Below are 196,716 nucleotides of genomic sequence, written 5' to 3'. Positions count from 1 at the left end.
CGTGCCTTACGTCCCGCTTTGCTTTTCGCACAGAGGCCGAGTGGATCCCGGCCCTCAATATTGTTTCACCCGGCAACAGGTCATCCACCCGGTCCCACGCGGATGACCGACCTGTGTCCTTCGGACTTTAAAAGAATGGCAAGCCCATAAGCCTGATGCGCCGTAAACCGGCGCAAGAGGCGCTGAACGAACCGTTCGTGTTCTCATCGACAGGGTAAACGTGCTGGCAGCAGCATTCACGACAGTGCGCGGGGCCGTTTTTACACGGTCACTTGCACCCCCCTAAACTTGGCATTCTGCCAGTCGGCTGACACCTTGTTCAGGGCCTGTCCCCCCAAGCGAAATGAATCGCTGGACCTTTGGTAGCAAGTGTTTCCGGTCCGCTTCAACATATCTTCCATCTTGACTCAGAGATTGCCTGAAAAGAATCTCTGGCGTGTTTTTTTCGCTGCACCCGCACGAAAAAAGGCGCCGCAATGCGGCGCCTATTGTCTTTCAAAGGGTTGGCTGTGGAGCCGGATTAACCCAGTGCTTTGACCCGTGCGGCCAGACGCGACATTTTGCGCGAAGCGGTGTTTTTGTGGAAAACGCCTTTGGTGACGCCGCGCATCAGCTCGGGCTGGGCGGCTTTCAAAGCGGCGGTTGCGGCTTCTTTATCACCGGAGGTGATCGCCTCTTCGACTTTGCGCAGGTAGGTGCGGATGCGCGAACGGCGGGCTTTGTTGATCGCAAAACGTTTCTCGTTTTGACGTGCGCGCTTTGCGGATTGTGTTGTGTTTGCCATGAGTATCAGCCTTCGGGTTCATTTTGTTGCGTAGCAATGCGTGACGCCAACCCTACCGGAAATCCGGGCCCCAAAAGGGCAGGTGATTCTAGCCAGAGCGGGCTGCACGCGCATGTATTGGGGCTGCCTATAAGACAGCAGGCGCGGCAATGCAAGCCGCGCCCATAGAATCGCTTATTTGTCGCGGAACTGCGCTTCGCGCTTTTCAAGAAAGGCCGACATGCCTTCTTTCTGGTCTTCGGTGTTGAACAGCGAATGGAACATGCGGCGCTCGAACAACAGGCCTTCGCTCAGCGGCACCTCATAGGCGCGGTTCACGCATTCCTTGACCACGGTGGCCGAGATCATCGATTTCTCGGCGATCTTGCCAGCGGCGGCCATGGCTTCTTCCATCAGCTTTTTGACCGGCACAACGCGCGACACAAGGCCCGAGCGTTCGGCTTCTTCGGCATCCATGAAGCGGCCCGTTAGGTTCATGTCCATCGCTTTGGACTTGCCCACAAGGCGCGTCAGACGCTGGGTGCCGCCGATGCCTGCCACGACACCAAGGTTGATCTCAGGCTGGCCGAACTTGGCGCTTTCCGAACAGATGATGAAATCGCACATCATCGCCAATTCGCAGCCACCGCCCAAGGCATAGCCCGACACGGCTGCGATGATCGGCTTACGCACGCGCAGAATCTGATCTGTTTCGGGGGTGAAGAGATCGCCCATGAAGACGTCGACAAAGCTTTGATCGCGCATCATTGCGATATCGGCCCCGGCCGCGAATGCCTTTTCCGACCCGGTGATGACGATGCAGCGCACCTTGTCGTTTTCCTGCGCGCCTTTCAGCGCTTTGGCCAATTCACCCAGCAACGCGTCGTTGAGCGCATTGAGCGCATCCGGGCGGTTGAGGGTGATCAGGGCTACATGGTTGTCCACGTCCACGGTGATCGTTTCGTAAGCCATCAAGAATGCTCTTTGTTGTTGCGCTCAGGGGAATGTGCATACCACGCGGCAACCATGTTTCAAGTTATCTTTGGCAACGGGGGCAATAGAAGGAAGACCGCCCGCTTTGTACGATGCGCCCGATGGTGCCGTCGCAGCCCGGTCGGCGGCAGGGTTGCCCCTCTCGTCCGTAGACATCGAAGCTGTGCTGGAAATAGCCCAATTCGCCGTCCGCCTGCCGGAAGTCCTTGAGCGAGGATCCCCCCGCTTCGATCGCATCGGCCAGCACCTCGCGGATGATCGGCACCAGCCCGGCGATCCGCGTGGTCGAGATGCGCCCGGCCTTGCGGGCGGGGTGAATCCCTGCGCGGTAAAGTGCTTCGCAGACGTAGATATTTCCCAAACCTGCCACGATCCGCTGGTCGAGCAAGGCGGATTTGATCGGTGTATTGCGCCCCTTAAGCTTCGCCACCAGATGCGCTTCGTGAAAGTCATTGCCCAAGGGTTCCGGCCCGAGCGAAGCCAGCAGTTTATGCGTCTCGGCCCCGGCGGTGGGCATCAGATCCATCGCGCCGAAACGGCGGGGGTCGTTAAAGGTGATCCGCGCACCGTTACCCATATGCAACACGACGTGGTCATGTTTCTCCGGGGCGGGGTGGTTGTGCTGAAACTGTCCCAACGGGTCGCCCGAGACCAGCATCCGCCCAGACATGCCCAGATGCACCAGCAGCGATTCCCCACTCGCCAGATCGGCGAGGATGTATTTCGACCGCCGCCGCAGCAGGCCGACGCGCTGCCCGGTCAACCGCTCAGCCATGCGCTCGGGGAAGGGCCAGCGCAGGTCGGGGCGGTTGACCTCGGCCCGGGCGATCACTTGGCCCTCCATCGCGGGGGCCAGCCCTCGGCGGACGGTTTCGACCTCTGGCAGTTCCGGCATCTCGGTTTCCCCTCTGGCTTGCCTGTGACAAAAGGCACGCATTGTCCCCAGCCTACGGCACCCTATAACAAGGGACTGAACCAGAGGATCGCAAGAGCAGATGACCCAGGACGCCGACAAAACCACCCATTTCGGGTTCGAGACCGTACCCGAGCATGAAAAAGCAGGTCGCGTGCAGGGTGTGTTCAACTCCGTCGCCAGCAAATACGACATCATGAACGATGTGATGAGCATGGGCATCCACCGCGTCTGGAAAGAAGCGATGATGGATTGGCTCGCCCCGCGCCCCGGTCAGAAGTTGCTGGATGTGGCGGGTGGCACGGGCGATGTGTCGTTCAAGTTTCTGGGCCGCGCGGGCCACGGTCATGCCACGGTGCTCGACCTCACCGAGCCGATGTTGGTCGAAGGCCGCAAACGCGCCGAGGCCGACAGCCTGACCGGCAGTCTCGACTGGGTGGTGGGCGACGCCATGGCGCTGCCGTTCCCCGATAATACCTTTGATGTCTACACGATCAGCTTTGGCATCCGGAACGTGACCCGCCCCCAAGAGGCGCTGAACGAAGCGTACCGCGTGCTGCGCCCCGGTGGCCGCCTGATGGTGTTGGAGTTCAGCCAGCTGCCCAACCCGGCGATGCAAAAAGCCTACGACCTCTACAGTTTCAACGTGATCCCGCGCATGGGCCAAGCCATCGCAGGGGACCGCGACAGCTATCAGTATCTGGTCGAATCCATCCGTAACTTCCCCGATCAAGAGACCTTCTTGTCGATGGTACGCACGGCTGGTTTCGGTCAGGCCAAATACCGCAACCTGACCATGGGGATCGCGGCGCTGCATTCGGGCTGGAAACTCTGATGCGCGGTCCGCACAACATCTGGCGGTTGATCCGCACCGGCGCGACGCTGGAACGCGCGGGCGCGATGAATGTGGTGCTGGATGCTTTCGATGCTTCCCCGGCGCTGCGTTTCGTGGCCCGCGCGCTTGGCCTGCCGTTCAAATGGCTGGGCTACAAGGGCGACCCGACCATGCCGCCCGCCACCCGCGCGCTCACGGCGCTTGGCCCGGCCTACATCAAATTTGGTCAGGTGCTGTCGACCCGGCCTGACGTGGTGGGCGATGATCTGGCTGTGCAACTGCGCGTGCTGCAAGACAAGCTGCCGCCTTTTGACACGGCGCTGGCCCGCAGGGCGGTCGAGCAGGAGTTGGGTGAGCCGGTCAGCGCGATCTTTTCCGAGTTCAGCGAGCCCGTCGCCGCGGCCTCCATCGCGCAGGTGCATCACGCGCAGCTGGCCGAGACCGGTGAAGAGGTCGCCGTCAAAGTCCTGCGCCCCGGCATCGAAAAAGCCTTCCGCAAGGACATCGACGCTTTCTATCTTGCCGCCCGCATGGCCGAAATCTTCTCTCCCGGATCGCGCCGATTGCGCCCGATGGAGGTGATCGAGCATTTCGACGGCGTTGTGCGGGGGGAGTTGGACCTGCGGCTGGAAAGCTCCGCCGCGTCGGAGTTTGCCGCCAACACCAAAGATGACACCGGATTTCAACTGCCTGAGATCAAGTGGAATTATTCGGGTCGCCGCGTGATGACGCTGGGCTGGGCCGATGGCCTGCCGCTGGGCGACAACGCGGCACTCGATGCCGCCGGACACGACCGTGTGGCGCTGTCGGAACGGGTGCTGCAACTCTTTTTGCAACACGCCCTGCGCGACGGCTATTTCCACGCCGACATGCACCAAGGCAACCTCAAGGTCGCGGCCAATGGCGATATCATCGCTTATGACTTCGGCATCATGGGCCATATCGACAGCTATACCCGCCGCGTCTATGCCGAGATCCTCTATGGCTTTATCCGCCGCGATTACGAGCGCGTGGCCAAGGTGCATTTTGAGGCGGGTTACGTGCCTGCCGACAAGGATGTCGATGAATTCGCCCGCGCCCTGCGCGCGGTGGGCGAGCCGATTTTCGGCATGGATGCCACCCGCATTTCCATGGCGCGGCTGCTGACCTACCTCTTTGAAGTGACTGAGCGTTTCGGCATGGAAACCCGGACCGAGCTGATCTTGCTGCAACGCACGATGGTCGTGGTTGAGGGCGTGGCCCGCTCGCTCAACCCGCATATCAACATCTGGGAAGTCGCGAGCCCGATTGTGACCGATTACATCACCAAGTCGCTAGGGCCGCGCGCGATCGTTTCTGATCTGCGCGACACGGCGATGGTCATGGCCCGCTTTGGTCCGCGTTTGCCGGGGTTGGTCGAACAGGCGCTGAACCGTCAGGCCGAGGAGCAGCCCGAGCGCCGCCCGCGGTTCTGGCGCTACATCGCGGCGACTGCGGTGATGTCCGGCATTGCCGGGGCCACCACAATCGCCCTGATCGGCGCGCTGCTTTAGGGCAGGGGGCCGCGGAGGCCCCCCGCATTCAGGCGATACGTTCGATGGCCATGGCGATGCCTTGCCCCCCGCCGATGCACATGGTGATCAACGCGCGCTTGCCGCCGATCCGCTCCAGCTCATAAAGCGCCTTCACGGTGATGATCGCCCCCGTCGCGCCGACCGGATGGCCAAGGGCGATGGCCCCGCCGTTGGGGTTCACTTTCGCCGGGTCGAATCCCAACTCCTTGCTCACCGCCAGCGCTTGGCTGGCAAATGCCTCGTTGCTTTCGATCACATCGAAATCATCGGCCTTCAGGCCGGTGCGCTCCAGCAGGCGGCGGACGGCGGGAACCGGGCCGATGCCCATGACTTCGGGCCGCACACCGGCATGGGCGTAGCCAAGGATGCGCGCACGGGGCGCCAGCCCGGCGGCCTCGGCTGCCCCGGCGCGGGCCAGCACCAGCGCCGCGGCACCGTCGTTGATACCGCTGGCATTGCCCGCCGTGACGCGCCCGTCCTTCTGGAATACGGGGCGCAGCCCGGCCAGTGCCTCGGCCGTGGTGGCCTTGGGGTGTTCATCGGTGTCAAAGGGCACCATGTCGCGCTTGACCTTTACGTCGACCGGCACGATTTGATCCTTGAAATGCCCCGCCGCGATGGCCGCTGCTGCACGCTCTTGGCTTTGCAGGGCAAAGGCGTCCATCTCCTCGCGGGAGATGGTATGTTCATCCGCGACATTCTCGGCCGTGACCCCCATGTGGCCGGTGCCGAAGGGGCAGTTCAGCGTGCCCAAAAGCATGTCGAGGCTGCGAACATCGCCCATTTTCTGGCCCCAGCGGGCATCGGGCAGAATGTAAGGTGCGCGCGACATGCTCTCGGCCCCGCCAGCAAGGGCGAAATCCGCATCGCCCAGCATCAGGCTTTGGGTCGCCGAGACCAGCGCTTGCACGCCCGAACCGCACAGGCGGTTCACGTTCATCGCGGGCACTTCATCCGGCACGCCCGCATCGCGCGCGGCGACGCGGCTGAGGTACATGTCGCGCGGCTCGGTGTTGATGACGGTGCCAAACACCACATGGCCGATCTGCGCCGGGTCAACGCCAGCCCGCTCCATCGCGGCGCGGGCCACGGTGCTGCCCAAGGTGGTTGGCGGGGTCGCGGCAAGGCTGCCGCCGAAAGTGCCGATGGCAGTGCGTGCACCGCCCAAGATGACGATATCGTTTGACATGAAGCTCTCCTCTATCCGTTGGCGGTACTATGGGGCGGAGATGACCCGCTGTCAGGCGAAACGTCCCGTCAAAGCGCCGCTTGACAGGGGCAGTGCGCCGCGCGACATATCCGCCATGACGGAAAATAATGACAAGATCCTGACGCAACTGCCCGCCCGCTTGAAAGCGGCGCGACAGGGGCAGGGGCTTTCGCTTGATGCCGTGGCCAAGCTTTCGGGCGTGTCACGCTCTATGGTGAGCCAGATTGAGCGCGGGGAATCGAGCCCGACCATCGCCACGCTGTGGAACCTGACCCGGGCCTTGCAGGTGGATTTCGCGGGGCTTTTAGATGGCGCGCCAACCGAAGCGCAGATCGAAGTGCTGCGCAGTGCTGCGGTGCCGACGATCAACAATCTTGGCTCCGGCTGTCGCATCCGCATCCTATCTCCGCCCGAAGAAGCCGGGCATCATGAGGTGTATGAACTGCTCATCGCCGAGGGCGGCATGTTGGACAGCGCCCCGCATACCCGTGGTGCCCGTGAGCATCTGAGCGTCTTTGAAGGTGCTGTCGAGGTCACAAGCGGCGCGGGGACCGAGCAATTGCAGGCCGGAGACACCGCCCGTTATGCTGCCGATGTACCCCACGCCATCCGCGCCACGGCGGGACCGGTACGGGCCTTCTTGGTCGTGCAGGACGTCTGATATCCGGTATATCGGAAAAAATCCGCTATTCAAGAAATCCTCTATTCCGGAATAGCTTCCGTTATGGTAGACGCTCCCTGAAAAGGAGAGCCTCATGACCCAAGCATTTCTATCCCATGTCACCGACACCCTAGCCGAGATCGACGCCGAGGGCATGATGAAGCGCGAGCGGCTTATCACCACCCCGCAGGGCGGTGAGATCGCGGTGGGTGACCGCGAGGTCATCAACCTCTGCGCCAACAACTATCTCGGCCTCGCCGATCATCCCGAGTTGATCGCCACCGCCAAAGAGGCGATGGACGAGAAAGGATTCGGCATGGCCTCGGTCCGCTTTATCTGCGGCACGCAGGACATCCACCGCGAGTTGGAGCAGAAGCTGGCGGGCTTTCTCGGGCATGACGATTCGATCCTCTTCGCCGCCTGTTTCGACGCCAACGGCGGGCTGTTCGAGCCGCTGCTGGGGCCGGAGGACGCGGTGATTTCAGACGCGCTGAACCATGCCTCGATCATCGACGGCATTCGTCTGTGCAAGGCGAAACGCTACCGCTATGCCAACAGCGACATGGAAGATCTCGAGGCCAAGCTGAAACAGGCCCGCGAGGATGGCGCGCGGTTCATCATGATCGCCACCGACGGGGTTTTCTCCATGGACGGCTATCTGGCGAAGCTGCCCGAGATCACCGCACTGGCCGAGAAATATGAGGCGCTGGTGATGGTCGACGATTGCCATTCCACCGGCTTCATGGGGCCGAAAGGTGCAGGCACCCCGGCGCATCACGGGGTCAAGGTCGACATCGTGACCGGCACGTTGGGCAAGGCGCTTGGCGGGGCGATTGGCGGCTATATCGCCGGGCCGCAGGCGGTGATCGACCTTCTGCGCCAGCGCGCGCGGCCCTATCTGTTTTCCAATTCGCTGCCCTCGTCGATTGTCATGGCAGGGATGCGGGCGCTGGAACTGGTGGAGCAAGGCGATGATCTACGCGCGCAGTTGTTCGAAAACACAGCTTACTGGCGTGCGGGGCTGGAGAAGCTGGGCTTTGACCTGCTGCCCGGCGAGCATCCCATCGTGCCCGTCATGCTGGGCGAGGCGCAACTGGCGCAGGACATGGCGGCGAAACTGTTTGAAGAGGGGGTCTATGTCTCCGGCTTCTTCTTCCCGGTGGTGCCGCGCGGGCAGGCCCGCATTCGCACTCAGATGAACGCAGCCTTAACGCGCGAGCAGCTGGACCGGGCGCTGAAAGCCTTTGAAGTGGCTGGCAAGGCATGTGGGGTGATTGAATGACCACGAATGAAATGAAGGCGCTGTCAAAGCTCCATGCCCGCGAGGGGCTGTGGATGACTCACGCCCCGGTGCCGGAAATCGGCCCGGATGACGTGCTGATTAAGATCAACAAGACCGGTATCTGCGGCACCGATATCCACATCTGGAACTGGGACGATTGGGCCGCCGGGACGGTGCCGGTGGGGCTGATCACCGGCCATGAGTTCGCGGGCGAGATCGTCGAGTTGGGCCGCAATGTGGAAGGGCTTGAGATCGGGCAGCGTTGCTCGGGCGAGGGGCATTTGATCGGCAAACAGTCACGCCAAAGCCGTGCGGGCAAATTCCACCTCGATCCCGCGACGCGGGGTATTGGAGTGAACGAGCAGGGGGCTTTCGCGCAGTACCTCAAGCTGCCCGCCTTCAACGTTGTCCCGCTGCCGGATGAGATTTCCGACGACATCGGCGCGATCCTCGATCCCTTGGGTAACGCGGTGCATACAGCGCTCAGCTTCGATCTGGTGGGTGAGGATGTGTTGATCACAGGCGCGGGCCCCATCGGCATCATGGCCGCCGCTGTCGCGCGGCATGTGGGCGCGCGGCATGTGGTGATTACGGATGTGAACCCTGCGCGGCTGACGCTTGCGGAAAAAGTCGCCGATGTGGTGACGGTTAATGTCGCCGAGGAGAATTTGGCGGACGTCATCCCACGGTTGAAGATGAAACAGGGCTTTGACGTCGGTTTAGAGATGTCCGGCAACCAACAGGCGCTCGATCAGATGGTCGAGGCCATGACTATGGGCGGGCGCATCGCGATGCTGGGCATCCCGCCGGGCAAGTCGCCGGTGGACTGGAGCCGGATCGTTTTCAAAGCCATCACCATCAAGGGCGTCTATGGCCGCGAGATTTTCGAGACGTGGTACAAGATGATCGCCATGCTGGAAAACGGGCTCGACGTCTCGCAGATCATCACCCATCGCTTCGGCGTAGATGATTTCGAGAAGGGCTTCGCCGCGATGAAGTCCGGCCAATCGGGCAAAGTAGTCCTCGACTGGACGTGAACCAATCAGGGGCGCAGGCGATTGCGCCCCTGTTGCGTCAGAACCCAAACGTCTTCGCCCTCAAACACCGCTGCACAGAGCGGTTTTCCGTAGCCCGCGCCGGTGTCGAGGTTGACGCGGTTACCGTAATGCATGGCGCTGTCCACCGGCGTGTGGCCGTGGACGACCAGCTTGGGATGGGGCGCGGTGTATTCGTGAAACTCCTTGCGGATCCACAGCAGGTCATTCTCGGTCTGATCATCCAGCGGCACCCCGGGGCGGATACCCGCATGGGCAAAGAAGTGGTCGGGCGTTTGATGCGACAGCGCGAGGGTTTTCAAGAAATCGACATGCGCCTGCGGCACCGCTTCGCGGGCCTTTGCATGAACGTCTGACATCCGGTCGCGTCCGTTGACGGGTACACCGTAAGAACCAAGCGTCGTGTCGCCGCCTAAGCGCGGGTTCAGCCAATTCAGTTCAACCAGCAAAAGCGGATCGTGACGCGGGAAATCCTCCATGAACCAGCTGAACATGCGGTCATGATTGCCCATGAGGAAGGTCCAGTTGCGCCCCTCGGCCTTGCCCTGCGCCAGCCGGTCGATCACCGCTTTGCTGTCGGGGCCGCGGTCGGTGTAATCGCCAAGGAAGACGATGCGCGCGTCCGGCCCGCCGTCTTCTTCGATCAAGGTTAACACGCGCTCAAGCTCGGCGGCGTAACCGTGGATGTCTCCGATGGCGTAGATGGGGCTGGGCATATTCGTTCCTATCCTTCTGCACCCCCTCGTGATGCCGCAAAGCCACCGCGAAGGAAAGGCTCAGTCAAAGGATGCCGCCAAAAGCAAAAGCGCCCCACGAGGGGGCGCTTTCAGATTGTGCAGTTGCGAGGCTTAGGCCACGTCGAATTGCAGCGGCTTGATCTGCCGGAACATGCCGGTGTCGCGCAGCTTGCCGATCACGGTTTCTGGCACCTGATCGTCAACATAGAGCAGGGCAATAGCCTCGCCCTTGGCGGTGTGGCGGCCCAAGGTGAAGTTGGCAATGTTCACGCCGTTCTCGCCCATGGTCTGGCCCAAGGTGCCGATGATGCCCGGCACGTCTTCGTTGGTGGTGTAGAGCATGTGCTCCCCGATCTCGGCGTCGATGGTGATGCCTTTGATCTGGATAAAGCGCGGCTTGCCGTCCGAGAACACGGTGCCCGCGATGGAGCGCTCGCGCTTTTCGGTCACCACGGTCACTTTGACATAGCCGTCGAAGACGCCGGATTTGTCTTGGTTGGTGGTGCTGATCTGAATGCCCTTTTCGCGGGCGACCACGGGGGCGGAAACCATGTTCACATCCGGGTTGGCGCGTTTCATGATACCCGCCACGACGCCACAGTTCAGCGCCTTGAGGTTCATCTGTGCGACGGAGCCGTCATAAAGGATATTGATCGCCTTGATCGGCTCGTCGGTCATCTGACCGATGAAGGCACCGAGGTGACCAGCCAGTTTGACCCATGGGCCCATGACCTTGGCTTCTTCGGCGGTGACCGATGGCATGTTCAGCGCGTTGGTCACGGCACCGGTCAGCAGGTAGTCCGACATCTGCTCGGCCACTTGCAGGGCCACGTTTTCCTGCGCTTCGGTGGTCGCGGCACCAAGGTGCGGCGTGCAGACCACGTTGGGCAGGTTGAACAGCGGGTTCTCCTTGGCTGGTTCCTCGGCGAAGACATCGAAACCCGCGCCCGCCACATGGCCGGATTTCAGCAGGTCGGCGAGTGCTTCTTCGTCAACCAGACCGCCGCGGGCACAGTTGATGATACGCACGCCGGGCTTGGTCTTTTCAAGGTTCTCGCGGCTGAGGATATTCGCCGTCTGCTCGGTGAAGGGAACATGGAGGGTGATGAAATCGGCGCGAGTCAGCAGCTCGTCGAGCTCGACCTTTTCGACACCCATCTTCTCGGCCTTTTCCTCGCCCAAGAAGGGGTCATAGGCCACGACTTTCATCTTGAGGCCCCGCGCGCGGTCGCAAACGATGCCGCCGATGTTGCCCGCGCCGATGACGCCCAGCGTCTTGCCGGTCAACTCAACGCCCATGAACTTCGACTTTTCCCATTTGCCCGCGTGGGTGGAGGCCGACGCTTCGGGGATCTGACGCGCCACGGCGAACATCATCGCGATGGCATGTTCGGCAGTGGTGATCATGTTGCCGAAGGGCGTGTTCATCACGATCACACCCTGTTTCGACGCGGCTTCCTTGTCGATGTTGTCGGTGCCGATGCCCGCGCGGCCGACCACTTTGAGGTTCGGCGCATTGGCGAGGATCTTTTCCGTCACCTTGGTGGCGGAGCGGATCGCGAGGCCGTCATAGTTGCCGATAACTTCGGCCAGTTTGTCTTTGTCCTTGCCCAGATCGGGCTGGAAATCAACGTCGATGCCACGGTCGCGAAAGATTTGAACGGCGGCTTCCGACAGGCTGTCGGAGATGAGTACTTTGGGAGCCATTTTTGTGGTCCTTTTCAAAAATATGGGGGCAGGGGCGGCGCGTGGGATCACGCGCCCGCCGGAATGCTTTAGGCGTTGATTTCGGCTTCAAAGGCCCATTCGAGCCACGGCAGCATCGCTTCGATATCAGCCGTTTCAACCGTGCCGCCGCACCAGATGCGCAGGCCCGGAGGGGCATCGCGGTAAGCGCCGACGTCGAGCGCCGCACCTTCGTCCGCAAGCCGTTTGGCCACGGCCTTGGCAAAGGCTGCACCGTCCTGAATGCGATCATCGGTGAACTTCAGGCAGACCGAGGTGTTGGACCGTGTCGCCGGATCGGTGGCGAGGAAATCAATCCAGTCATGCGCTTCGACGAATTCGGCGATGGCCGCCGTATTGGCATCGGCCCGTCCGATCAACCCCTTGAGGCCGCCTACGGATTTCGCCCAATCGAGTGCCAGCAGGTAATCTTCGACGCAAAGCATGGAGGGCGTGTTGATCGTCTCGCCTTTAAAGATGCCCTCGTTCAGCTTGCCGCCTTTGGTCAGGCGGAAGATTTTTGGCAGGGGCCATGCGGGGGTGTAGCTTTCCAACCGCTCAACTGCGCGGGGGCTCAGGATCAGCATGCCATGCGCCGCTTCGCCGCCCAGCACCTTCTGCCAAGAGAAGGTCGTCACATCCAGTTTGTCCCAGGGCAGGTCCATCGCGAAGGCCGCCGAGGTGGCATCGCAGAGCGTCAGACCCGCGCGGTCCGCAGGGATCGCGTCGCCGTTCGCCATGCGCACGCCGGAGGTGGTGCCGTTCCATGTGAAGCAGACGTCGTTGTCATAGTTCAGCGCGGCCATGTCGACGATCTCGCCGTATTCGGCGGTGTGGACCTGCGCTTCGATTTTCAGCTGCTTGACGACATCGGTAACCCAGCCTGCGCCGAAGGATTCCCATGCCACCATCTCAGCCGGGCGTTCGCCCAAGAGCGACCACATGGCCATCTCGAATGCGCCGGTGTCAGACGCGGGCACGATGCCGATGCGGTAATCCGCAGGCACGCCGAGCACCTCGCGGGTGGTCTCGATTGCCTCAAGCAGCTTGGCCTTGCCGGGTGCGGCACGGTGGCTGCGGCCCAATGGTGCGTCCGCCAGCTTGGTGAGATCGAATGTGGGGATTTTGGCGCAGGGGCCGGAAGAGAAACGCGGATTTGCCGGTACGGCAACAGGTTTCGTGTCCGGGCGCGATGCCGGTTGTGTAATAGCCATTTATGCTACCCTCTCAGATAATCGCCCTTCGTTGGGGAAGGGTGTCCCACTTGCCGAGATACGCGGGGAGGCCGGGCTGGCGCAAGTCGCAAAATGGCGCTAGGACGCCGGTCATGTCGCTTTGCGCGGCGCGAATGATGCGGATCGGAAACTTATGTTCACGGCAATCTTGTTGACCTCCCCCTTCAACCCCTCCCTCGATGCGGCGCTGGTTGAAAGCCTGCGCAACGCTTGGGGCGGGGGCGACGCACTTTGGCTGGCCCCGGATGAGGCGGCGGAATTCTCGCTGGCCCAGCTGCCGGAAAACCGTTGGGACGTTTGGGAAAGCTGCCAATCTATGGGCGTCGATCTGGTGATCGTGCCCAGCGAAGGCCGCCGCAAGAAGATGCTGCTGGCCGATATGGACAGCACGATGATCCAGCAGGAGTGCATCGACGAATTGGCCGAGGAAGCGGGCGTTGGCGCGCATGTGAAAGAGATCACCGCCCGCGCCATGAACGGTGAGTTGGACTTCGACGGCGCGCTGCGCGAACGTGTCGGTCTGTTGAAAGGGCTGGAGGCCGCTGTCATCGACAAGGTCTTGGCTGAGCGGATCACCCTGATGCCCGGCGGCGGTGCCTTGGTGGGCACGATGAAGGCCAATGGCGGCTATGCCGCATTGGTTTCGGGCGGGTTCACTGCCTTCACTGCCAAAGTGGCCGAGATGCTGGGCTTTGATGAGAACCGCGCCAATACGCTGCTGGTCGATGGGGCCGCGCTGACCGGCGATGTGGGTATGCCGATCTTGGGGCGCGAGGCCAAAGTCACCGCGCTGGAAGAGATCACCGCAAAGCTGGGGATCACCGAAGATCAGGTTGTCGCCGTGGGCGACGGGGCCAATGATCTGGGCATGTTGGGGCGGGCTGGCATGGGCGTGGCGCTGCACGCAAAGCCGTCGGTCGCGGCGGAATGCGACATCCGCGTCAATTTCGGCGATCTGACCGCGCTGCTGTTCGTACAGGGCTATGCGCGCACTGAATTTGCGGGCTGAGACTGCGTGGTGCTGCGGCTTCGTTTAAGCAAAGCGGCAGCGCGATAGGCTTACAGCAGTCCCGCCGCTGGTTTCAGCATCCCGGTCTCAAGCCCGCGCCAGTTGGTGATCGGCGTGTTCATCCGCTTGATCGCCGCCGGGTGACTGGCGTCCAGCGCCCCCAATTTGACCAACAGCGCGGTGATCGCGCATTCGGCGGCGCGGGTGGTGCCGCAGGCGGCTTTGAGCGCGATGCCCAACTTGCGCTCGGGCCAGATCGCGATGAAGAAGCCTTCGGCCCCAGTTTTCAGTGCTACCTTGCCGTCCATCGCCCGCATCAGTTCCGTGCAGGCACGGCCTTCGCCGGCGACGAGTTCAGGGTGTAGGCGCATGGCTTGGTGCAGGCGCGCCTCAGCAGAGCCTTCGGGGGCGGCGGCGAAATGGGCCATCGCGCGGGCCATGCCGTGCAGGGTGCAGGCCGGGTTGGGGGCCGAACAGCCGTCGATGCCATAGCCGGGCGAGGTTTCTTGGGTGACCGTTTCAAACGCTTCAAGGCAGGCTTTTTGCACCGCGTGATCGGGCTTTTCGTAATCCGCCCCCCCGCCGAGGTGCTTGTTCAGCGTGAGGAATCCCGCGTGTTTGCCTGAGCAGTTGTTGTGGATCTGGCAGGATTTCTCATGCGCGCGGATCAGCCCCTCCATCGCGTCGCGGTCATTGGGTTCTTGCGCGCCGCAGCGGAAGTCGTCGTCACTCAGCCCCAGCGTGTCGAGCCATACGCCCACCCGGTCGGTGTGGATGGCGGCACCTTGGTGCGAGGCACAGGCGAGGGCCAGCTGTTCGGTGCTCAGTCCCGCTTTGTCGGCCGCGCCGGAATTGATCAGCGGCAGCGCTTGGATCATCTTGGAAGACGAACGCGGCAGGATCACCTTTTCCGGATCGCCCCATGCTTCGACGATCTGGCCGCTCGCATCGCAGATCACGGCATGACCGGAATGAACGCTTTCCAGAAAGGGTCCGCGCCAGATTTCCGCAAATGGGGCTGCTTTGGTCATGAGGTTCATCCTGTTTCTGGGCGAAATCCTGCCAATCAGGGTTTCGTCGGTCGCGCGTTTGCCGTTATTGTGGTTGGTGTCGAACAGATAGCAGACACCCGCAAGAGAGCAACCCGCCCAAGGTTGCCCGGACGGGGTCTGTGGACGTGTTGAGGTCAAGGACGGCTGGAGGCTGGACAGATGGGAATGATGAAGACATGTGGTCTTGCACTTGGGGCGCTCGCCCTTGTGGCAAGCGGCGCTGTGGCGCAGGAGCAGAGCACCAACCGGGTGGCTGCCAAGACCGACTGGAGCGTCTTTGTAGAAGATAACCCGACAGAATGCTGGGGCGTTTCAACGCCTAAGGAAGTCGTCAACACGCGCGATGGGCGTGTTGTGGCGGTGAACCGGGGTCAGACATTGCTGATGGTATTCTACCGCCCCTCGGCTGAGGCCAAGGGTCAGGTCGCCTTTACCGGCGGGTATCCTTTCGCCTCGGGATCGACGGTCAATATGAACATTTCCGGCAATGAGTTCGAGCTGTTCACCGAAGGCGAGTGGGCCTGGCCGGCAACCACGGCGGATGATGCCAAGATCATCGCGGCAATGAAGCGCGGCGCGGATGCGACACTGACAGCGCGGTCTTCGCGCGGGACGCAGACCAAGGACACATTCTCGCTGCTGGGCTTTACCGCGGCGGTCGAAGATGCGGAGAAGCGCTGCGGGGGGTGAGCCTCTGAGATTTGAGAGTTTGGGACGGCCTCGCGATTGCGGGGCCGTTTTTGTTTGTGGTGAACGTGCCACCCGGACCCGGGACAAGCCGCAGGCGCCGGGCCATCGCCTGCCCGCCCCCCGGGTAGGCGATTTGGTGAGGCTGGGTGTGACTTCGCGGGCGCACACCATGGTTGAGGCATAAAGTGGTATCGAAGATATGTTGGTTCGCCGACCCGCGGGCAGGCGATGGGCCTTGCACGAAGAAGCCGCGGCCTCCTTTCGGAAGCCGCGGCTCATAGTGCATCAGCTATGTCGGTGTCAGGCCGCCCGCGAAAGCGGCGTCGCAGCCTCTTCTTCGATAAACGCGCCGTGCAGCGCTTTGATCACCGGCTGCAGCGACTCGCGCTCGACGATGAACTGCACGTCCACGTTGCGCGGACCTTGGCTCGCGCCGATTGCCGTCTGACCGGCCTCGGCAATGGCCACGAGACCGCGTTGCAACACCGACAGCCCGTTCAGGTCACGCCCGATGACCGAGGCCATCGACAGCGTTTTCGTCGTGATCTCTGCAGCGGGATAGATCTGTGCCAGATCCTTCTCCACCCGGCGCATCGTCTTGAGCGACGCATCAAGGTAGTGCGTGATCGTATTGGCGTTCGACACCTTCGAGACGATCCGTACATTGTGCCGTGTCAGCACGTCGAGAATCGCGGTGTCGTAGCCTTTCACGCCGACCATGTCCTGTTCGAACAGCTCAAACGCGACAATGTCCAAACCCGTGACGATCTCTACCGCAGGCGTCTCGGCCTTGCGGTCGTCGATCAGCGTGCCGGGGTCTTCGGGCTCAAAGGCGTTGGTCACGCGCAGCGGCACATCGGCCTGACGCAGGGTCTTGGCTGCCTTGGGGTGGATCGCCTCCATCCCCATGTTCGACAGCTGATCCGCCACGTCATAGTTCGTGCGCCCGATCTTTTTGACGGCATGTTCGCCGACCAGTTTCGGATCGCAGGACGACAGGTGGAATTCCTTGTGAATGATCGCCTCACGCGCACCCGTCAGGGCAGCGAGCTTGGAGAAGGTCACCTCTGAATAGCCACGGTCGAACTCACGCATCAGCCCTTCGGCGCATTGCGCATAGCCGGTGACGATGGGCATTTCCGTATGCGGGTCGATGCCCTCCATCGCCTGCGCGATGCGCTCGTCCAGCGTGACATTGCCCTCATCGCGCCAACCGGACAGGTCAACGAAACGGGCGTTCACACCAGCGCGTTGCAGCATGATTGTGGTGACGAAAGCGGAATGCGCCTCGCCCAGACCGGACAGCAGCTCGCGGATCTGCAACATGTGTTCCGACAGGCGGAAGTGGCCGTAGGCGCACAGACGCTGCAGATCGATCAAGCAGTTGCGGGCGCCGTGGGTGCGCTCGGACACAAAGGCGTCGGCCTGCTCAATATCGCCGGGATGCTCCAGCACCTCGCGGTGCACGCGCTGCATCTCGGCAGACACACGAGTCAGCGCCTCATGCCAGCCGTGATCGTTGCTGGCATTGGCAAGATGCGCGTAAACGCCCGGCTCGCCGGATTTCTTGTGCTCCAGCAGCAGGTTCGTGATCCCGCCAAAGGCGGAGACCACGAAAATGCGCCCATAGATGTCCGCGCCCTTACGGTCACCGACAAAGAGCGTATCTTTGAGCTGGTTCACGCGGGACATGGACGTCCCGCCGATTTTTTCGACAGTGTGGGACGGTTGAGTCATATAACTTACGCTACCTCCTCGGCAGGCGCATAGGAGCCGTCTTCACGGTGCACTTCGTTGCCGGTGACCGGCGGGTTGAAGCAGCACGCCATGTGCAGTTCTTCCTCTGCGCGCAGGGTGTGTTTGTCGTTCAGGTTCAGGGCGTACATCACGCCGGGGGTGATCTCATGGGTCTCGCCAGTGGCGAGATCGGTGATCGACCCCTTGCCCTTCATGCAATAGACGCTCTCAAAGTGGTGCTTGTAGTGGAACGTGTGTTCCGACCCGGCCTCAAGAACGGTGATGTGGAAAGAGAATCCCATCTTGTCATCAGCCAAAAGCAAGCGTGTGGACGTCCATTGAGCGTCACCAACGTGACGGTCTGTGCCCTGAAGTTTGTTAAAATCACGTACAATCATCGGTATTACTCCGCTGCCAGTTTCATGTTGCCCGTCACGTCACGGGTCGCTTGAAGGAGGATATCAAACCCTTCGCGCATGACCTTCTCCGGCGTGGTGAGCGGGGCAAGATATTTAACGATTTCGTCGTTCGCGCCCGATGTTTCGATGACGAGGCCCAATTCATAGGCACGCGCACAGATTGCACCGGCCAATTCGCCCGAGCCGACATCGACACCCTGCATCAGGCCGCGGCCTTTCAGCGTGGCACCGTCGACCAGATCGGCGACGTCCTTGAGCGCGGTGGTCAGTACCACGGCTTTTTCGGCCAGCGACTTTTCGAATTTATCGTCGGACCAGAATTTCTCAATCGCGACGCGGGCGGTGACAAAGGCGTGGGAGTTGCCACGGAAGGTGCCGTTGTGCTCGGCTGGCTTCCAGATGTCATGCTCAGGTGCAATCAACAGGGCCGCGAAGGGCAGGCCGAAACCGGAAAGCGATTTCGCTTGGGTCACCATGTCGGGCTTGATGCCGGACGCCTCAAACGAAAAGAAGCTGCCCGAACGGCCACAGCCAGCCTGAATGTCGTCGATGATCAGCAGCGCGCCATGCTTGCGGGCGATTTTCTCGATGCCCTGCATCCATGCGTCGGAGGCCGCGTTCAGACCGCCTTCGCCTTGGATCGGCTCAAAGATGAATGCCGCAGGCGCGTCGATGCCCGAGGAGGGGTTCGACAGCATGGCGTCGATCATTTCCAGCGTGTCGACGTTTTCGCCCAGCGACCCCTCGAAAGGCATGTGCGTCACATCGGCCAACGAGCCACCGCCCGCGCCGCCGCGTTTGCCTTTGTTGCCGGTCAGCGCCAGCGCGCCCATGGTCATGCCATGGAAGCCGTTGGTGAAGGAGATCACATTGGTCCGGCCCGTCACCTTGCGCGCCAGCTTGATCGCGGCTTCGACCGCGTTGGTGCCGGTCGGGCCGGTCATCATGACTTTGTAGTCCATGCCGCGCGGCTTGAGGATGTTTTCCTCATAAGCCTTTAGAAAGGCAGCCTTGGTGTCGCTATGGAAGTCGAGACCATGGGCGATGCCATCGTTGGTGATGTGTTCCACCAGCGCGGCCTTCATGTCAGGGTCGTTGTGGCCATAGTTCAACGAGGAGCAACCGGCGAGGAAATCGATGTAGCGATTGCCCTCTTCATCGAACATCTCCGACCCGCTGGCGCGGGTGAAAACGGCGTTCATGCCACGGCAATAGGAGCGTGCTTCGCTCTCGCGGCGGGTAAAGATGGTCGTGTTCTGTGCCATGTCCTTAGGCATAGGAATATCCTTTCTCTTCAAGAGAATCTGTCGTGTGAATTATCAGCTGCGGTTTACGCGGCGCGTTTGAGCGCGGCAGTCTCGGGCAGCGTGATCGTCACCATATGTTCGGTGTCATGTGCGCCCTCGAAATGGGCGTCTTTGGTAAAGTGGGGCGCATCCGAAAGGTCGCCGCCGACGTGATTGGCAAAGCTGCGGAACAGCCCCCAGGAGGCGTCGTTGTCCCGGGTGATCGTGGTCTTGAGGGTCTTGGCGTCCTCGGTCTCATCGCGGTTCACCAGTTCCACCAGCATGGTTTTACCCAACCCAAGGCCGCGGGCCTTGGGGCTAACGGCAACCTGCCAGACAAAGAAGGCGTCTTGGGCAGGGATCATATGGCCGGAGATCCATCCAACGATGTCACCGTCCATCTCAGCCACAACACAGGTATCGCGGAAGTGGTCGGCCTGGATCAGGTTCGCGTAAAGCGAGTTCTCGTCGAGCGGCTTGCAGTCGCGAATCAACTGCCAAATGGCAGCTCCGTCCTCGGCATTGGGCTTGCGCAGTTTGGGTGTGCGGGCTTTTTTCATGTCGAGTTCATTCTGCATCCGTTCGGGGCTCCCTTATTGTTTCGATAAGCTAAGTAGGGCATGTGCGGTCATACTTCAACATTCAAAGCAAAATACCTCAAAATACGCTCATAGCGTTGTTTCAGAGGCATGCTCATGTGCATATTTGTTTCGTAAGGCTAACGAAATTGGCGTGTTTCGCTTAGCTATACTAAGCGTTAGGGCAGTTGAGAGCGATTGCTGAAATCGTCCCCATTGTGCAATGATGCACCATGACGCAAAAACATCCCGACCGGATCGACGAGAGTCTGATCGCTTTACGCCGCATTTTGCGCGCTACCGAACTCTATGCCCGCGATTTGGCGCAGGCCGCAGGGGTAACCCCGGCGCAACTGCGGGTTTTGCAGATCGTCGGAGAGAAGAAGGACCCCACCGCCAAGACCCTCGCCAACCAGATGGGCGTCAGCCAAGCCACCGTGACCGCTTTGGTCGATAAGCTGGTGGCACGCGAATTGGTATCGCGGCAGCCCTCGGCGCAGGACCGTCGGCAGACCAATATCACCCTGACCACCCAAGGTGAGGATGTGTTGGAAGAAGCCCCCGATGCCTTGCAGCAACGCTACGTCCGCGCCTTTGCGGATCTTGCGGATTGGGAGCAGGCGCAGCTGGTGTCTTCGTTAGAACGGGTGGCGTCGATGCTGAATGTAGACAGTCTGGATGCCGCGCCGGTTCTGGCGACGGGTGAATTGCGGACAAGCAAGAAGGCCTATTGAGCGCGGCTCTATGCCCGCGCGGCCAAACCCTTTTGCAAATCGCGTCATTTCTTATATAGAGACCCATCCCTAGCCTGTGAGTCTTTGCAATGTCCGCTTCCGCGCCCATCACCCAAGACGTGATGACCCTTCCCCGCAAGTTGCCTGAGGGGCCGATCAACCTTGTCGGTCTGACCCGTGACGCCATGCGCGATGTGTTGATCGCAAACGGCACGCCTGAGAAACAGGCAAAGATGCGTGTGGGGCAAATCTGGCAGTGGATTTATCAGTGGGGTGTGCGTGACTTCGACTCCATGACCAACCTTGCCAAAGGCTACCGCGCTGAACTGGCAGAGAAATTCGTGATCGAAGTACCTGAGGTCGTGACCCGTCAGGAAAGCGAAGACGGTACGCGCAAGTATCTTGTGCGGATCGCAGGCGGGCATGAGGTTGAGGTGGTCTATATCCCCGAAGAGGGCCGCGGCACGCTTTGTGTGTCCAGCCAAGTGGGCTGCACGCTGACCTGTTCCTTCTGCCACACGGGCACGCAGAAACTGGTGCGTAATCTTACCGCCGCTGAGATTATCGGGCAGGTTATGGTGGCGCGCGACGATCTGGATGAATGGCCCGAGACTGGCACTCGGACCGAAGAGGCCCGTCTTTTGAGCAATATCGTGCTGATGGGTATGGGCGAGCCGCTGTACAATTTTGAGAACGTGCGCGACGCGATGAAGATCGCGATGGACCCCGAGGGCATCCAGCTTTCGCGCCGCCGGATTACGCTCTCGACCTCCGGCGTTGTGCCTGAGATCCATCGCACCGCCGCCGAAATCGGCTGCCAATTGGCCGTGTCCTTTCACGCCACCACCGATGAGGTGCGCAACAAGCTGGTGCCGATCAACAAGCGTTGGAACATCGAAGAACTGCTCGACGCCCTACGCGCCTATCCCAAGGTCAGCAACTCCGAGCGGATCACGTTTGAATATGTGATGCTGAAGGGCGTGAACGACAGCGACGAAGACGCGCATCGGCTCGTTGAGTTGATCAAGGGCATCCCGGCCAAGATCAACCTGATCCCCTTCAACGAATGGCCCGGTTCGCCTTACGAGCGGTCGTCCAACAACCGCATCCGCGCTTTTGCCGATATCGTCTATAACGCGGGCTATGCCTCGCCCGTGCGTAAACCACGTGGCGAAGACATCATGGCCGCTTGTGGTCAGTTGAAATCGGCCACCGAACGCGCACGTAAGTCGCGCAAGCAGATCGAAGCTGACGCCGGGATGGGCGGCTAAGCCAATCCCGCACGGCCCCTGGCAAGGGCTGCAGCAGTGACCCCCTCGGCGGCAATGTCGCCGGGGATGTCTTCTCCCCGCAGCAAAGCGGCGGCAAGGCGCGCCAGCGCCGGCGCGGTCTGGATGCCATAGCCACCTTGGCCCGCTAGCCAGAAGAACCCCTCTCCCTCGGGATCAAATCCGGCCACCGGATCACCGTCGGGCAGGAAACTGCGCAGCCCTGCCCAGCGGCTTTCAATGCGGGGGCGGTGAAGGTCGAATGCGGTTTCGATCCGGTCGATACAGATCGCGATATCCAATTCCTCGGGCTGGGCGTCACAAGGGGGCGAGGGCGTGGCGTCCGCAGGTGAAATCAGCAGCTTGCCCGCATCGGCCTTGAGGTAAAACTGCTCATCGATATCCACCACCATCGGCCAACGGTCCGGTGCCATGCCATCGGGTGGTGCCACCGTCAGCGCCGTGCGGCGTTTCGGGGTGAGACCCGCAGGTGCAAGCCCGGCCAGCGTCGCGATCTCATCGGCCCAAGCCCCAGCGGCATTGACGATGACCGGCGCGTGGAAGATGCCTTGGTTCGTGTCGACCTGCCAACCCCCTTCTTTGCGAAGCGCCCGCACCTCGGCCTTGGTTTGCAAGACACCGCCTGCGGCGCGGAAGGTCTTGAGGTAATGTTGATGCAGCGCATTCACGTCGATATCCGCCGCCGAAGCATCGCGCAGCCCGGCGCTGGCATAGCCCTTGCGCAGCAGCGGCACGAGTGTCTCGATTTCGGCCCCGGTCAGCGGGGTGACATGGGGCCCCAGTTCCTCGGCGGTGCGCGCCAGCGCCGCCTTCTGATCCTGCCGCGCGACGAACACCGCGCCGCGTGGTTCCAGCAGCGGATGCTCCAGATGGGGGCTGGCGGGGGCGTGAAAGAAAGCGGCGGAGGAGCGGGAGAGGGCGCGGATCACCTCCGGCCCATAGGTCACGGTAAACAGGGCGGCAGAGCGGCCCGTGGTGTGATAGCCCGGCTGGCTTTCCCGTTCCAACAGCAGCACCCGGCGGTCGCTGGACAGTTCAGCGGCGACAGAAGCGCCCGCGATGCCCGCGCCAATGACAATGCAATCGAAACCTGTCGTAGAAATATCCATAATCCGCCCTCTCTGCGCGGAAGCTAGCACCGCCGATTGCCGCGCAAAAGGGGCGATCCCCGTCCCCTTTCCGCTTCTGGGGCCGCTCGGTGAAATCCGCCATATTGTTGCAATTACATGAAGTTTTCCCGCAGTGCGCCAAAGCCGTTGACCGAACGCCCCCGCCCGGCGCAGTCTGTCACAAAGGGGCGCGCGGCAGGGCCGAACACGCCCCTCCCCACAGGAGTGCTGCCCCATGTCTCATTTGCCCCTTACCAAAACCCTTCCTGCGCTGACGCTGGCCTTTGGCCTGATGGCCTCAGCCTCTGCCGCTGCCGAGCTTGTCATCGGCATGCAGCAGGAGCCCACGTCGCTTGACCCGACAGCGGATGCGACCGCCTCCATCGACAGCATGATGACGCAAAACGTCTTTGAACCGCTGACCACCGTGGCGGAAAACGGCGAGGTGCAGCCCAACCTCGCGGCCTCTTGGGAGGTATCTGAAGACGGGCTGACCTATAGGTTCACCTTGGCCGAAGGCGTGACCTTCCACGATGGCAGCACGCTCGACGCCGAGGATGTGGTCTATTCCTTCGAGCGGGCCATGGGCGAACACAGCGTGAATCCCTCCAAGGACATCTTCGAGCCGATCGAGAGCGTCAAAGCGGTCGACTCGCAGACGGTCGAGATCACGCTTTCGGGCAAAGACGCCTTTTTCCTCTTCAACATGGGGCAGGGCGACAGCGCCATCGTGGCCTCGGAGAGCGCGGAGACCAACAACGCCAACCCCGTGGGCTCCGGCCCCTTCAAGTTTGACAGCTGGACCCGTGGCGACCGTCTGACTTTGGTCAAGAACCCCGATCACCGCGATGCGGCGGATGTGGCGCTGGACAAGGTGGTGTTTCGCTTCATCTCAGACCCCGCCGCGGCGACAGCGGCAATGATGGCCGAAGAGCTTGACGCATTCCCCGGTTTCCCCGCGCCGGAACTGCTGCCGCAGTTCGAAGCCGACCCGCGCTTCCGCGTCAACGTTGGCTCGACCGAGGGCGAAGTGATCCTCGCCATGAACAACGCCAAGCCGCCCTTCGACAACGTCGAGGTGCGCCGCGCCGTGGCCACCGCCATCGACCGCGACGAGATCATTGAAGGCGCAATGTATGGCCAAGCGGTGCCCATCGGCAGCTTCTACCCGCCGCATGGCACCGCCTATGTCGACCTGACGGACGCCTATCCGCATGACAGCGCCAAGGCCGAGGAAATGTTTGAGGCGGCAGGCGTGGCAGGCACCACCATGACCCTGCGCGTGCCGCCGTTCCCCTACGCCACCCGCTCGGCTGAGATCATTCAGAACCAGCTTTCAGAGGCCGGGATCGACGCCAAAGTTGAGAATGTCGAATGGGGCTTCTGGATCGATGAGGTCTATAAGCAAAAGAACTACGACATGACGATCATCGCCCACACCAGTCCCAACGACATGGGCAATTTCGCCCGTGGGCCGGACTACTTCTACGGCTATGACAATGCCGAGATGACCGCCCTATGGGAGCAGATCACGACAGAGGTCGACCCGGCCAAGCGCGATGAATTGCTCAAGCAGGGCCAGCAGATGCTGTCGGATCAGTCTGTTCATGCTTTCCTGTTCCAGCTGCCACTGCTCGGTGTTTTCCGCGAGGGGGTCGAAGGCTATTGGTCCTCTTCGCCCGTGCTCTACATGCCGCTCAAGGGCGTCAGCGTCGCAAATTGATCTAAACCGGCTGCGGTGCCGCGCGTGCCGCAGCCATTGGACCTGATCCCGTGGCCTATTTCCTATTCCGCCGCACGCTTGGTTTCGTGCTGACCCTGCTGGCCGTGTCGGTCGTGGTCTTTGCCGTGATGAACGTGCTGCCGGGCGATCCAGCGCTGACGATCCTTGGGATGGATGCCTCGGACGATGCGCTAGCCGCTTTGCGCGAGCAGTTGGGGCTGAACGCGCCGCTGGTGACGCGCTATTTCTCATGGGTCTGGAACGCCTTGCAGGGAGATTTCGGGATCAGCCATTCTTTCCGTGTCCCGGTCTCGGAGCTGATTTCCGAGCGGCTGCCGATGACCATTTCACTTGCTGTGGCGGGGATGTTGGTGACGCTGGTGCTTGCCCTGAGCCTTGGCATCACGGCGGCGGCGCAGCATGGCCGCGCGGGCGACTGGGGGGTGATGTTCCTCAGCCAGCTTGGCATCGCCGTGCCGGCGTTCTGGCTGTCGATCCTCTTGGTGATGCTCTTTGCGGTGAAGCTGCGTTGGCTGCCCCCCGGGGGCTTTGCGGGCTGGGACGATCCGGTCGCTGCGCTGCGCTCGCTCATTCTGCCCACGGTGGCGCTGGCACTGGTACAGTCGGCGGTGCTGGCACGGGTCACGCGGTCTTCGGCGTTGGAGGTGATGCGGCAGGATTTCGTGCGCACCGCGCGGGCCAGTGGGTTGTCGCGGCGGCGGGTGCTTTGGCGGCATGTGCTGCCCAATGCGCTGGTGCCGATCGTGACCATCGTGGGCATGCAATTCGCCGCGTTGGTCACCGGCACCATCGTGATTGAGAACGTCTTTTACCTGCCGGGGCTGGGGCGGCTGATTTTTCAATCCATCGCCAACCGTGACCTGCCCACGGTGCAAGCGCTGGTGATGCTTTTCGCCGCCATCGTGGTGACGGCGAATTTCGTGGTCGACCTGCTTTACGTGGTCATCGACCCCCGGCTGAAGGCCCGAGCATGAGGCCGCTTCCGGCGAATTTTCTGCTGGGCGCGGTGCTGGTCAGCCTCGTGGTTGGGGTGGCGGCGCTGTCGCTGATCTGGACCCCGCATGACCCGCAGACGATGTCGATCTCGACCAAATTCGCGCCGCCTTCGGCAGAGCATTGGCTAGGCACCGATCAGTTGGGTCGCGATGTCGTGGCGCAGCTTATGGCGGCGGCGCGTAATTCGATGACTGTGGCGCTGGTGGCGGTGCTTTTGGGCGGCAGCATCGGCGTGGCGCTTGGGTTGCTCGCCTCGGCGCTTGGCGGTTGGGTCGAGGATGCGGTGATGCGGCTGGCCGATCTGGGTTTCGCCTTTCCCGCGCTGCTCTTTGCGATCATGCTGGCGGCGGTCTTTGGGCCGTCGCTGACCAATGCGGTGCTGGCGATCTCGTTTATCAACATCCCCATCTTCGCCCGCGTCACCCGTGCCTCTGCCAATCAAATCTGGACGCGCGATTATGTCGCCGCTGCACGCGCGGCGGGGCGGGGGCGTTTCGCGATCAGCCGCGATCACGTCCTGCCCAATATCGCCGCGGCCATCATCGTGCAGGCCACCATCGAATTTGCCGTGGCAATCCTCGCCGAAGCGGCGCTGAGCTATCTTGGCCTCGGCGCGCAGCCGCCTGCGTCAAGCTGGGGGCGGATGTTGTCGGAGGCGCAGACGTTGATGTATCTCGCCCCGCAGCTGGCAATCTATCCCGGCCTTTGCATCGTCGTGGCGGTGCTGGGGTTCGGCCTTCTGGGCGACGGGCTGCGTGATATCACTGACCCGAGGTTGGTGCGCGCGCGATGATCGAACTCAGCAATCTCTCGGTCTATTTCGGCCATGCGGCGGCGCTGCGTGATGCCAATCTGGTGATCGAGCGCGGCGACCGCTTGGGTGTCGTGGGTGAAAGCGGTTCGGGCAAGACGCTTCTGGCCCTGTGCCTGATGGGCATGGCCCCCGACAGCGCGCGCCTGACCGGACAGCTTCGCATCGACGGGCAGGATATGGCCCGGGCGGCCGAGCGGGACTGGCAGAGGCTGCGCAGCCGCCGCGTCGCGATGGTGTTTCAGGAGCCGATGGCGGCGCTCAACCCGCTGCGGCGGGTGGGCGATACGGTGATGGAGCCGATGCTGCTGCACGACGGGCTGACGCGCCGCGCGGCCCGCGCCCGCGCGCTGAGCCTGTTCGAAGAGGTGGGCATTCCCGACCCAGATCGACGCCTGCGGCAATTCCCGCATGAGATGTCGGGCGGGCAGCGCCAGCGGGTGTTGATCGCGCTGGCCTTGGCCTGCAATCCGATGCTGCTGATCGCGGATGAGCCGACCACGGCGCTGGATGCCAATGTCGCGCTGCGGATCACCGACCTGTTGCAACGGCTCGCGCGGGAGCGGCAAATGGCGCTGGTTTTCATCAGCCATGACCTCGCCGCCGTGGCGCGCGCCACCGAAGACATTGTGGTGATGTATGCTGGCGATATGGTTGAGCGGGGCCGCACGGCAGAGGTGCTTGGCGCGCCCGCGCATCCCTATACCAAGGGGCTCTTGGGTGCGCGGCCCGATGCCGGTGTGGCGGGGCGGGATGCGCAAGGAAAGCGCCGCAGGCTGCCGACCATTCCCGGCACTGTGCCGCCGCTGCATGCGCTGCCGTTGGGCTGCCGTTTCTCGGGGCGCTGCCCGGCTGAGCTGCCCCATTGCGCCACGCAGCGCCCGGCCTTTGCGCAGACTGAAACGGGGCGCGGCGCCGCCTGTCATTTGCTGACGGAGCCGCGGCATGACTGACGCGCCGCTCTTGCAGGTCCGCAACCTGACCCGCCGCTACAAGCTGCCGCGTCAAAGCCTGCTGCGCGCCCCGCCGGTGCTGACCGCGCTGGAGGGGGCGGCGTTTTCGCTGCACGCGGGCGAGACCTTGGGCGTGGTCGGCGAAAGCGGTTCGGGCAAATCGACATTGGCGCGGCTCATCATGGCGTTTGAGCGTCCGGACGCGGGGGAGGTGCTGTTTCAAGGGCGCGATCTGCATGAGCTTCGGGGCGAAGAGCTGCGCCGGCTGCGGCGCGGTTTTCAGATGGTGTTTCAAGACCCTTTCGGCTCGCTCAACCCGCGCCGCCGCATTGGCTGGTCCATCTCCGAGCCTCTGCGCGCTAACGGAGAGACGGAGAATATTACCCATCGCGTCGCCGAAGCCTTGGCGCAGGTCGGGCTGCATCCAGCCGACGCAGGCAAATATCCGCATGAATTCTCGGGCGGGCAGCGCCAGCGCATCGCCATCGCCCGCGCCATCATCACCCGCCCCGCGCTTTTGGTCGCGGATGAGGCGGTCTCGGCCCTTGATGTCTCGGTTCAGGCGCAAATCCTTAATCTTCTGATGGACCTGCAAGATGATCTGGGCCTCGGGATGGTGTTCATCAGCCATGACCTCGCGGTGGTGGGGGCGGTCTGTGACCGGGTGCTGGTGCTGCAGCACGGTAAAACGCTTGAGAGCGGTGCGGCCGCTGATGTGTTGCGCGCGCCCAAGCACCCTTATACGAAAACCCTGCTGACAGCCGCAGGAGTACGCCCATGACCCGTTTCGTCCACCTGACCGACCTGCATATCTCGCACCCCGATTTGGCCGACCCGCATCTGCAAAGCGACACGCCCGCCACCCTGCGCCGCGTGGTTGAGGTGATCAACGCGATGGACCCGCAGCCCGACTTTGTCGTGGCCAGCGGCGATCTGACCAATCAGGGCGACCGGGAAAGCTATGCGCTGGTGCACGAGATCACGGCCCCGCTGAAAGCGCCGCTGGTGATGGCCCTTGGCAACCACGACAAACGCGCCGGGTTCAACGCGGTCTTTGCGCCGGGGCTGGCTGATGCGCCCTATTTCCACGACGCGCCGCAGGGTGATCTGCATGTTATTGCGCTGGACAGCAGTGTACCGGGCAAGGTGGCCGGGGCGCTGGATGACGCGCAGTTCGAGTTTCTACAGGCGGCGCTGCAGCGTCACCCCGAACTGGCGAAACTCTTGGTTATTCACCACCCGCCGCGCATTGATCCCGAAGCGCTGGCGTGGGGCAGTTTGGATAAGGCCAGCAGCGCGCGTTTGGCTGCAATGTTAAAGGGACAGCATATGGCGGGGATCCTTTCGGGCCATGTACATGTGAACCGGGTGAGCCATTGGCACGGCATCCCGGTGGTGATCTCCAACGGGCTGCATTCTACCATCGATCTGACCGAAACCCGCGATTTGCGCATCGTTGAGGGCACCGGATTCGGGATCTGCGAATGGCATCCCAGCGGCCTGAGTGTTTCTTTCGCGCCGCTTGACCCGACGGCGCGTGAATTGGCACGGATTGATCGTGAGCAGCTAAAATCCTTTGAATAGAACAGCATCCGCCGCGCAAAGTCGTCGCTATAGGCACCATGCCGCGCCGCAGTAAAAAAATTTTTGTTGACCCTCAACTTTTTTAATCTCACACAACGAGAGACGAAAAGGCTGCGCCCGGCGCAAGATCGGGCCGCTGTTCACGGGGAGGGTGAATTTGCCGACTGCCAATGGCGACAGTGTATCCACGCTTGGCGCACGTATGCGCAAGCAACGTCATCGTTTGTCCCTGACCTTGCAGCAGTTGGGCGAAGCCTCTGGCGTGTCGGTCGGTTATCTGAGCCAAGTTGAGCGGGGCCGGGCCACGCCGTCGCTGGGCACCCTGTCGCAGATTGCCGTCGCGCTTCAGGTCGAAGTCGGCTTTTTCATCCATACCCCCAAGACCCAAGACAGCCTGACCCGCGCGGATGAGCGTCCACGCTTTGCCGTGTCGGGGTCTTCCATCGAATATGAGAAGATCGGCGCGGATTTTCCCGGCCATGAGCTGTCCTCCTACATCATGAACGTGCCACCGGGCTATGCCTCCGAGGAGGTCGTGCATGAGGGCGAAGAGGTGATCTATATCCTTGAAGGTGAGATCGCGCAGGTCGTCGATGGGGGGGAGCATATCATGCGGCCCGGCGACAGCCTGCATTACCTCGGCAGCAGCCCGCATTCATGGTCTAACAAAACTGACAAGCCCGCCCGCGTCCTTTGGGTGGGCCGGATGCAATACGAACAGGCCGCTGGCGCCAACAGAATACGTCCGAATGAAGGGGCATTAGCCACCGCATTCGCGTCGTCTCGCCACTAAGGGCGTATCACCTGCGGCGGACAAACCGCTGCCAAAAAACAAACCAATCAGGAGAGTGAATATTATGTCTTTTACAACGAAATTGGCCACCGGCGCCATGCTGGCGGCACTGGGTGCCACAGCCGCATCGGCCCAAGCGCTGGTCTATTGCTCCGAAGGCTCGCCCGAGGGTTTTGACCCCGCGCTTTACACCGCTGGCACCACCTTCGACGCCTCCAGCCACCCGATCTACAACCGTCTGGCCGAGTTCAAAGTCGGCACGACCGAAGTCATCCCCGCGCTGGCTGAAAGCTGGGAAGTCAGCGAAGACGGCATGAAGGTCACCTTCAAGCTGCGCGAAGGGGTGAAGTTCCACTCCAACGACCAGTTCACGCCGACACGCGATTTCAACGCTGACGACGTGATCTTCAGCTTTGACCGTCAGGGCAACGAAGAAAACCCCTATCACACCGTTTCCGGCGGCACATGGGAATACTACGGCGGCATGTCCATGCCCGACCTGATCGAGAGCATCGAAAAGGTCGACGATTACACCGTGGCCTTCAACCTGACCCGCCCCGAAGCGCCTTTCATCGCCAACATGGCCATGGATTTCGCCTCAATCGTATCGAAAGAATATGCCGACGCGATGATGGAAGCTGGCACACCCGAAATGGTGAACCAAGCGCCCATCGGCACAGGCCCGTTCCAGTTCCAAGCCTACCAGAAAGACGCGGTCATCCGTTACCTGCGGAACGACGAATACTGGGGCGATCCGGCCAAAGTCGAAAGCCTGATCTTCGCGATCACGCCTGACGCTTCGGTCCGCTACCAAAAGGTGCAGGCGGGTGAGTGCCACGTGACGGCATATCCGAACCCTGCCGATGTTCAGGCGATGAAAGACGCCGAAGACATCGTCGTGATGGAGCAAGAAGGTCTGAACGTCGGCTATCTGGCTTACAACACGCAGGTCGCGCCCTTCGACAACGCCGATGTCCGCAAGGCGCTGAACATGGCGATCGACAAGCAGGCGATCATCGACGTGGTGTTCCAGGGCTCCGGCGAAATCGCCAAGAACCCGCTGCCGCCGACCATGTGGTCCTACAACGACGCCGTCGAAGACGACAACTATGACCCCGAGGCCGCCAAGGCGATGCTCGAGGAAGCTGGCGTCACCGACCTGTCCATGAAGATCTGGGCGATGCCGGTTCAGCGTCCCTACAACCCCAACGCCCGCCGTATGGCCGAGCTGATGCAGGAAGACTTCTCCAAAGTTGGCGTCGATGTTGAAATCGTCTCCTACGAATGGGGTGAGTATCTTGAGCGCTCCAAGTCGAAAGACCGTGATGGCGCAGTGCTGCTGGGTTGGACCGGTGACAACGGCGACCCAGACAACTTCCTCGCGGTTCTGCTGGGCTGTGACGGTGTCGAGAAATCCAACCGCGCCCAGTGGTGCAACGAGGAATTCGACGCGCTGATCCAGAAAGCCAAGGTTCTGCCGACCCAAGAAGAGCGTGCGCCGCTGTACGAAGAAGCGCAGCAGATCTTCAAGGATCAAGCCCCTTGGGCCACCATCGCGCATTCGGTTGTCTACATGACCATGCGCCCGGAAGTTGAAAACTATGTCGTTCACCCGCTGGGTGGCCACATCTTCAACCAAGTTGGCCTGAAGCAGTAACCCTGCCGCTTTGACCAAAGGGGGCGGCATTCGTGCCGTCCCCATTTTGTTAACTCCTACCGCCGGGAAACTCTCCATTGTCCACTTCACTGAATAATCGCCTGTCGGCCTATGCCGACATCGCCGCCGAACTATCGGTGGATGCCGTGGCGTTGGTGCCCGGCCCGAATTTTACCCGCGTTGTCGACCATGCCTTCATGAGCCACGAGCGCCCCTTTGTGTTGGTCATCCCCGCCCGCGGCGAGGCCGCTGCGCTGGTGCCGAACCTAGAGTTGGGCAGTTGGGAGTTGGTCGGCTTTGAGGGCGCCGTTTTCGATTGGCGCGACCAGACCGGATATGACGACGCCTTTGCCGCGCTGACGCAGCATCTGAAAATCACCTCGCTGGCTGTTGAGGGCCAAGTCATGCGCGTCTTCGTGCATCACGCGCTGAAAAAGGCGCAGCCGGATTTGCGGATCATTGACGCCGAGCGCGAAATCTCCGCGCCGCGTATGATTAAGTCCAAGGGCGAGATCGCCGCCCTGCAAGAGGCCATCGACATTTCTGAACGGGCCCTGCGCGCCACACTGGATTCTGTGAAGCTCGGCCAGACCGAAAAAGAGATCGAACAAAAGCTGGTGCAAATGGTCTTTGCCGAAGGGGCTGATGATCTGTCCTTTGCGCCCATCGTCGCGGCTGGAGACGGCTCGGCCCGGCCCCATGCCAAGGCGCGCGAGGATTACCGTGTCAAAGCGGGCGATGCGCTGCTGATCGACTTTGGCGCGCGCAAACACGGCTTTGCCGCTGACATCACCCGCACCGTGTTCCTTGGCCATGTCAGCGACGAGGGGCGTAAGGTCTATGACACTGTGCTCCGCGCCAACCTTGCCGGGCTCGACGCCACCCGCGCTGGCGTCACCGCGCATGAGATCGACGATGTGGTGACCGGCGTGCTCGAAGCCTCGCCCTATGCCGACCGCATCCGCACCAAGACCGGCCACGGCCTTGGCCGCGATGTGCATGAAGCGCCCTATATCATGCGCGGCAACCATATGACTTTACCCGCCGGAACGGTGTACACCAATGAACCCGGCCTCTATGCGATCGGCAACTTTGGCGTGCGCATCGAAGATGACGTGCTGATCACCGAAGATGGCTACAAATCCCTGACCAACTTTCCGAAGGAACTGATGGTGCTCCCGTGCTGAAATATGTCTTGTCGCGCCTTGCGACCTTCATCCCGACCTTTATCGGCGTCACGCTGATTTCATTTGCCTTCATCCGCATGCTGCCGGGCGACCCGATCGTCGTCATGGCGGGCGAACGGGGCATTTCCGAAGAACGCTACTTGGAACTACAGCAGCAGTTCGGCTTTGACAGGCCGATCTATGTGCAGTTCTGGGACTACTTCACCGGCGTTCTACAAGGCGATCTGGGCAACTCTTTCGTGACCAAACGGCCTGTCTGGGATGAGTTCTTCTCGCTCTTCCCAGCGACGTTGGAACTGTCGGTCTGCGCGATGATCTTTGCGGTGGCCTTGGGCCTGCCGGCAGGGGTGATTGCTGCGGTGAACCGGGGCAAGTTCTTTGACCGGGCGCTGATGTCCACGGCACTCGTGGGCTATTCGATGCCGATCTTCTGGTGGGCGCTGCTGCTGATCATCGTCTTTTCGGGCAATTTAGGCTGGACGCCAGTCTCGGGCCGGATTGATCTGCTTTATTACTTCCCCAATGCCACGGGCTTCATGCTGATCGACAGTATTGCCTCGGGGCAGGACGGAGCGTTTACCTCGGCACTGCGGCACCTGCTGCTGCCGACCATCGTGCTGGGCACCATCCCACTGGCGGTGATCGCGCGCCAAACCCGCTCGGCCATGCTCGAAGTGCTGGGCGAAGACTACATCCGCACCGCGCGGGCCAAGGGCATGTCCCCGGGGCGGATCAACGGCATCCACGCCCTGCGCAACGCGCTTATCCCCGTCATCACCGTGATCGGCCTGTCGGTCGGCACGCTGCTGGCGGGCGCCATTCTGACCGAGACGATCTTTAGCTGGCCGGGCATCGGCAAGTGGATGGTCGACAGCATTTTCCGCCGCGACTACCCGGTGGTGCAGGGTGGCCTGCTGCTGATCGCCGTCATGGTCATGGTCGTGAACCTCACCGTTGACATGCTCTATGGCATCATCAACCCCAAGATCAGGAAACGCTAATGGACGACGCACTCTCTGCCGAAGCCGAAATGGTCCACGCGCGCCCCGGACGCCTGCGCGAATTCTGGTTCTATTTCCGCGAAAACCGTGGGGCCGTGATTGGTCTGTGGATCTTTGCCGTCTTCGCCTTTCTGGCGCTGTTCGGTCCTTGGATCGCCCCGCATGACGCGACCCAGCAGTTCCGCGCAGCCACGCTGCAGCCGCCTGTCTGGCAGGACGGCGGCACGTGGAGCCATATCCTCGGCACCGACCCGCTCGGTCGCGATATGCTGTCGCGTCTGATTGTTGGTGCGCGCTACTCCTTCTTCGTTGGCATCGTGGTGGTCTCCATCGCCGCCTCTGGCGGGATCATCATCGGGTTGATCTCGGGGTTCGCGCCCAAGTGGCTCGACACGATCATCATGCGGATCATGGACATCATCCTTGCCTTCCCGTCGCTGCTGCTGGCACTGGTGCTGGTTGCCATCCTTGGGCCATCGCTGACCAATGCGATGATCGCCATCGCCATCGTGTTGCAGCCGCATTACGTGCGTCTGACCCGGGCGAGCGTGCTCTCGGAGCGGCAGAAGGACTACGTGACCTCGGCCCGTGTTGTCGGTGCTGGCACGCTGCGGCTGATGGTCGTGACCGTGCTGCCGAACTGCCTTGCGCCGATCATCGTGCAGGCCGCGCTGTCGTTTTCGACCGCGATCCTTGATGCCGCCGCGCTTGGCTTCCTCGGCATGGGGGCGCAGCCGCCCACACCCGAATGGGGCACCATGCTTGCCGAAGCGCGCGAGTTCATTCTGCGGGCGTGGTGGGTCGTGACCTTCCCCGGCCTTGCGATCCTCGTCACCGTGTTGGCGATCAACCTCATGGGTGACGGGCTGCGCGACGCCCTTGACCCGAAACTAAAGCGGAGCTGATTGATGTCTCTTCTGCGTATCCGCAACCTCTCGGTCGATTTCGCCACCGCCTCGGGCAAGTTCCGCGCCGTGGACTCGGTTGACCAAGATGTCGACACCGGCGAGATCCTCGCCATTGTCGGCGAAAGTGGCTCGGGCAAGTCGGTGTCGATGTTGGCACTGATGGGCCTGTTGCCTTGGACCGCCACCGTCACCGCCGATGAGCTGACCTTCGACGGTCATGACCTGCTGAAAATGGACAAGCGCGCCCGGCGCAAGATTGTCGGCAATGACCTTGCGATGATCTTTCAAGAGCCGATGTCCTCGCTCAACCCCTGCTTCCCAGTGGGCTGGCAGATCAAAGAATCCCTGCGCTTTCACCTTGGCCTGAACCGGGCCGAGCGGCACAAGCGGGCGATTGAACTCTTTGAGCAGGTCGGCATCCCGGACCCGGAAAAGCGCCTTTCCGTCTTCCCGCACCAGATGTCGGGCGGGATGAACCAGCGCGTGATGATCGCCATGGCGATTGCCTGCAAGCCCAAGCTGCTGATCGCGGATGAGCCGACAACCGCGCTCGACGTGACCATTCAGGCGCAGATCCTCGACCTGCTGACCTCGCTGCGCGAAGAGACCGGCATGGGGCTGGTGCTGATCACCCATGACATGGGCGTGGTGGCCGAAACCGCCGAGCGTGTCTCGGTGCAATATGCCGGTCAGAAGATCGAAGAGCAGCAGGTGCTGCCGCTCTTCCGCGAGCCGCATCACCCTTATACGGCGGCGCTCTTGGATGCGCTGCCAGAGCGTGCCACAGAGAAACGCCTGCCGACAATCCCCGGCGTGGTGCCGGGCCAGTTCGATCGCCCTGCCGGGTGCCTGTTCTCCCCGCGCTGCAAGTTCGCCAACGACAAATGCCGCGCCGAGAACCCGCCACCGCTGAGCGAAGACCTCGGCAAGGCGCGCTGTTTCTATCCGCTCAACACCGATGAAAGGGTCGCGTCATGACTGCCCCCGTAATGACCGCCGACGCGCTAGAGCGTCACTATCAGGTTGGTGGCGGCTTCCTACGCAAGACGCAGACATTGAAGGCTGTTGCGGGCCTCGATTTCCAACTGCACCCCGGCAAGACGCTGGCTGTGGTGGGCGAAAGCGGCTGTGGCAAATCCACACTGGCGCGGATGGTCACGATGATCGAAGAGCCGACCGCAGGCTCCCTCACACTCGACGGCAAACAGGTGCGCCCCGAGGATTGGGCCGACCTGCGCCAGCATGTGCAGATCGTGTTCCAAGACCCCTACGGCTCCCTAAACCCGCGCCAACAGATCGGCACGATCCTGCAAGAGCCGCTGGTGATCAACCGCAAGGACATGTCCAAGAAGCAGCGCGAGGAAAAGGCGCGCGAAATGCTGCGTCTGGTTGGCCTGCGGCCCGAGCATTACGACCGCTACCCGCATATGTTCTCAGGCGGTCAGCGCCAGCGGATTGCGGTGGCGCGGGCGTTGATGCTGGACCCGAAGGTGCTGGTGCTGGACGAGCCTGTCTCGGCTTTGGATCTGTCGATCCAGTCGGCGATCCTGAACCTCTTGGTGGATCTTCAGGAAAAGATGCAGCTGGCCTATCTCTTCATCAGCCATGACCTGTCAGTGGTGCGCCACGTCGCCGACGATGTGATCGTCATGTATCTGGGCCGCGCGGTTGAGAAGGGGCCGAAGGACGAAGTCTTTGAGAACCCGCGCCATCCCTATACGGCGGCGCTGCTTTCCGCGACTCCACGCGCCGACCCCGAAGGCGGCAAGGAGCGCATCAAGCTGCAAGGCGAACTGCCCTCCCCACTGGCGATCCCCGAGGGCTGCCCCTTTGCGCCGCGTTGCTGGAAGGTGCAGGACGTCTGCCGGAAAGAGCGCCCCGTGCTTGAGGGGGCACCGCATCCGGCAGCCTGCTACTTCCCCGTCGACGAATGAGGCGTTGCAGGTGGTTCAGACCACCTGCGCCACCACGCCGATACAATCGCCCATCTTGACCAGCCCCGGCACATGCCGGGCGGTCAGGATGCCGCTCAGCTGCGCATGGGCGGTGATTGCGGGCTGACCGCTACGGTCGCTGGGCCAGAGCCGCGCAATGGCTTGGCCTTCGGTCACTTCATCCCCCAGATCGACCAGCGGCTCTAGCAACGCATTCGTCTCGCTAAAGGTGAAGCAGCGCCCATCGGGCATGTCGAGCATCACGGTCTCTGCCATCTCGGGCTCGCCAGTCAAAATCCCTGAATGGATCAACAGATTGCGCGCGCCTTTGCGGGCGACGGCGACGCTTTTGGCGGTCGACGTGCCCGCGCCGCCGAGTTCGGTGGTGACGAAGACTTTGCCCTGTTCCTCCACTTCCGTGTCGAACATGCCGCGGTTGTCGATCTCTAGCATCTTCATGGAATAGGGGGCGTTGAAGGCCTCCATCGCGGCCATGCAGGCGGCCTCCTGTTTCTTGTCGGGCAGGATATGCGCGGCGGCGAAGGGCAGGAAATCCAGCGTGCGCCCGCCTGAGTGGTAATCCAGCACGATATCGGCCAGCGGCACCAGTTCGGTCGCGATGTAATGCGCGATCTTCTGGGTCACCGTGCCGCCCGGGTTGCCGGGAAAGCTGCGGTTCATATTGCCGCCGTCGATGGGCGAGCAGCGGCGGCCAGCGGCAAAGGCGGGTTGGTTCATCATCGGCAGGATGATGACGCGGCCCTTGATCTGCGCCGGATCCAGCGTGGCCGCCAGTTCCTGCAACGCAATCGGCCCTTCGTATTCGTCGCCGTGGTTGCCGCCTGTCAGCAGCGCCGTGGGGCCGTCGCCGCCATGGATAACAGTGATCGGCACCATGACAGAGCCCCAGGCACTGTCATCGCGGCTGTAGGGCAGGCGCAGGAAGCCGTGATGCGCGCCGGGTTTGTCGAGCGGGATGGTCGGGGTGATGGGATTGCTGGTCATGCGGAAACAAACAACTTTCGCGGTGTGGTGCAGAAACATTCATGGCCGGTCTCGGTGATGCGGATCGGCTCGGTGATCTCAAGCCCGCCGTCGTCGAGCCAGAGCGCGGGCATAAAGTGGAAAGTCATGCCCGGCTCTAGGATCGTCGTGTCGCCGCGGCGGAAAGAGATCGTGCGCTCGCCCCAGTCGGGCGGGTAGCTGATGCCGATGGCATAGCCGCAGCGGCTGTCCTTCTCAAACCCCGCCTTGTTGAGCGTTTTGTTGAAAGCATTGGCGATATCCTCGGCCTTGTTGCCGGGTTTGGCCTGTTCGAGCCCGGCGTCGATGGCATCCAGCACGGCGCTTTCTGCGTCGCGGTATTTTTGCGGGACATCGCCAAAGAACAGCGTGCGCGACTGCGGGCATTGGTAGCGCCGGTGTGCGCCTGCGATCTCAAAGAACGTCGCCTCGTTGGGCTGCATGGGCCGGTCGTCCCACGTCAGATGCGGGGCGGTGGCGTCCATGCCCGATGGGGCCATGGGCACGATGGCCGGATAGTCGCCCCAGAACCCCTGAGCGCCGCGAATGCCAGTGGCATAGATCTCGGCCACCAAATCGTTCTTGCGCATCCCCGGCACGGCGACTTCGAGGATGCGAACGTGCATTTCCTCCACGATCCGCGCAGCGCGTTCCATGTATTCGATCTCGCGCTCGGATTTGACCGCGCGTTCCCAGTTCACCAGCGCCGTGGCATCCATAAAGGTCGCCTTGGGCAGCTTGGTTTTCAGCGTGTCATGGGCGCGGGCGGAGTAATAGTAGTTGTCCATCTCAACGCCGATGCGCGCGTTCTCCAACCCCATTTCGCTCAGTAGGGCCGAGAGGTCTTCCATCGGGTGTTTTTCGGGGTTCTGCACGTAGCTGTCATCGTAGCCGCGGATGCAGTCATCCTCCATGAAGACGGTGCGTCGTGCGCCAAGCGCGTCCATGCCGCGGCCCCACCAGACGGGCTCACCTTCATGGGTCACGATCACCGCTTGGTAGACATAGAACGACCAACCGTCATAGCCCGACAGCCAAGACATGTTCGACGGGTCGCTGACCACGATCGCATCCATGTTGCGCGCGGCCATGGTCTTGCGCGTTCGGTCGACCCGGCGCTGGTACTCGCTGTTGGTAAAATTCGCCTCATACGTGGTCATAGGCCAGCCCCTTTCATGTCTGGTTACCCGAATATTGTGATCCGGCCAGAGGGGCCGGGATCACGGAATGATGCCCTGTGCATGGACGTTTGGCATGTCGCAGTCGAACAGACGGCCATAGCCATCGGGACGGCCTGACAGCCCGCCCATCCGTTGCAATGCCCAGCACAGCGCTTGGTTGGAGGTCACGACCGGCTTGCCCAAAGCGGCTTCGATCCGGTCGATCACGTCGACACCGCGCAAAGACGTGCAGGAGAGGAAAAATGCCTCTACTTCCGCTCCGTCCAGTGCTTTGGCGCCGTTGATGATGCTTTCGTCGTCGATCCGCGCCATGTCGCGGTCGTCTTCCAACCCGAATGCGCCGTTGCGCATGACCTGTAGGCCTTGTTCCTCGAAATAGGCGGCGAGGGGGGCGGCGGTTTCAGGTAAATAGGGGGTGAGCATTGCCACACGTTTCACGCCAAGTGCTGCAAAACCCGCGATAGCGGCAGAGGCGGGGGTGATGACCGGCACGCCGGGGAGCCCTTCGCCGATGGCCTCGCGTACCGCAGGATTACCGATGGCGACAGAGGCCGAGGTGCAGCAAAAGGCGATGGCCGAAAGCTTGATCCCCGGCACCAGCAGCGCCGCTGTGCGGGCCATATCGGGGGTCATGGCGCGCAGGCGCTCGGGGGTGGTGGGGTTCTCAAACGCGATCCGCGCCACATGCAATGCGGCCTGCGCGGGGTCGATCAACCGTGCGGCGTCACGCTCAAAGGTCATGTCGGTCGACAGCAGCATCGCGCCAAGGCGCACGGGATCATCTTCACGCAAACGGCAGTCAAGCGTTTCGCTTTGCACAGGGGGTGTCACCTGAATATTCCTTTGATCTAGACGACAAGCACAGGGCATTTCGCAAGCCCCGTGACTTTGTGTGACACCGATCCCAGCAGATAGCTATCGCCTGTCGCCCCCAACCCGCGAGAGCCGATGACGATAAGATCGGCATCATGTTTCTTGGCGAATTCGGTCACCGCCCGCGCCGGTCGGCCCGAGCGCACGAAAGCGCGTACATTCTCGACGCCTGCGTCTTTCATCAACTGTTTGCCGTGGCTGATGATCTCGGTCGCATGGGCCTGCATCGCATCGTCGATATTGCCCGGATCGTTCACCCGCACCATCGACAGCGACGCCTCCAGCATCGAATGATGCCGGTAGATCGTCAGCAGCGTCACCTTTGCCCCGGTCAGATTGGCTATCTCTGCCGCCTTCATCAATGCGCGGTCGGCATTGACCGAGCCGTCATAGGGGGCGAGGATATGGGTGAACATGACGCTCTCCTCTTATTTCGCAAAAGCCAGATCGCGCAGGAACAGGGCGATCTGTGGGAAGAAGATCAGGGCAACCGAGACGCTCAGCAACATGATGATGAAAGGCGGGGTGCCGCGGATGACCTCCATATAGGGCCGTTTGAAGACCGCGATGGCAGTGAAGATGTCACACCCGAAGGGCGGCGTGGCCGAGCCGATGGCGACTTGCAGCGTGATGACCGTGCCGACCAGCACCGGATCAAGGCCAACCGAGTCGACCACCGGCGCAAAGATCGGCACGAAGACGAGGATCACCACGATCGGGTCCACGAACATACAGCCGATAAAGAAGGCGATGGAGATCACAAAGAGCACCCCAATCGGCCCCATGCTGTCGATCCCGATGCCCGCCAAAACCGCCTGCGGGATTTGCGCAAAAGAGATCACCCAAGAAAAGGCCGCGCCCGCCGCAACAAGGATGAAGACCACGGCGGTGATAAGCCCGGTGGATTTCGCCGTCTCATAGATGCCCGCAAAGTCGATCTCACGAAAGACGATCATCTCAAGAAATATGGCGTAAAGCACACAGGCCGCCGCCGCTTCGGTCGGAGAGAAAACACCGCCGTAGATGCCGCCGATGATGATCGCCGGGAAGCCCAGCGGCCAAAGCGCTTGTTGTACCGCGCGGGCACGCTCGCCCCATGTGGCTTTCTCTTCGGTGGGGACGTTGTGGCGGTAGGCGTAGATCACCGAATAGACCGAAAACAGCGCGAGGATCAGCAGGCCCGGCCCGATGCCCGCGATGAAGAGTTCTGCAATGGATGTGTTCGAGACGACGCCGTAGATGATCATCCCGATGGAGGGCGGGATCAGGAAGGCGATGTCGGAGGAGTTCACGATCAGCGCCAGTACAAAGCTGTCTTTGTACCCGGCCTTGAGCATCCGGGGCCGCAGGGGGGAGCCCACTGCAACCACTGTGGCCTGCGTAGAGCCTGAGACCGCGCCGAACATGGTACAGGCCGCAGCCGTGGCAACCGCCAGACCGCCCTTCATGTGACCCACGAAGGACATCACCATATCAATCAGCCGCCCGGCGGACTGGCCGCGCGTCATGATATCGGCGGCAAAGATGAACATCGGCACGGCGATCAGCGAGGCGGGCCGGACGCCAGCCATCATCTGCTGCACCATCGTCTCTAGCTGGCCGAAACCGCCGAAGAGGGAATAGAAGCCAACAAACGCGCCGACGATCAGGGGGATCATCATGGGAAAGCCCAGCAGCAGCAGGACGACCATGATGGAGAAAATGGTAGCAGCCATCGCTTAGACCTCCCGCTCGTTGTCGTCGTAGCCTTCCAGCACGCTGGTCGACAGGTAAATGTCAGGCTCGATAATGTTTTTGATGGCGGTTAGCAGGTATTGCAGCCCCGTCATGAAAAAGCCGAAGGGCACCCAGACCAGCGTCCACCAGACCGGCACTTGCAGCGCAGGCAACAGGCGGCCACGCCCGGCTTGGGTCATGATATATTGCAGCGCGTACCACGCGAGGCCGAACATGAAGACGGCGGTGACAAAGGCGATGAAGATCATCAGCACCTTGCGGGGGCGCGGGGGCAGGGCGTCGAAAATCGCAGACATGCGGATATGCCGCCCATGCCGCGCGGCATAGGAAATGCCCGCGAAAGTGATGAGAATGATCAGGATGCTGTTCAATTCTTCGGAAAAGAAGATCGAGCTTTGAAAGACGAAACGACCTACCACATTGGCAATCGTATTGGCCGCCATCAGCAACACACCAGCGGCGAGCATCACAGACTCAAGCCAGCTGATCGCGTTGTCGATTGTGCCCAGCGGGCCGGGTAGGGTGGATTTGTAGGTGCCAACGGGGGCGTCATCAGTGCCGGTGGTGTCTGTCTGCGATTGCAGTTGCGAACTGTGGTTGTCTTCCGTCACCGGCGTCATCCCGTGAATGGTTCAAAATGGATCGCGTCAAAATAAGGTCACCCCCCGGACAGTGCCGGAGGGTGAAAGGATGCGTTTACTTAACGGCTTCGAGGTCGGCCTTGAATTGCTCAAGGATCTCTTTGCCGCTGTCGCCTGTCATCTCGATAAAGGCTTCTTCGACCGATGCAGCCTTGTCTTTGAAGGGCTGGCGCTCTTCTTCGGACAGGATGTTGATCTGCATGTCGGGCTTCGCCGCTGCGATGTTTTCCAGCGACTTTTCCTGCAGGCCGGACTGGTATTCGAGGATATAGTCGAATGCGGCGTCGGATGCGTTTTCCACGACCTCTTTGTCCTCATCGGACAGACCGTCATAGAAATCCTTGTTGGCCATCACAGCGGTGGTGAAGTTGTTGTGGCCGATGCAGGTGATGACGTCTGTCACCTCGTACATCTTGGTGGATTCCAGATAGAAGCCGGGGTTTTCCTGACCTTGGATGATACCGGTCTGCATCGCGCCATAGACTTCGCCCCATGGCAGCGGTGTTGGCGTGGCACCAAAGGCTTTGTAGCTTTCCACCAAGAGCGGATTGGTCATCACGCGGAACTTAACCTCGTTGAGGTCTTCAGGCGTTTTGACCGGCTCTTGCGTGGTCATGCAGACCTCGCCTTCGGGGAACATTCTGAGCAGTTCCAGACCTTGCTCTGCATAGAGCGCGGGGAACATCTCGTTGATGGCCTTGGAGGTGCGGAAAAACTCGTTGAGTTGCTCACCGTCCTGCGGCAGCAGGTAAGGCACGAAGAAGACCTGCGCCTCGGGGATCAACGCGCCGGTAAAGCCGGGCGACTGGTCGACGAACTGCAGGATGCCAGCCTGTGCCTGCTCCATCGTGTCTACGGATTCACCCAAGGTGCCGTATGGGAAGAGCTGAACTTCGTGGTCGGAGTTCGCTTCGACTTCTTCTTTGAACTTCTGGGCGTATTTGCCCTGCACTTCGTCGAGTGCTTCTTCGAAGGCATAGCGCCATGTGTCGGCAGAGGCCGCGCCTGCGACACTCGTCACGGCTGCGAGGATACCCCCGGTGATTACGGTCTTGAAAATAGCCATGTTACTCCCTTTCATTTATTGTCCGCGCAGCACAAAGGCCGCAGCGAAACTAATGTCCTGACTGTTAGATCATTTAAACCGATCCCAATCATGTCAATGTGAATATTGATCCATGACAATTTGAGACGCTCTCACAGTCACTCTGTCCTACCCCTGTTGCGTAATCTTGCATCGATCATGCGAATCCCGCGGGCAAATTCAGGAAAGGATTGCCCCCCGACGGCGATACGCAGGCCGGGGTGGCGGTCTGGCGGGCCGATGGCGAAACTGGCTCCATTGGCCACGGCGACGCCGCTCTCGCGGATGGATTTGACCAGTTCAGCCTCTTCGTAGATGTCACGACATGGCAACCAAAGATGCAGCCCGTTTGGACTGGTGCGCATGTCGAGCCCGCGAAAGACGTTGGCGGCAAAATCGGCGCGGTCGCGCAGGGCCAGTTGCTGACGGTTGAGCAGGGTTTGGGCGGTGCCTTCCTCGATCCAGCGCCCGGCGATCTCGGTCATCATATTGGTGGCCATCCAACTGGTCACCATATGCCGGTTGGCCGCCGAGGCCCCAAGGTGGTCCGGCACCACCAGATAACCGACCCGCAGCCCCGGCATCAGGCATTTGGTGAGGCTGGTGAAATAGAGCACACGTTCTGGCGCCATGGCTGCCATCGGCGGTGGCGGCGCGTCTTGCAGCGGCCCCCATGATTGGTTTTCGATGATTAGCAGGTCATGGCGTCTTGCCACCTCGATCACCGCGGCGCGGCGGCTTTCGGTCATGGTAAAGGCCAGCGGATTGGCCCCGTTGGGGATCAGGTAGACGGCTTTGACAGGCTCTTTCGCGCAGACCCGCTCCAGCGCGTCGGGGCAGATGCCACCTGCGTCGACGCTTACTCCTTGCAGGCGGATGCCCAAAAAGCGGGCGAGGGGGCGCAGGGTGTGGTGGCCGATGTCTTCGCTAACAATCAGATCACCGGGCTGGGCCGCCGTCATCATCGCCACGGTCATCGCGCTGGTGCTGCCATTGGTCGGGATCACTGCCATACCCTGCAGATCCAACCCACAGAGCGAGAGCCAGCGCCGCACCGCGCTGCTGCTGTCTCCGGCGCGGAGGTCTTGGCGAAACCCGCCCATCATCGCGCGGGGCAAGGAGCGTGCCAATGCGCGGAGCGTCTTTTGCATTGCCTCTTCATGGGCGTGATCCAGCACGGGTTTTAGGATCGACATATCCAGCAACCGTCCAGCGGCCTTGCGGCTGACGAAGGGCATGGAGATATCATCGCTCGCCGCACGCACAAAGGTGCCGCGCCCCACCTCTCCGACGATCTTGCCCGCCTCAACCAGCTTGTCATAGGCGCGGCTGACCGTTTGCACGCTAAGCGACAGATCGAACGCCAGTTGGCGCTGCGTTGGCATCCGGTCTCCGGGTTTGAGCACACCGTTCTGAATCGCCGTTTCAATCGTCTGAACGAGTGAACGGTAGGCAGGTCGGGTCAGGGATCCGGGGTCTGGGCGCCATTTTGTCATGATCTGGATGATCACCACAATCATGACAATTGACAAGTCTGACCTGCGCTCTCATGAAACTGGCATGAGCTTTGTCAAACTGGATAAACGCGATATCGCGGTGCTGTCGATCCTCTCTCGCGAGGGGCGCATCGCCAAATCTGCGCTTGCCGACAAGGTTCATCTTAGTCCCACCGCTTGCGGCGAACGGCTCGCGCGGCTGGAGGCTGCGGGCATCATTACCGGCTATCAGGCCCATATCGCCCTGCGCCGCATCGCCCCGCATGTCACCGTCTTTGTGCAGGCCGAACTGGGCAATCATCGTGCCGAGGCGTTTCAACGCTTCGAAGCCGTAATCGCGCAGCATGATGAGATCGTCCAGTGCTGGGCCTTGGGCGGCGGCTTTGACTATCTGCTACAGGTCGTCACCCGCGACATCGACAGTTACCAACGTCTGATGGATGCGCTGCTGGATCAGCAGGCCGGGCTGACGCGCTATTTCACCTATGTGGTCACCAAATCGGTCAAATCGGCGCCGCTGCCGCTGTCGCTGCTCTTGCCCGAAGACGAAAGCTGAGCCGCCGTAGTTTTTGCGGCGGGCAGGGGGCCGCGCCGCAAAACCTCCTGCCGATGGTGTGATATTCGGTCAAACCCGCGCCACATCCTGCGTTACCTTCGGGGCAATTCATCCCAAGGAGGTGCCCGATGACCAAGATGAGCCCAACCCCCGCCGATGGTCTGCCCGCGCTGACCCGGGGCGAGCTGGCCCGCCATTTCGCCTATGTCGGCGGCGCATGGGTTGCTGGCGCGCAGAGCGACGACTTTAAGGTGACTGACCCGGCAAGCGGTGCGGTCTTGGGGTCGGTTGCCAAGCTTAACGCCGACGACAGCCGCGCCGCGGTGGATGCCGCCCATGCCGCCTTTCCCCATTGGGCCGGGCTGTTGCCGCAAGAGCGTGGCGCCATCCTGCGCCGCTGGCGCGATCTGATGCTGGAAAACCGCGAGGATCTGGCGCGGATCATGACCGCCGAACAGGGCAAACCCATCTCGGAATCGCGCGGAGAGATCGACTATGCCGCGTCTTTCTTTGAGTTCTACTCCGAAGAGGCGCGCCGCCCCAACATCGAAGGCGTCACCTCGCATCTGCCGGATGCAGAGGTGGAAATCTGGCGCGAGCCGGTGGGCGTGGCCGCACTGATCACCCCGTGGAACTTCCCCTCTGCCATGCTGACCCGCAAGGCAGGTGCGGCGCTGGCGGCAGGCTGCACCGTGGTGGCGCACCCGTCGGCAGAGACGCCATTCTCGGCGCTGGCACTGGCCGAATTGGGCGAACAGGCGGGGCTGCCCAAAGGCGTGTTCAACGTCGTCACTGGCGAAGCGCCGGAGATCGTGAAGCCCTGGATGGAGGACAACCGCGTGCGGGCCATCTCCTTCACCGGGTCTACCGAGATCGGCAAGCTCCTGTATCGTCAGGCATCCGACAGTGTGAAACGCTTGGTGCTGGAACTCGGCGGCCATGCGCCTTTCATCATGTTCGATGATGCCGATATGGACCGCGCGGTCGAAGAGGCGATCAAGGCCAAGTTCGCCACCTCCGGTCAGGACTGCCTCGGTGCCAACCGCTTCTTTATTGCCCGCGACAGCTATGCGACCTTCTGCGCGCGATTCACCGCAGCGACGCAGGCGCTGACCGTGGGCGTCGGCGCGGATGATCCCGACATCGGGCCGTTGATGAACGAGAAAGCCGTCGCCAAACAAGAAGAGCACGTCAAAGATGCGCTTGACCGTGGGGCGCGGCTGCTTTGTGGTGGCAAGCGTCACGCCATGGGACCGCTGTTCTTTGAGCCGACAGTGCTGGCGGATGTGCCTGCGGACGCGCTGATCATGCGCGAGGAAACCTTTGGCCCCGTGGCCGCCATCGCGGCCTTCGACAGTGAGGATGAGGCGATCACACGGGCCAATGACACGGAATACGGGCTGGTGGCCTATGTCCACAGCCAAGACCCACGCCGCATCTACCGCGCCAGCCGGGCGCTGTGTTTCGGCATGGTGGCGGTGAACCGCACCAAGGTGACCGGCGCGCCGATCCCCTTTGGCGGGACAAAACAATCGGGCATCGGACGCGAAGGGTCGCGGCTGGGACTCGAAGCCTTTACGGAAGTGAAATACGTCTGCCGTGACTGGGCCTGAGATTTGAAGATACGGCGCAAAGGCGCGTCGGAAGAAAGGAAAGACCAATGCTGAAGAACGATATGCTCGAACAATGGGACCGTGAAAATTTCTTTCACCCCTCCACCCATCTGGCGCAGCACGCGCGCGGCGAAAGCCCGACACGGGTGATCAAGACCGCCAAAGGCAGCCATATCACGGACCGCGACGGCAACCAGATGCTCGACGCTTTTGCCGGTCTCTACTGCGTGAACGTGGGCTACGGCCGGACCGAGATCGCCGAGGCGATTGCCGAGCAGGCGCATGAACTGGCCTATTACCACTCCTACGTCGGCCATGGCACCGAGGCGAGCATCACCCTGTCCAAGATGATCCTCGACCGCGCGCCGGAGGGGATGAGCAAGGTTTATTTCGGCCTTGGCGGGTCGGACGCGAATGAGACGAACGTCAAGCTGATCTGGTATTACAACAACATCCTTGGCCGTCCTGAGAAGAAGAAGATCATCTCGCGCTGGCGCGGCTATCACGGCTCGGGTCTGGTGACGGGCTCGCTGACTGGGCTGGAGCTGTTCCACAAGAAATTCGACCTGCCGCTGGCGCAGGTGGTGCACACCGATGCGCCCTATTACTACCGCCGCCCCGACGCCAACATGAGCGAAGCAGAGTTCACCGCGCATCTGGTGGGCGAATTGGAAGCGCTGATCGAACGCGAGGGCCCCGACACCATCGCAGCCTTCATCGGTGAGCCGGTTCTGGGCACCGGGGGCATCGTGCCGCCGCCCGAAGGCTATTGGGCTGCCGTGCAGGAAGTGCTGAACAAACACGACATCCTGCTGGTCGCGGATGAGGTTGTCACCGGCTTTGGCCGTCTGGGCAGCATGTTCGGCTCGGATCACTACGGCATGAAGCCGGACCTGATCACCATCGCCAAGGGTCTGACCTCAGCCTATGCACCGCTGTCGGGCTCTATCGTCGGCGACAAAATGTGGAAAGTGCTGGAGCAGGGCACCGATGAAAACGGCCCCATCGGCCACGGCTGGACCTATTCGGCCCACCCCATCGGCGCGGCTGCGGGGATCGCGAACCTCAAGCTGATCGACGATCTGAAACTGATCGAGAATGCCTCGGACGTGGGCGGTTATCTTAATGCGCAGATGAAGGCGGCGTTGGGGGATCACCCCAAAGTGGGCGATATTCGCGGCGAAGGGATGCTCTGCGCCGTGGAATTGGTCGAAGACCGCGATGGCCGCACGCAGTTTGATCCGGCGCGCAAAGTGGTGCCGACCATCGTCGGCGATATGCTCAAGGCCGGGGTCATTGCCCGCGCCATGCCCCAAGGCGACATCATCGGCTTTGCGCCGCCCTTCTGCCTGACCCGCGAAGAAGCGGATAAGGTCGTGGGCGCCACCGCCGAGGCGATCAAGGCAAGCTTGGGCTAAGACCCAAGGGGATGAGGATAGAGCGGCCCGGCGGAAACGTCGGGCCGTTTGCGTTGAGGGGAATCACCCTTGGACGCGAAGTGGCGAGTCGTCCGATCAAAAATGAAAATGCGGTAAAGATGGCCGTTTTTCGGGTCTAATTCCCTCGATATGGAAACAGTGCCCCGGTTTGTCGCCTATTTACTAAGAATTCGTCAAAATTAGGCCACAGTTCCCAGAGAAATTAGGACAAAGCAGCGGTCCGTCCAGTTTGGGCCCCAAAGATTTTGATCTGTGGAGAGATGTAATGAAAATTCTGGCGGTGGATGACGACCCGATTATCCTCGAATTGCTCGGGCAATTTGTAGAGATTATCGGTGCGCATGAACTGACGACCGCCCCATCGGCTCTGCATGCGATTGATATGTTAGGCGATCCGAACCTAGGGCCGATTGATTGCTTCATGCTTGATATTCAGATGCCGGGCATGGACGGGATCGAACTGGCGCAGCACATTCGCAACTCGGCGCGCCATGCCGATACGCCAATTTTGATGCTCACCGCGATGTCCGACAAACGCTATATCGACGCGGCCTTTGCCGCCGGGGCAACCGACTATGTGACCAAGCCTTTTGAGATTGCCGAGCTGAAATCTCGCATCGGGCTGGTCGAAGGCATGGTGAAAGAGCGTCAGCAGCGGACCAAGAAGATTTTCGCCGCCAAGACCATCGCCGATCAGGCCACCCATATGGAGTTGTTCGAGCCGGTCCCGATCTATGACGTGGACAATGTGATCGACTACACCGCGATGGAAAACTACGTCGCACAGCTGTCGCGCAGCGCGCTTTTCGGCTCCACCGCCTTTGCCTTTACCATCCGCGAGGTTGACGCCTTCCACGCGACGATGACCTCTTTCGAGTTCTATAGCCTTGTGTCCGATGTGGCCGAGATCCTGTCTGATACGCTTGTCGACCATCAGGTGCTCATGTCCTACGCGGGCAATGGCACTTTCGTGTGCGTTACGGAAAGCGGTTGGCGTCCGAATATGGGCGGTTTGATGGATGCGGTTAACTTGGAGTTGTCTCAAACCGAATTGTTCGACAATAATGGCGAACGTGTTCACCCGCGTGTCAGCGCGGGGGAGGCCGTGCGGCTGATCTGGAAGAGCGGCAATTCCGTCATGGATGCGCTGGCGCAGGCTCATGCAAGCGCAGAAGCCGCCAGTGAGGCACATACGAAATCGCTCAATGACTTTTGGCAGAATGATCAACAGGCATGACTAAAATGTTAGCTGAACTTCCCGGCATAGAGCGCATTCGCAAGCGCTTTGTCGAAATGCTGGACGAGCGCCAGACGCTGATCGCAACCCATGGCTTGGCCGCTTGGGACGGGACGACCGTGGATGAGATCAAAGGCAATCTGGCCAGCGCGCAGGCCATTCTGCACCAGATCGCAGGCAGCGCCGGGTCGCTCGGCTTTGAAGAGCTTGGCCGGCTGGCGCGTCAGTGCGAAACCCAAATCGTCGAGCATCTCGCCGGACCTCGCGCTGAACGCGCGGATTGCCCGATCGAGATCATCTCGGAACTGGATGGTTTCGTCGCGCATTGCAGGCAGCAGATCGACGCCCAAGCCTAAGGGCACGGTGGCCGTGCTTTGCGCCGACCCCATTCCTACAGACAATTTATCTAAAAGCTGCCCAATAGGGCAGGCCAAGTGGTCGCTGGCCTAGTTGGCCCGCATCGCCGCCTTGACCTGATCCGCGAGAGCGATGGGGTCGAAGGGTTTGCTGATCACGTCAGCGGCCCCTAAATCGCGCAGCTCTTCGATCTCGTTATGCTGGGCGCGGGCGGTCATGAAGATCGCCGGAACGTCACGCAGGCTATCCATTTCGCGCATCTTCTCAAGGGTCTGGCGACCGGTCATGCCGGGCATCATCATATCGAGCAGGATCACATCGGGCGTATAGGACTGAACCTGATTCAGCGCCGCTTCCCCGGTCTCGCATTGGACGACGTCGAAATCGCCGCTTAGCTCAAGCGCCATCAGCGCGATTTCACGAATATCGGCGTCATCCTCGACGTGCAGCAGTTTGATCATTCCATACTCTCTCTAGGAGGCTTCGCGCAGCAACGCAGCCGGTTCCTCTGCCGCTACCTGAGAATTTTTCTTCGGCAGGGTAAAGTAAAATGTCGTACCAAATCCCTCGCGGCTGTCAAAACCTATTTTACCGCCAAGATTCTCGACGATGGCTTTGCAGACGCTGAGGCCCAGCCCGGTGCCGCCATTGTCGGCCCGGTTGGAGTTGGACAGATCGGCAAACCGCTGGAACACCTTGTGCTGCTCAGAGGCCGGGATACCCGGGCCGCGGTCCGCCACAGAGATGCGCAATTCGTTCTCATTCTCTTCGGCGCGAATGGTAACGCGCTCTCCGGGTTTGGAGAATTTGGACGCATTGGATAAGAAGTTCGTCAGCACCTGAATGACCCGGTTCGGATCTGTGGTCACTTTGTTCAGGTCATCCGTGCCTTCTACCTGAATGCGCACGCCGTGGCGCTGCTCAAGCGAGGCGTTCGCGGCGCTGGTCTCATGCAGAAGTTCTGCGATATCAACCTCTTCAAGGTTGAACTCCAGCCGCCCGTTCGCGATCTTTTCCAGATCGAGGATGTCATTGATGATCAGCACAAGCCGGTCGGCATTGCGGTGGGAGATTTCTAGCAACGCCCGCGCTTTGCTCGGCAATTCACCCGCCGCCCGCGACAAAAGCAGCCCCATAGAGCCTTTGATCGAGGTCAGGGGCGAGCGCAGTTCATGGCTGACCATTGAGATGAATTCCGATTTCATCCGCTCTTCGCTGATGATATCTGAAACGTCGTGCAACATGACCAGGAACCGCCCTGCCGCGCCGCCGGTGGGCAGAAGTTTGATGGTGACTTGGAAATGATTGCCAAACAGTTGCGTGTCGAACTGCGTCATCGCCTTGCCCGACTTTTTCAGATCTCGGCAGGCCTCAAGAAGGGCTGGATTGTCGCTTTTCTCTGCCAAGGTTTCGAGCGTTTGCTCGGTATAGGTGTCGGTACACCAGCCGCTTCGGCTCATGGCGACGCGGTTCATATAGCTGAAACGCTCGGTCTCGGCATCGACGATCCAAATGTCATCGCGCAGTTCATAGAGCGTTTCCGCTGTGTCGCGTTCGGCCAGAAGTTCCTTGGCGTGGGTCACATCGGTACGGGCTGAGATCGACCCGGACCATGCCCCTTTGTTGTCGAAAAGGGGCATCACGGTGCATTGCGTCTGTATCACCCGACCATCGGCGCAGCGCAGCGGGGTCTCTCCCTGCCATGTTTTGCCGGCCATCAGGGTGGCGCGTATCTCCGCCAGAAGTTCGCGAAACTCATCTTGGTACAGCATCGACACAGGCTGGCCGATCAATTGATCGCGGGTATAGCCCGTCAGTTCGATGAACCGATCATTAACCTGTTCCAGCATTCCGCCGGTATCGACGATATTCACAATGGCGTGGCTATCAAATGCCCTAAGCCTTTGTTCCATATCGGAACGATCAGCACCCCTCTCTGGGCTTGATCTGAGCGCGTTCGCGGCGAAGGGTGTTAGCCCCGCCAGAATGATCGCGCCGACGACGGGGATAACCTCCCCCGTTTGACCCGCGAAAAGTGCGGATGTTGCGGTGTACCAACTGCCGGAAATGGCAGTGCCCAGAAAAAATGTGGCGGCGGTACGCTTGGTAAATGGCTTTGAAGACACTCGTAATTCCTCGCCCCGAAGCGGACATGCTCGAACTATAGCATGACATGTGCGTTGTAATTTAAACAAAATGCCAGAGCATATTGGCAATAATATGGCGTGTCGCACTTTAGCGTCACTTCGCCGTGGTGCGACAGGTTAAGATGCGCGTGCGGTTGTTCCCGTAATTGAGTTGACCACCGAGCTGATCCCGCTCCGTGATTTGACAAGGTTGATCCCGACGCGGGGATCGGGCTCTCGGTTGTTGTCGGCGGATAGGCTGATGATCTTGGCCTCTGGGTGCAGACGGATGATATCCTCCAACAAAGAGCGGGCATCGCCGTCAGGCAGGGACCAATCAAGGATCACCACATCAAGCTCTTCTTGGCCGATCAACTTCTGCGCTTGGGCGAGGTTGGTGACATTGGTCACCTCTGCCACGCTGTCCAAACCGGTGCGGATCACCTCTGCAAAGTCTATATCGTCTTCGATATGCAGCACGCGCAGCTTCGTGTCCCGCTCCCCGACTTCCGCGTCGGGGGCGGCGGGCGATTGCACGGTTTCGGCCTCGGCGATGGGGCAGGTGAACCAAAAGACGGTGACGCCTTTCGGGATGCTTTCGAATCCGATGGTACCGCCCTGACGTTTGATGATCTGCCGGGTGATGTTCAGCCCCAGCCCGGTGCCGCCCTTGGCACGGGTGTCGGACCCATCGGCCTGAGAGAACGCCTGAAAGATGCGCGGGCGGAAGTTTTCCGGCACGCCGGGGCCGGTGTTCTGGATAAAGACAATCGCCCGGTCCCCCAGCCGCTCGGCGCGAATTTGCACCTCACTCTCGGCATCGGAATATTTGCAGGCGTTTGAGATAAGATTGGCCAAGACCTGCCGCGTGCGGCTTTCATCCACCCGAACCGTCAGCGGTTTGTCGGGCAGTTGCACGCCCAGAATGTTGTTATGAGTGATCGCGAAGGGCGACATTTCGTTGACCGAGTCGCTGATCACCTTGTTCAGATCAACATCGTGGAAATCGAACTGCACCTCGCCCGACGAAATCTTTTCGAGGTCCAGAATATCGTTCACGATATGCGACAGCCGGTCGGCATTGCTGCGCGCGATGTCGATCAGCCGGATATGCGCCGGGAGGAAGCGGCTGTTGTCCGTGGTGTCGATCAGACCCAAGGCCCCTTTGATCGAGGTCAGCGGCGTGCGCAGCTCATGGCTGACCGTCGAGACGAATTCGCTCTTGATCTGCTCAAGCTTCTTTTGGTCGGTGATGTCGTTGATCTGAACGATAAAGACATGGCCGCGCGTGTTCTTGTCAAAGGTCCACGAGACGTTGAACAGGCCCCAGCGTTCATAGCCCAGCTTGTGAGTAATGCGGTATTCGGCCTGATAGTTTTGTGAACTGCGCGAATCGACGAGCCCGCGAACCTCACCATAGAGCTTTTGCAAATCGCCTTCGGGCATCAGATCGCCCAGTTTGGTATTCGACAGCAGTTCTTCTTCGCTATAGCCGCAGAGCGTGCAAAGCGCGCTGTTGACGCTGTTGAACACGCCCCCTTCGCCCAGGATCGCCATGCCCACGGGGGCCGCTGCCAGCACCTGCCGAAACCGCCGCTCGCTGGTTTCAAGCGCGTTGCGGGCATGGACGATGTCGGTCACATCGGTCTGGGTGCCGACCATCCGCAAGGCAGTGCCGTTTTCATCGCGTTCGGTCACCACCGCGTCCGAGCGCATCCAGCGCCATTCCCCGGTGCCAATCTTGAGCCGGTATTCGGTGACGGAACGTTGTTGCTGCCCCGAGATGCAGGCCTGATCGGTCTGGTTCAGCAGCGGCAGGTCTTCGGTATGGACACGTTTGAGGAATTCGGCCTGCGGATCGGTCAACCGCTCGAAATCGGCCATCCCCAGAATGCGCCGCCATGTGTCGGACACCTCGGATTTCCCGGTACGCAGGTCGATGTCGAAAACGCCGATCTGCGCGCCTTCGAGGGCGAGGTCATAGAGCGCTTTGTTCTTCGCCAGTTCATCCTGCACCGCAAGTTCCGAGGTCAGATCGCGCACGATTGCCGTCACGCGCCGCTCGCCGGTGTAGGTGGTCCAACTGTTGCGTTGTAGATCAAGCTTCAAGTCTTGGCCAAAGCAGGTCTTGCCTGCCGCGTTGACCTGCTCGTGGTCATGGTCTTCGATCAAGTCGGTGACGAGATTGCGGAAATCCATCCCCTTGAGCGCTTCATGCCCATAGCCAAAGCAGACCAGTGCCGCTTGGTTGGCGAAAAGCACGCGGTCCTCGCCGTCGAGCAAGAAAATAGGCGTCACAGCGTTCTCGATGACGGCGCGGTTTTCCTCGTCATGGGCGTCGATCTGACGTTCGCGCAGCACGGCAAGCTCGCCCAGGGCCGCGCTGCGCTGGCGCAGGCTGCGGAAGGCGACGAAGAAAAGGATCGCCAGCAATATGCCGGAAATCAACAGGATCTCCGGCACGGCACTGTGCGTGGCGCTGTCGAAACTGATCGTGCTGACATGGACCACAGTCCAAGGGCGGCCAAAGCGTTCGATCGTTTGGGTAATGCTGTGATGCCCGCTTTCGACACCTTCGGGCGTGCTGTCGAAAATCCGGTTCTCCGGGGCGGTGGTCAGCCCATCGAAGACTTTGATTTCATAGGCCTCCCCCTGAGCCGGGGTCAGCGCGTTCAGCAGGTTTGCACCGACAAAGGGCGCATAGACCCAACCGATAAAGCCTGCCGTATCCTGCGCCGGACGGTTGCCGGCGGCATAGACTGGACGCAGCAACAGAAAACCGGGCTGACGGGATTTGTCCTGCACCAGCAGAATGCGCGGTGTCAGTTGCGGCTCTCTGGTCTCGCGGGCCCGCAGGGCGGCGCGGCGGCGGTCCTCGTTAAAGCTGATATCAAGGCCCACGGCCTCTGCATTCGGCCCTTGGGGGTAGATATATTGGATCACCATCTTCTCGGCGTTGCCGGTGTTGGGGTGGATCCGGAAATCTTCTATCCCGAGGGCGGTTACCTCTTCGATGAAAGCCTCTTCGGTCCCTCGGGCGACCGGGGCGACAAAGCCGATGCCGTTGATGCCGGGCAGGAAGGTGTCGATCTCCAGCGTATCGACGTAATGCGCGAAATCGCTGGCGGTCACTTCGTCAGAGGCGTTCATGAAGGCGGCGATGCCGTTGAGGCTCTGCAAATAGGTGTGCATCCTCGCGTCGAGGCTTTGCAGGCTTTCCTCGGCGATCCGGTCAAAGGCCCGTTCGGTGGCGAGATCATTGCTGCGATTGCTGTAGAGAAACACCCCAAAGGTGATGGCGAGACATCCGAGAAACAGTATAAATTCGGGTCGCCGCACCAATTATAGCCCTTGTCTCTGGCCACCAGAAGGCGGCGAAATTTTAACCCCAAGGCAAAACCTAACGCATAGGGGCAATATATCCAGTTCGGCCATATTCACCTAAGGGTCGAAAAAATCAACAAACGGATGCGCTGCACGGGCAAAGCGCGGGGAATGTGGCTTTGCGGCAAATGCTGCGGCGGGCGGCGACTTACGGCAGGGATTGTGACCTGTCGCCGGGCGCTCTACCAATGATGCGCCGGGGAGGCGGGCCAGAATATCGGGAGAGATCACCATGAATGACGAGACGCAGCTAGAGGGTCACTATGACTATATCATCGTCGGCGCGGGCACCGCGGGCTGTGTTTTGGCCAACCGTCTCAGCGCTGATCCAGCCAATAACGTCCTGCTGCTTGAGGCCGGGGGGGATGACAACTACCACTGGGTGAAGGTGCCGGTGGGGTATCTCTATTGCATCGGCAATCCGCGCACCGATTGGATGATGAAAACCGCGCCCGAGCCGGGGTTGAACGGGCGCTCTTTGACCTATCCACGCGGCAAGGTGCTGGGCGGCTGTAGCTCCATCAACGGCATGATTTACATGCGTGGGCAGGCGGCGGACTATGACCATTGGCGGCAACTTGGCAACACCGGGTGGAGTTGGGACGATGTGCTGCCCTATTTCCTCAAGTCCGAAGATCACCACGCGGGCGGCAATGACATGCACAGCGCCGGTGGTGAATGGAAGGTCAGCAAACAGCGCCTGCGGTGGGACATTCTGGAGGCCGTGCAGGACGGCGCGCGGGAGTTCGGGATCGAACCGCGTGCCGATTTCAACGATGGCGACAACGAAGGCTCGGGCTTTTTCGAGGTGAACCAACATGGCGGCGTGCGCTGGAACACGGCGCGTGGTTTCTTGCGCCCCGCGATGCAGCGGCCCAACCTGCGGGTGATGACCCATGCCCATACCAATGGGCTGATCCTAGAGGGCAAACGCGTGACCGGCGTGCGCTTTACCCACGAAGGCCGCGCCCTGAGGGCCGTGGCCGAGGGCGAAGTGCTGTTGTCGGCGGGGGCAATCAACTCACCCAAGATCCTCGAACTCTCGGGCATTGGACAAAGCGAGCTTTTGAGTGGCATGGGCATCACCACGCTGCATGAACTGCCCGGCGTGGGGGAAAACCTTCAGGACCATTTGCAGATCCGCACCGTCTATAAAGTTCAAAACACCAAGACGCTCAACACGATGACCCATTCGCTTTGGGGGAAGGGGCGCATGGGGCTGGAATATCTCATGCGGCGCAGCGGCCCATTGGCGATGGCGCCTAGCCAGTTCGGCATGTTCACCAAGTCCGATCCGGCACTTGAGACGCCCGATCTGGAATATCACGTGCAGCCCCTGTCGACGGATAAGCTGGGCGACCCGCTGCACCCGTTCCCGGCGATTACCGTTTCGGTCTGCAACCTGCGGCCCGAGAGTATCGGCTCTTGCCATCTGACCAGCCGCGACAGTGCGGTTCAGCCCGACATACGCCTGAACTATCTTTCCGCCGAGAGCGACAAGCGCGTCGCGGTCGCGGCCATGAAACAGGCGCGGCACATCATGACAGCCAAGGCGCTGCACCCCTATCAGCCCGAGGAAATTCTGCCCGGCCCGGCTGTGCAGAGCGACGAAGACCTGCTCGACAAGGCGCGCGATATTGCCACGACGATTTTCCACCCCGTTGGCACTTGCAAGATGGGCAGTGATCCGATGGCGGTGGTCGATGCCGATCTGCGGGTGCACGGGCTACAGGGGCTCAGAGTGGTGGATGCCTCGATCATGCCCAAGATCGTCTCGGGCAACACGGCTTCGCCGACGGTGATGATCGCCGAAAAGGCCGCTGACGCCATTCTGGCGGGGCGGTAGGGGATGCTGACCACGCGACTGACCAAACGGCTGGGGATCAGCTATCCGATCATCCAAGCGCCCATGGCCTTTGCGGCGGGCGGTCGGCTGGCGGCTGCGGTCTCAAGCGCGGGGGGCTTGGGTATGATCGGCGGTGCTTACGATTCCGGCGAATGGATCGCTGAGCAGCAAGATCTGGCGGGCAACCAATCGGTCGGCTGCGGCTTTATCACTTGGAAACTGCGGGAGCATCCGCAGGCGTTAGAGCAGGTGCTCGCCCGCGATCCGGCGGCGGTCTTTCTGTCTTTTGGCGATCCGGCAGAGTTCGTGCCCGCGATCCAAGCGGCCAAGGTGCCTCTGATCTGTCAGGTGCAAACCCTGCGCGATGCCGCCCATGCGATTGATCTGGGGGCTGAAATCATTGTCGCCCAAGGGGCCGAAGCCGGTGGCCACGGCGAAAAACGCGCGACCTTTACGCTGGTGCCCGAAATCGCGGATCACATCGCCCGCCATGCGCCCGAGGTGCTGCTTTGTGCGGCGGGCGGCGTGGCGGATGGGCGCGGGTTGGCTGCAGCGCTGATGCTCGGGGCCGATGGGGCGGTCGTCGGCTCGCGTTTCTGGGCCTCGGAAGAGGCGCTGGTGCATCCCGCGATGCTTGAGGCCGCGATCAAGGCCAGCGGCGATGACACGCTGCGCAGCACGGTGACCGACATCATGCGCGGCTATGACTGGCCCAAACGCTACACGGGCAGGGTGCTGCGCAATGAGTTTACGGACCGCTGGCATGATGACCCTGCCGGGCTGCGCGCCGCGCTGGCGCAGGAGTTGCCACGTTGGCAGGCGGCGGTGGCAGAGGGCGATGCCCGCACCGCCAACGCCTTTGTCGGAGAGGTCGCAGGGTTGATCGGCGCGGTCAAACCCGCCGCCGATATCCTGCGCGATATTGTCCAAGGGGCCGAAATGGCCTTGGGCCAGACCTTTACCCGGTGACATGGCCGGGCAAAGCCCGATCAGCCATGATCTTCGACCTCTTCCCGGCCCGGCACATGTTCGCGGGCGGGGGCGGTTTCCCAATTCTCGATCACCTCCATCGCCTCATCCGCGCTTTCGACAAAGCGAAACAGGTCGAGGTCTTCGGCAGAGATCGTTCCGGCATCGGCCAGCGCGTCCCAATTGATGATTTTTTCCCAGAACTCGCGCCCAAACAGCAAGAAGGGCACGCGGTTCATGCGGCCGGTCTGGATCAGCGTCAGGGCCTCAAAGAGCTCGTCCATGGTGCCGAAACCACCGGGGAAGACGCAGATCGCGCGGGCGCGCATCAGGAAATGCATCTTGCGGATCGCGAAATAGTGGAAGTTAAAGCAAAGCTCCGGCGTGACATATTCGTTGGGCGCCTGCTCAAACGGCAGAACGATATTCAGGCCGATGGAATGGCCGCCTGCGTCCAACGCGCCACGGTTGCCCGCCTCCATCACACCCGGCCCACCGCCGGTGACGATGACGTTCTCCACGCCGCCGGTCTCCATCGACTTTTCAGTCATCAGCCGGGCAAAGGTGCGCGTCTCGTCATAAAAACGCGACAGATCGGCCAGCGTCTTGGTGCGGGCGGTGTGTTTCTCGGCTGGTGCAGGAATGCGCGCGCCGCCAAAGAGCACGATGGTTGATTGGATGCCGTGGGCATCGAGCAGCAGTTCGGGCTTGAGCAATTCCAGTTGCAGGCGCACCGGGCGCAGCTCATCGCGGCACATGAAGTCATCGTCGGTAAAGGCCAGACGGTAGGCGGGCGCGCGGGTTTGCGGCGTGTCGGGGGCGTCTTGGGCCTTGGCGCGGTCAACATTGGCGCGGCGCAGGGGGTGGCGGTGTTCCTCGGTCATCCTCGGGTCTTTCCTTGGTCTAGGGCTTGGCTCAGGTGGCGCGATGGCCGCTCAGGTCAACATGCATTGTTGATCGCAGAATGACCACGCCCCTCATCGCCCGGCAATTGCACCCTAGGCGGTGCAAGGCTATAGCCCTCAAAAGGCCTTTTCACATTCGGAGACTTGCCCCATGTCCAACGCCCAACTTGAAACCGCCATCGAAGCCGCTTGGGATACCCGCGACCAGATCACATCCGCCACCACCGGCGAGGTGCGCGACGCCATCGAAGAGACGCTGAATGCGCTCGACAGCGGCCAGCTGCGCGTGGCGGAAAAGCAGGACGACGGTCAGTGGCATGTCAATCAGTGGGCCAAAAAGGCCGTGCTGCTGGGCTTCCGCATCAAGGATATGGAACATCAAGAAGGCGGCCCGCAGGGCGCTGGCTGGTGGGACAAGGTCGACAGCAAATTCAAAGGCTGGGGCGATGCCGAATGGAAAGAGGCCGGTTTCCGCGCCGTGCCCAACTGCGTCGTGCGCCGCTCGGCCTATATCGCGCCCGGCGTGGTGCTGATGCCGTCTTTCGTGAACATCGGCGCCTATGTCGACAGCGGCACCATGGTTGATACATGGGCCACCGTCGGCTCCTGCGCGCAGATCGGCAAAAACGTGCACCTCTCGGGCGGCGTCGGCATCGGCGGTGTGTTGGAACCGATGCAGGCAGGCCCGACTATCATCGAAGACAACTGCTTTATCGGGGCGCGGTCGGAAGTCGTCGAAGGCTGCATCGTGCGCGAAGGTTCGGTGCTGGGCATGGGTGTCTTCATCGGCCAGTCGACCAAGATCGTCGACCGCGAAACTGGTGAGATCATGTATGGCGAAGTGCCCGCAGGGTCGGTTGTTGTTGCAGGCACCATGCCATCGAAGAACAACGTGAACCTTTACTGCGCCGTGATCGTGAAACGGGTGGACGCCAAGACCCGCTCCAAAACCTCGATCAACGAGTTGCTGCGCGACTGAGGGAACCAAATGCCCCTTCATAGCGTTGAGACCTGAATTCAAAGGAGATTGACGACATGACGGGTATCGGTTGGTTTGCCGCAATCATCGTGGGTGGCCTTGCAGGCTGGATCGCAGAAAAAATCATGAAATCGGACATGGGTCTGATCATGAACATCATCCTCGGCATCGTTGGTGCCTTGGTCGCGAACTGGCTCTTGATGCTGATCGTTGGCAGCACGCTGGGCGGTTGGTTCGGTCAGTTGGTGGTCGGTATTATCGGTGCCTGCCTGCTGATCTGGGTCACACGGTTGGTCCGCGGCAAGACTTGATTGCCAAGACCTAAGGGCAGGGGCGCGGCCCCTTTCCAAGTCTGAGCGAAAAGGTTAGGGCTGCCGAAAGCAATCGGCGGCCCTTATCATGTCTGAACCCAAGAAAACCAAGAAACCTTCGCGCCAGCAGGTCTTTACCCTTTTGGTTCAGATCGGTCGCAAGGATGGCGATGGCCTGCCCGACAAGGCCACCGGGGCCGCGCTGATGTGTTTCGCCTCTGGTATCGACGAGGCCGAAGCCGTGCGAGAGACCGTGGCGATCCTCAAACAGGCCGACACCAACCCGCTGGACGTGACCGGCTATGGCACGCTGGAAGAGCGCGAGGCCGAGGGCCAAGAGATCGACGGCGAAGAGCGTGAGTTGATGCAGCGCGCACTAGAGGAAAACTCGGTCATCGTCGCCCAAATGACCCCGTTTTTCGACTGACCACGGTCCCACACGGGGAATTGCAGTGCGCCCCCTTGGCATCGGCGCGATTTGCCCACACAAGTTACCGGACAAGCGATAACCCCTGAAAAGGAGCCGATATGTCCGGTCTCGACCCTGTTGATCTCACCGCAAAACTGGTGCGCTGCGCCTCTGTCACCCCCGTTAACGATGGTGCGTTGGAAGTGCTGGAAGAGGTGCTGGGCGCGGCTGGGTTCGACTGCACGCGCGTGGACCGGGGCGGCATTTGCAACCTTTTTGCCCGCTGGGGCAACAAGGGCAACACCAAGTCTTTCGGCTTTAACGGTCACACCGATGTGGTCCCCATCGGGGATGAGGCCGACTGGTCGATTCCCCCTTTCGGAGCCGAGATCAAAGACGGCATCATGTATGGCCGCGGCACCACCGACATGAAATCCGGCGTGGCGGCCTTTGTCGCGGCGGCGGTTGATTTCGTGAAGGACACACCGCCTGATGGCTCCATCGTGCTGGCGATCACCGGGGATGAAGAGGGCGACGCCCTCGACGGGACCACGGCGCTGTTGGATTTTATGGCCGAAAACGGCGAGCGGATGGATGTCTGCCTTGTGGGGGAGCCGACTTGCCCCGAGACCATGGGCGACATGATCAAGATCGGGCGGCGCGGGTCGATGAACGCGCATTTCAAGGTGACGGGCAAACAGGGCCACGCGGCCTATCCGCACCGGGCCAACAACCCGCTGCCTGCGATGATGCGGCTGATGGATCGTTTGGCGAGCCATGAATTGGATCAGGGCAGCGATCATTTTGATCCTTCCACGCTGGCGGTTGTGACGGTCGACACTGGCAACAAGGCCACCAACGTGATCCCGGCGCAGTGTCGTGGCGCGGTGAATATCCGGTTCAATGACCACCATTCAGGCGCAAGCCTCAGCGATTGGCTGCGCGGCGAAGCGGATAAAATCGCAGGGGAATTTGGCCTGCAGGTTGATGTGGAGATCAAGATTTCCGGCGAGAGCTTTATCACCCCGCCGGGCGCTCTGTCCGATCTGGTTGCGGGCGCGGTGGAGGCGGAGACGGGCGTGCAGCCCGAGCTTTCTACCACCGGCGGCACTTCGGATGCGCGTTTCGTCAAAGCGCATTGCCCGGTGGTCGAGTTCGGTCTGGTCGGCCAGTCCATGCACCAAGTCGATGAACATGTGCGGGTTGAACATATCGAACAGCTCAAATCCATCTACAGCCGCGTGCTGCGGAATTATTTCACGTGAAACCAACGCTCATCGTTATGGTAAAAGAACCGCATCCCGGTCGGGTGAAAACCCGGCTGGGCCGTGACCTCGGCATGGTGGGCGCGGCATGGTGGTTTCGCCACCAGACGCGCCGCCTGCTGCGCCGCATCGAAGATCCGCGTTGGCAGGTGGTACTGGCTGTCGCGCCGGATGTCGAAGGGCTGCAAAGCCGGGTTTGGTCCGCGCATTTGCCCCGCTGGCCGCAGGGCAGGGGCAATCTGGGCGACCGCATGGCACGGATGCTACGCGCCGCACCCGGCCCGGCCTGTGTGATCGGGGCGGATATTCCGGGCATCAACCGCAAGGAACTTGCGCGGGCCTTCGACGCGCTCGGACGACATGACGCGGTCTTTGGCCCCGCGCCCGATGGGGGCTATTGGCTGGTGGGGTTGAAACACCCCCGCCGCGCACCGCCCAGCCTTTTCGACGCTGTGCGCTGGTCCGGCCCTTACGCGCTGGCCGACAGCCGTGCGACCCTGCCGGGCTACCGCATCGCCGAAGTCTCAACCCTGCGCGACGTGGACGAAATTCACGATTTGCCATGACGACAGGGGGGCTGCGTGCTACCTGCTGAGGTATGAGCAAGATACCCAGCAAATCCGAGATCCTCGACTGGATCGAACAGAACCCCACGCTGACGGCCAAGCGCGACATCGCCAAAGCCTTTGGCATCAAAGGTGCGGCGCGGATCGATCTGAAGCGCGTACTGAAAGAGCTGGAGGCCGAAGGCCATCTGGAGAAGCGCAAGCGCAGCTATCAAGACCCGGATCGCTTGCCGCCGGTCTCGGTGCTGTTGGTCACGGGGCCGGACAAGGATGGCGATCTGTTTGCCAAGCCGATGGAGTGGCACGGTGAGGGGAAAGAGCCCGTCGTGTTGCTGATCCCGCGCGACAGCGACCCCGCCCTTGGCGAAGGCGACCGCATTCTGGCGCGGCTGACGCTGGTGAAAGGCGAAGACCACCACTATGAGGCGCGGCTGATCCGGCGCATTGGCAGCAACCCGAAAAAGGTGTTGGGCATCTTCCGCAAGGCTGCCGAAGGCGGGCGGATCGTGCCGATCGACAAGGGCGCAGACCGTGAATGGCGCGTCGGGGCAGACCATACCCACGGGGCCAAGGACGGCGAATTGGTCGAGGCCGAGCAGGCCGGACCAAAGGGGCGCATGGGCTCCCCCCGTGCGCGAATTGTCGAGCGGTTGGGCGACCCCTCAGAGCCGCGCGCGGTGTCACTTATCGCGATCCATCAGCACGGCATTCCCGATGATTTCCCCGATAAGGTGATCGAGCAGGCCGATGCAGCGAAACCGCAGGGCCTTAAGGGCCGCGAGGACCTGCGTGATCTGCCATTGGTCACCATCGACCCGTCGGATGCGCGTGACCATGATGACGCCTGCTATGCCCATGCGGATGAGGACCCCAAGAACGAGGGTGGTCATGTCGTCTGGGTCGCCATTGCCGATGTGGCCGCCTATGTCACACCCGGTTCGGCGTTGGATATCGAAGCGCGCAAACGGGGCAACTCCACCTATTTCCCCGACCGCGTTGTGCCGATGCTGCCGGATCGCCTGTCGGGCGATCTGTGCTCATTGCACGAAGGTGTCCCGCGCGCCTGTATCGCCGTGCGTATGGTGCTGGATGCCAAGGGCAACAAGATCGGTCATACGTTCCATCGCGGGCTGATGCGCTCGCCCGCATCCTTGCATTACGAAGAGGTGCAGGACGCCATTGACGGCAACCCCAACGACCGCACCGGCCCGCTGTTGGAGCCTGTGCTGAAACCGCTTTATGCCGCCTACGGCGCACTGAAAACTGCGCGGGCCGAGCGGCAACCGCTTGAGTTGGACCTACCGGAGCGCCGGATTGAGTTGGGCGACGACGGCAAGGTGAAATCGGTCAACTTCCGCGAAAGGCTCGACGCGCATAAGCTGATCGAAGAGTTCATGGTGCTGGCGAATGTCGCTGCCGCCGAGACCTTGCTGAAAAAGAAAACACCGCTGCTGTTTCGCATTCACGAGGAACCCTCACCGGAGAAACTGGAATCCCTGCGCGAAACGGCGCAGGCGGCAGGCTTTACCCTGGCCAAGGGGCAGGTGCTACAAACCGCGCATCTTAACCGGCTGTTGGATCAGGCGGCGGGGACGAATGATGCGGAACTGATCAACCTCAGCACCCTGCGGTCGATGACGCAGGCCTATTACGGGCCCGCGCATATCGGGCACTTTGGCCTCGCCCTGCGGTCTTATGCACATTTTACCTCTCCGATCCGGCGCTATGCCGACCTGATTGTGCACCGCGCCCTGATCACGGCGCATGGCTGGGGCAAGGACGGTTTGACCCCGGAAGAGATCGAAGGGCTGGAACAGACCGGCGCGCATATCTCGGACACCGAGCGGCGCTCGATGGTGGCAGAGCGGGACACGACCGACCGCTACCTCGCTGCCTTTTTGTCGGAGCGTGTGGGCAATGAGTTCACCGGTCGGATCAGCGGCATCGCCCGGTTCGGGGCCTTCGTGAAGCTGGACGAGACTGGCGCGGATGGGCTGGTGCCGATGCGGTCTTTGGGGCGCGAGTATTTCCACCATGATCCAGAGGCGCAGACGCTGATGGGGTCCGATACCGGCATGATCATCGGCATCGGCCAGCGCGTGACCGTGCGCTTGGCCGAGGCGGTCCCGGTGACCGGGGGCATCGCGCTGGAACTGCTTGAGATCGAAGATCAGAAGGTAAAACAAGGCGGGGGCGCTGGTCGGCGCAGCCCGGCGGGGCGCAACCCGCGCGGCAAGGCTGTGAAAGCCAAGCGCAAGAAGGACAAGATCAAGCGCAAAGTGACCCGCACCCGCCGCTGAGACGGCAAACAGGCGGAGCTTCGCGGATGGCCGCGCCCCTCCCTTTCCACCGGGGCGGGGCGGGCATAGGATTTGTCGCAACTCTATGAGGTGAGGCGATTATGATCCGGCACTACGCGATGATTTCAGGCATTCTTGCGACCGCAGGCATGGGGGCGCCGGCCTTTGGGTCGGGCCCTTCTGAATCCACGCGGCCCGCGCCGCGCACGTCGCAGGCCGTGGTTGTTTCCGCCACCCCGGCAGAGCAAACCACCCCTGCAGAGGTTACTGGCGATGACGCCGGGCTGCGCGCTTGGGTGACGGAATTCCGGCCCCGCGCCCTGCAGCAGGGCATCGACCCGGATGTTTTTGACCGCGCGCTGGATACGGTGCTCTATGATACCGAGGTGATCCGCCGCGACCGCAACCAGTCCGAGTTTACCAAAACGATCTGGGATTACCTCGACACCGCGACCTCGGCTCTGCGGGTGCAGAATGGGCAAAAGGCGTTGGCCCAGTGGGAGCGCACGCTGGAAGATATCGAAATCAAATACGGCGTAGAGAAAGAGATCGTCACCGCGATCTGGGGGCTAGAGAGCGCCTATGGCAGTTTCCGAGGCGGCGACAGCGTGCTGAATTCGCTGGCCACGCTTGCCTATGACGCGCGGCGGGCGGAGTTTTTCGAGGGCGAATTGCTGGACGCTCTGCGCATTTTGCAGGCGGGCGATACCGATGCTGAGCAGTTGCGTGGCTCTTGGGCGGGCGCGATGGGGCATACGCAGTTCATGCCGTCGTCCTTCCACGCCCATGCCGTCGATTGGGATGGTGACGGGCGGCGGGACATTTGGGGCGACAACCCCAGCGATGCGCTGGCCTCTACCGCGGCATATCTCAAGCATTTCGGCTGGACGACGGGCCAGCCTTGGGGTGTCGAAGTGGCCCTGCCCGAGGGGTTTGACTATCTGCTGGCCGACCGGGAGGTGACCAAGACCCCGGCGGAATGGGCCGACCTTGGCGTGACAGCGTTGAATGGCGACGCGGTTGCGGATCACGGGCCCGCGTCGATCCTGCTGCCCGCAGGTGCGCAGGGCGCGGCCTTTATGATCTTCCCGAATTTCGCGGTGATCGAGCGCTATAACACGGCGGATGCCTATGTCATCGGCGTCGGCCATCTGGCCGACCGGATCGGCGGCGCGGGGGAGATAAAGCAAGAGTGGCCCCGCGAGGACCGCGCGCTGAGTTTTGATGAGCGGATCGAATTGCAGACCCTGCTGACGAAGGCGGGTTTTGACACGCAAAAGATCGACGCCAAGATCGGCCCGCTGACCGTCAATGCCGTGCGCAGCTATCAGCAGTCCGAGGGGATCGCGCCGGATGGTTATGCTTCGCCCCGGCTGCTGGCCCGACTGCGAAACGAATAAAGGGCCACCCCCAAACGGGGGCAGCCCGGGTCGTTTAGGACGCAGCTTTCAGCACGTCCTTGTCTTTTAGGTCGGCATAGGTCGCATCCAGTGCCTTGGTCGCCCGTTCGGCGAAGATCTTGATCTCTTCGGGCGTGATGACCAGCGGCGGAGAGATGATCATCCGGTCGCCGACATGGCGCATTACCAGATTATTGGCAAAGCAATGCTCCCGGCAGGTGTAGCCAGCGACGCCCCCATCCGCGAATTGCGCACGGCTTTCCTTATCCGGCGTCAGCGGCAGAGACGCCATCAGGCCAGAGATGTTAACCCCGCCAACCAGCGGATGCTCTCCCAGCTTATCCAGCGCCTCTTTCAGCGCGGGGGCGGCGACGTCTCGCACATGGTCGACGATGTTCTCTTCTTGCATGATGCGCAGGTTTTCCAGCGCCACGGCGGCACAGACCGGGTGACCGGAATAGGTGTAGCCATGGTTGAATTCGCAGGCGTTGATGACCTCGGCCACTTCGTCACACACAATCGACCCGCCAATCGGCGCGTAGCCCGAGCTGAGGCCCTTGGCGATGGTCATGATATGCGGCTTGATCCCCATGGTTTGCGAGCCGAACCAGTTCCCTGTCCGGCCAAAGCCACAGATCACCTCGTCGGCGATCAACAGAATGTCGTGTTTGTCGCAAATGCGCTGAATCTCGGGCCAGTAGGTACTGGGCGGAATGACAACCCCGCCGGCGCCCTGCACGGGTTCGGCAATGAAGGCGGCAACCTTGTCGGCACCCAGTTCGACGATCTTCGCGTCAAGCTCCTGCGCCCGTTTCAGGCCGAAGTCCTCGGGCGACATATCCCCGCCCTCGGCATACCAATCGGGCTGACCGATGTGATGGATGCCGGGGATCGGCAGGCCGCCTTGCTCATGCATATAGGTCATGCCGCCCAGACTGGCCGACCCGACCGAAGAGCCGTGATAAGCATTCTTGCGGCTGATGATATGGCTCTTCTCGGGCTTGCCCTTTTGCGCCCAATAGGTGCGGACCATGCGCAGGTTGGTGTCGTTCGCCTCTGATCCGGACCCGGCGAAAAAGACGTGGTTCAGATCACCGGGGGCGAGGTCGGCCAGTTCCTTGGCCAGCGCGATGGCGGGCACATGGGTCGTTTGGAAGAAGGTGTTGTAATAGGGCAGTTCGTTCATCTGCCGCGCGGCGACCTTGCCCATCTCTTCGCGGCCATAGCCAAGGTTCACACACCACAGCCCCGCCATCGCATCGAGGATTTCATTCCCCTCGCTGTCGGTCAGATAGATGCCCTTGGCCCGTGTGATGATGCGTGCGCCCTTGTCGCCCAATTCATCATTGGTGGTGAAAGGATGCATATGATGCGCCGCATCAAGCGCCTGAAGGTCCGCGGTGGGGAGGTGATTCGTAATGGGCGGCATGTTTGTGCACCTTCTATCTGCGTGAAAAATAAGCTTCGCTGCAGAATATGATCAAATTATAGCATGTCAATCGAATCAACGCGGAATGGGCAGCCCATCAAGGGCGGCGCGGATTTGGGTCATTCCTTGTGCAACATCGCCTGCCATGACCTCACCCGCCAATGCGGCATCCCCGGCGGCAAAGGCCGCAAGAAGTTCTGCGTGTTTATCGGGCAGATTGCTGGTGCCATAGCGCCCGCAAACCACGCGAAGCGAGGGGCCGAAACGCAGCCACAACCGGTCCACCGTGGCGGCCATGATGGGCGCTTCTGCAAGGTCGTAGATCATCCTGTGAAAGCTGTAGTTCTGCATCAGATAGCCACCGACATCGCCCCGATCAATGGCAAGGTTCAGCGCGTTGTCGCAATCCTTCAAAGCGTTTAAACGCGCGTCTGTCATGCGGTTTGCGGCGCGTTTGGTCAGTTCCGGCTCTAGCGTTTCACGCATGAATCCCAGCTCTTCCAGCCCGGCGTGGGTCAGCTCTGGCACGGTGACACGGCGGTTGCCCAAATGGGTTAGCGCCCCTTCGGAGATCAGGCGTCGGATGGCCTCGCGCACGGGCGTCATGCCTGCATCAAGCGCGGCGGTCAGACCTTGGATCGTAACCCCCTGTCCGGGGGCCAAATCGCCAAAGAGAATCATCTTGCGCAGACGCTCGTAAACATGCTGATGGATTGGTGTCTTGACCGCCGCATCGGCGGCGGGAAGCAATCTCGGATCGGTCTTTTCTGAACCCATGGGAGCGGTCTTTCCGTCTTGTTTCGCCGTGTGTTGCAGCATTTCATTCTGCATGAAAGCATAAACCATCTTGCCCGAGGAGGCAAAACTTGATCAAATTGACGAAAGGTGGGGATCAACCCGACCTGTCTAACGGGAGTATGAAATGAAACATGTGCTACTAAGCAGCGTCGCCGTCGCCACCTTGATGGCAGGTGCCGCCACTGCCGAAACGGTCCGCGTCTACAACTGGTCGGACTATATCGACGAATCCCTGCTGGATAAATTCGAAGAAGAGACCGGCATCGAACTGGTCTATGACGTGTTCGACAGCAACGAAGTGCTAGAGACCAAAATGCTGGCCGGTGGGTCGGGCTATGACGTGGTTGTCCCCTCGGGCACCTTCCTGCAGCGCCAGATCACTGCCGGGGCATTTCAGCCGCTGGATGCCTCCAAGCTGCCCAACCTTGAAAATATGTGGGATGTGGTTTCCTCGCGGACCGAACAATATGATCCCGACAACGCGCATTCGATCAACTACATGTGGGGCACCACAGGCATCGGCGTGAACCTCGGCAAGGTCAAAGAGGCTCTGGGCGAAGACGCCCCGGTCGATTCTTGGGATCTGGTTTTCGACCCTGCCAATATGGAGAAACTGGCCGATTGCGGCGTGCATTTCCTCGATGCCCCGGCCGAGATGATCCCGGCGGCGCTGAACTACATCGGCGAAGACCCCAACAGCCATGACCCCGATGTAATCGCAAAGGCGGAGGAGGTCTTCATGCCGGTCCGCCCCTACATCCAAAAATTCCACTCCTCGGAATATATCAATGCTTTGGCCAACGGTGATGTCTGCGTCGCAGTCGGCTGGTCCGGCGATATTCTGCAGGCCCGCGACCGCGCGGCCGAAGCCGACAACGGCGTTGAGATCGCCTACAACGCCCCCTCCGAAGGGGCGCAGATGTGGTTCGACCAGATGGCCATCCCGGTCGACGCGCCAAACCCCGAGGGCGCGCATAAGTTTCTGAACTTCATCATGGACGCCGAGAATATGGCGGCAGCGTCGAACTACGTGTACTACGCGAACGGCAACAAGGCCTCGCAAGAGCATTTGGTCGAGGATGTGATCGGCGACCCGGCGATCTACCCTTCCGAAGCGGCGCTGAACAACCTGTTCACCACCACACCCTACCCGCCGAAAGTGCAGCGCGTGGTGACCCGGCTCTGGACCAAGATCAAGTCTGGTACCTGATCCGAGACAGGGGGTGCGGCCAGTCTGGTCGCGCCCCTTTTTCTTGCCCCGCGACCCGATCAAAGCCCGAGCAAAGCCCGAGCAAAGCCCGATCAAAGGATGCCTCAACCGTGAGCCCAACCGTCTTCGCCCCCTGGAACGACCCCGACGAAAAACCGCTCATTCGCTTTAAGAATGTAACCAAGAAATTCGGTGAATTCGTCGCCATCGACGACCTGTCTTTAGACATCTACGCGCAGGAATTCTTTGCTCTGCTGGGCCCGTCGGGCTGCGGTAAGACGACGATGATGCGGATGCTGGCGGGGTTTGAAAACCCGACATCGGGGCGGATCGAACTGGCCGGGCAAGACATCGGCCCGGTGCCGCCGAACAAACGGGCGGTGAACATGATGTTCCAGTCCTATGCGCTGTTCCCGCACCTCAGCATCTGGGACAACATCGCCTTTGGTCTGCGCCGCGACAAAATGGACAAGGACGCGATTGCGGCCCGTGTGGCCGAGATGCTGAAACTCACCCGGCTAGAGAAATTCGCCCGCCGCAAACCGCATCAGATCTCCGGCGGCCAACGGCAGCGCGTTGCACTGGCGCGGTCGCTGGCAAAAGCGCCGAAGCTTTTGCTTTTGGATGAACCCTTGGGCGCGCTCGATAAAAAGCTGCGCCAAGACACCCAGTTCGAGCTGATGGATATTCAAGAATCCACCGGAACCACTTTTGTCATCGTGACCCACGACCAAGAAGAGGCGATGACCGTCGCCTCCCGCGTGGCGGTGATGGACGAGGGGCGCGTCATTCAGGTGGCCACCCCGGCTGAAATCTATGAGGCACCGAATTCCGTCTATGTGGCCGACTTCATCGGCGACGTGAATATCATCGAAGCCAGCACCAAGGCCATTGGCCAAGACCAATTTCATCTGAACTGGATCGACGGGCAGCCGCCGCTGACCGCGACCTCTGCCGTGCCGTTCAGCGAGGGGCAGCAGGCCCATCTGGCGATCCGGCCCGAGAAAATTCGTATCTCGACCGACCGGCCCGAGGATGCCCCCAATGCGCTACAGGGCAAAGTGCTCGACATCGCGTATTTGGGCAACCTCTCTACCTATCACGTCGAACTGCCCGGCGGGCAGGTGATCAAAGCGCAGACGGCTAACACCCGGCGCATCGCGCGGCGCGACATCACTTGGGAAGACCCCGTTTGGATTTCATGGAGCGCCACCGCAGGCGTCTTGTTGGCGCAATGAACATGCGTCGCTTCGCCCTGATCGCGGTCCCCTATTTCTGGCTGCTGGCGCTGTTTCTGGTGCCTTTCCTGATTGTTTTCAAAATCTCCTTGTCTGACACGGCGCTGGCGATCCCGCCCTACACGCCAACCATCAAGGATGGCATCGGCGCGCTGATCGCTCAATTGGATTTCGAGAATTTCACCTTCCTCGCCTCCGACGATCTGTATTGGAAAGCCTACCTTAGTTCGCTGCGCATCGCTGTGGTCTCGACCGTCTTTACGCTGCTGGTCGGCTATCCCATTGCCTACGGCATGGCCCGCGCCCCCGAAGAGTGGCGCGCCACATTGATGATGTTGGTGATCTTACCCTTCTGGACCTCCTTCCTGATCCGCGTCTATGCGTGGATGGGCATTCTCAGCAACGAAGGGCTGCTGAATCAACTGCTGATGTGGGTGGGTGTAACGGCAGAGCCTTTACAGATCCTTAATACCAATACGGCAGTCTATATCGGCATCGTCTATACCTACCTGCCGTTCATGATCTTGCCGATTTACGCTGCGCTGGACCGTCTGGATGAATCGCTGAATGAGGCGGCTGAGGATTTGGGCTGTTCGCGGCTGCAAGCCTTCTGGCTGGTGACGATCCCGTTGTCGCGCAATGGCATCGTGGCGGGCAGTTTTCTGGTCTTCATCCCCGCTTTGGGCGAATTCGTGATCCCCTCGCTACTGGGCGGGTCGGGCACGCTGATGATCGGCAAGGTGCTTTGGGAAGAGTTCTTTAACAACCGTGATTGGCCGGTGGCGAGCGCGGTTGCCGTGATCTTGCTTCTGATCCTGATCATCCCGATCATCCTCTTCCAGCGCAACCAGCAGAAACAGGCGGAGGCCGAACAATGAAGCGGATGACATGGTTCAACGTGACCTCGCTGACGCTGGGGTTTGCCTTTCTTTACCTGCCGATGATCATTCTGGTGATCTACAGCTTCAACGCCTCGAAACTGGTGACGGTCTGGGCTGGTTTTTCGACCCGCTGGTATAGCGAGTTGCTGCAAAACGAAGCCTTCTTGAATGCCGCTTGGGTCACAATCAAGGTCGCGGTGATTTCGTCGTCGATCGCCACGGTGCTGGGCACGATGGCCGCCTATGTGCTGGTGCGCGGCGGGCGTTTCATGGGGCGGACGCTGTTTTCCGGCATGATCTATGCGCCACTGGTGATGCCCGAAGTCATCACCGGCCTGTCGCTGCTGCTCTTGTTCATCGGCATCGGGCTGGACCGCGGCGTGCTGACCATCGTGCTGGCGCATACGACCTTTTCGATGTGCTACGTCTCGGTCGTTGTGTCTTCGCGGCTGGTGTCTTTTGACCGCTCGTTGGAGGAGGCCGCGCTTGATCTGGGTTCGTCCCCTTGGGAGGCGTTTCGTCTGGTCACCCTGCCGATCATCGCGCCTGCGGTGATCTCAGGCTGGCTTTTGGCCTTCACGCTCAGCCTTGATGATCTGGTGATCGCCTCCTTCACCGCCGGGCCGTCGGCGACCACGCTGCCGATCAAAATCTTCAGCGCCGTGCGTTTGGGGGTCTCGCCTGAGATCAACGCGCTGTCGACGATCATGATCGCCATTGTCACCGTGGGGGTCATCACCGCGTCGTTGGTCAGCAAACGCTCCAGCCTACGCGCGCAAGAGGAGGCCCGTGCGGCGGAACGGCCCGCCTCATGAGGCGCATCTACGCGGATTTCGCCTATTCCGAGGCACCGCGCGCGGGCTGCTGGTGGGATGAAACCTGCGCCGCGCCGGATCGTGCGGCGCAGGAGGGAGAAGAGCGCGCCGATGTGGTGATCATCGGCGGCGGGTTCACCGGTCTCAACGCCGCGCTGCATCTGGCGCAGGCCGGGGTGGGAGCCACGGTGCTGGAAGCCGAGCGTGTGAGTTTTGGCGCATCCGGCCGCAACGGGGGCTTTTGTTGTCTTGGCGGCGGGATGTTGGATGACGCCACGCTCGATCGCAAATTCGGGCGGGAAGAGCGGCTTGCGTGGCGGCAGACCGAGAAGGCCGCGATAGGGCAGGTAGAGGATTTCATCACCACCCGCGATGTCGACGTAGATCGTCATTCCCAAGGCGAAACCCAACTGGCCCACCGCCCGCGCGATTTCGATGAGATGCGCGGCAAGCTGGATTACTACGCAGAGAACTACGGTGTCACGGCACGGCTGACCGAAAAGACCGACCTTGCTGCCGAAGGGCTGAACGCGGGCTTCGAAGGCGCGATCACGGTGCCAATTGGCTTTGGCCTCAACCCCCGCAAATATGTGACCGCCCTAGCGCAGGCCGCCGAAGAGGCGGGTGCCACGGTCTATCACAACAGCCTAGCCCTCAACGTGACACGGCGCGACGGTGCATTCGATGTCACCACCCCCAAGGGCCGCATCCGCGCCGAGCGGGTGATCATCGCCACCAACGGCTATTCCTCCGAAGACCTGCCGCCGTGGCTTGCCGCACGTTACATGCCAACGCAGTCCAGCGTGATCGTGACCCGCCCAATGACCGAGGCAGAGTTGTCTGCCCAAGGCTGGACCAGCCGACAGGCCTGCTATGACAGCCGCCACCTGCTGCATTACTTCCGGCTGATGCCTGACAATCGCATGTTGTTCGGTGTGCGCGGCGGTCTGATGTCCAACCCAAATTCCGAAAGGCGCGCCCTACGCCGTGCCCGCGCGGATTTCGAGGCGATGTTCCCGGCGTGGCGCAATGTAGAGACCCCGCACGGCTGGTCCGGCATGGTCTGTATCGCCCGCAACCGGATGCCCTTTGTGGGCGAGGTGCCGGATCAGCCGGGCATGTTTGCGGGGCTGTGCTACCACGGCAATGGCGTGGCGATGGCCAGCTATTCCGGTGCGCTTTTGGCTGATCTGGTGCGCGGAAAAACGCCAGAGCAGCCCTATCCCGCCCCCATGCGCGCCCCGCTTGCGCGGTTCGAGTTGGGCCGCTTTCGCCGGGCGGTCATGCCTTTTGCCTATGCGGGGTTTGCGCTGTCGGACCGTTAAAGGCGCTCAATCCTGCTCCGACGCTGCACGCTCTTTCGCCAGCATGATTTGCCGCTGCCGTTCGCGAAACCGCTCTTTGTCGGCATCAGAAGTCTCGTCCACACACTGATGGCAGGATACACCAGCCTCATAAGCGGCATGTCTCGTGTCTTCAGGCAGGATCGGACGGCGGCAGCCGTGGCAGAGCATATGCGGCCCCTCGCGCAGCCCGTGGCCGACGCTGACGCGGTTGTCAAAGACAAAGCAATCGCCTTCCCACGTGCTTTCCTGTTCGGGCACCTCTTCGAGGTATTTCAGGATGCCGCCCTTAAGGTGAAAGACATCCTCAACCCCCTGACCGATCAGATAATTGGTCGATTTCTCGCAACGGATGCCGCCGGTGCAGAACATCGCGATCTTCTTGTTGTGGAAACGGTCTTTGTTCGCCTCCCACCATTCGGGGAATTCGCCGAAACTTTCGGTCTGCGGGTCGACCGCCCCTTCAAAGGTGCCGATGGCCACTTCGTAATTGTTGCGCGTGTCGATCACCGCCACATCGGGCGAGCGGATCAACTCGTTCCACTCTTTGGGGTCGACGTAGTGCCCAACCTTGGCGCGCGGATCGACATCGGGCTGGCCCATGGTGACGATCTCACGCTTGATGCGGACCTTCATCTTGCCAAAAGGCGGCTTGTCGCTCGTCGCCTCTTTCCACTCCAGATCGGCGCAGCCGGGCAGGGCGCGCAGATGGGCGATTACCGCGTCGATCCCGGCGCGGGGTCCGGCGATGGTGCCGTTCACCCCTTCGGGCGCTAGAAGCAGCGTGCCCATGACCGATTGCGCCTCGCAAAGCGCCAGCAGCGCAGGCTTGAGCGCTGCGGGATCCTCAAAACGGGTGAAGTGATATAGGGCGGCAATGGTATACATGAGCGTCAAATAAGCGCTTCGGGCGCAAAGCTCAATCCGGGGCGTGCCATTGACCTACCCCATGCACAGCCCTACCCCTTTGAACGAAGGAGACAGCCCATGACCCATGCCCTGATCGTGATCGATGTCCAAAATGATTTCTGCCCCGGTGGCGCGCTGGAAGTGCCCCAAGGCGATGAGATTCTGCGCGGCATCAATGCGCTGATGTCTGAGTTCGACGCCGTGGTCTTGACGCAGGATTGGCACCCGGCGGGGCATTCGTCATTCGCTTCTTCGCATGAGGGCAATTCGCCTTATGAAGTTGTCACCATGCCCTATGGCCCGCAGGTGCTCTGGCCCGATCACTGTATCCAAGGCAGCATCGGCGCACAGTTTCATCCTGATTTGCAGACCGACCGGGCCGATCTGATCATCCGCAAGGGCTATAGCCCCGACATCGACAGCTATTCAGCGTTTTTCGAGAACGATCACCGCACCCCCACGGGGCTTGAAGGGTACCTGCGCACGCGCGGGATCGAACGGCTGACCATGGTCGGGCTGGCGCTGGATTTCTGCGTGAACTTCTCGGCTGTGGACGCGGCAAAGCTGGGGTTCAAGGTCGACGTGCGCGAAGACCTGTGCCGCGCGATCGATCTGGATGGATCGCTGGCCAAAGCCCGCGAGGGCATGCGCGCGGCGGGGGTGACACTGGCCTGATCCGCCGCTATCCCCTTGCCCATCTGCCCGCGCCCTTGGCATGAAGGGGCATGCAATAAGGAACCTCCCATGGTCGACATCGCCACCCGCGTCTATAACCACAAGTGGAAGATCGACCCCATCGTGCGGTCGCTGATCGACACGGATTTCTACAAGCTGCTGATGTGCCAGTCGGTGTTTCGCAACAAGCCGGACACGCAGGTCACCTTTAGCCTGATCAACCGCTCTACCCATATCCCGCTGGCCAAGCTGATCGACGAAGGCGAACTGCGCGAGCAGTTGGATCATATCCGCTCGCTCAGTCTCAGCCGGGGCGAAAGCACTTGGCTGCGCGGCAATACCTTCTATGGCAAGCGCCAGATGTTCCGCCCGGATTTCATGGAGTGGTTCGAAGGCATGCGCCTGCCGCCCTACCATCTGGAGCGGAAGGGCGATCAATATGAACTGACCTTTAACGGCAAGTGGCACGAGGTCATGCTGTGGGAGATCCCCGCGCTGGCGGTGCTGATGGAGTTGCGCAGCCGTGCAGCACTTGACCCGATGGGCAAGTTTGAGCTTCAGGTGCTTTATGCCCGCGCCATGACCCGCGTCTGGGAAAAGATCGAAGCGTTGCGCGAGGTGGATAACCTCTCGATCGCGGATTTTGGCACCCGGCGGCGGCATTCGTACCTTTGGCAGGATTGGTGCGTGCAGGCGATGCACGAGGGGCTGGGAAATGCGTTTACCGGCACCTCTAACTGCCGCATCGCCATGATGCGTGAGCTAGAGGCGATTGGTACGAACGCGCATGAGTTGCCGATGGTCTATGCTGCCTTGGCCGATGATGACGCCGAGCTTGCCCGCGCGCCTTACGACGTGCTGTCGGATTGGCATGACGAACACGAAGGCAATCTGCGGATCATCTTGCCCGACACTTACGGCACCAAGGGTTTCCTTGATCACGCGCCGGATTGGCTGGCAGGCTGGACCGGCATCCGCGTCGACAGCGGTGATCCGGCCACGGCGGCGCAGACGGCCATCGACTGGTGGCGGGCGCGCGGCGAAGACCCGACGACCAAGCGGGTGATCTTTAGCGATGGGCTGGATGTCGACAAGATCAAGGAATTGCACGCGCAGTTTGCGGGCAAGGCCAAGGTCTCCTTCGGCTGGGGCACCTTGCTGACCAATGACTTCCGCAGATTGGTGCCGAACGATGCGTTGGCGCCGTTCAGCCTTGTCTGCAAAGCGGTCAGCGCCAACGGGCGGCCCACGGTCAAACTCTCGGACAACCCCAACAAGGCGATGGGCCCGGCGGATGAAATCGCGCGCTACAAACGGGTTTTCGGGGTAGGAGAGCAGGACGCGCAGCAGGTGATCGTCTAAGGGTCAGTCCTGACCAATGGCCGTCATCGGAAATTCCGCCGTGGCGATCAATCCGTCGGGCTGCCAGTCATAGTGCAACGTGCCACCGACCGCGCGGGTCAGCGATTGGATGATCCGCGACCCGCTGTCGCGGTCGGATTTGGTCACCTTCGGCCCCCCGATTTCCTGCCAGACGAAACGCAGACGGGCGGGTGCTTGAAGGATCGCGATGTCCAGTGATACCTGCCCGCTCTCCGTGCTGAGCGATCCATGTTTCACCGCGTTTGTCGCCAATTCATGCAGGGCCAGCGTCAGGGGTGAGACAAGCCGATGCGATATCAGCGGGTTGTCTCCAGAAAGGGTGATCTGCTCTTCGGTTGCTGAGGTATAGGCCCGCATGATCGGCCCCATCAACGTCTCGAAATCCACCTCTTGCTGATCACTACGGCCAATCGTGTCGAAATGCGCAGCACCCAATGCGGAAAGGCGCTCAATGACCTTGTCGGCAAAGGCTCCGGGCGTGGGCTCCTCTCGGGCGGTAATGCGGACCATGGCAGTCATAACATTAACGATATTACGCAGCCGGTGCAGCAGTTCATCGTCTGCCAGTTGGCGGTGTTCGCGCTCCACCCGGCGACGCTCAGAGACATCAAGCTGAGAGCCGAAGAAATAGATCAGCTTGCCGTCTTCATCATTGATCGGGCCAAGCTGCAGCGCATTCAGAAAGCGGCTGCCGTCTTTGCGGTAGTTCACGATCTCCACCGTATCAACCCGGCGTTCTAAGAGAATCTGGCGCACCGTCTCCACGCTTTCGGGTGTCGTGTCCGGGCCTTGCAGAAACCGGCAATTCTGACCGACGATCTCTTCCATGCGGTAGCCGGTAAGGTCGGTGAAAGCCTCGTTGACATAGACAATCGGATTGTCCGGCAGCGTCGGGTCGGTGATGCACAATGGCAAGCGGGCATAGCGCACGACCTTGCCAAGAACGTCTTCGTTCAGAGCCGGCCGATTGGCGGAGACCGTATCATTGTTCATAAAGAGCCGCCCTTCGTCCGAAACTAGCCGGTAATGTGCCCCGTGCGTGGCTTCTGGGTCAACCCGCATACTGGGTTCAAGCAATGTTTATCTACTAGATACGGTATGCCTCGTGGCGTTTCGCGCGGCAGTGGGGGTGAGGGGCCAAATGCGGCTTGTCAACGCGGGTCGAAAATGCGTAATTGAACACGCTTGGTGTCCCGAGAAGCACCTGTTGGTGTGGGACCGAAAAGGGAATTCAGTAAGGGGTCGCAAGACCCCGAAGCCGAAGCCGCCCCCGCGACTGTAAGCGGTGAGCCAATGCCCCTCGTGCCACTTGTCCATTCGGACGGGGAAGGCGGGCAAAGGCCACGACCCGCGAGCCAGGAGACCTGCCAAGCAAATGAAACGCTAAATGCCGTCGGGTGTGACGGTAAGGAGAATGAAGATGACGACAATGATTAAGACCGCCGGTGCCACGCGCAGCAAACTCGTACCGGCGCTGTTTGCCGCCGTATTGGGTGTGGCTTTGATGGCGCTGACCGGCCATGTGCAGGCCGCAGCACTGCATGATGCCGCCCATGACGTGCGCCACGCGACAGGCTTTCCCTGCCACTAAGCGCCCGTGTTCGGTATCACAGGGGTCCGGACTGCCATGCCGCAGTCCGGCTGTCTGTGATTCTGCCTTTCTATCAATGCCTGCCTTTCGCTGTTTTGCCCGCGCCCGCCGTTCGCCACGTCGGGAGGGCTTTGGCACATCTTGAGGCTGGGTAATGTCCTCGGCCCGCTTTTGGCGCGGCGCTGAGTATCATTTCGCATCCAAGGATCATTGCGATGTTTTCACGTTTCCTAACCTCCGCCCTCTTTGCCGGGGCGTCTGCCGGTTTGCTGACCGGCCTGTTGCAGCTCTATTTCGTGCAGCCCGTTCTGCTGCACGCCGAACTTTATGAGACTGGCGCGCTGGTGCATTTCGGGGCCGATGCGGTCAGCGCGCATCCCGAACTGCCCGGTTTTGATGCCGTCCGCGATGGGCTGAGCCTGATCTTCACCATGCTGACCTATACCGCCTATGCGCTGATCCTGTTGGCCGCGATGAGCCTTGGCGAAGAGCGCGGTGCGGTGATTGATGGCCGCTGGGGCATCCTTTGGGGTGTGGCGGGCTTCGTTGCTTTCCACCTCGCGCCGGGGTTCAGCCTTGCGCCCGAGGTGCCCGGCGTGGCCGCAGCAGACATTACCGCGCGGCAGATCTGGTGGTTCGCCACGGCGGGGGCGGCGCTGGTGGCGCTTTGGCTGCTGGCCTTTGGCAAGGGCTGGGGCGCGTGGATCGGCGCGGCGGTATTGCTGATGGCCCCGCATGTCGTCGGTGCACCCGAGCCCGACAGCTTCAGCGGCCCGGTGCCCACCGAGATCGGCGCGCTGTTCGCTGCCCGCGCGCTTGGCATCGGCCTTGCCGCATGGGTGTTGCTGGGCAGTTTCGCCGGGTACTTTTGGCAACGTGAAGGCGCGCGCAGCGCCTGAGGGAGGTCAAGATGGACAGATCACTGGCACTATTCGCCATCGGATTGGTCTTTGGCGGTGGCATTGGTTTTGCCATCGCCGCAAGCAACGGTGTGACCTTTGACGGCCATGACCATGGCGACCCTGCCGCCCATGGCGGGATGGACCACGGCGGCGCGGATCACGCGCGGATGCACGGCCAACCGATCACACTTGCCGCAGAAGACGCCCCCAGCCTCGCGATCCGCGTGACGCCTGACCCAATGTCAGGCCATAACCTTTTCGTAGAGACCGAAGGCTTCGCCTTTGCGCCGCAGAACGCCAGCGGCGACAACCAACCGGGCGAGGGCCATGCCCATGTCTATGTCAACGGTGCCAAGATCGGGCGGCTCTACGGCCCATGGCTGCATCTGCCTGATCTGCCCAAGGGCGAGGTCACGGTAGAGGTCACGCTTAACGCCAATGACCACCGCCCCTTGGCGGTAAACGGTGCGCCGATTACCGCGCGCGAGGTGCTGACAGTTGAATAATCGCCCCGCTTCCCCTTTTCATAACGGGCCGGAGCGCATACCCGGCACGCATAACCCGATGGGACAAGATCAATGAGCGCAACCCTACATGTCTGCATGACCTGCCGCGCAGGCGAGGTGCTGGAGGAAGACGCCCCGCGCCCCGGCGCGCAGCTTCATGCCGCCCTTGACGCCACAGGCGCGCCCGAGGGCGTAACAATCGTGCCGGTACAATGTCTTTCCGCCTGTTCGCAGGGGGCCGCCGTGGCGCTTTCTGCGCCGGGCAAATGGTCCTATGTCTATGGCCGCCTGACCAAGGAAGACGCCGCCGACATCCTTGCCGGTGCCGCCGCCTATGCCGCCACCCAAGACGGGCTGGTGCCATGGCGCGAACGTCCGGTTATCTTTCGCAAGCAGAGCCTTGCGCGTATCCCCCCTTTGACCCTGCCGCAGGAGCCTTCCTCATGAGCGATCTCGCCAAAATTCCCGTTACCGTCATCACCGGTTTTCTCGGCGCGGGCAAGACCACGTTGATCCGCCACCTGATGACCAATACAGGCAGGCGCCGCCTTGCCGTGTTGGTCAATGAGTTCGGCACCGTGGGTGTGGATGGCGACATCCTGAAATCCTGCGCCATCGAGGATTGCCCAGCCGAGAACATCGTCGAACTGGCCAATGGCTGTATCTGTTGCACCGTGGCCGATGATTTCATCCCCACCATCGAAGCGCTGATGGCCCTGCCCACGCGCCCCGACCACATCCTGATCGAAACCTCCGGGCTGGCCCTGCCGAAACCGCTGCTGAAAGCATTCGACTGGCCCGCGATCCGGTCCAAAATCACCGTCGACGGCGTCATCGCGCTGGCCGATGCCGAGGCCGTGGCCGCGGGTACCTTCGCCGCCGATGTCGCCGCCGTAGATGCGCAGCGTCTGGCCGATGACAGCCTCGACCACGAAACCCCGCTGTCAGAGGTGTTCGAAGATCAGATCTCCTGCGCCGATATCATCTTGATGTCCAAGGCCGATCTGGCCGGTCCAGAAGGGCTCGCCAAGGCACGCAAGGTGATCGAAGACGAAAGCCCGCGCGAGATCCCGATCCTTGAGATGACCGAAGGCGTGATTGATCCCAAGGTCGTGCTGGGCCTCAACGCCGCTGCCGAAGACGACCTCGCTGCGCGCCCCTCGCACCATGATGGCCACGACGATCACGAGCATGACGATTTCGAAACCGTGGTGATCCCGATGCCGGAAGTGGTGGATGTGGATGCGCTGGTCGCCTCAATCGAGCGTCTCGCGCGCGAGCAGAACATTCTGCGCGTGAAGGGCTATGTCGCGGTCGAGGGCAAACCGATGCGTCTGTTGGTGCAGGCCGTGGGTGCGCGGGTGCGCCAGCAGTTCGACCGCCCTTGGGGCGGTGATCCGCGCGCCGGGCATTTGGTGGTCATCGCCGAACATGACGACATCAACCTCGCCGCGATCCGCGACGTATTGGGAGCCTAACCGCGCATGCATGTCGTCTTTCGCGAAAGCCACGGGTTGGAGGATACCGACACCCCCTATGATCCGGGTCAAACGCCCGCCGATCTGGTGGTGCTGTCGTTTTCCGACAGTGACCTTGGCGCTTTCGCGGCAGGCTGGCATCGCGGCGGCGGCAAGGAGGGCAAGCTTCCCACCTTGCGGCTGTGCAACCTTGTGGCGTTGCGGCACCCTGCGTCGGTCGACAACTACATCGAACAGACGTTGACCGGGGCCAAGGGCATCCTGATCCGCCTCATCGGGGGCGAGAACTATTGGCCCTACGGCATCATGCAGGTCCAAGATTTCGCCCGCCGCAATGACATCGCGCTGGCCGTGTTGCCTGCCGATGGGCGCGAGGATCCGGGGCTGGACGCCCATTCGACTTTGCCGGTTTCCACGCTTCGCCGTCTTGCGCATCTCTGTGACGCGGGCGGCCCGGTCGCGGCACAGGCCGCACTGGCGCAGATGGCACTGGCGGCGGGGTTCTATGCCGGGCCGGTGATGGGCGCCAAAACGGTGCCTGATTGTGGCTATTACGACCCCGATCAGGGCGTGGTCACCTTTGCCGATGCGGCAGGCGATACCGTCGCTGTCACCTTCTACCGCAGCTACCTTCTCGCCGCCGATACCGCGCCCGTCGATGCACTGATCCGCGCGTTGCGTGCCGCAGGGCTGAATGCCATCGGGCTGTTTGTGCCATCGCTGAAATCCGATCCCGCGCGGGCCTTTTTGGGCGACGCGCTCGCCGCGATGAACCCCGTTTCCATCGTCAACGCCACCGCCTTTTCGGGGCGCGGGGATGACGGCAGCTCCCCGCTCGACGCGCCGGGATGCCCGGTTTTCCAAGTGGCGCTTTCGACCGCGCGGCGGCGTGATTGGGACGAAAGCGAGCGCGGCCTTTCCCCCGCCGATCTGGCCATGCATGTGGTCCTGCCCGAGGTGGATGGCCGTATTTTCACCGGCGTTGTCAGCTTCAAAAGCCCAGAAAAACGCGACCCCGATCTGCAATATTCCCGCTTTGCCCACCGCGCCGAAGATGCCCGCATCGCAGCGGTCGTAGAGCGCGTGCTGGGCTGGCAACGGCTTGCGCAGGCTCCGGCGGACAGGCGCAAACTGGCGCTGGTGCTCTCGACCTATCCGGGGCGGGACGATCAACTGGCCCACGCGGTCGGCCTTGATGCGCTGGCCAGCGTCGAAGACATGCTGATGCGGCTGGCGGGCGAGGGCTATAGCGTCACGCCGCAGATCGGTTTTGGCCGGAGCCTGACCGAACAGCGCATTTCGTGGCCGCTTGCCGACTACCACGCCGCCTTGGCCAGCCTGCCACAGACGCTGCGCGATGACCTTCGCGACGCATGGGGCGCGGTTGAGGATGATCCGCTGGTTCAAGATGGCGCGTTCCACTTCGCCGCGCAAACCTGCGGCAACGCGCTGGTCGCGCTGCAACCGGAACGCGGCGATCTGCAAGACCGCGAAGACAGCTATCACGACCTCGCTCGCACCCCGCGGCATTCCTATGTGGCCTTCTACCTCTGGCTGCGCGCGCAGGGGCATCACGCGCTGGTGCACATCGGCGCGCATGGCACGCTGGAATGGCTGCCGGGCAAGGCTGTGGCCCTGTCGGACGACTGCTGGCCCGAGGCGCTGACCGGCGATCTGCCGGTGATCTATCCGTTTATCGTCAATGATCCGGGCGAAGCAGCACAGGCCAAGCGGCGCATCGGCGCGGTGACCTTGGGCCATCTTCCACCCCCGTTGAAAGACAGCGAAACGCCCGAGGGGCTGTTGCGTCTGGAACGGCTGCTCGATGAATATTCTACCGCCGATGGGCTCGACCCCGCGCGCCGCGACCGGCTGGTCGACACGATCCGCGCCGAGGCGCAGGCGGCGGGGGTCGAAGATGACCTTGGCCTCGATGCTGCCAGTTCCTCGGCCGAGGCGCTGACCCGGATCGACGCCTTCGTCTGCGACATCAAGGAAAGCCAATACGGCGATGGCCTCCACATCTTTGGCGCGGGCGAAGGCGAATGGGATGGGCTGCTGACCGCGCTTGCGGGGCGGCGCGTCACTGCTGGTCCTTCCGGCTCCCCCTATCGCGGGCGCTCGGATGTGCTGCCCACGGGGCGCAACCTCTATGCCGTCGATCCGCGCGGCGTGCCCAGCCGGGCCGCCCATGCGCAGGGCGTGAAACTGGCCGAAGAACTGCTCAGGCGGCATCTGCAAGACAACGGCGACTGGCCGCGCGGGCTGGTGATTGATCTTTGGGGGTCGGCCACCATGCGCACGGCGGGCGAAGAGGTCGCTATGGCCATGCATCTCGCCGGTCTTGCGCCGAAATGGGACGAAGGCAGCGAGCGGGTGTCGGGCTTTGAGGTACTGCCACTGACCCTGCTGGACCGTCCGCGCATTGACGTGACGCTGCGCATCTCGGGCCTGTTCCGGGATGTGTTTCCGGGGCTCGGGCAGATCTTCGAGGCAGGCGCCGCAGCATTGGCCGAGCGCGAAGAAGCGCCCGATATGAACCCCTACCTCACCCGCACGCCGCGCGTCTTTGGCCCCAAGCCGGGCCTTTACGGCGTGAACATGGAAGCGGCTCTGCAAGACTACTCGGACGCAGGTCGCGCCGCGGCGGGGGAGGCGTGGCTGAGCGGCTCCGAATGGGCGATCAACGCCCAAGGCGAAGCGCATCAGGACCGCGCCGCGCTGGAGGCGCAGTTGCACCGCGCCGATGGTTTTGCCCATGTGCAGGACTTGGCCGAAAGCGATATCCTGCTCGCGTCGGACTATGCCAGCCACGAAGGCGGCTTTGCCGCCGCGATGGCGCATCTGGGCGCGCAGAAACCGGCGATGTACCACCTTGATCACACCCGCGCAGGCAGCCCCCGTGCGCGGTCCATGCCCGAAGAGATCGCCCGTGTCGTGCGCGCCCGCGCCGCCAACCCCGGCTGGGCCAGCGGCATGATGCGCCACGGTTTTCGCGGCGCGGCAGAGGTGGCGGCGACGCTCGACAACCTCGCCGCCTTTGCGCATCTGACCCGCGAGGTGCCTGCGCATCTCTTTGATCTCTATTTCGACGCCACACTGGGGCGCGATGATCTGGTGGCCTTTATGGAGGCCGAAAACCCTGCCGCGCTGCAGGCCATGCGCGACCGTTTTGCGGCGCTTCGGGACGCGGGCCTTTGGGTGACGCGCCGCAATTCGATCTCGGCCACTTTGGACGGGGTGGAGTGAGCACGGCCCCCGTCATCAAGGGCTGGTGCCCCGGCGCGCTGCGGCCAATGCTGTCGGGCGATGGGCTGGTGGTCCGCCTCCGGGTGCCGCAGGGGCGGTTGACCCCAGCCCAAGCACGTGGCGTCGCAGAACTGGCGCTGCGTTATGGCAACGGGATGCTCGACCTGTCGAACCGGGGCAATTTGCAACTGCGCGGGATTGATCCCGCACGGCATGAGGGGCTGATTGACGCGCTTCGTGGGCTGGCGCTGATCGACGCTGACGAGCACACCGAGCGACGGCGCAACCTCATGGTGACGCCCTTCTGGCAAGCGGGCGATGATACGGATCATCTGACCCAGCAACTGACCGCCGCCGCGCAGAGCCACGCGCTGCCCGATGTCTCCAGCAAATTCGGCTATGCGGTCGATGCCGGGGCGCAACCGGTGTTGCAGGCAGACCCCGCCGACATTCGCCTTGAGCGCTCGGCGGAGGGGCAGCTTTTGCTTTGTGCTGAGGGGGCGGCATTGGGCAAACCTGTTTCCCGCGATACCGCCGTGGCCGAGGCCATCGCGTTGGCCGCATGGGTTCGCGCGCAGGGGGCCACCCGCGCTGCGCGCGCTTTGGATGCAGGGGTGACCCTGCCGGCGGGTTTCGACCATCCCCGGCAAAGCGGGCTCAGCACTCCGACGCTCGGCCTCTATCCAGCAGGGGCGCTGATCGCCTGCGCCTTTGGTCAGATCGACGCAGAAACGCTCACTGCCCTTGCCAACCTCGGCCCTCTGCGCCTGACCCCTTGGCGGATGGTGCTGATCGAAGGTGCCACCGAACTCCCCGACTTGCCTAGCCTTATCACCGATGCCGCCGACCCGCTCTTGCGCGTTGTCGCCTGTATCGGCGCGCCCGGTTGCGCACAGGGCCGGGGCGAGACGCGCGCGCTGGCACGGCACCTTGCTGCCGTGGTGCCAAAGGGGCAACGCCTGCATGTCTCGGGCTGCGCCAAAGGCTGCGCCGCGCCGCACGCCACGGACCTCACCCTGACCGCCACCGCGCCGGGCCAATATGACCTTATCCGCAACGGCCACGCCGATGCGGCCCCTGATCTGCGCGGGCTAACCCCCGCCGCCATCGCCTCTTACCTTAGAAAGTCCGCCGATGCCCCATAGCTATATCACCGACGGTGCCGAGATTTACCGCCAGTCCTTTGCCACCATCCGCGCCGAAGCGGCGCTAGCGCGTTTCACCCCCGAAGAAGAGATCGTCGCCGTGCGCATGATCCACGCCGCGGGCATGGTCGGGCTGGAGGAACACATCCGCTTTTCCGAAGGCATGGCCGTGGCCGCGCGGGCGGCGCTGGAGGACGGCGCGCCGATCCTCTGCGACGCCTACATGGTCAGCGAAGGCATCACCCGCAAACGCCTGCCACGCGAGAATGAGGTGATCTGCACCCTGCGCGACCCCTCAGTGCCGGATTTGGCCGCCGAGATGAGCAACACCCGCTCCGCCGCCGCGCTGGAACTGTGGCGGCCGCATCTGCAAGGCGCGGTGGTGGCCATCGGCAATGCGCCGACGGCGCTGTTTCACCTGCTCAACATGCTAGAAGACCCCGACTGCCCGCGCCCGGCGGCAATCATCGGCTGCCCGGTGGGCTTCATCGGCGCGGCGGAATCAAAAGAGGCGCTGATGCAGGATCTGCCAGTGCCCTCGATGATCGTGCAGGGGCGTTTGGGCGGCTCGGCGATCACCGTGGCGGCGGTGAACGCGCTGGCAAGCAGGGTGGAATGAAGATGGGCAAGGTTATCTGCGCGGGCCTCGGCCCCGGCGATCCGGAACTGATGAGCGTGAAATCCGACCGTGCCATTCGCGGCGCGCGGCATTTGGCGTATTTCCGCAAGAAAGGCCGCGCGGGGCAGGCGCGCCGCATCGTCGAAGGGATGCTCCGCGACGACGTAGTGGAATATGCGATGGAATATCCCGTGACCACGGAGCTGCGGTTCGATTCGCCCGAGTATCGCGCCCAGATGGTCACCTTTTACGAGGAATGGGCGGACCGGCTCGAAGCACTGGCGCAGGATCACGAAGTGGTCGTGCTGTGTGAGGGCGATCCCTTCTTCTACGGCTCCTTCATGCACCTGCACACCCGGCTTCAGGGCCGCGCCGAGGTCGAGGTGCTGCCCGCGATCCCCGGTATGGTGGGCTGCTGGAACGCGCTGGATACGCCCTTCACTTGGGGTGATGACGTGATGACTGTGCTGATGGGCACTTTGCCTGAGGCCGAATTGACTGAGCATATGAAACGCGCCGATGCGCTGGTGGTGATGAAGACGGGCCGCAACCTGCCAACTGTGCGCCGAGCACTCGCGGCGGCGGGCAAGCTGGACGACGCATGGCTGGTGGAGCGTGGCACCATGCCGGATCAGCGGGTGGCGAAACTCTCCGAAGTGGCCGACGACGATTGCCCCTATTTCGCGATCGTCTTGGTCCATGGCCAAGGCCGCAGGCCGGAGGCAGACACATGAGCGGCATCCTTCATATCGCGGGCCTCGGCCCCGGTGACGACGCGCTTGTGACGCCAGAGGTGACTGAGGCGCTGGCGCAGGCCACTGACGTTATCGGCTATATCCCCTACGTCGCCCGCGTCGCCCCGCGCGACGGGCTGACGCTGCATCCCACGGACAACCGGGTGGAGCTGGACCGCGCGACCCATGCGCTGCAATTGGCTCAGGCGGGCGCACGAGTGGTGGTGGTGTCTTCGGGTGATCCGGGCGTTTTCGCCATGGCCTCGGCGGTGTTCGAGGCGGTTGAGCGGGATCCGGCGTTCGAGAGTGTCGACATCCGCGTGCTTCCCGGCATTACAGCAATGCTGGCGGCGGCGGCACGCCTTGGCGCGCCCTTGGGTCATGATTTCTGTGCGATCAACCTCAGTGATAATCTTAAGCCTTGGACGATGGTCGAGCACCGTCTGCGGATGGCCGCGCGGGCGGATTTCGCCATGGCCTTCTACAACCCACGCAGCAAGTCGCGGCCCCATCAGTTTGCCGAAGTGCTGGACATTCTGCGCGCCGAATGCGGGCCGGATCGGCTGATCACCTTTGCTCGCGCCGTTACCACACCCGACGAGGCGTTCAACACCGTCACATTGGGCGAGGCCACACCGGAAATGGCGGATATGCGCACCGTGGTAATCGTCGGCAATTCAGCGACGCGCCGGGTTGGGCGCTATGTCTATACGCCGCGCAGCGCGGTATGATGTAGCCAATGCATCACCTCGGTCACATCATTGGCGGCCACCTCGCCCGGCAGGACGGGCCGGTCGGCCAGGATCACCGGCAGGCCAAGCGCGCGGGCGGCATCCAGCTTGGCCCGCGCGCCGCTGCCGCCGGCGTTTTTGGCGACCACATGGGTGATCGCATGGGTCTGCATCAGCGCGGTGTCGCCCGCCACGTCGAACGGACCCCGCGCCAGCACGACCGTTGCCCGTGGCAGCGGCAGCGGGTCGCACGGCGGATCGACGAGGCGCAGCAGGTAGCGGTGCTGCGGTTTCGCGGCAAAAAGCGCCAGTTGCTGCTTGCCGATGGCCAGAAACACCCGCGCCGGGCTGTCGGGCAGGGCGGCGGGCAGATCGGTGATGTCGGGTACAAAGGTCCAATCGTCGCCCTCCTGCGGCTCCCACGCGGGGCGCTCGAACCGCACCAGCGGCAGGTCTTGTCGGGCGCAGGCGACAAAGGCATTGTTGCTCATCCCTGCGGCAAAGGGATGGGTGGCGTCGACGACATGTGTGATCGCCTCGGCCTTGAGGTAGGCCACCAGCCCGGCCACGCCGCCAAACCCGCCGACGCGGGTGGGCAGGGGCTGGGCCACGGGGCTGTCGGTGCGCCCGGCATAGGAAAACACCGCGTCGATCTCGGCTTTGACCAAGGCGCGCGCCAGGGCGCTGGCTTCGGTGGTGCCACCCAAAAGAAGGACGCGCATAATGGGTGACCCTTGGCTCAGCATCATCGGAATGCCCGACGATAGCGCGGATGCCTTGCCCCCGGCAAGCCGCGCGGCGCTGGCTGGAGCCGAGGTGATCTTTGGCGGGCCGCGTCACTTGGAACGGGCAAGCGCAGGCACGCGCGGGCGGGCTTGGCCGGTGCCTTTCTCAGTTAAGCCGGTGCTGGCCGAGCGCGGCAAGCGGGTGGCGATGCTGGTGTCGGGCGATCCTTTCTGGTTTGGCGCGGGCGGCAGCATCGTCGGTGCGCTGGACCCGAGCGAATGGCGCAGCCTGCCCGCGCCCTCGACATTCTCGCTGGTGGCCAATGCGCTTGGCTGGCGGCTTGAGGAGGTCACTTGCCACGGGCTACACGCGGCACCGCTGGCGCAATTGCGCGCTGCGTTGCGTCCCAAGGGGCGGATGATTTGCCTGCTACGTGATGGGGATGCGCCTGCAGCACTGGCGCGGTTTCTCTGCGAACAGGGCGCAGGTACGGCGCAGATGCATGTGGCCGAACGGCTTGGCGGCTCTGACGCGCGGCTGCGCGCGGTGCAGGCCGATGGGTATGATCTGACGGATGTGCAGGCGCCCGTGGCCGTTGGGGTGGACCTGCCCGACGGCATCGGCCTACCGCGCGCGCCCGGCCTGCCGGATGACAGCTTTGCCAGCGATGGGCAAATTACCAAAGCGCCGGTGCGGGCGCTGACGCTGTCGGCGCTCGCCCCCCGGCAAGGCGACTTGCTGTGGGACATCGGCGCAGGCAGCGGCTCGGTCTCGGTCGAATTCTGCCTCGCCGGTGGTCGCGCCATCGCCTTTGAGCAGCACGCGGCGCGGGTGGAAAACATCACCCGCAACATCGCAGATTTCGGCCTGAACGCCCGGATGCAGGTCACCCATGGCCGCGCGCCGGAGGTTTGGGCGGGGCATCCCTTGCCTGATGTGGTCTTCGTCGGCGGCGGCGGCAACGCGGCGCTTTACGATGCCCTGCTGCCTGCGTTACCAGCAGGCACGCGGCTGGTCGCCAATGGGGTGACGCTGGAAACCGAGGCGCTCTTGGCGCAGCTTCACGCGGCGCATGGGGGCAGTCTTTTGCGGATCGAACTGGCGCAGGCCGCCCCGCTTGGCACGATGCGCGGCTGGCAGCCCCTGCGGCCCGTAGTACAATGGAGCGTGACACTATGAGGATGGCCGGGATCGGATTTCGGGGCGCGGCAAGCGTGGCGTCATTGCGCGATGCGCTGGCACGGGCAAACCCCGACGGCCTTAAGATTGACGCGCTGGTGACCGAGGCGGCAAAGGCGCGCGCGACCGTGTTTCGCGACTTTGCCCAAGAACTCGGCGTGCCGGGGCTGGGCATCACCACCGAGGATTTGGCCCGCATGATAACCCCCACGCAATCGGCCCGGATCGAAGACCGCTTCGGCACCGGGTCACTCTCGGAAGCCGCCGCATTGGCCGCCGCCGGACCGGGAGCCGTATTGGTTGCCGAGCGCGTCGTTTCAGGCGATGCCATGGCCACAGCGGCGATTGCCGAGACGAAAGGAAAAACACCGTGACTGTACATTTTATCGGAGCGGGGCCGGGGGCGGCGGATCTTATCACCCTGCGCGGACGCGACCTGATCGCGGCCTGCCCGGTCTGCCTTTACGCCGGATCGCTGGTGCCCGAAGCGCTGCTAAGCCATTGCCCCGAAGGCGCGCGGATCGTCAACACCGCGCGGCTGTCGCTGGACGACATCATGGAAGAGATCGCCGCCGCCGATGCCGCAGGGCATGACGTGGCGCGGCTGCATTCTGGCGATCTGTCGGTCTGGTCCGCGATGGGCGAACAGTTGCGCCGCCTGCGCGAGATGGGCATCGCCTATGACGTGACGCCGGGGGTGCCATCCTTTGCTGCCGCCGCTGCCGAGCTCGGCGCCGAACTGACCCTGCCGGGCGTGGCGCAATCGGTCATCCTCACCCGCACCTCGGGACGCGCCACCGCGATGCCCGAAGGGGAAACGCTCGCCAATTTTGCCCGCACCGGGGCGACGCTGGCCATCCATCTGTCGGTCCATGTGCTGGACAAGGTCGTCGAAGACCTGACCCCGCATTACGGGGCCGATTGCCCGGTCGCCGTGGTCTGGCGCGCAAGCTGGCCCGATCAACGCATCGTCAAGGCGACGCTTTCGACCCTGCGCACCGAAGTGGGCGAGGAGATGGCCCGTACCGCGCTGATCCTCGTGGGCCATGCCCTTGGCGCTGAGGATTTCGGCGAAAGCCGTCTTTATGCTGCCGACTATGACCGCCGCTTCCGCCCCGTCGGGGCCGAGCCGCGTTTCCCGGAGACCTCATCATGATCCCCCCCGGCCTACTGATTTCCGCCCCCGCTTCCGGCACGGGCAAGACGACCTTGATGCTCGGCCTGCTGGCCGCGCTGCGTGCCGAAGGTGTCGCGGTGCAGCCGTTCAAGAGCGGACCGGACTACATCGATCCGGCCTTTCACACGGCGGCCTCGGGTCGGGCGTCTTTCAACCTCGACAGTTGGTCGATGGACCGCGCGCGGATTGAAGGGCTGGTCGGCAATGCCGATGGCGCTGAATTGATCCTCGGCGAAGGATCGATGGGGCTGTTTGACGGTGTGGCCAAGCCCGGCGCCTGTGGCAATGGCGCCAGCGCCGATGTCGCGGCGCTGATGGGCTGGCCGGTGGTGCTGGTGCTCGACGTGTCGGGTGCGGCGCAGTCGGTCGCGGCCACGGCGCTTGGCTTTCGCGAGATGCGGCCTGATGTAGAATTGGCAGGCGTGGTCATGAACCGCGTCGCCTCCCCCCGGCATGAGACCTTGGTCCGCGCTGGCATGGAGGCTGTGGGCATCAAGGTTTTCGGTGCTCTGCCGCGCCGGGTTGAGATCGAAATGCCCGAGCGTCACCTCGGGCTGGTGCAGGCGGGAGAGCAGGAAAACCTGCCCGATCTACTGGGGCAGGCGGCAGCCTTCGTCGCGGCCCATGTCGATATCCCGGCGCTTCGGGCCGCCGCGCGGGGCACCTTGCAGAACCCGCCCGCGCCCGCACAGATCACCCCGCCCGGACAGCGCATTGCGCTGGCGCAGGACAACGCTTTTGCCTTCGTCTATCCGCATCTGCTGGCCGGTTGGCGCGCGGCGAGGGCAGAGATTTTGCCCTTCTCCCCGCTGGCGGATGAAGCCCCCGACGACAGCGCCGACTGCTGCTGGCTGCCGGGCGGCTACCCTGAACTCCACGCAGGCAAACTCGCCGCCGCTGCGCATTTTCGCAAAGGGCTGCGCGATTTTGCCGAAACCCGCCCCGTGCACGGCGAATGCGGGGGCTATATGGCGATGGGTGCAGGTATCATCGACAAAGAAGGGGCGCGGCACGAGATGGCAGGGCTTCTGGGGTTGGAGACCTCTTTCGCCAAGCGCAAGATGCATCTGGGTTACCGTCAGGCCGATCTTAACGCGCCGATCCCCGGCCATTCCGCACGGGCGGAGTTGCGGGGCCATGAGTTCCACTATGCCACGATCCTTGCAGAACCCGACGCGCCGTTGGCCCGGATCACCGATGCCAATGACCTTGAGGTGCCCGAGACTGGTTCGGTGCGTGAGTTCGCGGGCGGCGGGCGCGCCACGGGGACGTTCTTTCACATGATTGCGGCGCTGTGATGGGGGGCTTCGTTTCCTTCGTTTCCTCCGGGCCGGGCGATCCGGACCTGCTGACCGTCAAGGCCGTGGCGCGGTTGCAAGCGGCTGATGTGGTGCTGTTTGATGATTTGAGCGCAGGCCCGATCTTGGAGCACGCGCGGCCCGATGCGGACCTCATTGGCGTGGGCAAACGGGCCGGGCGCGCCTCGCCCAAGCAAGACCATGTGAGCCGGGTCTTGGTCGATCATGCACGGGCCGGGTTGAACGTTGTACGGTTGAAGTCCGGTGACAGCGGCATGTTCGGGCGGCTGGAAGAAGAAATCATCGCGCTGCGGGCAGCGGATATTCCTTTTGAGATCGTGCCGGGCGTGACCGCCGCCTCCGCCGCCGCCGCGACCGCAGGCATCCCGCTGACCCGCCGCATGACGGCGCGGCGGGTGCAATTCATTACCGGCGCAGATGTGACTGGCGAACTGCCGAGTGATGTGAACATGGCCGCCTTGGCCGATCCGATGGCGACCACCGTGGTCTATATGGGCAAACGCACCTTTGCCGGGCTTGCCGCGCGGCTGATCGAACACGGGTTGCCCGGCACCACGCCCGCGCTGCTGGCCGAGGCGGTTTCGACTCCGGCGGAGAAGGTGCAGCGCTTTACCATCGAAACTCTGGCGCGCCATCTGGAGACTGCCAGCAGCACCACGCCCGCGCTGATCTTTTACGGGCCTTTGGCCGAGTTCGAGGCGTGAAGGCTTTCGTCTGCACCTCCTGCACCGCCGATGGTGGTTTTCTGGACGTGGTGCGCGCCGGATTGCCTGATGTGGAGATCGAGGGCATCGACTGTATGTCAGGTTGCACCCGGGCGCAGACGGTTGCCTTTCGCGCGCCGGGCAAGGTGGCCTATCTGTTCGGAGAGATCACGGAAGCGGACATGGATGATCTGCGCCGTTTCGTGACGCTCTATGCCGCCTCTTCTGATGGGAAATTCTCCGACGCGCGGGTGCTCGGCGGGCTGCGTTTGAAGGCAATCGCGAGGATACCGGGATGACTGATCTGGAACTGACATTGATCGGCATCGGCACCGGCAACCCTGAGCATCTGACGCTGCAAGCGATCCGGGCGATGAACGCGCAAGACCTGATCCTGATCCCGCAAAAGGGGGCGGGCAAGGACGATTTGGCAGGTCTCCGGCGCAGTATCTGCGACGAGGTGCTGACCAATGAGGCGGTGCAGATCGTCGGCTTCGACCTACCCGTGCGTGACCCCGCGATTGAGGAGTATCGCGCCCGCGTCGACCAGTGGCATGACGCGATCGCGGATGCCTGGCGCGCGGCAATAGCGCAGCATCCAACGGCGCGGCGGGTGGCGCTGCTGGTCTGGGGCGATCCGTCGCTCTATGACAGCACCCTGCGCATCGCCGCGCGGCTGGATCCTGCACCGCGCATGACGGTGATCCCCGGCATCACCTCGCTGCAAGGGCTGACCGCGTCTCATGCGATCCCGCTCAATGAAATCGGTGCGCCCTTCATGGTGACAACCGGGCGGCAGCTGCGCGACCACGGCTGGCCCGAGGGGGTCGATACGCTGGTGATCATGCTTGATGGGGATTGCGCTTTTCAGACGCTGGACCCAGCGGGTGTGGAGATCTGGTGGGGGGCCTATGTCGGCATGACTGAAGAGATCATCCGCCATGGCCCACTGGCCGAGGTGACTGAAGATATCATCGCCACGCGTGCCGCGGCCCGTGCGGCGCATGGCTGGATCATGGATATCTATCTGCTGCGGCGGAGTTAAGGCTCAGGTATTCGGGTCAACCTTGCCGCGCATTGCCTTAACCTCGCCACGCACCTTCTTGGCCTTAAGGCGGCGTTTCTTTGACCCCAGCGTTGGGCGGGTCGCGATGCGGCGTTTCGGTGGGGTGAGGGCGGTGCGGATCAGCTCGGCCAGCCGCTCGCGGACCAATTCGCGGTTGCGCGCCTGACTGCGGGTTTCGTCACATTGCAACACCAGCGCGCCTTCGGTGGTCCAGCGCCGCCCGGCCAAACGGCGCAGACGGTTCTTGACCGGCTGCGGCAGGGAGGGCGAGGTGGCGGCCTCGAACCGCAATTCCACCGCCGAGGAGACCTTGTTCACATTCTGCCCGCCGGGGCCGGAGGCGCGCATGAAGCTTTCGGTCAGCTCCCAGTCGTGAATGGCGATGTCATCGTTGATGTGCAGCATGGGCTCTCCTTGCCCGGTAACATGCCAGTCTGCGCCGTGAGGGTGAAGGGGGAATGCGAAATGGGCCGCCCCTTGCGGAACGGCCCAATCGAATGGTTTCAGGAGGGGGATCGGTTAGACCGATGTCCACCAGGTGGTTGCACTGCCAGGGGCTGCCCTAGCAGGAAACCCCGCTGGTTGTTCCGACACCTCGCTCCAATACCTTTCTTGACACTGGATCACCTCCTTTACATTTGTTGAACTCACCCTGAGCGTTGCACAGGTTTTGAAATTCGCAAAGCGTTTTTTTGGACGGTGCGGCGGCAAGGGGGCGGGCCCCCCTGCGCCGGTATCAAGCGCGGGCGGTCAGCCGAGCGGTCAGCAGCCGGAAGGGGATCAGCGCGATCAGCGCGATGGCCAGTTTCACCGACCAATCCGCCACGGCGAGCGAGACCCAAAGCGGCGCGAGCGGGCCTGCGCCCAACAGTGGCAAAGCTTCGGTCGCCCAAGCGACATCGGTCGCGGGGTGGATGAACGACAGGCTGGCCGAGAACGCGATGGAGAAAAACAGCGCCGTGTCGATCGCGCTGCTGATCAGCGTGCTGATCAAAGGCGCGCGCCACCATGCGCCATCGCGAAAACGGTTAAAGATCGTCACGTCCAACAGCTGCGCCACGAGGAAGGCCGAGCCCGAGGCGATCGCGATGCGGACCGTCACCAGCGGACCGAATTCGCCCATGATCTGTGTCCCAATCAGCGAGCAGATCAACCCGACGACAAACCCCACCAACACGACCCGGCGCGCGGCAGAGGCACCGTAAAGGCGGTTCATCACATCGGTGACGAGGAAAGCCAGCGGATAGGTGAAAGCGCCCCAGGTCAGCCATTGGCCGAATAGAAACTGAACAAGGATATTTGAGGCCACGACGATGGCGGCCATGGCAAGAATGCCGGGAAGATAGGTGCGTGTCATATGTGGACCGTTTTGTGCAAGGGTGCGGCGACTTGGCCTGCGGGGATCGCAGACGGAACGGTCTTTAGCCCTCGACACCCGGTTTGGCAAGGATCAGCTCTACCACCTCATTGCGCTGCATGACGAAGAAGTTGTCGTCCGACAGCAGAGTCAGCCGGGTTTGTCCCGCCGCGTCCTGCCAAGTGCTGAGCGCTTCGAGGTTGTCGTATTGACCGGGGCCGGAGGTCAGCAAGGTTACCTCCCCAAGCCCCGGCGCGGTCAAATCAAAGCTGCGGATGCGGCTGCGAAAGCCCAATGGCGTGATCGTCCGCTCTAGCAGATAGAGCGTGCCATCCTCGGCAAAGTCCGCGTCTACCGGCAAGAACGGCCCTTGGCGCGGGATCTTCGCGGCGATTGTCCATGCGGTGCCATCAAAGGCATAAAGCGGGATGGGACCCGATATGGGGCCGCCGCCTTCGGGGGCTGCAAAGAGCCGTCCATCGGGATGAGCGGCCAATGTCTCCATCCCCGCGTTAGGCTCGAACTTGGCAAAGTCGTCATGTCTGGGCAGCGGGGAGGTGACCCCGCTTTCAGGCGCAAGCCGAGCGACGTGGTGATCGTGTTCGAACGAGATGTAGAGTTGCCCAGTGTCGTCAAGCGCCAGCGCTTCGGCATCGCGCATTTGACCGCGCAGGGCTTTGCCATCGGCCCCTTTGAGCGGGGCGTTTTCCTCAAGCTCAAGGGCCACCAAACGGCCCGCCTCGCGAACCATGCGCGCCTGCACGACGCGGCCCCGGTCCGAGACCGCCGTCAGGCGGGTGCCATCGGCGTTGACCTCGACCCCCGAAAAGCCGCCGAACCACGGGGCCGGGTGGCTCCATGTCAGCACGCTGTCGACCTGCACCACCGGCTCTGTCTGCGCGGCGGGGGCCACGCAGGCAATGAGCAGGAAGAACGGGAGGCAGGCGCGGATCAGTTTGCGTTCAAAACGGCGTTGCATTGGGCAGGCAGGTCCGCAAGCAGGATGTCGCGCTTGGGCTTGGGTTTCGTTTTGGGGGCCGTTGGATCGGGCTTTGGTGGGTTCAGAATATTGGCCTGCCACTGCCGCGCATCGGCGCAGCCGTCACCTGGCGGGGGCGGGGCCTGATCCACACAGCCGCGCGCGCCTGTTGGGCAGGCGATGCGGACGTGGAAATGATAGTGATGCCCGTACCAAGGCCGGATTTTGCGCAGATAGCTGCGGTCGCCTTTCTCATCGGCGCACATCTGCACCTTGGCGCCGGGGAAGACGAAGATACGCGCGGTGCGGGGGTCTTGGGCCGCGGCCTTGACCACCTCGTGATGCGCGGGCGTCCAAGAGGAATTCACATAGGCCCCACTCGCCCGGCGCATGGAGATCGACGAGATGTTCTCGCGCTGCGCCCGGCTGAGGTTCAGCGACTTTGGCGGCAACATCCAGATATCGGCATCCAGCCCGATCTGGTGGCTGGCGTGACCGGTCAGCATCGGCCCCCCGCGCGGCTGGCTCATATCGCCGACATAGATGCCTTCCCAACCCGGCTGCTGCGCGGCCTTGCGGCTGAGTTTCTTGACCATGTCGACCATCTCGGGATGGGCCCAGTTGCGGTTGCGCGACAGGCGCATGGCCTGCCAAGTCGGACCCGTCTCGGGCAATTGCTCGGCCCCGGCGAGGCACCCTTTGGAGTAGCTGCCGAAAGCCGCCGAGGATTGCGTAGAGGCAAAGCTCTTGGCCCCGAAAAGCTGCTTGGCCGCGACTGTGCTCAAGGCGCCGCCCGAAGAACCGATGGTCGGCAGGGCGACTTTCTCACCGCTGATGTCGGTTTCGGTCCGGTCGCCCCCGCAAGACGCCAGCGCAAAGGCCAGTGCCACGGAGGTCAGGGTGCGAAGCAGCGTCATGTGGCGAAATCTCCCTTGGGTTTGACCCACGCTAACAGGATCAAACCGACGATGAAAAGCCCCACGACGGGGGTGATGCCCAGCCGTTGGCTGCCGGTGAGGTCACTGGCCAAGGCAATCAGCGCCGGGGCGAGGAACGAGGTCGCCTTGCCCGACAGCGCGTAAAGGCCAAAAGCCTCGGTCATACGCTCGGGGTTTCCTTGTCGTGTCAGCATGTTACGCGAGGATGCCTGTAGCGCACCGCCCGCCGCCCCGATAGAGGCACCAGCGACGTAGAAGAGGATATCCGGCAGGGCAGACCCCTCAGGCAAAGAAACGCCCATGACAGAATTCGGCCCCAACGAGATGATCAAACAGGCAGTCGCCACAAGGATGATGCAGCAGGCCACGATCACCGGCATCGGCCCGATGCGCCGGTCGATCCGCCCGCCCAGCACGCAGAACACCGCGCCCGAGATAGCGGCAAGGATGCCAAAGATGCCGATCTCTTGAATCGACCAATCCAGCACGCCAAGCGCATAGACCCCGCCGAAGGTATACATGCCATTCAGCGCGTCACGGTAGAACATCGAAGAGCCGAGATAGGCCAGCAGCGAGGGATGCTTTGGCAGGCCCCGTAGGGTGCGCGCCAGATCCGACAGACCCGCACCCACGCGGTAGCGTTGCGCTCCGGGTTTCGGCGTGTCGCGCACATAGAGGAAGAAGGGGATCATGAAAACGGCGTACCAGATCGCCGCAAGCGGCCCGACAATGCGGGTGTCGGCCTTGGTCGCCGGGTCCAGCCCGAACAGCGGCGTCAGCCCCGCCATGGTGCGCCCGTTCGCACCGCTTTGAAACAGGGCGATCATCGCGATCAGCGCCAGCACCCCGCCCGCATAGCCAAAGGCCCAGCCATCGCCCGAAATGCGCCCGCGCTCATCGGGGTCGGGGTGCAACTCGGGCAGATAGGCGTTGGTAAAGATCGTGGCGAATTCCATCCCGACCAAGCCGATGCCGAAAAAGAACAATGCCCAAAGCAGAGAGAAATCCGCCGGGGCTGTCCACCACAGGGCGGCTGCGCCGATCACATACATCGCCGAAAACAGCCAGATCCATGGCATCCGACGGCCCGAGGAATCTGCCACCGCGCCCAAGATCGGCGCCAGTATGGCAATCGCGATCCCGGCCAGCGCCAGACCATAGCCCCAATAGGCCTGCGCTTGGGCTTTCGCGGCGGAAAGCTCCATCCCGCCGTCGACCAGCGCGTTGGTCGCGGTTTGGGCGAAATAGGGGCCAAAGATAAAGGTCAGCAGCAGGGTGTTGTAAGGCTGGCTGGCCCAGTCGAAAAAGTACCATCCCCAGATGCGCTTGCGCCCGCCTGTCTGTGCCATGTTGCGCCCCTTCGCGGCCTGCTCTTTTCCAAGTTAGAGCAGGGCGCGGCGCAAGGCGCAAGCGCCAGTCGTGGCGGGGTTGAAACGTTGGGCTGCCGGTCGGGTCAGGCGGAAAGGTGCGGTGCAGCTTCGGGCACGGGCGCGCCGTCTTGCATCGGCGGCCACGGGCGGTGGCTGTCGGCACGGATCCATTCGACCACCCAGCCCGGCACCTCGGGCGAAGGTTGCTGCCGCCCCATGGCGCGCAGCACCTTTTCCGGCGGGATCAACCCATTGCGATCGGTCACGGCAGAGCGGTAGAGCACATGGCTCGCGCATTCGCCGTTCTTCTTCCACATGGATTGTTCCAGATAGATGAACTTGTCATCCCAACACAGCGTCCGGCTGCGCATCTCGAACTTTTCGAACATGCGGATGCGGCGGCGGAACCGGGTGCTGGAGCCTGCGATTGTGATTGCCCATTTGTTTTGGCGAAGCAGCGTAATCAACCCGGCACGCTGCGCCATGGCAGTGCGGCCCAGATCATACAGCGACAGCGCCCGCCCGTTGTTCAGCTCCATCCAGATATCGAGGTCATGCGGCCAGCAGATGTGATGGCTGACATGGGTGTCGGTCAGGTTTTCCAGCGGCGCCTGCCGCGCGGCGACGATGACGTCTTTGGCCATGCGGATGATCGGGAACATGGGGCTTTCCTTTGTCGTGACGGTGCCGATCTGCGGCGGAAGCGCTGCGCGGTCAAGCATATACGTCGCGGCACTCTTGCCCTTTGCGGGCGGGGCGCTTAGCTGTCTTGCGTCACACCAAGGGGATATTCCATGACGTCACTGTTCCAAATCCTGATGCTGCTTTTGAACATCGTTTGGTTCATCGTCATCGCCCATGTCATCATGTCTTGGTTGATCAATTTTCAGGTGCTGAACCTGCGCCAGCCTTTGGTTGCGCAAATCTGGGACGGGCTGAACCGGATTCTAGAGCCGGTCTATAGCCGCGTGCGCAATGTGATCCCGCCGATGGGTGGTTTGGATCTGGCACCATTGATCGTGCTGATCGTCGTGGCCATCGCGCGGATCGTGCTGACAAACAACGCCGCGGCCTTCTACTGAACCGTGCCGAGCCCGGTCCGCGCGCCCATGTCGCGTGCATCTGGCCTTGTTCACGGTTTGTTAGTGTGGGAGTCTGCATAAAAAGAGCAGACAATCTTACAGGTTCTCCATGACAGGCGCTGCCACGCTTCTTCGTGATGTATTCGGTTTCGACGGGTTCCGCCCCGGCCAGCAAGAGATTGTGGAGGCCGTGACCGAGGGCGAGAACGTGCTTGCCATCATGCCCACGGGCGGCGGCAAGTCCTTATGTTTCCAACTCCCTGCGCTGATGCGCGAGGGGGTGACAGTGGTCATCAGCCCGCTCATCGCCCTGATGCGCGATCAGGTGCGCAGCCTGCAAGAAGCGGGCGTCGCGGCGGGCGCGCTGACCTCGGGCAACACGTCTGAGGAGACCGACGCGGTTTGGGAGGCGTTGGAGGCAGGCACCCTCAAACTGCTCTATATGGCGCCGGAGCGGCTGGCCGCAGGCTCGGCCATGGGCATGTTGCGGCGCGTTGGCGTCAATCTCATCGCCGTAGACGAGGCGCATTGCGTCAGCCAGTGGGGTCATGATTTCCGTCCCGATTACCTGCGCATCGGTGAATTGCGCCGCACGCTGAACGTGCCACTTGCGGCCTTCACTGCCACGGCGGATGCCGAAACGCAGGTGGAGATCGTTGAGAAACTGTTCGACGGCACGCCCCCGCGCGCCTTTCTGCGCGGGTTTGACCGGCCTAACATCCACCTCGCCTTTGCCGCCAAGAACAAGCCGCGCGATCAGATCCTGAACTTCGCCGCCGCGCGCAAGGGGCAGTCGGGCATCGTCTATTGCGGCACGCGGGCCAAGACCGAAGGGCTGGCCAAGGCGCTGCGCGATCAGGGGCAAACGGCGCTGCATTACCACGGCGGGATGGAGGCCGAAGACCGCCGCATCGCTGAGCGGCGCTTTCAGCAGGAAGACGGGCTGATCGTCTGCGCCACGGTGGCCTTTGGCATGGGGGTCGACAAGCCCGACATCCGCTGGGTCGCCCATGCGGATCTGCCCAAGTCCATTGAGGCCTATTATCAGGAGATTGGCCGCGCCGGGCGTGATGGTGCCCCGGCTGAAACCCTGACACTCTTTGGCCCCGATGACATCCGCCTGCGCCGCAGTCAGATCGACGAGGGGCTCGCCCCGCCCGAACGCCGCGCAGCGGATCATGGGCGGTTGAACGCGCTGCTCGGTTTGGCCGAAGCGCTGGAATGCCGCCGCCAGGCCTTGCTGGGCTATTTTGACGAGACCGAAATCACCTGCGGGCGCTGCGACCTCTGCGACAGCCCGGCGGATGTGTTCGATGGCACTACGGCAGTGCGCAAGGCACTCTCGGCCATGCTGCGCACCGACGAATGGTTCGGCGCGGGCCATCTCATCGACATCCTGCTGGGCAATGAGACCGAGAAGGTCCGCCAGCGCGGTCACCAATCTCTGCCGACCTATGGCGTAGGCGGCGAATACAGCCGCAATGAATGGCAGGCGGTGTTCCGGCAGATGATGGGCCATGACCTCGTGCGCCCCGATGCTGAACGCCACGGCGCGCTGCGCATGACCGATGCCGCCCTGCCGATCCTGCGCGGCGAGGCGTCGATCAACCTGCGGCGGGACACGATCAAGGCGGCAGGGGCCAATCGCCGACCTGCCGTTAAAGCGATGGTCAGCGATGAAGACGCGCCGCTGCTGTCGGCGCTCAAGGCCAAGCGCCGCGCATTGGCCGAGGCGGCGCGCGTGCCTGCCTATATCATCTTCACCGACCGCACTCTGATCGAGATGGCCGAGGCGCGCCCGCAAAACCTTGATGCCATGGCCCGTATCGGTGGCGTGGGCGCGAAAAAGCTGGAAAACTACGGCGCCGCTTTCCTTGAGGTGATCAACGGCGAGGCGCAGCCGATGCATAAGGCGCGGCGCAAGCTGGCGGGGCGCGAGGCGGGCAATGTCTATGACCAGTTGTTGCAGGTGCAGGCCGATTTGGCGCGGGGTGAACAAGGCACCGACAAGCCGCTGAGTTGCTCTGCGGCGACGCTGGCCAAGGTGGCGCAGCTGCGCAGCGCCGACAGCTCCGCGATTGAACGCCTGCTCGGCGACAAACGCGCCGAACGCTTTGGCCCCGCCTTTCTGGACGTTCTGCGCGACGCGGGCTAAATCACCCCGACACGCCCCAAGGAGACTGCCATGCTCGTCGTTATTTCCCCCGCCAAACGCCTTGATTGGGCCGAACGCGATGTCGCGGTTACCCAGCCTGATTTTCAGGAAGATGCTGTGCGGCTGGCGACCACGGCGCGTAATCTCACTTTAGGCAACCTTAAAGACCTGATGAGCCTCAGCGACGATCTGGCTCGCCTGAACCGCGATCGGTTTCAGGCGTTCGAAGCCAAGCCCGCAGCAGACACCACCCGCCCCGCCGCGCTGGCATTTGCCGGCGACACCTATCAGGGGCTGGAGGCCGCGAGCCTTGATGCGGATGAGATGACCTATGCCCAAGAGCACCTGCGCATCTTGTCGGGGCTTTACGGCGTGCTGCGCCCGCTCGACGCGATCCAAGCCTACCGGTTGGAGATGGGCAGCAAGCTGAAAACCCGCCGCGGTGGCAACCTCTATGACTACTGGCGCGACAGCCTGTCAAAGGCCCTGAACGCGCAGGCCGAGGCCACCGGCAGCGATGTTCTGGTGAACTGCGCCAGCCAAGAATACTTTGGCGCGGTCGACCTCAAAGCGCTGAAACTGCGCGTGATCACCCCGCAGTTCATGGAAGACAAAGGCGACGGCAAGGGACCAAAGATCGTTAGCTTCTTTGCCAAGAAGGCGCGCGGGGCTATGGCGCGGTATATCGTTCAGCACCGGGTGAATGATCCCGAAGGGTTGCAGGATTTCGACAGCGGCGGCTATGCCTATCAGCCCGATGCCTCGACGCCTGAGCGTCCGGTCTTTGTCCGGCCCTATCCGTCGACCTGATCTGGGGGCGGGGAGCAATGCGCGCGATCCCGCCATATGCCACCCGCCGGGCAATTGCCGCGCATGGCGAAGGGGGGTAGACCTAGCGCCATGAAATACCCGCTCGTCACCGCTGCTCTTCTTGCCTGTGCAACGCCGCTTGGCGCGCATCCGCATATCTTCGTCGATACCGGGTTCGAAGTGATCGTCGATGCCGAGGGGCGGTTGACCCATCTGCGGATCACATGGGCCTATGACGAATTCTACTCTCTCTTGGTGACCGAGGATCGCGGGCTTGATCCCGATTACGATGGCGTGTTGACCGAGGCAGAGGTGGCCTCACTCAACGGGTTCGACATGCGTTGGATCGAAGGGTTCAACGGCGATACGGTCTTGCTGGACGGGAGCGAGGAGGTCGCGCTTTCTGGGCCGCAAGAGGTGGCGACGACCTTTTCCGAAGGCCGGATCATCACCAGCCATCTGCGGGCGGTCGAGGGCGATGCGCCTGACGCGAATGGGCTGGTCATCAAACCCTACGACCCGACCTATTACACTGCCTATGAGGTGACTCAGAAGGTGACCGTGCAAGGCGATGACGCCTGTCGCGCGCGGGTCAAGATGCCAGAGATGAACGCCGATCTGCGCGAACTTCAGCAGGATCTGAGCGCCTTGGACGCGAATACCGATCCGAACGATGTCGGCCTGCCTGAAATTGGCGAAGCCTTGGCCAATGAGGTGGTGATCACATGCGACGCATCATAGCGCTGGCCGCATTGGCGACCCTGCTGGCGCTGGCGGCGCTGTGGTGGACGGGGGGCTTTAACGCGCTGGCCCATTGGGCGGCAGGGCAGCAACGCGGGTTTCAAAACAGCATCGCCAGCGGGCTGCGCGCCACGCGGGGGGGCGATACCGCGGCGTTCTGGACGGTGCTGCTGGCGTCTTTTGCCTACGGCGTGGTGCATGCGGCGGGGCCGGGGCATGGCAAGATCGTGATTGGCGGCTATGGGCTGGCGCGCTCTGTGCCCATGCTGCGGCTGTCGCTGATCGCTCTGGCCGCCTCGCTGGGTCAAGCGGTGACAGCGGTGGTCTTGGTCTATGCGGGGATCCTGCTTTTGGGCCTTGGCCGTGAGGCTCTGGTGGGCGTGACCGAAGACATCATGGCCCCGGCAAGCTACGGCGCAATTGCCCTTATCGGGCTTTGGCTGATCTGGCGCGGGCTGCGTCATGCGCGCCAAAAGAAGGTGGCGCACAGCGAAGAAGTTTGCGGCCATTGCGGTCATGCCCATGGGCCAAGCTTGGCACAGGTCCAGCAGGCGGGCAGCCTGCGCGATGCGCTGCTTTTGATTGCTGGGATCGCCATCCGTCCCTGCACCGGGGCGCTGTTCGTGCTGGTGATCACTTGGCATATGGGCATCGGCGGTGTCGGTGTTTTGGGCGCTTTTGCCATGGCCCTTGGCACCGGGTTGATCAACATCGCCACCGGGCTTGCCGCCACGGGGTTGCGGGCGGGAGTGCTTGGAGGGCTCGCCGGATCGCCGCGCTTGGCACAGGCCGCGGCGGTGGCCGAGCTGACGGCAGGGCTTATCGTCGTCACGCTTGCGGGCGGGCTGCTGCTTCGCGCGCTTTAACGGCGGCCTTCGCGCAGCCAAGCGGCGGTGATGAACAGGGCCGAAAGCAACAGCACCAGCCAGCCCGGCAGCAGCGGTGTTTGCCGCACATCGCGGGTCTCATAAGCACCACGTGGGGTCAGTCCCAGCCAACCGCGTCCGGCAGCCGGACGGCCAAGGCGCACGTCGCGCAGGCGCGGCAGCCCGTCTTCCACCCGTGCCACGCCACCGCGCAGGGTGTCGATGGCTGGGCGCAGTGCTGCGTCACTGGCAATCGTCTCAATAAACTCGCGCGGGGCAGCAGGGCCTAGGCCGATGACAGTCACCTCCTCCCCGTTTTCCAATCGGTAGAGGCCCATCTCTTCGCCCGTGAATTCAGCCTCAAAACGGCCCGGACCAGCGGGGGCGAGGGGCATTTCGGTGGTGCTGCCATCAGGGGCGGTGATGGTGACGGGGGGCACGGTTTCATCCAAGGTGCGCCGGGTGATGCGCATGGTGCGGCCTTGGGCGGTGGCGGTCAGCGCCTCCTCCTCAAGCTCGGGTTCTTTCATCATCCAATGCGCCAAACGGCGCAGCAGTTCCAACTGCGGGCCGCCGCCCTCATAGCCCCGGTTCCACAGCCACGCATGATCTGAGGCCAGCAGCGCCACGCGGCCCTCGTCGACGCGGTCAAGCACCAGCAGTGGGCGGTCGTCTGCACCGCTCATGACCACATCGCCACGCTCAGCCGTCACGTCGATCTGGCGCAGCCAACGGCCCCAGTCGCCTTTGCCCGGCAGTTCGGCTGTCACGGGATGGCGCTGACCGATGTCGGTCACGACGGGGGGGAAGGCTTCCTCCAAAACCCGCGCGGTGGGGGTGGCAGGCAGCACCGTGCCAAGCGGCGACCGGTAGAGGCTGTCGGCACTGGCGAAATCCGGCCCCGCCGCGACCAGCACCGCGCCGCCCTTGCGCACATATTGCGCCACATTATCGAGGTAGAGCGCAGGTAGGATGCCACGCCGCTGGTAGCGGTCAAAGATGATCAGGTCAAAGTCGTCAATCTTGTCCATGAACAATTCGCGCGTCGGAAAGGCGATCAGCGACAACTCGTTCACCGGCACGCCGTCCTGCTTGTCGGGCGGGCGCAGAATCGTGAAATGCACCAGATCGACCGCGCTGTCGGACTTCAGCAGGTTGCGCCACGTGCGCCCCCCGGGATGCGGCTCGCCCGAGACGAGCAGCACGCTCAGCCGGTCGCGCACCCCGTTCATCTGGATCAGCGCGGCATTGTTGCGGTCGGTCAATTCCCCCGGCGCTTCGGGCAGGGAGAAACGGATCACATTGCGCCCCCCGTGGGGCAGGGCGACGGGCAGTTCGAGGTCTTGGCCAATGGGAACGTCAAAGCTTTGCGGGTCTTCACCATCGACAGAGATATCAAGCCGGGTCAGCCCCCCGTCCTCGGGCGCGGCGCCCAGATCGTCGATGCGCAGGGTCAGGGTCACCGGCTCCCCGATGATGGCAAAAGCAGGGGCATTGCGCACGGTCAGGCGGCGGTCCCAATCTGCGGCCCGACCGGTTTGCAGCAGGTGCAGCGGCGCGGGCAGGTCAAGCGGCAGGTCCGCGTCATGCACCCGGCCATCGCTAACCGCCAGAATGCCCGCAATCCGCGCGCGCGGCTCTTCGGCCAGCGCGTCGGCCAGCGTGGTCATCAACCGTGTGCCCGCGTCCTCGGCCCCGTCGGGCACGGTGATGCGGCGCAGTTCCGTATTCGGGCGCGCGGTGATCCGGTCGGCCATCGCCTCGGCGGCGGTATCGGACTGGTCGGCGCGGTCCGCCAGCCGCTGGCTGGCGCTTTCGTCTTCCAACAGCAGCACGATGTCACTCAGCGGGGCACGGTCCTCGGTTTGATAGGATGGGCCAGCCAATGCGCCGAGCACCACCACGGCGGCCAGCCCCCGCAGTGCCCAGCCCGACAGGCCACGCCACACCGCCAGCAGAACGCCAATCGCGGCAAGCACCGCCAGCCCAATCAACAGCGGCAGCGGGATCAGCGGGTCGAAAAGCACGGTTCCGGTCATTGGCCCAACCTATCCAGCAGCGCAGGCACATGGACCTGATCAGATTTGTAGTTGCCCGTCAGCACATGCATCACAAGGTTCACACCAAAGCGGTAGGCCAATTCGCGCTGCCGTTCTCCGGCATAGCCGCGCCCGATGGGCAGCAAGGGCGCGCCATCGCGGCGCACGGCCCAAGCGGCGGCCCAATCGTTGCCGCCGATCACCACCGGGGTGACACCGTCATTGAGGTTGCGGAAAGGCATCCCCTCGATCCGTTCGGCGTCGGGCGGCGCGGCCTCAACCCAGACATCGCGGCTGGTGTAGCGGCCCGGGTAGTCCTGCAGCAGATAGAAGGTGCGGGTCAGCACATGGTCGCTGGGCAGCGGCTCAAGTGGTGGGATGTCGAGCGGGGCGGCCAATTCCTGCAGCTTGCGCCCGTTCGGGCTGGCGGCGCCATAGCTTGCGATATCCGCGTCGCGTGTATCAAACAGGATCAACCCGCCCGAGCGGAGATAGTCGTTCAGCTTGCCATAAGCCTCGGTTGAAGGCTGTGGTTGATCGGGGGTGACGGGCCAATAGAGGATCGGGAAAAAGGCGAGTTCGTCCTGCTCCAAATCGACACCTGTGGGCAGGGCAGGCTCTACCGTGGTGCGAAAATAAAGCGTGTCCGACAGGCCGGTCAGCCCGGCGCGGGCGACCTCGTCAACGTCGCTATTGCCGGTCAGCACATGGGCCAGCGTGACCTCGGAGGCGGAGCGCACGGCAAAGCTTTCGGGGTCAGTCTCTTGCGCGTCCCCCATTTGTGGCAAGCCCAGCCCCAAGATCAGCGCCAGAGTACCAGCCGAGCGGCGCAGCAGCAGCCCCGAAAGGGCGAGAGAGGCCAGCACATCGGCAACCAGCAACAGGATCGCGAGGCTCAGAAGTGCTCCGGCCAGCGGCTGTTCCGGCGGCAGCGCAAGACCACGCAGCGGCACATCCGAGGGCCATGTGGCGGGGGTGAGCGTGGTCTCAGCAGTCAGCACATTGCGCGCCAGCCGTCGGTCTTCTGAGCCGTAGATGCCGGGGGGTAGCGCAGGGCCAGCGGGGGCCGAAATCAAGTCAGGCCCCGCGACCCCGGGCAGGTTGCCCGCGTCCGACAGGGTGCCGAAACCGTCCATCACCCGCAGTGGGGTCCATGTGGTGCCCTCAAGGCTGCCGGCCTCGGGCGTGCTGGCCCCCGACGATACGGCCAGCCGCTCCATCATTTGCACAAAAAGACCCGACAGCGGCAGGGTCGACCATTCCGCCGTGGCGGTAACGTGGAAAAGCACGATCTGCCCCTGACCCACAGCCTTGCGCGTGACCAGCGGCGTGCCGTCACTCAGCGACGCAATCACCCGGTCGGCCAGTGTCGGGTCCGGTTGCGCCACGACCTGAGCGGAAACGGTCACGTCCTCCGGCACCGGCAGGCCAAAGAAGGGCGATCCGTTGCGGAAAGGGGCCAGCGCCTTCGGCTCGCCCCAAGACATTGCCCCGCCCACGCTGCGCCCCCCGGCGCGCAGGCGCACGGGCATCAGCGGGTCTTCGTCGATGCGGCTGACATCACTGGCGGCAATGCGTGGCCCGGCGAAGCGGATCAGCACGCCGCCCGCGTCGATCCACTCTTGCAGCGGCTCTGCCTCGGCGGGGCTAAGCGTGGCGACATCGGCCAGCACGATCACATCGGGGTTGGCGGGCAGCACGTCGGACAGGGTGCCGTCGATCAGGTCAGCACTCGGGGCCAACGCCTGTTCGATATAGTGCAGCGGCGAGAGCAGTTGCAGCCCCTCCTGCGCCCCGCGCCCGCCGATCAGCGCGACCTCACGGCGGCGCAACCCGTCATCGACCAAGGTACGCGCCCCGGCAGAGCGTTGTCCTGCGATGTCGAAGGAGGTCAGTCGCGCGCGCAGTTCGGCGGGCAGCGACAGGGAGGTGGTGGCCTCTGTCGCCCCCGCCTCGAAACTGGCATTGGCGGTGGCCAGCACGCGGGCATTGCCTGCGGGGTCGCGACCATGGGCCTGCACCACGGCCTCGCGCTCCGGGCCGGGAATGGCGCGGCGCAGGGTCAGGTCGATTGCGCCATCTTGGTAGACAGCGGGGGCGATGCCGATGACGTTGCTTGCGGACTGATGCACCTCAACCGCGCCTTTGGATTGCAGCGCGGCGCGCAGATCATCGCGGCCCGGATAGTCCAAGTCATCGCTGAACCACATCGTGTCAAAAGCGGGCAGGTCTGCCATGATTTCGGTTGCGCGGGTGATGTTTGCCGGGGCGGGTTGCCACGGCGCGGGCGTGAGCCCGGCAAGGCGGCTGCGCCATGCGTCGGCGGATTGGAAGGTCGGTACCTGCGGGTCGGTCAGAGTCAGGATGCCCACGGTCCGCTCGGCCCGGCCGGTGCGGGTTAGCTGCGCGTCTACAGCAGCTAACTGACGATCCCAGCCGCTGGCCCCGGCCCAAGAGCCATCGAGCACCATCAACAAGGGGCCGCTGCCCTGTTCCGCCTCGGCCTGCGGGTTCAAGACCGGCCCGGCGAGGCCAACAATGATCGCAGCCACGGCCAGCATCCGCAGTAGCAGCAGCCACCACGGCGTGCGGTCCGTCGTGCTTTCGTCATCCGCCAGACCCAAGAGCAGCGCCACACCGGGAAAACGGCGGCGGATCGGAGCCGGGGGCACGGCACGCAGGATCAGCCACAGGATCGGCAGCGCCAGCAGGGCCAGCAGCAGCCAAGGCGCGGTGAAACCAATGCCGCCGAAAACGCTCATGCAGCACTTCCTTGCCGCGCGTCCAACGCGCCATAGAGCCACAGCAGCGCCGATTGCGCCGAGGCATTCGTGTGGTGCAGCCCATAGCGCCAGCCGGTGCGGGCGCAGAGTTGTTGCAATTCATCTTTGCGCGCCGCGAGCCGATCGAGATAGCGGCCGCGCAGGTCATTCGCCTTCAGTGTCTCATGGCGCAGCGTGCCGCCGACGCTTTCGAAGATGGTACGGCCCGCAAAAGGGAAGGCTTCCTCAGCCGGGTCGAGCAGGTGGTACAGTACGCCGCGCACGCCGCGGTCAGCGGCTTTGGTCAGCGCTGTCTGGACCGGTTCAAGATCGCCCATGAAATCCGAAATAAAGATCGCCCGAGCATGGGGGATCATGCCGCGGTGTTCGGGCGGGGCATATTCGCGGGTGTCTTTTTGGCAGAGCAATTCGGCCAGTCGCAGCACCTGCGGATTGCCGCGCCGGGGCGGCAGGGCGGTGCCGGTCAGGCCCACACGCTCGCCGCCGCGCAGCAGCAGGATCGACAGCGCGAGGCCCAACAGCCGCGCGCGATCAGCTTTATCGGGCAGCCCTTTGTCAGAGGCAAAGCGCATCGACGCGCCCTGATCGACCCAAAGCATGACCGACTGGGCAATCTGCCATTCCCGCTCTCGCACGAACTCTTGATCGCCGCGTGCCGAGCGGCGGTGGTCGACCATCCGTCGGCTGTCGCCCATTTGCGCCGGGCGGTATTGCCAGAAATCATCCCCCGTTCCCGCGCGGCGGCGGCCATGGGCACCGGGCAACACGGCACCGGCCAGATGCTCGGCCCGCGCTAGCAGCGCTGGCAACCGGGCCGCCTCGCCCTCGGCGTCGGCCCTGAGGGTTAGGGGGGAATGGGTCACGCGGCGGCCTTTTTCCCGATCAATTGACCGGCGGTGGCGTCGATCAGCCCTTGCAGGCTTTCGCCGCGTGCGCGGGCGGCAAAGTTCAGCGCCATCCGGTGGCTCAGCACCGGGCGGGCCATGGCCAGCACGTCTTCGGCAGAGGGGGCAAGCCGCCCCTCCAGCAGCGCACGGGCGCGGACCGTCAGCATCAGCGCCTGCGCGGCACGGGGGCCGGGGCCCCAAGCAACACTCTCGCGCACGGGCTGGGTGGCTTCGGGTTCATCGGGGCGGAAGGCGCGGACAAGGTCAAGGATCAGCTCCACCACGCTGTCGCCCACGGGCATCCGGCGCAGCAGGTTTTGCGCGGCCAGCAGGTCTTCGGTAGAGAAAACAGGCTGCACCGCGCCATCTTCGACGCCGGTGGTGGCGATCAGGATGTCCCGCTCGGTCGCGCGGTCGGGGTAGGCCACGTCGATCTGCACGAGGAAACGGTCAAGCTGTGCTTCGGGCAGCGGGTAGGTGCCTTCTTGCTCGATCGGGTTTTGCGTGGCGAGCACGTGGAAGGGCTGGCCCAATGCGCGGTCTTGGCCAGCCACCGTGACGGTTTTTTCCTGCATCGCCTGCAAAAGCGCCGACTGCGTGCGCGGGCTGGCGCGGTTGATCTCATCCGCCATCAGAAGCTGGCAAAAGATCGGCCCTTCGATAAAGCGAAAGGCCCGGCTGCCGTCGGGCGCGGTATCAAGCACTTCGGAGCCCAGAATATCGGCGGGCATCAGATCGGGGGTGAATTGCACGCGGTTGCCGTGCAGGCCCATGACGGTGCTCAAGGTCTCGACCAGACGTGTCTTGCCCAAGCCCGGCAGGCCGATCAGCAGCCCGTGGCCACCGCAGAGCAGAGCAGTCAGCGCGAGGTCCACAACCTGTTCTTGCCCGACGAACCGCCCGGTGATCGACTGCTTGGCCTCGCCCAGTTTTTCGGTCAGCGCTTCGATTTGCGCGATCAGATCATCCGCTTCGGCCATGACATTTCTTTCCCCGGAGTTATATCTTTCAGGTGTAAGTGTATCGCGACCAAAGGGAATGGCAAAACCAATGAGCGGACAAAATACCGTGACACCCACCGCAGACAGCCTGATCGAAGCTGCCAAGGCCGCAAAAACGCGCGGAACCCCGCCGCTTGAGAAGTGGAACCCGGAATTCTGCGGCGATCTGGACATGCAAATCAAACGCGACGGGACGTGGCTTTACCAAGGCACGCCGATCGGGCGGATTGAATTGGTCAAATTGTTCGCTTCGATTCTCTGGCGCGAGGGGGATGACTATTTCCTCAAATCGCCGGTCGAGAAGGTGGGCATCACGGTCGAAGATGCGCCCTTTGTCGCCGTGGATTTCGAGGCCGAAGGCGCGGGCGAGGCGCAGCAGTTGCGGTTTCTCACCAACCTAGGCGATGTGGCCGAGGCGGGGCCGGAGCATCCGATCCGCGTCGTGCGCGATGAGGAAACGGGTGAGCCGTCGCCCTATGTGCTGGTACGTCGAAACCTTGAGGCGCTGATTGACCGCAAGAGTTTTTACCGTTTGGTCGATCTTGGCCAACACCGCGATGGCTGGTTTGGTGTCTGGTCGGGTGGGGAATTCTTTGGCATCATCCCGTCGGAAGACCTGCCGTAAATTCACCGAAAGACCCGAATGCCGATCACCCCCGCCGCCAACCTATCGCTGCTTTGGTCCGAACTGCCCTATCTGGACCGGTTCGACGCGGCGGCAGAGGCGGGGTTCGGCGCGGTCGAGGTGTTGTTTCCCTATGACATGCCCGCGAAAGAGACGCAGCGCGCCCTGCTGCGCAACGGGTTAAACCTAGCCCTGATCAATGCCCCACCGCCGAATTATACCGGCGGCCAGCCCGGTTTCGCGGCCATTCCGGGCGGGGAGGCACGCTTTGCCCATGATATGCGCCGGGTCTGGCGCTATGTCGACGCGCTGCGGCCCAAGATGGTTCATGTCATGGCCGGGGAGGCCGAAGGGCCAGCGGCGGCAGAGGCATTCGTGGCGAACCTCCGTCATGCCGCCGCCGAGGCGCCGCCGGAGGTCACTTTGATGATCGAGCCGCTCTGCCCTGAGGCCAGACCGGGGTATTTCTTGAACGATTACGCTCAGGCGGCGGATCTTCTCGCGGCAGTGAATGCGCCGAATGTGGGGCTGCAGTTCGACAGTTTTCACGCGCAGATGATCCATGGCGATGCCGTGGCGGTATTCGAGGAATATCGCCCCCTAATCCGCCATGTGCAGCTTGGTGACGCGCCGGGGCGTGGGGCGCCGTGCAGCGGTGATGTCGATTTCGACGGGCTCTTTGCCGCACTGCGGGTGGGCTATGACGGTTTTGTCAGTGGGGAGTATATGCCGGATGTGGCGACGGAGCAGACGCTCGGATGGGTGGCCGCCTTAGGGGAATGACACCGGCGCATCGTCGGGCTGCCACTGGGGGTATTTGCTCATCACGCTTTCGAACCGGGGCGCGGTGAGGAACCGGTCGAGCCAGCCGCGCAGGGCGCGCCAGTCCTGCGCGTCGAACCAAGCGCGGTCGATAAAGGCGAATTGCCGCACGAAGGGCAGGATCGCGTAATCGGCCAGCGTCGGGCGGTCGAAGATCCAGTCACCCAGTTGCGCGTCGAGGTCTTGGAGAAAGGCGGCAGCCTTGGCGCGTTGTTCTTGGGGGTTCACATCGGGATAGCGGGTGGCGTATTTGGTGCGGTCGAGCGCGTCTTTGAACGGGCCATCGGCGCGGGTGATCCAATCGTGCCCCTCGGGCGGCATGTCGAGCCAGCCTTCGGGATCGTTCTGGGCCAGCGCCCATTTCATGATGTCGAGGCTTTCGTCGATGGGGCCGGTTTCGGTGACGAGGCAAGGGACGGTGGCGGTGGGGGATGCCGAGAGGAATGCTTGCGGTTTGTCCCGCAGGACGACTTCGCGCAGGTGGACGGGCGTTTGCGCGGCGGCGATGGCAAGCCGCGCGCGCATGGCGTAGGGGCAACGGCGGAAGGAGTAGAGGATTGAGGTCATGGGGAGTATTTAGGTGACATGGGCAAGATGTACAAAGGGCCATGGCCTGACCGCGGGTCGGCGACCGGGCAGAGGTTTCTGCCACTTTATGGCTCATCCGTGATGTGTGCTCGAAAGGGTATGCCCAGCCTCACCAAATCGCCTACCCGGGGGGCGGGCAGGCGATGGCCCGGCGCCTGCGGCTTGATTCCGGGCCGGTGCTTCATTTCACCCTACTGAAACGGTGTCGGCGGCAGTCCCTTACCGGCAAAGCGCGCCACATCATCCACCCGCTTCGACCGTGCCGTCGTGGTCCGCGCCGCGTCGATCCATGCCAGCGCATCGGTGCGCAACTCATCGCTGTATCCGTCCCAGCCGGCCCGTGCGCCGGTCTCTTCCAGCGCTTGAGCGAGGTCTTCGGGGAGGTCTATATGCTCCATCAATGCGCCTCCGCCCAGTTGGCACCGACGCCGGCATCGACGATCAGCTTTACATCAAGCTTCACCACCGGATCATTGGCGTTCTCCATCACCTCGCGCGCGGCGGCGATCAGCGCGTCTTCGGCCCCTTTTTCCACTTCGAACAGCAGTTCATCGTGCACCTGCAACAGCATCGTCGCGGGCAGATCGGCGATGGCCTCGGGCATCCGCACCATGGCGCGGCGGATCACATCAGCAGCGGTGCCTTGAATCGGCGCGTTGATCGCGGCGCGGGCGGCAAAACCTGCCTGCGGCCCCTTGGCGCCGATGTTGGGCGTGTTGATCTTGCGGCCGAACAGCGTCTGCACAAACCCGTGCTCTTTGGCGAAGGCCTTGGTGTCGTCCATATAGGTGCGGATGCCGGGGAAGCGTTCGAAATAGCGGTCGATAAAGCCCTGCGCCTCGGCCCGTGGAATGCGCAGGTTGCGCGCGAGGCCAAAGCCGGAGATGCCGTAGATCACACCGAAGTTGATCGCCTTGGCGTTGCGGCGAATTTCCGGGGTCATCTGGTCCATCGGCACATCAAACATTTCGGACGCGGTCATGGCGTGGATGTCATCGCCGCGCTCGAAGGCCTCCTTCAGTGCGTCGATCTGGGCGATATGCGCGAGGATGCGCAGCTCAATCTGGCTGTAATCGAGCGCCACCAACACCTTGCCCTCGGGCGCGACGAAAGCCTCGCGAATGCGGCGGCCTTCCTCGGAGCGGATCGGGATGTTTTGCAGGTTCGGATCGGTCGAGGCGAGCCGCCCCGTCGCCGCCCCGGCGATGGAATAGCAGGTGTGCACGCGGCCCGTCTCGGCGTTTACATGGTCTTGCAGCGCGTCGGTATAGGTCGACTTCAGCTTGGACAGCTGCCGCCAGTCCAGCACCCGACGGGCGAGGTCATGTTCGGTGGCCAGATCCTCCAGCACATCCGCACCGGTGGAGTATTTGCCGGTCTTGCCCTTTTTGCCGCCCTCAAGGCCCATCTTGCCAAACAGGATTTCACCCAGCTGCGCGGGGGAGCCGACGTTGAACGTCTCTCCGGCCAGCTCGTGAATATCAGCCTCTAGCCCCGCCATTTTTTGGGCGAAAGCATTGGACATCCGGCTGAGCGTGTCGCGGTCGACGAGTATCCCCGAACGCTCCATCTGGGCCAACACGGGCACCAGCGGGCGCTCAAGCGTTTCGTAGACTTTGGTCACTTCGGCGCGGTGCAGCTGCGGCTTGAAGAGTTTCCACAGGCGCAGGGTGACATCGGCGTCTTCGGCGGCATAGGGCACCGCGTCTTCCATTGGCACCTTGTCAAAGGTCACGGCAGATTTGCCGCTGCCGAGTAGCGGTTTGATCGGCAGGGGCGTGTGGCCGAGGTAACGTTCCGAGAGCGTGTCCATCCCATGCCCGTGCAGGCCTGCGTGCATCGCGTAGGACATCAGCATCGTGTCGTCGATGGGTGCTACGGTGATGCCGAGTTGGGCAAAGATTTTGCCGTCGTATTTCATATTCTGCCCGATTTTCAGGATCGCAGGATCCTCCAGCATCGGGGTCAGCAGTTGCAGCGCTTCCTCAATCGGCATCTGGCCGGGTGCGAGGTCATCGGAGCCGAACAGATCATCGCTGCGGCTGGCCTTGTGGGTCAGTGGGATATAGCAGGCCTGCCCGGCTTCAACCGCCAGCGACACACCGACCAGTTCGGCGGTCATCTCGTTCAGGCCGGTGGTTTCGGTGTCGACCGCGACATAGCCGACCTCATAAATCCGGTCGAGCCAAACGCGCAGCGCTTCGGCGTCGCTGACCTGCTCATACTTGCTGTGGTCGAAGGGCACATCCGCGACCTGCGGTGCGTCGGCCATGGCAGGCGCTGGCGCGTCGGGGATGGCGGGGGCTTCGCGGCCCAGCACCTCGGCCACGCGCTTCGACAGGGTGCGGAACTCCATCTCAGACAGGAAGCCGAGCAGGGTGTCGGCATCGGGGTTGCGCACCTCGAGATCGTCGATGGTGAAGTCGATCGGCGTATTCTCATCCAGCAACACAAGGCTGCGGCTCAGGCGAATTTGCTCGGCATGGTCGATCAGGGTCTGGCGGCGTTTGGGCTGTTTGATCTCTTCGGCGCGCTCCAAAAGCGCATCGAGATCGCCAAACTCATTGATCAGCAGGGCCGCCGTCTTGATGCCGATGCCGGGCGCGCCGGGTACGTTATCGACCGAATCGCCCGCCAGGGCCTGCACGTCCACGACGCGGTCAGGGTAGACGCCGAACTTTTCAAACACCCCATCGCGGTCGATGGTCTTGTTCTTCATTGCGTCCAGCATCTCGACCCCGTCGCCGACAAGCTGCATCAGATCCTTGTCGGAACTGATGATGGTGCAGCGCCCGCCAGCGGCACGGGCTTGGACGGCCAGTGTGGCGATGATGTCATCCGCCTCATAGCCCTCGAGCTCTTTGCAAGCGACGTTGAACGCCTCGGTCGCGGTGCGGGTCAGCGGGATCTGCGGGCGCAGGTCTTCGGGCATGGCCTCGCGGTTGGCCTTGTACTGGTCGTACATGTCATTGCGGAAGGTGTGGCTGCCCTTGTCGAAGATTACGGCGACATGGGTCGGCGCGTTGGGGCCGGTGTTGCCCTCCACATAGCGGTGCAGCATGTTGCAAAACCCAGCCACGGCGCCGATGGGCATGCCGTCGGATTTGCGCGTCAGCGGCGGCAGGGCGTGATAGGCGCGAAAGATGAAGGCCGAGCCGTCGATCAGATGCAGGTGGTGGCCTTTGCCGAATGTCATAGGAATGCTCCGCTGGGTTGGCGACCCTTTTGCCACGAAGCATGGCCCACGGCCAGACGCCAATGCGCCGCGCGGGCAGGTTCGTGCCGTCGGTTCAGAAGTTCAGATGGGGGCCGGAAAGGCTCAGACTTTGCCTTCGAAATCCGTATGGACGAATTTGCAATCGCAGTAGCCGCATTCGACCCAACCGCGGTCTTGTGGGATTTGCAGCCAGACGCGCGGGTGGCCAAGCGCGCCTTCGCTGCCGTCGCAGGCCACGCGCCAAGTGTTCACGATGCGGGTTTCGGGCGCTTGCAGGGTCATGGAGTTGGTCCTCGGCTCAGGCGAAAGTTGCCACTCGTTATGACCAAAGCAGGCGCGCGGGGCAAGGGCTCTGCGCGGGAATGGGAGGCTTGTGCACAAAGTGGTTCAAGTGCCAGCCCACAAGGGGTAAAAGACGCTAACCAGTGACCTAGCCGGAGCAGACAGTCTGATGAGCGTCCCGAAACCTGTGGTATTGTGCATTCTTGACGGCTGGGGGCTGAGCGAGACCCGAGAAGGCAACGCGCCCCTACTGGCGAACACGCCGAATTTTGATCGCATCATGCAGGCAGGTCCAAGCGCGCAATTGATCACCCACGGTCCCGACGTGGGTCTGCCGCGCGGGCAGATGGGCAATTCCGAGGTCGGCCATACCAATATCGGTGCGGGCCGTGTGGTGGCGATGGATCTGGGGCAAATTGATCTGGCGATAGAAGACGGAAGTTTTGCCAAGAATGATCGGCTGCGCGCGTTTATCACTAAGCTGCAAGAGACCGGCGGTACGGCGCATTTGATGGGCGTTGTCTCGGACGGTGGTGTGCATGGGCATCTCAATCACATGGTTGCCGCCGCCCGTGCGCTTGATGCGGCAGGGGTGCCGGTGGTGATCCATGCGGTGACAGACGGGCGTGATGTCGCGCCCTCTTCGGCGCTTGGGTACTTCGCGGCGCTGGAAAAGGCGCTGCCCAAAGGCGTGCGTATTGTCACCGTCACAGGCCGCTATTTCGCGCTGGACCGCGACACCCGTTGGGACCGCGTGGCCAAGGCTTCTGCCGCTATTCTGCGCGGGGAGGGTGGCTCAGCGCCAGACGCCCTCACGGCCGTGCAATCAGCCTATGACCGCGGCGAAACCGATGAATTTGTCGCCGCAACGGTAATCGACGGCTACAAAGGCGCTGCGACTGGCGACGGGCTTTTCTGCCTCAACTTCCGTGCTGACCGTGCGCGGGAAATCATGGCGGCCCTCGGAGCACCTGCATTCGATGCCTATGACACTGGCCCGCGCCCCGACTGGGCCGTGCTGATGGGCATGGCGGAGTATTCCAAAGACCACGCGGCGTATATGAGCACGATGTACCCCAAACCCGATATCGTGAACACATTGGGCGATTGGGTGGCGCAGCAGGGGCTGCGGCAGTTCCGCTTGGCCGAGACCGAGAAATATCCGCATGTGACCTTTTTCCTTAATGGCGGTGTCGAAATCCCAGCGACGGGCGAAGACCGCAACATGCCCAAGTCGCCCGATGTTGCGACCTATGATATGCAGCCCGAGATGTCCTGCGGCGAGGTGACGGATCAGTTCGTGCAGGCGATCGAGGCGGGCTATGACTTGATCGTGGTGAATTACGCCAACCCCGACATGGTCGGACATACCGGCGATGTGGCGGCGGCGATTGCGGCGTGTGAGGCGGTAGATGCGGGGCTGGGCCGGGTGCTAAGCGCGCTTGAAGCCGCAGGCGGCGCAATGATCGTCACGGCGGATCACGGCAATTGCGAAGTGATGATCGACCCTGAGACCGGCGGCGCGCATACGGCGCATACGCTCAACCCCGTGCCAGCGGTGGCGGTGGGCGCACCCCAAGGGGCCGCCTTGCGTGACGGGCGGCTGGCCGATCTGGCACCAACGATATTGCAACTGATGGGCCTGCCGCAGCCTAAAGAAATGACCGGGAAAAGCCTGCTAACATGAAGCATTTCGCCGCGGCTTTTTTATTCGTCTGCTTGCCCTTGATGGCACAGGCCCAAGCCGAAGAGGCCGCCGCAGAAGCGCGTGCTGCGTCGGCAGCGCTTGAGACGGCGTCGTCCAAACTTGATCAAGCCGATGGCGCGCGCGACCGGGTGCAGGCGTTGACCGAGACCATTCAAGCGTTCGAGGCCGGTTTGGCGGCGATGCGCGCCGGGCTGCGGCAGGCGGCCATCAACGAGGCGCAGCTAAGCCGCAAACTTCAGGCGCGTGAGGGGGAGGTGGCGCAGTTTCTTGGTGTCTTGCAAAGCATTGGGGGCGATCCATCGCCCGTGGTGCTGCTGCATCCCGATGGCCCGATGGGCACTGCGCGTGCCGGGATGTTGCTGGCGGAATTGACGCCCGCGCTCAACGCCCGCGCCGATGCGCTGCGCCAAGACTACGAAGACATCAAAACCCTGCGTGCCTTGCAGACCGATGCGGCACAGCGGTTGCAAGAGGGGCTGACCGAAGTGCAGCGCGCCCGCACCGCGCTCAATCAGGCGATGGCCAACCGTACCGATCTGCCGACGCGCTTTACCGAAGACCCGGTGCGCACCGCGATCCTGATTGCCTCGACCGAGACATTGGATGGCTTTGCCAGTGGCCTGTCCGAAATCACCACCGGCGCGGAAGAACCCGCCCCGGTGAACCTTGACGGTCAGGTGGGCGAGCTGCCCTTGCCCGCCCAAGGCTTGGTGCTGCGCAAGGCGGGAGAGACGGACTCGGCTGGGGTCACACGGCCCGGCATGATCCTTGCCACCCGCCCCCGCGCCATCGTTACCAGCCCCGCGGCGTCGACGATCCGGTACGTCGGTCCGTTGCTGGATTTGGGCAATGTCGTGATCCTTGAGCCGCAGGTTGACACGCTGTTTGTGTTGGCGGGGCTGGATATCGTTTACGGCCAAGCCGGGCAGGTGATTGCCGGTGGCACGCCCATCGGGTTGATGGGCGGGCCGGAAAGCGGCACAAGTTCCCAGATGTCACCAATTGGTGAAGGCACTGGCACTGACCGGACAGAAACGCTCTATATAGAAGTCAGGCAAGACAACACACCTCAGGATCCGGCAGACTGGTTCCGCACCGACAAGGATGGATAGCAGATGAAGAAATTCGTGATGGCAGCCGTTGCAGGCACGGTCGCGGGGGTGGTGGCAACCACTCAGATCGCCGGACCGCTGTTGGCGCAAGAGGCTGAGAAGACGACAAACGTCTATGAACAGCTCGACCTCTTTGGCGATATTTTCGAACGCATCCGTGCGCAATATGTCGAAGATGTCGAACCCGGTGACCTGATCGAAGCCGCCATCAACGGTATGCTGACCTCGCTTGACCCGCATTCGTCGTACCTGTCGCCCAAGGACGCCGAAAAGATGCGCGAGCAGACGCGCGGCGAATTCGGGGGTTTGGGCATCGAGGTTACCCAAGAAGAGGGTTTCGTCAAAGTCGTCTCGCCCATTGATGGCACCCCTGCTGCTGAGGCCGGGATTGAGGCGGGGGATTTCATCACCCATGTCGATGGCGAAAGCCTGTTGGGTCTTGGCCTCGACGACGCGGTCGAGATGATGCGCGGGCCGGTGGGGTCAGAGATCCTCATCACCGTGGTGCGCGAAGGGGAGCCAGAGCCCTTCGACGTTTCCATCGTACGCGACACAATCCAGCTGACCGCCGTGCGCGCCCGGACCGTGGGCAACACCGCCGTGCTGCGTCTGACAACGTTCAACGAGCAGACCTATCCCAAGATGAAAGAAGGTCTGGAGCAGCAGATCGAAGACGCGGGTGGCATGGAGAATATCAACGGCATCGTCATTGATATGCGCAACAACCCCGGCGGTTTGCTCAATCAGGCGATTGCCGTGTCGGATGCCTTCCTCGAAGAAGGGGAAATCGTCAGCACCCGTGGCCGCGACATCGAAGATGGTGACCGGGTGAATGCCACGCCGGGTGATCTGGCGATGGGCAAACCGATTGTGGTGTTGATCAACGGCGGCTCTGCCTCGGCCTCGGAAATCGTCGCGGGGGCCTTGCAGGACCACCGCCGCGCCATCGTCATCGGCACCAAGAGTTTCGGCAAAGGGTCGGTTCAGACCGTCATGCCACTGCGCGGCGACGGGGCCATGCGCCTGACCACGGCGCGCTACTACACGCCTTCGGGCCGGTCGATCCAAGCGCTTGGCGTGTCGCCTGACATCGTTGTGGCCCAGCCCCCAGCCGCACCGGAGACCGAGGAGGATGAGGCATTATCGGCACGCCCCCTCCGCTCCGAAGCCGATCTGCGCGGGCGGTTGAACAATGACAGCCTGACCGACGATCAGATCAAACAGATCGAAGATGATCGCGAAAAGGCCCGCAAGGCGGCTGAGCTGCGTGAAGAGGATTACCAACTGGCCTATGCCATCGACATCCTCAAGGGTCTGTCTGCTTTGGGCCCGAACGAGTAAAATATCGTAAACAAGATGCAAAAAGCCCCGCTGGCGACAGCGGGGCTTTTTGTTTGGGGCCGGCCTGTTAGCGGTGGGGCGGGGCGCGACCTAGAGCGCGCGGCGCCGATTGCAGCGCGGGGCGGTGCCCGCCTTACCCCGTTTCGCGGCAATGCCGCCGAAAGGCGCGTTTGAGCATGTCGAGTTCGGCGCGCAGCAGGTCCATCTCGGCCCGAATGTCATCGCCAAGCGCTTCATCCGCGATCAGGGTCACATGACCCAAGAGCGCCCCGCCGGTCTTTTCGGTGATAACGAGGGTCTGCACCCCATCGGCAATCGCCTCGGGTGGGAGGGCGAAGGAGAGGTGCCAGTGCCCCTCGGTCCCTTCGGCTTCCAGCGTCACCTCTGCCACCTCTTTGCCTTCATGCGTCACGCTGATCTGCGGGGCGTCGGTGCCGTTCCTGCCGGTCAGCACGCCGTGCCAGATGCCTTGGCGCAATACAGTCTTGGTCAGGTCAAAGTGGCTCATGACGGGGTCCTAGATCTGGGCGCGGGGGCGGCGCGAGAAAGTGAGGTCGCGCAGGACGAATTGGTTCATGTCCGGCCCCTCAAAGATCAGGTCGATCCATGCCGCCTCGATCCGCTTTTCGTTGAGGTTGCTATAGGCCAGATCAAATTCGACGCTGATATTTTCCTGACCAATGGGCAGTTCGCGGACGATCTGTTCAGTGTTCGGACCATGGCGGATGTTGAGCCGGGCAAAGATCTCAAGCGGGTGTTCTAATTGCACGATCGTATCCATGCGGATCAGGTGGCGGCGTTTCAATCCGGTGATGGCGTCGGTGGGCAGGTTAATCACCAGCGACAGGAAAGACCCATCAAATTTGAAGACATCGAGTTGCAGCCCATAGGGGGCCAAATCGGCCTCGCGCAGGTTGCGCAACTGGCGCAGGGTCAGTTCCGATTGCGCGCAATCGTGGAATAGGGTCACTTCCTCGCCCAGTGTGGATTTGGTTTCGACCGACGACATCCCCGGCGTGGCAAGCGGGCCGCGCCAAAGTTCGGGTCGCCATGCCCAATCGGCGTTATGCGGTTTCGGAAAGCCGCTGGCGCCGATCGCGGGCAGGGCGAGGCGGTCTTCTGCGCGGTGAATAAGACGATCCAGTTGGGCGCGCAGCAGCCGGGCGCGGCTGCGTTGGCGGCGCAGGGTGGCAAGATCGACCGTGGCGGCCTTGCGGGCCGTATCGGCCCAACGTTGCAGCGCGCGGGCATAGAGCTTGCTCTCCAGATAGCCGCTGGGGAAGTTGACCATGAACCTGCGCCTCTCGTTTTGTCGCAGTCTATGCAAGGCGGGCATTTCGTTCAAATGAATAGCCCCCGTGATTGTTTCCGGGGGCGGGCAGTGTTGCCAATTTGGAAACAACGGGCGGGTCAGCTGCCAGCGGCGGCAACCTTCGCGCTTTTGCTGCGGCTTTGTCGGATCAGGTCTGCGACCAGTGCGCGGCCCTCTTCGGAAATGGCGCGGCTTTGCGGTGCGCCGTAGAGGGTGACGCTGGCGACATGGCCGCCGATCCGTGCCATGCCGCGCCAGTGGCGGGGCGACATGCCCTCGGCGGGCACCGGCCCTTGGGCCACAAAAATCGTTGCGCCTTCAATGCTGCCGGCCTCTTGCAGCTGGCTCAGGCCAGTGGCCTCGGCGACCTGTTGCGGGGTGGGCAGAGGGGCCTCCGCCTCGGCCTCGATCAGCGCCAGCGTTAAGATGCCACGCGGCGCGGCGGTGACGACCTCCGGTAGGCCAAGCGCATCGCAGCGCGCCATCAGGGCAAAGCGGCGTTTGAGGCTTTTGGGGTCGATGCAATAGCCCTGCGGGGGCACCACCTGCACCGCGCCCCCGGCCAGCGCCGTTTGCCGCAGGGGTTTGTCGGGCGCGCCGGTACTGCCGCCAAAGGAAAAACCCTGACCGCCTTCGCAGGCGGACAGGGTGAGCATAGCAAGTGCCGCAAGAGGGCGTTTAGAGGTCCATGTAATCATGGGTCTCGGCCTGAGCGCCCGGATGTGTCACGGCACCAAGGTAGGTGGGGCCAACGAGCTTGGCATATTTCCACAGCGCGCCGCTTTGGTAGTTCGTCGCACGGGGGCCAGACCAGCCTTTGCGGCGCTCGGCTAGTTCATCCTCGCTCAGATCGACGCTGATGCTGCCGGTGATGGCATCAAGGGTGATCATGTCGCCGTTTTTCAGCAGCGCAATCGGCCCGCCGTGTGCGGCTTCTGGCCCAACGTGACCCACGCAGAAACCACGTGTCGCGCCCGAGAAGCGGCCATCGGTGATCAGAGCCACCTTCTTGCCCATGCCTTGACCCGAAAGTGCTGCCGTGGTCGCCAGCATCTCGCGCATGCCGGGGCCGCCTGCGGGGCCTTCGTTGCGGATCACGAAAACGTCGCCTTCGGAATAGGCGCGGTTTTGCACGGCTTCAAAGGCGTCCTGCTCGCATTCGAACACCAGCGCCGGGCCGGTGAAGACGATGTCTTCTTCCGACATGCCCGCGATTTTCACGATAGCGCCTTCGGGGGCGAGATTGCCTTTGAGGCCGACAACGCCGCCGGTTTTGCTGATTGGGTTGGCAACCGAGTGGATCACCTTGCCGTCGGCCTCGCGGTCGATGCGGTCCAACTCCTCGCCGATGGAACGGCCCGTGGCGGTCAGGCAGTCGGTGTGCAACAGGCCCGCCTTGCGCAGCTCCTTCATCACCACCGGCACGCCGCCCGCGTCATAGAGGTCTTTTGCCACGTACTGACCGCCCGGTTTCATGTCGACGAAATAGGGCGTGTCGCGGAAGATTTCGCAGACGTCTTCGAGGTAGAACTCGATCCCGGCTTCATGGGCCATGGCGGGCAGGTGCAGACCGGCGTTGGTCGAGCCGCCGGTGCAGGCCACAATGCGCGCTGCGTTTTCAAAGGCTTCGCGGGTGCAGATGTCGCGCGCGCGGATGTTCTTTTCGATCAAGTTCATGACCGCCGCCCCCGAGGCTTCGGCATAGGCGTCACGGCTCTCATAGGGAGCGGGCATGCCCGACGAGTTCGGCAGCGCGAGGCCAATGGCCTCTGACACGCAGGCCATGGTGTTTGCGGTGAACTGGCCGCCGCAAGCACCCGCCGATGGGCAAGCCACGCGCTCAAGCACGTCCAAAGCGGCCTGCGACATGGTGCCGTTTTGGAAGCGGCCCACGGCTTCGAACATGTCCTGCACGGTCAAATCGCGGCTGGCGAAATCTTCGGGCACATCGGCCCCGGCAGGTGCTTTGCCCGGCAGGATCGACCCACCATAAAGGAAGACCGACGGCACGTTGAGGCGCAGCATGGCCATCATCATTCCCGGCAGGGATTTGTCACAGCCCGCCAGACCCACGATGGCGTCATAGCAGTGGCCGCGCATGGTCAGCTCTACCGTGTCGGCAATTGCTTCGCGCGAGGCCAGCGAGGAACGCATGCCCTCATGGCCCATGGCGATGCCATCGGTGACGGTGATGGTGGTGAATTCGCGCGGGGTGCCCTGTTCGGAATGCACGCCAACTTTTACAGCCTGCGCCTGACGGTTCAGCGCGATGTTACAGGGGGCAGCTTCGTTCCAGCAGGTGGCGACGCCCACCAGCGGCTGGTGAATCTCTTCTTCGGTCATGCCCATGGCATAGTAGTAAGACCGGTGCGGCGCGCGGGCCGGGCCTTCGGTCACGTGGCGGCTGGGCAGCCGGGATTTGTCGAAGCGGGGCGTGGTGGACATCGGTGGGCTCCTTGAAACGTCTTGAACGGAATAGAGGGGCAGGGGCGGTGCTGCAAGGCTTTGGCGCGTATGAGGTGGGGGAACTGTTGTATCGCAGCGTGTTAGGGCATAGGTTCTGACCTTCTGACGCGGTCGGTTGGAACCGCCCGCAAGCGTGAAAGTCCGGCATATGCTCTGCAACAACCACCCCCGATCTGACCTGCGCCTCCTATGACGTGGCGGCCTGATTACAACGCGCATGCGGAGTTTGTCGCGCCCGCGCGCGCCTCATCGGCGCTTTGGCGGTTTTTCTTGGGGTTGTTCGTGGCGGTGGTGGCCTATGTTGCGCTGAACGAGCTTTATTTTCAGACGGTCTATGCGCTGGCAGGCACGGCGGCGGCATCGCTGCATGGCAACCTGCTTGAAGGGGCCACGCCGCAGGCCATGTATCTGCTGCTGTTCAGTTTTGGGACCATGGCGATGGCGGTCGGTGTGACTGTGCGGGTCGTACACCGGCGCAGCGCGGGCAGCTTGCTGGGCGTGCCGGGGCGGCTTTGGCCGAGTTTTCGCGCGGTGTCCCTTGCTATGCTGGCCCTTGGGGCGGTGCTGCTGGTCCTGCCGCCGTGGGACATGGGCGGCGAACTGACGCCGAACCTGCCGCTTGGCCGCTGGCTGCTGCTTTTGCCCCTGTCGCTGCTGGCGGTGTTGGTGCAGGTCAGCGCCGAAGAGATCGTCTTTCGCGGCTATGTGCAGCAGCAACTGGCGGCACGGTTTCGCTCGCCGCTGATCTGGATGGTCCTGCCCTCGGCGCTGTTCGCGCTTGGTCACTACTTGCCTGCCGAGGCAGGGGAGAATGCGCTGATGGTAGCGCTCTGGGCTGGGGTTTTCGGCATATTGATGGCGGACCTCACCGCGCGCTCCGGCTCGCTTGGGCCCGCCATCGCGGTGCATCTGTGGAACAATGTCTCGGCCATTCTCATTATCTCTCTGCCGGATGATCTCTCGGGGCTGGCGCTTTATCTGACGCCGTTTTCGATGGATGACGCGGCGGCGTTGCGGACTTGGTTGCCGGTGGATTTCGCGTTGATGTTGGTGTCGTGGCTCGCGGCAAGGCTGGCGATACGCCGCTGATTGCAATTTCCCCATGCGGGGATTATCTGGAACGGAACCACAGCAGAGGCCTGCCAATGAACTGGATCACAAACTACGTCCGTCCGCGTATCAACTCGATCTTCTCGCGCCGCGAGACGCCGGACAACCTGTGGACCAAGTGTAACGAATGCGGCACCATGCTGTTTCACCGCGAGTTGGCGGACAATCTAAACGTCTGCACTAACTGCGGCCACCACATGCACATCAGCCCGCGTGAGCGGTTCAAGGCGCTGTTCGACGGGGGCATCTTTACCGAGGTGAAGGTCCCTGCACCCACGCCCGACCCGCTGCATTTCAAGGATCAGAAACGCTATCCCGACCGGATGAAGGCCGCGCAAAAGCAGACGGGTGAGCATGAAGCCATGCTCGTGGTCACGGGTGAGATTGGCCGCACGCCGATTGTGTCCTGTGCGCAGGATTTTTCGTTCATGGGCGGTTCCATGGGCATGTATGTGGGCAATGCGATCATTGCCGCCGCTGAAGAAGCCGTGAAGCTGAAGCGCCCTCTGGTGCTGTTCTCCGCCGCCGGTGGCGCGCGGATGCAAGAAGGTATCCTGAGCCTGATGCAGATGCCGCGCACCACGGTCGCCGTGCAGATGCTGAAAGAGGCGGGCCTGCCCTATATCGTCGTGTTGACCCATCCCACCACCGGCGGCGTCACCGCCTCCTATGCGATGTTGGGCGACGTGCAGATTGCCGAGCCGAACGCGCTGATCTGCTTTGCCGGGCCGCGCGTAATCGAACAGACCATCCGTGAGAAACTGCCCGAGGGCTTTCAGCGGGCGGAATATCTGCTCGACCATGGGATGCTCGACCGGGTGACCAAACGGACCGAGATGCGTGATGAATTGATCACCATTACCCGCATGCTGATGGGCCTGCCGCCCGCCGTGCGCGGTGACCTGCCCGCGCCAGAGGAAGTGGAGGTGGCCGAGGCCGCCGCCGCCGTTCAGGCCGCAGCGGAGTTGCCCGCCGATACGCCTAAGAAGAAATGAGCACGCCTTCATCGGATGTCATCCTTGAACGGATGATGGCGCTGCATCCCAAAATCATCGATCTGACGCTCGACCGGATGTGGCGGCTGCTTGACGCTTTGGGCAACCCCCAAAACGGCCTGCCGCCGGTGATCCACATCGCGGGCACCAATGGCAAAGGGTCGACCCAAGCGATGATTCGCGCGGGGCTAGAGGCGGCGGGCAAGACGGTGCACGCCTATACCTCACCCCATCTGGCGCGGTTTCATGAGCGTATTCGCGTTGCAGGGCAGCTGATCTCAGAACCCGATCTGGCGGCCGTGTTGGATGAATGCCACGCCGCCAACGGTGGCGAAGAGATCACCTATTTCGAGATCACCACCTGCGCCGCCATCCTCGCTTTTTCGCGCAGCAGAGCCGATTACACGCTGCTGGAGGTGGGGCTAGGCGGGCGCTTGGATGCGACAAATGTGATCGACCCGGCGCTGACCGTGATCACCCCGGTGTCGGTCGATCATCAGCAGTATTTGGGCGAAACGCTGGCCGAAATCGCGGGCGAGAAGGCTGGCATCATCAAGCGTCTTGTGCCCTGTGTGGTCGGCCCGCAGCAAGACGCCGCGCTTGAGGTGATCGAAAACCGCGCCGCGAAACTGGGCGCGCCGCTTTTGGCCTATGGCCAGCAATGGCATGTCGCGCCCGAAGCGGGGCGCATGGTCTATCAAGATGAGCGTGGCTTGCTTGATCTGCCGCGCCCCAATCTGCCTGGTGACCATCAGATCATGAACGCGGGGGCCGCGCTGGCGGCGCTGCGCCAGCTTGGGATTGATGCAGAGGCTTGCGAGGCTGCAGTGACGCAGGCGCAGTGGCCCGCGCGGATGCAGCGGCTGTCAGAGGGGCCGCTGGCCCGCATGGCGCCCGAGGGTGAGCTTTGGCTGGACGGCGGGCACAATCCCGCCGCAGGCGTGGCGCTGGTCGCGACGTTGGCCGCCTTGCCGAAACGCCCGACGCATCTAATCTGCGGCATGTTGAACACCAAGGATATCGCCGGATACTTGCGCCCCTTGGCGGCAGAAGCGGCAAGTCTGACCGCCGTGTCGATCCCCGGCGAGGCGGCGACCCTACCTGCCGAGGCGACGGCCAATGCGGCGCGCGATGTCGGGTTCGAGACCGCCGAGGCCGAGAATGTCACCGCGGCGCTCAAGGCGATCATCGCCCGCGAACCCCATGCGCGTGTGCTGATCTGCGGCTCACTCTACCTTGCCGGTAGCGTGTTGCGTGAAAACGTCTAGTTAACCATATTTGGGTGTACCGCTGCTGCGAACTGCAGATGTGGTGTATCTTGGTCTTAGGAAGTCTCCCCTTTCGAATTTGACCGAGGTGTCCCCATGCGCAATTTCAGCCAGTCCGCGCGTCACGATCAGGACGATGCACGGAAATATCAATTTATCTTCATGGCCATAGGTGTCGCCATCATCGCAGGCGGCCTGTGGTGGCTTTATGAAGTCGAGCGGCCTTATCACCCGATTTTGCAGGGCAATGACCTGCATATGCAGCCGGTCAGTGATTCCTGATTTGGCGGCAGGGGGCGGTCAGCGCCCCCAATCTTCCCCCTGCATTTCGCGCAGTCGGGAGGCTGTGCGCTCGAACTCAAAGGTGCCTTCGCCTTCGAGATAGAGCATTTCCGGCGCGGCGGCGGCAGAGCAGATCAGCCGCACCTTGGCCTCATAAAGCGCGTCGATCAGCGTGACAAAGCGCTTGGCCTCGTTAAAGTTCGAGCGGCCGAGGGTGGGGATGTTGTCCAGCAGTAGCACCCGCACGGCCTGCGCCAGCGCGAGGTAATCCGCGGCCCCCAAGGGCTGCCCGCAAAGCGCGTGGAAACCGGCGCGGGCCATGCCGTTGTGAAAGGCCGGGATCACCACTTCGCGGCCCTTGACGTGGAGGGTCAGCGGCTCGCCCTGTGTGCCTGCTAGATCGTCCCAAACCGCATCCATCGCGGCGCGGCTCTCGGCGTTGACGGGGGTGAAATAGACCTGCGACCCGGCCAGCCGATCTTGGCGGTAGTCGGTCGGGCTGGCAAGTTCATGCACCACCATGCGCTCTTTGATGAGGTCGATGAAAGGGACAAACACCTCGCGGTTGATGCCGTTTTTATACAGGTCATCGGGCAGGCGGTTGGAGGTGGTGACGACCACGACCCCGGCGGCAAAAAGCGCCTCGAACAGGCGGCCCACGATCATCGCGTCGGTGATGTCGGTGATCTGCATCTCGTCGAAAGCGAGCAGGCGCACGCTGTCGGCCACATCGCGGGCAACGGGCGCGATGGCGTCATCCACGCCGGTCTTGCGGACCTCATGCATGGCGTTGTGGATTTCCTGCATGAAGGCGTGGAAATGCACCCGGCGCGCGGGCACGTCGGGCAGATGCGCCACGAACATGTCCATCAGCATGGATTTGCCGCGCCCCACGCCACCCCAGAGGTACAGCCCCTTGGGCGGTTCGGGCGCCTTGCGAAAGAAGCTTTTCTTCGGCGGGTGGGCCAGCGCATCGCGGATGCGGTCAAACTCCGCCATGACGGTTTCTTGGGCCGGGTCGGCCTGTAGCTTGCCCTCGGCGACAAGCCGGGCATAGGTTTCGCGCATATTGCTCATGGCGGGAGAGATAGCGTGCTGGTGGGGGAGAGGAAAGGTGGTCTTGTGGAGAGGGCCAGCGCCTGCCCGTGGGTCGGCGATCCACGGCAGGTCGCTGCCACTTTATGGCTCAACCATGATGCGCGTTTGCCAAGTCCCACCCAGCCGTACTAAATCGCCTACCCGTCCGGGCGGGCAGGCGATGGCCCGGCGCCTGCGGCTTGATTCCGGGCCGAGTGTGTTTACCAGTCCGTCGGCCCCTTCTCGGCAAACTCATGCACGAGGAAGTCGATGAACGCCCGCACCTTGGGCTGGGTGAACCGGCCCGGAGGATAGACGGCGTAAATGCCCTGCGTCTCCAGCGGCAGTTCGGGGATGGCATCCTCGACCAACCCTTTCTCCATCGCATCGGCGTAAAGAAAGCTCGGCAGATAAGCGATCCCCAGTCCCGAAATCGCGGCGTTCAAAAGGCTCTGCCCGTCATTGACCGACAGCCAGCCCGCCGTGCGGACCTGCCGCTTTTCACCCGAAGGTGCGGTCAGTTTCCACACATTCCCCGACGACTGGTTCGAGTAATGCAGCAGCTTGTGATTGTTCAGATCGTCGATCTTTTCCGGCCGCCCGTACTGCTCGAAATATTTCGGGCTGGCGATCATGCGTTTGGTCGTCTCGGTCAGCTTGCGCGCGCGCAGGGTGCTGTCCTCCAACTCTCCGATGCGCACGGCCATGTCGAACCCTTCCGAGATTAGCTCAACGTAGTGGTTGTTCAGGACCATGTTCACCGTGATGTCGGGGAAGTCCTGCAAGAACTCCGACAGCGCAGGTGACAGATGATTCACGCCAAAGTCCGTCGCCACCGATATCCGCAACAGCCCTGAGGGCGCCGATTGCATTGAGGTGACCAGCGCATCGGCTTCGCCTGCGTCGTTCAGCACGCGGCGGGCACGGTCGTAATAGGCCAGCCCGATCTCCGTGGGCGACACGCGGCGGGTGGTACGGTTAAGCAACCGCGCCCCCAAGCGGGCCTCAAGTGAGGATACATGCTTTGAGACGGCGGATTTCGAGATCCCCATCTTCTTGGCAGCATCTGTAAAGCCGCCTTGATCCACCACTGTGGCAAACGCTTCCATTTCCGTAAGGCGGTCCATTGCCTGTCCCTTCACATTGATCTTGTTGCCCTCAGGTATGGGCGGCAATTCAGGCAGGATCGGGGCAGAGGCAAGACAGTCCCGTGGTCTTTGCGGGGATCGTTCATGGCATGGAAACGGCAGAACAATCCGTTTCCGAGGGGCTTACAGCCAGCGCAGCCATTTCAGAACCGCAAGCATGAGCGCGGCGAGGCCCACCATGGCAAGGCAAAGGACCGCAAAGGCACGCGGATCGTCCACGCCGGGCATCCCACCAACGTTCACGCCGAAAAGCCCGGTCAGAAACCCCAGCGGCAGGAACACGGCGGCGGCGATCGACAGCACATAGCCATGGCGCGCTTGGCGTTGGGCGACTTGGTTGTCGTGTTCGTCCTGTACCGTGACAATGCGTTCTTGCAGGGCGTCCAGTTCCTCCACCACGATGGCGGTGCGGTTGGCCAACTCGCGCAGCTTCATCGAATCGACATCCGGGACCAACGGCAGGTCTAGGTCCGCCAACCGCTCCAACGCGCTGCGCTGCGGGGCCAGGTAGCGTTCGAGTTTGATCGTGCTGCGGCGGGTGACGGGCAAGTCTTTCGGCGGCGGGGTGCTGAGATCTTCGAGGTCGGTTTCATAGAAAGCCGTGCGGTCCGCCAACCGCGCCACTTCGATCTGCACCCGTGCGGTCAACCTTGAGACCAGCGCTTCGAGGAAGGCCGAAGGCCGGGCCGGGGCATTGCTCTGGGCAGCCAGCGCGCGCAACTCATCGATGGCAAAGACCCGGCGCATCCGCACGGTGATCACCACCGCATCCGTCACCCACATCCGGACCGAGACCATCTGGTCGGCCTGCTGCCCTTCGTTCAGGTTGATGCCACGCAGATTGAGGATCAGACCGTCCTCATACTCATCGCAGCGCGGGCGCGTTTCGGGTTGCAGCAATGCGCCTGCCGGGATCTCGGGCAGGTGTTCTGCCAGCCATGGCGCCAGCGCGGGATCGGCCATGTCGAAATGCCACCAACGGTAGCGCGCAGGCCCGGTCAGCAGGGTGTCTTCGGGCACCGTGGTGGTGCCGTCATCAGATATGTCAAAGACGCAGAGGGGCATGGTCACCTATTGGCTGGCAAAAGCGGTCAGGTGATTTAGCGGGTTGCGCGCGCCGGGTGCAAGGGCGCGCGCCAGCGCACAGGGTTAGAAGACGCGCTCAAACGCATAGGGTCAGAGGGCTGCAGCCAGACGTGTGCCTTGGTTGATCGCGCGTTTCGCGTCAAGCTCTGCCGCCACATCGGCGCCGCCGATCACATGACAGGCGGTGCCGCTGGCCTCTAGGGTGTCGGCAAGACTGCGCTCAGAGAGTTGCCCGGCGCAGAGCACGATGGTGTCGGCCTCGATCAGCGTGGGGTTCTCCCGCGCCTCGCCAAAGGAAATGTGCAGCCCCTGTTCGTCGATACTTTCGTAGTTCACACCCGCGATCATCTGCACGTTGCGCATAGTGAGAGAGGCGCGATGAATCCAGCCCGTGGTTTTGCCCAAGCCTTTGCCGGGTTTGCTGGTCTTGCGCTGCAGCATGGTGATCTGCCGCGCAGGCGCGGGGGGCTGTGGCCCTTCGGGGGCCAGCCCGCTGCGATGCTCGCCCGGATCGGTGACACCCCATTCGCGCATCCATTCTGGCAGGTTCAGCGTGCTGCTCTCGCCATCGTGGACAAGGTGTTCAGACACATCAAAGCCGATACCGCCCGCCCCGATCACGGCGACCCGCTGGCCGACCTTTGCCGTGCCGTTCAGCACATCAATGTAGCTCACGACATTGCCGCCGTCTTGCCCCGGAATTTGTGGGTCACGCGGCACAACGCCGGTGGCGATGATGACCTCGTCGAAGCCGCGAAGCGCATCGGCGGTGGCTTCGGTCTCAAGCTCCACGGTCACGTCGCGGACCTTGAGCATGGTGCGGTACCAATCGACCAAGCCCCAAAACTCCTCTTTACCAGCGACCTGTTTGGCGAGGTTAAGTTGCCCGCCGATTTCGGCGGCGCGGTCGATCAGCGTCACCTTATGCCCGCGTTCGGCAGCCGTGATTGCGGCGGACAGGCCAGCAGGGCCAGCGCCTACGACGGCCACAGATTTCGCTGCCGCCACAGGTTCAATCCGCAGTTCCGTTTCATAGCAGGCGCGTGGGTTCACAAGGCAGGTAGAGATCTTGCCGCCGAAAGTATGGTCGAGGCAGGCTTGGTTGCAGGCGATGCAAGGGGCGATCTGGTCGGCCTGACCGGCCTTGGCCTTGGCAAGGAAATCGGCATCGGCCAGCATGGGCCGCGCGAGGCTGACCATATCGGCGCAGCCCTCCGCCAGCACCTCTTCGGCCACTTGCGGCGTGTTGATCCGGTTCGAGGTGATCAGCGGGATGCCCACCTTGCCCATCAGCTTTTTCGTAACCCAAGCAAAGGCCGCGCGCGGGACCGAGGTGGCGATCGTGGGGATGCGCGCCTCGTGCCAGCCGATGCCGGTGTTAATGATATTAGCGCCCGCTTTCTCGACCTCTTGGGCCAGTTGCACGACCTCATCGAAGGTTGAGCCATTGGGGATGAGATCGATCATCGACAGGCGGTAGATCAGGATGAAATCATCGCCCACCGTTTCGCGCACCCGGCGCACCACCTCCAGCGGCAGGCGCATGCGGTTCTCATAGGATCCGCCCCAGCGGTCCTCGCGCTTGTTGGTATGGGTGACGAGGAACTGGTTCAGGAAATACCCCTCCGACCCCATGATCTCTACCCCATCATAGCCCGCCTCGCGGGCGCGCAGGGCGCAGGCGGCGATGTCACTGATCTGTTTCTCGATGCCCTCCTCGTCGAGATCCTTGGGCGCGAACATGGAGATGGGGGATTTCACCGCGCTTGGAGCCACGCATTCGGGGGTAAAGGCATAGCGGCCCGCGTGCAGGATTTGCATGGCGATCTTGCCGCCCGCTTCATGCACCCGCTGGGTGATGATGCTGTGGTTGTCCACGTCCTTCTGGCTGACCATCATTGCCGCCCCATGGGCCACGGCACCTTCGCGGTTCGGCCCGATGCCGCCGGTGACCATCAGCCCCACATCGCCCCGCGCCCGTGCCGCATAGAACTCCGCCACGCGGTTCCAGTCGCCGGTTTCCTCCAGCCCGGTGTGCATCGAGCCCATCAGCAACCGGTTCTTCAGCGTGGTAAAACCAAGGTCGAGCGGGGCAAGCAGGTGGGGATAGTCGGACATGGCTTTACCTTTCTGGGTGGGCTGGGTCACTGTGACACCATCGGAAACGGCAGGGCAAGTCACGCGAAACGCGGCGTCAACGATGCCGGTGCCGAAACGTCAAAGCCGCAATGTGACCGCTTTGAGCCGCGCCGTGGTCGTGCTAACTCCCTCGTGAACGCCATTCAGGAGACCTGCCCTCATGACCCCCGAAGAGATTGCCAAACTGCCCTACCGCCCTTGCGTCGGCGTGATGCTGGTGAATGCCGAGGGCGAGGTCTTTGTCGGCCAGCGGCGCGACCGGGATCAGGACGCTTGGCAGATGCCCCAAGGCGGGGTGGACAAGGGCGAGGCCGCGCCCGACGCAGCCCTGCGCGAGTTGGAGGAAGAGACCGGCATCCCCCGCGATCTGGTGCGGATCGAGGCCGAGACTTCCCGTTGGCTGCCCTATGATCTGCCGCATGAACTGGTGCCCAACATCTGGAAAGGCCGCTACCGGGGGCAGGAACAAAAATGGTTCCTCATGCGTTTTCTGGGGCAGGACGATCAGGTCAATATCCAGACGGCCGAACCTGAATTCTCGGAATGGCGTTGGATGCCCGCAGATCAACTGGTCGCGAATATCGTGCCGTTCAAACGCGCGGTATACACGGCAGTTCTTGAAGAGTTTGAGGAGAAGTTATGACACGGATCATCGCCTGCGCCCTCGCCACCTTGGCCCCGCTGCCCGCGCTTGCGCTCAGTTGTCTGCCCCATTCAGTCGAGGCGACCTATCAGCGCGCGGCCAAGGCCGAAGAGAGCTATGTCGTGGTGCAGGGGCGTCTGACCTTTGACGCCGCCGCCTTGCCAAAGACCGGCAAAGTCGGGAGCAACCCGCCCGAAGAGACGCCGCTCCGGGCGCAAATCAGCGGCAAGGCGTTGTCGGAAGGGGGCTTTGACGTGCCCTTTGACCAGCCGTTGATGCTCAACGTCCTGTGTTTCGGCCCGTGGTGCGGCTCTGCCGAGGAAGGGGACGTTCTGGCCTTTCTCGAACGCAAACCGGATGGGGCCTTTGCGCTGGAAAGCAATCCCTGTGGGGGCGACCTCTTTGGTTCGCCGAAGCCTGCGATGGTCGACAAGGTGATCGCCTGTTTCCAAGGGGCGGAGTGCACGCCGGTTCGGTGATCCGGCGGTAGTTTTACCCTTCGCTTTTCCTACCCTTCGATCAGCGGCACTTGCGGCGCCGCATCGCGCGGCAGCAGGCCGGTCAGGCGCGGATCGTCGTCGATCTCGACCTGACGGCGAACGGGGGTGAAGCCTGAGCGCACATAAAACCCAAGCGCCTGGGGGCTGTCGTTAGTGCAGGTGTGCAGGTGCAGCCGGGTGATCGGCTGTTCCCAGGCCAGGGTGATCGCTTGGTTCATCAGATACCGCCCTGATCCACTGCCAATCAGCGCCGAAGTCAGCCCGAAATAGGCCAGTTCGCAGGTGCCATCTTCGGGGAAGTTCAGCTCTAGCAGCGCCTCGTCCTTGCCATCACGGGTCAGCGTATAGAAGGCCCGCGCCGGGTCTTGCAGCACCGCGGTGAGAGCTGCGTCATCCAGCTTGAGCCGCCCGTACCAGAGCCAATCCATCCCGACGCGCCGGAAAATGTCGCGAAACCAGTCGAGCGTCGGGGTGATCCTTTGAAAGGTCACACCCTCGGGCAGGGGGACCTCCCGCAGGCTGGGTTTGGCGTCCATTTCCAAATGGGTCACCACCACCGCAAGTTTGCCGGGGGGAACATCGTGAAAGCCGCTTTCAATCATCAAACCAGCCCTTCGGCCTTGAACAGGGCCATGATGTCAGTCTGGGGGCGGGGGCCGATGTGGCGGATCACCTCGCCTGCGCAGATGTTGCCCATGCGGCCACAGGTCTCCAGATCGCGGCTCGTGGCGAGACCATAGAGGAAGCCCGCCGCGAATTGGTCGCCTGCGCCCGTGGCATCCACCGGCACGACCTTTTCGACCGGCACGTCGACACGTTCCTCGCCCCGCACCAGCGTGACCCCGTCGCCCGACCGGGTGCAGACCACCAGCGGGCAAATCTCGGCGGTTTTGGCCAGTGCGGCTTCGGTGTCGTCGGTCTCCCAAAGGGCGCGAATCTCGGCTTCGTTGCCGATGACATAGCCCAGATCGTTTTCGATCAGCGCGAGGAAGTCGTCGCGGTGACGCTCCACGCAGAAGGGGTCGGAGATGGCGATGCCCGCCATGCCGCCACCCGCCGTCGCCGCGCGCGCGGCCTCGCGAAAGGCGGTTTTTCCGGCGTTATGGTCAAAAAGGTAGCCCTCAAGGAACATCAGCTTGGCCTTCTCCGTCACCGCCTGCGGCACATCGGCCGAGGTTAGCCCGGTCGAGATGCCGAGATAGGTGTTCAGCGACCGCTCCCCATCCGGGGTGACGAAGATCATGCAGCGCGAGGTGGGGTTCTCCCCCTCGGTCACCGGGGCGTTGACGAAATCAATGCCGATATCGGTCATCGCCTTGGCATAGAATTGGCCCAACTCATCATCGCGCACCCGGCCGATGAAGGCGGTCTTGAGGCCCAGCGCGCCCGCGCCTGCGACGGTATTCGCGACCGAGCCGCCCGGCGTCTGCACCCGGTCTTGCATCGCGGTATAGAGATCTTCGGCGCGGTCACGTTCGATCAACTGCATGATGCCTTTTTCGATGCCGTTCTCGGCAAGGAAAGTGTCATCAGCATGGGAGATCACGTCGACGACGGCGTTGCCGATGCCAACCACTTCGTATTGGGTCATTCTGTCTTGTCCTCGTATTGGCACAGGTCACGGATGATACAGGTGCGGCACAGCGGTTTGCGTGCCTTGCAATGATAGCGGCCATGCAGGATCAGCCAGTGATGGGCATGGCGCTGGAAATCAGCGGGGATGTTGTCTTCGATGGCGCGCTCGACTGTGTCGACCGTCTTGCCCGGTGCGATGCCGGTGCGGTTGCCAACGCGGAAGATATGCGTGTCCACCGCCTGCGCGGGCTGGCCCCACCACATATTGAGTACCACATTCGCCGTTTTGCGCCCCACCCCCGGCAGCGATTGCAGCGCCGCGCGAGAGTTCGGCACCTCGCCGTCGTAATCGTCGACGAGGATTTGGCTCAGTTTGATGACGTTCTTGGCTTTCTGACGGTAGAGGCCGATGGTCTTGATATGCTCAATTAGCCCCTCAACCCCCAGATCCAGCATCTTCTGCGGGGTGTCGGCGATTTTGAAAAGCTCGCGCGTGGCTTTGTTGACGCCCGCATCGGTCGATTGCGCGCTCAACGCCACGGCGACAACCAGCGTATAGACGTTCACATGCTCCAACTCGCCCTCGGGCTCAGGCTCTGCCTGTTGGAAGCGTGCGAAGGTCTCGCGGATGGTATGATAATCAAGTTGGCGGGCCATGGCTCTGGGTATGCGATGAATGACGCGGCAGGGCAAGCGGGGGCGGGCTGCGATACATTGGCGCAAGAAATGGGTCGCGCGGGGGCAGGGGCGTGGCTAATCTAGGGGCATGACACAGATCGCACAGATATCCCCCGCGCCCGAAGATCAGGGTTACCACTATCAAGTGATGCGCCGCGCCATCGCCCTGATCGACGAGGCCGAAGACCCCAAGCAACTGGACTGGATCGCCGGGGAAATGGGCATGTCCGCCGCGCATTTCCAGCGGCTGTTCTCGCGCTGGGTGGGGGTATCGCCCAAGCGCTACCAGCAATATCTGATGCTGGATCAGGCCAAGGTCATGCTGCGCGATCACTTCACCACATTGGCGGCGGCACATGAGTTGGGGCTATCAGGCAGCGGGCGGTTGCATGACTTGTTCCTGCGCTGGGAGGCGATGAGCCCCGGTGAGTTCGCCCGCAAAGGCGCAGGGCTGACGATCTATTGGGGGTGGTTTGACAGCCCCTTTGGCCCGACACTGGTGATGGGCACCGACAAAGGCATCTGCGGCTTGGCGTTGTCGTCGGAAGTAGGAGAGGACGCAGCGATGGAGGACCTTTGCAGCCGGTGGCCGCTGGCTGAGTTCGTCGAAGCACCCGACCGGCTGCGCCCATGGGTCGATACCGCGTTTGGGATGCAAAAAGACCCCGAAGCGAAGGCACCGCTCTATCTCATCGGTGCGCCGTTTCAGATCAAGGTTTGGGAGGCGCTGTTGAGCATCCCGTCGGGGCAGGTGACCACCTATTCCGAAATTGCGCAGACCGTCGGCAGCCCCCGTGCCGTGCGCGCCGTAGGCACGGCGGTGGGGCGCAATCCGGTGAGTTGGCTGATCCCCTGTCACCGCGCGCTGCGCAAAAGCGGCGGTTTGGGCGGCTATCACTGGGGTCTGCCGGTGAAACGGGCGATGCTGGCCTTTGAATCCGCGCGGGCAGAAGCGCAAACTCCCCCATCTGGGCGGGTTTCTGCCGAATAACGGTTATATGTAATGTTCGCGGGAACATTGAGTGCCTATATTGCGTTCACATCAAGATGCCCCGCCCGAACGGGGCCCGCAAACATGAAGGCAGTAGACATGATTTCTTCGAAGATGACTTTGGCCGCCGCTCTGGCCGGCGCGATGACACTGGGTGCGTGTACGCAGCCACTGCAGCCCGGCAATGGCGATCCCAACCAGCGGACCAAGAATGGCGCTTTGATCGGTGCGGGCGTCGGGGCCCTTGCCGGTGCGATTTCCGAAGGTGACGGCAAAGGCGCCCTGAAAGGCGCCTTGATCGGCGGCACGATCGGCGCGGGCGTGGGTTACTCGCTTGATAAGCAAGAGGCCGAGTTGCGCGCCGCGATGGACAGCCGTGTGGTCATTACCAACACCGGCGACCGTCTGATCGTGACCCTGCCGCAGGATATCCTGTTCGCGACCGACAGCACCAATGTATCGCCCGCCCTGCGTGACGATCTGGCCGCGCTGGCGCAGAACGTGAACGTTTATCAGAACTCCACCCTGCAGGTCGTCGGCCACACCGACAGCGATGGCGAAGCGGCGTATAACCAGCAGCTTTCCGAGCGTCGCGCACAGGCTGTGGGCAACATCCTGCTGTCCAACGGCGTGCCGCAGCAGCGTTTGCAGACATTCGGTCGCGGCGAAAGCCAGCCAGTGGCAAGCAACCTGAGCGCCGCAGGCAAGGCGCAGAACCGCCGGGTCGAGATCGTGATCCTGCCCAACGCGCGCTAAACCGCGACCCTTTGGGAACGGTATTGAACCCCGGCCACTGGCCGGGGTTTTTCTTTGGCCTAGAGGTTATCGCCAACCCTAAAGCCCTCGGGGATGGCATCGCGCCCTTCGAGCAGCAGATCGGCCATCACCTCTGCCACTTTGGGGGCCATACCAAAGCCAATTTTGAACCCACCATTGGCGATATACTGCCCCGGCCTGCCGGGCCATGCGCCCAACATTGGCGCGCGGCTGCGGCTGCGGGGGCGTAGCCCGGCCCAGCGTTCGATCACCGGCGCGTCTTGCAAGGCGGGCACCGCCGCGCGGGCCTTGGCGATCACCGCGTCAAGCTGTGCATCAGTGCTGTCGGGGCTGTCGTACTCGCGTTCCGTCGTGCCACCGACGGCCACCGTGCCTTCCAGATGAGGAATCACATGCACCCCATCGGCAAAAAGCTGCGCCGCGCCGCCTTGGTCAAGCTGCAAGAGCGCGGCTTGACCCTTGATCCCTGCGCCGACCAGACGCGGGTGGCCCGCGTTCAGCGTCTCCAAACCCGCGACGCCGGTGGCCCAGAGGGTCTGGCCCGCCTCGGGGGCCTCGGCCACAATCTCAACGCCTCTCACCGCCAAGGCAGCCACCAGCGCCGCGCAGGCTTGGCGTGGGTGGACGAGGGCGCTGAGGGTGTCGTGGATCAGCCAGCCGGTGGGGCTGTGCGGGGCCCAGTCGCTGCACTCGGCGCGGATCAACTCCCACTGGGCGCGGCCTTGCCAAAGCTCGGCTGCCGTGTCCTCCCGCTGCCGCGCCAGCGCGAGCGCCGCGTCATCCGCCACCGGCTGCAAGCGCCCGCTGCGGATATAGCCGGGCGCGCGACCGCCCACGGCCTCCACCTCGGCCCAAAAGGCTTCGGCACTGAGCAGGCTCTCAAGCTGAAAGGCTTTCTTGGCGTTCCAATTCTCCGGCACATGCGGCGCCAGCGCGCCCACGATCCCACCCGAGGCGCCTGCTGCCGGTCCTGCCGGATCGACCACCTGCACCGATGCGCCGCGCAGAGCGCAGGCCCAAGCCACCGACAGGCCGAAAATCCCGGCCCCTCTTACGGTTACATCCACCATTGCCATTCCCCGCCAGCTTGCGCAGTGTCTGCGCGACTTCACTCCCCCTCTAGCAGGACGTACCGTGCCAGACCAGAATGCCCAGATCACATGGCGCGAGGGCCAAGTGCCCGTCTCGACCCAGTTCGATGATCCCTACTTCAGCCTAGAGGACGGCGCGGCGGAAACGGCCTATGTCTTTCTGGCGGGCAATGACCTGCCAGAGCGGTTTCGCCCCGGTTTTCACATCGCCGAACTGGGCTTTGGCACCGGGCTGAACCTGCTGCTGGCGTGGGACGCGTGGATGCGCGCGGGCCTTGACGGACCGCTGCAATTCACCAGTTTCGAAGCCTATCCAATGCGGCCTGAGGATATGGCGCAGGCCCATGCGGCCTTTCCCGCGCTTGACGGGCGGCGTGATGCGCTGACAGCGGCGTGGGATGGCACCGGCGGCGTGTTGGAGCTGCCCGGTCTGCGCGCCGAGATCATCATCGGTGATGCGCGGCAGGCCCTGCCCGCGTGGCAGGGGCAGGCCGATGCTTGGTTCCTCGACGGGTTCTCGCCCGCCAAGAACCCTGAGTTGTGGGGCGATGCTCTGATGGCCGAAGTCGCCCGTCACACCGCGCCGGGCGGCACCGCCGCGACCTATACCGCAGCAGGCTTCGTCCGCCGCGCGCTTGGCGCAGGCGGATTCGAGGTCACCCGCATCCCCGGCTATGGCCGCAAGCGCCACATGACCCGCGCGCGGATGCCCGCATGAGCCAGTCTAGCGTGCCTCAATCCAACAACATCCCGCTTGGCATCATGCTGATGATCGCCACGACGATGGTCTTTGCCGTTCAAGATGGGCTGTCGCGCCATCTGGCTGAGAATTACAATGTGCTGATGGTGGTGATGATCCGCTATTGGTTCTTTGCCGCTTTCGTCATCGCGCTGGCGCTGCGCAAGGCAGGCGGCATTCGAAAGGCCGCCGCGACCACGCAGCCTGCGGTGCAGATCCTGCGCGGCGTGCTGCTGTCGGCGCAGATTTGCACGATGGTGCTTGGCTTTACGATCCTTGGGCTGGTGGAAAGCCATGCTGTCTTCACCTGTTATCCACTGCTGGTGGCGGCGCTCTCGGGCCCGATCTTGGGTGAAAAGGTCGGCTGGCGGCGGTGGGCCGCGATTGGTGTGGGGTTCATCGGGGTGCTGGTGATCCTGCAACCGGGGCTGCGGGTGGTGGACCCTGCCGCCGCGATCCCGCTGGCGGGGGCGGCGATGTTCGCGGTCTACGGGCTGCTGACCCGCTATGTTGCGCGGCGTGACAATACGGCGACGAGTTTCTTCTGGACCGGCGTGACCGGGGCGGCGGTGATGACCGCCGTGGGCGTCTGGTTTTGGGAGCCGATGACACCGGGCAACTGGCTGTTGATGGGCACGCTCTGCATCACCGGGGTGACGGGCCACTGGCTGCTGATCCGCTGTTATGAGGTTGCCGAGGCGAGCGCCGTGCAGCCCTTCGCCTATACGCAGCTGATCTTTACCGTGATTATTGGCCTGTCGGTCTTTAACGAAGTGCTGCGCCCGAGCGTGGTGCTGGGTGCAGGCATGATCGTGGCGGCGGGGCTGTTCACCCTATGGCGCGAACGCCTTCAGCGTCGACCCGGTTAACTCTTCGCTAAAGGGGATCGGCAGCGGGTCTTTCCCCAGACGGGCGCGGTAGACGGGCAGGCTTTCGGTCACCCGCATCACGTAGTTCTGCGTCTCGCGGAAGGGGATCATCTCAATCCAATCGACAATGTCGATTTCACCTTTGCGCGGGTCGCCATAGGTCGACATCCAGCGGCGCGGGCGGCTGGGGCCCGCGTTATAGGCCGCCGACATCATGGATACGTTGCCGTCAAACTGCCCGGCCATCTGCGACAGGTAAGTCGCCCCAAGCCGTGCGTTGTAATCGGGATCGGCGGTTAGGCGGTCGGTCGTGTGCTGGCTAGAGATGCCCAGATCGCGCGCCACGTCTTTCGCCGTGGCGGGCATGATCTGCATCAAGCCACGCGCGCCGACACCGCTTTGCACGTTCGGGTCAAACTCGCTTTCGCGGCGCGCGATGGCGAGGGTCATTTCGGTGGCCATCGGCAAGTCTTTCTCGACCAGACTATGCAGCGCGTAATAGGGGGCGGGCACTTCCAACCCGCGCTGCGCCGCGCGTTTGCCAATCATCACCGCAAGATGCGGCTGGCCTGCGTCGATCGCCGCCTGCCCCAGCAGGGCGATGTCTTCGGGCACCAGTTGCTCTGCCAGATGGGTCCAGAACCGCTCTGCGGTGGACAGCTCACCCGAGGCTTGCAACAGCAGCCCGGCTTCGAACAAGGGCGCGCGGGCGAGCGGGGATGTCCGCCAGTCTTGGGCAGGGGCCGCGCCCGTCAGCTTTTCGTCGAAGGGAATGCCGCCACGCTCAGCGGCCAGCAGCCCGTAGAAGGATGTCTGATACTTCGCCCCCATGGCATAGGCCTTGGCAGCCCCTTCGGCATCGCCCATCGCCTCCAGCGCGCGGCCTTGCCAATAGCCTGCGCGGCCTTGGCTGATCGGGGATTCCACGGCGTTGTCGTGGTTCTGGAAATGGCCCAATGCGGTTGTTGGGTCGTTCAGGAAGCGCAAGGCGATATAGCCTGAAAGCCATTCGAGATCGGCAAAGTCCGACCCGCTGGTTAGAAAATGCTGCGATGCGATCTGATAGGCGGTTTTGGGGTCACCGTTGCGCATCTCATCGCGCGCCATGGCGCGGCGACGGTTGGACCATTTGGGCGGCTGACCGAGAGCTGCGGCAGAGGTAGAGCGCTGTAGCAGCAAGGCTTTGGCATCATCGCCAAACCCTTTGCGGATACGCCATTCAAATCGGTCATGCGCCAGCCCCGGTGCGTCAGCCTTGGAGGCGGGCAGGGCGTCGATCTTGGTGTTCACATCGCTTTCCAGCTTTTGCAGGGCGATACGGGTCTCGGCCAGTGCCTTGTCGGCGCTGGAAACCAGATCGAACATCTGCCGCGCTTCGGAATGCTCGCGCTGCCAGAGCATCTCTTCGAGCCGCGCCGCGTGATGCGGGGCCAGAAGGCTGCCGTGTGCGTCGACGAACAATTCCTGACTGGTGGCGTTCATCGGCATGGTGCGCCACGCCAGAACGAGGTTCGCCTCGGCTTCACCGCGCTGGCCGCTGTCGATCAGTGCCTTGGCATGGGCCAGCACCCCGCGCGGGGTCTGCGCGGCCATGGCCGAAAAGAAATCCAGTATGTCGTCTTGGGACTGCTTGATCACCGCCTCTTCGGTCTGCCGACGCAGATATGCCTCACCGGGCCAATCGGGCCTGCGGTTCAGAAAATCGCGTGCCTCGGCATAGCTGCCCCGCCCGGCGCGGAGCCGGTGCCATTCGATCACGTCGACGGCGACCTGCCCATCGCGGGCGGCCAAGGCCGCAGCCGCGTCCCAATTGCCGCTGCGCATCGCGTCCATCGCCCAGCCCAAAGGGCGCGGGCGCTGCGCTTCGGCAGGCACGGTCAGGACAAAAATACTTATGAGGATCGCCATCAGGCGCGTCATCGCTTGCATTTCCTACGTCTCCGGGGCTAGAGCCTTGCAACATATGGCTCGGGCGACGTTTATCAAACATTACCGCCCGCAAAAGCCTTCATCCAGTCCGGTTTTCCGCCGGCCAGCACTTAAGGAGCGTGCACATGTTCAAAGGCTCTCTGCCTGCCCTCGTCACGCCGTTTCGCAACGGCGCGCTGGATCTGGATACGCTCAAGAAACTTATCGAATGGCACATCGGCGAAGGGTCGAGCGGGCTTGTCCCCGTCGGCACCACCGGCGAATCCCCGACGCTGAGCCATGCCGAGCATGAGACCGTTGTCGAAGAGGTGGTCAAAGCCGTCGCCGGGCGCATCCCGGTGATTGCCGGTGCCGGGTCAAACAACACGGTCGAAAGCATCCGCCTTGCCCGCCACGCCGAAAAGGTCGGCGCGGATGCGCTGCTGGTGGTGACGCCCTATTACAACAAGCCCACGCAACGCGGGTTGGTGGCGCATTTCACCGCCGTGCACGACTGCTGTGAACTGCCGATCATCATCTATAACATCCCCGGGCGTTCGGTCGTGGATATGCTGCCCGAGACGATGGGCGAACTGGCCCAACTGCCGCGCATCGTGGGTGTCAAAGACGCCACCGGCGATCTGGCGCGCGTCAGCGATCAGCGCATCACCTGTGGCCCGGATTTCTGCCAGCTTTCCGGCGAAGACGCCACCGCGCATGGGTTCAACGCCCAAGGCGGCGTTGGCTGTATCTCGGTCACCGCCAATGTCGCACCGCGTCTTTCCGCGCAGATGCAGGCGGCCTGCCTTGAGGGCGATTACGCCAAAGCGTTGGAATTGCAGGACCGTCTGATGCCGCTGCACAAGGCGATCTTTACCGAACCGGGGCTGGTTGGCGTGAAATACGCCATGTCGCGGTTGGATCTCTGCTCCGACGAGGTGCGTCTGCCGCTGACAGAGCTGACGGACCCGACCAAAGAGCTAGTGGACGCGGGTCTGCGTCATGCGGGTTTGATGAACTGAGCCTGCTTTTTAAGCTGTGAATTTGAATGCAAGAGGGGGTGGAGACACCCCCTCTTTTGCGTTCAGCGTTTGCCGTAGTAGATGCCGACCACATGTTCCGCCTGCGCAAAGAACAGCCAGCGTGAGGTCAGCACCCCCGCCGCGTGGCTGAGCACCGCGAGGGCGGCGGCAAGGTGGTGGAACACGGGCGAGAGGAGCAGCAGCAGCGGCAGCAGCACCATCAGCGTGATCGCGATCACCCGCAGTTTTAGCGCGTGTTTGCGCCCGATCTGATAAACGAACTCTCGCAGCAGGTAATTGCTGCCAGTATGCGGCGGTTCAAAGGCGCGGACGCTGCTCTTGTCCCCCAGCCGCGTCGCTGAGGCGATATCGCTGCCCGACGCCGCAAGTGCGCGATCCCCGCGCCACCATGTGGCGATCTGCACCACGCCCGCCAGCACCAGAAGCACCATCGCCGTCGTCACCTGTCCGGCCAGCAATGCGCCGCCTGCGATGCTAAGCGACAGGAAATTCAGCGGCGTCATCACGCTGTGCCAGCGCGGCACGGTTTTCATCTGGGTATAGATCATCGCCGTGGTCAGCACCGTCAGCAACGACAGCGCCGCGCCTAGCAGCCCCAGCGGCCAAAGCCGCATGTCGTAAAACACCAGCCCCGCGCCATAGGCCGCCATGGTCAGCAAGGCCGCGACCGAGGCCCAAGCCTCCCGGCTAAGCCAACTGCTGCGCCACTGGGTGAAAGCCTTGAGCGCGCGTTCGGGATGGCCAAGGTGGAAGGTCGAAGCGATGAGCCCGCCCACCGCCAGCAGATAGGCCAGCGCGAAAAAGACGAAGGCCACCCAGCCGGTCACGGCAGGCAGGCCGATGCCGAGCCACGCCAGCAGGCCAAACCCCATGCCCGACAGGCTGCTGAACAGAATAACAGACGGTGCCGGATGCATCAGAGCTTCTCCAAAGTGCGGTCAAGCCAGCCAAGGAAGCCTTTGGGGCCGCTGTCGATCGGGGCAAGGAAGGGGGCCAGCACGTCGATATCGCCGCTGTCCTCTGGGCCTTGCAACTGATCGCGCGGGCGGGGCGGGAGGTATTTGTTGACCGGCTTGGTGCCCTGCTCCGGCATGAGGTCCAGACCGCCGCGCTCGGCCACCAATTGGCTCACCGCGCTTTCGGGATCGCCAAGATCGCCAAAGTGCCGCGCGCCAGCGGGGCAGGTGCGCACGCAGACGGGCTGTCGGTCTTCTTCGGGCAAGTTCTCGTTATAGATACGGTCGACGCAGAGGGTGCATTTCTTCATCACGCCCGCGGCCTGATCCATCTCGCGCGCGCCGTAGGGACAGGCCCATGCGCAGAGGCCACAGCCGATACAGTCGCTCTCGTTGACCAGCACGATGCCGTCCTCGACGCGCTTGTAGCTCGCCCCTGTGGGGCAAACGGTGACGCAGGGCGCGTCATCGCAGTGCAGGCAGGATTTCGGGAAGTGGACGAGTTGCGCGGCACCGGCCTCGGGCTGCACCTCATAGCTGTGCACGCGGTTGAGAAAGGTGCCCGACGGGTCAGCGCCATAGGCGTCTTGGTCAGACAAGGGCGCGCCGTAGTTTTCGGTGTTCCAGCCTTTGCAGGAGATCACGCAGGCATGGCAGCCGACACAGGTATCAAGGTCGATCACAAGGCCGAGTTTGCGGTCGGTCTGTTGCGGGAGCGTGGTCATGGCTGGCGGTCCTGAAGGGTCTTGTGCGCAGCGCGCGGCCGGGAAGCGGTCATTTGCCCACCTTCCACGAAATGTCGCGCGGCGCGGGCGGAACGGGGGAGCGTTGCGGCGGAATTTCCGGCTGCGCCTCGGCGGGGGCGTCGGTCTTTTCGATATGCACTTTAAGGTCGAACCACGCGGCCTGTCCGGTGATCGGGTCGGAGTTCGACCACCGCAAACCGTCGCCTTTGGGTGGCAGCAATTCGTGGATCAGGTGGTTCAAAAGGAAGCCTTTGGTCGCCTCGGGCGCGTCTTTGTCCAGCGCCCATGCGCCTTTGCGTTTGCCGATGGCGTTCCATGTCCAGACCGTTGTGGGGTTCAGGGCCGCCATCTCCATCACCGGCACGGTGATTCCTCCATGCGGAGAGGTCACGCGCGCCCAATCGCCGTCTTGCAGCCCCTTGGCACGCATGATCGCGGTGGGCAGGTAGAGCGGATTGTGCCCGTGCAATTGCCGCAGCCAAGCGTTCTGGCTGCCCCAGGAGTGGTACATCGCCATCGGGCGTTGGGTAAGCGCGTGGACGTTATAGCCTTCAGCGCCCTCGGGATCGCTTTCATACCAGATTGGCAGGGGCGTCATGGTCTGCTTGATCCGGTCGCGCAGATGGTCGGGGGGCTGGCGGTCGCCGTGGCCTTCGGCGGCAAGCTGAAAGCGCCGCAGCGGCTCGACATAGAGCGAAAATAGATAGGGCTGCGGCGCGTCATAGATGCCCATGCCGACGGCCCAATCTTGATAGGCGGCGTTCCACGGCTTGTAGTAATTCGCGCCCTCGGGGATGTGATTGACGAAGAAACCGCCGTTTTCGATATAGCGGTCGATCTGCTCGGGGTTCGGCGCCCCGCGTCCGGCGTCTTTGCCATCTTCACCGCGGAACCCGGCCAGCGGCCCAATGCCCGGACGGCGTTCGTGGCTGGTGATGTAGTCGGCGTAGTCTTTGTATTTCTGGGTGCCATCCTCGTTCACGAACCCCGGCAGGCCGAGCTGCGCCCCCAGATCGCAGAGCGCGGATTGGAACCCCCGCACGTCGCGGTTGGGCTCCACCACGGGCCAGCGGATTGCATCGGCGGCGGCGTCGGCCTCGCTGATCGGGCGGTCGAGCAGCGAGATGCAGTCGTGCCGTTCAAGGTACGTCGTGTCGGGCAGGATCAGATCGGCATAGGCGACCATTTCCGAAGAATAGGCATCGGAGTAGATGATGCGCGGGATGACGTAGTCGCCATTCTCGTCGGTGTCGGTCAGCATCTCCATCACCCCGCCGGGGTTCATCGACGAGTTCCACGACATATTCGCCATATACATGAACAGCGTGTCGATCTTGTAAGGATCGCCCGCATGGGCGTTGGAGATCACCATATGCATCAGCCCATGGGCCGACATCGGGTTTTCCCATGTGAACGCCTTGTCGATCCGCGCCGGGCTGCCATCGGCGCATAGCGCCAGATCGTCGGGGCCATGCACGAAACCCAGATGCGGCCCGTCGAGCGGCGCATCGGGGGTGGCTTTGCAATGCGGTTTGGGATGCGCGGTGGCAGGTTTGGGGTAGGGCGGTTTAAAGCGGAAACCGCCCGGCACTTCGACGGTGCCAAGGATGATCTGCAGCACATGCAGCGCCCGGCAGGTTTGGAACCCATTGGCATGGGCCGAGATGCCGCGCATGGCGTGGAAAGAGACCGGGCGGCCCGTCATCGTCTTGTGATGCTCGCCGCGGAAGTCGGTCCATGCGTGCTCAAGCTCGAACGCTTCGTCAAAGGCGACGCGGGCCAGTTCGGCGGCGATGGCGCGGATGCGCGGCGCGGGGATGCCACAACGCTCAGCCACGGCTTCGGGCGTGTACTCTTCACCCAGATATTGCTCGGCCATCTGGTGAAAGACCGGGCGGTGCGTGATGCCTCCCGTGCGGTAGGTGGCGGCAAGGTCGGGGCGCACGCCGGGCTGATCAAAGGGGGTCAGCTTGCCCGTCTTGCGGTCGACCACCAGCGCCTTGCCGTCCTCATCGCGCAGTTGCAGGCCATACTCCGGCGACTTCGGGTCGCTGTTCAGCAGCACTGGGGCGTCGGTGTAGCGGGCGAGGTAATCCAGATCGATGCGCCCGGCCTTCATCAGGCAGTGGATCAGCGACAGGATGAACAGCCCATCGGTGCCGGGCGTGATGCCGACCCAATCGTCGGCGATGGCATTGTATCCGGTGCGGATCGGGTTCACCCCGATGACCCGCGCGCCGCGTTTCTTCAGCTTGCCCAGACCCATCTTGATCGGGTTGCTGTCATGGTCCTCGGCCACGCCGAACAGCATGAACAGCTTGGTGTGATCCCAATCGGGCTGGCCGAACTCCCAAAAAGCGCCGCCCATCGTGTAGATGCCAGCCGTGGCCATGTTGACCGAGCAGAAACCGCCGTGGGCCGCGTAGTTCGGCGTGCCGAAAGCCTGCGCCCAAAGGGACGTGAAGCTTTGCGACTGGTCGCGTCCAGTGAAGAACGCCAGCTTTTCAGGCGCTTCGCGGCGTAGGGGCTCCAGCCAGTCGGTGGCGATCTGCAGTGCCTCTTTCCAGCTAATGCTCTCGAACTCACCCGACCCGCGCGGGCCGATCCGTTTCATAGGGTTGCGCAGCCGCGCGGGGGAGTTGTGCTGCATGATCCCCGCAGAGCCTTTGGCGCAGAGCACCCCTTGGTTCACCGGATGGTCGCGGTTGCCTTCGATGTAGGCGACCTTGCCCTTTTTCATATGCACGTTAATGCCGCAGCGGCAGGCGCACATGTAGCAGGTGGTCTTGCGAACCTCGTCCGAGACCTTCGGCGACAGATCAAGCGGCGGCTGGGAGTGCGTCATGAGAGGGCGGGGTCTTTCAGCAGGGCGCGCGTTTGGCGCGCGATATGTTTCTCTTCGGCGGCGGGGATGACCCAAGAGGGAATATTTCCCGCCCAGCTTAGGTTTGCAAGAACCTTTTCCCTCACCTCGGAATCGTTTTCGCCGATACCCCCGGTGAAGGCGATGCCGTCGATCCCGCCCATGGCGGCGATCATCGACCCCGCCTGCCGGGTGATCCAGTAGCAAAAATGGTCACGGGCGAAGCGGGCGGCGTCGCTGTCTGTTTCCGCCAATTGCCGCATGTCGGCAGTGAGGCCCGAAAGCCCCAGCAATCCGCTTTCGTGATGCAGCAGTGTCTGCGTCTCTTCCAGCCCCATGTCGCGCACCAGATGCACCACCGCACCCGCGTCAATCTCGCCCGCGCGGGTGCCCATGGTCAGCCCGCTGAGGGGCGAAAACCCCATGGTGGTGGCGACCGATTGCCCCTCGTGGATGGCGCAGAGCGACGCGCCATTGCCCAGATGCAGCGCCAGCAAACGGCGGGGGAGGCCTGTGCCAGTGGTCTCGCGAAAGTTCGCGACGAGGCTTTCATAGCTGATGCCGTGAAACCCATAGCGGCGCAGGGCGGCCGTTTCGGCCCGGTCGGGCAGCGCATAGCGGCGGGCGACATCGGGGTTGGTCCGGTGAAAGCCGGTATCAAAGGCGGCAACCTGCGGCAGGACGGGCAGGAGGGCCGACAGCGCGTCAATCGCCCCGAGGTGGTGCGGATTGTGCAACGGGGCAAGCGGCGCGGCGGCGGCGATGGCGGCCCGCACGTTCGGTCTGATCACACAGGTCTGGGCCAAATCCGGCCCGCCATGCACGATACGGTGGGCAGCGGCGGTGAGATCGCCCGTGTCGATTCCTTCCCCGCGCAGCGCCTCTAACAGCGCGCTGAAGGCTGTCTGGTGATCCGGCAAAGCGCGCGGCTGCACTGGTGCAGAGCCGACCCGAAGCGCGCCGGTCTGGCCGATGCCCTGCGCCTCGATCCGCAGACGCTCGGCCAACCCGCCGTCAAAGACCGCCGCCTTGATAGACGACGATCCCGCGTTGACGACAAGCACCAGCGCTTGGGTCACGCCTCAGACCTGTTGCGGGCGCATGTCATCCCGGCTGATTCCAGCGACAGAGACGGGTTTCTTCATCGCGTCCCGCCGGAAGGGCTCGCCCAACTCTTGGTTCAGCAGCACTTCGATGAAGGTCGTCTTGCCCTCGTCCATCTGCGCCTTGACCGCGCGGTCGAGTGCGTCGGTCAACTCATCCATCGACGACACTTGTACGCCCTCGACGCCGCAGGCTTTGGCCACCGCGGCATAGCTCACGTCCTGCGCCAATTCGGTCCCGACGAAGTTGTCATCGAACCACAGCGTCGTGTTCCGTTTCTCCGCGCCCCACTGGTAGTTGCGAAAGATTACCATGGTCACGGCGGGCCAGTCGTCGCGGCTGACGCTGACCATCTCGTTCATTGAAATGCCAAACGCGCCATCCCCGGCAAAGCCCACCACAGGCACATCCGGGCAGGCAATCTTGGCCCCGCAGACCGCCGGGAAACCATAGCCGCAGGGGCCAAAGAGACCGGGGGCGAGGTATTTGCGGCCTGCCTCAAATGTCGGATAGGCATTGCCGATGGCGCAGTTGTTGCCGATGTCGGAGCTGATGATCGCCTCTTTCGGCAGCGTTTTCTGGATTGCGCGCCATGCCATGCGGGGGGACATCTTTTCCGGCTCGCGGTCGCGGGCGCGTTCGTTCCATGTGGTGCCGGGGTCGTCATCCTCATGATCCATTGAGGTGAGTTCCTGCGCCCATGCGGATTTGGTCTGGGCAATCAGGTTGCGGCGCTCCTCGCGGCCTGCGTCGCCCGCGCTGTCGGTCAGCCCATTAAGGATCGTGCGGGCCACTTTGCCCGCGTCGCCGACGATGCCGACGCTGACCTTCTTAGTCAGGCCGATGCGGTCGGGGTTGATGTCGACCTGAATGATTTTGGCGTCTTTGGGCCAATAATCGATGCCATAGCCCGGCAGTGTCGAAAACGGGTTAAGCCGCGTGCCGAGCGCCAGCACCACATCGGCCTTGGCGATCAATTCCATCGCCGCTTTGGAGCCATTGTAGCCCAAGGGCCCCACCGACAGCGGGTGCGAGCCGGGGAAGGCGTCATTGTGCTGGTAGCCGCAACAGACAGGCGCATCGAGCCGTTCGGCCAGTTTGCGTGCGTCGTCGATCGCGCCGCCGATGACCACACCCGCGCCATTCAGGATCACCGGGAATTTCGCGTTTGAAAGCAGTTCTGCCGCCTCGGCGATGGCGGTCTCTCCGCCAGAGGGCCGCTCGAACTCGACGATGGCGGGCAGGTCGATGTCGATCACTTGGGTCCAGAAATCGCGGGGAATGTTGATCTGCGCAGGGGCGGAGTGGCGTTTGGCTTGCAGGATCACGCGGTTCAGTGTCTCGGCGATGCGGGTCGGGTCGCGCACTTCTTCTTGATAGGCGACCATGTCGCGGAAGAGCGCCATCTGCTCGACCTCCTGAAAGCCGCCCTGACCGATGGTCTTGTTCGCCGCCTGCGGGGTCACCAGCAGCAGCGGCGTGTGGTTCCAATAGGCGGTTTTCACCGGCGTCACGAAGTTGGTAATCCCCGGCCCGTTTTGCGCCACCATCATCGACATCCGCCCCGACGCGCGGGTGAACCCATCGGCCATCATGCCGGAGTTACACTCGTGCGCACCGTCGTAGAAGGTGATCCCGGCGGCGGGGAACAGATCGGAGATCGGCATCATGGCCGAGCCGATAATGCCAAAGGCCGTGTCGATCCCATGCATCTGAAGGGTTTTGACGAAGGCTTCTTCGGTGGTCATTTTCATGGGTCGATCCTTTGGGCGTGGGGCAAAGCTTGGGGCAAATTACGGGTAGCCGCGGGCGGGGGTTAGGGCCAGAATTGGCCTAGCCCTAGGGCCAGATCAGCGCAGGCGGTCGATCTCTTCGGCGATCAGGCCAACCCCTTCGCCGATCCGTGCCGCGGGGATGGAGGAATAGGCCAGCCGGTAGTAATTCGTGGCCCTCTCTTCGCCCGCGAAAAAGGCGTGGCCGGGTTCAACCAGAACGTCCCGCACGCGTAGGTTTTCGGCCAGTTGCGCGGTATCGACACTTTCGGGCGCACGCATCCAGAAGGACGACCCGCCATAGGCACCCCGGCCCGAGACACGCAGGCCGTGCGTCTCAAGCGCTTCTTCCATGACGCGGCGACGCTCGTGCAGGGCCAGCCCCATGCGACGGATCTGGGCGTCGTAATGGCCCAGAGACAGGAAATAGGCAGCGGTGCGCTGGATATGCCCCGGCGGGTGGCGCAGGACGGAGGCGCGCAGCGCGCGGGCCTCACGAATGAAAGGCTCGGACCCCACCAGATAGCCCAGCCGGAGCCCCGGAAAAAGCGATTTGGAGAAGCTGCCGACATAGATCACCCGCCCCTCATCATCGAGCGACTTCAGCGCGGGCGAGGCGGGTTTGAGGAAGGACATCTCAAACTCATAGTCATCCTCGACGATCAGCGCCTCAAGCGCGCGGGCGCGGGCCAAGAGCGCGCGGCGGCGGTCCATCGGCATGGTCGCATTGGTCGGGCATTGGTGGCTGGGCGTGGTGAAAATTACATCAGTGTCGGGGGGGATCGCCTCAGGCGGGAGGCCGTCTTGATCCACGCGCACCGGGGTGATGTGGCAGCGGGACTGGCTCAGGATACCGCTGAGCGCCGGATAGCACGGGTCTTCCAAAACGGCGCGGCGGCGTTGGGTCAGCAGCACCTGCGCGGTCAGCCAAAGCGCGTTCTGCGCGCCAAGCGTGATGAGGATTTGCTCGGGCCGCGCCGAGACGCCGCGCCGGGGCAGGATGTGGCGGGCGATGAACTCGATCAGTTGCGGGTCGTCCTGATCGTAATAATCGGTCGTCATCGAGGTGAAGTCGCGCTGGCCCAAGGCTTGCAACGCGCAGAGCCGCCAGTTCGCGTGGTCGAACAGCGTCGGGTCGGCTTGGCCGTAGATGAAAGGGTAGCGGTAGCTGGCCCAGTCCTGCGGTTTGGCGGCCAGCCCATTGGCGCTGAAGCGTTGGCCGATGGCGCGGGTCCAATCGATGGCGTCATCGGCCTCGGCCCGGGGCGCAAAGGCTGGGGGCGCGGGGGCGTTGTCGGAAACGAAATACCCCGACCGCCCGCGCGAGGTGAGGTAGTCATTCGCCAAAAGCTCGGTATAGGCGATGGTGACCGTGATCCGGCTGACGCGAAGATGCGCTGCGAGCTTGCGGGTGGAGGGCAGCTTCTCACCCCGCTGAAACCGACCCGAGAGGACGCCTTGGGCGATCATCTGTTGGATCTGCTGTTGCAGGGTGCCTTGCGCATCGGGACGCAGGAAAAAGGTTTCGACGGGCAGGGCCATGGGGCGAAGGTTAAGCTGGCCTTAGGGGGAGTTCAATCTGGCATTACGGCCTGTCGAATTTACTTCGGCGCGTTGCCCGCACTTCCGTTCACCCGGCACCTCGCCTAAAAGTGTCGCATGAGCATCTCCGCCCCTCTTTTGATCGCCGTTGACGGCGGTGGCACCGGTTGCCGCGCCGCCATCGGCACGCAGCGTGATGGCATTCTTGGCCGTGCAACTGGGGGGCGCGCCAATATCGGCAATGACCCGGACAGAGCGCTCGCAAACCTGCGCGGCGCGGTGGAGGCGGCAGCGGCCGAGGCGGGGCTGCCCCTCACGGCACTTAAGGACGCCACGGCGTTCATCGGGCTCGCGGGAATGAACGTCGCGCGGGACGAAGCGCGGCTGCGCGCGGCGCTGCCCTATGCCCGGATCCACGCCGACGATGACCGCCCCGCCTGCGTGGTCGGCGCGCTTGGCGAAGGCGTGGCGGGCTGGCTGCTGGCCATCGGCACGGGTACGATTGTGGCCGCGACCGATGGCACGGCGTATCGCTATGTCGGAAGCTGGGGGTTTCATCTGGCCGACCAAGGATCAGGCGCATGGCTGGGGCGCGGCGCGTTGGATTTTGCGTTGCAATGCCATGACAGGGTGCTGCCGCACAGCGACCTGACCCGCGCTTTGTTGGCGGATTTCGGCGATGATCCAGAGGCTCTCGTTTCCTTCAGCCTGACGGCGCAGCCCGGAGACTATGCGGCATTCGCGCCCAAGGTCATCGCGGCTGCCGAGGCTGGGGACCGCCACGCGCAGGCACTGATGCAAGAGGGGGCGGCCTATTACCTCCGCGCGTTGAAGGCGCTGGATTTCGCGCCCGGCGACCCGCTCTGCCTGCTGGGAGGGATCGGCCCGCATTACGCGCGTTACCTGCCAGAAGACCATCTGTCGGGGCTGATCGCGGCGCGCGGCACGGCGCTTGATGGGGCGTTTCATCTGGTCTGCAAGGCCGCAGCGGAAGAGGTTTTGCCATGAGCGAGATCGCGAGGGTTTTCACCGGGGCGGATATTCACGATGGAACGCATCTGCACCACGGCAAGGTGCTGGCGCAGATGCAAGTCGGCAGCCGCCGCATCCTTGCCTTTGAAGATGTGCCGCAGGGCGTGCCGACAGAGCGGCTGCAGGCGGGGGTGCTCTGTCCCGGTTTCGTCGATCTTCAGGTCAATGGCGGCGGCGGGGTGATGTTCAACGACAGCCCCGATGTGGCCACCCTGCGGCGCATGGCCAAGGCGCATCGCAGCACGGGTGTCGCGGCGCTTTTGCCCACCTTGATCACCGATACGCCCGAAAAAACCGAAGCGGCCATCGAGGCTGCCATAGCCGCCATCGCCGAGGGGGTGCCGGGCATTATCGGGCTGCATCTGGAAGGCCCGCATCTGGCGCTATCGCGTAAGGGCGCGCATGACGGGGCGTTGATCCGCCCGATGGAGGCGGCGGATCTTGCACTGATCCTGCGCGCCGCTGTGCTGCTGCCGAACCTTATGGTGACGGTCGCGCCGGAAAACACCAGCAACGCGCAGATCGCCGCGATGGCCGAGGCCGGGGTCATCGTCTCGCTTGGCCATAGCGATGCGGATTACGAGACCTCTATGGCTGCTTTTGATGCGGGCGCGCGCGGCGTCACGCATCTGTTCAACGCGATGAGCCAGATGGGCAACCGCGCGCCGGGATTGGTCGGGGCGGCGCTGGCGCGAGACGGGGTTCACGCGGGGCTGATTGCCGATGGCATCCATGTGCATACAGCAACCATGCGCAACGCGCTGGCGGCCAAGGGGGAGGGGATTTTCCTCGTCAGTGATGCCATGGCGACGGCGGGCTCTGATATCGCGGGCTTCACGCTCAACGGGCGCGAGGTTTATCGCGCGGAGGGGCGGTTGGCCTTGGCGGATGGTACTTTGGCGGGGGCGGACCTAGCGTTGGGCCACGCGGTTCGCACACTGATCCATGCCGTGGGAGAGCCGTTGGAGACCGCCTTGGCGCGGGCGATTTCGGGGCCGCTGGCACTGTTGCGCGATGACATGGGTCTGGGCCGGATCGAAAGCGCGGGCCAACCTTTGCTGCTGTTCGACCCCGAAAGCGGTGCGGTGGACCTGCTCGCCTAGCCTGCGACAAGCCGCCAGAAGAACACCGCGCTCATCCCAAAGCCGATGGCGGCGATCAGCCAGCGCACGGTTTGTTTCGGCAAGGCCCGCGCCAGCGGCGCTCCGGCATAGCCCCCTGCCGTGGCGGCCAGCATCATCAGCAACGCCTGCGGCCATGCGACCAGCCCGGCCAAGGCAAAGACCGCCACGGAAATCGATGAGAGCACGAAGCTCAGCCCGTTCTTGAGCCCGTTCATCCCGTGCAGGTCGGTCATCCCCCAAAGCGCAAAGAGGGCCAGCAGAACGATGCCCAAGCCCCCGTTAAAATAGCCGCCATAGACGCTGACCGCGAACAGGCCGAGCGCGCCTTCGGGTGTGACGCCGCGGGCATGGGATGCGGCAAAGGCGCGGATGCGGTCGCCCAGCAGGAAGGCCAGCGTCGCCGCGAGGAGCAAGAAGGGCACGACAACCGAAAAGGCCGCGTTGGACGAGACCAGCAGCAGGCCCGAGCCGACCACACCGCCCGCCAGCGTGATGAGGCTAAGCCGCAGCAACCGCTTGCGGTCAAAACCGCCCAATTCATCGCGAAAGCCGAAAGCCCCGGCAAGGTAGCCGGGAAACACCGCCACGGCACTGGTGGCATTGGCCGCCACAGGCGGCATCCCGGTAAAGACCAGCGCCGGAAAGGTCAGAAAGGTGCCGCCCCCGGCGATGGTGTTCAACACGCCCGCGCCAAAGGCCGCGATCAGCAAGATCGCGATATCGCTCAAAGTGGTCATTGTCCCTCCCCACGCCATGCGGCGCTTGGAACCCTGTTAGGATCAAATCACGGCGATGCCAAGATAGGGGGGAGGCACGAAAAAGGGCTCCGACCGATGGTCGAAGCCCCAATAGCGCGAATGGTCGAAGCCCCAATAGCGCGAAATCGCGCGATGTCAGCCGTTTATGGGCAAGCTGCGACGTAGCGCTGGCCGTTGGAGTTCTGGTACACACATTTGCCGGACTGAGTCTGGCCGATGTAGTTGCCAGCCGCCGCACCAGCGAGACCGCCGATGATTGCGCCTTGAACCTTGTCGTCACCGCCTGAAACAGCAGCACCTGTGGCTGCGCCGAGGGCTGCACCTGTCAGGGCGCCTTGGCTGGGCGTGGTGCCGTTACAAGCGGCAAGAGTGGCGACCAGCGGAACGGCGATAAGGAATTTTTTCATGTCTTTCTCCCAAGTTACTCATTTGCCAACGCGGGGGGGGGTGGAAGAGGTTCCCGCGAAAGCGATGGATGTTAAGAAAAATTTTCAACGCGGGTGTGCGCGGCAATTTTCCATCTGTTGTCATGTTCGGGCAAGACAGAGGTTTAGATAGACGAAGGCGGCACCGGGTCAACCGATGCCGCCTGTCGCAGGCCTGAAAGCGCGGTTTTACGCCGAAGCGAAAACTCGGCCCAATGCGCCATCCACCGCGGTGATGATCTCATCAATATCATCGCGTGAGGCGATCAGGGCAGGCGAGAAACACAGCGTGTTGTTCTTGCCGGGCAGGGAGCGGTTGGTGGCCCCGATGATCACCCCTTGGGCCATGCAGTCCCCAACGACGGCCTGAATACGTTTTTCCTCGACGGGGTCGCGGCTGTCGCGGTCAGTGACCAGTTCGGCGCCCAAGAACAGCCCCTTGCCGCGCACATCGCCGATCACCTTGTGTTTGTCGGCCAGCGCATGAAGCTGCTCCAGCATGTAGTGGCCCATGTTGGTGGTGTTCTCCAACAGGTTCTCACGCTCGATGATGTTCATATTCTCGATGCCCGCGGTCGGCCCCGCGGTGCAGCCGCCAAAGGTCGAGATGTCGCGGAAGTAGTTCAGCGGATCGCTGGCATCGTCCTTGAACATGTCAAACACGGCATCGGTCGTGACCAGACAGGCGATGGCGGCATAGCCAGAGGCCACCCCTTTGGCCATCGTCACCATGTCTGGCTGGATGCCGTAGTGCTGATAGCCGAACCAAGTCCCGGTACGGCCCACGCCGCAGACGACCTCATCGATATGCAGCAGGATGTCGTATTTGCGGCAAATCTCTTGTACCCGCTCCCAGTAGCCCTCGGGCGGGCAGATCACGCCGCCGCCTGCGGTCACCGGCTCAAGGCAAAGCGCGCCGACGGTTTCGGGCCCTTCGGCGAGGATCACCTTTTCGATCTGATCCGCCGCCCATGTGCCGTAGTTCTCTTGCGGCGCACCGTCCTGCTCAAAACTGCGATATTCCAGACAATGCGGCACCCGCACAAAGCCCGGTGCAAAGGGGCCGTATTGTGCATTGCGCTCGTCCTGCCCACCCGCTGAGAGGCAGCCGATGGTGGTGCCGTGGTAATCGCGGTCGCGGTAGAGGATCTTGTGCTTCTTGCCGCCATAGCGTTTGTGCGCGATCTGGCGCACCATTTTGAAGGCTTTCTCATTCGCCTCGGAGCCCGAGTTGCAGTAATAGACGCGATCAAGGCCGGGCATCTTGTCCAGCAGTTTCTCGGCGAAATGAGAACCGGGGATCGAGCCTGCGGAACCGGCGAAATAGTTCAGCTTGATCAGCTGGTCGCGCACGGCATTGGCGATGCTTTCACGGCCATAGCCTACGTTGACCGTCCAGACACCACCGGACACGGCATCAAGGTGCTCTTTGCCCTTTTGGTCCCAGACCCGCATGCCCTTGCCTTCGACAATGATGCGCGGGTCGGTCGTTTCATAGGGTTTGTGCTGGCTCAGGTGGTGCCAGATATGCGCGCGGTCGGCTTCGACAACGCGGGAGATGTCGTTCTCGTTGAAATTGCCGTCCATGAGGCAAACCTTTCTGTGCGAGTGGGCGAACCCACGAATGAAGCCCGCGCAGAGGCGGGGAATGTGCCTATCACATCACCGCGAAAGTTGCGCCACAAGTAGTGCCAGTTAGGTTTGTTCCTTAAGGCCAGCCGCCGGCGCAGATTTCTTTTAAAGAAATCGGGGCGGACTTTTTTAAAAAGTCCGGGGCCTTAAACGAAAACGCCGGGGTGGTGCCCCGGCGTTCAAGTTTACTTCGATTTCGGGCCGCCCTTGCCGCCCTGCTTGCCGATCTTATTCGGCGGGGTGAAGCGTTTGGACGGGTCGGACGCCCGTTTGTAGGACTTCTCACCGCCCGGCGTGGTGGCCGAGGTTGTCGGCTTGCCCTTGCCTTTGCGCGGTGCATCGCCTGCGGGCTTTTCCTTTTTCCAAACGGCTTTCGCCTTGGGCTTGCCGGTTGTTTCGCCGCCAGACTTAGGCTTGGGCGTCGCACCGGGTTTCATCGGACTGCGCTCGGTCTTGTGCGACTTTGGCGGGCGTTCGCCCTTGGGCGCGCGCGGTTTGTCGAACTTGGCCTTGTCGTATTTCGGCTTGTCGAACGACGCCGCACCGGGGCCATCCGCCGCTTTGGCGCGGGGTTTGCGCGGGGCGGGGGCGGCATCGGGATCGTAGTTATCACGCGGCGGGCGCGGGCCACGGTCGCGATCACCCTTGTAGCCGCCACCCGGCTTGGGGCCACGGTTGCCGCCGGGTTTCGGACCACGGGCCAGATCGGGGGCTTTGTCGAGCTGCGTCAGCACCGCGCCTTCTTCCAGCTTCATGTCGCCGCCAAGTGCGCTCAGCAGACCGGGAACCGAGGTTTCCAGCACTTCGACAAAGCTATGGCTGCCCTGCACACGGATCGCGCCGATATCGTCTTTGGTCAGATCACCGCGCCGGCAAAGCATTGGCAGCAGCGTGCGCGGCTCGGCCCCGTCGTTGCGGCCTGTCGAGATCGAGAACCAGACCGATTTGCCAAAGGCCGGGCGCGGTTTGTCGTCGCCGGGCGCACCGGGTTCTGCCAGTTCTTCCGGCGCGGATTGGCGCGCGCGGTAGAGGTTGACGAAAGCAGTGGCCAGTTGCTCGGCCGAGAATTGCTCGACCAGATTGGCAACGAAACCTTCGGCATCTTCCGGGATCGGGTCGGACCATGCAGGATCGGCCAGCAGGCGGGCTTCGTCGGCGGCATTCACTTCGGTGGCGGAGGGCGGTGCCGCCCATTCCACTTTCAGCTTCGCGCCGCCGATCAGACGGTTTGCTTTGCTGCGCAGTTTCGCAGGCACGATCAGGGCGGAAACGCCCTTGCGCCCGGCGCGGCCAGTACGGCCCGAGCGGTGCAGCAGCGTGTCGGAGTTGCTGGGCAGATCGGCGTGGATCACCAGTTCAAGGTTCGGCAGGTCGATGCCGCGTGCGGCCACGTCCGTCGCAATACAAACGCGGGCCCGCCCGTCGCGCAGCGCTTGCAGCGCGTTGGTCCGCTCAGACTGCGTCAACTCACCCGACAGCGCCACGACCGAGAAACCCCGGTTGGTGAACCGTGTGGTCAGGCGCGCCACGGCGGCGCGGGTGTTGCAGAACACGATGGCGTTCTTGGCTTCATAGAAGCGCAGCACGTTGATGATCGCGTTTTCAGTGTCACGCGGGTGCACATTCAGCGCGCGGTATTCGATATCGCTGTGCTGTTTGGCTTCGCTCACAGTGGTGATGCGCTGCGCGTCGCGCTGGTAGGATTTCGCCAGTTTGGCAATCGCCGCAGGCACGGTGGCCGAGAACAGCAGCGTGCGGCGCTCTTCGGGGGATTCGGAGAGGATGAACTCAAGGTCTTCGCGGAAGCCGAGGTCGAGCATCTCATCCGCTTCGTCCAGCACCACGGCGCGGATCGCGTCGAGGTTGATGTTGTTGCGTTTGATGTGGTCACACAGACGGCCCGGCGTGGCGACGACGATATGTGCGCCCCGGTCCAGCGCGCGGCGCTCGGTCCGGGTGTCCATGCCGCCGACACAGGTGGTGACCACCGCGCCCGCTTTGCCATAAAGCCAGGTCAGCTCGCGGCTGACCTGCATGGCCAATTCGCGGGTCGGCGCGATAATCAGCGCCAGCGGTGCGCCTGCTTGGCCGAAATGGGTATCGTCCCCCAAGAGTGTCGGCGCGATGGCGAGGCCAAAGCCCACCGTCTTGCCCGACCCGGTTTGGGCGGAAACCAGAAGGTCTTGATCGTTCAGCGCGGGGTCTGTGACGGCCTCCTGTACGGCGGTAAGTGTTTCATAACCCTGTTGGGCAAGGGCATCGGCAATAGTCTGGATCACGAAGGCTGTCCTGTCTTGAACGTTTGTGCGGGGGGCGGGCACGTGGGGTGCTACCAGCCACGGCAAAGGAATCCGACCGTCGGTAGAGGGTCGGGGATGGAATGTACATGGGGGTTTTTGGGCGAATTGTCACCCTTTTTACCTGTTTGGCGGGTTTGGAGGCCCGAATGGGCGGGGAAGTGCCATTTTAGCTCTGGTCCGATCCGCTCACATCTCGGTCAGGTCAATGGCGCGCCCGGGCGCGTTCGGTTAGCTATGACCGAGGCAAAAAGAGAGAGTGAGGCAATCTGGTGCAAAGCGATCTGCCCCTGACGCGAGATCTGGTGCTGGTAGGCGGCGGGCACGCCCATGCGCTGGTGCTGCGCAAATGGGGGATGGACCCGCTGCCCGGTGCGCGGCTGACGGTCATCAACCCCGGTCCCACCGCGCCCTATACCGGCATGCTGCCCGGTCATATCGCCGGGCACTACGGGCGGGATGAATTGGAGATTGACCTGATGCGCCTGTGCCGCCACGCCGGGGCGCGGCTGATCCTTGGGGCGGCGACGGGGATTGACCGGGCGGCACGCGAGATCACGGTTAAAGGGCATGGAGCCGTCGCCTATGACGTGGCCTCGATCGACATCGGCATCACGGCCAAGATGGACCTGCTGGGGTTTGCTGACCACGCTGTCGGGGCCAAACCACTTGATGTCTACGCCGCGCGCTGGCGTGAGTTTCTGGCAGCGGTGAAGGCGGGCGAACAGCCGCCCGAGGTGGCGGTGATTGGCGGCGGTGTGGCGGGTTGTGAGCTTGCCATGGCGATGGCTTTTGCGCTGCGCCAAGCGGGTGTGCAGCCTGCCGTGACGGTGGTGGAACACGGGCCACAGCTTTCCGGCATGGCCCCTCGGACCGAGGCGATGGTTCGACGCCGCATGGTGGACTTGGGGGTAGGTCTCACGCTGAATGCCAAAGTGGCGCGGATCACCGATAGGGCGGTCATCTTGGACGGGGCCGCGCCGATACCAGCCGCGCTTTGTGTGGGCGCTGCGGGGGCGGTGCCGCATGGCTGGCTCGCGCAGACTGATCTGCCGCTTCATCAGGGGTTCATCCGTGTCGGCGCGGATCTGGGGGTGGTGGATGATGCGGCACTCTTTGCCGTGGGCGACTGTGCGCATATGGAGGCCACGCCGCGCCCCAAGGCCGGGGTTTTTGCCGTGCGGGCAGCGCCGGTGCTGCATGATAACCTGCGCGCTGCGCTGAGTGGTGGTGCGCGGCGGGCGTTCAAACCGCAGAAACATTACCTCAAGCTGATCTCGCTGGGCGGGAAATCCGCTGTGGCCGAGCGGAACGGGCTGGCCCTTGGCGGGGCGCTGCTTTGGCAGTGGAAGGACCGCATTGATCGCAAGTTCATGGGCGGGCTCGATGACCTCCCCGCGATGAAGACCGATGCGCTGACGGGCCCGGTGGCCTCGGGCGTGCAGGAGGCGCTGGCGGGCAAGCCGCTCTGTGGTGGATGCGGGGCGAAGGTGGGCGGCGCGGTGCTGGGAGACCTTTTGGCCGAAGTGCAACCGCCGGTCGCCGGCGATGTCGTTACCGGGGCGGGGGATGATGCGGCGGTGCTGCGCCAACCGGGCGGTGGTTTTCAGGTGATGAGCACGGATCACCTGCGCGGCTTCATCGAAGACCCGGCGCTGATGACGCGGATCGCAGCGGTCCACGCCTTGGGCGATGTCTGGGCCATGGGGGCCAAGCCGCAGGTGGCGCTGAGTTCGATCATCCTGCCGCGCATGTCGCCCGCATTGCAGGCCCGCACGTTGCGAGAGATCGCGGCGGCCGCGCAAGATGTAATGGCGGCGGCAGGGGCGCAGATTGTCGGCGGCCACACCACCATGGGCGCGGAACTGACTATCGGGTTTACGGTCACCGGCACGCGGGAGGACATGCCCATCGGTGTCGGCGGCGCGCAGCCGGGGGATGTGTTGATGCTGACCCGGCCCATCGGGTCTGGCGTGATCCTTGCCGGGCATATGGCAGGCAGTGCGCCGGGGCGGGTGGTGGCCAAAGCGCTCGGGCTCATGGCGACACCGCAGGCGCGGGAGGCGTCGATTTTGGGTGGTGCCCATGCGATGACTGATGTGACCGGCTTTGGCTTGGCGGGCCATGTGCAGGCGATTTGCCGCGCCTCGGGGCTGGCGGCAGAACTTTGGGGCGCGGCGGTCCCGCTCTATCCCGGCGCGCAGGCGCTGTCGGATCGGGGGGTGGCATCGTCGCTGTTGCCGGTCAATCAGGCGGATGCTCCGATAGAGGCCGCAGGCCCGGTGAACCCACTTTTTCACGACCCACAGACCGCTGGGGGGCTGCTGGCGGCCTTGCCAAAGGGAGCGGCGGAAGCGGCGCAGGCGCGGTTGGAGGCCGAAGGCTTGACGGGCCATATCATCGGACGGCTGGAGGCCGGTGCGCCCTCTATGCGCCTGACGTAAACCGGGTGTTCAGCGCGGCGGCGGTCTCGGCCAAGGAGGTATCGTCGAGTCTGTCGAGCGTCAGCCGCTCTATCGGCGCGGGATTGCGGCTGGCGGCTTTGGCATAGCGCGGGTCGTAGTGTTGGCCGATCAGCCCTTCGGCAAGCATGGCCCAATCGCCCGCGTGGGCTTGGGTCTGCCATGCCGCGATGGTCTCTGCGCTGTGATAGGGGCGCAGCCTGTCGATGCGGTCATCCAGCAAAGCAGGGTCCGTCGTCAGGTCGTCATAGGCCCGACAGAGAAAATCCGCCCGCGCGGCGAGCGGGGCGGCGATCTCGACCCGCGGAGCTGCGCGCATCGCGGCCCAGAGGGCGGGGGGCAGGGTGATGTTACCGATCTTGCTGCTTTCCGCTTCGACCCAGGTTACCTGCGCCGGGTCGAGTGGCGTGAGGGCTTGGGCCAGACGGGATTCAAACATTTTCTGATGCGGTTGGCCGCCGTCCACCGCGCCAAACAGCGACCCGCGATGTTGTGCCAGCCCTTCGAGGTCAAGCACCTGCGCGCCTGCCTTTGCCAGATGGTGCAGCAGCCGCGTCTTGGCCGTGCCGGTGCCGCCTTCGATCAACATCAGCCGGTGCGGCATGGGCAAGTCGTAGAGCGCCGCGACCACCAAGCGCCGATAGCTGCGATAGCCGCCGCGCAGAAGTTGCACACGCCAGCCGACCTGATCGAGAATTGTCGAGAACGCACCCGACCGCTGCCCACCGCGCCAGCAATAGACCAGCGGTTGCCAGCCGCCGTTTTTATCCGCCAGTGCCGTTTGTAAATGCCGGGCGGTGTTCTGCGCCACCAGCGCGCCGCCGATCTTGCGGGCGTCAAAGGGGCTGACTTGTTTGTAGATGGTGCCGACCTCGGCCCGCTCTGCATCCGACAGCACGGGCAGATTGATTGCGCCGGGCAGGTGGTCCTCGGCGAACTCCGCAGGGGCGCGCACGTCGATGATGGTATCAACGTCGAGCGCGGCGAGGTCCGACAGGGCGGTGAGGGTGCAGGGGGTCATCTGGGGGTTCCGGCAAAGACCCCGCGCCCTACGACAGGGCGCGGGGCGATGGCTCAGGCTTTGGCCGCGATCACCAGCACTTCGACCAGATATTCCGGCGTGGCGAGTTTGGATTCGCCACAGGCGCGGGCGGGGGCGTTTCCTTCGGGCACCCAAGCATCCCAAACGGCGTTCATCGCCGCGAAATCGGCCATGTCGGCCAGCCAGATGGTCGATTGCAGGATTCGGGTCTTGTCGCTGCCGACCTCGGCCAGCAGGGCGTCGACCTTATCAAGGCAATCTTGGGTTTGCTGGGCCACATCCGCACCTGCCGTGCCGACCTGACCGGCAAGGTAGATCACTTCGCCATGCTCGACGATTTGGCTCATGCGGGTGTTGGTGTGGTGGCGTTTGATCTCGGTCATTCTGTCTCTCCTTTGACGTTGCAAAACTTGTGGCAGCTTTGCGTGGGGGAGGCCAGATCAAAGCCCGCGCGTCAGGGTTTCTCAGCCTTACCGCCTGCTTCTGGGCCGCCCTCTTTTGGGCCGCCTGCTTTTTCCCAACCGCCAAAACCGTCCTTTAGGTGCGCCGCGTCAAAGCCCATGTCTTGCAGTGTCGCGACCGAGATGGCCGAGCGCCAGCCCGAGGCGCAGTGAAAGACGAATTTCTTGTCTTGGGCAAAGACCTCTTTGAAGTAGGGGCTGTCGGGGTCGACCCAAAACTCCAACATGCCGCGTGGGCAGTGGAACGCACCGGGGATGAACCCGGTGCGCTCGCGTTCGCGGGGATCGCGCAGGTCGACGAATTGCACGTTTTCGTCGTCCAGCATGGCGATGGCCTCAATGCTGTCGATCTCTTCGATCCGGGCACGGGCCTCAGAGACCATTTGGGCGGCGGTTTTCTTGAGGGCCATCGGGGTCTTCTCCTTACAGTTGGTTCAGCAGATCAGGCGTGGGCCAGCCATCGACGGGCATGCCTAGTCGTTTCTGTTCGGCGCGCACGGCGGCGCGGGTGCCAGAGCCGAGGATGCCATCCACATCGCCCACGTCATAGCCCATGGACTGCAATTTGCGCTGAAGTGTCTTCATCGCGTCGCCGCTAAGCCCCGGTTGCGGATTGCCTGCGTCGAAAACCTGTGCGCCTTCCAGCCGCGTGGCGAAATAGGCGGCAGTCATGACGTAGGTAAAGCTCTGGTTCCATTCGAAATAGACCCTAAAATTCGGGTAGGCGATGAAGGCTGGCCCGCCGCGCCCTTGTGGCAGCAGGACCGAGGCGGTCAGCCCTTCGGCCAGCGCACCGTTTCGCGGGGATACGCCCATGGCCTGCCATTCGCTGACGGGTTTGGTGGTCTCCAGCCCGGTTTGAGACCAGTCAAAATCCTGCGGCAGGGTGACTTCGGCCAACCAAGGTTCCCCCGCGCGCCAGCCAAGGCTTTGCAGCATTTTCGCACCCGACAGCAGCGCATCTGGGGCGGAGGTTTTCAGCGAGACTTCGCCATCGCCGTCGCCGTCCACGCCGTTTTCGATGATGTCGCGGGGCAGCATTTGCACCATGCCGATTTCTCCGGCCCAAGCGCCGGTGGTGGTGGCGGGGTCGAATTCACCGCGCTCGAAAAGCTCCAATGCCGCGAAAAGCTGTGGGCGGAACAACTCGGGGCGGCGGCAGTCATGCGCCAGCGTGGCCAGCGCGTTGGCAGTGTTAAAGTCGCCTTGGATCGCGCTGTAATCCGTCTCAAACGCCCAGAAGGCCAGCAGCACGCCACGGCTGACGCCATATTCGGATTCAACCCGGTCAAAGATCGCGTCGTATTTTTCGCCATTGGCACGGCCTCGGTTGATCCGGTCGTTGGAGATCAGGTGCCGTGAGAATTCGATGAAGGGCTTTTGGAATACGCCCTGCGCCTGATCGGCGCGCAGCACGGCGGGGTCTTGGCGCAGACCTGCAAAAAACCGATCGGCAGTGGCGGGATCGGCACCATTTGCCACGGCCTCGGCCTTGGCATCCGCGATAAAGCTGGAGAAATCACCGCCACAGACCGTTTGCGCAAAGGCGGTGGCGGGAAGGGTGAGGGCCGCAAGGGTGGCGGCTAGAAAAGTGGGGCGCATAGGTATCCTCATAGTCACAGACAGGCCAGAACTAGGGCGATTGCCCACATCACCAACCATGCCTGCCAGAGGCGGGTGATGGCCGCATCGATCTCCTGAGGTCCGATGACGCGCGCCCCCGCGCCGTGCACCCAAGGAAACTGCTGCACCTGCCCATCATAGCTGCGCGGACCGGCGAGGGCCACACCTATGGCCCGCGCCATGGCGGCTTCCGGCCAACCGGCGTTGGGCGAGCGGTGCAGCGCCGCGTCGGACTTGATGTCGCGCCAGTGGTGCAGCACCCCGCCGGGGAGCGCAATGAGCAGCGCGGTCAGCCGTGCCGGGGCGAGGTTCAGCAGGTCATCCATCCGCGCCGCGGCCCAGCCAAAATCGGCGTAGCGCGGGGTGCGATAGCCGATCATACTGTCGGCGGTGTTGACGATTTTATAGACCAGCAGCCCCGGCAGCCCGCCCAGCAGAAACCAAAAGGCAGGCGCGATGATGCCATCGCTGAGGTTTTCCGCGCCGCTTTCGATGGCCGAGCGTGCCACGGCGTCTGGGGGCATCTCGCCAGTGTCGCGGCTGACGATCATCGCCACCGCGCGGCGGCCAGCGGGCAGCGATTGGCGCAGCCCATCAGCCACAGCGCGGAGGTGTTCGACGAGGGAGCGTTGCGCAAGTAGGATCGCGGCGATGATGATCTCGGCGAGCGGGCCAAGAAGGCTCAGCACCCAGCCAAGGCACGCCATCCCGATCATCAGCGCCAGCAGCAGTGCCGCGCCCTTCGCGCGTCGCGCTTGGCCGTGGTTCAACCGCCGATCCCCCCAGCCGATCAATCGCCCCATCAGCACCGCCGGATGCGGCAAGCGCCGCCAGAGCCATTCCGGTTCTCCAAGGGCCGCATCGAGCAGCATGGCCAGCGCAAGAACCGCCGCCGTGCTCATGCCAGCGCCCGCTCCAACCGCGACCAGCCGTCAGCGGGGGGCAGGCCGAGGCGCAGCCAGCGTGGGTTATAGGGGAAGACGCGGGTCCAGATGTGATGCTGGGCGAGGCGTTCCTGCCAAGCTTGCGCGTCATCGACCTCATAAAGCCGGAAAAGCGGGGTGCCGCCGACGATCTGCGCGCCCGCTTCGGTCATCATTGTGTCGAGACGGGTGGCGTCAGTCGCCAGCCGGGCCCGCATCGCTTCGGCCCAAGCGCCATCCCGCAAAGCCGCCGCGCCGATATGCAAAGCCGGGCCGCTTACCGGCCAAGGGCCGAGCATCTGGCCAAGCCGTGCCACCAAGGCCGGGTCACCAATGACAAAGCCCAGCCGCAGCCCGGCCAGACCCCAGAACTTGCCGAAACTTTTGAGGATCAATGTGCCGGATGTTGTGGCCTGCGCCATGAGGGTGGCATCAGGGGTGATGTCGCAAAAGCTTTCGTCGATGATGCTGAGGGGGGCGGTGACCTCTGCCACTTGCCAAAGCCGCCCGTTGGGGTTGTTGGGGTGCACATGGACTGCAGCATCGGTGTTGCCCTCTTCGACCACCTGCCAGCCGTTCTCGGCAAAGCTTGCGGCATGTTCATTGTAGGTCGGGCCGGGGATGCGCACGCGGCCTTTCGGGGCGAGCGCCGGGATGCGCGCAATGGCCGAGGATGCGCCCGGCACGGCCAGCAGCGCAGCATCCGGTGGCACCTTCCAGAAGGCGCGGGCGGCATCCACAAGCGCGGTTTGCGCTGCCGCATCGGGAAGCGCGTTCCACGCCTCAGCAGGCAGGGCGGGGATCGGATAGGGCTGCGGATTGATCCCGGTCGACAGGTCGATCCACTCCGCCCGCCGCCCGCCGAAACGCGCCGCTGCCGCATCGACACCGCCGCCGTGGTCGCGCTGATCTGGCTGTTGCATCCTCGTCCCCCTGCCGTTCTTGCTGCGGTGAAAGCGCAAAAGCGCTGCGCGATCAAGCGCCTTCCGCAAGGCAGGGAGGGGGAGGAGGGATCAGCCGCGCCCGTGCGGCGCGTCGAAATCCAGCACCGGGTTGATCGGGATGATCCGATGCGGGTTAATCGTGTCGTGGCTGTAGTGGTAGTGCCGCACGATGTGGTCGAAGTTCACCGTCTCGGCCACGCCGGGCACCTGATAGAGTTCGCGCGTATAGGCCCAGAGGTTCGGGTAATCGATGATCCGGTTGCGGTTACACTTGAAGTGCAGGTGATAGACCTTGTCGAAGCGCACCAGCGTGGTGAAGAGCCGCCAGTCGGCCTCGGTCATCCTGTCGCCTGCAAGGTAGCGGTTTTCCGACAGGATGTATTCGATCCAATCCAATGTGTCGAAGAGCGGATGCACGGCGGCGTCATAGGCCTCCTGCGTGGTGGCGAAACCGGCTTTGTAGACGCCATTATTGAGCGTGTCATAAACGCGTGCGTTCACCTCTTCGATGCGGTCGTGCAGCGCGGCGGGGTGGTAATCGTCGCGGTTGCCGGTGATCTCATTAAAGGCGCTGTTGAACATGCGGATGATCTCGGCGCTCTCATTGCTGACGATGGTCTCGCGCTCTTTGTCCCAGAGGATCGGCACGGTGACGCGGCCCGAGAAATTGGGATCGGCACGGGTATAGATGTCGCGGGCATAGGGCAGGCCAAAGAGGGTGTCGCCGGTGGCACCGGGGAAGTCATCATCAAAGGTCCAGCCTTCGCCCAGCATATCGGGGTGTACGACCGACACGCCGATGTGATTCTCCAGCCCCTTCAACTGGCGGAAGATCAGCGCGCGATGTGCCCAAGGGCAGGCATAGCTGACATAGAGGTGATAGCGGCCCGATTCTGCTTTGAACCCGCCGTCGCCGCTGGGGCCGGCGCTGCCATCGGCGGTTACCCAGTTGCGAAACTTCGCTGCGGCGCGCTCAAACTTGCCGCCTGAGGATTTGGTATCATACCATTTGTCTTGCCATTTTCCGTCAACCAATAGGCCCATCTTGTTCTCCTTTGCGCGTTTGAGGGTATATCTAGGGCCACACGCGCGGACTGCACATCTTCATGGGCGCGCAGCCGCCCTGCGCTGGCGCAGGCTGCCGAAACGTCATCAATTCTTAACTTGAATTTCCTACGTTTTAGCCCAGCTTAGAAGGCATCAGCGGGGGGAAGATCATGGAAGAATTTCTGACCAAGGAAATACAAGCGGGGCTAGATGCCGCGCGCATGGAAAGCCTGCGCAAAGGGTCTCGCCTGCGGCTTGAGGTGGGCGGTGATGTCTACCGGGTGCTGCGTATTTGGAAGACCGGTTTTTCCGTCGATGCGGCAGATGCGCCCAAGCTGCGCGGGCTGGTCGATCTTTATGATGGCAGCCTGCATCTGTTCCAATGTCTCATCGTGGCGAGCGAGGAAGAAGCGGGCGAAATGCGTTATGAGTTCAAACGCGCGACCGCCGTGGCAGACCGTCCGCCGCTTGATTTCGAGCGTCCCGCCGATGCGCCACTGGGGCTGATCGAAGACGGCCGCGCCTGAAGCAGCGGAACGGCGGGTCAGTCCCGCCGCGCCGTCTTTCAATTACTGCAGATCGCTGAAGGCTTTGGCGAGCCGGTTGCAAGCTTCTTCAACCCGTGCACGTGGCGTGGCGAGGTTGAAACGCATGAAGCTTTCGCCGCCGGTGCCAAATGTCGCGCCGTGGTTGGCAGCGATGGCGGCACTTTTCTCGACACGTTTCTGAAACTCCGCCGGGTCCATCCCGGTGCCCGAAAAGTCCACCCAAGCCAGATAGGTCGATTCCAGCGGCATCGAACCTAGCCCCGGAATCGCGTTCACCGCGTCATCGAAGATCTGCCGGTTTCTGTCCAGATAGGCGGTCAGTTCATCCACCCACGCTGCACCCTCGGGGGAATAGGCCGCCGTTGCCATGATCAGCCCGAAGGAGTTCGCCGAGACGCCCAAAGCCGCCATGCGCTGGGCGAAGCGTTGGCGCAGCTTGGGGTCGTGAATGATGACGTTCCCGGTATGGCCGCCGGCGATGTTGAAAGTCTTGGTCGTGGCGGTCATCATCACCAGACGGTCTTCGATTCCGCCGATATGCGCCATGGGGATGTGCTTGTGCCCCGGCATCACCAGATCGTGGTGGATTTCATCCGAAACTAGCACCAGATCGTGCCGCTTGGCGAAATCGGCCACGCCTTGCAGTTCTTCGCGGCTCCAGACACGCCCGCCGGGGTTATGCGGCGAGCAGAGGATCACCATTTTCTCATCCCCGGTCATCAGGGCGTCATAGGCGTCGAAATTCATCTCATAGCGGCCCGAGGCATTGGTCAGCGGGCATTCCACCACGCGCCGCTCGGCGGCGTTAATCACGCGGGCGAAGGCGTGATAGACCGGGGTGAACAGCACCACGCCATCACCGGGCTGGGTGAAGGCATCGACGCACATCGCGGTGCCGTTCACCAGACCGTGGTTGGTAAAGATCGCATCGGCGTCGACCTTCCAGCCGTGACGGTTTTCCATCCACCATTGGATCGCGGCAAGGTATTCGCTGTCGTCGCCGAAATACCCGTGCACCCCGTGGTCGATCTGGGCCTGAAGCGCGTCCTGCACCACCTGCGGGGGGCGGAAATCCATGTCGGCCACCCACATGGCGATGCCCGTGTCTGCAGGCACGCCATAGATCGCTTCCATCTTGTCCCATTTCGAACAATGGGTGCCGCGCCGGTCGATGATGTCGTCAAAGCTCATGCTGGTCTCTCCTGATATTGCGGCCAAGCTAACGGCTGCCACAGGCGCTGCAAGCCCCCGGTTGCGCGATGCCCGGGCATGGCCTAAATGAGCGGGATGAAACGCCCGATCCTTTTGCACCCCGATCCACGGCTCAAGAAAGCCGCAGCCCCTGTCGCCGACCTCAGCGACGAGCTGCGCGTGCTGGGCGATGATATGTTGACCACCATGTATGACGCGCCGGGCATCGGCCTTGCCGCGCCGCAGATCGGCGTGCTTAGCCGGGTGATCGTGCTCGATTGCGTCAAGGAAGAGGGCGAAGCGCCGCGCCCGCTGTTGATGTTCAACCCTGAGATTGTGACCTCTTCGGATGACCTCAGCACCTATGAAGAAGGCTGCCTCAGCATTCCTGAGCAATACGCCGATGTGACCCGCCCGGCTGAGGTTGAGGTCCGCTGGCTCGACCGTGACGGCAAAGAGCAGCAGGAGGCGTTTGACGGCCTCTGGGCGACCTGTGTGCAGCATGAGATTGACCACCTCGATGGGAAGCTTTTCATCGATTACCTCAAGCCGTTGAAGCGCCAAATGATCACCCGCAAGATGGTGAAACTGAAGCGCGAGTTGGCACGCGGATGAGCGTGCTAAAGGTTCTTCGCTGGCCCGACCCACGTCTGGCCGAGACCTGCGCGCCGATCGAAGAGATCACGCCAGAGATCGAAACGCTGGCCGCGGATATGTTGGAGACGATGTATGCCGCGCCGGGGCGGGGCCTTGCCGGGCCGCAGGTCGGCGCAATGCTGCGGATCTTCGTGATTGATGCGGGCTGGAAGGAAGACAAATCCGACCCGCTGGTTTGCATCAATCCGATGTTTCAAGAGATCGGCGAAGAGCGCGTGACCAATACCGAAGGCTGCCTAAGCATTCCGGGCATCAGCACCGACATCTCGCGCCCATCGCAGGTGCAGATGGTTTGGACCGGGCTGAACGGAGGCCGCTATGTGCAGAGTTTTGAAGGCGCCGCCGCGCTGATCGCGCAGCATGAGATGGACCACCTTGATGGCGTGGTGACATTCGATCATCTGGATGCGGAAACCCGCGCTGCCAAGATTGCGGAGTTTGAAGCCCAATGACCCTACGCCGCTACGTTGCATGGCCCGACAAACGCCTGCGCAGCCCCGCCGCGCCGATTGAGGCGGTGACGGATGAAATCCGCACCCTTTGGGACGACATGATCGAGACGATGGACGCGATGCCGGGCGTCGGCCTTGCCGCGCCGCAGATCGGGGTGATGTTGCAAGTCGCCGTCGTCGATGCCTCCGAGGCGCGCAACAAGCGCATCCGGCTGGCAAACCCGGTGATTATAGACGCCTCTGCCGTGCTGCACCCTTATGAGGAAGCCAGCCCGAACCTGCCCGGTTTCAGCGCCGTGATCCGCCGCCCCCGCGGCGTGAAGGTGCGGTTCCTTGATGAGACGGGGGCAGAGGTCGAACGCGATTTCGTCGGGCTGGAGGCGGTCAGTGTCCAACACCAGATCGACCATCTGGCGGGCAAAATGTATTTCGACAACCTCAGCAAAACCAAGCGTGACATGCTGTTGCGCAAGGCACGCAAACAGAACGGCTGACGGCTCCCCCAAGGCGCTGTCCGGCAGGAGTGAACAGATGCGACTGATCTTCATGGGCACGCCCGATTTCTCGGTGCCGATCCTCGATGCGCTGGTGCAGGCCGGGCATGACATCTGCGCCGTCTATTGCCAGCCGCCACGCCCCGCCGGGCGCGGCAAGAAACCCCGCCCCAGCCCGGTGCAGCAACGCGCCGAGGAGATTGGTCTGCTGGTGCGCCACCCGGTATCGCTCAAACATCCCGAACCGCAGGAAGAATTCGCCGCGCTTGAGGCCGATGCGGCGGTGGTCGTGGCCTACGGTCTGATCCTGCCGCAGGTCATTCTGGACGCGCCGAAACGGGGCTGCCTGAACATCCACGCGAGCCTGCTGCCGCGCTGGCGCGGGGCGGCCCCTATCCACCGTGCGATCATGGCGGGCGATGAAAAGACCGGCGTTTGCATCATGCAGATGGAGGCTGGGCTCGATACCGGGCCGGTGCTGCTCTGCGAAGAGACCGAGATCGGTGCGGCGGAGACCACAGCGGAACTGCACGACCGTCTGAGCGCCATGGGCGCGGTGGCGATCAACAAGGCGCTGTCGCAATTGTTGCAGCTTACCCCGCAGCCCCAACCCGAAGAAGGCGTCACCTATGCGGCCAAGATCGACAAGGCCGAGGCCAAGATCGACTGGACCCGCCCCGCGGTTGAGGTGGATCGTATGATCCGTGGCCTTTCACCCTTTCCCGGGGCGTGGTTCGAGATTGACGGACAAAGGGTCAAAGTGCTGGGATCGGTGCTGGATGAAGGCACCGGCGCGGCGGGCGAGGTGCTGTCAGATGACCTGCGCATCGCTTGCGGCGACGGTGCGGTGCGGCTCACGCGGTTGCAGCGCGCGGGCAAGGGCGTGCAGGAAGCGGATGTGTTTCAGCGCGGCGCGCAGATCCCGGTCGGCACTAACCTGAGCGCCGCTTAAGCGCTCAGCTTTTCGGCGGGGTGCTTTTGTAGACTGGCAAGTGCCAGCCGAAATACAGCGATCCGGCCCGAAGCACCCAAGTCGTCACGGCACAGGCCAGCAGCGGATAGAGCCTCCCGTCGAAATAGGGCGACAGCAGCACCGCCACCGCAGCGCCAGACAGAGCCGCCGTGGCGTAGAGTTCGCCTTGGGTCAGCACCAATGGTAGTTGGCCCACCACCACATCGCGCATCAGCCCGCCCATACAGCCGGTGATCATGCCCATGACGATGATGATCGGCGCGGATTGCTCTTGGGACATCGCCACACCGACCCCCGCCGCGACGGCGACGGCCAGTGCCAGACTGTCGAGCCAGATCAACGTGCGAAAGCGGCTTTCCAGAAGATGCGCGGTGAAAAACACCACCAGCGCCGCCACGATGGCCACACCGAGCATACTGGGCGTTTCTATCCAAAAGATCGGGTTGCGGTCGAGCAGGAGGTCGCGGATCGTGCCGCCGCCCACGGCGGTCAGGCAGGCGATAAAGGCAAAGCCCACGATATCAAGCTGCGCCCGGCTTGCGACCAGCGCGCCGGTGATGGCAAAGACCAGCACGGCGGCATAGTCGAGCAGGGCCAGCAGGCTCACTTCTTGCCGCCCGGTTTGAAGGGGGCCATGCCGGCGCGGGCCAGTTCATCGGCGCGTTCGTTTTCGGGGTGGCCGGCGTGACCTTTGACCCATTTCCACGTCACATTGTGCCGCGCGTTCGCCGCGTCCAGCCGTTGCCAAAGCTCCGCGTTTTTCACGGGTTTTTTGGCGGCGTTCTTCCAGCCGTTTTTCTTCCAGCCAAAGATCCAACCGGTGATGCCGTTTTTGACGTAGTTGCTGTCAGTAACGATGGTGATTTCTGTCGTACGGCTGAGCGATTCCAGCGCCGAGATCGCGGCCATCAGTTCCATGCGGTTGTTGGTGGTTTGCGCCTCGCCGCCCTTCAACTCGCGTTCCTTGACGATCTTGTCGCCGTCCATGGCGCGCATCAACACGCCCCAGCCACCGGGGCCGGGATTGCCTGAGCAGGCTCCGTCTGTGTAGGCGTAAAGGTCTGGCATGTCGGCTCCCGTCGCGGTTTCAACGCGGTTTAGGCGGCTGGCGCGCGGCGGTCAATCAGGCGGGTTGACGCAAGACGCGGGGCACCTTGAACTCGACGTTTTCCTGCGCGGTTTCGACCAGTTCGGTGGTCACGTCATAGCGCGCTTTGAAGGCGTCGATCACCTCGTTGATCAGCACTTCGGGGGCCGATGCGCCTGCGGTGATGCCGATGCTGCCGATCCCATCCAACGCTCGCCAATCGATGTCGTCCGCACGTTGCACCAGTTGCGCATAGGCGCAGCCCGCACGGGCACCGACTTCGACCAGACGTTTGGAGTTCGACGAATTCGGCGCGCCCACCACCAGCATCGCGTCGCATTTGGGCGCCATGGCTTTGACGGCTTCCTGACGGTTGGTGGTGGCGTAGCAGATGTCTTCTTTATGCGGGCCGATGATGGCTGGGAACCGCGCCTGAAGGGCTGCGACGATATCGGCGGTGTCATCGACGCTGAGCGTGGTCTGGGTGACATAGGCCAGCTGCGCCTCATCACGCACAGCGACACCGGCCACATCGTCGGGCGTTTCGACCAGCAGCACATCACCATCGGGCAATTGGCCCATGGTGCCGACCGTCTCAGGGTGGCCCGCATGGCCGATCATGATGATCTGGAGTCCTGCATCGGCATGGCGCTGCGCCTCGATATGGACCTTGGAGACCAGTGGGCAGGTGGCATCGACATAGATCATATTGCGCGCCTGCGCCGCCGAGGGCACGGATTTCGGCACGCCATGGGCGGAAAAGATCACCGGACGGTCGTCGGGGCATTCGGAGAGTTCCTCGACAAAGACCGCGCCCTTGTCGCGCAGCCCGTCGACGACGAATTTATTGTGCACGATCTCGTGGCGGACAAAGACCGGCGCGCCCCATTTCTCGAGGGCCATCTCAACGATCTTGATCGCCCGGTCCACGCCCGCGCAGAATCCGCGCGGCGCGGCGAGGTAGAGGGTCAGGGGCGTGTTGGTCATGCGAAGTCTCCGAACGGCTTGGCGCAGAGGTAAGGGCTTGGGCGCTCTTCGTCCAGCCCGTCAGCCTTTCTTGGGCGCAGCCTCGCCCGCGGTGCCGTGAACGAGGGCGGCGGCCTGCGCCCGGTTGCGGATGCCCAATTTGCGGTAGCCCGATTTCGCATAGTCCGAGACGGTGTGGATCGAGAGGTTGCAGCGATGCGCGGTTTGCTGGCGGGTGTAGCCATGGGCCAGCAGGTTCACCACTTCGGCTTCGCGCGGGCTGAGTTTGCCAAAGGCCGATGGGGTCTCGGGCAGGGGCAACGGGGCGGTGCCGGTCAGGTCTTCGATGCGGCGGTGCATCAGCAGGCAAAAGAGGCGAAGATCCTCGGCCACGTCGCTAAAGCTCCGTTCGAATTCATCGGCTTCCATCCAATTGCCGATGATGAAGCCACCGAAACGTTCTGATCCTTTCAGCCGCATGGGCACCGCAAAGGCGGCGTGCAAACCTTCCCGTCCTGCGCGTGCGATCAGCGAATGCTCAGAGGGGGTGACATCGGGGTAAAGGTGCACGAAGGCCTGACCGATTGTCAGGACTTCATAGCTGTTGCACGAATGGTGGAGAAAGGGGTCATCCTCGGGGGGGAGGTCATCGTAAAGGTCGGGGATGGTGGATAAAAACTGGGCATCTTTGAAATCTGCCCCGACGCTGATGTGAATGGCGTGGGTGAAACCAATCTGTCGCAGCGCCTCTACAATGCCGTCCCAGAGCGTGCCTGCATCCTGTAGCTTCTCCAGCCGCACCGCATCATCGAAAAGCATCGTCCCTCACTTTAACCCCCCTTTTTCGGGGGGTCGTCTACTTCTACGGGAACGGGTACTGTGGGATCAAGGGGAACGCATGGGTTCATGTGCTGTATTGTATCTTCCCTGGGGTATTTTAGAAATTTCACAGGCCAGTGACGCCATTGTCACTGGTCTGTTATTCGTGTGCCTGCCTCATTGGGGCACCCACGAGAAAGCCACTGCTGCGGCTAGCAGCATGATTTCAGGCGAAAATAAGGCGGTTTGCGCTTAGTCTTGCGAGGTCGAGATCGGATCGCGCGGCGGACGGCCAATGACATCACGCAGATCGTCAAGCTCGATAAAGTTGTCGGCTTGGCGGCGCAGATCGTCAGAGATCATCGGCGGCTGGCTGCGAATCGTCGACACGACAGAAACGCGCACGCCTTGGCGTTGCAGGCTTTCGACCAGCGGGCGGAAGTCGCCGTCGCCGGAAAAGATCACGATATGGTCGACACGCGGCGCCAGTTCCATCGCATCAACGGCCAGTTCGATGTCCATGTCGCCTTTGACTTTGCGCCGGCCCATGCTGTCGGTGTATTCCTTGGCCGGTTTGGTGACCATGGAAAAGCCGTTGTAGTTCAGCCAGTCAACAAGCGGGCGGATCGGCGAATATTCATCGTTCTCCAAAAGTGCGGTATAGTAGAAGGCGCGCAGCAGCTTGCCGCGACGCATGAACTCTTGCCGCAGCAGCTTGTAGTCGATGTCGAAGCCCAGCGTCTTTGCCGCGGCGTAGAGGTTGGAGCCATCTATAAAAAGCGCCAACCGCTCATCTTTGTAGAACATTAATCTATCCTTTCGGCAGGCTTCGCCGTATTCCCGGTTTGAACTGTAATCGCCACGAATTAATAAATCCGTGACCTCTGGCGATGCCCCCACATCAGGGTGCATAACTAAGGCTTTTTAACGATGTCGCAAGACCCCGAGGGTATGGAATTAAGCAGTAGAGAGCCTATACGAAAGTATAGTCTCCTGATTGCGCTTGGCGGGAACCTCGGCTCTTCTGTCGGTGCGCCGCAGGAAACCCTGAAGTCGGCTTTGAAGCTGCTGCAAACCTCCGGCGCGGTGATTCGCGCGACCAGTGCATTCTATCATACTCCGGCTTTTCCCGCAGGAGCGGGGCCCGATTATGTGAATGCCGCAGCACGTCTGGAGGCACCTTGGGATCCGGCCAAGGCGCTTGGCGTCCTGCATCGGATCGAGGCACAGTTGGGTCGGGAGCGGGTGCAGCGTTGGGGCCAGCGCACATTGGATTTGGATTTGCTGGCCTGTGATGATATCGTGTTGCCAGACCGTAACACCCACAAGATGTGGCGTGATTTGCCGCTTGAGGCGCAGATTGGCCGCACGCCAGAGCAGTTGATCCTGCCGCATCCGCGCCTGCAAGACCGCGCTTTTGTGCTGGTGCCCTTGGCCGATGTGGCCCCCGATTGGGTGCATCCGCTGCTTGGGAAACCGGTCCGCGCGCTGCTTGAGGCTTTGCCTGAGCGGGATCGTGCCAGCGTGCGGCGTTTGTAATAACGGCTTGTAAATCTGCCCGAGGCGGCCTAAATACCGCACTTCTGGCAGCAAATGAGATATTGGAGGCTTCATGGCCCGCGTCACCGTCGAAGATTGTGTGGATAAGGTTCCGAACCGTTTCGAACTCGTTATGCTGGCCGCGCATCGCGCCCGTGAGATCTCTGCCGGATCGCAGCTGACCGTTGATCGCGACAACGACAAGAACCCCGTCGTGTCCCTGCGCGAAATCGCCGAAGAAACACAGTCGGCTGATGACCTGCGCGAGCGTTTGATCGAAAGCAACCAGAGCCAGATCGAAGTCGACGAACCCGAAGAAGACGCCATGGCGCTTTTGATGGGTGCCGAAGAGGACAAGCCCGAAGAAGACAGCATGTCCGAAGAAATGTTGCTGCGCCAGTTGATGGCCGCACAGGGGCAGGGCTAACCCCCGCGCCCCGGCCGGGGCAATGAGGCAGATGGCATGAACAGCGCCGACATTACTGCCGATGACCTGATCGCTCTTGTTCAAGGCTACAATCCGCGTACCAACGAACCCCTGATCCGCGCCGCTTTCGACTATGGGGCGCGGATGCATGAGGGGCAGTTTCGCCATTCCGGCGAGCCCTATTTCACCCACCCCGTCGCTGTCGCTGCGATCCTCACGGAACAGCAGCTTGACGATGCGACGATCATTACCGCCCTTTTGCACGATACGATCGAAGACACCAAAGCGTCTTATGCCGAGGTGCAGAGCCTCTTTGGCGGCGAAGTGGCGGAATTGGTCGATGGTGTCACCAAGCTGACCAACCTTCAGCTCAACTCGACCGAGACCAAGCAGGCCGAGAATTTCCGCAAGCTCTTTATGGCGATGTCCAAGGACCTGCGCGTCATCCTTGTTAAGCTCGCCGACCGTTTGCACAACATGCGCACGATCAAATCCATGCGCCCGGACAAGCAGGTCAAAAAGGCGCGGGAGACGATGGACATCTACGCGCCGCTGGCGGGGCGCATGGGCATGCAGTGGATGCGCGAAGAGTTGGAAGACCTTGCGTTTCGCGTGCTCAACCCCGAGGCGCGCGCCTCGATCATTCGCCGCTTTATCACCCTGCAACGCGACACCGGCGATGTGATCCAGCGGATCACCGGCGACATGCGGGTCGAGTTGGAAAAGGCGGATATCGACGCCGAGGTTTTTGGCCGGGCCAAGAAGCCCTATTCGATCTGGCGCAAGATGGAGGAGAAGGAACAGAGCTTCTCCCGTCTGTCCGACATTTACGGCTTTCGCGTGATCACCGCCTCTGACGAGGATTGCTACCGCACACTCGGCGCGATCCATCGCCGCTGGCGCGCGGTGCCGGGGCGGTTCAAGGATTACATCAGCCAGCCCAAGACCAACGGCTATCGGTCGATCCATACCACCGTCTCGGGCCGCGATGGCAAGCGGGTGGAAGTGCAGATCCGCACCCGGCAGATGCATGACGTGGCCGAGACCGGCGTCGCCGCGCATTGGTCCTACCGCGACGGTGTGCGCAGCCGAAACCCCTTTGCCGTCGATCCCGCCAAATGGATCAGCCAGCTGACCGAGCAGTTCGACGCCGAGACCGACCACGAGGATTTCCTCGAAGCGGTGAAGCTTGAGATGTATGCGGATCAGGTCTTCTGCTTCACGCCGAAAGGCGATGTGGTGAAACTGCCGCGCGGGGCGACGCCGATTGATTTTGCCTATGCGATCCACACCCGGATCGGCAACGCTTGCGTTGGGGCCAAAGTCGACGGGATGCGTGTGCCGCTCTGGACGCGGATCAAAAACGGCCAGTCGATTGAGATCACCACCGCGCAGGGGCAAACACCGCAGGTCACATGGCTTGATATCGCCACCACCGGCAAGGCCAAGTCGGCAATCCGGCGGTCCCTGCGCGAGGTCGACCGCGAGCGCTTTATCAAACTCGGCCGCGAATTGGCGCGCTCGGCCTTTGCGCAGGTCGGTAAGAAGGCCACCGATAAGGTGCTGCATACCGTCGCCAAGAACATGCGGCTCAACGGCCCCGATGAGGTGCTCGCCCGGCTTGGCAGTTCCGAACTCACGGGCCGCGAAGTGGTGGAATGCGTCTATCCCGACCTTGCCCCGCAAAAGGGCGAGCAGATCGACGTGCGCCGCGCCGTCGTGGGGCTGGAGCCGGGCCAGAGCTTTGACCGCGCGCCCTGCTGCACGCCGCTGCCCGGAGAGCGGATCGTCGGCATCACCTTCCGTGGCAAGGGCGTGACCGTCCACTCAATCGACTGCGACCGCCTGTCGGAATACGAAGACCAGCCCGAGCGTTGGCTGGACCTGCGTTGGCACGATGGCAGTCACCCGGCGGTCTATACCTGCGCGTTGGACATCACCATCGGCAACGGCGCGGGCGTACTGGGGCGGGTCTGCACCTTGATCGGCGAAGCCTCGGCCAATATCTCTGATTTGGAGTTTGTGGAGCGCAAGCCTGACTTTTACCGGTTGGTGGTCTATGTGGATCTCAGAGACGTAAGTCACCTGCATTCGTTGATGTCCACGATCGAAGCCGAAAGTGAAGTCGCCGATGTCAGCAGGCACCGCAATATGAGCATGGGAAAGACTGTCGAAAAGACCGACTGACCCCGCGCAGACGAAACGCCGATACTGGACCTGAGACTTGATTTTCAAACGCCGCGATCCGAAACCGACCCTGCGCGCGCTGGCCGAGTTTCTGTGGCCGCGGGGTGGTTGGACACGTGCGTTTCACTACGTCAAACACCGGATGCGGCGGCTGCCCGACAGCCCCGAGCGCATTGCGCGCGGCATCTGGGCCGGGGTCTTTACCACCTTCACGCCCTTCTATGGTCTGCACTTCATTGTGGCGGCACTGATCGGGCGGGTGATGCGGGCCAATATCCTTGCCGCCCTTATGGCGACCTTTTTTGGCAACCCGCTGACTTATGTCCCCATCGGCATCGCGGCTTTGCAGACCGGGCATTGGATCCTTGGCGCGCCCGTGGCCCCGAAAGAGCATCGCTCCTTTGGGGGGAAGTTTCTGGATGCGGGCCGCGATCTGCAAGAGAACTTTGTCGCGATTTTTACTGATAGCCAGATGGATTGGACAGGGCTGACCGCCTTTTTCCATCAGGTCTTCTACCCCTATCTGATCGGGGGCATTCTGCCGGGGATGATCTGCGCCTCTATCGCCTATTACATCTCGGTGCCGGTGCTGCGGGCTTACCAAAAGCGACGGCGCGGGATGATCAAAGCCAAGTTCGAGGCGCTCAAGCATAAGGCGGCGCAAAAGGCCGAGGCCAAGCGCCACGCGGACTGAGGCTTTCAGGGCATCAATTTTCCGGAAAAACCGCTTCCCCCTATGGGGTTGGCGAAATTTCCGACCTATGGTCGGGCAAGTGATGCAAGGGGAATCGAGATGGCGGATCAACCAAAGCTGAGATTGGGCGTGAACATTGACCATGTGGCGACCGTGCGCAACGCGCGGGGCGGCGCCTATCCTGACCCGCTGCGCGCGGCCAAGATCGCGGAAAAGGCTGGCGCCGATGGCATCACCGCGCATCTGCGCGAAGACCGGCGGCATATCTCTGACGCCGATATCGAAGGGTTGATGGAGGTGCTTTCCGTCCCGCTGAACTTTGAGATGGCCGCCACCGACGAGATGCAAAAGATTGCCCTGCGCCACAGGCCCCATGCCGTCTGCATCGTGCCCGAAAAGCGCGAAGAGCGCACCACCGAGGGCGGGCTGGAAGTCGCCCGCGAGGAGAACAAGCTGGCCCATTTCATCGCGCCCCTGCGCGAGGCGGGCAGCCGGGTGTCGATCTTCATCGCCGCCGAGCCTGCGCAGATCGAAGCCGCCAATCGCATCGGCGCAGAGGTGATCGAACTGCACACCGGCGCTTATTGCGATGCCTTCGCCGAGGGCCGCTGGGACGAGGCGGATGTCGAGCTTAACAAGCTGCGCGAGATGTCGAGTTTCGCAGCTTCCCTCGGGCTTGAGGTTCATGCCGGACACGGGCTGACCTATGACACGGTGACCCCCATCGCCGCCTTTCCGGAGGTGCGCGAACTCAACATCGGGCACTTCCTGATCGGAGAGGCGATATTCCTCGGGCTGGAACCCGCCATAACCGAGATGCGCCGCCTGATGGATGAGGCCCGCGAGGGCTAAGCCCGCCAGTCTTCGGTGGCGAAAATCCACTCAATGGATGCCTTCTTCTGGACCCAAAACGGCTTTGACTGCGTTGGGCTGCCAGACTGGTTAACAAACCTAAGGAGGCACCAATGAGCGACCATATCGACACACTGAAGAAACTCCACACCCGCCTGATCGACAGCCGCGACGGCTATCGTGAATCCCGCAAGCAGGTCTCGGATGAGGCCGCTTTCGTCGGCTTCTTTGACCAGCGCATCGCTGAGCGCGAGAAGTTCCACACCGAATTGCACCGCCAGTTGGGCGTCGACGGCGTGGATGTCTCCGAAGAAGGCTCCGCCGCTGCATCGGCCCACCGTGGTTGGCTGAAACTGCGCGACGCGGTGACCGGCGATGACGAAGCCGTCTATGACGAAATCGTCAACGGCGAATCCGCTTTGGTCGAAAACTACGACGATGCGATCAAAGCCACCGCTGGCCGCCCCGGTTATGAGTTCCTGACCGAGCAGCGCGCCTCTGTGCAGCGCGCCATTGATGAGGCGAAAGCCGAAAAAGCGCGCCGCGCCACAGCCTAAGCTGCGCGACATCCCGAGTTTAACGCCGTTCCGTTCCGCGGGGCGGCGTTTTCGCGTCGTATTGCTGCTTTTCCTCGGCAACGGCGCATGATCTATTGTCGGTAAAGGGCGCATCGGCCCTGTCACGCGACAAGAATGGCACTCAATGATCCTCGGCATCGGTACTGATTTGGCAAATATCGAGCGTATCCAAGGCACGCTCGACCGCTTTGGCGACCGCTTCCGCAATCGTGTTTTTACTGACGTGGAACAGCGCAAGGCCGAGCGCCGCCGTGATGTGGCGGGCACCTATGCCAAACGCTGGGCCGCGAAAGAGGCCTGTTCAAAGGCGCTTGGCACCGGGCTGCGCATGGGCATTGCGTGGCGCGACATGGCGGTCAGCAATCTGCGCACCGGCCAACCCGTGATGGAAGTGACCGGTTGGGCCGCCGACCGTCTGGCCGCGATGACCCCGCCGGGGCATGAGGCAATCATCCATGTCACCCTGACCGATGACCACCCCTGGGCGCAGGCCTTTGTCGTGATCGAAGCGCGCGCCCTTGCCGATTGAGACCGCTCAGGCTGGCGCGCCCCGCCGTTTCGCGTCATATGCACGCGGGCAGGCCGATCCGGCCCTGCTTCCCTTGACTTGGCCCGCACGGCCCCGCATGTAACCCCAAACCGATATGTCAGGAGCGCCGCATGGCCGCCAAGGAAAAAACCGGCAACGCCTTTGTCGAAACCATCAAGACAATCTTCTGGGCGCTGCTGATCGCCGGTGTCTTTCGGACCCTGTTCTTCCAGCCCTTCTGGATCCCTTCGGGGTCGATGAAAGAGACGCTGCTGATCGGCGATTTCCTTTTCGTGAACAAGATGGCTTACGGCTATTCCTATGCGTCTTGCCCCAGCCTGATGCTCCCCGGTGTCGGGATCGAGATTGACGCCAAGGATGTCTGCGGTGTCTTCGATGGCGATAATGAGCGTCTCTTCGGGTCCGAGCCTGAGCGCGGCGATGTGGTGGTCTTCCGTCACCCCGTATCGGGCCGCGACTACATCAAGCGTCTGATTGGCCTGCCGGGGGACAAGGTGCAGATCCAAAACGGCGTCATCAGCCTGAACGGCACCCCGGTCAAAGTCGAAGATGCAGGCACCTTTGAAGAGGTCATGGCCCCGCAAGGCCCACAACAACTGCGCCCGCGTTGCGAAAACGGCCCCGTCGGGCAGGGCGGCACCTGCCTCAAAAGCCGCCAGATCGAAACGCTGCCCAATGGCGTCTCGCATCCGATCTTGAACATCACCAACCAGCAGTCGGACAACACGGGCGTCTATACCGTGCCTGAGGGGCATTACTTCTTCATGGGCGACAACCGCGACAATTCTGCCGATAGCCGGTTGGCGCAGCGCGCCGGTGGCGTGGGTTTCGTGCCGTTTGAGAACCTGATTGGCCGCGCGGATCGCATCATGTTCAGTTCTGCCGGGCGTTCGATGCTGTTCTTCTGGACATGGCGCAGCGACCGTTTCTTCGAAGCTGTAAGATGAAGCTAAGCGGAGACCTCAAAGCCTTTGAGGCGCGGATCGGCCACCACTTTGCCACGCCGGACCTGCTGGTGCGCGCCGTGACCCATGCCTCCATGTCCTCGGCCAACCGTGATGACAACCAGCGGTTGGAGTTTTTGGGCGACCGGGTGCTGGGCCTCGTCATGGCCGAGGCGCTGCTGGCGCTGGATCCCGGTGCGACCGAGGGGCAGTTGGCCCCGCGGTTCAACGCATTGGTGCGCAAGGAAACCTGCGCCGATGTGGCGCGCGAGATCGATCTGGGAAAGGTGCTGAAACTGGGCCGGTCTGAGATGATTTCGGGCGGGCGGCGCAAACAGGCGCTTTTGGGCGATGCGATCGAAGCGGTCATCGCTGCCGTCTATCTGGATGGCGGATTTGACGCGGCCAAGGCGCTGGTGCTGCGCCTCTGGGGCGACCGGCTCAAAACGGTTAAAGAAGACGCCCGCGACGCCAAAACCGCGTTGCAGGAATGGGCACAGGCGCGCGGGCTGACCCCGCCGCGCTATGTACAGACTGACCGCAGCGGCCCCGACCATGCGCCGGTCTTTACCATTACCGCGCGGTTGGACAACGGCGCCGAAGCCGCCGCCACCGCGCCCTCAAAACGCGCCGCCGAACAGGCCGCCGCCAGCACATTGCTGCGGCAATTGGAGAAGAACTCATGACCACCCGTGCCGGATTCGTCGCCCTGATCGGAGAGCCCAACGCGGGCAAATCCACGCTGCTGAACCGCATGGTTGGGGCCAAAGTCTCGATCGTAACGCATAAAGTCCAGACCACCCGCGCCCGCATCCGTGGCGTGGCGATGGAGGGCGACGCGCAGCTTGTCTTCGTCGACACGCCCGGCCTGTTCCAGCCGCGCCGCCGGCTTGACCGTGCCATGGTCGCCGCCGCTTGGGGCGGGGCTGCCGATGCGGATGTGATCGTGCTTTTGATCGAAGCGCACCGTGGCATGACCGAGGGTGTCGAGCGTATCCTTGAGGAGCTCGGCAACATCGCCAAGGGCCGCCGCGTGGCGCTGGCAATCAACAAGATCGACCGCGTTGAGGCACCTGTGTTGCTGGGTCTGACCGAGAAGATGAACGCAGCTTTCGATTTCACCGAGACTTTCATGATCTCCGCCGAGCGTGGCCACGGTATCGACACGCTGCGCCAGTGGCTGGCCGGAGAGGTGCCGGAAGGCCCGTGGCTCTACCCCGAAGACCAGATTGCCGACCTGCCGATGCGCAATATCGCGGCCGAGATCACCCGCGAGAAACTGACCCTGCGGCTGCATCAGGAACTGCCCTATCAGCTCACGGTCGAAACCGAGAACTGGGAAGAGCGCAAGGACGGCTCGGCCCGGATCGATCAGTTGGTCTATGTCGTGCGCGACGGTCACAAGGGCATCGTGCTGGGCAATAAGGGCGAGACGATCAAGGCCGTGGGCAAGGCGTCGCGCGAAGAGCTTGAAGAGTTCTTGGGCCGCAAGGTGCATCTGTTCTTGCAGGTCAAGGTTCGCGCCAACTGGCTGGAAGAGGCCGAGCGTTACTCCGAGATGGGCTTGGATTTCAAAGATGGCAACGACTGAGCGTAAAGGTCAGCCATGCCGCGTTTGACCGCGCGTTTCTGGGTCGATGCCTATCTCACCCGGCTGCGGTTGCAGGATATCCCGGCCTTTGTTGTGGCCCATGGCGATGACACCGGCGGCGCGGTGCTGGTGAAGCTGGCGACGCTGGACGGCAAAGCGGCGCTGTTTCAACGCTCTTTCGATCTGATGACTGGCGACCGGAGGTGGATTGAGCTGGCCGCGGGCGACGAGGTCGAGGTCGATGCCACCGTCACCCGCCAGCGCAGTTTTGACCCGGACCTCTGGGTGATCGAAGTTGAGGACCGTCAGGGTCGTCACCTGCTGAACGAGCCGGGGCTAAGCTGATGGAATGGCGCGATCAAGGCATATTGCTGAGCGCGCGGCGACATGGCGAGACTTCCGCGATCATCGAGGTCTTCACCCCCGAACAAGGCCGCCACGCCGGTGTCGTCCGCGGCGGGACCAGCCGCAAGATCGCGCCCAGCCTGCAACCCGGCGCGCAGCTTGACGTTGCATGGCGTGCGCGGCTGGAGGACCATATCGGCGCCTTTACCGTCGAGCCCCTGCGGAGCCGGGCTGCAGTGGCGATGCAGGACCGACTGGCGCTGGCGGGGTTGAATGCGGTGACGGCGTTGCTGTCCTTCTGTCTGCCGGAACGCGAACCGCATCCGGCCCTGTACCAGCGGACCGAGGCACTGTTAGATATGCTGGGGCAGGGCGATGTCTGGCCGCTGGCCTATCTGAAATGGGAGCTGCGTCTGTTGGAAGAGATGGGCTATGCGCTCGATCTGGAAAGCTGCGCGGTAACCGGGGTGAGCGAAGAGCTGATCTATGTTTCGCCCAAGTCGGGCCGCGCCGTTTCGGCCAAAGGCGCGGGGGAGTGGGCGAACCGGCTCTTGCCATTGCCGACAGTCCTACGCGGCGGCACGGGGAGCGATGCGGAGATTGCGCAGGGGCTTGTTACAACGGGCCATTTCCTTGCCGCGCATCTGGCGCGTGATCTGGGCGGCAAGCCTCTGCCCGAAGCCCGTGCGCGCTTTGTCGATGCCTTCAGTCGGCGGCTTTGAAGATCAGTCGTTCGCCGCTTTCATCCGACAGGATCAGCGTGTCGCCCAATACATCTGAGATGGTCACCTCTCCTAAAGCATTCAGAAATGCCGTCTCTGCCGCGAGGTCCGGGCAGGCGCGGCGGGTGGCCGCGATATGGCCCGCGTCGAACCACGGGTAGGGCACCGTCATCGCGGCGCTATAGGCGTTGCAGGGGGCCTGTCCGGCGATCTTGCCAGCTTCCGGAAAGGTCAGGGTCGCACGGGCGTCGAAGGGGGTGCCGTCCAGTTCCACCAAGACCCATGTCTTGTCTCCGCCGCCATAGGCACGAACGGTTTCGTCGCTCTGACATTGCGGTAGGGCGCTGAGGGCGGCGAGGATCAAGAAGCTGCGCATGGGCTGTCCTTTGGGTGGAAACGCTGCCTATGTCTCTGACAGAAGCAGCGCTTGCAACCCCGGACCGTTAACCCAGCAGCCGCCGCGCGATAACCTGCGCTTGGATCTCCGCAGCGCCCTCAAAGATATTCAAGATCCGCGCGTCACAAAGCACTCGGCTGATTTTGTATTCCAATGCGAATCCATTGCCGCCGTGGATCTGCAGGCCGTTGTCGGCGGCGGCCCAAGCGACCCGCGCGCCGAGCAGCTTGGCCATGCCTGCTTCGACATCACAGCGCCGTCCGGCGTCCTTTTCAAAGGCGCTGTAATAGGTCAACTGCCGCGCGATCATTAGTTCCACCGCCATCATCGCCAGCTTGCCCGACACGCGGGGGAAGTTGATCAGCGCCTTACCGAACTGCTTGCGGTCCTGGGCATATTGCATCGAGATATCGAGCGCCGATTGCGCCACGCCAATGGCGCGGGCGGCGGTCTGGATGCGGGCGGACTCAAACGTCTCCATCAGTTGCTTGAAGCCGCGTCCCTCTTCGCCGCCGAGCAGGTTCTCACCCTTCACCTCGAACCCGTCAAAGCCGAGTTCGTATTCCTTCATGCCGCGGTAGCCGAGCACCTCAATCTCGCCGCCGGTCATGCCGGGGGTGGGGAAGGGGTTGGCATCGTCGCCGGGGGTCTTTTCAGCCAAGAACATCGACAGGCCGCGATGGTCTGTCGTCTCAGAGTCGGTCCGCGCCAACAGTGTCATCACATGGGTGCGCGCGGCATGGGTGATCCATGTCTTGTTGCCGGTGACCTTATAGTCGTCCCCGTCCTTGACCGCACGGGTGCGCAGGCTGCCGAGGTCCGACCCGGTGTTCGGCTCAGTGAAAACCGCCGTGGGCAAAGTCTCGGCGCTGGCGATGCGGGGCAGCCATTTCTCTTTCTGCGCGTCGGTGCCGCCGCAGAGGATCAGTTCCGCCGCGATTTCCGAACGGGTGCCAAGCGAGCCCACACCGATATAGCCGCGCGAAAGCTCCTCGCTGACCACGCACATCGACGCTTTGGTCAGGCCGAGCCCGCCGTATTCCTCGGGAATGGTCAGGCCGAAGACACCCATTTCGGCCAGTTCTTCGATCACTTCGATAGGGATCAATTCGTCTTTCAGATGCCAATCGTGGGCATAGGGTTCGACCTTTTCGACCGCGTAGCGGCGGAACTGGTCGCGGATCATTTCAAGCTCTTCATCAAGCCCGCTGACGCCAAAGGTCACATCGGCGCTGCGCTCCTGCATCAGCTCCACCAGACGGCTGCGCGCGGCTTGGGTGTTGCCGCCGCGGGTCAGGGTGGTGATCGACGGCGCGTCGAGCGTGGCCTGATCCTCAGCGCTCAGCCCCAAATCTTGCAGGCGCAGTATCTCGCCTTGGTTCATCTGGATGCCGCCGCGCATCTGGCAAAGGTATTCGCCAAAGCCGATCTGGTGCAGCAGTTGCTCAACCTCGCCAAAGCGCCCGTCATCCTGCAGCCGTTCGGCCCAAAGCTGCATCTGTCGCAGCGCTTGGACATAGGTGGCGAGCCATGCGAGCCCGTGGGCGGCGGTTTGGTTGGCCTCGATCAGCTTGGCTGAGACGCGATCCCCCTCGCTCACCTGCGCGCGGACGGCGGCGGTGGCGGTTTCCAGCAGCCGATCCAACGGCGGCAGCGTCGCGCCGGTGAGCCCGATCAGATCGTCGAGAATTACGCTATGCATCGTCATATCCTGACCATCATGTGCCATGAGCTGTCCTTTCTTGCTTGGGGAAGACATAGACCTTTCGCAGTCGCAGCACAACAAAGATACGTTTTACTGCAGCATTTTGTTTTAATCTTGCGTGCTTATTTTTGACGTGCGGCTGCCCAAGGGGGTGCTATGTAGCGGTATGGACAGTATTTTCCCCTTTCTCACCCCGTTCGAATTCTATGCTGCACTTGCAATCGGCCTCTGTGGCGGGTTCGTGAAGGGCGTTGTCGGTTTTGCTCTGCCGCTCGTACTCATATCTGGTCTCACGACCTTTATGGCGCCCGAATTGGCGCTGGCGGGGCTGATTCTGCCGACAGTGCTGGCCAACGCGTTCCAAGCGCTGCGGCAGGGGCCGCAGGCGGCGCTGCGCTCGATCCGGTTGTTCTGGGTTTTCTTGGTTTGCGGCGGCGTGATGCTGGTGCTCTCCGCGCAGATGGTGCGGCTGGTGCCCGCCACGGTGATGCTCTTGATGATCGGGGTGCCGGTGGTGCTGTTCGCGCTGCTGCAACTGTCCAAGCATAAATTCCACCTGCCGCAGCGCTCGGCCAAGGTTGAGGCGCTGGTGGGCGGTTTTGCCGGGGCCGTCGGAGGGATTTCGGGCATCTGGGGGCCGCCCACGGTGGCCTATCTCACCGCGCTCGGGACCGAGAAACATGACCAGATGCGAATCCAAGGTGTGATCTACGGGCTGGGCGCTGTGGCGCTTTTGGCGGCGCATATCGGGTCAGGAGTGCTGAATGCGCAGACATGGCCGTTTTCGGCGCTGCTGATCCTGCCGGTGATGCTGGGCGTCTGGCTGGGCAGCAAGGTGATGGACCGGGTGGACCCGGTGCTGTTCCGCAAGATGACGTTGCTGGTGCTGATGGTGGCGGGGTTGAACCTGATCCGACGGGCGATCTTTTAAGCGGGTCCAGAAATAAGCGTGCAGCATGACCAGCTATCATCAGCCTATGCCAATGGGTTGGCGATTTGGCAAGGTTTGGCCCGCACTAGGCAGTGCTCACCATGGGCGCGGCATTGTGGCAGGAGGCGCGACAGATCACCGACCAGTAGGCAGGGGGTGGTCTAAAGATTTTGATCGCAAAGCATCGTTTGCCATGGTCAAATCGTGCGTATCATTTGTAGGGGCTGTTGCGCTAGCGCTCTCATCGCTTCTTCGAAGCGACTGCCGCGCGACGCCTTTTGCTTTGCAAAAGGCTTGGTGGAGCCTAGCGGGATCGAACCGCTGACTCAGAGTAGCCGCGAAGCGGATGCGCGTCAGTCAGCCCCTCTATCGGGTGATACTTATCTTATATCTGAAAGAGGGATGATGGTGGAGCCTAGCGGGATCGAACCGCTGACCTCCTGCATGCCATGCAGGCGCTCTCCCAGCTGAGCTAAGGCCCCATCGTGGATCATGTGATCCGGGTCGTTCTGTGCCGCTAATTAGGCGCTGGCGGTGGCGGGATCAAGCGGAAAATTGACCCCGCCGCCGATTAATTAATCCTCGTCGTCCGAGGCCACATCGGCCAGATCGTCGAGCGGAACTGTATCGTCATCATCGTCGTCGTCATCAAGGATATCGTCATCCAGATCCACGTCGACCGCATCATCGTCATCGACCAGCGATTCGTCGTTCGCCTTGTCGCCCTTCTTGGCTTTGGCTGTGACCGCATCCTCGGCATCCGCCGCGATCATGCGCGACTTGGAGTTGTCGACCTCGACCTCTTCGCCCGTGTAGGGGCTGATGATCGGATTCTTATTGAGGTCATAGAAGCGCTTGCCCGTAGTGGGGCACAGGCGCTTGGTTCCCCATTCTTCGTTGGGCATGAAACACCCCTTTATAATATTGCTGTTGCGTGTAGATGATTCCGGCCAAGTGCCATATGAGGGGGGCACTGTCAAAGGCTTTGGCCTCTATCTAGGGACGTTGCTCCGGTAATGAAAGACCCTGTGCTGCCCGGCAACCCGCCGATTCCGCTGATCCTGCGCCGTTCGGCGCGCGCGCGACGCATCTCTTTGCGGATCTCGCAGTTGGACGGGCGGGTCACTCTGACCATGCCCAAACGCTTGGCCGAGCGTGAGGCTCTGGCCTTCGCCGAGACCAAACAGGACTGGATTCGCCAGCATCTTGCCGCGCGGGGCGAGGATGTGATCGTGGCGCCGGGGGCTGAGGTGCCGGTGGGCGGCAAGGTGCTGCGGGTGCGCGGCGGGCAGGGGCGTGAGATGCAAGGGAGGGGCGTGCGGATCGGCCCCGAAGAAATCTTCGTGCCCGGCCCGAAGGAGAGCATCGGCAAACGTCTTGCGGCGCATCTGCGCGAAGTGGCCCGCGACCGCCTCGCCGGGGCCTGTGACGACTATGCCGCGCTGCTGGGCAAGCCCTACGCCCGGATCACCCTGCGCGACACGCGCTCTCGCTGGGGGTCTTGCACCAGTGATGGCAGGCTGATGTTCTCGTGGCGGCTGATCATGACCCCGCCCGAGGTGCTGGATTATGTCGCTGCCCATGAGGTCGCGCATCTGGCGCAGATGAACCACTCGCCCGCCTTCTGGGCCGAGGTCACGCGGATATACGGTGATTATCAGGCCCCCCGCCAATGGCTGCGCGACCATGGCGGCGGGCTGCATCGCTACCGGTTCTAGGCAAGGGTCGCAAAGCGCGCCTTCAGCAGTGCTTCGGCATATTCATCCTCGGCCGTGCTGTCATGCACCACGCCACCACCGACATTCAGCCGCAACCGCCCATCGGCGTGGCAGGTTGCCGTGCGGATTGCCACGTTGAACTGCATGGCCCCCGTGGGGGCGATCCAGCCCACCGCGCCGCAATAGGCATCGCGCGGTGCGGGCTCTAGCGCGCGCAGGATCTGCATAGCGCGAATCTTGGGCGCACCGGTGATTGAGCCACAGGGGAAGAGCGCATGGAAGATGTCGGCCAAACGTTTCCCCGGGAAGACCTGTGCCGTAATGCGCGAGGTCATTTGATGCAGGGTTTCATAGGTTTCGATCTCGAATAGCTTTGGCACCACGACGCTGCCCACCTCGGCAATCCGACTGATGTCGTTACGCAATAGGTCCACGATCATCAGATTTTCCGCCATGTTCTTTTCCGAAGCGGCGAGGTCGGCGCGCAGCTTGGCATCTTCCTGAGCATCCCGCCCGCGCCGTGCGGTGCCCTTCATCGGACGCGCAGTCAAATGCCCCTGCTCAGTCAACGCAAAGAAAAGCTCGGGCGAGCGCGACAGCAACACGGGGCCTCCAAGATCGACCAGAGCGCCATATGCCACCTGCTGGCGCTCACGCAGCCGGGCATAAAGCGCCGCAGGCGTGCCGGTAAAGTGCCCCTCCATCCCGAACGTCAGATTGGCCTGATAAATGTCTCCCGCAGTGATGAAATCCTGCACCTGCGCAAAGGCCGCCTCATATTGTGCGAAGTCCCAATCCGGGGTCAGGTCAGACAGAGCCGCGTCGCCTGTTTCCGTCTCAAACCGATGTGGCAAGGGCGCATCGAACACCCCAAAACGGAGCAGCGGCAGGCCACGCCCCGCAGGCATCAGATCGCGCAGTTTGCCCGAACCGAGGTAGCCCAACTCATAGCTCGCATAGCCTGCCAGCCACGCGCCTCCTGTCTGCGCCGCCTCAAGGGCCGCAAACGCTGCAGGCACTTCCTCGGGTTTCTGCGCGCTGATGATCTGTTGAGGCGCGCAGAAACCCGTGCCATCGCCCAGCGGGCCGTTATCAAAAAGGACGCAAGGGCCAGCCATGCCGGGCCTTAAAAGTCCGCAGGCACACGCATATCGCGCAAGGGCCGCACGATATCGATGGATTCTTGATAGATCGGATGCGCCTTATAGGCGGCAAGTGCCTCGGCATCGGGGAATTCGGCATAGACAACCACATCCACATCGCCCGAAAGCGCATCGACGCGGGTGTTTTCGCAGATCTCGAAAGTTGTCGAATGCGGGATGTCGGCCAGTTTCCAAAGCCCCGCCACGATCGTGGGCAAGTCTTTGGGGTCTTTGGCCGAGAAAAAGACCACGTGACGGATGAAGTTTCGTTTGGTCAAGGCGCGTCTCCTTTGGCGGTTTTATCCCCGATAAATCGCCGCAGGGTCCGGGACAACGGGTGATTGCACTTGGGTGCGCAAAATGCCGCGCTTGACGGGTGGCCAATTTGTGATCACAACCGCATCATGAACCTCAGCCCCCGCCCTGTCGAGGCCACGCCGCTGGCCCATGATCGTGTCTACCGCCGCCTGCGCGCGCGGATCATGCACGGCGATCTGCCGCCCGGTCATGCCCTGACCCTGCGCGGCATCGGTAAGGAATATGAGGTCTCGATGACGCCCGCGCGCGAAGCGGTGCGGCGTTTGGCGGCCGAAGGCGCGCTCACGATGTCGGCCTCTGGGCGCATCTCCACCCCCGAACTCAGCAACGAACGGATCGAAGAATTGGCCGCCCTCCGCGCGCTTCTGGAGGTCGAACTCGCTTCTCGCGCCTTGCCGCGCGCACATATGGCGCTGATCGAGCGGATGCAGACCATCAACACCAATATCGCCGAGGCCGTGGCCCACCGTGATGCGGTCAGCTACATCCGCACCAACCTCGAATTCCACCGAACGCTTTATCTGCGCGCCCAAGCACCCGCCATGCTCGCCATGGCGGAAACAGTTTGGCTGCAACTCGGCCCCACCATGCGCGCGCTCTATGGCCGCCTGCGCCGGACCGAGCCCCCGCATTTCCATCGGTTGATCATCGCCGCCCTGCGCGCCGGGGATGAGCCGGGGCTGCGACTGGCGGTGCGCTCTGATGTCACCCAAGGTTTGCGGATGCTGGCCAGTTAACTGCTGGCCCCATGCTCAGCTCGCCGCGCCCTCTTTTGGCGGCGCGACAGGCTCGACCATCCAATGCGTGCCGGTTGATAAAATACAGCTCATTCCATCGGGCCGGCTTATCAACACGGTAAAGCTGCCGCTTTCAGCCGAGGCAAAAACTTCGATCAGCGCGTTCGGGTTTTGCAGGCCCCGCGCCGAAAGGGTCTCGCCATAGGAGGCTTCCAATTGCGCAGCGAGCGCCGCACGCGGGGCGCAGGCCAGAGCCTGAGCAAAGACCGGTGGCCCGGTGCAGGCCATGCCAAAAAGCAGGGCGGCGGTGAGAATACGTTTATACATGACAGGCTCCCTTGTGCTGTGGTCAACAAGGGCATCCGGCGGCACAGGGGTGTCGCAGACGCCATGTAGTATAAATATCGGCTGCGTTGAGGCCGTTTGCAAATCACACCGGGTCACATATGCGGCGCTTGACAGGTGCGCGGCAGAGGCGCATCTACGCTTCATGGAACAGACCTGCTTCACAACAGTCTATTATCCCCGCTCCTAACTGGCGCGGCACCTATTCCCATATCCACAAGCCGCCACAGCGCGGCTTTGCTTGTCTCCCTGTGGCGATCACAGAAAGAGACGACATGCCCCCCATTCGACCCGTCCAAAAGTCCGACCTGCCAATGGTCGTCGATCTGGCCCATGCGCTTGCCGCCTACCACGGCGACACCGCCACACTCACGCTGGCCGCTCTGGAACGAGACTGCCTTGGCCCCGCGCCTTGGCTGACACTCTTGGTCGCCGAAGGCGTGACCGGCCTGCATGGCTATGCGGCGCTCTGCCCGCAGATGCAGTTGCAATTCGGCGCAAGGGGGATGGACCTCCACCACCTCTTTGTCTGCGACACCGCCCGCGGGCGCGGCATCGGCAAAGCACTGGTGGAGGCAGCGCTGGAGCACGCCAAGGCGCAGGGTTGCAGCTATGTGACCGTGGGAACAGATACAAAAAACCGGCGCGCGCAGGGGTTCTACCGCGCCGCCGGTTTCGATCAAATCACGCCTGATCCGCGTTTTCGGCGGCGGCTGGCTTAGGCAGCCAGTCCTTTTCGGCCCATCTCAAGGAACTTAGTCCGGCGCTCTTTGACCAAAGTCTTGCCGTCCTTGCCGTCGAGTTCCTTGAGCATGGCTTCGATCGATTTGCCCACTGCGTTGATCGACTCTTCGGCATGACGATGCGCGCCGCCCATCGGTTCCGGAATGATCCGGTCAATGACACCAAGGGTCTTCAGCTCATTCGCCGTCAAACGCATCTGCTCAGCCGCTTCGCGCATCTTCTCGCTGTCTTTCCACAGGATCGACGCACAGCCTTCGGGCGTGATCACCGAATAAACCGAATGCTCCAGCATCGCGACGCGGTTCGCCGTGGCAAAAGCCACCGCCCCGCCAGAGCCGCCTTCGCCAACGATCACACTAATCAGCGGCACACCAATCTGCAGACATTTTTCCGTCGAGCGGGCAATCGCCTCAGACTGGCCGCGCTCCTCTGCACCCTTACCGGGATAGGCCCCGGGCGTGTCGACGATGGTGACCACGGGGAGGTTAAACTTATCCGCCAGTTCCATCAAACGCACCGCCTTGCGATAACCCTCAGGCCGCGCCATGCCGAAATTACGCTCAATCCGGCTCTTGGTGTCATTGCCCTTCTCATGGCCAATCACCACTACCGGCGTATCGTTAAAGCGCGCCAACCCACCCATAACGGCCAGATCATCGGCAAAATTGCGGTCGCCTGCCAGCGGTGTGAATTCCGTGAAAAGCGCTTCGATATAGTCTTTGCAATGGGGCCGCTCTGGATGACGCGCCACCTGACATTTGCGCCATGGCGTCAATGAGCCATAAAGGTCTTCGAGCATCCCCGCCGCTTTTTTGTCCAGCGCGCGGGCCTCATCGGTGATGTCCATCTCTTCGTTGGACCGGGCCAATGCCCGCAGCTCTTCCGCCTTGCCTTCGATCTCGGCCAGCGGTTTTTCGAAATCCAAATATTGGGTCATTGCATGCTCCGGCTTGTTGCCCTGTTATATGGAGCGCAACGCGCCGGTTTGCAACGCGGGTTTGACAGGCAGGCAGGCGCAGACCCTAACCTCTTCATCCTTTTTCAAATACCCGCGGGGGTCCGGGGGCAGCGCCCCCGGCGGTCTGCCACAGGCGCTCAGCCCCCGGCGATCATCTCGGACTGGCGCACAATCACCTCGGCCTGTTTGATGCTGGCGATGTCCACCAGACGCCCCTTATAGACCGTCGCCCCTTCGCCCTTCGCCTTGGCTTCTTCCATCGCCGCGAGAATCTCCCGCGCCTCGGCCACGGCCTCCTCGGAGGGCGTGAAAACCTCGTTGCTCAGCGCGACCTGTTTGGGGTGGATCGCCCATTTGCCAACCATGCCCAGCGTGGCCGATCGCCGCGCCTGCGCGCGGAAACCCTCGTCATCCGAAAAATCGCCAAAAGGTCCGTCGACCGGCAGCACGCCATGGGTGCGGCAGGCGGCGACGATGGCGGCCTGCGCCCAGTGCCACGGGTCCGACCAATGCTTTTGCTCACCGCGCTGCATATAGTAGTTTTCCTGCGTGCCGCCGATGCCGGTGGTCTGCATGCCCATGGAGGCAGCGAAATCCGCGGCCCCCAGCGACATCGCCTGCAAACGCGGAGAAGAGGCGGCGATCTCTTCCACATGGGCGATACCGGCGGCGGATTCGATAATCACCTCAAAGCTGATCTTCTTCTCTCGCCCCTTGGCGGTCTCGACCGCCGTCACCAGCGCGTCGACGGCATAGACATCCGCCGCGCAGCCCACCTTGGGGATCATGATCTGGTCGAGCCGCTCGCCCGCCTGCTCCAGCAGTTCCACCACGTCACGGTACCAATAGGGCGTGTCCAACCCGTTGATCCGGACCGAAAGTGTCTTCTTGCCCCAGTCGATCTCCGAGATCGCCTTGATGATATTGGCGCGCGCGCTGTCCTTGTCCGAAGGTGCCACGCTGTCTTCGAGGTCGAGGTTGATCACATCGGCATCCGAGGCCGCCATCTTTGCAA

General features: G+C 62.7%; 193 protein-coding genes, 1 tRNA gene and 1 riboswitch (1 of these 195 cut by a window edge). Of the genes, 105 read left to right on the top strand and 89 right to left on the bottom strand.

Annotation, left to right across the window (positions count from 1 at the left end; translation table 11 throughout):
- Window positions 1–520: 520 nt before the first annotated feature.
- The 3 genes from rpsT to mutM all read right to left on the bottom strand — a co-directional run bounded on the left by rpsT (window position 521) and on the right by mutM (window position 2,651).
- Window positions 521–784 (bottom strand): 30S ribosomal protein S20, encoded by a 264-nt coding sequence (rpsT, locus tag T8A63_RS17980; protein WP_067622964.1) that lies wholly within the window; start codon window positions 782–784, stop codon window positions 521–523.
- Window positions 785–958: 174 nt separating this feature from the next.
- The gene (locus tag T8A63_RS17975; RefSeq protein ID WP_067622966.1) at window positions 959–1,735 is read right to left on the bottom strand and encodes an enoyl-CoA hydratase; all 777 of its coding nucleotides are present in this window, start codon (window positions 1,733–1,735) and stop codon (window positions 959–961) included.
- A gap of 64 nt (window positions 1,736–1,799) precedes the next feature.
- Entirely contained in the window at window positions 1,800–2,651 is an 852-nt protein-coding gene (gene mutM, locus T8A63_RS17970) for a bifunctional DNA-formamidopyrimidine glycosylase/DNA-(apurinic or apyrimidinic site) lyase (RefSeq protein ID WP_322344621.1), read from the bottom strand.
- A gap of 100 nt (window positions 2,652–2,751) precedes the next feature.
- Between mutM and ubiE the strand changes: the two genes are divergently transcribed.
- Together ubiE and ubiB are read left to right on the top strand one after the other, a co-directional pair.
- The gene (ubiE, locus tag T8A63_RS17965; RefSeq protein WP_322344620.1) at window positions 2,752–3,504 is read left to right on the top strand and encodes a bifunctional demethylmenaquinone methyltransferase/2-methoxy-6-polyprenyl-1,4-benzoquinol methylase UbiE; all 753 of its coding nucleotides are present in this window, start codon (window positions 2,752–2,754) and stop codon (window positions 3,502–3,504) included.
- Window positions 3,504–5,036, top strand: coding sequence for a 2-polyprenylphenol 6-hydroxylase (gene ubiB, locus T8A63_RS17960; RefSeq protein WP_322344619.1), 1,533 nt, complete (start codon window positions 3,504–3,506; stop codon window positions 5,034–5,036). Before ubiE ends, ubiB begins: the two co-directional genes overlap by 1 nt.
- Window positions 5,037–5,064: 28 nt before the next feature.
- Here the strand turns inward: ubiB and T8A63_RS17955 are convergent, their stop codons facing one another.
- Window positions 5,065–6,246, bottom strand: a complete 1,182-nt coding sequence (locus T8A63_RS17955) for an acetyl-CoA C-acyltransferase family protein (RefSeq protein WP_322344618.1) — start codon at window positions 6,244–6,246, stop codon at window positions 5,065–5,067.
- 115 nt (window positions 6,247–6,361) lie between these two features.
- On the opposite strand from T8A63_RS17955, the gene T8A63_RS17950 reads away from it, so the two are divergent.
- The 3 genes from T8A63_RS17950 to tdh all read left to right on the top strand — a co-directional run bounded on the left by T8A63_RS17950 (window position 6,362) and on the right by tdh (window position 9,247).
- Window positions 6,362–6,928: a helix-turn-helix domain-containing protein gene (locus tag T8A63_RS17950; RefSeq protein WP_322345781.1), complete on the top strand. Its 567-nt coding sequence runs from the start codon at window positions 6,362–6,364 to the stop codon at window positions 6,926–6,928.
- A gap of 94 nt (window positions 6,929–7,022) precedes the next feature.
- The gene (locus T8A63_RS17945) at window positions 7,023–8,210 is read left to right on the top strand and encodes a glycine C-acetyltransferase (RefSeq protein ID WP_322344617.1); all 1,188 of its coding nucleotides are present in this window, start codon (window positions 7,023–7,025) and stop codon (window positions 8,208–8,210) included.
- Window positions 8,207–9,247 carry an L-threonine 3-dehydrogenase gene (gene tdh / locus T8A63_RS17940; protein WP_067622984.1) on the top strand — a complete coding sequence of 347 codons (1,041 nt, stop codon included), beginning with the start codon at window positions 8,207–8,209 and terminating at the stop codon, window positions 9,245–9,247. The genes T8A63_RS17945 and tdh overlap by 4 nt, the downstream gene beginning before the upstream one ends.
- Window positions 9,248–9,252: 5 nt before the next feature.
- Here tdh and T8A63_RS17935 read toward each other — a convergent pair whose 3' ends face one another.
- The 3 genes from T8A63_RS17935 to T8A63_RS17925 all read right to left on the bottom strand — a co-directional run bounded on the left by T8A63_RS17935 (window position 9,253) and on the right by T8A63_RS17925 (window position 12,941).
- A complete protein-coding gene (locus T8A63_RS17935) occupies window positions 9,253–9,981 on the bottom strand; it encodes a metallophosphoesterase family protein (RefSeq protein ID WP_322344616.1) in 729 nt (242 codons plus the stop codon).
- A gap of 132 nt (window positions 9,982–10,113) precedes the next feature.
- Window positions 10,114–11,709, bottom strand: coding sequence for a phosphoglycerate dehydrogenase (gene serA / locus T8A63_RS17930; protein WP_067622990.1), 1,596 nt, complete (start codon window positions 11,707–11,709; stop codon window positions 10,114–10,116).
- Between the two features lie 68 nt (window positions 11,710–11,777).
- Window positions 11,778–12,941 carry a phosphoserine transaminase gene (locus tag T8A63_RS17925; RefSeq protein WP_322344615.1) on the bottom strand — a complete coding sequence of 388 codons (1,164 nt, stop codon included), beginning with the start codon at window positions 12,939–12,941 and terminating at the stop codon, window positions 11,778–11,780.
- 154 nt (window positions 12,942–13,095) lie between these two features.
- Between T8A63_RS17925 and serB the strand changes: the two genes are divergently transcribed.
- Complete coding sequence (serB, locus tag T8A63_RS17920; RefSeq protein WP_322344614.1) at window positions 13,096–13,971, top strand: phosphoserine phosphatase SerB; 876 nt, start codon at window positions 13,096–13,098, stop codon at window positions 13,969–13,971.
- 50 nt (window positions 13,972–14,021) lie between these two features.
- Here the strand turns inward: serB and T8A63_RS17915 are convergent, their stop codons facing one another.
- On the bottom strand, window positions 14,022–15,002 hold the full coding sequence (locus T8A63_RS17915; protein ID WP_322344613.1) for an asparaginase: 981 nt from the start codon (window positions 15,000–15,002) through the stop codon (window positions 14,022–14,024).
- A 186-nt stretch (window positions 15,003–15,188) separates the two neighbouring features.
- Here T8A63_RS17915 and T8A63_RS17910 point away from each other — a divergent pair, with 186 nt between their 5' ends.
- Window positions 15,189–15,713 (top strand): invasion associated locus B family protein, encoded by a 525-nt coding sequence (locus T8A63_RS17910; protein ID WP_416153222.1) that lies wholly within the window; start codon window positions 15,189–15,191, stop codon window positions 15,711–15,713.
- Window positions 15,714–16,013: 300 nt separating this feature from the next.
- Here the strand turns inward: T8A63_RS17910 and T8A63_RS17905 are convergent, their stop codons facing one another.
- The 4 genes from T8A63_RS17905 to ectA are packed head-to-tail and all read right to left on the bottom strand — an operon-like array spanning window position 16,014 to window position 19,733.
- Window positions 16,014–17,450, bottom strand: a complete 1,437-nt coding sequence (locus T8A63_RS17905; protein ID WP_322344612.1) for an aspartate kinase — start codon at window positions 17,448–17,450, stop codon at window positions 16,014–16,016.
- A 5-nt stretch (window positions 17,451–17,455) separates the two neighbouring features.
- Window positions 17,456–17,848, bottom strand: a complete 393-nt coding sequence (locus T8A63_RS17900; protein ID WP_067625025.1) for an ectoine synthase — start codon at window positions 17,846–17,848, stop codon at window positions 17,456–17,458.
- 5 nt (window positions 17,849–17,853) lie between these two features.
- Window positions 17,854–19,146, bottom strand: a complete 1,293-nt coding sequence (ectB, locus tag T8A63_RS17895; RefSeq protein ID WP_322344611.1) for a diaminobutyrate--2-oxoglutarate transaminase — start codon at window positions 19,144–19,146, stop codon at window positions 17,854–17,856.
- A 53-nt stretch (window positions 19,147–19,199) separates the two neighbouring features.
- The gene (gene ectA, locus T8A63_RS17890; protein WP_322344610.1) at window positions 19,200–19,733 is read right to left on the bottom strand and encodes a diaminobutyrate acetyltransferase; all 534 of its coding nucleotides are present in this window, start codon (window positions 19,731–19,733) and stop codon (window positions 19,200–19,202) included.
- 233 nt (window positions 19,734–19,966) lie between these two features.
- Between ectA and T8A63_RS17885 the strand changes: the two genes are divergently transcribed.
- Window positions 19,967–20,467 carry a MarR family transcriptional regulator gene (locus T8A63_RS17885; RefSeq protein ID WP_322344609.1) on the top strand — a complete coding sequence of 167 codons (501 nt, stop codon included), beginning with the start codon at window positions 19,967–19,969 and terminating at the stop codon, window positions 20,465–20,467.
- 89 nt (window positions 20,468–20,556) lie between these two features.
- The gene (rlmN, locus tag T8A63_RS17880) at window positions 20,557–21,738 is read left to right on the top strand and encodes a 23S rRNA (adenine(2503)-C(2))-methyltransferase RlmN (RefSeq protein WP_067625034.1); all 1,182 of its coding nucleotides are present in this window, start codon (window positions 20,557–20,559) and stop codon (window positions 21,736–21,738) included.
- Here the strand turns inward: rlmN and T8A63_RS17875 are convergent.
- Window positions 21,735–22,865, bottom strand: coding sequence for an FAD-dependent oxidoreductase (locus T8A63_RS17875; RefSeq protein ID WP_322344608.1), 1,131 nt, complete (start codon window positions 22,863–22,865; stop codon window positions 21,735–21,737). The genes rlmN and T8A63_RS17875 overlap by 4 nt on opposite strands.
- A gap of 235 nt (window positions 22,866–23,100) precedes the next feature.
- Here T8A63_RS17875 and T8A63_RS17870 point away from each other — a divergent pair, with 235 nt between their 5' ends.
- The 13 genes from T8A63_RS17870 to T8A63_RS17810 all read left to right on the top strand — a co-directional run bounded on the left by T8A63_RS17870 (window position 23,101) and on the right by T8A63_RS17810 (window position 36,433).
- Window positions 23,101–24,588: an ABC transporter substrate-binding protein gene (locus tag T8A63_RS17870; protein WP_322344607.1), complete on the top strand. Its 1,488-nt coding sequence runs from the start codon at window positions 23,101–23,103 to the stop codon at window positions 24,586–24,588.
- A 50-nt stretch (window positions 24,589–24,638) separates the two neighbouring features.
- Window positions 24,639–25,583, top strand: coding sequence for an ABC transporter permease (locus tag T8A63_RS17865; protein ID WP_322344606.1), 945 nt, complete (start codon window positions 24,639–24,641; stop codon window positions 25,581–25,583).
- Window positions 25,580–26,398, top strand: a complete 819-nt coding sequence (locus T8A63_RS17860) for an ABC transporter permease (protein WP_322344605.1) — start codon at window positions 25,580–25,582, stop codon at window positions 26,396–26,398. The genes T8A63_RS17865 and T8A63_RS17860 overlap by 4 nt, the downstream gene beginning before the upstream one ends.
- A complete protein-coding gene (locus T8A63_RS17855; protein ID WP_322344604.1) occupies window positions 26,395–27,369 on the top strand; it encodes an ABC transporter ATP-binding protein in 975 nt (324 codons plus the stop codon). Before T8A63_RS17860 ends, T8A63_RS17855 begins: the two co-directional genes overlap by 4 nt.
- Entirely contained in the window at window positions 27,362–28,150 is a 789-nt protein-coding gene (locus tag T8A63_RS17850) for an ATP-binding cassette domain-containing protein (RefSeq protein WP_322344603.1), read from the top strand. The genes T8A63_RS17855 and T8A63_RS17850 overlap by 8 nt, the downstream gene beginning before the upstream one ends.
- On the top strand, window positions 28,147–28,953 hold the full coding sequence (locus tag T8A63_RS17845) for a metallophosphoesterase family protein (protein ID WP_067626356.1): 807 nt from the start codon (window positions 28,147–28,149) through the stop codon (window positions 28,951–28,953). Before T8A63_RS17850 ends, T8A63_RS17845 begins: the two co-directional genes overlap by 4 nt.
- A gap of 202 nt (window positions 28,954–29,155) precedes the next feature.
- The gene (locus T8A63_RS17840) at window positions 29,156–29,746 is read left to right on the top strand and encodes an XRE family transcriptional regulator (RefSeq protein WP_322344602.1); all 591 of its coding nucleotides are present in this window, start codon (window positions 29,156–29,158) and stop codon (window positions 29,744–29,746) included.
- A 64-nt stretch (window positions 29,747–29,810) separates the two neighbouring features.
- A complete protein-coding gene (locus T8A63_RS17835) occupies window positions 29,811–31,403 on the top strand; it encodes an ABC transporter substrate-binding protein (protein WP_322344601.1) in 1,593 nt (530 codons plus the stop codon).
- Between the two features lie 77 nt (window positions 31,404–31,480).
- Window positions 31,481–32,590 carry a Xaa-Pro peptidase family protein gene (locus T8A63_RS17830; protein WP_322344600.1) on the top strand — a complete coding sequence of 370 codons (1,110 nt, stop codon included), beginning with the start codon at window positions 31,481–31,483 and terminating at the stop codon, window positions 32,588–32,590.
- Window positions 32,584–33,591, top strand: a complete 1,008-nt coding sequence (locus T8A63_RS17825; protein WP_067626363.1) for an ABC transporter permease subunit — start codon at window positions 32,584–32,586, stop codon at window positions 33,589–33,591. Before T8A63_RS17830 ends, T8A63_RS17825 begins: the two co-directional genes overlap by 7 nt.
- Window positions 33,591–34,496 (top strand): ABC transporter permease subunit, encoded by a 906-nt coding sequence (locus tag T8A63_RS17820; RefSeq protein ID WP_067938852.1) that lies wholly within the window; start codon window positions 33,591–33,593, stop codon window positions 34,494–34,496. Before T8A63_RS17825 ends, T8A63_RS17820 begins: the two co-directional genes overlap by 1 nt.
- A gap of 3 nt (window positions 34,497–34,499) precedes the next feature.
- Window positions 34,500–35,477, top strand: coding sequence for an ABC transporter ATP-binding protein (locus T8A63_RS17815; RefSeq protein ID WP_322344599.1), 978 nt, complete (start codon window positions 34,500–34,502; stop codon window positions 35,475–35,477).
- Window positions 35,474–36,433 (top strand): ABC transporter ATP-binding protein, encoded by a 960-nt coding sequence (locus T8A63_RS17810; protein ID WP_093927504.1) that lies wholly within the window; start codon window positions 35,474–35,476, stop codon window positions 36,431–36,433. Before T8A63_RS17815 ends, T8A63_RS17810 begins: the two co-directional genes overlap by 4 nt.
- A 15-nt stretch (window positions 36,434–36,448) precedes the next feature.
- Here T8A63_RS17810 and doeB read toward each other — a convergent pair whose 3' ends face one another.
- From doeB to T8A63_RS17770, 8 genes are all read right to left on the bottom strand, one after another.
- Window positions 36,449–37,438 carry a N(2)-acetyl-L-2,4-diaminobutanoate deacetylase DoeB gene (gene doeB, locus T8A63_RS17805; RefSeq protein ID WP_322344598.1) on the bottom strand — a complete coding sequence of 330 codons (990 nt, stop codon included), beginning with the start codon at window positions 37,436–37,438 and terminating at the stop codon, window positions 36,449–36,451.
- Window positions 37,435–38,616: an ectoine hydrolase DoeA gene (gene doeA, locus T8A63_RS17800; protein WP_067938832.1), complete on the bottom strand. Its 1,182-nt coding sequence runs from the start codon at window positions 38,614–38,616 to the stop codon at window positions 37,435–37,437. The genes doeB and doeA overlap by 4 nt, the downstream gene beginning before the upstream one ends.
- A 60-nt stretch (window positions 38,617–38,676) precedes the next feature.
- Window positions 38,677–39,468: an aspartate/glutamate racemase family protein gene (locus T8A63_RS17795; protein ID WP_167360229.1), complete on the bottom strand. Its 792-nt coding sequence runs from the start codon at window positions 39,466–39,468 to the stop codon at window positions 38,677–38,679.
- A gap of 17 nt (window positions 39,469–39,485) precedes the next feature.
- Window positions 39,486–39,926, bottom strand: a complete 441-nt coding sequence (locus tag T8A63_RS17790; RefSeq protein WP_093927501.1) for a universal stress protein — start codon at window positions 39,924–39,926, stop codon at window positions 39,486–39,488.
- A 12-nt stretch (window positions 39,927–39,938) separates the two neighbouring features.
- The gene (locus tag T8A63_RS17785) at window positions 39,939–41,225 is read right to left on the bottom strand and encodes a TRAP transporter large permease (RefSeq protein ID WP_300050424.1); all 1,287 of its coding nucleotides are present in this window, start codon (window positions 41,223–41,225) and stop codon (window positions 39,939–39,941) included.
- 3 nt (window positions 41,226–41,228) lie between these two features.
- Entirely contained in the window at window positions 41,229–41,867 is a 639-nt protein-coding gene (locus T8A63_RS17780) for a TRAP transporter small permease (protein ID WP_206054276.1), read from the bottom strand.
- Between the two features lie 76 nt (window positions 41,868–41,943).
- The gene (gene dctP, locus T8A63_RS17775; RefSeq protein ID WP_067626378.1) at window positions 41,944–42,954 is read right to left on the bottom strand and encodes a TRAP transporter substrate-binding protein DctP; all 1,011 of its coding nucleotides are present in this window, start codon (window positions 42,952–42,954) and stop codon (window positions 41,944–41,946) included.
- A 137-nt stretch (window positions 42,955–43,091) separates the two neighbouring features.
- Entirely contained in the window at window positions 43,092–44,468 is a 1,377-nt protein-coding gene (locus T8A63_RS17770; RefSeq protein WP_322344597.1) for a PLP-dependent aminotransferase family protein, read from the bottom strand.
- A gap of 64 nt (window positions 44,469–44,532) precedes the next feature.
- Between T8A63_RS17770 and T8A63_RS17765 the strand changes: the two genes are divergently transcribed.
- The 5 genes from T8A63_RS17765 to T8A63_RS17745 all read left to right on the top strand — a co-directional run bounded on the left by T8A63_RS17765 (window position 44,533) and on the right by T8A63_RS17745 (window position 49,669).
- Window positions 44,533–45,024, top strand: a complete 492-nt coding sequence (locus T8A63_RS17765; protein WP_067626389.1) for an Lrp/AsnC family transcriptional regulator — start codon at window positions 44,533–44,535, stop codon at window positions 45,022–45,024.
- Between the two features lie 128 nt (window positions 45,025–45,152).
- Window positions 45,153–46,637, top strand: coding sequence for an NAD-dependent succinate-semialdehyde dehydrogenase (locus T8A63_RS17760; RefSeq protein WP_322344596.1), 1,485 nt, complete (start codon window positions 45,153–45,155; stop codon window positions 46,635–46,637).
- A gap of 47 nt (window positions 46,638–46,684) precedes the next feature.
- Window positions 46,685–48,055, top strand: coding sequence for an aspartate aminotransferase family protein (locus T8A63_RS17755; protein ID WP_322344595.1), 1,371 nt, complete (start codon window positions 46,685–46,687; stop codon window positions 48,053–48,055).
- 286 nt (window positions 48,056–48,341) lie between these two features.
- A complete protein-coding gene (locus T8A63_RS17750; RefSeq protein ID WP_322344594.1) occupies window positions 48,342–49,313 on the top strand; it encodes a response regulator in 972 nt (323 codons plus the stop codon).
- Window positions 49,310–49,669 (top strand): Hpt domain-containing protein, encoded by a 360-nt coding sequence (locus T8A63_RS17745; protein WP_067940935.1) that lies wholly within the window; start codon window positions 49,310–49,312, stop codon window positions 49,667–49,669. The genes T8A63_RS17750 and T8A63_RS17745 overlap by 4 nt, the downstream gene beginning before the upstream one ends.
- A gap of 90 nt (window positions 49,670–49,759) precedes the next feature.
- Here T8A63_RS17745 and T8A63_RS17740 read toward each other — a convergent pair whose 3' ends face one another.
- The 3 genes from T8A63_RS17740 to T8A63_RS17730 form a co-directional block, all read right to left on the bottom strand.
- A complete protein-coding gene (locus tag T8A63_RS17740) occupies window positions 49,760–50,131 on the bottom strand; it encodes a response regulator (RefSeq protein ID WP_322344593.1) in 372 nt (123 codons plus the stop codon).
- Between the two features lie 12 nt (window positions 50,132–50,143).
- Window positions 50,144–51,796: a PAS domain-containing sensor histidine kinase gene (locus tag T8A63_RS17735; RefSeq protein ID WP_322344592.1), complete on the bottom strand. Its 1,653-nt coding sequence runs from the start codon at window positions 51,794–51,796 to the stop codon at window positions 50,144–50,146.
- 138 nt (window positions 51,797–51,934) lie between these two features.
- The gene (locus tag T8A63_RS17730; RefSeq protein ID WP_322344591.1) at window positions 51,935–55,135 is read right to left on the bottom strand and encodes a CHASE domain-containing protein; all 3,201 of its coding nucleotides are present in this window, start codon (window positions 55,133–55,135) and stop codon (window positions 51,935–51,937) included.
- 277 nt (window positions 55,136–55,412) lie between these two features.
- Here T8A63_RS17730 and T8A63_RS17725 point away from each other — a divergent pair, with 277 nt between their 5' ends.
- Complete coding sequence (locus T8A63_RS17725) at window positions 55,413–57,026, top strand: GMC family oxidoreductase (RefSeq protein WP_322344590.1); 1,614 nt, start codon at window positions 55,413–55,415, stop codon at window positions 57,024–57,026.
- A 3-nt stretch (window positions 57,027–57,029) separates the two neighbouring features.
- Window positions 57,030–57,995, top strand: a complete 966-nt coding sequence (locus tag T8A63_RS17720) for a nitronate monooxygenase (protein ID WP_322344589.1) — start codon at window positions 57,030–57,032, stop codon at window positions 57,993–57,995.
- 20 nt (window positions 57,996–58,015) lie between these two features.
- Here T8A63_RS17720 and T8A63_RS17715 read toward each other — a convergent pair whose 3' ends face one another.
- Window positions 58,016–58,879, bottom strand: a complete 864-nt coding sequence (locus tag T8A63_RS17715; RefSeq protein ID WP_067622333.1) for an LOG family protein — start codon at window positions 58,877–58,879, stop codon at window positions 58,016–58,018.
- A 172-nt stretch (window positions 58,880–59,051) separates the two neighbouring features.
- Between T8A63_RS17715 and dapD the strand changes: the two genes are divergently transcribed.
- The 7 genes from dapD (at window position 59,052) to T8A63_RS17680 (ending at window position 66,130) form a co-directional block, all read left to right on the top strand.
- Window positions 59,052–59,879: a 2,3,4,5-tetrahydropyridine-2,6-dicarboxylate N-succinyltransferase gene (gene dapD / locus T8A63_RS17710; RefSeq protein ID WP_067622330.1), complete on the top strand. Its 828-nt coding sequence runs from the start codon at window positions 59,052–59,054 to the stop codon at window positions 59,877–59,879.
- 56 nt (window positions 59,880–59,935) lie between these two features.
- Entirely contained in the window at window positions 59,936–60,190 is a 255-nt protein-coding gene (locus tag T8A63_RS17705; RefSeq protein WP_067622328.1) for a GlsB/YeaQ/YmgE family stress response membrane protein, read from the top strand.
- An 88-nt stretch (window positions 60,191–60,278) separates the two neighbouring features.
- Window positions 60,279–60,617, top strand: a complete 339-nt coding sequence (locus tag T8A63_RS17700; protein WP_067622327.1) for a hypothetical protein — start codon at window positions 60,279–60,281, stop codon at window positions 60,615–60,617.
- 101 nt (window positions 60,618–60,718) lie between these two features.
- The gene (gene dapE, locus T8A63_RS17695; RefSeq protein ID WP_322344588.1) at window positions 60,719–61,864 is read left to right on the top strand and encodes a succinyl-diaminopimelate desuccinylase; all 1,146 of its coding nucleotides are present in this window, start codon (window positions 60,719–60,721) and stop codon (window positions 61,862–61,864) included.
- Window positions 61,861–62,430 (top strand): TIGR04282 family arsenosugar biosynthesis glycosyltransferase, encoded by a 570-nt coding sequence (locus tag T8A63_RS17690; RefSeq protein WP_322344587.1) that lies wholly within the window; start codon window positions 61,861–61,863, stop codon window positions 62,428–62,430. Before dapE ends, T8A63_RS17690 begins: the two co-directional genes overlap by 4 nt.
- Window positions 62,431–62,462: 32 nt before the next feature.
- Window positions 62,463–64,730 carry a ribonuclease R gene (rnr, locus tag T8A63_RS17685; protein ID WP_300050371.1) on the top strand — a complete coding sequence of 756 codons (2,268 nt, stop codon included), beginning with the start codon at window positions 62,463–62,465 and terminating at the stop codon, window positions 64,728–64,730.
- Window positions 64,731–64,831: 101 nt separating this feature from the next.
- A complete protein-coding gene (locus tag T8A63_RS17680) occupies window positions 64,832–66,130 on the top strand; it encodes a lytic murein transglycosylase (RefSeq protein WP_322344586.1) in 1,299 nt (432 codons plus the stop codon).
- A gap of 34 nt (window positions 66,131–66,164) precedes the next feature.
- On the opposite strand, the gene T8A63_RS17675 is transcribed toward T8A63_RS17680, so the two are convergent.
- Together T8A63_RS17675 and T8A63_RS17670 are read right to left on the bottom strand one after the other, a co-directional pair.
- Window positions 66,165–67,559: an aspartate aminotransferase family protein gene (locus T8A63_RS17675; RefSeq protein WP_322344585.1), complete on the bottom strand. Its 1,395-nt coding sequence runs from the start codon at window positions 67,557–67,559 to the stop codon at window positions 66,165–66,167.
- 75 nt (window positions 67,560–67,634) lie between these two features.
- Complete coding sequence (locus T8A63_RS17670) at window positions 67,635–68,336, bottom strand: GntR family transcriptional regulator (RefSeq protein ID WP_322344584.1); 702 nt, start codon at window positions 68,334–68,336, stop codon at window positions 67,635–67,637.
- Between the two features lie 145 nt (window positions 68,337–68,481).
- On the opposite strand from T8A63_RS17670, the gene T8A63_RS17665 reads away from it, so the two are divergent.
- The 5 genes from T8A63_RS17665 (at window position 68,482) to T8A63_RS17645 (ending at window position 73,826) form a co-directional block, all read left to right on the top strand.
- Window positions 68,482–69,567 (top strand): polyamine ABC transporter substrate-binding protein, encoded by a 1,086-nt coding sequence (locus tag T8A63_RS17665; protein ID WP_067622306.1) that lies wholly within the window; start codon window positions 68,482–68,484, stop codon window positions 69,565–69,567.
- 110 nt (window positions 69,568–69,677) lie between these two features.
- Complete coding sequence (locus T8A63_RS17660; RefSeq protein WP_322344583.1) at window positions 69,678–70,805, top strand: ABC transporter ATP-binding protein; 1,128 nt, start codon at window positions 69,678–69,680, stop codon at window positions 70,803–70,805.
- Between the two features lie 2 nt (window positions 70,806–70,807).
- Window positions 70,808–71,683 carry an ABC transporter permease subunit gene (locus T8A63_RS17655; protein ID WP_300050355.1) on the top strand — a complete coding sequence of 292 codons (876 nt, stop codon included), beginning with the start codon at window positions 70,808–70,810 and terminating at the stop codon, window positions 71,681–71,683.
- On the top strand, window positions 71,680–72,501 hold the full coding sequence (locus T8A63_RS17650) for an ABC transporter permease (protein ID WP_120352052.1): 822 nt from the start codon (window positions 71,680–71,682) through the stop codon (window positions 72,499–72,501). The genes T8A63_RS17655 and T8A63_RS17650 overlap by 4 nt, the downstream gene beginning before the upstream one ends.
- Window positions 72,498–73,826, top strand: a complete 1,329-nt coding sequence (locus T8A63_RS17645) for an FAD-binding oxidoreductase (RefSeq protein ID WP_322344582.1) — start codon at window positions 72,498–72,500, stop codon at window positions 73,824–73,826. Before T8A63_RS17650 ends, T8A63_RS17645 begins: the two co-directional genes overlap by 4 nt.
- A 6-nt stretch (window positions 73,827–73,832) precedes the next feature.
- Here the strand turns inward: T8A63_RS17645 and T8A63_RS17640 are convergent, their stop codons facing one another.
- Window positions 73,833–74,732 carry a rhodanese-related sulfurtransferase gene (locus T8A63_RS17640; protein WP_322345775.1) on the bottom strand — a complete coding sequence of 300 codons (900 nt, stop codon included), beginning with the start codon at window positions 74,730–74,732 and terminating at the stop codon, window positions 73,833–73,835.
- Between the two features lie 99 nt (window positions 74,733–74,831).
- Here T8A63_RS17640 and pncA point away from each other — a divergent pair, with 99 nt between their 5' ends.
- Both pncA and pncB read left to right on the top strand, forming a co-directional pair.
- Entirely contained in the window at window positions 74,832–75,428 is a 597-nt protein-coding gene (pncA, locus tag T8A63_RS17635) for a bifunctional nicotinamidase/pyrazinamidase (protein WP_322344581.1), read from the top strand.
- A gap of 69 nt (window positions 75,429–75,497) precedes the next feature.
- Window positions 75,498–76,790: a nicotinate phosphoribosyltransferase gene (gene pncB / locus T8A63_RS17630; protein WP_322344580.1), complete on the top strand. Its 1,293-nt coding sequence runs from the start codon at window positions 75,498–75,500 to the stop codon at window positions 76,788–76,790.
- Window positions 76,791–76,793: 3 nt separating this feature from the next.
- Here the strand turns inward: pncB and T8A63_RS17625 are convergent, their stop codons facing one another.
- Window positions 76,794–77,804 (bottom strand): PAS domain-containing protein, encoded by a 1,011-nt coding sequence (locus T8A63_RS17625; protein WP_322344579.1) that lies wholly within the window; start codon window positions 77,802–77,804, stop codon window positions 76,794–76,796.
- A 176-nt stretch (window positions 77,805–77,980) separates the two neighbouring features.
- Window positions 77,981–78,198: riboswitch (cobalamin riboswitch) on the top strand.
- A 33-nt stretch (window positions 78,199–78,231) separates the two neighbouring features.
- Here T8A63_RS17625 and T8A63_RS17620 point away from each other — a divergent pair.
- The 10 genes from T8A63_RS17620 to cobJ all read left to right on the top strand — a co-directional run bounded on the left by T8A63_RS17620 (window position 78,232) and on the right by cobJ (window position 87,766).
- Window positions 78,232–78,402 (top strand): CbtB domain-containing protein, encoded by a 171-nt coding sequence (locus T8A63_RS17620; protein ID WP_082849519.1) that lies wholly within the window; start codon window positions 78,232–78,234, stop codon window positions 78,400–78,402.
- Between the two features lie 215 nt (window positions 78,403–78,617).
- The gene (locus tag T8A63_RS17615) at window positions 78,618–79,301 is read left to right on the top strand and encodes a CbtA family protein (protein ID WP_322344578.1); all 684 of its coding nucleotides are present in this window, start codon (window positions 78,618–78,620) and stop codon (window positions 79,299–79,301) included.
- 11 nt (window positions 79,302–79,312) lie between these two features.
- Entirely contained in the window at window positions 79,313–79,810 is a 498-nt protein-coding gene (locus T8A63_RS17610) for a hypothetical protein (RefSeq protein ID WP_322344577.1), read from the top strand.
- A gap of 72 nt (window positions 79,811–79,882) precedes the next feature.
- Complete coding sequence (locus T8A63_RS17605; RefSeq protein WP_322344576.1) at window positions 79,883–80,257, top strand: DUF1636 domain-containing protein; 375 nt, start codon at window positions 79,883–79,885, stop codon at window positions 80,255–80,257.
- A complete protein-coding gene (gene cobW, locus T8A63_RS17600) occupies window positions 80,254–81,288 on the top strand; it encodes a cobalamin biosynthesis protein CobW (RefSeq protein ID WP_322344575.1) in 1,035 nt (344 codons plus the stop codon). The genes T8A63_RS17605 and cobW overlap by 4 nt, the downstream gene beginning before the upstream one ends.
- 6 nt (window positions 81,289–81,294) lie before the next feature.
- Complete coding sequence (gene cobN / locus T8A63_RS17595; protein ID WP_322344574.1) at window positions 81,295–84,537, top strand: cobaltochelatase subunit CobN; 3,243 nt, start codon at window positions 81,295–81,297, stop codon at window positions 84,535–84,537.
- Complete coding sequence (cobG, locus tag T8A63_RS17590; protein ID WP_322344573.1) at window positions 84,534–85,682, top strand: precorrin-3B synthase; 1,149 nt, start codon at window positions 84,534–84,536, stop codon at window positions 85,680–85,682. The genes cobN and cobG overlap by 4 nt, the downstream gene beginning before the upstream one ends.
- Entirely contained in the window at window positions 85,672–86,301 is a 630-nt protein-coding gene (locus T8A63_RS17585) for a precorrin-8X methylmutase (RefSeq protein ID WP_322344572.1), read from the top strand. Before cobG ends, T8A63_RS17585 begins: the two co-directional genes overlap by 11 nt.
- A 2-nt stretch (window positions 86,302–86,303) precedes the next feature.
- The gene (locus T8A63_RS17580; RefSeq protein ID WP_067940177.1) at window positions 86,304–87,035 is read left to right on the top strand and encodes a precorrin-2 C(20)-methyltransferase; all 732 of its coding nucleotides are present in this window, start codon (window positions 86,304–86,306) and stop codon (window positions 87,033–87,035) included.
- Entirely contained in the window at window positions 87,032–87,766 is a 735-nt protein-coding gene (cobJ, locus tag T8A63_RS17575; protein ID WP_322344571.1) for a precorrin-3B C(17)-methyltransferase, read from the top strand. The genes T8A63_RS17580 and cobJ overlap by 4 nt, the downstream gene beginning before the upstream one ends.
- Here the strand turns inward: cobJ and T8A63_RS17570 are convergent.
- Window positions 87,742–88,491 carry a cobalt-precorrin-6A reductase gene (locus tag T8A63_RS17570; RefSeq protein ID WP_322345772.1) on the bottom strand — a complete coding sequence of 250 codons (750 nt, stop codon included), beginning with the start codon at window positions 88,489–88,491 and terminating at the stop codon, window positions 87,742–87,744. The genes cobJ and T8A63_RS17570 overlap by 25 nt on opposite strands.
- On the opposite strand from T8A63_RS17570, the gene cbiE reads away from it, so the two are divergent.
- From cbiE to cobF, 7 genes are read left to right on the top strand one after another with little or no spacing between them, the layout of a single operon-like run.
- Window positions 88,490–89,671 (top strand): precorrin-6y C5,15-methyltransferase (decarboxylating) subunit CbiE, encoded by a 1,182-nt coding sequence (gene cbiE / locus T8A63_RS17565; RefSeq protein ID WP_322344570.1) that lies wholly within the window; start codon window positions 88,490–88,492, stop codon window positions 89,669–89,671. The two genes, T8A63_RS17570 and cbiE, sit on opposite strands and share 2 nt — an antisense overlap.
- Entirely contained in the window at window positions 89,668–90,045 is a 378-nt protein-coding gene (locus tag T8A63_RS17560; protein WP_007118245.1) for a cobalamin biosynthesis protein, read from the top strand. Before cbiE ends, T8A63_RS17560 begins: the two co-directional genes overlap by 4 nt.
- Window positions 90,042–90,827: a precorrin-4 C(11)-methyltransferase gene (cobM, locus tag T8A63_RS17555; protein ID WP_067940164.1), complete on the top strand. Its 786-nt coding sequence runs from the start codon at window positions 90,042–90,044 to the stop codon at window positions 90,825–90,827. The genes T8A63_RS17560 and cobM overlap by 4 nt, the downstream gene beginning before the upstream one ends.
- Window positions 90,824–92,146, top strand: a complete 1,323-nt coding sequence (locus tag T8A63_RS17550) for a cobyrinate a,c-diamide synthase (protein WP_322344569.1) — start codon at window positions 90,824–90,826, stop codon at window positions 92,144–92,146. Before cobM ends, T8A63_RS17550 begins: the two co-directional genes overlap by 4 nt.
- Window positions 92,146–92,871 carry a uroporphyrinogen-III C-methyltransferase gene (gene cobA, locus T8A63_RS17545; RefSeq protein ID WP_067626902.1) on the top strand — a complete coding sequence of 242 codons (726 nt, stop codon included), beginning with the start codon at window positions 92,146–92,148 and terminating at the stop codon, window positions 92,869–92,871. Before T8A63_RS17550 ends, cobA begins: the two co-directional genes overlap by 1 nt.
- Entirely contained in the window at window positions 92,868–93,170 is a 303-nt protein-coding gene (locus T8A63_RS17540; RefSeq protein WP_067626900.1) for a DUF1636 domain-containing protein, read from the top strand. The genes cobA and T8A63_RS17540 overlap by 4 nt, the downstream gene beginning before the upstream one ends.
- A complete protein-coding gene (gene cobF, locus T8A63_RS17535) occupies window positions 93,167–93,916 on the top strand; it encodes a precorrin-6A synthase (deacetylating) (RefSeq protein ID WP_322344568.1) in 750 nt (249 codons plus the stop codon). The genes T8A63_RS17540 and cobF overlap by 4 nt, the downstream gene beginning before the upstream one ends.
- A gap of 3 nt (window positions 93,917–93,919) precedes the next feature.
- On the opposite strand, the gene arfB is transcribed toward cobF, so the two are convergent.
- The 6 genes from arfB to T8A63_RS17505 form a co-directional block, all read right to left on the bottom strand.
- Window positions 93,920–94,342, bottom strand: a complete 423-nt coding sequence (gene arfB, locus T8A63_RS17530; RefSeq protein WP_067939814.1) for an alternative ribosome rescue aminoacyl-tRNA hydrolase ArfB — start codon at window positions 94,340–94,342, stop codon at window positions 93,920–93,922.
- Between the two features lie 331 nt (window positions 94,343–94,673).
- Window positions 94,674–95,294, bottom strand: a complete 621-nt coding sequence (locus tag T8A63_RS17525; RefSeq protein WP_322344567.1) for a queuosine precursor transporter — start codon at window positions 95,292–95,294, stop codon at window positions 94,674–94,676.
- A 64-nt stretch (window positions 95,295–95,358) separates the two neighbouring features.
- Window positions 95,359–96,273 (bottom strand): esterase-like activity of phytase family protein, encoded by a 915-nt coding sequence (locus tag T8A63_RS17520; RefSeq protein WP_322344566.1) that lies wholly within the window; start codon window positions 96,271–96,273, stop codon window positions 95,359–95,361.
- A complete protein-coding gene (gene mepA / locus T8A63_RS17515) occupies window positions 96,246–97,190 on the bottom strand; it encodes a penicillin-insensitive murein endopeptidase (protein WP_322344565.1) in 945 nt (314 codons plus the stop codon). The genes T8A63_RS17520 and mepA overlap by 28 nt, the downstream gene beginning before the upstream one ends.
- Window positions 97,187–98,560, bottom strand: coding sequence for an MFS transporter (locus tag T8A63_RS17510; protein WP_322344564.1), 1,374 nt, complete (start codon window positions 98,558–98,560; stop codon window positions 97,187–97,189). Before T8A63_RS17510 ends, mepA begins: the two co-directional genes overlap by 4 nt.
- Before the next feature lie 104 nt (window positions 98,561–98,664).
- The gene (locus tag T8A63_RS17505) at window positions 98,665–99,243 is read right to left on the bottom strand and encodes an acyl-CoA thioesterase (RefSeq protein WP_322344563.1); all 579 of its coding nucleotides are present in this window, start codon (window positions 99,241–99,243) and stop codon (window positions 98,665–98,667) included.
- Window positions 99,244–99,375: 132 nt separating this feature from the next.
- Between T8A63_RS17505 and T8A63_RS17500 the strand changes: the two genes are divergently transcribed.
- From T8A63_RS17500 to T8A63_RS17480, 5 genes are all read left to right on the top strand, one after another.
- A complete protein-coding gene (locus T8A63_RS17500) occupies window positions 99,376–99,663 on the top strand; it encodes a YggT family protein (RefSeq protein ID WP_067622549.1) in 288 nt (95 codons plus the stop codon).
- A gap of 109 nt (window positions 99,664–99,772) precedes the next feature.
- Window positions 99,773–101,818: a DNA helicase RecQ gene (recQ, locus tag T8A63_RS17495; protein ID WP_322344562.1), complete on the top strand. Its 2,046-nt coding sequence runs from the start codon at window positions 99,773–99,775 to the stop codon at window positions 101,816–101,818.
- Between the two features lie 30 nt (window positions 101,819–101,848).
- Window positions 101,849–102,628, top strand: coding sequence for a peroxide stress protein YaaA (yaaA, locus tag T8A63_RS17490; RefSeq protein ID WP_322344561.1), 780 nt, complete (start codon window positions 101,849–101,851; stop codon window positions 102,626–102,628).
- 90 nt (window positions 102,629–102,718) lie between these two features.
- Entirely contained in the window at window positions 102,719–103,369 is a 651-nt protein-coding gene (locus T8A63_RS17485; RefSeq protein ID WP_322344560.1) for a DUF1007 family protein, read from the top strand.
- Window positions 103,354–104,235, top strand: a complete 882-nt coding sequence (locus T8A63_RS17480) for a hypothetical protein (protein WP_322344559.1) — start codon at window positions 103,354–103,356, stop codon at window positions 104,233–104,235. The genes T8A63_RS17485 and T8A63_RS17480 overlap by 16 nt, the downstream gene beginning before the upstream one ends.
- Here the strand turns inward: T8A63_RS17480 and T8A63_RS17475 are convergent.
- From T8A63_RS17475 to T8A63_RS17460, 4 genes are read right to left on the bottom strand one after another with little or no spacing between them, the layout of a single operon-like run.
- Window positions 104,232–106,274 carry a hypothetical protein gene (locus T8A63_RS17475; protein WP_322344558.1) on the bottom strand — a complete coding sequence of 681 codons (2,043 nt, stop codon included), beginning with the start codon at window positions 106,272–106,274 and terminating at the stop codon, window positions 104,232–104,234. The two genes, T8A63_RS17480 and T8A63_RS17475, sit on opposite strands and share 4 nt — an antisense overlap.
- Window positions 106,271–109,036: a DUF4159 domain-containing protein gene (locus T8A63_RS17470; RefSeq protein WP_322344557.1), complete on the bottom strand. Its 2,766-nt coding sequence runs from the start codon at window positions 109,034–109,036 to the stop codon at window positions 106,271–106,273. The genes T8A63_RS17475 and T8A63_RS17470 overlap by 4 nt, the downstream gene beginning before the upstream one ends.
- On the bottom strand, window positions 109,033–109,920 hold the full coding sequence (locus T8A63_RS17465) for a DUF58 domain-containing protein (protein WP_322344556.1): 888 nt from the start codon (window positions 109,918–109,920) through the stop codon (window positions 109,033–109,035). Before T8A63_RS17465 ends, T8A63_RS17470 begins: the two co-directional genes overlap by 4 nt.
- A complete protein-coding gene (locus tag T8A63_RS17460; protein ID WP_322344555.1) occupies window positions 109,917–110,924 on the bottom strand; it encodes a MoxR family ATPase in 1,008 nt (335 codons plus the stop codon). The genes T8A63_RS17465 and T8A63_RS17460 overlap by 4 nt, the downstream gene beginning before the upstream one ends.
- Window positions 110,925–110,994: 70 nt before the next feature.
- Between T8A63_RS17460 and T8A63_RS17455 the strand changes: the two genes are divergently transcribed.
- Both T8A63_RS17455 and T8A63_RS17450 read left to right on the top strand, forming a co-directional pair.
- Window positions 110,995–111,570 carry a DUF1285 domain-containing protein gene (locus T8A63_RS17455; RefSeq protein ID WP_322344554.1) on the top strand — a complete coding sequence of 192 codons (576 nt, stop codon included), beginning with the start codon at window positions 110,995–110,997 and terminating at the stop codon, window positions 111,568–111,570.
- Window positions 111,571–111,588: 18 nt separating this feature from the next.
- Window positions 111,589–112,353 (top strand): hydroxypyruvate isomerase family protein, encoded by a 765-nt coding sequence (locus tag T8A63_RS17450; protein WP_322344553.1) that lies wholly within the window; start codon window positions 111,589–111,591, stop codon window positions 112,351–112,353.
- On the opposite strand, the gene T8A63_RS17445 is transcribed toward T8A63_RS17450, so the two are convergent.
- The 4 genes from T8A63_RS17445 to T8A63_RS17430 all read right to left on the bottom strand — a co-directional run bounded on the left by T8A63_RS17445 (window position 112,342) and on the right by T8A63_RS17430 (window position 116,479).
- Window positions 112,342–112,959, bottom strand: a complete 618-nt coding sequence (locus T8A63_RS17445; RefSeq protein WP_322344552.1) for a glutathione S-transferase — start codon at window positions 112,957–112,959, stop codon at window positions 112,342–112,344. The genes T8A63_RS17450 and T8A63_RS17445 overlap by 12 nt on opposite strands.
- A 212-nt stretch (window positions 112,960–113,171) precedes the next feature.
- Window positions 113,172–113,378 (bottom strand): YdeI/OmpD-associated family protein, encoded by a 207-nt coding sequence (locus tag T8A63_RS17440; RefSeq protein WP_322344551.1) that lies wholly within the window; start codon window positions 113,376–113,378, stop codon window positions 113,172–113,174.
- Complete coding sequence (polA, locus tag T8A63_RS17435; RefSeq protein ID WP_322344550.1) at window positions 113,378–116,176, bottom strand: DNA polymerase I; 2,799 nt, start codon at window positions 116,174–116,176, stop codon at window positions 113,378–113,380. Before polA ends, T8A63_RS17440 begins: the two co-directional genes overlap by 1 nt.
- 123 nt (window positions 116,177–116,299) lie before the next feature.
- Window positions 116,300–116,479 carry a zinc-finger domain-containing protein gene (locus tag T8A63_RS17430; protein ID WP_067622513.1) on the bottom strand — a complete coding sequence of 60 codons (180 nt, stop codon included), beginning with the start codon at window positions 116,477–116,479 and terminating at the stop codon, window positions 116,300–116,302.
- A gap of 169 nt (window positions 116,480–116,648) precedes the next feature.
- On the opposite strand from T8A63_RS17430, the gene gpmI reads away from it, so the two are divergent.
- From gpmI to T8A63_RS17415, 3 genes are read left to right on the top strand one after another with little or no spacing between them, the layout of a single operon-like run.
- A complete protein-coding gene (gpmI, locus tag T8A63_RS17425) occupies window positions 116,649–118,166 on the top strand; it encodes a 2,3-bisphosphoglycerate-independent phosphoglycerate mutase (protein WP_322344549.1) in 1,518 nt (505 codons plus the stop codon).
- Complete coding sequence (locus T8A63_RS17420; RefSeq protein ID WP_322344548.1) at window positions 118,163–119,299, top strand: peptidoglycan DD-metalloendopeptidase family protein; 1,137 nt, start codon at window positions 118,163–118,165, stop codon at window positions 119,297–119,299. The genes gpmI and T8A63_RS17420 overlap by 4 nt, the downstream gene beginning before the upstream one ends.
- Before the next feature lie 3 nt (window positions 119,300–119,302).
- On the top strand, window positions 119,303–120,640 hold the full coding sequence (locus T8A63_RS17415) for a S41 family peptidase (RefSeq protein ID WP_322344547.1): 1,338 nt from the start codon (window positions 119,303–119,305) through the stop codon (window positions 120,638–120,640).
- Window positions 120,641–120,773: 133 nt separating this feature from the next.
- On the opposite strand, the gene T8A63_RS17410 is transcribed toward T8A63_RS17415, so the two are convergent.
- The 4 genes from T8A63_RS17410 to ilvD all read right to left on the bottom strand — a co-directional run bounded on the left by T8A63_RS17410 (window position 120,774) and on the right by ilvD (window position 124,397).
- Window positions 120,774–121,148 carry a hypothetical protein gene (locus T8A63_RS17410; protein WP_322344546.1) on the bottom strand — a complete coding sequence of 125 codons (375 nt, stop codon included), beginning with the start codon at window positions 121,146–121,148 and terminating at the stop codon, window positions 120,774–120,776.
- A gap of 9 nt (window positions 121,149–121,157) precedes the next feature.
- Window positions 121,158–121,931 (bottom strand): DUF6478 family protein, encoded by a 774-nt coding sequence (locus tag T8A63_RS17405; protein ID WP_322344545.1) that lies wholly within the window; start codon window positions 121,929–121,931, stop codon window positions 121,158–121,160.
- 119 nt (window positions 121,932–122,050) lie between these two features.
- On the bottom strand, window positions 122,051–122,608 hold the full coding sequence (locus tag T8A63_RS17400) for a hypothetical protein (RefSeq protein WP_322344544.1): 558 nt from the start codon (window positions 122,606–122,608) through the stop codon (window positions 122,051–122,053).
- A gap of 22 nt (window positions 122,609–122,630) precedes the next feature.
- On the bottom strand, window positions 122,631–124,397 hold the full coding sequence (gene ilvD / locus T8A63_RS17395) for a dihydroxy-acid dehydratase (protein ID WP_322344543.1): 1,767 nt from the start codon (window positions 124,395–124,397) through the stop codon (window positions 122,631–122,633).
- A gap of 210 nt (window positions 124,398–124,607) precedes the next feature.
- Here ilvD and T8A63_RS17390 point away from each other — a divergent pair, with 210 nt between their 5' ends.
- The 4 genes from T8A63_RS17390 (at window position 124,608) to T8A63_RS17375 (ending at window position 128,073) form a co-directional block, all read left to right on the top strand.
- The gene (locus T8A63_RS17390; protein WP_322344542.1) at window positions 124,608–125,507 is read left to right on the top strand and encodes a CPBP family intramembrane glutamic endopeptidase; all 900 of its coding nucleotides are present in this window, start codon (window positions 124,608–124,610) and stop codon (window positions 125,505–125,507) included.
- Between the two features lie 56 nt (window positions 125,508–125,563).
- Entirely contained in the window at window positions 125,564–126,523 is a 960-nt protein-coding gene (gene accD, locus T8A63_RS17385; protein ID WP_067941664.1) for an acetyl-CoA carboxylase, carboxyltransferase subunit beta, read from the top strand.
- Window positions 126,520–127,791: a folylpolyglutamate synthase/dihydrofolate synthase family protein gene (locus tag T8A63_RS17380; protein ID WP_322344541.1), complete on the top strand. Its 1,272-nt coding sequence runs from the start codon at window positions 126,520–126,522 to the stop codon at window positions 127,789–127,791. The genes accD and T8A63_RS17380 overlap by 4 nt, the downstream gene beginning before the upstream one ends.
- Before the next feature lie 96 nt (window positions 127,792–127,887).
- On the top strand, window positions 127,888–128,073 hold the full coding sequence (locus T8A63_RS17375; RefSeq protein WP_067629297.1) for a hypothetical protein: 186 nt from the start codon (window positions 127,888–127,890) through the stop codon (window positions 128,071–128,073).
- An 18-nt stretch (window positions 128,074–128,091) separates the two neighbouring features.
- Here T8A63_RS17375 and zapE read toward each other — a convergent pair whose 3' ends face one another.
- The 4 genes from zapE to T8A63_RS17355 form a co-directional block, all read right to left on the bottom strand.
- Window positions 128,092–129,150 (bottom strand): cell division protein ZapE, encoded by a 1,059-nt coding sequence (gene zapE / locus T8A63_RS17370; RefSeq protein WP_322344540.1) that lies wholly within the window; start codon window positions 129,148–129,150, stop codon window positions 128,092–128,094.
- 221 nt (window positions 129,151–129,371) lie between these two features.
- Window positions 129,372–130,277: a LysR family transcriptional regulator gene (locus T8A63_RS17365; RefSeq protein WP_322344539.1), complete on the bottom strand. Its 906-nt coding sequence runs from the start codon at window positions 130,275–130,277 to the stop codon at window positions 129,372–129,374.
- Window positions 130,278–130,421: 144 nt separating this feature from the next.
- Entirely contained in the window at window positions 130,422–131,363 is a 942-nt protein-coding gene (locus T8A63_RS17360) for a zinc transporter ZntB (protein ID WP_322344538.1), read from the bottom strand.
- Between the two features lie 111 nt (window positions 131,364–131,474).
- A complete protein-coding gene (locus tag T8A63_RS17355; protein ID WP_322344537.1) occupies window positions 131,475–133,502 on the bottom strand; it encodes an NADPH-dependent 2,4-dienoyl-CoA reductase in 2,028 nt (675 codons plus the stop codon).
- A gap of 181 nt (window positions 133,503–133,683) precedes the next feature.
- Here T8A63_RS17355 and T8A63_RS17350 point away from each other — a divergent pair, with 181 nt between their 5' ends.
- Together T8A63_RS17350 and T8A63_RS17345 are read left to right on the top strand one after the other, a co-directional pair.
- On the top strand, window positions 133,684–134,166 hold the full coding sequence (locus T8A63_RS17350; RefSeq protein WP_322344536.1) for an RNA pyrophosphohydrolase: 483 nt from the start codon (window positions 133,684–133,686) through the stop codon (window positions 134,164–134,166).
- Window positions 134,163–134,645 (top strand): hypothetical protein, encoded by a 483-nt coding sequence (locus T8A63_RS17345; RefSeq protein ID WP_067941674.1) that lies wholly within the window; start codon window positions 134,163–134,165, stop codon window positions 134,643–134,645. The genes T8A63_RS17350 and T8A63_RS17345 overlap by 4 nt, the downstream gene beginning before the upstream one ends.
- A gap of 29 nt (window positions 134,646–134,674) precedes the next feature.
- Here the strand turns inward: T8A63_RS17345 and T8A63_RS17340 are convergent, their stop codons facing one another.
- From T8A63_RS17340 to nth, 3 genes are read right to left on the bottom strand one after another with little or no spacing between them, the layout of a single operon-like run.
- A complete protein-coding gene (locus tag T8A63_RS17340; RefSeq protein WP_300050181.1) occupies window positions 134,675–135,268 on the bottom strand; it encodes a GNAT family N-acetyltransferase in 594 nt (197 codons plus the stop codon).
- Complete coding sequence (locus T8A63_RS17335; RefSeq protein WP_322344535.1) at window positions 135,268–136,257, bottom strand: adenosine kinase; 990 nt, start codon at window positions 136,255–136,257, stop codon at window positions 135,268–135,270. Before T8A63_RS17335 ends, T8A63_RS17340 begins: the two co-directional genes overlap by 1 nt.
- On the bottom strand, window positions 136,254–136,898 hold the full coding sequence (nth, locus tag T8A63_RS17330) for an endonuclease III (protein ID WP_322344534.1): 645 nt from the start codon (window positions 136,896–136,898) through the stop codon (window positions 136,254–136,256). The genes T8A63_RS17335 and nth overlap by 4 nt, the downstream gene beginning before the upstream one ends.
- 109 nt (window positions 136,899–137,007) lie before the next feature.
- Here nth and T8A63_RS17325 point away from each other — a divergent pair, with 109 nt between their 5' ends.
- Together T8A63_RS17325 and T8A63_RS17320 are read left to right on the top strand one after the other, a co-directional pair.
- The gene (locus tag T8A63_RS17325; protein ID WP_067629274.1) at window positions 137,008–137,910 is read left to right on the top strand and encodes a methylated-DNA--[protein]-cysteine S-methyltransferase; all 903 of its coding nucleotides are present in this window, start codon (window positions 137,008–137,010) and stop codon (window positions 137,908–137,910) included.
- 99 nt (window positions 137,911–138,009) lie between these two features.
- The gene (locus T8A63_RS17320; RefSeq protein WP_067629273.1) at window positions 138,010–138,666 is read left to right on the top strand and encodes an OmpA family protein; all 657 of its coding nucleotides are present in this window, start codon (window positions 138,010–138,012) and stop codon (window positions 138,664–138,666) included.
- 59 nt (window positions 138,667–138,725) lie between these two features.
- Here T8A63_RS17320 and T8A63_RS17315 read toward each other — a convergent pair whose 3' ends face one another.
- Window positions 138,726–139,763 (bottom strand): FAD-binding oxidoreductase, encoded by a 1,038-nt coding sequence (locus tag T8A63_RS17315; protein WP_322344533.1) that lies wholly within the window; start codon window positions 139,761–139,763, stop codon window positions 138,726–138,728.
- 58 nt (window positions 139,764–139,821) lie between these two features.
- Here T8A63_RS17315 and mnmD point away from each other — a divergent pair, with 58 nt between their 5' ends.
- On the top strand, window positions 139,822–140,496 hold the full coding sequence (gene mnmD, locus T8A63_RS17310) for a tRNA (5-methylaminomethyl-2-thiouridine)(34)-methyltransferase MnmD (RefSeq protein ID WP_322344532.1): 675 nt from the start codon (window positions 139,822–139,824) through the stop codon (window positions 140,494–140,496).
- On the top strand, window positions 140,493–141,386 hold the full coding sequence (locus tag T8A63_RS17305; protein ID WP_120351998.1) for a DMT family transporter: 894 nt from the start codon (window positions 140,493–140,495) through the stop codon (window positions 141,384–141,386). The genes mnmD and T8A63_RS17305 overlap by 4 nt, the downstream gene beginning before the upstream one ends.
- On the opposite strand, the gene T8A63_RS17300 is transcribed toward T8A63_RS17305, so the two are convergent.
- Window positions 141,351–143,315, bottom strand: a complete 1,965-nt coding sequence (locus tag T8A63_RS17300; RefSeq protein ID WP_322344531.1) for a lytic transglycosylase domain-containing protein — start codon at window positions 143,313–143,315, stop codon at window positions 141,351–141,353. The two genes, T8A63_RS17305 and T8A63_RS17300, sit on opposite strands and share 36 nt — an antisense overlap.
- Window positions 143,316–143,440: 125 nt before the next feature.
- Here T8A63_RS17300 and dapA point away from each other — a divergent pair, with 125 nt between their 5' ends.
- Window positions 143,441–144,316 carry a 4-hydroxy-tetrahydrodipicolinate synthase gene (dapA, locus tag T8A63_RS17295; protein WP_067941085.1) on the top strand — a complete coding sequence of 292 codons (876 nt, stop codon included), beginning with the start codon at window positions 143,441–143,443 and terminating at the stop codon, window positions 144,314–144,316.
- Window positions 144,317–144,378: 62 nt separating this feature from the next.
- On the opposite strand, the gene T8A63_RS17290 is transcribed toward dapA, so the two are convergent.
- The 6 genes from T8A63_RS17290 to T8A63_RS17265 all read right to left on the bottom strand — a co-directional run bounded on the left by T8A63_RS17290 (window position 144,379) and on the right by T8A63_RS17265 (window position 153,320).
- Window positions 144,379–145,254 (bottom strand): dimethyl sulfoxide reductase anchor subunit family protein, encoded by an 876-nt coding sequence (locus tag T8A63_RS17290; protein ID WP_322344530.1) that lies wholly within the window; start codon window positions 145,252–145,254, stop codon window positions 144,379–144,381.
- Window positions 145,254–146,018 carry a 4Fe-4S dicluster domain-containing protein gene (locus T8A63_RS17285; RefSeq protein ID WP_067631050.1) on the bottom strand — a complete coding sequence of 255 codons (765 nt, stop codon included), beginning with the start codon at window positions 146,016–146,018 and terminating at the stop codon, window positions 145,254–145,256. Before T8A63_RS17285 ends, T8A63_RS17290 begins: the two co-directional genes overlap by 1 nt.
- A 49-nt stretch (window positions 146,019–146,067) precedes the next feature.
- Window positions 146,068–148,884, bottom strand: a complete 2,817-nt coding sequence (locus tag T8A63_RS17280) for a molybdopterin oxidoreductase family protein (RefSeq protein ID WP_322344529.1) — start codon at window positions 148,882–148,884, stop codon at window positions 146,068–146,070.
- Window positions 148,881–149,981, bottom strand: coding sequence for an acetate/propionate family kinase (locus T8A63_RS17275; protein ID WP_322344528.1), 1,101 nt, complete (start codon window positions 149,979–149,981; stop codon window positions 148,881–148,883). Before T8A63_RS17275 ends, T8A63_RS17280 begins: the two co-directional genes overlap by 4 nt.
- Before the next feature lie 3 nt (window positions 149,982–149,984).
- Window positions 149,985–151,760, bottom strand: coding sequence for a sulfoacetaldehyde acetyltransferase (xsc, locus tag T8A63_RS17270; protein ID WP_322344527.1), 1,776 nt, complete (start codon window positions 151,758–151,760; stop codon window positions 149,985–149,987).
- 96 nt (window positions 151,761–151,856) lie between these two features.
- Entirely contained in the window at window positions 151,857–153,320 is a 1,464-nt protein-coding gene (locus T8A63_RS17265; RefSeq protein ID WP_322344526.1) for a PLP-dependent aminotransferase family protein, read from the bottom strand.
- Window positions 153,321–153,437: 117 nt separating this feature from the next.
- On the opposite strand from T8A63_RS17265, the gene T8A63_RS17260 reads away from it, so the two are divergent.
- On the top strand, window positions 153,438–154,328 hold the full coding sequence (locus T8A63_RS17260; protein ID WP_132443833.1) for a BadF/BadG/BcrA/BcrD ATPase family protein: 891 nt from the start codon (window positions 153,438–153,440) through the stop codon (window positions 154,326–154,328).
- Window positions 154,325–155,455, top strand: a complete 1,131-nt coding sequence (gene nagA / locus T8A63_RS17255) for an N-acetylglucosamine-6-phosphate deacetylase (protein ID WP_322344525.1) — start codon at window positions 154,325–154,327, stop codon at window positions 155,453–155,455. The genes T8A63_RS17260 and nagA overlap by 4 nt, the downstream gene beginning before the upstream one ends.
- On the opposite strand, the gene T8A63_RS17250 is transcribed toward nagA, so the two are convergent.
- From T8A63_RS17250 to T8A63_RS17235, 4 genes are all read right to left on the bottom strand, one after another.
- The gene (locus T8A63_RS17250; protein ID WP_067631064.1) at window positions 155,452–156,213 is read right to left on the bottom strand and encodes a sulfite exporter TauE/SafE family protein; all 762 of its coding nucleotides are present in this window, start codon (window positions 156,211–156,213) and stop codon (window positions 155,452–155,454) included. The genes nagA and T8A63_RS17250 overlap by 4 nt on opposite strands.
- A 164-nt stretch (window positions 156,214–156,377) precedes the next feature.
- Complete coding sequence (locus tag T8A63_RS17245; protein WP_067631066.1) at window positions 156,378–156,641, bottom strand: glycine zipper 2TM domain-containing protein; 264 nt, start codon at window positions 156,639–156,641, stop codon at window positions 156,378–156,380.
- Between the two features lie 207 nt (window positions 156,642–156,848).
- Window positions 156,849–158,246 carry an aspartate aminotransferase family protein gene (locus T8A63_RS17240; protein ID WP_132443830.1) on the bottom strand — a complete coding sequence of 466 codons (1,398 nt, stop codon included), beginning with the start codon at window positions 158,244–158,246 and terminating at the stop codon, window positions 156,849–156,851.
- Window positions 158,247–158,476: 230 nt separating this feature from the next.
- Complete coding sequence (locus tag T8A63_RS17235; RefSeq protein WP_132443829.1) at window positions 158,477–160,570, bottom strand: DEAD/DEAH box helicase; 2,094 nt, start codon at window positions 160,568–160,570, stop codon at window positions 158,477–158,479.
- 290 nt (window positions 160,571–160,860) lie between these two features.
- On the opposite strand from T8A63_RS17235, the gene selD reads away from it, so the two are divergent.
- The gene (gene selD, locus T8A63_RS17230; RefSeq protein ID WP_416153221.1) at window positions 160,861–163,032 is read left to right on the top strand and encodes a selenide, water dikinase SelD; all 2,172 of its coding nucleotides are present in this window, start codon (window positions 160,861–160,863) and stop codon (window positions 163,030–163,032) included.
- Here the strand turns inward: selD and mnmH are convergent.
- From mnmH to T8A63_RS17195, 7 genes are all read right to left on the bottom strand, one after another.
- On the bottom strand, window positions 163,016–164,071 hold the full coding sequence (gene mnmH / locus T8A63_RS17225; RefSeq protein WP_322344524.1) for a tRNA 2-selenouridine(34) synthase MnmH: 1,056 nt from the start codon (window positions 164,069–164,071) through the stop codon (window positions 163,016–163,018). The genes selD and mnmH overlap by 17 nt on opposite strands.
- Window positions 164,072–164,124: 53 nt before the next feature.
- Window positions 164,125–164,475: a RidA family protein gene (locus tag T8A63_RS17220; RefSeq protein ID WP_067627636.1), complete on the bottom strand. Its 351-nt coding sequence runs from the start codon at window positions 164,473–164,475 to the stop codon at window positions 164,125–164,127.
- Window positions 164,476–164,546: 71 nt separating this feature from the next.
- The gene (locus T8A63_RS17215) at window positions 164,547–164,963 is read right to left on the bottom strand and encodes a rhodanese-like domain-containing protein (protein ID WP_067935519.1); all 417 of its coding nucleotides are present in this window, start codon (window positions 164,961–164,963) and stop codon (window positions 164,547–164,549) included.
- A gap of 13 nt (window positions 164,964–164,976) precedes the next feature.
- A complete protein-coding gene (locus tag T8A63_RS17210) occupies window positions 164,977–166,155 on the bottom strand; it encodes a lytic murein transglycosylase (protein ID WP_322344523.1) in 1,179 nt (392 codons plus the stop codon).
- A 14-nt stretch (window positions 166,156–166,169) separates the two neighbouring features.
- Window positions 166,170–167,078 (bottom strand): adenosylcobinamide-phosphate synthase CbiB, encoded by a 909-nt coding sequence (cbiB, locus tag T8A63_RS17205; protein WP_322344522.1) that lies wholly within the window; start codon window positions 167,076–167,078, stop codon window positions 166,170–166,172.
- The gene (cobD, locus tag T8A63_RS17200; RefSeq protein WP_322344521.1) at window positions 167,075–168,022 is read right to left on the bottom strand and encodes a threonine-phosphate decarboxylase CobD; all 948 of its coding nucleotides are present in this window, start codon (window positions 168,020–168,022) and stop codon (window positions 167,075–167,077) included. The genes cbiB and cobD overlap by 4 nt, the downstream gene beginning before the upstream one ends.
- Window positions 168,023–168,112: 90 nt before the next feature.
- A complete protein-coding gene (locus T8A63_RS17195) occupies window positions 168,113–169,087 on the bottom strand; it encodes a glutathione S-transferase family protein (RefSeq protein ID WP_322344520.1) in 975 nt (324 codons plus the stop codon).
- 173 nt (window positions 169,088–169,260) lie between these two features.
- Between T8A63_RS17195 and T8A63_RS17190 the strand changes: the two genes are divergently transcribed.
- The gene (locus tag T8A63_RS17190) at window positions 169,261–169,617 is read left to right on the top strand and encodes a hypothetical protein (RefSeq protein WP_067935534.1); all 357 of its coding nucleotides are present in this window, start codon (window positions 169,261–169,263) and stop codon (window positions 169,615–169,617) included.
- A gap of 42 nt (window positions 169,618–169,659) precedes the next feature.
- On the opposite strand, the gene T8A63_RS17185 is transcribed toward T8A63_RS17190, so the two are convergent.
- Window positions 169,660–170,829, bottom strand: coding sequence for a MalY/PatB family protein (locus T8A63_RS17185; RefSeq protein ID WP_322344519.1), 1,170 nt, complete (start codon window positions 170,827–170,829; stop codon window positions 169,660–169,662).
- Window positions 170,830–170,925: 96 nt separating this feature from the next.
- Here T8A63_RS17185 and def (T8A63_RS17180) point away from each other — a divergent pair, with 96 nt between their 5' ends.
- The 4 genes from def (T8A63_RS17180) to fmt are packed head-to-tail and all read left to right on the top strand — an operon-like array spanning window position 170,926 to window position 173,384.
- Window positions 170,926–171,444, top strand: coding sequence for a peptide deformylase (gene def, locus T8A63_RS17180; RefSeq protein WP_322344518.1), 519 nt, complete (start codon window positions 170,926–170,928; stop codon window positions 171,442–171,444).
- On the top strand, window positions 171,441–171,938 hold the full coding sequence (gene def / locus T8A63_RS17175) for a peptide deformylase (protein ID WP_322344517.1): 498 nt from the start codon (window positions 171,441–171,443) through the stop codon (window positions 171,936–171,938). Before def (T8A63_RS17180) ends, def (T8A63_RS17175) begins: the two co-directional genes overlap by 4 nt.
- Window positions 171,935–172,432: a peptide deformylase gene (gene def, locus T8A63_RS17170; protein WP_067627673.1), complete on the top strand. Its 498-nt coding sequence runs from the start codon at window positions 171,935–171,937 to the stop codon at window positions 172,430–172,432. The genes def (T8A63_RS17175) and def (T8A63_RS17170) overlap by 4 nt, the downstream gene beginning before the upstream one ends.
- Before the next feature lie 37 nt (window positions 172,433–172,469).
- Window positions 172,470–173,384 carry a methionyl-tRNA formyltransferase gene (fmt, locus tag T8A63_RS17165; RefSeq protein WP_322344516.1) on the top strand — a complete coding sequence of 305 codons (915 nt, stop codon included), beginning with the start codon at window positions 172,470–172,472 and terminating at the stop codon, window positions 173,382–173,384.
- A gap of 4 nt (window positions 173,385–173,388) precedes the next feature.
- On the opposite strand, the gene T8A63_RS17160 is transcribed toward fmt, so the two are convergent.
- From T8A63_RS17160 to T8A63_RS17140, 5 genes are all read right to left on the bottom strand, one after another.
- Window positions 173,389–174,012 carry a trimeric intracellular cation channel family protein gene (locus T8A63_RS17160; protein ID WP_067935548.1) on the bottom strand — a complete coding sequence of 208 codons (624 nt, stop codon included), beginning with the start codon at window positions 174,010–174,012 and terminating at the stop codon, window positions 173,389–173,391.
- Window positions 174,009–174,473 (bottom strand): ribonuclease HI, encoded by a 465-nt coding sequence (rnhA, locus tag T8A63_RS17155; protein WP_067627684.1) that lies wholly within the window; start codon window positions 174,471–174,473, stop codon window positions 174,009–174,011. Before rnhA ends, T8A63_RS17160 begins: the two co-directional genes overlap by 4 nt.
- 55 nt (window positions 174,474–174,528) lie before the next feature.
- Entirely contained in the window at window positions 174,529–175,479 is a 951-nt protein-coding gene (ispH, locus tag T8A63_RS17150; protein ID WP_322344515.1) for a 4-hydroxy-3-methylbut-2-enyl diphosphate reductase, read from the bottom strand.
- Between the two features lie 60 nt (window positions 175,480–175,539).
- Window positions 175,540–176,277, bottom strand: a complete 738-nt coding sequence (locus T8A63_RS17145; RefSeq protein ID WP_322344514.1) for a helix-turn-helix transcriptional regulator — start codon at window positions 176,275–176,277, stop codon at window positions 175,540–175,542.
- 252 nt (window positions 176,278–176,529) lie between these two features.
- Complete coding sequence (locus T8A63_RS17140; RefSeq protein ID WP_067627693.1) at window positions 176,530–177,084, bottom strand: NYN domain-containing protein; 555 nt, start codon at window positions 177,082–177,084, stop codon at window positions 176,530–176,532.
- 123 nt (window positions 177,085–177,207) lie between these two features.
- Between T8A63_RS17140 and folK the strand changes: the two genes are divergently transcribed.
- From folK to recO, 12 genes are all read left to right on the top strand, one after another.
- Window positions 177,208–177,816, top strand: coding sequence for a 2-amino-4-hydroxy-6-hydroxymethyldihydropteridine diphosphokinase (gene folK / locus T8A63_RS17135; RefSeq protein WP_243261640.1), 609 nt, complete (start codon window positions 177,208–177,210; stop codon window positions 177,814–177,816).
- Window positions 177,817–177,889: 73 nt separating this feature from the next.
- Window positions 177,890–178,243 carry a DNA-directed RNA polymerase subunit omega gene (rpoZ, locus tag T8A63_RS17130; RefSeq protein ID WP_067264606.1) on the top strand — a complete coding sequence of 118 codons (354 nt, stop codon included), beginning with the start codon at window positions 177,890–177,892 and terminating at the stop codon, window positions 178,241–178,243.
- A gap of 36 nt (window positions 178,244–178,279) precedes the next feature.
- Window positions 178,280–180,430: a RelA/SpoT family protein gene (locus T8A63_RS17125; RefSeq protein WP_067627699.1), complete on the top strand. Its 2,151-nt coding sequence runs from the start codon at window positions 178,280–178,282 to the stop codon at window positions 180,428–180,430.
- Between the two features lie 37 nt (window positions 180,431–180,467).
- Window positions 180,468–181,124 carry a DUF2062 domain-containing protein gene (locus T8A63_RS17120; RefSeq protein ID WP_067627702.1) on the top strand — a complete coding sequence of 219 codons (657 nt, stop codon included), beginning with the start codon at window positions 180,468–180,470 and terminating at the stop codon, window positions 181,122–181,124.
- 99 nt (window positions 181,125–181,223) lie between these two features.
- On the top strand, window positions 181,224–181,976 hold the full coding sequence (locus tag T8A63_RS17115) for a pyridoxine 5'-phosphate synthase (protein WP_067627712.1): 753 nt from the start codon (window positions 181,224–181,226) through the stop codon (window positions 181,974–181,976).
- Window positions 181,977–182,089: 113 nt separating this feature from the next.
- A complete protein-coding gene (locus T8A63_RS17110; RefSeq protein WP_322344513.1) occupies window positions 182,090–182,533 on the top strand; it encodes a PA2169 family four-helix-bundle protein in 444 nt (147 codons plus the stop codon).
- A gap of 145 nt (window positions 182,534–182,678) precedes the next feature.
- Window positions 182,679–183,083 carry a holo-ACP synthase gene (gene acpS, locus T8A63_RS17105; protein WP_322344512.1) on the top strand — a complete coding sequence of 135 codons (405 nt, stop codon included), beginning with the start codon at window positions 182,679–182,681 and terminating at the stop codon, window positions 183,081–183,083.
- Window positions 183,084–183,214: 131 nt separating this feature from the next.
- Window positions 183,215–184,051, top strand: coding sequence for a signal peptidase I (lepB, locus tag T8A63_RS17100; RefSeq protein WP_067916223.1), 837 nt, complete (start codon window positions 183,215–183,217; stop codon window positions 184,049–184,051).
- Window positions 184,048–184,734 carry a ribonuclease III gene (rnc, locus tag T8A63_RS17095; protein WP_322344511.1) on the top strand — a complete coding sequence of 229 codons (687 nt, stop codon included), beginning with the start codon at window positions 184,048–184,050 and terminating at the stop codon, window positions 184,732–184,734. Before lepB ends, rnc begins: the two co-directional genes overlap by 4 nt.
- Window positions 184,731–185,639, top strand: coding sequence for a GTPase Era (gene era, locus T8A63_RS17090; RefSeq protein WP_120351965.1), 909 nt, complete (start codon window positions 184,731–184,733; stop codon window positions 185,637–185,639). Before rnc ends, era begins: the two co-directional genes overlap by 4 nt.
- Window positions 185,640–185,654: 15 nt before the next feature.
- Window positions 185,655–185,984 carry a DUF1491 family protein gene (locus T8A63_RS17085; protein WP_322344510.1) on the top strand — a complete coding sequence of 110 codons (330 nt, stop codon included), beginning with the start codon at window positions 185,655–185,657 and terminating at the stop codon, window positions 185,982–185,984.
- Window positions 185,984–186,706: a DNA repair protein RecO gene (gene recO, locus T8A63_RS17080; protein ID WP_322344509.1), complete on the top strand. Its 723-nt coding sequence runs from the start codon at window positions 185,984–185,986 to the stop codon at window positions 186,704–186,706. The genes T8A63_RS17085 and recO overlap by 1 nt, the downstream gene beginning before the upstream one ends.
- Here the strand turns inward: recO and T8A63_RS17075 are convergent.
- Both T8A63_RS17075 and T8A63_RS17070 read right to left on the bottom strand, forming a co-directional pair.
- Window positions 186,690–187,082 carry an META domain-containing protein gene (locus tag T8A63_RS17075; protein ID WP_067935575.1) on the bottom strand — a complete coding sequence of 131 codons (393 nt, stop codon included), beginning with the start codon at window positions 187,080–187,082 and terminating at the stop codon, window positions 186,690–186,692. The genes recO and T8A63_RS17075 overlap by 17 nt on opposite strands.
- 67 nt (window positions 187,083–187,149) lie before the next feature.
- Window positions 187,150–188,832, bottom strand: a complete 1,683-nt coding sequence (locus tag T8A63_RS17070) for an acyl-CoA dehydrogenase family protein (RefSeq protein WP_067624753.1) — start codon at window positions 188,830–188,832, stop codon at window positions 187,150–187,152.
- A gap of 142 nt (window positions 188,833–188,974) precedes the next feature.
- Here T8A63_RS17070 and T8A63_RS17065 point away from each other — a divergent pair, with 142 nt between their 5' ends.
- The gene (locus T8A63_RS17065) at window positions 188,975–189,739 is read left to right on the top strand and encodes a sulfite exporter TauE/SafE family protein (protein WP_067624757.1); all 765 of its coding nucleotides are present in this window, start codon (window positions 188,975–188,977) and stop codon (window positions 189,737–189,739) included.
- 406 nt (window positions 189,740–190,145) lie between these two features.
- Here T8A63_RS17065 and T8A63_RS17060 read toward each other — a convergent pair.
- A tRNA-Ala gene (locus T8A63_RS17060) sits at window positions 190,146–190,221 on the bottom strand.
- A gap of 93 nt (window positions 190,222–190,314) precedes the next feature.
- Complete coding sequence (locus T8A63_RS17055; RefSeq protein WP_067624760.1) at window positions 190,315–190,644, bottom strand: TIGR02300 family protein; 330 nt, start codon at window positions 190,642–190,644, stop codon at window positions 190,315–190,317.
- Between the two features lie 111 nt (window positions 190,645–190,755).
- Here T8A63_RS17055 and T8A63_RS17050 point away from each other — a divergent pair, with 111 nt between their 5' ends.
- Entirely contained in the window at window positions 190,756–191,457 is a 702-nt protein-coding gene (locus tag T8A63_RS17050; protein WP_067624763.1) for a M48 family metallopeptidase, read from the top strand.
- Here the strand turns inward: T8A63_RS17050 and T8A63_RS17045 are convergent.
- Both T8A63_RS17045 and T8A63_RS17040 read right to left on the bottom strand, forming a co-directional pair.
- Window positions 191,454–192,575: an aminodeoxychorismate synthase component I gene (locus tag T8A63_RS17045; protein WP_322344508.1), complete on the bottom strand. Its 1,122-nt coding sequence runs from the start codon at window positions 192,573–192,575 to the stop codon at window positions 191,454–191,456. The genes T8A63_RS17050 and T8A63_RS17045 overlap by 4 nt on opposite strands.
- A gap of 8 nt (window positions 192,576–192,583) precedes the next feature.
- Window positions 192,584–192,877 (bottom strand): Dabb family protein, encoded by a 294-nt coding sequence (locus tag T8A63_RS17040; protein WP_067624770.1) that lies wholly within the window; start codon window positions 192,875–192,877, stop codon window positions 192,584–192,586.
- Between the two features lie 126 nt (window positions 192,878–193,003).
- Between T8A63_RS17040 and T8A63_RS17035 the strand changes: the two genes are divergently transcribed.
- Entirely contained in the window at window positions 193,004–193,654 is a 651-nt protein-coding gene (locus T8A63_RS17035) for a GntR family transcriptional regulator (protein ID WP_067624773.1), read from the top strand.
- A gap of 15 nt (window positions 193,655–193,669) precedes the next feature.
- Here T8A63_RS17035 and T8A63_RS17030 read toward each other — a convergent pair whose 3' ends face one another.
- Window positions 193,670–193,981 carry a hypothetical protein gene (locus tag T8A63_RS17030; protein WP_322344507.1) on the bottom strand — a complete coding sequence of 104 codons (312 nt, stop codon included), beginning with the start codon at window positions 193,979–193,981 and terminating at the stop codon, window positions 193,670–193,672.
- Window positions 193,982–194,274: 293 nt separating this feature from the next.
- Here T8A63_RS17030 and T8A63_RS17025 point away from each other — a divergent pair, with 293 nt between their 5' ends.
- On the top strand, window positions 194,275–194,721 hold the full coding sequence (locus T8A63_RS17025) for a GNAT family N-acetyltransferase (protein ID WP_322344506.1): 447 nt from the start codon (window positions 194,275–194,277) through the stop codon (window positions 194,719–194,721).
- On the opposite strand, the gene T8A63_RS17020 is transcribed toward T8A63_RS17025, so the two are convergent.
- Together T8A63_RS17020 and T8A63_RS17015 are read right to left on the bottom strand one after the other, a co-directional pair.
- A complete protein-coding gene (locus tag T8A63_RS17020) occupies window positions 194,718–195,680 on the bottom strand; it encodes an acetyl-CoA carboxylase carboxyltransferase subunit alpha (RefSeq protein WP_317390219.1) in 963 nt (320 codons plus the stop codon). The two genes, T8A63_RS17025 and T8A63_RS17020, sit on opposite strands and share 4 nt — an antisense overlap.
- Before the next feature lie 158 nt (window positions 195,681–195,838).
- Window positions 195,839–196,716, bottom strand: the 3' portion of a protein-coding gene (locus T8A63_RS17015; protein ID WP_322344505.1) for an L-malyl-CoA/beta-methylmalyl-CoA lyase. The gene runs 82 nt beyond the window's last position; only the last 878 of its 960 coding nucleotides appear in the window; its start codon lies off the right edge, out of view — the gene reads right to left on this strand; the stop codon is at window positions 195,839–195,841.

This window comes from Sulfitobacter sp. OXR-159, from assembly GCF_034377145.1.
Classification (GTDB): Bacteria; Pseudomonadota; Alphaproteobacteria; order Rhodobacterales; family Rhodobacteraceae; genus Sulfitobacter.
The sequence above is the reverse complement of the archived record's forward strand: the minus strand, read 5'-3'. Positions and strand labels throughout refer to the sequence as shown.

What these genes read in the sequence shown, in the direction of transcription:
- rpsT (WP_067622964.1), bottom strand. Translation starts at nt 784, where the DNA reads ATGGCAAACACAACACAATCCGCAAAGCGCGCACGTCAAAACGAGAAA.
- T8A63_RS17975 (WP_067622966.1), bottom strand. Translation starts at nt 1,735, where the DNA reads ATGGCTTACGAAACGATCACCGTGGACGTGGACAACCATGTAGCCCTG.
- mutM (WP_322344621.1), bottom strand. Translation starts at nt 2,651, where the DNA reads ATGCCGGAACTGCCAGAGGTCGAAACCGTCCGCCGAGGGCTGGCCCCC.
- ubiE (WP_322344620.1), top strand. Translation starts at nt 2,752, where the DNA reads ATGACCCAGGACGCCGACAAAACCACCCATTTCGGGTTCGAGACCGTA.
- ubiB (WP_322344619.1), top strand. Translation starts at nt 3,504, where the DNA reads ATGCGCGGTCCGCACAACATCTGGCGGTTGATCCGCACCGGCGCGACG.
- T8A63_RS17955 (WP_322344618.1), bottom strand. Translation starts at nt 6,246, where the DNA reads ATGTCAAACGATATCGTCATCTTGGGCGGTGCACGCACTGCCATCGGC.
- T8A63_RS17950 (WP_322345781.1), top strand. Translation starts at nt 6,362, where the DNA reads ATGACGGAAAATAATGACAAGATCCTGACGCAACTGCCCGCCCGCTTG.
- T8A63_RS17945 (WP_322344617.1), top strand. Translation starts at nt 7,023, where the DNA reads ATGACCCAAGCATTTCTATCCCATGTCACCGACACCCTAGCCGAGATC.
- tdh (WP_067622984.1), top strand. Translation starts at nt 8,207, where the DNA reads ATGACCACGAATGAAATGAAGGCGCTGTCAAAGCTCCATGCCCGCGAG.
- T8A63_RS17935 (WP_322344616.1), bottom strand. Translation starts at nt 9,981, where the DNA reads ATGCCCAGCCCCATCTACGCCATCGGAGACATCCACGGTTACGCCGCC.
- serA (WP_067622990.1), bottom strand. Translation starts at nt 11,709, where the DNA reads ATGGCTCCCAAAGTACTCATCTCCGACAGCCTGTCGGAAGCCGCCGTT.
- T8A63_RS17925 (WP_322344615.1), bottom strand. Translation starts at nt 12,941, where the DNA reads ATGGCTATTACACAACCGGCATCGCGCCCGGACACGAAACCTGTTGCC.
- serB (WP_322344614.1), top strand. Translation starts at nt 13,096, where the DNA reads ATGTTCACGGCAATCTTGTTGACCTCCCCCTTCAACCCCTCCCTCGAT.
- T8A63_RS17915 (WP_322344613.1), bottom strand. Translation starts at nt 15,002, where the DNA reads ATGACCAAAGCAGCCCCATTTGCGGAAATCTGGCGCGGACCCTTTCTG.
- T8A63_RS17910 (WP_416153222.1), top strand. Translation starts at nt 15,189, where the DNA reads ATGATGAAGACATGTGGTCTTGCACTTGGGGCGCTCGCCCTTGTGGCA.
- T8A63_RS17905 (WP_322344612.1), bottom strand. Translation starts at nt 17,450, where the DNA reads ATGACTCAACCGTCCCACACTGTCGAAAAAATCGGCGGGACGTCCATG.
- T8A63_RS17900 (WP_067625025.1), bottom strand. Translation starts at nt 17,848, where the DNA reads ATGATTGTACGTGATTTTAACAAACTTCAGGGCACAGACCGTCACGTT.
- ectB (WP_322344611.1), bottom strand. Translation starts at nt 19,146, where the DNA reads ATGCCTAAGGACATGGCACAGAACACGACCATCTTTACCCGCCGCGAG.
- ectA (WP_322344610.1), bottom strand. Translation starts at nt 19,733, where the DNA reads ATGCAGAATGAACTCGACATGAAAAAAGCCCGCACACCCAAACTGCGC.
- T8A63_RS17885 (WP_322344609.1), top strand. Translation starts at nt 19,967, where the DNA reads ATGACGCAAAAACATCCCGACCGGATCGACGAGAGTCTGATCGCTTTA.
- rlmN (WP_067625034.1), top strand. Translation starts at nt 20,557, where the DNA reads ATGTCCGCTTCCGCGCCCATCACCCAAGACGTGATGACCCTTCCCCGC.
- T8A63_RS17875 (WP_322344608.1), bottom strand. Translation starts at nt 22,865, where the DNA reads ATGGATATTTCTACGACAGGTTTCGATTGCATTGTCATTGGCGCGGGC.
- T8A63_RS17870 (WP_322344607.1), top strand. Translation starts at nt 23,101, where the DNA reads ATGTCTCATTTGCCCCTTACCAAAACCCTTCCTGCGCTGACGCTGGCC.
- T8A63_RS17860 (WP_322344605.1), top strand. Translation starts at nt 25,580, where the DNA reads ATGAGGCCGCTTCCGGCGAATTTTCTGCTGGGCGCGGTGCTGGTCAGC.
- T8A63_RS17855 (WP_322344604.1), top strand. Translation starts at nt 26,395, where the DNA reads ATGATCGAACTCAGCAATCTCTCGGTCTATTTCGGCCATGCGGCGGCG.
- T8A63_RS17850 (WP_322344603.1), top strand. Translation starts at nt 27,362, where the DNA reads ATGACTGACGCGCCGCTCTTGCAGGTCCGCAACCTGACCCGCCGCTAC.
- T8A63_RS17845 (WP_067626356.1), top strand. Translation starts at nt 28,147, where the DNA reads ATGACCCGTTTCGTCCACCTGACCGACCTGCATATCTCGCACCCCGAT.
- T8A63_RS17840 (WP_322344602.1), top strand. Translation starts at nt 29,156, where the DNA reads ATGCGCAAGCAACGTCATCGTTTGTCCCTGACCTTGCAGCAGTTGGGC.
- T8A63_RS17835 (WP_322344601.1), top strand. Translation starts at nt 29,811, where the DNA reads ATGTCTTTTACAACGAAATTGGCCACCGGCGCCATGCTGGCGGCACTG.
- T8A63_RS17820 (WP_067938852.1), top strand. Translation starts at nt 33,591, where the DNA reads ATGGACGACGCACTCTCTGCCGAAGCCGAAATGGTCCACGCGCGCCCC.
- T8A63_RS17815 (WP_322344599.1), top strand. Translation starts at nt 34,500, where the DNA reads ATGTCTCTTCTGCGTATCCGCAACCTCTCGGTCGATTTCGCCACCGCC.
- T8A63_RS17810 (WP_093927504.1), top strand. Translation starts at nt 35,474, where the DNA reads ATGACTGCCCCCGTAATGACCGCCGACGCGCTAGAGCGTCACTATCAG.
- doeB (WP_322344598.1), bottom strand. Translation starts at nt 37,438, where the DNA reads ATGACCAGCAATCCCATCACCCCGACCATCCCGCTCGACAAACCCGGC.
- doeA (WP_067938832.1), bottom strand. Translation starts at nt 38,616, where the DNA reads ATGACCACGTATGAGGCGAATTTTACCAACAGCGAGTACCAGCGCCGG.
- T8A63_RS17790 (WP_093927501.1), bottom strand. Translation starts at nt 39,926, where the DNA reads ATGTTCACCCATATCCTCGCCCCCTATGACGGCTCGGTCAATGCCGAC.
- T8A63_RS17785 (WP_300050424.1), bottom strand. Translation starts at nt 41,225, where the DNA reads ATGGCTGCTACCATTTTCTCCATCATGGTCGTCCTGCTGCTGCTGGGC.
- T8A63_RS17780 (WP_206054276.1), bottom strand. Translation starts at nt 41,867, where the DNA reads ATGACGCCGGTGACGGAAGACAACCACAGTTCGCAACTGCAATCGCAG.
- dctP (WP_067626378.1), bottom strand. Translation starts at nt 42,954, where the DNA reads ATGGCTATTTTCAAGACCGTAATCACCGGGGGTATCCTCGCAGCCGTG.
- T8A63_RS17770 (WP_322344597.1), bottom strand. Translation starts at nt 44,468, where the DNA reads ATGACAAAATGGCGCCCAGACCCCGGATCCCTGACCCGACCTGCCTAC.
- T8A63_RS17765 (WP_067626389.1), top strand. Translation starts at nt 44,533, where the DNA reads ATGAGCTTTGTCAAACTGGATAAACGCGATATCGCGGTGCTGTCGATC.
- T8A63_RS17760 (WP_322344596.1), top strand. Translation starts at nt 45,153, where the DNA reads ATGACCAAGATGAGCCCAACCCCCGCCGATGGTCTGCCCGCGCTGACC.
- T8A63_RS17755 (WP_322344595.1), top strand. Translation starts at nt 46,685, where the DNA reads ATGCTGAAGAACGATATGCTCGAACAATGGGACCGTGAAAATTTCTTT.
- T8A63_RS17750 (WP_322344594.1), top strand. Translation starts at nt 48,342, where the DNA reads ATGAAAATTCTGGCGGTGGATGACGACCCGATTATCCTCGAATTGCTC.
- T8A63_RS17745 (WP_067940935.1), top strand. Translation starts at nt 49,310, where the DNA reads ATGACTAAAATGTTAGCTGAACTTCCCGGCATAGAGCGCATTCGCAAG.
- T8A63_RS17740 (WP_322344593.1), bottom strand. Translation starts at nt 50,131, where the DNA reads ATGATCAAACTGCTGCACGTCGAGGATGACGCCGATATTCGTGAAATC.
- T8A63_RS17725 (WP_322344590.1), top strand. Translation starts at nt 55,413, where the DNA reads ATGAATGACGAGACGCAGCTAGAGGGTCACTATGACTATATCATCGTC.
- T8A63_RS17720 (WP_322344589.1), top strand. Translation starts at nt 57,030, where the DNA reads ATGCTGACCACGCGACTGACCAAACGGCTGGGGATCAGCTATCCGATC.
- T8A63_RS17715 (WP_067622333.1), bottom strand. Translation starts at nt 58,879, where the DNA reads ATGACCGAGGAACACCGCCACCCCCTGCGCCGCGCCAATGTTGACCGC.
- dapD (WP_067622330.1), top strand. Translation starts at nt 59,052, where the DNA reads ATGTCCAACGCCCAACTTGAAACCGCCATCGAAGCCGCTTGGGATACC.
- T8A63_RS17705 (WP_067622328.1), top strand. Translation starts at nt 59,936, where the DNA reads ATGACGGGTATCGGTTGGTTTGCCGCAATCATCGTGGGTGGCCTTGCA.
- T8A63_RS17700 (WP_067622327.1), top strand. Translation starts at nt 60,279, where the DNA reads ATGTCTGAACCCAAGAAAACCAAGAAACCTTCGCGCCAGCAGGTCTTT.
- dapE (WP_322344588.1), top strand. Translation starts at nt 60,719, where the DNA reads ATGTCCGGTCTCGACCCTGTTGATCTCACCGCAAAACTGGTGCGCTGC.
- rnr (WP_300050371.1), top strand. Translation starts at nt 62,463, where the DNA reads ATGAGCAAGATACCCAGCAAATCCGAGATCCTCGACTGGATCGAACAG.
- T8A63_RS17680 (WP_322344586.1), top strand. Translation starts at nt 64,832, where the DNA reads ATGATCCGGCACTACGCGATGATTTCAGGCATTCTTGCGACCGCAGGC.
- T8A63_RS17675 (WP_322344585.1), bottom strand. Translation starts at nt 67,559, where the DNA reads ATGCCGCCCATTACGAATCACCTCCCCACCGCGGACCTTCAGGCGCTT.
- T8A63_RS17670 (WP_322344584.1), bottom strand. Translation starts at nt 68,336, where the DNA reads ATGGGTTCAGAAAAGACCGATCCGAGATTGCTTCCCGCCGCCGATGCG.
- T8A63_RS17665 (WP_067622306.1), top strand. Translation starts at nt 68,482, where the DNA reads ATGAAACATGTGCTACTAAGCAGCGTCGCCGTCGCCACCTTGATGGCA.
- T8A63_RS17655 (WP_300050355.1), top strand. Translation starts at nt 70,808, where the DNA reads ATGCGTCGCTTCGCCCTGATCGCGGTCCCCTATTTCTGGCTGCTGGCG.
- T8A63_RS17650 (WP_120352052.1), top strand. Translation starts at nt 71,680, where the DNA reads ATGAAGCGGATGACATGGTTCAACGTGACCTCGCTGACGCTGGGGTTT.
- T8A63_RS17645 (WP_322344582.1), top strand. Translation starts at nt 72,498, where the DNA reads ATGAGGCGCATCTACGCGGATTTCGCCTATTCCGAGGCACCGCGCGCG.
- T8A63_RS17640 (WP_322345775.1), bottom strand. Translation starts at nt 74,732, where the DNA reads ATGTATACCATTGCCGCCCTATATCACTTCACCCGTTTTGAGGATCCC.
- pncA (WP_322344581.1), top strand. Translation starts at nt 74,832, where the DNA reads ATGACCCATGCCCTGATCGTGATCGATGTCCAAAATGATTTCTGCCCC.
- pncB (WP_322344580.1), top strand. Translation starts at nt 75,498, where the DNA reads ATGGTCGACATCGCCACCCGCGTCTATAACCACAAGTGGAAGATCGAC.
- T8A63_RS17625 (WP_322344579.1), bottom strand. Translation starts at nt 77,804, where the DNA reads ATGAACAATGATACGGTCTCCGCCAATCGGCCGGCTCTGAACGAAGAC.
- T8A63_RS17620 (WP_082849519.1), top strand. Translation starts at nt 78,232, where the DNA reads ATGACGACAATGATTAAGACCGCCGGTGCCACGCGCAGCAAACTCGTA.
- T8A63_RS17615 (WP_322344578.1), top strand. Translation starts at nt 78,618, where the DNA reads ATGTTTTCACGTTTCCTAACCTCCGCCCTCTTTGCCGGGGCGTCTGCC.
- T8A63_RS17610 (WP_322344577.1), top strand. Translation starts at nt 79,313, where the DNA reads ATGGACAGATCACTGGCACTATTCGCCATCGGATTGGTCTTTGGCGGT.
- T8A63_RS17605 (WP_322344576.1), top strand. Translation starts at nt 79,883, where the DNA reads ATGAGCGCAACCCTACATGTCTGCATGACCTGCCGCGCAGGCGAGGTG.
- cobW (WP_322344575.1), top strand. Translation starts at nt 80,254, where the DNA reads ATGAGCGATCTCGCCAAAATTCCCGTTACCGTCATCACCGGTTTTCTC.
- cobN (WP_322344574.1), top strand. Translation starts at nt 81,295, where the DNA reads ATGCATGTCGTCTTTCGCGAAAGCCACGGGTTGGAGGATACCGACACC.
- T8A63_RS17585 (WP_322344572.1), top strand. Translation starts at nt 85,672, where the DNA reads ATGCCCCATAGCTATATCACCGACGGTGCCGAGATTTACCGCCAGTCC.
- T8A63_RS17580 (WP_067940177.1), top strand. Translation starts at nt 86,304, where the DNA reads ATGGGCAAGGTTATCTGCGCGGGCCTCGGCCCCGGCGATCCGGAACTG.
- cobJ (WP_322344571.1), top strand. Translation starts at nt 87,032, where the DNA reads ATGAGCGGCATCCTTCATATCGCGGGCCTCGGCCCCGGTGACGACGCG.
- cbiE (WP_322344570.1), top strand. Translation starts at nt 88,490, where the DNA reads ATGGGTGACCCTTGGCTCAGCATCATCGGAATGCCCGACGATAGCGCG.
- T8A63_RS17560 (WP_007118245.1), top strand. Translation starts at nt 89,668, where the DNA reads ATGAGGATGGCCGGGATCGGATTTCGGGGCGCGGCAAGCGTGGCGTCA.
- T8A63_RS17550 (WP_322344569.1), top strand. Translation starts at nt 90,824, where the DNA reads ATGATCCCCCCCGGCCTACTGATTTCCGCCCCCGCTTCCGGCACGGGC.
- cobA (WP_067626902.1), top strand. Translation starts at nt 92,146, where the DNA reads ATGGGGGGCTTCGTTTCCTTCGTTTCCTCCGGGCCGGGCGATCCGGAC.
- cobF (WP_322344568.1), top strand. Translation starts at nt 93,167, where the DNA reads ATGACTGATCTGGAACTGACATTGATCGGCATCGGCACCGGCAACCCT.
- arfB (WP_067939814.1), bottom strand. Translation starts at nt 94,342, where the DNA reads ATGCTGCACATCAACGATGACATCGCCATTCACGACTGGGAGCTGACC.
- T8A63_RS17525 (WP_322344567.1), bottom strand. Translation starts at nt 95,294, where the DNA reads ATGACACGCACCTATCTTCCCGGCATTCTTGCCATGGCCGCCATCGTC.
- T8A63_RS17520 (WP_322344566.1), bottom strand. Translation starts at nt 96,273, where the DNA reads ATGCAACGCCGTTTTGAACGCAAACTGATCCGCGCCTGCCTCCCGTTC.
- mepA (WP_322344565.1), bottom strand. Translation starts at nt 97,190, where the DNA reads ATGACGCTGCTTCGCACCCTGACCTCCGTGGCACTGGCCTTTGCGCTG.
- T8A63_RS17510 (WP_322344564.1), bottom strand. Translation starts at nt 98,560, where the DNA reads ATGGCACAGACAGGCGGGCGCAAGCGCATCTGGGGATGGTACTTTTTC.
- T8A63_RS17505 (WP_322344563.1), bottom strand. Translation starts at nt 99,243, where the DNA reads ATGTTCCCGATCATCCGCATGGCCAAAGACGTCATCGTCGCCGCGCGG.
- T8A63_RS17500 (WP_067622549.1), top strand. Translation starts at nt 99,376, where the DNA reads ATGACGTCACTGTTCCAAATCCTGATGCTGCTTTTGAACATCGTTTGG.
- recQ (WP_322344562.1), top strand. Translation starts at nt 99,773, where the DNA reads ATGACAGGCGCTGCCACGCTTCTTCGTGATGTATTCGGTTTCGACGGG.
- yaaA (WP_322344561.1), top strand. Translation starts at nt 101,849, where the DNA reads ATGCTCGTCGTTATTTCCCCCGCCAAACGCCTTGATTGGGCCGAACGC.
- T8A63_RS17485 (WP_322344560.1), top strand. Translation starts at nt 102,719, where the DNA reads ATGAAATACCCGCTCGTCACCGCTGCTCTTCTTGCCTGTGCAACGCCG.
- T8A63_RS17480 (WP_322344559.1), top strand. Translation starts at nt 103,354, where the DNA reads ATGCGACGCATCATAGCGCTGGCCGCATTGGCGACCCTGCTGGCGCTG.
- T8A63_RS17475 (WP_322344558.1), bottom strand. Translation starts at nt 106,274, where the DNA reads ATGACCGGAACCGTGCTTTTCGACCCGCTGATCCCGCTGCCGCTGTTG.
- T8A63_RS17470 (WP_322344557.1), bottom strand. Translation starts at nt 109,036, where the DNA reads ATGAGCGTTTTCGGCGGCATTGGTTTCACCGCGCCTTGGCTGCTGCTG.
- T8A63_RS17460 (WP_322344555.1), bottom strand. Translation starts at nt 110,924, where the DNA reads ATGGCCGAAGCGGATGATCTGATCGCGCAAATCGAAGCGCTGACCGAA.
- T8A63_RS17455 (WP_322344554.1), top strand. Translation starts at nt 110,995, where the DNA reads ATGAGCGGACAAAATACCGTGACACCCACCGCAGACAGCCTGATCGAA.
- T8A63_RS17450 (WP_322344553.1), top strand. Translation starts at nt 111,589, where the DNA reads ATGCCGATCACCCCCGCCGCCAACCTATCGCTGCTTTGGTCCGAACTG.
- T8A63_RS17445 (WP_322344552.1), bottom strand. Translation starts at nt 112,959, where the DNA reads ATGACCTCAATCCTCTACTCCTTCCGCCGTTGCCCCTACGCCATGCGC.
- T8A63_RS17440 (WP_322344551.1), bottom strand. Translation starts at nt 113,378, where the DNA reads ATGGAGCATATAGACCTCCCCGAAGACCTCGCTCAAGCGCTGGAAGAG.
- polA (WP_322344550.1), bottom strand. Translation starts at nt 116,176, where the DNA reads ATGACATTCGGCAAAGGCCACCACCTGCATCTGATCGACGGCTCGGCC.
- T8A63_RS17430 (WP_067622513.1), bottom strand. Translation starts at nt 116,479, where the DNA reads ATGACCCTGCAAGCGCCCGAAACCCGCATCGTGAACACTTGGCGCGTG.
- gpmI (WP_322344549.1), top strand. Translation starts at nt 116,649, where the DNA reads ATGAGCGTCCCGAAACCTGTGGTATTGTGCATTCTTGACGGCTGGGGG.
- T8A63_RS17420 (WP_322344548.1), top strand. Translation starts at nt 118,163, where the DNA reads ATGAAGCATTTCGCCGCGGCTTTTTTATTCGTCTGCTTGCCCTTGATG.
- T8A63_RS17415 (WP_322344547.1), top strand. Translation starts at nt 119,303, where the DNA reads ATGAAGAAATTCGTGATGGCAGCCGTTGCAGGCACGGTCGCGGGGGTG.
- T8A63_RS17410 (WP_322344546.1), bottom strand. Translation starts at nt 121,148, where the DNA reads ATGAGCCACTTTGACCTGACCAAGACTGTATTGCGCCAAGGCATCTGG.
- T8A63_RS17405 (WP_322344545.1), bottom strand. Translation starts at nt 121,931, where the DNA reads ATGGTCAACTTCCCCAGCGGCTATCTGGAGAGCAAGCTCTATGCCCGC.
- T8A63_RS17400 (WP_322344544.1), bottom strand. Translation starts at nt 122,608, where the DNA reads ATGCTCACCCTGTCCGCCTGCGAAGGCGGTCAGGGTTTTTCCTTTGGC.
- ilvD (WP_322344543.1), bottom strand. Translation starts at nt 124,397, where the DNA reads ATGTCCACCACGCCCCGCTTCGACAAATCCCGGCTGCCCAGCCGCCAC.
- T8A63_RS17390 (WP_322344542.1), top strand. Translation starts at nt 124,608, where the DNA reads ATGACGTGGCGGCCTGATTACAACGCGCATGCGGAGTTTGTCGCGCCC.
- accD (WP_067941664.1), top strand. Translation starts at nt 125,564, where the DNA reads ATGAACTGGATCACAAACTACGTCCGTCCGCGTATCAACTCGATCTTC.
- T8A63_RS17380 (WP_322344541.1), top strand. Translation starts at nt 126,520, where the DNA reads ATGAGCACGCCTTCATCGGATGTCATCCTTGAACGGATGATGGCGCTG.
- T8A63_RS17375 (WP_067629297.1), top strand. Translation starts at nt 127,888, where the DNA reads ATGCGCAATTTCAGCCAGTCCGCGCGTCACGATCAGGACGATGCACGG.
- zapE (WP_322344540.1), bottom strand. Translation starts at nt 129,150, where the DNA reads ATGAGCAATATGCGCGAAACCTATGCCCGGCTTGTCGCCGAGGGCAAG.
- T8A63_RS17365 (WP_322344539.1), bottom strand. Translation starts at nt 130,277, where the DNA reads ATGGACCGCCTTACGGAAATGGAAGCGTTTGCCACAGTGGTGGATCAA.
- T8A63_RS17360 (WP_322344538.1), bottom strand. Translation starts at nt 131,363, where the DNA reads ATGCCCCTCTGCGTCTTTGACATATCTGATGACGGCACCACCACGGTG.
- T8A63_RS17355 (WP_322344537.1), bottom strand. Translation starts at nt 133,502, where the DNA reads ATGTCCGACTATCCCCACCTGCTTGCCCCGCTCGACCTTGGTTTTACC.
- T8A63_RS17350 (WP_322344536.1), top strand. Translation starts at nt 133,684, where the DNA reads ATGACCCCCGAAGAGATTGCCAAACTGCCCTACCGCCCTTGCGTCGGC.
- T8A63_RS17345 (WP_067941674.1), top strand. Translation starts at nt 134,163, where the DNA reads ATGACACGGATCATCGCCTGCGCCCTCGCCACCTTGGCCCCGCTGCCC.
- T8A63_RS17340 (WP_300050181.1), bottom strand. Translation starts at nt 135,268, where the DNA reads ATGATTGAAAGCGGCTTTCACGATGTTCCCCCCGGCAAACTTGCGGTG.
- T8A63_RS17335 (WP_322344535.1), bottom strand. Translation starts at nt 136,257, where the DNA reads ATGACCCAATACGAAGTGGTTGGCATCGGCAACGCCGTCGTCGACGTG.
- nth (WP_322344534.1), bottom strand. Translation starts at nt 136,898, where the DNA reads ATGGCCCGCCAACTTGATTATCATACCATCCGCGAGACCTTCGCACGC.
- T8A63_RS17325 (WP_067629274.1), top strand. Translation starts at nt 137,008, where the DNA reads ATGACACAGATCGCACAGATATCCCCCGCGCCCGAAGATCAGGGTTAC.
- T8A63_RS17320 (WP_067629273.1), top strand. Translation starts at nt 138,010, where the DNA reads ATGATTTCTTCGAAGATGACTTTGGCCGCCGCTCTGGCCGGCGCGATG.
- T8A63_RS17315 (WP_322344533.1), bottom strand. Translation starts at nt 139,763, where the DNA reads ATGGCAATGGTGGATGTAACCGTAAGAGGGGCCGGGATTTTCGGCCTG.
- T8A63_RS17305 (WP_120351998.1), top strand. Translation starts at nt 140,493, where the DNA reads ATGAGCCAGTCTAGCGTGCCTCAATCCAACAACATCCCGCTTGGCATC.
- T8A63_RS17300 (WP_322344531.1), bottom strand. Translation starts at nt 143,315, where the DNA reads ATGCAAGCGATGACGCGCCTGATGGCGATCCTCATAAGTATTTTTGTC.
- dapA (WP_067941085.1), top strand. Translation starts at nt 143,441, where the DNA reads ATGTTCAAAGGCTCTCTGCCTGCCCTCGTCACGCCGTTTCGCAACGGC.
- T8A63_RS17290 (WP_322344530.1), bottom strand. Translation starts at nt 145,254, where the DNA reads ATGCATCCGGCACCGTCTGTTATTCTGTTCAGCAGCCTGTCGGGCATG.
- T8A63_RS17285 (WP_067631050.1), bottom strand. Translation starts at nt 146,018, where the DNA reads ATGACCACGCTCCCGCAACAGACCGACCGCAAACTCGGCCTTGTGATC.
- T8A63_RS17280 (WP_322344529.1), bottom strand. Translation starts at nt 148,884, where the DNA reads ATGACGCACTCCCAGCCGCCGCTTGATCTGTCGCCGAAGGTCTCGGAC.
- xsc (WP_322344527.1), bottom strand. Translation starts at nt 151,760, where the DNA reads ATGAAAATGACCACCGAAGAAGCCTTCGTCAAAACCCTTCAGATGCAT.
- T8A63_RS17265 (WP_322344526.1), bottom strand. Translation starts at nt 153,320, where the DNA reads ATGGCCCTGCCCGTCGAAACCTTTTTCCTGCGTCCCGATGCGCAAGGC.
- T8A63_RS17260 (WP_132443833.1), top strand. Translation starts at nt 153,438, where the DNA reads ATGAGCATCTCCGCCCCTCTTTTGATCGCCGTTGACGGCGGTGGCACC.
- nagA (WP_322344525.1), top strand. Translation starts at nt 154,325, where the DNA reads ATGAGCGAGATCGCGAGGGTTTTCACCGGGGCGGATATTCACGATGGA.
- T8A63_RS17250 (WP_067631064.1), bottom strand. Translation starts at nt 156,213, where the DNA reads ATGACCACTTTGAGCGATATCGCGATCTTGCTGATCGCGGCCTTTGGC.
- T8A63_RS17245 (WP_067631066.1), bottom strand. Translation starts at nt 156,641, where the DNA reads ATGAAAAAATTCCTTATCGCCGTTCCGCTGGTCGCCACTCTTGCCGCT.
- T8A63_RS17240 (WP_132443830.1), bottom strand. Translation starts at nt 158,246, where the DNA reads ATGGACGGCAATTTCAACGAGAACGACATCTCCCGCGTTGTCGAAGCC.
- mnmH (WP_322344524.1), bottom strand. Translation starts at nt 164,071, where the DNA reads ATGACCCCCTGCACCCTCACCGCCCTGTCGGACCTCGCCGCGCTCGAC.
- T8A63_RS17220 (WP_067627636.1), bottom strand. Translation starts at nt 164,475, where the DNA reads ATGACCGAGATCAAACGCCACCACACCAACACCCGCATGAGCCAAATC.
- T8A63_RS17215 (WP_067935519.1), bottom strand. Translation starts at nt 164,963, where the DNA reads ATGGCCCTCAAGAAAACCGCCGCCCAAATGGTCTCTGAGGCCCGTGCC.
- T8A63_RS17210 (WP_322344523.1), bottom strand. Translation starts at nt 166,155, where the DNA reads ATGCGCCCCACTTTTCTAGCCGCCACCCTTGCGGCCCTCACCCTTCCC.
- cbiB (WP_322344522.1), bottom strand. Translation starts at nt 167,078, where the DNA reads ATGAGCACGGCGGCGGTTCTTGCGCTGGCCATGCTGCTCGATGCGGCC.
- cobD (WP_322344521.1), bottom strand. Translation starts at nt 168,022, where the DNA reads ATGCAACAGCCAGATCAGCGCGACCACGGCGGCGGTGTCGATGCGGCA.
- T8A63_RS17195 (WP_322344520.1), bottom strand. Translation starts at nt 169,087, where the DNA reads ATGGGCCTATTGGTTGACGGAAAATGGCAAGACAAATGGTATGATACC.
- T8A63_RS17190 (WP_067935534.1), top strand. Translation starts at nt 169,261, where the DNA reads ATGGAAGAATTTCTGACCAAGGAAATACAAGCGGGGCTAGATGCCGCG.
- T8A63_RS17185 (WP_322344519.1), bottom strand. Translation starts at nt 170,829, where the DNA reads ATGAGCTTTGACGACATCATCGACCGGCGCGGCACCCATTGTTCGAAA.
- def (WP_322344518.1), top strand. Translation starts at nt 170,926, where the DNA reads ATGAAACGCCCGATCCTTTTGCACCCCGATCCACGGCTCAAGAAAGCC.
- def (WP_322344517.1), top strand. Translation starts at nt 171,441, where the DNA reads ATGAGCGTGCTAAAGGTTCTTCGCTGGCCCGACCCACGTCTGGCCGAG.
- def (WP_067627673.1), top strand. Translation starts at nt 171,935, where the DNA reads ATGACCCTACGCCGCTACGTTGCATGGCCCGACAAACGCCTGCGCAGC.
- fmt (WP_322344516.1), top strand. Translation starts at nt 172,470, where the DNA reads ATGCGACTGATCTTCATGGGCACGCCCGATTTCTCGGTGCCGATCCTC.
- rnhA (WP_067627684.1), bottom strand. Translation starts at nt 174,473, where the DNA reads ATGCCAGACCTTTACGCCTACACAGACGGAGCCTGCTCAGGCAATCCC.
- ispH (WP_322344515.1), bottom strand. Translation starts at nt 175,479, where the DNA reads ATGACCAACACGCCCCTGACCCTCTACCTCGCCGCGCCGCGCGGATTC.
- T8A63_RS17145 (WP_322344514.1), bottom strand. Translation starts at nt 176,277, where the DNA reads ATGCTTTTCGATGATGCGGTGCGGCTGGAGAAGCTACAGGATGCAGGC.
- T8A63_RS17140 (WP_067627693.1), bottom strand. Translation starts at nt 177,084, where the DNA reads ATGTTCTACAAAGATGAGCGGTTGGCGCTTTTTATAGATGGCTCCAAC.
- folK (WP_243261640.1), top strand. Translation starts at nt 177,208, where the DNA reads ATGTCGCAAGACCCCGAGGGTATGGAATTAAGCAGTAGAGAGCCTATA.
- rpoZ (WP_067264606.1), top strand. Translation starts at nt 177,890, where the DNA reads ATGGCCCGCGTCACCGTCGAAGATTGTGTGGATAAGGTTCCGAACCGT.
- T8A63_RS17125 (WP_067627699.1), top strand. Translation starts at nt 178,280, where the DNA reads ATGAACAGCGCCGACATTACTGCCGATGACCTGATCGCTCTTGTTCAA.
- T8A63_RS17115 (WP_067627712.1), top strand. Translation starts at nt 181,224, where the DNA reads ATGGCGGATCAACCAAAGCTGAGATTGGGCGTGAACATTGACCATGTG.
- T8A63_RS17110 (WP_322344513.1), top strand. Translation starts at nt 182,090, where the DNA reads ATGAGCGACCATATCGACACACTGAAGAAACTCCACACCCGCCTGATC.
- acpS (WP_322344512.1), top strand. Translation starts at nt 182,679, where the DNA reads ATGATCCTCGGCATCGGTACTGATTTGGCAAATATCGAGCGTATCCAA.
- lepB (WP_067916223.1), top strand. Translation starts at nt 183,215, where the DNA reads ATGGCCGCCAAGGAAAAAACCGGCAACGCCTTTGTCGAAACCATCAAG.
- rnc (WP_322344511.1), top strand. Translation starts at nt 184,048, where the DNA reads ATGAAGCTAAGCGGAGACCTCAAAGCCTTTGAGGCGCGGATCGGCCAC.
- era (WP_120351965.1), top strand. Translation starts at nt 184,731, where the DNA reads ATGACCACCCGTGCCGGATTCGTCGCCCTGATCGGAGAGCCCAACGCG.
- T8A63_RS17085 (WP_322344510.1), top strand. Translation starts at nt 185,655, where the DNA reads ATGCCGCGTTTGACCGCGCGTTTCTGGGTCGATGCCTATCTCACCCGG.
- recO (WP_322344509.1), top strand. Translation starts at nt 185,984, where the DNA reads ATGGAATGGCGCGATCAAGGCATATTGCTGAGCGCGCGGCGACATGGC.
- T8A63_RS17075 (WP_067935575.1), bottom strand. Translation starts at nt 187,082, where the DNA reads ATGCGCAGCTTCTTGATCCTCGCCGCCCTCAGCGCCCTACCGCAATGT.
- T8A63_RS17070 (WP_067624753.1), bottom strand. Translation starts at nt 188,832, where the DNA reads ATGGCACATGATGGTCAGGATATGACGATGCATAGCGTAATTCTCGAC.
- T8A63_RS17065 (WP_067624757.1), top strand. Translation starts at nt 188,975, where the DNA reads ATGGACAGTATTTTCCCCTTTCTCACCCCGTTCGAATTCTATGCTGCA.
- T8A63_RS17055 (WP_067624760.1), bottom strand. Translation starts at nt 190,644, where the DNA reads ATGCCCAACGAAGAATGGGGAACCAAGCGCCTGTGCCCCACTACGGGC.
- T8A63_RS17050 (WP_067624763.1), top strand. Translation starts at nt 190,756, where the DNA reads ATGAAAGACCCTGTGCTGCCCGGCAACCCGCCGATTCCGCTGATCCTG.
- T8A63_RS17045 (WP_322344508.1), bottom strand. Translation starts at nt 192,575, where the DNA reads ATGGCTGGCCCTTGCGTCCTTTTTGATAACGGCCCGCTGGGCGATGGC.
- T8A63_RS17035 (WP_067624773.1), top strand. Translation starts at nt 193,004, where the DNA reads ATGAACCTCAGCCCCCGCCCTGTCGAGGCCACGCCGCTGGCCCATGAT.
- T8A63_RS17030 (WP_322344507.1), bottom strand. Translation starts at nt 193,981, where the DNA reads ATGTATAAACGTATTCTCACCGCCGCCCTGCTTTTTGGCATGGCCTGC.
- T8A63_RS17025 (WP_322344506.1), top strand. Translation starts at nt 194,275, where the DNA reads ATGCCCCCCATTCGACCCGTCCAAAAGTCCGACCTGCCAATGGTCGTC.
- T8A63_RS17020 (WP_317390219.1), bottom strand. Translation starts at nt 195,680, where the DNA reads ATGACCCAATATTTGGATTTCGAAAAACCGCTGGCCGAGATCGAAGGC.